We start from the raw sequence: 186,278 nt of genomic DNA, 5'->3' as shown, positions 1-186,278 counted from the left end.
CTTCTGGACGATCTCTTCCGGTTTGTGTCGCTTGATTCCCATTTTTGGTCCTCCGTTTTTCTCATCATAAGGGTGGACCAACTTATTGGGGGAGGATCACTGCTGCCTAATAGGGCATCTTCATTTGCCTTAAGTTTGGCAAGAGTATTTTCGCACTCGTTTTGTGCTGAATATATTTCTTTTACAAACAATTCACCCAGACTAGAAGCGTATTCTGCCCACTTGAAACTCCAAGGGTAAGAATAAGTAACACCGACAACACCATTCTCATTAAGAATGATCATTTTTTCAGCCCGTTGAGGAGCTGTTAAGACCACTTCACCTTCCTTTTCTTGAGCAAATGCTGTCTGCAAGCAAAGAAATGCCAATAGTGCAATAAGATATAAACCCTGCCTAATAGTCATGTATCTCCCATTATTTGTTGTATTCATATTTCACTAGATTCGATCAATCAGATTGAGACTGCAGGCTAAATGTACCTGACTTGGCTCATTCCGTTCGGATGAATGGCTGCGTATCATTGCCGTATCTTACTTATAGGTCATTTGCGCGACGAGGGTGAAGCGCTCTTTAAGTTGCCGTGTACTCGACCACTTCACGATGGTCTCAAGACCGATTACATCACATTGATAATGGCTAGGCTGATGTTCAATCACAATGCGCCAGAAATTGGTTAAATCTATTACCTGACTCCCGTTAAACCCTGGCTGTTTGATCGTTTGGTATTGCTTCCATTGATCACCAGTCCCTGTGAAAGACCCAGCGTATTGCGATGTAACTTGGTGATAAGGATAAAGCTTCAGATCGAAGTTCATCAATTGTTTGTAATCTGTCATCAAGCAATCATACGATAAACACTCAGTTTGGTGGCTCATAATCTTATTTTCTGCTTTTGGCCGAAAGTAGACCGTGGCGAGATTTGGTTAGCTCAACCAGACTGAATGGCAGTTAACGACCCAAAGCGGTCATTCGTTTGAGACTAAATCTAAAATCCCTTTGGGAGATTATTTTTGTTACTTTGGCGGATAATAATCTTATTTGCCGGGGCAATCTTCCCAATCATGATGATCGGCATACCCTTGATACCATTCGCCGTCTTCTATTTGCCACATTTCAAGAGCTTTTGAGTCATCTTTGCTCTCATCTTTGAATGTTAATCTAAGTAAAACAGTACATCTGAAAAAACTCCGCCCATTCGGAAAAACGGCCCAATTGCAGTCACATATCTTTTCCGGTTCAACACTCGAAATCTTGGTGTCAGACAATTTTTTCGACCAGATTTTTTTCCAGCTTTCGTATGGCTGTCTATATTCTGGTACTTTTGTTTCATAAAGTCGTCTTAAATCATTCTTAACAAAAGCCTCATATCGCTCCCTAACTCTTTCCTTTAGCCGCTCCTTATCTGGCATGACATCCATGCCAGGGGATGACTCGTCTGAGGGCTTAAGATCATCCAAAACATCAGAATGAGCATTCGTAATAGTGAAAGTTGCAATTCCAAACACCACACAAAACACGAATTTGCACATTTGTCCGAGCCACAACATGCTTAGTTCTCCCAAGGGCGTGCTAATCAGAATACACCTCCTTCTATGTAAAGCTTAGACGATAGCAATGAACTGAGATTGATTTCGATCAAATGAAGAAGACTAAGGTGATTGGCAAGGTCCGCTTCTGGCCGAAAGCGGTCGTTGAAATGCTAGTCTCATTTGTGTGCTTGGATAACCCAAAAAATATCACAGGGGTACACGAAAGGGCGCACTAGACTGTCAATAAAAAGAAAAAACGCCTATGTATCAAATACATAAGCGCTGTATATGGCGGAGGGGCAGGGATTCGAACCCTGGATGGGCTATTAACCCATGCCGGTTTTCAAGACCGGTGCATTCAACCGCTCTGCCACCCCTCCGGCAAGTCGTGCAATATAATGAATTTCGCTGCAATTTTCCAGTTTCTTTTTCAGTTTTTTGTAGATGCTGTCTGTGTAACGCTGCCATGTTGACCTTTTGGGCGCTATACTTTGAGAAGAATCATGCTCGAATTCATTCACGCAGGACAATAATGGCCAAATTGCTGATCGTGGAAGATGACCCCTCTACTCGAATTATTCTTGAGGCAATGCTTAATAAAGCAGGTCATGAGACACAAACTGCTAGCGATGGAGTGTAAGCCCTACCGCTCTTAGCGAATCACGAGTGGGATATACCTGATGGTGCGAACTCCAGTCTCGGATTTGGAATCGGCACTATTCAGTCGTTCATAGATGGAGTGACGGATGAGTATGTTGATGGAGGTAACAGGCTTGCAATGAGAAAAATCGTCACCTAGTGATTTCCTAACAGAGACGAGATTTCCTACTAATTAGTGTATCTTCATTATGGTATAGCCTTCAGCTTTATTGCTATGATTAATCGATAAAGCCAATACGAATGGAGAGGCTGCTCGTTAAATCGGCCAGCACTCACTCCACCACAAGGGAGATGGAATGAAAGCGATGATTTTGGCGGCCGGAAAGGGCACCAGGGTACAGCCAATTACCCACGAGATTCCAAAGCCGATGATCCCGGTGATCAACCAGCCCGTCATGGAACTGATTATCTCCCATCTCAAAACACACGGTTTCAGCGACTTTATTGTTAACGTTAGTCACCTTGCTCAGCATATCGAGGATTACTTCAAGGATGGCAGCCGTCTCGGCGTCAACATGGCGTATTCATGGGAAGGCCATTTTGACGGTGACGAGTGGGTCGGGCAGGCAATGGGTTCTGCTGGCGGTATGCGCCTGATCCAGGATCGTACCGGCTTTTTCGACTCGACCTTCGCCGTACTGTGCGGCGACGCGGTGATTGATGTTGATTTCAGTGAGGCGCTCGCCTTCCATCGTGAAAAAGGCTCGATCGCTACTATTATTATGAAGCAGGTACCGCGTGATGAGGTAAGTAGCTACGGCGTGGTCGTGACCGATGATGATGGCCGCGTAGAGTCCTTCCAGGAAAAGCCCGCTCCCGAAGAGGCGAAGAGTGATGTGGTGAATACCGGTATCTATATCTTTGAACCGGAAATATTCAATTTCATTCCATCCGAGGGTGAATATGACATCGGTTCCGAGCTCTTTCCGGCGCTCGTCGAGGCTGGCGCGCCATTCTACGGGGTAACCCTGCCGTTCCAGTGGATCGATATCGGCACGACTCCCGATCTGTGGGATGCTACGGAGATGGCGCTCAACAACGAGATTCACGGCTTCACGATTCCAGGTGAGGAGGTCTCGCCCGGTGTTTATACTGGTGCCAACGTGTTGATTGAAGAAGGTGCAGACATCAAGAGCCCGGTCTATATCGGTGGCTCCACCGTGATCAGGAAAGATGCAGTTGTCCACGGGCCGGCGTTGATACATTCCGGTTGCGTGATTGAGAGTGATGCAGAAATCCGCAATAGCATCGTCTGGCATCACACGCGCATATCGGGTGGAGCGACACTCGATATGAAAATTGTTTTCGGTCCGCACTGTATTGATTTCGCGGGCAATGTCGTACACCTTGGCGAAGGCGGTTTCGACTGGCTCATCAGTGATGTGCGCAGTAAATCCGTCAGCGAGTCACCCTTGAAATAAATTTGTCTGCAGAAGGCTTACATGAGTGAATAATCCAAGTCAGAGAAACTCTCAGTTGTTATCTTTATCGATGCATTGGGCTGGGAAGTATTGTGCGGGCGCAAGGGCCGTGGCACGCAACCTCGCGATTAATGTACGGGATTTCGGTCCCGGAGTGCTGTTTTCGGTTTCTGGCTAGGCATGGCGTTACCCCAGGGAACGACTGATTTCAGTCTTGCCGTTACTGCTGGAGATGGAATCGGATGATATTGATGCGGCGACTGCATCAGCTCTAGGCATGTCATCGCATGACTGGTCTGCAGCAGTAGATCGATTTATAACCTTTTGGCACAAATATGCCTGATAGTATGGAATGCAATAAAAATGAAAGTAGAGAAGTATGACATCACCGCAACTGATAGCTGGTCGGCACTGAAGAAACTCACCCGGTCGATTAGTGAACTTCGTATCAGTGAACTCTATGCCGCAGACAACAGCAGGGTAGAGAAATATTCACTCAAATGCGCTGGCGTCTACCTGGACTTCTCCAAGAACCTGGTAGATGAAAATGTCAGAAGAGCACTATTGGACCTGCTGTCTGAATCGCCTTTCGAAGAGCAGCGTGAAGCGATGTTCCGCGGTTATGCAATCAATACCACCGAACAGCGTCCGGTATTGCACACCGCGCTCCGTTCTGACAAGCAGATGCTTGCCGATGATGGTCTCGAGAACCTTGGTACACAAATCGAGGCGCAAAAACAGCATATAAAGGAAGTCAGCGACAAGATCCGGTCCGGTAACTGGCGCGGTTCCTCCGGGAGGCAGGTGACAGATGTCATCAACCTGGGTATCGGTGGTTCAGACCTCGGTCCCCGCATGGTATGCGAGGCACTCAAGGAGTTTGCCCATCCATCGGTACGCTGTCACTTTGTTTCCAATGTTGATGGTGAGTTGATCAACTCAACGCTTAAGAAACTCGATCCGGAAACTACCCTGGTTATCATTTCCAGTAAAACTTTTACCACCCAGGAGACCTTGCTGAATGCGAATACTGCGGCTGCATGGTTTCGCGAACACCTCAGTTTGGAAAATCCCTATGCAACATCACATTTTATCGGTGTGACTGCCTCGCCTGAGAATGCCATCAAGCTGGGTGTGCTGGAAGAGAACCTGCTAGAGTTCTGGGATTGGGTTGGTGGGCGCTACTCGCTGTGGTCGACCATCGGCTTGTCAATCGCCATCTCTCTTGGTTACGAACGCTTTGAAAAACTGTTGAATGGCGCGAGAGAGATGGACAGGCATTTCAGGTCATCACCAGCGGATCAGAACATGCCCGTCATCATGGCGCTGCTGGGGTTGTGGTACACGGATTTTTTCGATGCCGAAAGCCAGGCTGTGATTCCCTATTGCCAGCGTATGGTCGAATTCCCCACCTATCTTCAGCAGCTCGACATGGAGAGTAACGGAAAGTTGGTCATGCATGATGGCAGTGCAGTTAACTGCAAGACCGGGCCGATTGTCTGGGGGCAGACAGGCACCAATGGCCAGCACAGCTTTTTTCAGCTTCTTCACCAGGGAAGCCACATGGTACCGGTCGATTTCATCGGTGTACTCAAGGACAAAATGAGTTCGCCAGATCACCACCGTGTTCTGCTTGCCAATATGCTGGCACAGTCAGCGGCGTTAATGCAGGGCAAGCAGGCAGAAGAAAGCGAGCCGTACAGACATTACCCGGGGAATCGCCCGTCGAATGTCATACTGATGGATGAGCTCTCGCCGTATACACTCGGCGCACTGATTGCTCTCTATGAGCACAAAGTGTTTGTTCAGGGCTGCCTGTGGAATATTAACTCCTTCGACCAATGGGGTGTTGAACTTGGCAAGGTTCTCGCTGACAAGCTGTTGAGTGAAGAGAGTGACAAGTCGGATCTCGACGATTCGACTCGTACATTGCTTGCTGCTGTTGATGCCACGCTTTAGCAGGTATGGTGTTTTAACTAATGTTTATATCTGGGTTTGCTTGCCCAGCTGAATTGAGAAGGGATCTCGCACTATGCTGTTACCAGTCATCATGGCCGGAGGATCTGGCTCACGTCTGTGGCCGTTATCGCGCCAGTTGAATCCTAAGCAGTTTCTCGCCGTAACCGATGAGAAATACTCCATGCTGCAGTCTACCATTCTGCGCTTGCAGGGGCTGGATGTTGCACTGCCGAGACTGATCTGTAACGAGGAGCATCGATTCCTTGCTGCAGAGCAACTGCGACAGCTTGACATGGAGGAAGCGAATATTCTGCTTGAGCCGGTTGGACGCAATACTGCACCGGCAATCGCGCTGGCTGCATTGACAGCGGTTGAACAGGATGATGATCCAATCATGCTGGTACTGGCTGCAGATCACCTGATACACGATGTTGATGCCTTCCAGCTCAGTATCAAGGCTGCATTGCCACAGGCAGAGGCTGGCAAGCTGGTGACATTCGGTATCGTACCGAGCAAGCCCGAAATCGGCTACGGTTATATTGAGCAGGGTGATGCACTGGAACAGGGTGGCTTCGAGGTCAGCCGTTTTGTAGAAAAGCCCGATCTGGAAACTGCACAGGAGTATCTTTCCAGCGGCAGTTATTACTGGAACAGCGGTATGTTCATGTTCCGCGCCAGTCGCTACCTGCAGGAGCTGGAGGCATTCAGCCCGGATATCCTCAACACATGCCGGGATGCGTTAAAAGGTTCATCACAGGATATGCACTTTACCCGTGTTGATGATGCTATTTTTTCCACCTGTCCTGCCGATTCTATCGACTACGCGGTCATGGAAAAAACTGCCGATGCAGTCATGGTTCCGCTCGATGCCGGCTGGAGTGATATTGGTGCCTGGTCAGCCTTGTGGGAGGTGAGTGAAAAGAACGGTGACGGCAACGTTCTTAAGGGGGATGTCATTCAGCATGACAGCAACAACTGCTATATCCATGCCGACAGTAGCCTGGTGACTGCCGTTGGTGTTGATGATCTTGTTATAGTCCAGACACTTGATGCTGTGTTGGTCGCGCATAAAGACAAGGTGCAGGAGGTCAAGAAAATCGTCGAGCAGATCAGCAGTGACGGGCGTCACGAGCATATGAACCACCGCGAGGTGTATCGCCCGTGGGGTGAGTATGACTCAATTGATTACGGCGAACGTTACAAGGTCAAGCGAATCACGGTAAAACCGGGTGCCAAGCTCTCGGTGCAGATGCATCATCATCGCGCTGAGCACTGGGTTGTTGTCAACGGAACCGCAAAGGTAACCAACGGAGAGGAGACTTACCTTGTATCAGAGAACGAGTCAACCTATATTCCAATCGGCCAGGTACATGCGCTTGAAAACCCCGGTGTAATTCCACTGGAACTGATCGAGGTTCAATCTGGTACCTACCTGGATGAGGATGATATCGTCCGTTTTGAAGATCGTTACGGTCGCGCTTCTGAATCCGGGGAAGGCTGACTAATGAATAAGTTAATCGGCGACCTGATGGAGACATCCGGTGTCGGCTTCGGTACAAGCGGTGTTCGTGGGCTTGTCGAGCAGATGTCGGATGAACTCTGCTATGCTTATTCCGCCGCTTTTCTGCAGGCTGTATCGAGTAACGGGGAAAAGTTCGGGCATGTTGTGCTCGGCCACGATCTACGTCCCAGCAGCCCCGCAATCGCACGTGCCTGTGCAACGGCAATTACCGACGCCGGTCTTGAGATTGTCTATGCAGGCGCCCTGCCTACACCGGCACTGGGACTCTACGCAGCCAAGACAAATTCTCCTGCAATTGTCGTCACAGGCAGTCACATTCCTTTTGACCGCAACGGTATCAAGTTCTATCGCGCCGAAGGTGAAATCACCAAGGCTGACGAAGGAACGATACGCAATGCGGTAGTCACTATTCCGAATCAGTTCGAGGTAATTGAACTTCCGCCGCTCTCACGCGAAGTTGGGGATGACTATACATCCAGGTATCCGGACTATTTCGGCGATCAGTCGCTGGTTGGCATGCGTGTCGCCGTCTATGAGCATTCCAGTGTTGCGCGCGACCTGTTGCATACAACTCTCGATAGTATGGGGGCAGAGGTTATTTCACTGGGGCGTACCGACCAGTTCATACCTATTGATACCGAGGCTGTACGCCCCGAGGATATTGAGCAGGCTCACTTGTGGGCACAGGAGAATAATTTTGATGCACTCCTATCCACAGATGGTGACGGAGACAGGCCACTGATCGGCGACGAGAAGGGCAAATGGTTTCGTGGTGATGATGTCGGCGTCCTGTGCGCAGGCTACCTGCAGGCGAATATCGTGGTAACTCCGGTTAACAGCAACACCTCGGTCGAGAAGTGTGGCTGGTTTGAAAAAGTGGTGCGCACGCGCATTGGCTCACCCTACGTGATAGAGGGAATGGACACATCTGCAGCTGAGTACAAGGGTGTTGTCGGGTACGAGGCCAACGGTGGCTTTCTACTCGGAAGTGATATCGAAAGAGAAGGGCGTACCTTGACCGCTCTGCCAACCAGGGATGCACTTCTGCCGATGCTGGCACTGCTATGCATGGCAAAAGAGAAAGGGCTGCTGTTGTCTGAATTGCCAACGACCCTGCCATCAAGGTTTACGGCCAGTGACAGAATAGAGAACTTTCCAACTGAGCAGAGCCACCGCTTGATCGGGAGTTTGCAGAAAAACCATGATCAGGCCGCTGCATTGCTTGCGCCTGGGTCAGGCACTGTTGCTGGTGTAGACCTGACAGATGGTTTAAGGGTGACATTTGAAAGCGGCGTGATTGTTCATTTGAGGCCATCTGGGAATGCACCCGAACTGCGCTGTTATGCCGAAGCTGATACACCTGAACGCGCCAATGTACTTTGCCAGTCGTGTCTTTCACGACTAAAGGTATCTGCCAATATACCTGGTTAGCTGAAGAGAAATAAAAAAATGCCATGTCGCACACACCTCTATATGCGACACGGCGATAAACCCGGCAAGCCGGATTAAGCCTCTTTTGGGGTTAACGGGACGAGTGAGGCTTCAACCTCGTCCTTCAGGGGAAGTAGTTGCTCATCCATGACACCGATGATGCCGACTGCGCCATCACCGTGCTGGAATAGGATGCCGTGAAACTGCTCACGTCCCATCATGCTGGCTCGATCTACCTCGGCGCCCGGCATGAAAAACAGTGTTACCGGACCTGATTCACCATCAAACACGATGTGCAAACTCGTGAGGTTTTCAAGTTCACATTTGCTTGCATGACGCATGCGTTCCGTCAGCACCTCCGAGATTCGGATGCCATATTCATCCAGTAGCGGCCGTAACTTCTGTTGTGGAAATTTGGTGCGAATGTGTGTGACTTCCATGTGATCATAGAGGTGATCCATCATGCTTTCGGACAGCGCAGGTTCGGGTTGTAGCAACAGGCCGAAAACGACCACCATGGCGGCGACAAAACTGGCGGCAATGGAGTAGGCGGGCCTGAGCGCAGATTTGAACCATGAGGATTCCTCTTTGGCATGCTCCTCATCCATTTCCTGAGGGATCAGTTTGAGGCTCTCCGGGTCAAAGTCACTTTGAAGTCGCATGGCATCCTTGAGCTGTGCATCAAAATCAAGATATTCCTCCCTGATCTTGTGCAGCTCTGAATCCTGCATCGCTTCAACAAAGCGCTCGTCCTCGCTGTTGGGATCGATTACACACTGTTTTCTGAATTCGATCTCATTCATGGATACAACCTCGCTACATTCGAACTTTGTGTCTCTGTCAAACTGCCCTTGACCTTCTGCTTGGCGCGAAACAGTCGCGTCATGACAGTATTTTCAGGCAGGTCCATCGTCTCGGCAATTTCCCGACAACTCATGCCGTGTATTACCTGCATTACCAGCGGTTCCCTGTAGTCAATCGGGAGGGCCGCGATCGCCTTTCTCATAATGCTGATCTCGGTCCGGTTTTCCGGTTCAGAATCAGCGCTTGCTGTTACCTGGGTATTGTCGATGTCCACAAGATCAAACTGTTTACGCTGGAAACGCCTGGCATTCTCGTTCCTGACGATGGTCAGTAACCGGGACTTGGCAACGCTTTCGTCTTTTAATTGATCCAGGTTTTTCCAGGCTCTTGCGTAAGCTTCCTGCACAACATCCTCTGCTGTGTGATGGTCTTTTGTCAGCCACAGTGCAAAACGATGAATATCTTGCGCGTAGAGGTCGACAAGTCGTTCGAATTGCCTCTTTTTCTTCTTCATGACTCTGTTTTCATCGTTTTTCTCCATATCTCAGGGAAGGAGACACAGCCAACCGGGATTTTCTTTCACACGAATGAAAAAAATCACATCTCTTTGCTTTTTGGCATGTTTGCGTGCTTTTGGAAGGCGTTGAGGAGTCTGTCCCTCTGCATGGTGTCATCCACAATCTCGGCGTAATACCATTTGATTGCGGCTTTTATCATTGGTAGTTGCCGACTACTGATGGCGAGTGAGCCATCAGCAGCCTTCGCAGCGTAATCAAGCAAGGTCTCGCGGCTGGTAGCGGCGCACTCCGAGCCACCGGGAGGATAGGCCGTGTGTGCGTATCGACGCATTAATTCAGCGAGCTGTTCCCCTCTACCGTCCGAATTCTCGAAAGTGAGCCGGGGGCGCCGCATCATGGTCTCAGCTTTTGCCGTAAACCGGCACAGCGGCACCGGTAACGCAGCGTGCTGCATCTGAGCACAGGAACGCGACGACATCGGCGAGTGCTGCGGGTGGAACCCAGTTGTCAAAATCAGCGTCAGGCATGGCTGAGCGGTTTTCCGGTGTATCGATGGTACCGGGAAGGATGCAGTTAACATTGATGTTATCCATTTTATGCTCTGCAGCCATGCTTTCTGTCAGGGTGATTACAGCTGCCTTGGAAGCGCAGTAGGGTCCCATGGTTGCCTTACCTTCCCTGGCTGCGCGTGCAGAGATGCTGACGATCCGGCCAGCACCTGTTTCAATCATCTGCGGGATGGTGACACGAGAGCTGTGGAAGACAGACTGCGCGTTAAGTCCCATCATCATCTGCCACTCCCTGTCACTCGCCTCGTAGAGCTTGGAGCCCATTGCGAAACCGCCAGCGATATTTGCAAGGTAGTCACAGTTGCCGAACTGCTGCTTTACTGCATCTGCCATGGCAGCTACCGATTCAGGTTCGAACAGGTTGGTTTTGATGCTGATACAGGTGGTTTCTGCAGGGAGCCTTGAAGCGGTTTCTGCCATACCTTCCTCGTCGATATCAACCAGGGCGATTTTTGCACCATCCTGAGCAAACCTTTGTGCTACTGCTTCACCCAGGTTGCCAGCCGCACCCGTGATGATAATGACCTTGTCTTTGAACTCCGACATTCTTATCCCCTTGTGGTTTCTGCTTTTTAACAGTTTCAGCTATGAGCAGAAAGTTACAAGTTACAAGTTATAAGGTTTTGTAGCGAAACCAGGGACAGTCAGTTGTCAGCAACTAATGAGCAACGATCAACTAACCCAGCAGTGCTTTGATATTTGCCAGGTGCGCCTTGCCTTTTTCTACGGTTTTTTTCTGTTCGCCCTTGCGGCCCTGCCATTCGAGCAGCTCTTCCGGTAGTTCGTCGAGGAATCGACTCGGTTCACAGCTTTGCCATTCGCCGAATCGACGGCGTTTTTCACACATGGTCATGACCAGGCGGTGGCGTGCACGGGTTATTCCTACATAGGCAAGGCGGCGCTCTTCCTCGATATTCTCATCATCGATACTGTTCTGGTGGGGGAGGATGCCCTCCTCGATACCGACAAGATAGACTACAGGAAATTCCAGCCCCTTGGCAGCGTGTAGGGTCATCAGGTTGACGCGGTCCGTGTCGCTGCCCTCGTCCTGGCGTTCGAGGATATCCATCAATGCAAGATGATTGACCAGTTCCAGTGGTTCAGCCTCTTTCTCTTCCTCAAGTTTCGCCAGCCAGTTGACCAGTTCCAGTACGTTTTCCCAGCGTTTCATGGCTACTGTTTCCGAGGTGCTCTTTTCGTGCAGCCAGTCAGGGTATTCGATTTCGTTGAGGGCCTGTAGCAGGCTGCCGGGGACGCCTTCTTCGAGAGCCATGCGCTGGAATGTTTCGATCCAGTCAGAAAATGCATGCAGGCGCTTGCAGCGGCGTTCGTCAATCGTCTCCCTGATGCCGAATTCACGACAAGCCGAGAGTAGGCTGATGTCACGCTCGTTGGCGTATTGTGCAAGCTTTTCCAGCGTGGCCGGTCCGATATCACGGCGTGGAATATTGATGATACGCAGAAATGCGGTGTTGTCGTCGGGATTGGCAATCAGGCGCAGGTAGGCCATTGCATCCTTCACTTCGGCACGTCCAAAGAAGGAGAGGCTACCGCTGAGAAAGTAGGGCAGGTCATGGTGGCGCAGCGCTTTCTCGAAGGCACGAGCCTGGTGATTACTGCGATAGAGAATGGCAATATCGCCAAGTTTCCTGCCCTGAAACTTGTGCATCAGAATGTCTGAAACGACCTGTTCGGCTTCCTGCTCCTCTCCCTTGCACTGGATTACCTGGATCTTCTCACCCTGTGCCAGCTGGCTCCACAGGCGTTTCTCGAAAATGTGGGGGTTGTTGGCGATCAGGCTGTTTGCAGCATCGAGTATAGTGCTGACGGAGCGGTAGTTCTGTTCCAGCTTGATTACCTTCAGCATCGGGAAATCCTGCTGCAGTTGGCGCAGGTTATCGGGATTTGCGCCGCGCCAGGCGTAGATTGACTGGTCGTCGTCGCCGACCACTGTGAAGGCCTGCCTGATGCCTGCGATCTGCTTGACCAGTTCATACTGACTCAGGTCAGTGTCCTGGTATTCGTCAACAAGCAGGTAGCGAATCCGGTTCTGCCACGCCTCAAGAACTTGCGGATGCTCACGGAATAACAGTACCGGGAGACGAATCAGATCATCAAAATCGACTGCATTGTAGGCTCTGAGAGTGCGTTCGTAGGCGCCGTAGCATTGTGCAGCGCGTAGTTCGAGGGCGTCTTCAGCCATGCTGACTGCCTGTGCGGGCGTGATCAGCTTGCCTTTCCATTCGGAGATTTTCCAGCGGATACCTTCGGACTTGTCGTCGTCATCCGCGTTGCGCAGCAGTTCCTGCACAAGTGGGCCAGTATCTTGTTCGTCGAGCAGGGTGAAGCCCGCTTTCAGGCCAACATGCATATGTTCCTTCCTGAGGATTGTCAGGCCCAGTTGGTGGAAAGTACTGACCTTGAGCCCACGTGCTTTGCCGCTATCCATCAGACCGCTGACACGACCTCGCATCTCGCGCGCAGCCTTGTTGGTGAAGGTGACGGCCATGATCGCGTGCGCCGGTATGCCGGCTTTTTCAATCAGCCAGGCGATTTTGTGTGTAATCACACCCGTTTTGCCAGAACCGGCTCCGGCAAGTACCAGTAGCGGAGAGCCTAGGTGGTGGACCGCAGACTGCTGCTCAGGGTTGAGATTTGTGGCAGCCATCAGCGAGTGATTCCGGTATCTGTTTCAGGGTAACTGGGCAATTGATTCGATCAGGTTAGTCGGCTCAGCATCACTGGCGCCGTGTTTTGTCAGGAAGTGGTATTATCCAGATCAACACACAAAAAGTAACCTGTATTTAGTGGCAATGGATAAAAAAAATAGCAAAATCGAAAGCATGTCTCAGCGCCCGGCGCATGAGTCCTGGCGAGTTTTCCAGATCATGGCCGAATTTGTCGGTGGTTTCGAGAAGTTACAGTCAATCCAGCCTGCGGTTAGCATTTTCGGGTCGGCTCGTACGCCGGAGATGCACCCCTGGTACGAGAAGACGGTGACACTGTCGCGGCTCTGTTCGGAAGCCGGTTTCGCTGTCGTATCTGGTGGTGGGCCCGGTATCATGGAAGCAGCTAATCGGGGCGGCAAGATGGGCAAGGCACCCAGCGTCGGCCTCAATATCTCCCTTCCCCAGGAGCAATTTTCAAACCACTACCAGGATATTAGCCTCGATTTTACGCACTTCTTTGCGCGCAAGGTGATGTTCGTTAAGCATGCTGTCGCCTATATTGTTATGCCCGGTGGTTTTGGCACACTGGATGAGTTTGCCGAGATTGTCACCCTGATCCAGACTGGCAAGAGCCGCCGCATCCCGATTATCCTTGTAGAGAGGGATTTCTGGACAGGTCTGATCGACTGGTTTGAAAAAACCATGCTGCATCATGGCACAATCAGTGAAAATGACCTTGATTTGATTCAGATTATCGACGATCCTGAAGAGGTCGTTGAAGCAATATTCAAACATTATGAAGGGCGTAGCCTTGAACCCTCTGAAGCAGAAAAAGATCTGCTGATGGAGCTTTAAACAGGATCCAATATGAAACCGATTGTATACAGTATTTGTCTTGTATTGCTCTCCAGTGGAGCAGTTACCGCAGCTGATCAGGTAGCGGCACCGCCACCGCCAAAACTGCAAAAGCCCGGGGATGTGACGCTTAAACGCTACCTTGCCGAAGAGCAGCGCAGGAAACAGGAAGAGTCAGCACCGGCACGACATAATGTCACTGTCGTCAAGGGAGAGGGTGCGACTGTTTACGAGTACCGCCGCGATGGTGGCCTCTATCGAACCGAGATTGACCCCAAGCACGGGCCGGTCTATATATTCGATGACACGGATGCTGACGGGACTGTCAACGACGGTGGAGCCGATCCACACTCCCAAGATACGCAGATGTGGAACCTGATGAAGTGGTAAATCTGGCTGCCTGATATTTCTCTGCTTCGTTCATCTTCTGTTCAGGGTGGTTCATCTAGTCTGTTAGCCACAGTAAGAACGAATGGCTCAACAGGAGAAACAAAATGAAACTTCGACTTATTTCAGTTGCAACTGCAATATCAGCACTACTGGTTGTCACACCTGCAGTTGCTGACAAAAAGGATGGTCACCACAAGCACGGCGGTAAAGATAGTAGCGTGATTGTTGTTCGTGGAGACAGGGATCGCGTCACCAGGCATTCGCACAAGCATCGCCATGGTGACAGAAAGCATGTCCACAAACATCGCCACGGTCCAAGGTACAGTCACCACCGAAATGGACATGGTCATAAAAAGGGTCGTCATCACCGTCGTGACCATGTGGTAAAACATAAGCATTGGCATCGTCATCCCGGTGGTCTAAAACATTCGCACAAGCATAAGCACGGAAGAAACTTTTCACATCACCGTGATCACGTCCGTCACTATTCAAGCCATGATCATTTTGATGCGGAAGACTTCTTTGCCGGAATGCTTCTCTACGGAATCATTGATGGACTTGACGAGCATTAAGAGTAAGCCAACTTGTCCAGCAATTCTCAATGTCAGGAGTCACGCAGAATGTACCTACGACTCGCACTGCTGATATTCCTGCTACTGGCACAAGGTTCTCTCGCTGCCCGTTCTCACGATAATGGGAACGGGCACAGGGAGCTCTCGCGTGAACAGGCAGCAGCGATAGCCCGCAAGCGGCACCCTGGCAAGGTGCTTTCGGTCAGGCGCATTAAAGGCAAGAAGCCACCCGCATACCGCGTCAAGATACTTTCTAAAGGTGACGTGCGTGTGATCAGGGTGCCCTGAGGGGATTGCCGTGCGTGTACTGATTATAGAAGATGATGACAGGCTGCGTGCTCAGCTTGTACAGTTGCTTCAAGATGGTGGCTATGCGGTTGACATGGCGTCTGATGGTGATGATGGTCTATTCCAGGCGCTTGAAAATCCGCTTGATATGGAGGTCATTGATCTTGGCTTGCCGGGAGTCGCGGGCGACGAGATTATTCGCCAGGTACGTGCTGCCGGTCTCGACTATCCCATCCTTATCCTGACTGCACGTGATGCCTGGCAAAGCAAGGTCGAGGGGCTTGAAGCCGGAGCTGACGACTACCTGGTTAAACCTTTTCACCCCAAGGAACTGATTGCACGTCTGGGTGCGCTACTGCGCAGAACCGGTGGCTGGACTCAGGCGGTGATGCAGTGTGGTCCGTTAAAGCTGGATACTGCCCGACAACGTGTGACGATGCATGACGAGGAGATTGAGCTCACCGCATATGAGTATCGTGTTCTCGAATATCTCGTATTGCATGTCGGTGAAGTGGTTTCAAAACGCGCGCTGATTGAACAACTCTATGACGAGGAGAGCGACCGCTACAGTAATACCATCGAAGTGTTTATCAGGCGCTTGCGCAAAAAACTCGATCACGACAACAAGCTCGATCCCATCGAAACACTGCGCGGGCGGGGTTACCGTCTGACACTCGAGCGGAGCAATCATTGAATTCAATTCACGCTCGCCTGCTTCTGGCAGCAACGGCCGTGTTGCTGCTATTTGTCGTTATAACAGCGTGGGTTATGCAGCGTGCCGATCAGGAGCGCCTGCTGGTTGCGGTTGATACCAGGCTGCAGGGCCTTGTATACGGTGTGCTTGGTGCTACCGAGGTGAGTGACAGAGGTGAGATCCTTGTTGACCGCTTCAGCCTGCCTGATTCGAGCCTCGCGCAAGCCGGTTCCGGACGTTACGTGGTCATACAGGATGCGCAGGGCAGGATAGTGTGGAAATCGGACTCTGTCATTGATCAGCTTCCACCGCTGCAAACACCGACAGTCGGCGAATGGCTAAAGATACAGGATGGTGACTATATTGGCAGCGGGCTCGGTGTACGCTGGTATGTTGATGACAATCCCCATCGCCTGACATTGTGGGCACTTGAATCGGCCTCCATGTCGAGAAGTGAATCAGAGGTGTTTGCCACCACACTTGTTATCTGGCTTGGCTTGTTGTCGCTGTTGCTCCTGGCGATTCTATACCTGGTTCTTCGTTGGGCGGCTGCTCCGATTAACAGGCTGGGCAGGGCAGTGGATGAGGTACGCTCTGGCGAGCGTCGCGAAATTGTTGCCGCAATGCCGAAGGAGCTTGAAACGGTAAAGGCTGCAATCAATCGTCTGTTGAAACACGAACGTGGACGTCAGTCACACTACCGTAACAGCCTTGGTGACCTGGCACATAGCCTCAAAACACCGCTCGCTGTATTGTCGAATGATGCACACGCAGCGAATGATGAAAGCAGGATAGAGCAGTTGCAGCGCATTGAAGAAATACTCTCATACCATTTAACACGCGCAACAAGTAGTGAAACTACTGCTTTTGCCGAACCACTCGCCATTTCATCTCTTCTGCGCCGCCTGTGTGATTCTCTGCAACGTGTTTATCGTGACAAGGGGGTCACAGTCAGCCTGAACTGTACAGAGGGACTGCTTGCCAGTTGTGACGAAAAACTCTTTTTCGAGGTCGCCGGAAACCTGCTTGATAACGCTTTCAAGTGGACTGAATCAAGTGTCACGGTGAGATGCGAGAAACAGGGTGGCAGCATGATTGCCATCGTCATCACTGACGATGGCCCGGGTTTCGGCGAGTCTGATCCATCAATCTACCTGCAGCGAGGTGTGCGTGCTGATGAACGTGTGGCAGGGCAGGGTATCGGCCTGTCAGTTGCCCAACTCCTTGTGACTGAGGCTGGTGGTGAGTTGAAGCTGGAAAATGCACCTGCAGGCGGAGCCAGGGTATCTCTTTTTCTGCCTGCGGTTTCTCAGAATTGACCTGTCGTTCATACTATTGACTTCACCACCCCGAACAGGCTTCCCGTATTGGTGTAATGGCCTTTAGGAGCGTCGTCACCGGCGCGATAAAATGTCCTGGGGCCCGTCAGAAACAGTGCATGAATACCAGTACTCAGGATAGGGCCTCAACCAGCATACGCAGCGCCATACCACGATGACTCATACTGTTCTTGGTATCAGGATCGAGCTCAGCTGAGCTACAGTTGTGTGATGGCACGAAGAATATCGGGTCGTAGCCGAAGCCGTTTTCACCGCTTGGTTCGGTCAGGATGCGTCCTTCCCATGTACCCTGGCAGATAATTGGTGTCGGGTCTTTTGCATGGCGCATGTAAACCATGATGCACTGGAATCGCCCGGTGCGTTGTTCCGGCGCAACGCCCTCCAGATCCTTCAGTAGCTTGATGAGATTCTCTTCGTCGGAAGCGCCTTCACCTGCATAGCGCGCCGAGTAAATACCGGGTGCCCCGTCGAGTGCATCCACTTCGATGCCCGAGTCGTCAGCAATTGCTGGAAGGCCACTGTGAAGTGCGGCATTGCGAGCCTTGAGTATGGCATTTTCGACGAAAGTCAGACCGGTCTCCTCGACTTCTTCAACAGAGAAGTCCGACTGAGGAATCACTTCGATGTGGCTGGATTCCAGCAGCTGGTTAATTTCGCGAACCTTGCCGGGGTTGCCTGAGGCGAGAACAAATTGGCGTGTTGTCATGGTGCTAATGAATATCTGGATGAAACTGCAAACATCATACCATTTCAGGATTATGAGCCGTACCCTGGTAAAGAAAAAAGCCGGGACAGTTGCCCCGGCTTCTCAGTTAGCCTAGTGCCCTCGCAGGCTGTCGAAATACTCCGGCAGGAAGAGTGATATCTGCGGAATATAGGTGATCAGCATGAGGAAGAAGAGCAGTAGCAACATCCAAGGCAGAACCGCCTTGATGACCCAGCCCATGCTGTGCCCGGTTATCCCCGCGGTAACGAACAGGTTGAGCCCTACCGGCGGTGTCAGCATGCCGATCTCCATGTTGACGACCATGATGATGCCGAGATGAATCGGGTCGATGCCGAGTTGTGTCGCAATCGGGAACAGGATTGGGGCCATGATCAGCAGGATCGCCGATGGCTCCATGAAGTTGCCGGCAGCCAGCAGAAGCAGGTTGACGACGATCAGGAATGCCCATGGCGGCAGGCCCATTCCCATGATGCCCTCGGTAATCATGTGCGGAATACGCTCTGTTGTCAGCACGTGTGCAAACAGGAAAGCGTTGCCGATGATGAAGAGCAGCATGATACTGACCTTGGCAGCTTCCATAACGACTTTACGCACTTCGGGATCGAAGAATGACTTGACGATCACGGTTGGGAACTGGTGAAGGGCGCGAGTCAGAACCGACGCGCTTGATTCACCCTCATGGCGCCATGGAACGTTCTTCAACGGACCTATATCGCGATAACCGTAGACGGCAATCAGGAATGCATACACGGCGGCAACAGACGCGGCTTCAGTCGGGCTGGCAACACCACCGTAAATGGAACCGAGCACGATGAAAATCAGCATCATGCCACCAAGCGCTACCCAGCCTGTTTTCAGGAAATGCTTGATGCCGGGGAAGGGTTGTGAAGGCAGGCCTTTGATGCGTGCAACAATATAGATAGCTATCATCAGGAAGCCACCCATCATCAGGCCGGGAATAAAGCCCGCCTCGAACATGCGTGCAGCGGAGACCTCTGTCGCTGCAGCATAGACCAGCATGACGATTGATGGTGGTATCAGGATGCCCAGGGTTCCGGCATTGGTAATGACACCGGCAGCAAATTTTTCCGGGTATCCGGCGCGTACCATGCCAGCGATAACAATAGTTCCGATTGCGGCAACCGTGGCCGGAGAGGAACCTGAAACTGCAGCAAACAGCATACAGGCCATGACGGATGCCATTGCAAGTCCACCCCTGACGTGTCCGATTGCGGCAATCGCGAAATCGATCAGGCGTTTTGCAACACCGCCGGTTGAGAGGAAGGTGGACGAGAGAATGAAAAAGGGAATTGCGAGCAGGGTGTAGTGCTCGGATTCGGCCTCGAACAGTTTCAGCGCAACTGACCCGAGAGAATCGTGCGAGAAAAAGAGTATTGTCAGCACGCTCGACAGGCCGAGTGCCACGGCGATTGGCGTGCCGATAAAAATCAGTACAAAGAGCGCGAGAAAGAGAAAGGCAGTTGTCATGACTTGTTCTCCTTCAGTTCGGCAGCGAGTTGCATGTTCTCTTCGGCTTCGTCATGCATCATCAAGCGTGTTTGCTTGCCCTTGATGACACGAATCAATACCTCCAGCAGGCGTACGCCAAGAAAAACAAAGCCGAGCAACAGGATGCTGTGCGCTTGCCATTTCTGTATTGGTAAATCATCAAGTTCAATACCAATAAGTACCATCTTGTCGAGATAAACATAAGCGCCGTAGATAAACAGCCCGCAATAAGTGAGTGCCGCCAGCAGCATGATGCCGGTAACGATACGTTGTGCGTTGTGGGGCAGTTTCTTGACCAGGAAATCGACACCGATGTGTGCGCCAACCCTGAGTCCGTAAGACATACCGAAGAGGACCAGCCATGCAGATAGGTGCAGTGTTAATTCCTGTGCCCACATAACACCCGCGCCAAAAGCGAAACGCATCAGTGTTTCGGTAAAAACCAGTAATGTCATGGAGACGAGTAGCAGGGCGATGATGGTTTCTTCTGCCTTGTGGAGTATGCGAAGCAGCATGGACCTTTCCTTTATCTCTTGTTATCTGTTGTTATGTGTCTCCGGCTGCTGTGAGGCAACCGGAGACAGTATGAACAAGTCTAGTTGATATTCAGGCGATGTGTTATTGATGGCTTATTGGCCAATAAACGTTTGCCTGAAAACCAGTCTCTTGCTTACATGTTTGAAGCAGCTGCTGCCTCGATCAGGTCTGCGCCGATATCACCTTCAAACTGCTTCCATACAGGTTTCATCGCCTCTACCCACTGCGCACGCTCTGCATCACTGAGAGAAAGAACCTCGGAACGACCGCTGTCGATAATCTTCTGACGATCTTCAACAGCTTTCTGTGCTGCAATTTCGTTACCGATAACGAGTGCCTCGTTTAGCGCTTGTTGTACGCCGTTACGGGTATTAGCATCCATTCCATTCCAGAACTCGGCTGATGTGACCACCATGTAGTCGAGAACGCCGTGATTCGACTCGGTAATGTATGGCTGCACTTCAAAGAATTTCTTTGAAAAGATGTTGGACCAGGTGTTCTCCTGGCCATCGATCGCCCTGGTCTGCAACAGGGTGAAAACCTCCGAGAAAGGCTTTTTCAGTGGAACGGCTTCAACCGCTTCGAACTGTGCAGCGAGTACGTCGGAAGACATGATGCGGAACTTCAGTTTTGATGCATCGGCTGGAGTGCGCAGGGGCTTTGATGCAGAGAGCTGCTTAAGACCATTGTGCAGGTAACCAAGGCCAACGAGTCCCTTGCTTTCGAGAGAAGTCAGCAGCTTTACACCAGCATCACTTTTCTGGAAACGCTCAACTGCTGCCATGTCCTTGAACAGGAAGGGGAGGTCATAGACCTGCAGTGCCTTGGTGTATTTCTTGAACTTGGAGAGTGAAGGCGCAGCGATCTGCACGTCGCCCAGTAACATGGCCTCGAGAACCTTGTTGTCTCCAAATAGCTGTGAGTTAGGGAAAACTTCTACAACAACCTTGTCACCCATGCGCTCGGCAATCAGGTCCTTGAACTTGTTTGCCATCTGGCCTTTTGGGGTATTCTCGGCAACAACATGCGAGAACTTGATCGTAATCGGTGCCGCAAGTGCTGTGACTGAGGTCATGGCAAAGCTGCCGGCAACAGCCAGTGCGATAAGAGCTTTTTTCATTGTCTGATTTCTCCATTATTGGTTTAAGTGCCCGATCCGTTAGAGACGGACTTCGGTCACGTAAAAGCATTGGAAGAATCGTGCCAAGCTTTTGTTCTAGGAAATAATAATTATAATAAATATACTAAAACAAATAGTTAACAATAAAATCTATTGTATATTCTAGATATATTATTTTCCGTAATTGGCGGAAATCCGCCACTTTTCAGGTGATAGCCATGGGGGAAAACCGCCCCTCAGGGATGTGGAAGTGTCCCGGGAGGCAGGACGCCGGGAGGGACCGCCCCTCCAGCAAGGACGCAGTAATGTCTCGGGAGGGACAGTCGGTAATTATTCGATTTCGCTGTCGCGGTAGCGTTTTCGATCAAGCTGATATTTCTGCATCTTGTCCGAGAGTGTCTTGCGAGGCAGACCAAGGGCTTCCATGGTCTCCTTGATGTTGCCCTTATGGCGCAACAGAGACTGCTCGATCATCGCCTTTTCAAAACAGGCCACCTGCTCTGGCAAGGGTACGCCGCCGCTAACATCGCCCGATTGCATCAATGCAGCAAGGTCGTAGTTGAACTCCTCTCCCATCAGAACATAGCGTTCGGCAATGTTGCGCAGCTCACGGATATTGCCTGGCCAGTCATGCCCCATCAATGTATGCAAGGCCTCGGCTGAGAGCGGGGGTACTTCTGATTCACAACGGGCGGATGCAACCAATAAAAAATGCTGGAACAGCAGTGGAATATCCTCGCGGCGTTCACGTAGTGGTGGCAGCTCGAGGGTTAATACGTTGAGTCGATAATATAGATCCTCGCGGAATTCGCCACGCTCTGCTGCTTCTTTAAGGTCAATCTTGGCCGCGGTGACAACGCGCAGGTCCAGTTCAATCTGCTGATTAGAACCAAGGCGTTCGATACTGCGCTCCTGCAGAACACGCAAAATGGGGACTTGGGTTGAAAGTGGCATGCTTTCTATCTCGTCGAGAAACAGGGTTCCGCCATTTGCATGTTCGAACTTGCCGACGCGTTGTGCCTTGGCATCGGTAAATGCGCCCGCCTCGTGACCAAAGAGTTCACTATCGAGAAGCTGCTCGGGGATTGCGCCACAGTTGATTGCAACAAAGTTGTTGTTACGACGCTGGCTGTGTTCGTGCAGTGAGCGTGCGACCAGTTCCTTACCGGTACCGGTTTCGCCAATGATGAGCACGTCAGTATCCGTGTTGGCGATACGAGCAATAGTCCGCCGCAGGGATTCAATCGCAGGTGCCTTGCCGAGGATGCGTGGCCCGATCCTGGAGCTCTCTTCAAGTTCCTGGCGGAGTTCACGGTTTTCCAGGCTCAGGCGTCTCTTTTCAACTGCTCGCCTTGTCGTGTCGACCAGTTCTGATGACGGGAAGGGTTTTTCGAGCAGGTCATAGCCGCCTTCTCGTATTGCAGCGACGGCTGTCGAGACATCGGCATGGCCGCTGATCAGAATGACAGGTATATCTTTATCAATAGCGATAACCTGCCGCATCAATTCAAAACCATCTATTCCCGGCATGCGAATATCTGTGATCAGCGCGCCGTCAAAACTATCGCTGATCTGAGCCAGTGCATCAGCTGCATTGTCGAATGGTAGAACATCAAAGCCAGCCAGCTTCAGCGATTGGGACGCCGATTCGCGTACCGGGGCTTCGTCGTCAACCAGGATGATCTGTGTCATTGCATCTTTCCGCTAGTGGGCAGGGTCAGGGTAAAGACGGCGCCGCCATCTTCATGATTGCGTGCCTCGAGTGTGCCGCCCATCTCTTTTGCAAGCCGATAGGAGATCGAAAGGCCAAGCCCGAGGCCCTTGCCAACTGACTTGGTCGTAAAAAATGGCTCAAACAGGTTTGGGATAACCTCGGTATCGATACCCGGGCCATTATCCCTGACCGACAGGCAAATCGTATCCTTCTGTTCCGGTTTCATCTGGCGCCTGATTGCTATGTGGATTTTCGGTTGCTCTCTATTCTGGATTGCCTCGACTGCATTCGTCAAAAGATTTACCAGGATCTGTTCTACCCAGATCAGGTCTGCCATTGCGTAAGGCTTTGAATCAGGTGGGGTCCATTCGACCACGGCATCACTGATGCGTGAGAGGCGAGGGTGCAGGATTGCGAGTGCATTTTCCACTGCGACGCTGAGATCAACACAGACTATCTCTCCCTGGCTTTTACGTGAGAAGCTTTTCAGTTGATGCGTAATTGCTGCCATGCGCTCAGTCAGTTTCGTGATTTCACCGAGGTTGGTTTCGACTGTCTCCGAATCGCCATGGGCAAGGAACTGGGTTGCATTATCTGCATAGGCACGAATTGCAGTGAGTGGGTTGTTCAGTTCGTGGTTGATGCCTGCGGCGAGTTCACCAAGCGCTGCCATCTTTGCAGCCTGAACCAGGTTCTCTTGCGCCAGTCTTAGTTCAGCTGTTCGTTGCTCAACCTTTGTTTCAAGTTCCTCGCGTGCACGAATTTCAAACAGGCGGCGTTCGGCCTGGCGTTGCCACCAGACGCCTAGCAAAAGCCCCGCCAGCAGCAATACAACCAGTCCAATTGATGTGACCAACACAGAGAAGTTGGTCACACTCGTGGTCGGTGCAAGAACCGAGACTGTCCAGTTGGCAGTATTCATTATACGGCTCTGTACCAGGTAATCACTCTTGCCAATACGCCAATGGAGGGCATTTTCACCACCCCTGCTTTTCTGGCTGATGCCGATGGCGTCGAGCTTGACTTTGCCGTAGCGACGACTCTCCCTGAGAGCTTTTTCCTGTGCGCTGCTGAGTGGTTCCAGCGGCCTCAGGCGCCACTGGCTGTTACTCGAGAGAAACACCATTTCATCAGGGCCCGTGACGATAAATTCAAATTTTTCATCAGGCCAGTTTTCTTCAAAATCACTGATGGAGATTTTCGTGGTGACCACACCGGTGACATTATTTCCGTCATATACGGGTCTGGAAAAGTAGTAGCCACGCGCTTTCGAGGTGGAGCCTAGCGCGTAGTAGCGCCCCAGCTTGCCCTGCATTGCTTCCTGGAAATAGGGGCGGAATGAGAAGTTCTTGCCGATAAATGTCTGTTCAAGATTCCAGTTACTCGCAGCTACCGTGGTGCCGTGTGGAGTCATCAGGTAAATATCAGAGGTGCCGGCAATATGGTTGGATTTCTCCAAGTAGCGGTTGACAGCATCGGGGTTGGTTGTGTGTCCGTCTGCAAGATCAGAGAGATAGTTCTTCACTGCATTCTGTTCTGCCAGGAGTGCAGGCAGGTAGATATGTCGTGCCAGTGTTGTACTCAGACCGTTATAGATTCGTGCCAGGTGCTGTGAGGCTGCCTCGTTGAGTTGTTCCTCTGCGATATTGCTGGAGGCCAGGTAGAGGGGGATCAGTGCGGCAAGCAGAAACAGTATCAGCAAGGGGCGAAACGCGCCGTGCTTGTACTCAACAGGTGGTTGTCTCAATTGCTCCATGACATGATTGTGCCTTGATCAGGATGGATGCACCAGTCGGCAGATTCTGAACTGTCTGTATATGATCTACCTCATTGATAAGATGTCGGCTTTAGGATAGCCTGTGCGCTGGAATTTTTTTTGATAACACTCGACTCCATTTTGGAAACAGAAACGACCTCATCATCAAAGCTACTGCTCGAAGCGGACTCGCTCGCCTGCATTCGCGATGATCGCTTGCTGTTCGAGAATCTCTCGTTCGGTATTCACTCGGGTGAGGCGGTTGTGCTTGAGGGCAGGAATGGAACCGGCAAGACGACCTTACTGCGAATTCTATGCGGATTGCGCCGTCCCGACGAAGGTGAGGTGCGCTGGAATGGAGAGTCAATCGAGCGCTGTACCACCGAATATCATCGCTATATGGCCTTCGTCGGACATACGGATGGTGTCAAGCGGGAACTCACTCCTCTTGAGAATCTGCGCGTTCTTCAGACGCTCTGTGGAAAGGGGAATCTATCTATAGAACAGGCACTTGAAGCAGTAAAGTTATACGGTTTCGAGGATGTTCCCGTGCACTACCTGTCTGCCGGACAGAAGCGCCGCGCCGGGCTTGCGAGACTGCTGGTGACTGATGCACGTATCTGGGTTCTCGATGAGCCATTCACCTCGCTGGACCGGGAGGGTATCAAGCTGACCGAGTCCCTGATGGACCTGCATCTATCTAATGGTGGTGCGTTGGTCATGACCTCGCACCATGAAGTCAACCTGCTTGCGCCAAATACGCAAGTGATTAACCTGTCGGCCTGATTATGTCTGTCTGGAGCGCTTTTATTCAGCTGATTCGTCGCGACCTCGTCCTTGCACTGCGCAGACGCTCCGAACTGGCCAACCCGATTCTCTTTTTCGTCATGGTGATTGTGCTGTTTCCGCTTGGCATCGGAGCAGAGCCCAATCTCCTGGCACGCATGGCGCCTGGTATCGTGTGGGTTTCCGCACTACTTGCAGCGCTCTTGTCAATGGACGCGATTTTCCGTTCCGACTTCGAGGATGGAACACTTGAGCAGTTGCTGCTGAGCGCGCAACCGCTGCCGGTACTGATTCTTGCAAAGGTATCCGCTCACTGGCTGGTCACTGGCCTGCCGCTGCTGATCGTTGCACCTCTGCTGGCGGTTTTTCTGGGTATGTCGGAAACTGCCCTGGGTGCACTGCTGATTTCACTCGCGCTGGGTACACCAGTACTTAGCCTGATCGGTACAATTGGCGTTGCACTGACTGTCGGTTTACGCCGTGGTGGTGTGATACTCTCGCTGCTGGTACTGCCGCTTTACGTGCCGGTACTCATTTTTGGTGCATCGATGGTCGATTCGGCTGCAACTGGATTGTCTTTCAGTGGTCAGATATATATTCTTGCAGCATTTCTTGCGCTGGCGCTGTCACTGGCACCTGTTGCCGCAGCTTCAGCGCTTCGCATTAGTTTAAGTTAGGGTAATACGGGACAAGATGAACATCTTCATGAAATGGTTCCACCGGTTGGGTTCACCACCGTGGTTTTATAATATCAGCGGCAAGCTGATTCCCTGGTTTGCTGTTACGACCATCCTTACACTGGTGGTCGGGATGTACGGCGGCCTTATACTGGCACCGGCCGATTACCAACAGGGTGACAGTTTCCGGATTATCTATGTTCATGTGCCTGCGGCATGGATGTCACTCTTTATTTATATCGTTATGGCGGTCGCAGGTGCAATCAGCCTCGTCTGGCGCATGAAGATGGCAGACGTCATGCTCATCAGCAGTGCATCTGTCGGTGCTTCCTTTACTTTTATTGCCCTGGTGACCGGTTCCCTGTGGGGTAAGCCGATGTGGGGGACCTACTGGACTTGGGATGCGCGCCTGACCTCTGAACTGCTGCTGCTGTTCCTCTATTTCGGTATCATTGCGCTCTACAATGCGGTCGAGGACCGCCAGACGGCATCTCGCGCTGTTGCTGTCCTGACCCTTGTGGGTGTAGTCAATATACCGATTATTCACTACTCTGTGGAGTGGTGGAACACACTGCACCAGGGAACCACGGTGGCTCGTATGGATGGCCCGGCAATGGACAGCTCGATGCTGTGGCCCTTGCTGACCATGGCAGTCTGTTTCAAGCTCTATTATATCTGGGTGTTGTTGGTAAAGGCGCGTGCCGAGTTACTTTCACGTGAGATCAATAACGGCTGGGTCAGGGAGTTGGTTGGAGGAAAAGCCAATGGCTGAATTTTTCGCAATGGGCGGTTACGCCTTCTTTGTCTGGATGTCACTCGGCATCACGGCAGTTGTACTGGTGGCAAATCTTGCCTGGGCAAGTATGAGTCATCGTAAGCAGTTGCAGCGCATTTCAAGACGCGTACGCAGGGAGAATCTGAAAACATGAGAGCTATTCGCAAAAAACGACTCGGTCTGATCCTGTTAATGGTAGCTGGCGTCGCTGTTGCCGTCGGCCTGACACTGATGGCACTTAACGAGAACATCAACCACTTTTATGATCCTACCCAGATCAAGGCCGGTGAGGCACCTGATAATCACATCTTCCGCGTTGGCGGCATGGTTGTTGATGGCAGCGTCAGGCGCAATGAGGGTGATATTAACGTCGAGTTCGGACTTACTGATTACAAGGAGTCTGTAACGGTACGCTATAGCGGAATTCTTCCAGACCTGTTCCGTGAGGGGCAGGGCATCGTAGCACTCGGCAAACTCGATTCTGAAGGTGTCTTTGTGGCCGAAGAGGTTCTCGCCAAGCATGATGAAAATTACATGCCTCCTGAAGTTGCCGATTCACTCAAAAAGTCAGCTTCCGCTGACAAGTAGACGGGCTTAATCATGATTCCTGAACTTGGACAGGTTGCACTGGTACTCGCACTCGGGATGGCATTCATCCAGGGTATATTGCCGTTGATCGGCGCTCAATTCGGTTACCGCGGCTGGGTCGCGATTGCACGACCGGCTGCTCGTGGACAGACGTTCTTTCTGCTGGTCGCATTTGTAGCCTTGCTCTACTCATTCCTGACCAATGATTTCTCGGTCAAGTATGTTGCGACCAACTCCAACACACTGTTGCCAACGATTTACAAGGTCTCTGCTGTATGGGGCGGACATGAGGGTTCACTGCTGTTGTGGGCGTTCACACTGTCGATCTGGAGCTTCTTAATCACTTTCTTCTCCCGTAGTATGCCTGACCTCGTGGTTGCAAGAGTTATCGGTGTAATGGGACTCATCAGTGTCGGCTTTCTGCTTTTCATGATCCTGACTTCGAACCCGTTTGACAGGGTGCTGCCGGCACTTGCCGAGGGACGTGACCTGAATCCGCTGTTGCAGGATTTCGGGCTGGCGATACACCCACCGATGCTTTATCTCGGCTATGTCGGATTTGCAGTGCCATTCGCCTTTGCTGTTGCCGCCATGCTGGGTGGAAAACTGGATGCTTCGTGGGCGCGCTGGTCAAGGCCGTGGACAAATGTAGCCTGGATGTTCCTGACCCTGGGTATTGCACTTGGTAGCTGGTGGGCTTACTACGAGCTTGGCTGGGGAGGCTGGTGGTTCTGGGATCCTGTCGAGAATGCCTCCTTTATGCCATGGCTTGTTGGTACTGCCCTGATGCACTCGCTAGCTGTGACTGAAAAACGCGGTACATTCAAGGCGTGGACAGTATTGCTGGCAATTTTCACTTTCTCATTGAGCCTGTTGGGTACGTTCCTGGTGCGTTCAGGTGTTCTCACTTCGGTACACGCCTTTGCATCTGACCCCGAGCGTGGTGTGTTCATACTTGCCTTCCTGTTCGCGGTTGTTGGCAGTTCGCTGACACTCTATGCATTCCGTGCAGCCGATATACGCAGCCAGACGAAATTTGAGCTGGTGTCGCGCGAGACGGGTCTGCTGATGAACAATATTCTCCTGGTGGTGGCTTGCGCCAGTGTGTTGCTGGGTACGCTTTACCCGCTGGTGCTCGATTCGCTCGAGCTTGGGAAAATCTCTGTTGGCCCTCCCTATTTCAACTCGGTGTTCGTACCATTGATGGTGCCTCTGGGTGTGCTGCTTGGTTTTGGAGCCCTGGCGCGCTGGAAGCGTGACAGCTTTGCAGATCTGCTGAAGAAACTCTCACCTGCAGTTGTGATCAGCGTGGTCGGAAGTATCGGTCTGACCTTCCTGATGCCGCAGTTCAAATGGCTTTCAGTACTCGGGCTTTTCATTGCACTGTGGGTTATCTCTGCAACCGTTATTGCTTTCAGGCAGCAGCTGGGCGGTCGTTCACCGTTCGCTTTGTCGAGAGGATTCTGGGGCATGACACTTGGACATATCGGTATCGCTGTATTTACCGTTGGTGTAACCCTGACCTCACTCTACAGCGTGGAAAAAGATGTCAGCCTCAAGGCGGGTGATCATTATGAACTTGCCGGATTCGATTTCCATCTTAAAGAGATACAGCCGGTTCGCGGTCCTAATTATCAGGGTCACCGTGGTGTTATCGAAGTTATCGATGCGGAAGGTCAACGTGAATCACAGCTGTATGCCGAGAAGCGAAACTATTTCTCAAGCTCCATGCCGATGACTGAAGCGGGTATCGATGCAGGCCTCACGCGTGATCTGTTTGTGGCCCTCGGTGAGCCGCTTGGTGGTGATGCCTGGGCAGTCCGTCTCTATCACAAGCCTTTCATTCGATGGATCTGGTTGGGAGCAATCATCATGTCGTTGGGAGGCCTGTTAGGTGCAACCGACCGTCGCTACTTTGCAATGGCTCGTCGTAGGTCCAGGGTGGTTAAAGGCGCTGCGGAGGCTGCTGCATGAAGAAAACACTTTTACCGCTGATCTTTTTTGTTGGTATGGCGGCGCTTTTCTATTTTGTACTCGGCAAGATGAACAAGGGGGAATACAACCCGCGTGATATTCCGACCGAGTTTATTGGCCGTGCAGCACCTGAATTTGCTCTGCCAGACCTGTTTGACCCCAGCGAGACTGTCAGGCCATCCGATATGATGGGCAAGGTCTGGTTACTCAATGTATGGGGAACCTGGTGTCCCGAGTGCTGGCGTGAGCATGATTACCTTCTCAAGCTGAAGCGTGACGGTGTGCCGATTATCGGCGTCGACTGGCGCGATACAGAGGAAGATGCAAAGGACTTCCTCAGGCGCAAAGGCAATCCGTTTATCAAGGTGCCCTTTGATCCGAAAAGCGTTGCGGCAATCGAGTGGGGTGTTTACGGTGCACCTGAAACATTTCTTATCGATGCGCAAGGCATAATACGCGTCAAGCATGCAGGTGGTATGGATCCCAAGGTATGGAATGAAAAGTTTGAACCCTGGTTTTCTGACGGGAGTGCAGTCAAGTGAGAGTTCTAGTTTTAATCATTAGCATGGTGCTTTCCGCAAGCGTGTTTGCCAAGGTTGAGGCGCTGACATTCGATACGCCTCAGCAGGAAGAAACCTACAAGCGCCTGATTGGTGAGTTGCGTTGCCTCGTCTGCCAGAATCAAAATATTGCTGATTCAAACGCTGAACTGGCACAGGACCTGCGTGCCAGGACATACGACCTGGTCAAGCAGGGCATGAGTGAACAGGAGATTATCGATCACATGGTGCAGCGCTATGGCGACTTCGTCATGTATCGTCCACCACTCAAGTCGACCACCATTTTTTTATGGATAGGTCCTTTTATTCTGATGTTTGTTGCTGTTGTTCTTGTTCTTCTCTATGTTAAGAGACGCAGAAACGAAGAGCAGGAAACCAACGTTGATGACGCCAAGCTCGACGCGGCGCGTAAACTGCTGGAGAGCGAAAAAGAATGACTCTTTTCTGGATAGTAACGGCTGTCATGCTTGTGATTGCCATGGTGATGGTTGCGCCTGCATTACTGCGGCCTGTGATTCGTAATACATCTACCGGTGATTCGGAGAATACCGAGATTGCACGTGAGAGACTGGAACAGATTCGCCAGTCACATACTCACGGTGAATTGAGTGACTCTGAATTCGCCCAGGGTGTGTCGGAAGTTGAAGCGATACTCGCCGAGGAGTTGGCAACACAGGAGAGGAGCGAACTTACGGGTAACCCGTTTGGGAAAGTTGCTCTGATCGCAATAGTTTTGTCATTGCCGGTGTTTACATTTTTTCTCTATCAGTTCGTTGGTACTCCTGAGGGAATCGATGCTGAGAAAAGTGCAGCTCAGCAGCAACAGACTCCTGCCGGTCATCAAACTTCACAAGAAGGTGAAATGCCATCTATGCCTGACCTGGTGGACCAGTTGGCTATCAAGCTGCAACAGGAACCGGAAAATGCAGACGGCTGGTTCATGCTGGGACGCAGCCAGATGACTCTCGGCCGCTACGAGGATGCCGTCGCTTCGTTCCGTCAAGTGGACGGACTGGTTCCGAACACCTCACCCGTGCTGCTTGCACTGGCCAATGCCGTTGCGATGGCACAGGGTGGACAGATTGCCGGTGAACCTGAAGAGTTGGTTTTAAGAGCGCTCGAGATCGAACCGAATGATTCAATCGGCTTGTGGCTTGCCGGTAATGCGCGCCATGAAGCGGGCGATTTTCAGGGTGCGATCGATTACTGGCAGCGTGCAATTCCCCTGTTGGCGGATAGTCCTGCAGACCAGCAGGAGCTGACTACACGTATGCAGACAGTTGCCTCGCAGGCAGGTATTAGTCTAAACGATACGCCTCAGGCACTAGCACCAGTATCGAAAACCCTTACAGTAAAAGTCTCTCTCGACGCTGCACTGGCTGATCAGCTGACAGGCACCGAAACCCTGTTCGTGTTTGCTCGTGCCGTCAGTGGATCGCCAATGCCACTTGCCGCCTCAAGGCATAGCGTTAATGAATTGCCGGTTGAGGTTGAACTGACCGATGCCATGGCAATGATGCCGGCGATGAAGCTGTCCGGTTTTGACGAGGTCAAGGTAAGTGCAAAAATCTCTTCCAGCGGTAGTGCGACGCCCGGTGAAACTGATCTTGTTTCCGAGGCTGTGGTTGCAAATCCTGGGCAGGGCGAAGCAGTTTCACTCGTCGTCAACAAGCAGCGTCAGTAACAAAAGTATCGTGTACAAAACAATCGAGACGACCATTGGCAACACGCCGCTCGTGCGGCTGCAGCGCATTGTGCCGCAAGGCGCAAGTACGCTACTGGTCAAGCTGGAGGGAAACAATCCCGCCGGTTCGGTTAAGGACCGGCCAGCTCTCTACATGATCAAGTGCGCCGAAGAGCGCGGTGACATCAAGCCGGGCGATTGCCTGATTGAGGCCACCAGTGGTAACACAGGTATTGCACTGGCGATGGCTGCTGCGATTAAAGGCTATCGCATGATTCTCATCATGCCCGACAATCTCAGTGTAGAACGCCGTGCCGCCATGCGTGCCTATGGTGCCGAGCTGGTGCTGGTGACACAGGAAGAGGGCATGGAAGGTGCGCGTGATCTTGCCGATAAAATGCAGGACGAGGGCAAGGGTATCGTGCTCAACCAGTTCGGCAATTTCGATAATCCGCAAGCCCATTACGAAACCACCGGTCCAGAGATCTGGCGTGACACCAATGGCGAAGTGACTCATTATGTCAGTGCCATGGGAACCACCGGCACCATCATGGGCACATCGCGTTTCCTGAAAGAGAAAAATCCGGCTATACAAATCATCGGTGTGCAACCGGAAGAGGGAGCCTCTATCCCGGGTATACGCCGCTGGCCGCAAGAGTACCTGCCTACCATTTTTGAATCACAGCGTGTCGATGAAGAACTCGATGTAACCCAGGATGAGGCGGAAGATATGACTCGTCGCCTTGCAGCAGAAGAGGGTATCTTCTGCGGTATCTCCTCCGGGGGCGCTGTCGCTTCGGCGCTCAAGGTTGCACAGAGCAACCCCGGTGCAACCGTTGTTGCCATCATCTGTGACCGTGGTGACCGTTACCTGTCGACCGGCGTTTTCCCCGCAGAATGAATATGCGCTTTATTTACTGCCAGACACTGCCCGATATTGATGGTGCGCGCGCTCTATACGATTTGGATGAGAGCATTAGTGACAAGCAGGTAGCCAAGATCATTTTTCATCATCACACCCAGGAGCAGGGCAGGGATGCAGCATTCCTCGCACCTTTCCAGGCGATGCTGAGCGTGGTTGCCATGTTCGAAATTCGTGATTTTGAGACGCGCCTTGTTATTACAGATATAGCTGATCGCAGCGAGATGGAACTGCTAGCAGCAATTGCACCAAGACTCGATGGACAGCAGGCTCTGTGCTGGGATGATGGTCATCAACTTGAAGCACTGATCAAAACACGTGCGCTTGTTCATGCCGAGTCACTCATGGATCTGCAACTGCAACCGGTCGAGGAAATGCTGTCACTGCGTCCCGGCGATGTCGGTCTCGTGCAGATGGCTGGCCGGCTTGGAATAACCGCGCACAAGACAATCAGTGATGAGTCCGCCTGGGATGTCTACCGTAAAGAAGGCATTACGCCGCTGGTTGATCGTTGCAGGGAGAACCTGCTGGCAACAACCCTGGTTGGCCTGAGAAAAATGTGGCTGGCTGATCTTATCGACGAAGATGAATGTGATGAGTTGAGTGAAGCCTGTCGTGTACACGCCAACAACTATCCAGGCGAATCCCGGAACAAATAATATTAATGGCCAGACGTCGTAGAAAACAGCTACCGCAGGGTAGTTTTCCCGCCACGATTGAATCTCTCAGTCATGATGGCCGTGGTGTCGCACACATCGATGGCAAGGTGACTTTTATCCCGACAACACTGCAGGGTGAAGAGATACAGTTCCACTATAGCTATCGTTCGCGCAAACATGACGAGGGCATACTCGATGGTGTCGACAAGGCGTCTGACGAGCGTGTCGAAGCGGGATGTGCACACTTTGGTATCTGTGGTGGTTGCAGCCTGCAACACATGGCGGCCGAGGCGCAGATGGCTTACAAGCAAGAGGCGCTGATGGATGCTTTCGAACGCATCGGCAATGTCACTCCTGAGGCAGTTGCCGCGCCCTTGCATTCAGAACCATGGGGATACCGGCGCAAGGCACGCCTTGGAGTCAGGCATGTATTCAAGAAAGGACGCGTGTTGGTCGGTTTTCGTGAACGTGGCACCTCCTACCTGGCAGATATCCGTCACTGTAAAGTGTTGCATCCATCTGTCGGTGAGCACCTGGAGGCACTCGGTGACATGATCATGACGCTTTCGATCAGCGAACAGTTGCCTCAGATTGAGGTTGCTGTCGGTGACGATGCAACGGTCATGATTTTCCGCATTCTTGAACCTCTCACCGAGTCGGACGAAAAAACTATTGCCGATTTCTGTGCGCAAAGAGAGTGGACGCCTTATCTGCAGGATGGTGGACCGCAGACGGTCAAGCCGCTGCATGATGCGGCCACGCTGACCTACTCATTGCCACAGGAGTCGCTGCAGTTCGAATTTCTGCCCAACGATTTCACCCAGGTTAACAGTGACATCAACAGGCAGATGATCAGCCAGGCAATGGAGTGGCTGGATTTGCAGGGTGACGAGAAGGTACTGGATCTTTTCTGTGGCCTGGGCAACTTCACCCTGCCACTGGCGCGCAGGGCAGAATCTGTGCATGGTGTTGAAGGTGACACGGCACTGGTTGAACGCGCTCGGCAAAACGCGGTTCGAAACAGTATCGACAATGTCAGTTTTGATGTCGCCAATCTCTACGATGAAGAGACGCCTGCATTCAAGTGGGCAAAGCAGAAGTACGATGCCGTCCTGCTTGATCCACCGCGCAGCGGTGCGCTTGAGATGATGCCGCTGGTGGCAAAAATGGGGGCGGAAAAAATCCTCTATGTTTCCTGTTACCCGGGTACTTTGGCGCGCGATGCCGATGTGCTGGTGAATCAGCATGGCTACCGCATGGTCAAGGCCGGTGTAATGGATATGTTTCCACACACAGCGCACGTCGAATCAATGGCACTATTTGTCAAAGATTGATTTTTCTGTCTGACACCTCCATTATTATTATGCACTGCAGCATGGCTGCAATCAGCAAAACAACCCGGGGCAGTAAATGAGCCGTATAAGCATTACACAGCTTGAAGAGATGAAACAGAAAGGCGAGAAAATCGCCATGCTGACCAGTTATGACGCCAGCTTTACCCGTCAGATTGAAGAGGCAGGTATTGAGACGATTCTCATTGGTGACTCTCTTGGCATGGTCATCCAGGGACATGACAGCACGATACCGGTCACGGTTGATGACATTGTCTACCATGTCAGTAATGTTGCCCGGGTCAGTCGTCGTGCACTGCTGATTGCAGATATGCCTTTTCTCAGCGACAGCTCCCCGCAAAAGGCTCTCGCGACAGCCAAGCGCCTGATGAAAGAGGGCGGAGCCCAAATGGTCAAGCTCGAGGGCGCAGGTGAGCGTCTTGCCGTGATTGAAACCCTGGCATCCCACTCGGTTCCCGTGTGCGGACATCTTGGCTTGTTGCCACAGTCGGTTTTTCTTCTTGGCGGCTACCGTGTACAGGGACGCGAGGAGCAAGAGGCGCAGCAGATGCTGAATGACGCAATTGCTATCCAGGATGCCGGTGCGCAGATGCTCGTGCTTGAGTGCGTGCCACGTCGGCTTGCCGAGGAGATCAGCAAGGCGCTTGTTATTCCTGTCATTGGTATTGGTGCAGGCGCAGCTTGTGATGGCCAGGTACTGGTTGTCTATGACATGCTCGGGATTACTCCCGGAAAGCTGCCAAAATTTGTCAAAAATTTCCTTGAGGGCAGCGGTTCGGTCGCGGCTGCACTTAAAAGCTACAACAGGGAAGTCAAGGAAGGCACCTTTCCTGAAAGCGAGCACGCTTTTCTGTAGGTACTGTCAGTATGATTACGCTGCATGATGTGATTGTATTACGCGCCCGCGTCGCCGATTGGAAGTCGCAGGGCAAACGTGTCGCGCTGGTTCCAACCATGGGCAACCTGCATAGCGGCCATATCTCCCTGGTGGAACGAGCGAAAGAGCTGGCTGATGTTGTTGTCAGCACGATCTTTGTCAATCCCATGCAGTTTGGCGAGGGTGAGGATTTTGACAGCTACCCGCGTACACTTGAAGACGACCAACTGAAACTCGAAGCTGCAGGCAACGACCTGTTGTTTGCTCCACCGGTTGAAGCTGTCTATCCAAACGGCAAGGCACAACAGACAACTGTCTCGGTTCCCGGTGTTTCATCCATCCTCTGTGGTGCTTCGCGCCCGAGACATTTTGACGGCGTCACCACGGTGGTCACCAAGCTGTTTAACATGGTTCAGCCGGATGTCGCCCTGTTTGGTGAGAAGGATTACCAGCAGTTATATATCATTCGCAGGATGACCGAAGAGTTGTCGATGCCGATTGATATCATCGGCTGCCCCACGCAACGTGAAAGTGATGGTCTGGCGATGAGTTCAAGAAATGGCTATCTCACTACAGAAGAGCGTCATATTGCTCCGCGCATTTATCAAATCCTGACGAGCTCAGCCGAGTCGATTCAATCAGGTATGCCGTTTGCAGATGTTCAGCAGCAGGCTCTCAATGCGCTCGGGGAAGCAGGCTTTAGTCCGGACTATTTCGAGATACGTGATGCTGATACTTTGCTTGAGCCTGTTGAATCATCCGATGCACTGGTGTTACTTGTCGCAGCGCGCCTTGGAAGCACCCGTTTGATCGACAATCTGCGCATCTGAAGCACTTGCATACGAGAATTATTCCGGGATTATCTTTCCTTGCAGATATCGAACAAAATCACTAAAAAGCTGTTTTTCGGCCAATTTATATTGCGCACTGCACAAATTCGTGAATAATGTGTCATAATATTGCAACTTTTTTGGCAGTTTCGGCAATTCGAGGGTGAAATTGCCGCTGCTTGCCCCTATTATTCAATTAACACAACGCAAAGTAATTTTGCCTTTAGATAACAGGTTTACAACACGATGCAGCTGACACTTCTCAAATGTAAACTGCACCGCGCGACGGTGACGAACTCGGAACTGGAATATGAGGGCTCTTGTGCGATTGCACAGGACCTGCTCGATGCCGCAGGCATCCTGCCATATGAACAAATCGAGATCTACAATGTCACAAATGGTGAAAGATTTACCACCTATGCAATTGAAGCTGAACGTGATTCGGGAATAATCTCGGTCAACGGTGCAGCTGCACACAAGGCGGATCCTGGTGACATTATTATCATTTGCGCATACGCGCGTATGGATGAAACCGAGGTCAAGACCTTCAAGCCTTCCCTTGTCTATCTCGATGAAAATAACGAGATCAAGAGTTTAGGTGATAGGATTGCGGTACAGGTGGCCTGATTTTATGTAGGAGATTCATGAAAATACTCAAGTCCTCGGCGCTTTTGACAAGCGCGCTGGTTTTATTTCTGGCGGTTGCAAGCGTCCAGGCCGCGGTCAGGGAAGTCCCAATATCGGAGCTGAAACCCAAGTTCCGGCAGACCCAATCCATGCTTCTCATCAGCGACGTGCTGAAGAAGTACCATTATAAAAAACATGTACTCGATGATGCCTTTTCATCACTGATCTTTGATGAGTATCTCGAGCTGATTGATCCCAATAAAAGCTACCTGACAAAAGAGCAGGTTGACACTTTCCGCTTCAACTACGCAAAACTGTTCGATGACGATATTCGCAACGGTCGTCTTGAGCCTGTCTTTACTATCTACAAGGCCTTCCGTGCCGCAGTTGAACGGCAAACAGCCATCGCTCTCGATTTGCTCAAAAAACCAATCGACCTGACGACTGACGAGACCTATCTGATCGATCGAAAGGATGCCCCCTGGCCTGCAGACCAGGCTGCACTCGATGCTCTCTGGGTGAAGCGGGTCAAGAACGATATGCTTGCCATGCGCCTGTCGAAGAAGGATAACGATGAGGCGCTGGAGCAACTCACCAAGCGTTACGAGGGAGTTCGACGTCGTGCTCGCCAGAGTGAGAGCGATGACGTCTTCCTCCTTTTCATGAGTGCCTATGCGGGTGCAATTGAACCTCACACCGGTTACATGTTGCCACGCAATGCAGAAAACTTTGATATCAATATGCGTTTGTCGCTGCAGGGCATTGGTGCAGTTCTCGGTGTCGAGAACGAGTACACCGAGGTACAGAAGATTATTCCCGGTGGACCGGCAGAGAAATCATCCCTGATTCATCCCGGCGACATGATAACCGGTGTGGCTCAGGGCAAGGATGGCGAGATGATTGATGTCATCGGCTGGCGCCTGCAGGACGTGGTAGACAAAATTCGCGGCCCCAAGGGAACCGTGGTTCGCCTGACGATTCTTCCCAAGAAAAGCGGCAGTGGAGGTGCGAGCAAAGAGATTACGCTGGTGCGCGACAATATCAAGCTCGAGGAGCAGGCTGCAAAATCATCCATCATCGAGGGCGAGAAGGATTTGCATGGCCAGAAGATTGGCGTAATCGAGATTCCCGCATTCTATCGGGATTTTGCCGGCGCAAGTTCTGGCAGTAAAGATTTTCGCAGTACCACCCGTGACGTTCGTAACCTGATCGAAGAGCTGCAGGAAAAAGGTGTTGACGGCATTGTTATCGATTTGCGAAATAATGGTGGTGGTTCCCTGATCGAGGCGACAGAACTGACCGGACTCTTTATCGAGTCGGGTCCTGTTGTACAGATTCGTGATTACAACGGTAATGTTGAATCCGAGGTCGACCCTGATCCGGCTATCGCTTATCGCGGTCCGCTAGTGGTCATGGTTAATCGCAACAGTGCTTCTGCATCTGAAATCTTCTCTGGTGCGATTCAGGATTATGGACGCGGCATCATTATCGGTGAACCAACCTTCGGCAAAGGCACGGTGCAGCAACTTATTGAGTTGGGTAATTTCCTCACCAAGGCAAGCGACCTGGGCCGTATGCGTGTGACCATCGCGCAGTTCTTCCGCGTTGATGGCGGCAGCACCCAGCATCGTGGCGTGGTGCCGGATATCCAGTTTCCGACCGTGGTCGAGGTTGATTATGGCGAACGCTCTCTTGATAACGCTCTACCTTGGGCAAGTATTGAGCGAGCCAATCATGATGAGTGGGGTATCGGCAATATCGATGTGGTTCGCAAGCGCTCTGATCAACGTATCAAAAAGGATGCTGGCTTCAAATATCTGAAGGCAGAGGAAAAGATGATTCACAAGATTCTGAATCAGAAGGTTGTCAGTCTCAACGAATCAAAACGTAAAAGTGAATGGAATAAACGCGAAAATGAACGCCTGCGTTTGCACAACAACTATCGCCGCTCGATCGGTCTGGATCGACTGACCAAAAAGGAGTTTCTCGAAGATGATGACCAGCTGCTTGAAAAGCGCAGCGAAGAGGAGAAGCTTAAAGAGGTTGAACTGAAGGAGTCTGCCCGCATATTGGCAGATGTGATTCAACAAGAGCTGGCTCCCGTTATCCGTTCTGCACAGATAGTTGTCAAGGATAAGCAGGACTCGCCTTTTCAACACTGACTGAAGCAGTCGGAGAAGTATTCATGACCCATTTGTTCGATTTAAGCTGGTGGCAACTTGTGCTTGTCGCTCTTGGCCTGACGCATATCACGATTGCCGGTGTGACTATTTTTCTGCATCGTTCACAGGCACACAAAGCTGTTGAGCTGAGCGCACCGGTTAATCACTTCTTTCGTTTTTGGCTATGGCTGACCACGGGCATGGTGACCAAGGAGTGGGTTGCCGTCCATCGACGTCATCATGCCAAGTGTGAGACAGAAGGAGACCCGCACAGTCCCCAGGTTGAAGGTCTCAATCGTGTTCTGTGGCTCGGTGCATGGCTCTATCGCAAGGCGAGCACAAACCAGGAGACTCTCGACACCTACGGCAAGGGCACGCCGGATGACTGGCTTGAACGAAAAATCTATACGCCTTACCCGGGGATGGGCATCAGCCTGATGCTGATAATCGACTTACTTCTGTTTGGCTTTGCCGGCGCTCTGATCTGGGTCGTGCAGATGGCGTGGATTCCATTCTGGGCTGCTGGTGTTATCAATGGAATTGGCCACTATTTCGGTTACCGTAACTGGAATACCACTGATGCCTCGACCAACATTATTCCTCTCGGCCTGGTTATCGGGGGTGAAGAATTGCACAACAATCACCACGCCTTTGCATCGTCTGCACGGCTCTCAAGTCGCTGGTACGAGTTCGATATCGGCTGGCTCTATATCCGCCTGATGCAAACACTTCGCCTGGCGCGGGTGAAAAAGGTGGCACCGAGAATCCGTGTACGCAAGGATATCCGCCTTGTCGATCTTGATACGGTTTCAGCCGTCCTTGGTAACCGCTTGCAGGTTTTTTCCAACTATGCGAAACAGGTGGTCAAGCCGGTTGCCAAATCTGAACTGTGCAGTTCACGCCGTGCGTGCCGTGAAAAATACAAGGCGGTTCGAGGCCTGTTGGCAGACAGTCAGCGCCTCGATGAAGCGGCACGCCAGCGGCTTCAGAAACTTCTTGAAGAGAGCCAGCTTCTCGAGACTGTCTACCAGTTTCAGGAAGGACTTTCGGCACTCTGGGAACGTACAGCTAACAGCCAGGAAGCACGTCGGGAGGCTCTGCAGGAGTGGGTTGTTCAGGCGGAAGCGGCGGGTATCGATGCACTGTCCCGTTTTGCCCGCCAGTTACGTGGCTATAGCGTCACCTCGACTTAGGTGTGAGCGGTTTTTCCCGAAACGAAACAGATTCATTTTGAAAACATCAAGGAGGGTGCATGTTGAAAGTCTATGGAGATACGCAGTCAGGTAACTGCTACAAGGTCAAGCTGTTATTGTCATTTCTGGGTGTCGAGTACAAATGGCAGCATGTGAATATCCTTGATGGTGAAACAGAAACAGAAGAGTTTCTGGCACTGAATCCAAACGGAAAAATACCAGTCGTCATCCTTGATGATGGCAGGGCGTTGTGTGAATCAAATGCCATTCTCGGTTACTTCGCCGAGAATACCGGATTTCTGCCATCAGACAGTTATGCCAGGGCCAAGGTGTACGAATGGCTGTTTTTTGAACAGTACAGTCACGAGCCATATATTGCTGTTGCGCGCTTCATTCAGAAATATCTTGGACTGCCGGAAGAGCGCAGGGCCGAGTATGAATCACGCCAAAGCGGTGGTAACAAGGCGCTGTCAGTTATGGAGCGACAGCTGTCACAAACGCCTTTTCTGGCAGGTGAGTCTCTCTCTATTGCCGATATCTCCCTGTATGCCTATACGCATGTAGCACATGAGGGTGGTTTTGATCTCAACAATTACCCGAATATCAAAGCCTGGTGCATACGCATTGAATCCACTCCGGGTTACACAGCTATTGGGAATTGATAAGATGCCCGCATCTTAGTAGGTGAACGTTAAGTCTTTTTTTCATTCACCCAGTACAGGAAATCTCTGCATGCGCAGGTTTGTTCTTTTTGCCATTGTCTCTCTCTTTGCAGCGCTTCTCTTTTTTGCCTGGACCACCTGGCAACAGGCGCAGGCCTTCGAACGTGAAACCGAGACGATCATTACCCGCTTGAGTGCCGAATCACAGGTGGAGCAGGGTAAAAATCAGTTGCTGGAGTTACTCTCCTTCGGCTATTACGACAACTACTCAAAACATCTCGAAGAGCTCAACCAGCACAAGGAGCTGCAGTCGGCCTATGCCAAGTCGGTTGAAATCATGACCTGGCTGTTTGGCGGCACTGCCTTGCTGTTGCTACTGCTTGCATGGTTTACGCGTTCAGACCTGGGTGACGTTGCTTATGCCATGTTGGGTATCGCATTTATCTCTCTGCTGGTCGGGCTCGCAACACCCATTCTCTCGATCGAGGCAAGCAAGGACCTGCCGGTACTGGGTGAGACCTTGCTGCAGTACCAGTCGAAGGGCGTTCTCTCTACGCTCGATGCCCTCTACGACAACGGCTACTGGTGGCTGGCCCTGGTACTGCTGATATTCAGCGTGGTATTGCCCATGATGAAAACAGCTGTCGGCGGGCTGACTTTCTTCAGCCGTACCAGCCCGCTTCTGGAGAAGTGGTTTCACATCAGCCACCATCTTGGCAAGTGGTCGATGGCTGATGTCTTCGTGGTTGCAATCCTGGTGGCATTCTTTGCCAATAGTGGAGCGGACAGCCTGACACATGCAGAAGTTCGTCCCGGATTATGGTTTTTTCTCGGCTATGTATTATTGTCGATGCTGGCATTCCAGCTTCTTGGCAGGGAGTTGAAACGGGAGTGATTTGCACAGGTGGTCACAGACATGTCGCAAATCCCGTTTATACTTGAATTATGAATAATACGAATCTTCAGCTGATTCTGTTTCGCCATGCGAAGTCTGACTGGGCATCCGGCGCTGCAGATGACTTTCATCGTCCGCTTGCTGCGAAAGGCAAGAAAGCAGCCAAGCATATGGGCAAACTGCTTGCAACCATGGGGCAGGCGCCGGATTTCATTCTTACATCGTCGGCAGTACGTACACACGAGACACAACGCCTCGCATCTGTCAGTGGGCACTGGGGCGCACCGATCGGTGTCACTGATGACCTCTACGAAACAAGTCCTGCTGCTGTGCTTGAGATTATCCGGCAGATGCCAGATCAGTACCGGCGCGTGATGCTTGTTGGACATGAGCCCTGTTGGTCAGAGTTAACGAGTTTGCTAATCGGGGGAGGAGAGGTGCGTTTTCCCACGGCAGCGATGGTGCGTATCGATTTTGATGCCAGGCACTGGTCGCAAATTTCACAGGGAAGCGGCGAACTCAACTGGTTTTTACCACCAAAGCACCTCAAGAATTGCTGCTGAACAGCAAAATCTGCGTTAGAATATTTCTTTTGATGAATTGAAGATCCCGAAACGATGGCGCGAACAGCGGAAATCGAACGCAACACGCTGGAAACACAAATCCGTGTTGCAATTAATCTTGATGGCAGTGGCAAGGCATCCTTTGATACAGGCGTGCCTTTCCTCGAGCACATGCTCGACCAGGTAGCGCGTCATGGGCTGGTTGATCTTGAGATCACCGCAAAGGGTGACAATCACATCGATGATCACCACACAGTCGAGGATATCGGTATTAGCCTCGGCCAGGCATTCGCACAGGCGATCGGCGACAAGAAAGGCATCAACCGATACGGCCACGCGTACGTACCTCTCGATGAGGCTTTGTCACGCGTTGTAATCGATTTTTCCGGTCGTCCCGGCCTGGAGTTTAATGTCGATTTCAGCCGTGCGCGCATAGGTGAATTTGATGTTGACCTCTTCATGGAGTTTTTCCAGGGCTTCGTTAATCATGCCGACGTCACGCTGCACATCGATAACCTGCGTGGACGCAATGCACACCATGTTGCCGAAACAGTATTCAAGGCATTCGGCCGGGCCATGCGTATGGCGCTGGAGGCTGATTCACGCATGGCGGGTGTCATGCCGTCAACAAAAGGCTCACTCTAGGTCCTGAAGATGGAGACAATCGCTGTTGTTGATTACAACCTTGGCAACCTCCATTCGGTTTCCAAGGCAGTAGAACATGTTGCGCCGGACGCCCGTGTGTTGGTGACAGATGATCATGCCCAGATTGCACAGGCTGACAGGGTAGTTTTCCCGGGGCAGGGAGCTGCACGCGACTGTATGAAAGCGATCAGTGATCATCACGTCGAGGCAGCTGTACGCGAGGCCGCCGAGGTTAAACCATTTCTCGGTATTTGCATGGGCCTGCAGGTTCTCATGGAGTACAGCGATGAGAATGGGGGTACGCCTCTTCTTGACCTGTTTCCCGGCCAGGTCCGTCATTTCGCACGCGGCCGTGTCGATGATAATGGAGTGCCACTCAAAATCCCTCACATGGGATGGAGCCAGGTCAATCAAGCCATTGATCATCCGATGTGGCAGGGTATTGACGACCAGAGCCGATTCTATTTCGTCCACAGCTACTATATTGTGCCGGATGACAAGTCGATTGTTGCTGCAACCACGGATTACATTGACCCTTTCGCTTGCGCTATTGCATCGGATAATCTCTTTGCCGTGCAGTTTCATCCGGAGAAGAGTGCTGATGCAGGTCTGCAGTTACTGAAAAATTTCGTTAACTGGAAACCTTAAGGTTTCCAATATATTCAAGACAGGTATTTCCCATGCTGATGATTCCAGCCATCGACCTCAAAGATGGAAAGTGTGTCCGCCTGCGCCAGGGGCGCATGGAAGATGACACTGTGTTTTCCGATAATCCCGTTGACATGGCAGCACGCTGGGTGAATGAAGGCGCACGACGTCTACACCTGGTTGATCTCAATGGTGCATTCGAAGGTAAACCGGTTAATGGTGATGTCGTGCGTGCGATTGCTGACAGGTGGCCGCAATTACCGTTACAGGTGGGTGGTGGTATTCGTGATGCCGAAACCATTGCAGCCTATATCGATGCGGGCGTTGATTACTGCATTATCGGAACAAAAGCGGTACGTGAACCCGAATTTGTTGATGAAGTCTGCAAACAGTTTCCCGGGAACATTATTGTCGGCATTGATGCAAAAGATGGCATGGTTGCAGTTGAGGGCTGGGCCGAAGTGTCCGATGTGTCGGCAATCGACTTGGCAAAACGTTTCGAGAGTGCCGGCGTCAGCGCTATTGTCTATACGGATATCAGCCGTGACGGTATGATGCAGGGAGTCAATCATGAGGCCACTGCCGAGCTTGCAAGGGCAATTTCTATTCCTGTTATCGCCTCTGGCGGCATTACTGATATCTCGGATATCTCAAGACTCATGCAGGTTGAGGATAGTGGCATTATGGGTGCTATTACCGGCCGTGCCATCTACGAGGGAACGCTTGATCTTGCAGAAGCGCAGCACCTGGCTGACTCCTGACCGGATAGTATTCTCCGGCTTCGATAATTTCATGTCACCGGCCCAATTATTTCGTCACATCGGGCTTGTTAAATTCGTCACCCCGGGCTTGACCGGGGGGCATCCAGAACAGTGCACTAACTCCCAGGTATCGGCTCAGGACCGACATGAGTTGGTTTATTTCTTCTTTTCCCTGCCAATCTCGCTGATTGAGATGTTAGGAACGGGGTCGATGGCAGGGCTGCTTTCACCCTCACCCGGCACAAAAAACTTGTGACCGTTAATCATGGCGGATATTTCCGCACTGTTCCCTTTCAGGTCATGCAAAACGACCGCAAGGATATGCAGCAACATGATGGTGAAGAGAATGTCGGCCAGGATGCCGTGCAGGGAAGGGAGGTAGATCCCTGCAAGAATCGGCATATTGCCCTGTACAAATCCACTCACGGCCTGCAACAGCAGCAGGGCGATGATAAAGATATAGATAGGCGCCCAAAGCGGGTTGTGTGCGTACCAGCGTGGAAGCGGCATGCGTCCGAACGAGAGATAGAAGCGCAGCATCTCGCCAATCTTTTGCCACTGGGGGTCTGGTGTTAATGCCTTCAGACTGGCATTCCCCTTGTCAGTAAACAGCAGCAGGATACGCAGCAATAGACCGAGCGTGAAGACAGGTGCAAGCAACAGGTGTATATCAATCGTGGCATCCGCGATGATGGGCGCCTTGTCGATCAGCCATCCGCTAGCGAAAAGGGCCAGCCCGGACAATGCGATTACCCAGTGGGCGACTCGCTGCCATTTGCTCCAGATCAGGATGCGTTGAATTCCGGTTGCACTTGCCAAGTGTGATATTCCTGCAGTGGTTCATAAAGGCGTATTGTACCGTCTGTTGCATCGCAATGAGGCAAGATATCTCAATCTGAATTGCCGCCATTCATGACTTTTTACAGATTCTTGCTTACGTATTCCCTTGCAGCGCGAAAATGTTAAACTGCCTTTCTGTTATTGATATGAAGTGAATTCCAATGGGACTCGCCAAACGTATAATTCCCTGTCTTGATGTTGATGCCGGCCGCGTGGTCAAGGGCGTCAAGTTTGTTGATATCCGTGATGCCGGAGATCCGGTTGAGGTTGCGCGCCGTTATAACGAAGAGGGTGCGGATGAGATTACCTTTCTCGATATTACAGCCAGTTCCGATGAGCGCGAAACAATCGTGCACGTGGTTGAGGAGGTTGCCGGCGAGGTCTTTATACCGCTGACCGTTGGTGGCGGTATTCGCGAGGTGGCCGATGTACGCCGTATGCTCAAGGCAGGTGCCGATAAGGTTGCAATTAACACTGCCGCAGTATTCAACCCGGAGTTTGTCAAAGAGGCAGCCGACAGTTTTGGATCGCAGGCAATTGTTGTCGCGATCGATGCAAAGAGGGTGTCAGGTGAGGGTGAGCCCAGTCGCTGGGAGATTTTTACCCATGGCGGGCGTAAACCGACCGGTATCGATGCAATTGAGTGGTCGCAGAAGATGGCCGATCTTGGTGCCGGTGAAATATTAATCACGAGCATGGACCGTGATGGCACTAAAATCGGATTTGATAATGAGCTGACACGTGCTGTTGCAGAGGCGGTGCCGATTCCCGTGATCGCCTCCGGCGGTGTCGGTGATCTCGACCACCTGGTTGATGGTATTAAACTCGGTGGTGCTGACGCAGTACTGGCGGCATCGATTTTCCATTTTGCAGAGTACTCGATTGGCGAGGCGAAGCAACACATGGCAGATGCCGGTGTCGAGGTGAGGCTATGAGTGATGTTCTGAAACAGCTCGAGGCGGTCCTTGAGGAGCGCAAGAATGCCGATCCCGACAGCTCATATGTCGCTTCCCTGCATTCCAAGGGACTCGAAACAATTCTCAAGAAAGTCGGCGAAGAAGCGACTGAGACAGTTATTGCCGCTGTCGGTGGTGATGACGGGCAGATTGTCTATGAGACAGCAGATCTCTGGTTTCATACCATGGTAATGTTGTCACACAAGGGAATCAGCCACGAAGCTGTACTATCGGAACTGGAGCGTCGCTTCGGACTTTCCGGAATCGAAGAAAAAGCGTCCCGAAAGGGGTAATCAAGCAACTATTTTGTAGAATCTTGCGGTATTATTGACGCAAGTTTAAAAGGCCTGTGGCCATTGAGAGGATGAAATTATGGGTTTTGGTGGAATCAGTATCTGGCAGCTGTTGATTGTATTGGCAATTGTTCTTCTTATTTTCGGAACAAAGCGCCTCAAGAACATGGGATCTGATGTTGGTGGAGCCGTTAAAGGCTTCAAAAAAGCGATGAAAGACGGCGAAGCTGCTGCGAACCCGGAAAAGCTGGAAAAAGCCGATGAAGAGTCAGTCATCGAGGGTGAAGCAACCAAAGAAAAAGAAAAGTCCTGAACAGGGCTGACTGACCATGTTTGATGTCGGTTTCTGGGAGCTGTTGATCATCGGTATTGTTGCCTTGCTCGTTATCGGGCCTGAGCGACTGCCTGGTGTGGCACGCACCGTTGGCGCCTGGACAGGGCGGGCCAAACGCTTTGTTTCGTCGGTCAAGTCTGATATCGACCAGGAGTTACGTGCAGACGAACTCAAGAGAATTCTCAAGGATCAGGAGGAGAGTTCCTCGCTGCATGAGATCATTGAAGATACAAAAAGCGATCTTGACGAGATACGCAAAGAGACAGAATCCGCGGTGAAAACCGGCAGTGATTCGCTCAAGTAATCCCGGGTAAAAATTCAGCCAATGTCCTTGAACGTCGATACAGAACAGCCGTTTTTTTCACATCTCTTTGAACTGCGTGATCGCCTGATTCGCATCGTTGTTGTTATCCTGGTCGCGTTCCTGGCACTTTTCTCGTTTGGTAACCAGATCTATACCATGGTTGCCGAACCGCTCATGCAGCACCTGCCGGAAGGCACCAGTATGATTGCCACCGAGGTTGCATCGCCTTTCCTGACACCGATGAAACTCAGCTTGGTGGCTGCGATTTTTCTCACCATTCCCTTCACGCTCTACCAGTTCTGGGCATTTATCGCGCCCGGTCTCTATAAGCATGAACGTAAGATGGTGATACCGCTGGTTGTCTCCAGCACGCTGCTTTTCTATTTGGGCGTGGCATTCGCCTTTTACGTGGTATTTCCTCTGGTTTTCGCCTTTCTGACCGGCACCGCGCCCGAGGGTGTCGCGGTCATGACCGACATGGGTCGTTATCTAGACTTCATTCTGACGCTCTTTTTTGCTTTTGGCCTGGCATTCGAAGTTCCGATCGCTGTCATTATCCTCATATGGACTGGTGCCACCACGCGCGAGAAGCTTTCTCGCGGTCGTCCCTATGTCATTGTCGGGGCATTTGTTCTTGGCATGCTGCTAACCCCGCCGGATGTCATATCGCAGACCTTGCTGGCATTGCCGATGTGGGTTCTGTTTGAATTCGGCCTGATTGCCTCCTCTTTCTTTGTACGCAAGAAGAGAGATGATGAAGAGGAAGAGTCTGATGACGATAATGAACCTGACAGTGAATCGGATGATGTGTCAGACGATGACTCGAGCAGTGATAAAAGTGAGGCAGATACCAGATATCCGGACGACTATGTAGCGCCGACAGATGAGGAGAAGGAAGCTGAACTCGATCGGCTCGAGTGGGAAGATGAAGATGACTGGGCAGAGGACGAGGATGATGAGTCATGGAATGGCCCGGGAGACGATGCAGAATCCCCTGATGCGACCGGAGCAGAGGATGCCGACGCGATTATCAATGACCTTAATGAGTCACGCCTGAAACGCGTCATGGAACTGCGTCAGCAGGGTGATGTCGCCGAGGCACGCAAGCTGCTCTACGAGGTGCTTGCGAATGGAAATAATGACCAGATCATGGTGGCCAGGAATATCCTCGAGCAACTCGATCAGGAGTGACGGGAAGATTTGTACGCAAGCTTCTTGACTCTACATGGCCTCAAAGACTGCGTGGTTGGCACACTCTTTTCATATCTATAAAACCTGCTATAAATAACCAGACGTATCACAATAAAAGGAACCGTTATGAAACAAGTGATTGCTTTTATCATCCTGTGTATGTTTTCAACTTCGATATATGCCCAGAATTTTGATGCCGATTTCAATCCTGAAATGGTCATTAAGTACCGAGTTGACTTTATGACAGCTGTCAAAGGTCACAACAATGGCATCAAGGCAGTGGTCAATGGTGCTGTGCCTTTCCCTGATCATCTGTCGATGCATGTCGATGCGTTGGAGAAGTTGTTTGAAAGGATACCTGAGCTGTTTCCGGAAGGGAGCGATTTCGGAGAGACCCATGCCAAAGATGCAATTTGGGATAATCCCGAAAAATTCAGCGATACTGTCACCAAGGCGCAACAGGCCCTGAGTGATTTCAAGAAGGTTGTCGCTGCCGGGGATATGGCTCAAACCCGTAGCGCATTCAAAGAGTTTGGTAAGAATAGCTGCGGAAGTTGCCACCGGGCATTCAAGAGAAAACACGATCACTAATTCTTCCAGGATCCTTGCCCATGTGGGGTAGTCGAATCTGGGTGCTGCTGCTTTCCTTGTTTCCCTTGACTCTATCCGCACAGTCGATGGCAGATCAGGGGCAGTACCTGCTGCAGTTGGCCAACTGTTACTCCTGTCATACAGATACTGAAAATGATGGCCCGGCACTTGCCGGTGGCCGTCGCCTGGAAACAGAATTTGGTATCTTCTGGACGCCCAATATAACCCCGGATTCAGAAACCGGAATTGGTCACTGGAGTGATGAGCAATTTATCGCTGCAGTCCGGCATGGGCGTGCACCGGATGGTAGTTACTATTTCCCTGCTTTTCCCTATCCGGCATATCGGAATATGGAACCTGGGGATATTCTCGCCATCAAGGCATACCTCTTTTCCCAGGCCGGAGTCAGGCAAGAAAACAGGCCCCATGAATTGAACTGGTACGTCAAGCGATGGCTGATGCCAGTCTGGACCAAGTTAAATGAGCTGCTATCACCGGATCAGGAAGAGCAGGCTGCATCCCGTGGCGCATACCTGGTTGATACACTTGGTCATTGCAATGAATGTCATACACCAAGGAATCGTATCGGAATACTCGACTGGGGTCAGAGACTGCGAGGTAACAAGGATCTCAGTGCGCCTGATATATCCTGGACCGATTCGGGAATAGGGCAGTGGAGTGATGATGAGTTGGTTGACCTGTTCCGATATGGTGCTTTACCTGATGGAGATTATGTCGCTGACCATATGGCTGAAGTAGTCGAGTATTCCACATCGAAGTGGAGCGAAGATGACCTCAAGGCAGCAATCAGTTACATACGCACAATCCAGTGACACTTTGAATAGGGCTGTCACTCTTTCTTCTTCAATAACCTGAACAGGAATACAGTGAAAAGAATCGTTTTTATTACCATGCTCGTCATGGTCACGGTAGGCTGTGAAGAGCCAGCAAAAGTCACACAAGAACCTGCACCTCAAGCGCAAGAACCGCAGGCTGAAACCCCTGTAACTGAAGCGACAGAGGCTGTCACTCAGAGTGATGAAAAACAGCCTGTCGTGGAGCAGGAGAGTGATGAAGAACAGGTTGTAAAGGAGGAGATGAAACAGGGAGATCCTTCAGCAGATAAACCGAATGCCTCCGGCGTTGAACAAACTGGTGGCACTGAACCGCAGACTGCTCTCACACCAGAAGAGCATATCAGGCTAGCGCTTCAGCACAGGGGTGAAGGTCGTATAGCCGAAGCACTTGCCGTTCTGGATGAGGCAATAACCATTTATCCCGAGAATGCGCAGCTGCATGGAGTGCGTTCCGACATGCGTCGTCACAACCGTGATTATTCAGGCGCTCTTGATGACATGGAAAAGGCAGTTAGCATTGATCCTGAAGATGCGCTCTATCTTGTCGGCCGTTCACAGCTTTACCTGCGCTACAAACGTTTTGCAGAGGCAGAAGCAGACCTCAGCAGGGCGATCGAGCTGAAACCTGACCTGGTTGCAGCGCGTTTCAACCGCGGAACGCTTTATGCGCACAATGGAGATTACGATAAAGCACTTGTTGATCTTGATGCATGTATCGCAGCCGATCCACATTTGCCAGCTCCCTATTTCAACCGGGGCTCGGTTAACTACAACATGGGACGTAAGGAGCAGGCAGTTGCCGATATAGAACGCTTTATCGAACTTGCAGCGGGCAACGAGTCATGGGTAGCGTCGGCAAAGGATCTGCTCAGGGCCTGGAACGATGCAGAGGCTGCCAAGTGATGAGGTAAGCAGTCCGGGTTTCCACAAAACAAGCGGCCTGATGGCCGCTTTTCTTTTGATGCCGGAGAGGTAGATCAGATATCCAGCAACATTCTCGCAGGATCCTCGAGTGCCTCCTTGATCGAGATCAGGAACTGCACTGCTTCACGGCCATCGATAATACGATGGTCGTAAGAGTGTGCAAGATACATCATCGGACGAATCACAACTTCACCGTTTTCGGCAATTGGACGCTGGATGATGTTATGCATTCCAAGGATACCGGATTGTGGTGGATTAAGGATTGGTGTCGACAGCATGGATCCGAATACGCCGCCATTCGAGATGGTGAAAGTACCACCGTTGAGTTCCTCGTAGGTCAGCGAACCATCTGCTGCACGCTGTCCGAACTCCTTGATCTTGTTCTCGATACCCGCGAGTGTCATCTGGTCTGCATCACGCAGCACCGTTACCACCAGGCCACGTGGTGAACCAACAGCAACGCCAATATCGTAATAGCCGTGGTAGATAACATCATTGCCATCAATCGATGCGTTAACCGCCGGGAACTTCTTCAGTGCCTCGATGGTTGCCTTGACAAAGAATGACATAAAACCGAGCTTGATATCGTGAGCCTTGACGAACGCATCCTGGTGCTGCTTGCGGATGTCCATGATCGCCTGCAGGTTAACCTCGTTGAAGGTGGTGAGAATTGCAGCTGTAGACTGTGCCTCGATCAGTCGCTCGGCAATACGAGCACGCAGGCGTGTCATAGGTACGCGTTGTTCTGGACGTGCACCGGCAGGTGTGACAACTGCCGCAGCTTCTGTCTTAGCCGCAGGAGTTGCACCCTCGCTCTCCTGCTTGTCCATATGCGCCATGACATCAGACTTGAGGATGCGGCCATGCTTGCCGGTACCCTTGATGTTGGAAGCATCGACGCCAAGCTCCTTGACCAGTTTACGTACCGATGGTGTCAGTACCGGCTCTTCATCAGCATTGCTGTCACTCTCCTGTGGTGCCTCTTTTGCAGGCGCAGCCGCCTTGGCTGGTGCAGCAGCGGGAGTTGCAGCTGCTGATCCAGCTTCAATGATGGCCAACAGCTCATCGGCTGTTACCGTATCGCCTTCGGCAGCAGAAACTGCACCAAGGACGCCGTCAGCCGGTGCCGGAACTTCAAGAACGACCTTGTCGGTTTCGAGATCGACAAGGTTCTCGTCACGAACAACAGTGTCTCCAGGTTGCTTGTGCCAGGTCAGGACTGTTGCATCTGCAACAGATTCGGGGAGTGCAGGGACTCGGACATCAGTGCTCATACGTGCCTCTTGTTCATTTGGGGGTTGATATAGCCAGCCAGTGCATCATCAACCAGGGTTTCCTGTTGCATCTGGTGAAGATATGGGTAGCCGGTAGCCGGTGCTGCGGAGGCTGGTCGGCCGACATAGTAAAGTGGTGAATTTTTCGGGACGACATTGAACAGGCGATGTTTAACCTGGTCCCATGCACCCTGGTTCTGGGGCTCTTCCTGGCACCAGATATATTCCTTGCAGTTTGTATAGGGAGCTATCGCCTCACTGACTCGCTCATCCGGGAATGGGTAGAGTTGCTCGACTCTGACGAGGGCAACATTCTCCATGTTCTGGCTACGGCGTGACTGAACCAGTTCGTAATAGATTTTTCCACTACACAGGACAACACGTTCCACCGCTTCTGGCTGGATTGGATCTGGCTCTTTGATCACTGTCTGGAAACAGCGCCCTTCGTCGAAGAACTTCAGTTTTGAGACGGCGAGAGGGTGACGCAGCAGACTCTTGGGAGACATGACGACCAGTGGTCTGCGTAGCGGGCGCACCATCTGTCTGCGCAGCAGGTGGAAAATCTGTGCTGGTGTTGTTGGTACGCACACCTGGATATTCTTTTCTGCGCACAGCTGCAGGTAACGCTCGAGGCGCGCGGATGAATGCTCGGCACCCTGACCCTCCTGACCGTGTGGTAGCAGCAGTGTGAGGCCGCTGTGCAGACCCCACTTGGAACCAGCCGAAGTGATGAACTGATCAATAACCACCTGTGCGACATTGGCGAAATCACCAAACTGCGCCTCCCAGATAACCAGCGTCTCGGGAAATGCAGTGGCATAGCCGTACTCGAAACCGAGCACAGCCTCTTCCGAGAGGAGTGAGTCGATTACAGTAAAATGTCCGTGGCCATTCTCGTTGTCATGGTTTTTCAGGGGGATAAAGGCGTTGCCGGTTTTCTGATCGTGTAGTACAGCGTGTCGATGAAAAAAGGTACCGCGTCCTGCGTCCTGTCCACACAAGCGGATATGAAAGCCATCGTCCAGCAGCGATGCATACGCAAGGTTCTCCGCGTAACCCCAGTCACAGGAGATTTCACCATCGGCCATACGTCTGCGATCATCAAGAATTTTCTGGATACGCCTGTGGGGTACAAACTCCTCTGGCAGGCGTAGCTGGTCGAAGGCAAGTTCTGCAAGCTTGTCACCATCGACTCCAGTATCCCAGTCATCGGTGATTTCAGCTTCACGATACTTGTCCCAATCAACCCTGTAGGGACTCTGCTGGTTCTTGATTGCCGGACGTGTGAGGCTTTCACCACGGTCGAGGATATCGCGGCAATCGGAAGCCATCGCGGTGCTCTCGTCTGGAGTGATAATCCCTTCTGCAATCAATTTTTCTGCATAGAGAGTTCGCGTAGTCGGATGACTGCGGATCTTGTCGTACATGACCGGCTGGGTGACTGCAGGCTCATCGGCCTCGTTGTGGCCCAGGCGGCGATAGCAGACAAGATCAATGATGACGTCTTTTTTAAATGTTGTGCGGTAATCTGTGGCAAGACGTGTGGCGAAAATCACTGCCTCGGGATCATCACCGTTAACATGCAGAATTGGTGCCTGGATCATCTTGCCAATGTCGGTACAGTAGTGGGTTGAACGTGAATCCAGCGGATTACTGATTGTGAATCCGATCTGGTTGTTGACCACGATATGGATGGTGCCTCCGGTATAGAATCCACGTGCCTGTGACATCTGCATGGTTTCCATCACGACACCCTGGCCGGCGAATGCTGCATCACCATGGATACAGATGGCCATCACATTATTGCCTTCAGCATCCATGCGGCGATCTTGGCGTGCCTTGACCGATCCCTCGATAACGGGATTGATGATCTCAAGGTGTGATGGATTGAAGCCAAGAGCAATATGTACCTTGCCACCGGGTGTTTCTACATTTGAAGAGAAGCCGCCGTGATACTTGACGTCGCCAGCTGTTACTATGCCCTGGGCTTTTTTCTTGCCTTCAAATTCATCGAACAGGACAGAAGGGCTCTTGCCCATGATGTTGACCAGAACATTGAGTCGACCGCGATGCGCCATTCCGATAACGACTTCCTCGACCTCACTGTTTCCGGCACGCTGGATCACTTCATCGAGAAGAGGGATCAGGGATTCGCCACCCTCAAGTGAGAAACGTTTCTGTCCGACATAGCGGTTGTGCAGGTAGCGTTCGAGACCTTCTGAAGCGGTCAGGGTTTTCAGGAGCCAGAGTTTATCTTCCTTTTCGAGGACAGGTGTGCCCTTGTAGCCTTCGAGGCGTTTCTGCAACCAGCGTTTTTCTGCTGTTTCGGTGATGTGCATGTACTCGGCGCCAATCTTGCCGACATAGGCTCCACGTACATGTTCAATGATATCTTTCAGCTTTAGCTGTTCCGGGGCGTAGAGAGAGCCTGTATTGAACTCGGTCTCCATATCTTCCGGTCCAAGGTCGTGGGTTGCCGGAAGTAATTCAGTCAGTTCCAGTTGCGGCCTGAGCTTGAGTGGATCGAGGTCTGCATTCTGGTGACCGCGGACGCGGTAAGCGTTAATCAATCGCAGTACGGAGGCCTGTTTGTGTGCAGCAGCAGGTGTGATGCCCATATTGCTGCGACTGGCAGGGGATTTGGCCAGGGTTTCAAAGTGCTCACGAATAGGGGAGTGTGGTGTTTCGACTGTCTCGCTGCCGATACTTAGGGCGTCGAATTTTACTCGCCACTCATCCGGGGTTGAATCAGGATCTTCAAGGTACTCCTCGTAGAGCGCTTCGATGAAATTCGCATTCGTTCCGTTGTAGGTCGAACTTTTCCTTAATTCTTCAAATAGTGATGCCATTATGACGTTTATCCAAAGTTAAAATTCGAAAACTGGCGATAATTACCGCCCTGTTTTATTTTTTATGAACGACAGTCTAGCATTAATATTGAAAAAGTGAAGGAAAAAACCAGTATTAGTACATACGTACTAAAACATCCGATAAATAAATAATTAATTAATAAAAACAGTGGGATAGAGGTATGGAGTAACCTTTGTGATACTGATGTTAGGGTGATTGGTGATAGGGAAATATAATTTTCGTGATTAATTTTTGTAAATTATTCTGAAAAATACCGGTTGGCATTTATCGGTTATTAGACTTACGTTGCTAGTTTCTGATCGAAAGTTATTTGGTGAAAGGTAATGTAGTGAGGTTGGTGAAGTGAGTCAGGTGTGCTGACTCATACTCGTTCTGACGAAATAGATATTAAGATTCGATCATATCTTATATATAGCGGGTACTCAGTTGCTGAGCTTCGCAGTCCCTTCCCTGGGATTAGCAGAAGAGAGTAGTATCCTGCCAATGGCGGCTTCCGACCCAAAGCAGACGTTAAGTAGACAAGAAAAAGGCGCACCAAAGTACGCCTTGTGAATACCCTGGTAAGATTGATTTATCTTTAATCCCTGGGAGGACTGTAGCTACTGTCCTCATTCTCGGTATCAGCCCATCCGGCACTACCTGTAACCGTCTTCTGAAGGAAATCGTAGCCGAGCAGGAAGGCCGAATTATCACATGCATAACCAGCACTCAGATCAACACCCCATGGTGTTGGAGTACCGAAGTAATATGTAGCGCCCAGTGCTGCGACACCCGTATCTTCTTCATCACTGGAGAGTACCTTGGCGGTCAGGCCAAAGTTGCCACCGAAGCCGTACGCAACACCAATAAAAGCAGCGGGATCGGCTGTAACAGTTGAAGACGCAATCATGGATGCGCCAAGTAGAGACAGTGCAATTTTCTTCATTGTTGTTTCTTCCTGTGAGTTGAGGCTATAAAGAAATAATAACAATTGATGAAGTGTGGATGCAACCGATGTCCGCTTCTGGCCGAAAGCGGACATATGGCGAATTTGGCAGCCCAACTTGGTTGAACAAGCACTACCGACCCGATGTGTTTTTTCGGATTTAGCTAAGATATCAAAGGTTTGCTGACTCCGAGCCTATTCCAGTGATCATTTTCGTTTTAAGGTTGGTCTATTGTTCTAGTTTGAGAATCAATATTCGGTCTAATTTGAGGATCATTGGTGTCATCCAGTTCGTCAACTCGTATTAACCGTTTGTCTGACCTAAACTTAAATCGTTTGGAGAGGGATGGGACCTTTGAGCTTGCTGGTGGATGCCATGGATTTCCAGAGTCTGATGTAGTAACACCAATCCGATAATTGGCTTCAGCTTCCTCGCGTTCGAGTACTTGTGTAAAAGATTCAAAATTATTTGCTAATGTGGCTTGATCCGCCGCACACTGTTCATCTATTAGTGCTAACAGTTCATCACCCGTTATACTTGATGATCCTTCAAGTTGATTTTTACTTTTATGTGAAGGCATCTTTAAACGTAATGCAGAAGTACGTGCTAGTTCACGACATGACAATAACTTCTCACAATTTTTCGCGGCTTTATCTGCTTTGGCTAACCAAATCTTTGCGTCGACTTCAGCTGAGCCAATGACTCGTTCTACTTCTTCGGGGGATTGGTAAGTTTTTCTCTTCAACCTCTCAACACGTGCTGAAGCCTTTTTGTATTTCTTCCAGGCATGATCTCTATCTTTCTCGCATTTTCTGATTAGATCATCCAGCCCCATTTGATTTTGGCCGGGTAGCTTTTCTCCCTGATAATTCGACTGTGTTTGGTTTTTCGCCAGCTGTGTTTGACAGCCACTAATTGAAACCGAAACAGCCAGTAGTATTGTAGATAGTAGCCTTATCATGAGAGAACTACCTCTATTCATGCAAATTATCAGTTCTGTTTATACTATAGTCCTTTTATTGAGCGTCTGCTTTTGGCCGGAAGCAGACCTTCGGCAAGATTTCTCGCCTCAGCTAGTCTGAACGACCGCTACCGACCCAAAGCGGACATTGGAGAGGCAAGCGAAAAACTATCACGGTGCTATATTTATTACATTAATAGATCTTTGCAGATGCATGGAGGGCAAAAATGGAAACCAACGCATTGCCTAGATATGACGCAAGTGATAACCCTACTAACTGTTGTCCAAGATTTAAACCAGAAGGTTGGGATGAGCAGGAACTTCATTTCGATGACAAGTTGTTCGTGAAAGCTAAAAATTGGGGTGTTTTTCACATTCCCATCAATCTCGGATCTGTATATATCAATACCTTTGGTGCAATCGAAGAAGCTGGTGCCGTGGATACGGAGCAGATAATCGTGCTTTCACACGATCCTTCCGCTTGGCGAGGTGAACATTTCTTTTCAGTCACGAAAGAGGTTCCTGGGCAAGAAATGACAAGGATGACAGGGGACTTTCTCACCAAGGTGTTTGAAGGACCTTATAAAAATGCGCCCAAATGGGAAAAAGAAATGGAGAAGTTCGTGGAAAACAGGGGAAAGCAGGTCAAACAAACCTATTTCTTCTATACGACCTGTCCCAAATGCGCTAAGTATTACGGTAAAAATTACGTTGTCGCAGTATCTGAAATCCATTGAGGCCAGAAAAGCTTGCGAATGTGGGACAAAACTGATTTTCTCGGATGTTGAGAAGCGTCAACATTGTCTTGTGTGCTAATGTCCGCTAACGACCTAAAGCTGACATTCTCCAGCTGCCTACATTCGATGAATCACTTCGATATTATTTTACCTGCCAGAATATCCTTTTTGTGGTGATGCCAAATGATAAGTATCATCACTCCTAAAATGATGAATAAGGGAAATGGTATCAGGGCAAGAAAACTGAATGTGATAAGCACACTGTTAACATCGTATCGCAGCATATCGATTATCGCGCGTACCATAAATACCAAATAGACAATTATTAATCCGATCAGCACTAGAAGAATCGGGATAATTATATGCAAATTCTCTGAAACAGAACCGAGCATGTTTTGCATTTCCATCACCTTAGACTCCTATATGTCACACAATTTGCATTAACGAAATTCGTATCAATACACTTCTATTATTAAGTATAGATATAGGTGGCCTATTGTTCCTCGCAATATTGACAAAAATATCAAAAAAATAATGGTGGCTGATTTTGGAAATTGCTGAATGTTCGCTTTTGACCGATAGTGGACATTTACGTGAGTAAAGTTGCTTAATTAGATTGAAGACTACTAACAACCCTTTGCGAACCCATGAAAAAAGTGATCTGACAATAATGTTTTATCGCTTTAAGGACACAGGGCAGATCAGAGAAGTCCGATTCCAAGGCCAATGGCGATCATCATCATCAAGCCCGCGACACTATTTTGAATTGTCCGATAGGTCACTTTACGCAACAACCGCGCTCCCAGAAAAGAACCGGTGAATGCCGCAGCTATCCCAGCTGCTACTACCGGTATGTTCTCTTCTAAACCTGCGCCAATGTAGTGGGCGGCATAGACCGTCAGGCGTGAAAGATCGACTATACAGGCAAGCAGCACGCCTGTGGCGACGAAGGCTTCCTTCGGCAGGCCGAGTCTCACGAGAAACGCTGCTCGAAATGCCCCTTGGTGTCCAGACAGACCGCCGAAGAAGCCACTTATCAATCCACCCAGTGGCAGGAAACGTCGTTCGAAATTAATCTTGAAAAATGTGTGGGAGAGTTCTGCATATGCGAAGAAAGCCATCAATACCGCTATTGTGAGTTTCACCGGGGTTATGACAAACACATGATCGGCGATGCGATAGACATGCAGTGGATCAGCCTCTGACAGCATACCGAGGAGGGTGGCGCCGCCAATTGCGGCGATGATTGCCGGAATCCCAAATCGCAATACCACGCCAAAGTCTGCATGACGCCCAAGTAGAGCTAGCTTGAACAGATTATTGGCCAAGTGAACCATCGCAGTCATTGCTACTGCAAGCTGCATGGGAAAGAAAATAGCGAATACTGGGAGTAGCAATGTGCCGACACCGAAGCCCGAGAACAGTGTGAGGCTAGCGGCAAAAAAGGCAGCGAGTGCAATTACTAACAAGGTCATGAGGTGACTCCCAGGAGATAGTCCGGTGGAGGATTAATACGAAATTATCAAATAAATGGCGCCATCGCCTCTCATAGATTTCACCTCCTCGCGAGTCTTGCCTTATTAATATTAATTACTTAATGAGACTCTGCCTAATATTAATAGATGAAATACCAGCACCACATATGGGAGTTAATATCAATATCGCGTAGCTACATTCATGACCATTAAAATAGTTTGATCCTGGATTTTCGGAGATATTTGAAGGAGAGACTGAATGTCCGCTTTTGGACGAAAGCAGACGTTCGTCTTAAGAATTAAGGAGCCTATCGAGTGTATATAGAAGTGTGTATAGGATTGGATTTAAAATAAAAAAGCACTGTATAAACAGTGCTTTAATAATATTAAATGGCGGAGAGAGAGGGATTCGAACCCTCGATACGGGTTAGCGTATACACACTTTCCAGGCGTGCTCCTTCAGCCACTCGGACATCTCTCCAGAGCCGCGAGATTCTATAGAAAGTTGCTGCACTATGCAATGAAGACCTCTGGCGCAAAAGCACGTATAATCCCCTGACTGTTTATGGTGGTCCGCATGGGTCCCCTCGCAACGATAGGTTGTGAACCCGGTCAGGCCCGGAAGGGAGCAGCCGCAGCAGCTGACTCGTGTGCCGGGGTGTGGCTTGTGCGGGCCGCCTCCATAAACACTGGTTTTTGATCAATATCGAGGTGTTCTACAGCCCATGTCATACGAGGTACTTGCCCGAAAATGGCGACCACACGGCTTTGCCGAGCTGGTTGGGCAGGAACATGTTGTGCAGGCTCTTTCCAACGCACTCGATCAGGATCGTCTTCATCATGCCTATCTCTTTACCGGTACCCGCGGGGTTGGCAAGACCACCCTGGCACGCATTTTTGCAAAATCACTCAATTGTGAAGAGGGCGTAAGTTCCACTCCATGTGGTGTTTGTAGTACCTGCCGTGAAGTTGATGAAGGGCGTTTTGTTGATCTGCTCGAGGTCGATGCCGCATCGCGTACGAAGGTCGAACAGACCCGCGAACTCCTCGAAAATGTTCCCTATGCACCAGCCAAGGGTCGCTACAAGGTGTACCTGATTGACGAGGTACACATGTTCTCAGACAGCAGTTTTAACGCGCTGCTGAAAACGCTTGAAGAGCCGCCACCCCATGTCAAGTTTCTGCTCGCGACAACCGATCCGCAAAAACTGCCGATGACGGTTCTGTCGCGTTGCCTGCAGTTTGGCCTCAAGCGCCTGACACTGGAACAGATTGCCGGTCAGTTGCGCCATATTCTGGATGTTGAGAAAGTCGGGCATGACGATACCGCTGTGACTCTGCTTGCTTACGGCGCTGACGGCAGTATGCGTGATGGCCTCAGCCTGCTTGACCAGGCGATCAATTTCGGTGGTGGTGAGGTTGTCGAGGAGAAGGTCGCCAGCATGCTGGGCACGGTATCACGTGACTACGTGTTTGGCCTGGTTGAGGCGTTGGTTGCACGTGACGGTAAACTGCTAATGCAGAAAATTGATGCGCTGGCAGACCGTTCACCCGATTTTCGCAGTGTACTTGATGAGTTGTTGCGCATGCTGCATCGTGTTGCCGTGTTGCAGACTGTGCCTGACCTGAATGTTGAGAACGAGGTCGACCATGAACGTTATGCATGGATGGTTGAGACGGTTCCGGCCGACGAGGTGCAGCTCTATTATCAAATCGGTATAACCGGTAAACGTGATATGCCGATGGCGCCCGACTTGCGCAGTGGTTTCGAAATGGTGATGTTGCGCATGCTGGCATTTCAGCCTGGTGCTGTGAGTCAGCCAGCTGAAGCACCACGTCAGGCTCAAAAAAAAAGCCCTGAACCGGTAGCTGCGCCAGCAGCCAGGCAGGCTGAGGCTGCAACAGAAGCCGAGGCAGAAACAAAAAAGAAAGTGCAGCAGCAAGCAGTCCCCGCAGCGCCTGTTTCACAGGATGCTGAGTTACCCCAGTCAGTCGACTGGAACCAACTACAGAAGGAACTCAAGCTGGGTGGTATTTCAGGCCAGTTGGCGATGAATTGCGCTTTTGATTCGGTTGATGGCAATCTGTTCAGGCTGGTGTTGCCTGAAGAGCACCAGGCACTGCAATCGGATATGGCGGTCAAAAGAATGGAAGAGGAGCTGCGCAAGCATTTTGGCTGTGCGGCACTGAAACTTGAAATCGCGCTGGGTAAACCACAGGTTGATACTCCTGCACAGCGAAAACTGCGCCTGGAGAATCAGCGCCTGGCTGAAGCGAAAGCAGATATGGTTAACGACCCGTTCGTCAAGGAGTTGCAACAGCAGCTTGGCGCACGTGTAATCGATGAGACAATCAAGCCTGTATGACAGGCTTATGGAAATGAACAAGAGGTTGTGATGAAAGGCGGAATTGGCAATATCATGAAGCAGGCGCAGAAGATGCAGGAAGAGCTGCAGAAAGCGCAGGAGAAACTGGCAGAGGAAGAGGTGACCGGTGAGGCTGGCGGTGGGCTTGTGAAGGTCACGATGAATGGTAAGCACGAGGTTCGCAAGGTCGATATCGATGATTCTCTGCTTGGTGATGACAAGGAGATGCTTGAAGACCTGATTGCATCAGCTTGTAATGATGCGGCACGTCGCGTTGCCGAGAAGTCGGAGCAGAGCATGTCCGGATTGACCTCTGGCCTGAACCTGCCGCCTGGAATGAAACTCCCTTTCTAAATGGCGACATCACTTCTCCAGGAATTGATTGAAAGCCTTCGCTGCCTGCCGGGTGTAGGGCCCAAGTCGGCCCAGCGCATGGCATTTCACCTGCTAGAGCATGACCGGGATGGCGGACGGCGATTGGCCAGTCTACTCAGTGAGGCGATGGAGAAGATCAGTGAATGCAGCAGGTGCAGGACGTTGACCGAACAGGATGTCTGTTCAGTATGTGTCAGTGATCGCCGTGATGTGTCGCTCTTATGTATTGTTGAATCACCAGCTGAACTGGCGGCGATAGAGGAGAGCACCAACTACAACGGGCTCTATTTTGTCCTGCATGGCAGGCTCTCACCACTGGATGGTCTTGGCCCAAAAGAGATCGGACTTGACCGTCTTGAGAGTCGTCTCGATGAGGAAGTGGTCAAAGAAATTATTCTCGCAACTAATCCAACGGTTGAAGGCGAGGCGACTGCGCATTATATTAGTGAGCTAGCTTCGTCACATGGTATATTGACGAGCAGAATTGCGCATGGAGTGCCACTGGGTGGAGACCTGGGTTATGTCGATGGCGGAACGCTGGCTCACGCGTTTGCCGGACGACAGAAGATAGAATGACAAATAGTCTGATGACTGCTTAACTGGTACCTTGATGTCTGGCGATTGTATTTTTTGCAAAATCATCAACAGGGAAATTCCTGCTGATATAATTTTTGAAAATGATGATGTACTGGCGTTCCGCGATCTCAATCCGGTAGCGTCTACCCATGCCCTGATTATCCCGAAGAAGCATATCGGGACGATAAATGATATTAATCCCGAAGATGCTGAGCTTGTAGGCAAACTCTATCTTGCGGCTGCAGAAATAGCCGCTGTTGAAGGCATTGCGGAGCAGGGCTACCGCGTTGTCATGAATTGTAATAAAGCTGCCGGGCAGACGGTTTTTCATATCCACCTGCATCTTCTCGGCGGTAGTGAAATGGGCTGGCCTCCATGGCCGGCTGCCTGATACCGATTGGAACACTAACCTATGTCGCCTTTACCAGTGGATTTAAAAATTCTGGACTATCGCTTGCCTACGGTACGCATATTCAGTCCTGACGAAGATGCTGTCATTGACCGTCTTGCGATGATGATCGAGCAGCGCCCGGCCTTGTTCAAGGGCATGGATGTTGCCATGAATTATGCTGAAGATCTCCCGAATGAGTTTGATCAGCAGGTGATCGAGGAATTTCTTGTCGCCCACGGTGTCAATGTTTTTGCACGCACTACAGGCGAAGGAAACGTGTTGGCTTTTACTGCATCTGCAAAAAGCCAGAAAAGCGTCCCTGACGAGGTCATCAGCAAAAGCCTGAGATCTGGCCAGCGTATCTATTCCAAGGGCAGCGTAGTGATCCTGGGGTCGGTCAGCTCAGGTGCCGAGGTACTTGCCGAGGGATCGATTCATGTCTACGGTGAATTGCATGGGCGTGCGCTGGCTGGTGTCCAGGGTGATCGCAATGCTGCGATATTCACTCAATCTATGGACGCTGAACTGGTATCGGTCGCAGGTGTCTATCGTACCGGCGACCAGCTCGATGAAGGGAGCAAGGGCAACGCGTGTAGCGTCATGCTCGATGGTGACTCCCTCTCTTTTCAATCGATTACTCAGTAAAGGAGAGCTTTGTGGGTCGTATTATCGTTGTAACGTCTGGTAAGGGTGGCGTCGGCAAATCTACTACCTCCGCATCATTTGCGCTTGGCCTTGCACTGCGTGGCTACAAGACGCTGCTGATTGATTTTGATATCGGCCTGCGTAATCTCGACCTGCTTCTGGGACACGAAAAACGCATTGTCTATGACATTGTCAACGTCATGCGCGAAGAAGTTGCATTGCAGGATGCCGTGGTCAAGGACCTGCGCTGTTCACGCCTGGCCCTGTTACCGGGCTCCCAGTTCGAAGACAAGGAGGTGCTGGAACGCAGAGGCATCGCCAAGCTTCTCAGCGAGGCGCGCAAAAAGTACCAGTACGTCGTCTGCGATTCTCCTGCCGGCATCGAGAAAGGCGCTGACATGGCGATGTATTTTGCCGATGATGCACTGCTGGTAGCGACACCTGAACGACCCTCGGTGCGCGATGCCGACCGCATGATCGGTCTTCTGACCAACCGTACATACCGTGCCGAGAAGGGGCTTGAGGATATTGCTCCCTACCTGGTGATTAACCGTTATCGTCACAGCCTTGCCAAGCGTGGCATCGCACTGACGCCGAAGCAGATTCTCGATAATCTCTCGATCCCGCTGATCGGTATTATTCCTGATAGTGAAAGTGTCACGCGTGCAGCAAATATTGGTGAGCCTGTTGTTTATGATCACAAGAGTGCGGCTGGCAACGCCTATGCGGATACAGTTGCACGCTATCTTGGTGATTCAGTGGCCTATACGCTGCTGCATGAAGGAAAAAGAAGTATCAGAAGTCGTCTGTTCGGTAACAAACGAGTTCACTTAAACGACGAGTAGCCGCTTGAGTATCACCTCGTAGATGCTGCTTAGCTGATCAAGGTCTTTTACTGACACGCACTCGTTGATCTGGTGGATGGTTGCATTCAAAGGGCCCAGTTCCAGCACCTGTGCACCTGTCGGTGCAATAAAGCGTCCATCTGATGTACCGCCAGAGGTCGATAGCTGCGTTTCGTAACCTGCGACACTGCTGATTGCGTGCTGCGCGGCTTCCACCAGTTCTCCCTCTGCTGTCAGAAATGGCAGGCCCGAGAGGTTCCATTCAAGTTCATAGCGCAAGCCATAACGGTCGAACAGTTCAGTTGTTCTGTTTCTGATCTTCTCTTCGCTGTTCTCGGTAGAAAAACGCCAGTTGATCAGCATCTCTACTGTTGCAGGGATGACGTTGGTTGCGCCAGTACCACCATTGATATTGGAAATCTGGAAGCTGGTTGGCGGAAAGTGATCGTTGCCCTTGTCCCATTCGATGGTGCTGAGTTCAGCGATGGCCGGAGCGGCGAGGTGAATCGGGTTCTCGGCGAGATGCGGGTAGGCGACGTGTCCCTGCTTGCCGTGTACCGTCAGTTTTGCATTCAAAGAACCGCGGCGACCATTCTTGATCACGTCACCCACTTTGTCAGTTGAGGATGGTTCTCCGACAAGGCACCAGTCGATCTTCTCATTGCGTGCCTCGAGAGTTTCCACAACCCTGACGGTTCCATCGGTAGCGGGCCCTTCCTCATCGCTGGTGATCAGGTAGCCGATGGAGCCACGGTGATCCGGGTGTGCTGCGACGAAAGCCTCGGTTGCCGTGATCATTGCCGCAAGGCTGCCTTTCATATCAGCAGCACCACGGCCGTAGAGCATGCCGTCGTGAATCTCTGATTCAAATGGATCACAACGCCACTTTTCAACATCCCCGGTTGGCACCACGTCTGTGTGTCCGGCAAATGCGAACAGCGGGCCATCGCTGCCGCGTCTTGCCCAGAAATTGTCGACATCACCGAAACGCAGGCGTTCGATGGTGAAACCGATACGCTCAAGGCGTTCTATCATCACTTCCTGGCAGCCGGCATCTTCAGGGGTGACCGAGTTGCGGTTAATCAGGTTGATGGCGAGGTCGAGTGTTTCAGACATATGCGTCTTATCCAAATAGTTCGCTGTAACGTTCTTCGCTGAATCCGACGTGAATTGTTCCGTCAAGATCAAGCACAGGTCGCTTGATGATTGTTGGCGTCTCCAGCATTACCCGGCGTGCACTATCACGATCAATGTTGTCTTTCACTTCTTGCTCTAACTTACGCCACATCATGCCGCGACGGTTGAGCAGGATTTCCCAGTCGACAGACTCAAGCCAGCTGTCGAGCAGTTGTTCTTCCAGTCCGGCTTTCTTGAAGTCGTGAAAGCTGTAATCGATATCTTTGTCAGTCAGCCATTTGCGCGCCTTTTTCATGGTGTCGCAGTTGGGTATGCCGTAGAGAGTTGTAGTCATTTGTGTTTTATCAGCAAGTTGTAGGAGCCCCGCCCCCGGGGCGATCCAGCTGGTATTTTTAATCGCCCCGAGACGGGGCTCCTACATGATTGTTTTAAATTCCACGCAGCAGTTCGTTGATACCAACCTTTCCACGTGTCTTCTCGTCAACTGTCTTGACGATAACCGCACAGTAGAGGCTGTAGCTGCCATCCTTTGAGGGCAGGTTACCTGAAACAACAACAGAACCGGCCGGGATGCGTCCGTAGCTGACTTCGCCTGTTTCGCGGTTGAAAATCTTGGTGCTCTGGCCGATGTAGACGCCCATTGAGATGACCGAGCCCTCTTCGACGATTACGCCCTCAACGACTTCAGAACGTGCGCCGATGAAGCAGTTGTCTTCGATGATGGTTGGTGCTGCCTGCAGTGGCTCAAGTACACCGCCAATGCCAACGCCGCCTGAGAGGTGAACGTTTTTGCCGATCTGTGCGCATGAACCGACTGTTGCCCAGGTATCAACCATTGTGCCGCTATCGACATAAGCGCCGATGTTGACGTAGGAGGGCATCAGGACGCAGTCAGGTGCGATGAAAGAACCACGGCGTGCAGTTGCTGGTGGCACCACGCGTACGCCGCCTTCGCGGAACTCACGTGAGTTCATATCTGCATACTTTGACGGGACCTTGTCGTAATAGTTGGTGAAACCACCTTTCATGAAGCTGTTGTCCTCGATACGGAAAGAAAGCAGTACAGCCTTCTTGATCCACTCGTTGACGACCCAGTCACCATCGACTTTCTCGGCGACACGGATTTCACCGCTATCAAGCATGCCAATCGCTGACATGACAGCTTCCTTGAGCTGTGCATCCACGGTGCGGGGGGTGATTTCTGCGCGACGCTCGAATGCTTCGACAATAATGGGTTCAAGTTCATTCATTCCTAATTACTCCGGGAGAAATTGTTAAATAATTTAAAGTTAGAGGGATTCTACACAGGTTTTGATGCGTTGTGCCGCCTCAATGCAGTCTTCAAGGGGTGCGACCAGCGCCATACGGACGCGATTGCTGCCTGGATTGCCGTCCACTGTATCGCGTGACAGGAACTGCCCCGGCAATACGGTGATATTTTGTTCGGCAAAGAGTTTGCGTGCGAATTCTGTGTCTTCGACAGGTGTTTTCGCCCACAGGTAGAAGCCTGCATCAGGTCGTTCGACTTCCAGTACGCCATCGAGAATATCGAGAACGGCATCAAATTTTTCGCAGTAGAGGGCACGATTTTGCCTGACGTGCTCTTCATCCTGCCACGCCTTGATGCTGGCAGCCTGGTGATGCATTGGCATGGCGCAGCCGTGATAGGTACGGTAACGGAAAAACTGTTCGATGATGTCGCTGTCACCGGCGACAAACCCGGAACGCAGGCCGGGGGCATTGGAGCGCTTCGAGAGGCTGTGAAATACAACACAATGTTTGTAATCATCATTGCCCATCTCGGCTGCAGCCTCCAGCAATCCTGCCGGTGGTGCTGATTCGTCGAAATAGATCTCCGAGTAACACTCGTCAGAAGCGATGATGAAATCATGCTGTTGCGCGAGCTTGATCAGTTTCTGCAGGATTGGCTTGCCAATGACAGCACCAGTCGGGTTTCCGGGTGAGCACAGGAACAGGATGCTGCACTGGTCCCACGTCTCTGCACTGACCTGGTCAAAGTCGGGTGTCAGGCTATTGCCGTCACAATTCAGATAGACGGGCTCGGCACCTGCCAGTAGTGCCGCACCTTCATAAATCTGGTAGAAGGGATTCGGCATCAGCACGAGAGACAACTCGGATGCATCGATCATCACCTGTGTGAAGGCGAAGAGTGCTTCACGGGTACCGTTGACCGGCAGCACGTGCTTGTCGGCACTAAGACTCCCTTGTGGAAGAGAGAAGCGCGTCGTCAACCATGCGCTAATCGCCTCGCGCAGTTCCGGCATGCCACGCGTTGCAGGGTAGACTGCAAGCTGGTGCATGTGTTCGATAACAGCTTCTGTCACCAGGTGAGGTGTTGCATGCTTGGGCTCACCGATCGAAAGAGCGATGTGCGACAATGCAGCAGGCGGCTCAGCACCCGCCTTCAGAGCAGCAAGCTTTTCGAACGGGTAGGGGTGCAAGTGATCGAGACCGGGATTCATACGGTTTTCTCAGGTTATTGGCGAAGCGAAAGAGAGTATTTTATCGTGATCGAATCATCGACTCCACACCGGAATTCTCCAGGCACATTCTGGCCGGTTGTCAACTTGCTGTTGTCGACGACCTTCTGGGGCATTCTCTGGTGGCCGCTGCGCCTGTTCGAAAGCGCTGGATTGAATGCTTTGTGGCTGACCCTGGTTTGCTATACGGCTGCCCTGCTGGTGTCACTGCCCTGGTTGCGGCAGTTGTCCAGAATCAGAACGCACTGGTTTCTCTACCTGTGCCTGGCACTTGCGGCCGGGTGGGGGAATTTAGCTTTTATCATCGCCATGCTGGAAGGCACCGTAATGCGGGTTCTGTTGCTGTTTTACATGGCGCCGGTCTGGACTTTGCTGTTTGCGCACTGGATTTTGCATGAGCATATCAGTCTGCGTATCGCTGGAGTGATGCTGCTGGCAATGTGCGGCGTATTGCTGATGCTGTGGAATCCTCAGCTAGAACAGCCCTGGCCACAGGGAATAGCAGACTGGCTGGCGCTATCGGCCGGTATGGCATTTGCCCTCAATAACCTGATGATACGCAAACTGCGCTATGAACCGATTCTGCTCAAAACCCAGGTCACCTGGGCTGGATGTATCCTCGTGGCTGGCTTTGCCGTCCTGATACGTACCGAGGCATTACCGCAGGTTGATGTTGAGGTTATCGGCTGGGCTATTTTACTCGGTATATTCGGATTTGCGATGTCGAATCTGACCCTGCAGTACGGCGTCACCCACATGCGTGCCCAGAGGTCTGCTGTTATCCTGCTGTTTGAACTGGTGGTCGGTGGTGTCTCGGCGGCCTTGATTGCAGGCGAGATTTTGTCATTTCGTGAAGTGATTGGCGGAGCGATTATCGTCATTGCAGGTTACCTGGTTACCCTCTCAATGGCTGACGATGAGGAGAAAAATGAACAAACCTGAAATAAGTTGCATGCATCATGTCAGCCTGCTGGTTGCTGACACTGGCAAGGCGCTTGAGTTTTACTCCGATCTGCTCGGTCTGCAGGAGGCAGAACGCCCGCAGCTGTCGTTTCCCGGTGCCTGGCTGCAACTTGGTGATCAACAGATCCACCTTCTCGAACTGGAAAACCCTGATCCTGTTGACGACCGGCCGGAGCACGGCGGGCGAGACCGTCACCTTGCGGTGACTGTGAAAGATCTCGAAGCTGTTACTGCAGTGATGGAAGAAGCCGGAATCAACTACACACTCAGCCGCTCCGGGCGCGCGGCACTCTTCTGTCGTGATCCGGATGGCAATGCACTGGAGATGATCGAGGCCTGACGGCTCAATATTCGTAATCCCGGTCCACATGCATTTGTCGTCACACCGGGCTTGACCCGGGGTCCATCAGGAGCAGCACACGTACCCATGAATACCGGCTCAAGGCCGGTATGACGAAGTATCGGTTATGTATACTGACGCAATGTTGCCCCAGATTTTCGATGCCCACCTGCACATCATCGATCCGCGTTTTCCACTGATCGAAAACCGCGGTTTTGTTCCCGAACCATTCAGCGTTGCTGATTACCGCCAACGTGTCAGTGACCTGCCTGTTGTTGGCGGCACCGTGGTCAGTGGTTCCTTCCAGGGCTTTGACCAGGAGTATCTTGTCGCGGCCTTGCAGGAGTTGGGTGAGGGCTTCGTCGGCGTCACCCAGTTGCCCGCATCTGTCACAGATGAGGAGATTCTGCATCTTGATGCCGCCGGTGTCAGGGGAGTACGCTTCAATCTCTTTCGCGGTGGTTCAGAACAGCTCGATCATCTTGAAAATATGGCCCATCGTGTGCATGAACTTGCCGGCTGGCATGTTGAGCTCTATGTCGATTCTGCCGTCCTTCCGCAGTTGAAGTCACGTTTGCTACGCTTTCCTGCCTACTCAATTGATCACCTCGGAATGAGTCTGGATGGCTTTGATACTCTGCTTGAACTCGTCGAGGCTGGCGCCATGGTGAAGGCGTGTGGCTTCGGGCGTGTTGAATTTGATATTGTTGAGGTCATGAGACAGTTGCTGGCTGTGAATCCACTTGCACTGATGTTTGCGACAGATCTGCCCTCAACAAGAGCTAAATTACCATTTAATAACAATGATATAAAAACAATTATTGATAATATAGATGATTCCTGTCACGAGGCGATATTTCAGCTCAATGCGCAACGCTTTTACCGGCTGAAAAATCAGGCAATCACCATCGGATAGTCGTGTCACTTTCCGGTATAATCCCCCGATGCCAGAACTCAATATCATTCAACAGATTTCCGCGCTTATTTTGCCGCTCATTTTCGCCGTTACCTTGCACGAGGCGGCGCATGGCTGGGTGGCCGATAAACTTGGAGACGACACCGCACGTAAGATGGGGCGTATTACCCTTAATCCGCTGCCACATATCGACTGGATCGGCACCGTATTGCTACCAGTTGGTATGCTGTTGCTGACAGGCTTCGTCTTCGGTTATGCCAAGCCGGTACCTGTGAATGTGCTCAGGCTGGGCAATATGCGGCGCGACATGGCACTGGTTGCTCTCGCAGGACCAGGCTCAAACCTGGTGATGATGATCATGTGGGGCTTGGTGGCAAAATTTGCGACCACCACCGGCATTCCGTCTATTACCCAGGCGCTTGTCTACATGGCATTTTACGGAGTCTTGATTAATGCCGTATTGGCGCTCCTCAACCTGTTGCCGATTCTGCCGCTCGACGGAGGTCGTGTGCTAGCGTCAATATTACCGCCAAACCTGGCAGAGCCATTTTCCCGGCTTGAGCCATTCGGTATGATTATCCTCATTGTTCTGCTTGTTAGCGGATTCCTTGGCCATTTCTTGTGGCCGGCGATCGGTACACTGCAAAACCTGACATTTTCACTTTACGGAATTAACTAAAACCTGATGGATTCAAACGAACTCTCTCTCAGCAAGGTCGCCAACCAGCATGCCCGCGTCCTTTCCGGCATGCGTCCCACCGGCCGCCTGCATCTTGGCCATTACCACGGTGTTCTCAAAAACTGGGTTGAACTCCAGCACGAGTACCCCTGTTTCTTTTTCATTGCCGACTGGCATGCCCTGACAACACACTATGATGATCCAAGCATTATTCCCGGGTCTGTCTGGGATATGGTCATCGACTGGCTTGCAGCCGGTGTTAATCCTAACGAGGCGACACTTTTTGTTCAGTCGCGCGTGCCCGAGCATGCAGAACTGCACCTGTTGCTATCGATGATTACTCCGCTTGGCTGGCTGGAACGCGTGCCGAGCTATAAGGATCAGCAGGAGAAGCTGAAAGAGAAAGATCTCGCAACCTACGGCTTTCTCGGCTATCCGCTGCTGCAGAGTGCCGACATCATGCTTTACAAGGCCGGTCTTGTACCTGTTGGTGAGGACCAGGTTGCACACGTTGAGCTGACGCGTGAAGTGGCGCGTCGTTTCAATCATATCTATGGCAAGGAAGCAGACTTCGGCGACAAGGCAGAAACAGCAGCGAAGAAGATGGGCAAGAAGAACGCCAGACTCTATGCACGCTACCGCAAGGAGTGGCAGGAGCGTGGTGACGAGGAAGCGCTGGCAGCAGCACGAGCGCTGCTTGAGGGACAGCAGAACATTACCGTTTCCGATCGTGATCGCCTGTTTGGTTATCTTGAAGGCAGCGGCAAGGTGATCCTGCCTGAGCCACAGCCATTGCTGACCCGGGCTTCGAAAATGCCCGGGCTTGACGGACAGAAAATGTCCAAGTCGTATGGCAATACGATTTCACTGCGTGCCGACCCGGACGAGGTGTCGCAGCAGATGCGTACCATGCCGACTGATCCGGCACGTGTACGCCGTAATGATCCGGGTGATCCATCAAAATGTCCGGTATGGCAGTTCCACGAGGTTTATTCCGACAAGCAGGTGTGTGACTGGGTACAAGAGGGGTGTCGCTCTGCTTCCATCGGTTGTGTCGACTGCAAGCAGCCTGTTATCGATGCTGTTGTCAACGAGCTTCAGCCGATGCGTGAACGCGCTGCCGAGTTTGAATCGGATCCTGACGTCGTGCGTACTATCATCAATGAGGGTTGTGAAGCAGCACGTGAAGTTGCCTATGACACCATGACGGAAGTTCGCGAAGTGATGTCACTGGAAGCGATTCGCTAATGGAACAGGAAGAGTTGCAGGTCACAACACAGCCTCAGCAGCAGGAGATGCCTTTCGCAGTCGTGCAGGGCGAACCCATGCTGGAGTTGCCGGGTGACCTCTATATTCCACCGGACGCACTCGAGGTGATTCTCGAGGCTTTTGAAGGTCCGCTGGATTTGCTGCTTTACCTGATCAAGCGCCAGAACCTCGATATTCTCAATATACCGATTGCAGATATCACCGCGCAGTACATTAATTACATCGCCATGATGCAGACTCTTCGCCTGGAGCTGGCCGCAGAGTACCTGGTGATGGCTGCGATGCTGGCCGAAATCAAGTCGCGCATGTTACTGCCGCGAGTTAACGTCGAAGATGACAGCGAGGATGATCCTCGTGCCGAGTTGATTCGTCGTCTGCAGGAGTATGAACGTTTCAAGCAGGCCGCGGAGGATATCGAAGAGCTGCCACGCATGGGGCGTGATCACTACCAGACAGAAGTTGCGGATCCCTACAAGCATATTGAGCGTCCGTTGCCTGATGTTGATCTGAAAGAAGTTCTGGTCGCTTTTTACGATGTATTGCGACGCGCTGACATGTTTACCAGTCACCAGATTGAAAAAGAGACTCTCTCGATGCGTGAGCGCATGTCAATCGTTCTGGAAAAGGCTCGCGCAGACCAATTTACCTCCTTCAGCGAATTTTTCGATATTTCCGAAGGGCGTATGGGCGTGGTGGTCACCTTTATGGCCATCCTCGAATTAATCAAAGAGCAGTTGCTGGAACTGGTGCAGTCCGACAACTATGCACCAATCCATGTTAAGGCACGTAGTAGTCATGTCGAATAACAACGAAACAAATTCAGAAGAGATTCACACCGAGGACGAGGCTCCCGAAATTACGGATGAGCAAGTCAATGATGCAACTCCATTACCATCAGTCGAGGAGAGCGATGCAGTGGAATCTGATGATGAGTCGGATACTCCCGCCGAAAGCGATCTGAAAAACACTGTTGAGGCTGCACTGCTGGCAGCAGGCAAACCACTTAGCCTGGACGTACTTCTGTCGCTGTTTCTCGATGAACAGCAGCCGGACCGTAATGAGTTGCGCGATGTGCTCGAACAGCTGCAGCAGGATTTTGAAGGTCGCGGAATCGAGATTGTCGAAGTTGCCAGTGGCTGGCGAATCCAGGTACGCAAGCAGTACTCGACACGGATTTCGCGCCTGTGGGAAGAGAAACCCGGGCGTTACTCGCGTGCCATGCTCGAGACACTGGCACTGATTGCTTACCGTCAACCAATTACACGTGGCGAGATCGAAGAGATTCGTGGTGTTGCTGTCAGTACAAATATCGTCAAGACCATGTTGGAGCGCGACTGGGTTCAGGTTGTTGGTCAGCGTGATGTGCCGGGGCGTCCGTCACTCTATGCGACAACTCGTGAATTTCTCGACTATTTCGGTCTCAAGAGTCTTGCAGACTTGCCGACGCTGTCCGAGATCAAGGACCTCGACGAGCTCAATCGCAAGCTCAATTTGCCTGAACCTGATGAAGACATTGAGAAGGCTGACGCGGCGAATGAGGCTGTTCTCAACATGGATCCTGATGGGCATGCCGAGGTTGACGAAGAGGCTGAATCAGGTTCGGGTGATGATTCCGATCTCTCTAATACCGAAGCTGAAACCGCAGACCGGATAAGCGATCCTGATGAGATAGAGAGCGACAACGAACCAGACTCAAATGATGAATCCGATCGCGAGGCTCCTACATTTGATGTCGTCGCCGAAGCTGAAACAGAAGATGGGATGAACGATCCTGATGAAATAGAGAGCGATAGCGATTTAGAGTCAGATGACGAATCCGATCGCCACGGTGACGGGCCTCCTACAACCGATCTTTCCGCCGAAGCTGAACCAGAGAGTGAAACAGACGAAACCAATGTCAAAACCGACTGATAAAGAAGCAGGCAAAGAGCGCGTACAGAAAGTCCTGGCAAATGCCGGGCTTGGCTCACGCCGCGAAATCGAGCAGTGGATTCGTGAAGGCCGCATTCGTATCAACGGACGCCTTGCCCAGCTCGGTGACCGGGTGAGTATGGATGATCAGCTCAAGCTTGATGGCAAGACGATACACTCTGACAAGATTGCAAAGGCTGCGAAGAACCATCACATCATTATTTACAACAAGCCAGAGGGTGAAATCGTTTCACGCGATGATCCTGATGGCCGCAAGACTGTCTTCAAGAGACTGCCGAAACTTCATCACGGACGCTGGATTTCGGTTGGCAGGCTCGATATCAACAGTAGTGGGCTGCTGATTTTCACTACACATGGCGAACTGGCCAACCGCCTGATGCATCCATCGACTGAAATCGAGCGTGAATACGCAGTGCGTGTGTTGGGCGAAGTTGATGATGAGATGCTTGAGCAACTTGTTAACGGTGTTGAGCTTGAAGACGGTTTCGCACGCTTCGAGGAGATTGTTGATTCCGGGGGAGAAGGGCGCAACCACTGGTTTCATGTCGTGATCATGGAAGGTCGCAAGCGCGAGGTACGTCGCCTGTGGGAAGCTGTTGGCTGCCGGGTGAACCGTCTCAAGCGTGTACGTTTCGGTCCGATAATTCTCGACAGCAGCGTCAAGGTCGGGCAGTGGCGTGAGCTGGACAAGAATGAGCGTCGCTCCTTGCTGGATATGGCTGAACTGCCGGATAAGGACTTCAATCTGCTACCTAAGTATCATCCGTCGAGAAAAAAGGCTGATGAAGCTGGTACTCCTAAAAGGCGCAAGCCAAAGAGTGTTTGGCGGCGTTAGAAACAGGCACGGGAAATCTTTGTCTATACATCAATGTGATGTTATAAGTTATGATTATTATTAACTAATTGTTATGATTTCCCAGGTAGGATAATATGAAATTCGCATTGAAGTACAAGGAATGGATTTGTCTATAGCACAGGATGTGTTTTCAAGATTGAAACAACACAATAGTAACTGGTGGATTGGCACCGGTCTGCCTGTTGTGTTGGTACTACTGTTGCTGATTGCGATTGCCTCTCAGCTGGCATCTCTCTCATGGTTACTGCTTGATTCCACGCCCGTGGCCACTACGCCAGTGACTCAAGCTGGTGTTGCCCGTCAAAACACTGCTCAAACCACTGTTAACTGGAAAGCCCTCAAGCTGTTCGGAAACGAGAGCGCCACCGTTACGAAAAAACCTGTCAAAAAGGCTCCCCGCGTCACAAACCAGCAAGATTCACAGATTCTGAAAAGGCTCAACGTCAAACTGGTCGGTGTTGTTGCATCTTCTGATGCGGAAAACTCCTGGATCGCAGTCAGTGACGGCGGCAGTGTTGATATCTATAACACCGGTGATGAAATCAAGGATGGAGTTATTATCGACGAGATACGTGCCAAAGAGGTGACGCTACGACGTGGCGATGTCACCGAGGTCATCACGCTGTCAGAGGGAGATGCGAGTAGTGCACGTTCAAGAATACCGCAATCGCGCAATACCGCGAGGGTGAGACCGCCTGCAGGCACTTACCGTGTTACCAATGAAAATGCGAAAAAACGCATCGATGGATACCTGCAGGCACTGAAAACTGATCCGTTGTCGCTATTTGGCAAGGTGCGTACAATCGCTGTAATGCGTAACAACAAAGTGTATGGACAGCGATTGCGTCCGGGCAGTGACCGCACACTGTTGAAGGATGTCGGCTTGCGTTCCGGAGACATTCTGCTCAGTATCAATGGTATCAATGTAAATGAGGCCGCTAATGCCGGTAGCCTTATCGAAAGCATGGCTGCAACAACGGATAGTTTGCAGCTGAAAATAGAGCGGGGCGGAAAGGTGCGTGATATGCGCATTGAGCTTCGTTAAATGATTTGTAACGACTTAACCACGAGAAATAGAAACATGCGTCAATTTGGACTGATACTGCTCACAATTATGCTGCTCGTGCATGCTTCGTTTGCCTCTGCCGAGGAGGTAACGATTAACTTCAAGGATACGGATATTCGCGAAGTGGCCGAAATGGTCTCAAAGGTGAGTGGCAAGAATTTTCTGATTGATCCCAGGGTCAACGGCAAGGTCACTGTACTCTCATCCGAACCGATCAACGGTGATACGCTCTTCTCGACTTTTCTGTCGATTCTCCGCGTACACGGTTTTATTGCTGTGGACGACGGTAACCTGGTGCGTATCCTGCCTGCCAGCTCATCACGTGAACAGGCACCGATAAACCTCAGCGGAAGTGCGACGGATGATGACTCGATCGAGGTGCAGGTGATTCCCGTCGAGCATGTCCCTTCTGTACAGATGGTACCGATTCTGCGCCCACTGGTTGAAAAGGATGGCCATCTTGCTGCACACGCCAATTCGAACAGCCTGATCGTTGCTGCCAGCAGGCGTACCATTGCAAAGATACGCCAGATGTTGGAAACCCTCGATCAGGAAGCTGAATCCGAGCTTGAGACAATTCCGCTGAAACACGCTTCTGCGACAGACATTGTCACTACGCTACAGACGCTTGCAGGTTCAGGCGGCGCTGGCGGTCCCGGAAATCCTAATACCGGAACTGGCACAAAGCTGGTTGCTGAAGAGCGTACCAACTCGGTGCTGGTGTCAGGCAATGTTGGTTTCCGTGAACGCATCAAGCGCATCATTTCCCAGCTCGATACACCGGTCAAGGACAACAGGAATATCCATGTTGTGGCACTGCACTTTGCCAAGGCAGAGGATCTTGCGCCCATCATAGAAAAGCTGGCAACAGTACGTGCACCTGTTTCTCCAGCTGCTGGTTCGCCGGGAGCGCAAGAGCAGGTTCCAAGTGTACAGGCTGATGTCGAGACAAACTCATTGATTATTACTGCACGTCCGGGCCGTATGAAGGAGCTTCGTTCCGTTATTCGTCGCCTTGATGTGCGTCGTTCGTAAGTGCTGGTCGAGGCCCTGATTGCCGAGGTGTCACTCACCAAGGAAGCTGAGCTGGGTATCCAGTGGCTTGGAGCGAGTGATGAACTTCTTGAATCGACTTCTGGTGATGATGATACATCTGCAGGTGAGGCGATTGCTTCTCTGCTCGGAACGAGTGCGGTTTCCCAGGGCACCCTTGTTGGCCTGTTGCATGGTGGTGGTATGAGTTTTGCTGCTATCGGCAGGGCGCTCGATAATGACTCGGATTCAAACATCCTTTCGACTCCCAGTATTTTGACGCTGGATAATCATGAAGCCGAAATTACCGTTGGTCAGGAAGTGCCTTTTACAACAGGTTCCTATACCACCACCACCGGTGATGCGACGAATCCTTTCCAGACAATCACACGTGAAGATGTTGGCCTGACACTCAAGATTACGCCGCAGATATCCAAGGGCAAGGCAGTGGTGCTGGATATAGATCAGGAGATCTCAAGCGTTGTGCCTGGCTCAGCTGCCAGCGACAACCCGATTACCAGCAAGCGCACCATCAAAACCAAGGTGGTGGTTGATGACGAGAGCATTCTTGTACTGGGTGGTCTCATTGACGACCGTATTTCCGAGGCCGAAACCCGTGTTCCACTCCTGGGTGATATTCCTGTTCTTGGTGAGCTCTTTACGCATCGAAAAAATACCAGTGAGAAACGCAACCTGATGATTTTTATTCGTCCCAGTATCCTGCGTGACTCCTACAAGAACCTCAATGCCACGCGCAAGCGCCACAAGGAAGTGCGCGATATGCAGCTGGTAAAACAGCAAGCCGGTATTACCCTGCTGCCTGAAGCAGAGCACCCGGTATTGAAGCAGCTGGATGCAAGAGGGCGTGAGATTGAGCCACAGCCGGTCAAACAGAAGAAAAGCACGGATGATACGAATGGCCTCTGGAAACATTGATACTGAATTTCTCGAAGAAACACAGGATGACAGTGCAGGTAAAATCCTGGGCTACGCATTTTCACGTCGTTTCGGATTGCTGATCAAGGAGCAGCCGCTGGCTGCTGATGAAGCCGTGTCAATTATTGCGCGACCCGGCTTCTCAACTGCCCAGCTAGCCGAGGTGCGGCGTTATCTTGGTCGTCCTTGTCACCTGGAATTGGTCGATGAATCCTATTTCAGCAGCCAGATGCAGAATCAGCAGGAAGCGACAGCTGCCAGTGCAATGACGAATGTCGAGGGTTTTGATACTGATGTCGACCTGAATCGCCTGATCGACGAAATCCACGAACCTGAAGACTTGCTCGAAAGTGCCGATGATGCACCGGTGATTCGACTCATCAATGCACTGCTGACAGAGGCGATTCGTCAGAATGCCTCGGATATTCATATCGAGCCCTATGAGAACCGTCTTCGTATCCGCTTTCGTGTTGATGGTGCACTGACAGAGGTGCTGCAGCCTGAGCGCAAATTTGCGCCACCGATCATCTCGCGAATCAAGGTTATGGCTAAGCTGGATATTGCCGAGAAGCGCCTGCCGCAGGACGGTCGTATCTCGCTCAAGCTTGGCGGCCGTTCGGTAGATGTACGTGTCTCGACGATCCCGGTGGGTAGTGTCGAGAAGGTTGTTATGCGTCTGCTCGACAAACAGGCGGGCAGACTCGATTTGATACAGCTTGGAATGCCTGAGAGTCTGCGAACCACGGTTGAGAATGTGATTCGTAAACCACACGGCATTCTGCTGGTTACAGGTCCTACCGGTTCGGGTAAAACAACTTCGCTGTACGCCATGCTTGGACGTCTGAATGACAACCAGCGCAACATCATGACGGTCGAGGACCCGATTGAATATTACATCGACGGTATCAACCAGACACAGGTCAATCCGGCGATCGGTATGACCTTTGCTGCCGGACTACGCTCAATTCTGCGACAGGATCCGGATGTCATCATGGTGGGTGAAATTCGTGACCTCGAAACTGCCCAGATTGCAGTGCAGGCGAGTCTTACCGGCCACATGGTTTTCTCAACCCTGCACACCAACACGGCGATTGGCGCAATTACCCGTTTGCGCGATATGGGTGTTGAACCCTTCCTGCTCTCGACCAGTCTTAATGGTGTACTTGCCCAGCGCCTGGTGCGTTTGTTGTGCACCTCATGCCGGGAAGCCTACACGGCGGATGCAGCAGAGTGTGAACTTGTTCGGGCAGATAGCGCCAATCCTCCAACGCTCTATCATGCACATGGTTGTTCAGAATGCGGCCAGACAGGTTATCGCGGACGCGTTGGCCTTTATGAGTACATCCATATTGATAACGAAATGCAGAGCCTGATTCATTCAGGTGCTGGTGAACATGAACTGCTCGAACATGCCCGCAGCAGCAGCCGTTCGCTTCAGCAGGAGGGCGTGGAGCTTGTAATACAGGGACGTACAACACTGGATGAACTGGTTCGTGTCGTCGGACTAGGTAACGGTGACAGCTAGCTATGCCAGCCTGGTCATGGGAAGCCCTGGATGCACAGGGACGAATCCGAAAAGGTGTACAGGAGGCCGACTCCCCCAAGCATCTGCGTCAGTTGCTGAGATCAGATGGCCTGAATCCGGTTTCGCTGCAGGAGGCCAGCGGTCGTGACCTCAAGAAGAGTGAAAAGGGCGGCTCTGCAAGTTCATTGACAAAACGCAGTGTCGATCGTCGTCTTGGTGCGACAGATTTGTCGATGTTTACCCGTCAGCTGGCCACCCTGTTACGTGCCCGACTGCCAGTCGAAGAGGCGCTTCGTGTGCTCGTTAAGCAAGCTGATAAAAGTTGGCAGAAGAGTCTCTACACGAGCGTGCGTTCCCGTGTTGTCGAAGGTGTATCACTGGCAGATGCACTGCGCCAGCATCCACAGGCTTTTCCCGAGTACTACGCTGCAACAGTCGCAGCGGGTGAACAGTCAGGGCAGCTCGAAGGTGTGCTTGAACGTCTTGCCGACTACGCAGAGCAAGCTAACGAAACACGTCAGAAAGTGATGTTGTCGATGCTCTACCCGGTGGTGGTGAGTATCGTTGCTGTACTGATCGTCGTGATCCTGATGGTTTTCGTGGTGCCCAGGATGATCTCCGTTTTTGAGCACATGGATCAGGACCTGCCTCTACTGACGCGCGGGTTGATCTGGCTGAGTGATTTTCTGCAAAACTACGGTATCGTCGTAGCGGTGGTGATTGCGGTAGCGATTGCCTTGTATACATGGGCCTACACGAAACCGGCATTCAAGCTGAAGATGCATCGCCTGATTCTCAAGATGCCTTTTCTTGCCCATGTCAGCAGGGAGATGAATACAGGACGATTTCTGATTACCTACGGCATTCTTCTCGCCAGCAAGGTGTCTGCAACACAGGGCATGCTGACAGCCGCAGAGGTGCTTGCGAATCTTGAAATACGTGAGCACATCAAGAACGCAGCAGCACGTGTGAGAGAGGGTGCAAGTATCGGCAGTGCACTGGGTAATACCGGCTTCTTCTCGGCCATGGCACTCAACCTGATTGCCAGCGGCGAGGCCTCGGGTAACCTGGCTGAAATGCTGGAGCGCGCAGGTGAAAACCAGGAGCGTACGTTGCAGGCGTCAGTGACGACAATTGTCGGCATCATGGAACCGGTAATGATCGTCATCATGGGTGGTGTGGTGATGATGATTGTTCTGGCTATCCTGTTACCTATTTTACAAATGAACCAGATGGTATAAAGCATGAAAGTTGTAAAACAGCAGTTCAGGGGAGCAGCACAGAGTGGATTCACGCTCATCGAAGTGATGGTGGTGCTGGTCATGATCGGTATTCTGGGTACCTTCGTGGTACTGAATGTCATCGATCGCCCGGACCAGGCACGGACACAAAAGGCGCAGAATGATATCAGGACAATCGAGAGTGCGTTAAATCTCTATCGCCTCGATACATTCTCCTATCCGACCACGGAACAGGGTCTGGCAGTACTGGTTCCCAAGTACATCCAGCACCTTCCGGAAGATCCGTGGAAAAAAACCTATCTCTACCTCAGTCCCGGTGATCACGGTGAGATGGATATCTTTACCCTTGGTAGCGATGGCCTCGAAGGTGGAGAAGGCCAGGCAGCTGATATTGGCAACTGGAATATTGAGTAATTACAGGGGCCCAGTCATACCGGCCCAGGGCCGATATCGATGGAGCCCCGTTTTCGACCGCCATGGATGGCGGTAGGGACACACGGATGACATTTTCCCTATGAATCATAAGCGTAGCAATGGTTTCACACTGATCGAGATTCTCGTCGTTCTCGCACTGGTCGGTGTGCTTGTTTCTGTTGCCATGCTGGCGATTCGTGGACGCGATGCACAGTCAGTTGTCGACGAAAGCGTACAACAGCTTGCCTTCTCTCTTCGTGTTGCCGGAGAGGAGACGCTCTTCAGGCGCCGTGCACTTGGTCTATATCTTTATAAATCCGGTTACCTGTTTCTTGCCAGTGACAAGGAAGGCTGGTATCCGGTCAACGAAAATTTCTTCAAACCGCGTGAGTTTCCCGAAGAGCTGCGTCTGACTCTCTATGTGGATGCTGCGCCACAGGTACTCGATGAGGAACCGCCGACAGGCGATGATGCAGAAATCAAACCTCAGATCCAGTTAATTCCTGATGCAGAAGCGATTCCGTTTGAAATGCTTTTTGATCTTGAGGGACTGCAGCAGCGCAAAATTGAGATGACGCCAACCGGGCGCATCCTCACACATCTGGAGGCTGAAAAATGAACAGTCGGCACAGCCCGGGTAATGAAAGTGGATTCACCCTGATTGAAGTGCTGATTGCGCTGACAATTGTTGCCATCGCCCTGACCAGTGGTCTGAAGATGCTTGGCCAGTACACCTCTAACCTGGGTTCGATCCAGGAACGAACCTGGGCTGACTGGACAGCAATGGATAACCTGGTTGCGTTGCAACTGAGTGAGCAGTGGAGCAAAACAGGTGAGGTCAAGGGAACAGAGAAGCAGACACCGTATCGATTTAACTGGCTGCGCAAGGTGAGTGAGACTCCCTATGAGAATGTGCGGCGAATAGAAGTTGAGATTCTGAATGGTGCCGATAATCAGTCGTTGCACCGTCTCAGCTGTTACACCGGCAAGGAGTCAAGCTGGTGAACAGACGTGTTGGCGGTTTTACCCTGATCGAATTGCTGGTATCCATATTTATTCTGTCGATCATCTCCGTGATCACTTACCAGGCGTTGCAACAGGTCCTGACTGTTGACCGGGTCAGTAGCAAGAGGGCAGATGAGATCGCTGAATTGCAGCACCTGATCGGTGTCATGGAGCGGGATTTTATCCAGATTGCACCGCGTCCGATTATTGATGAACTGAATCGTGAACGGGCAGCTGTCAGCATCGAAACCAATCCATGGTCGCGCATCGAATTCACTCGTGGTGGTGTAGCCAATCCGCTCGACAAGGCAAAGTCCTCCCTGATGCGTGTTGCCTGGGAACTGAATAACGGCGAACTGTCACGTACGACCTGGTCAGTGCTTGACCGCTCTGCACAGACGCAGCCCTATTCGCAGGAAATACTGATGAGCGGTGTCACCGGCATGAAAATCCGTGCGATGTTTGAAGAGAGGTGGCAAACGTCCTGGCCACGAACTCCGGTTGGTTCAGCCAGCGTCAACTGGATAGAAGAGCTTGTGATGACCCCGCGAGGAGTAGAAGTCATTATCAGCAGGAAAGACAAGCCGGATGTGAAGCGGCTTTTTCTCGGGGTGGGCGGATGAGACAGCAGCAGGGAATCGCGATAGTCTCTGTACTGGTAGTGGTTGCCATTATTGCCGGCATCGCCTCGTCGGTCATGCTTGACCAGCAGCTGCTGATACGCAGGGCTGAGAACCAGTTGCATGGTAACCAGGCGATTCTTCATCTTGTTTCGCTTGAGACTTATGCCAAGGAAGTGCTGATACAGGACCACGAGGACAACCCGGATGAGGATACACAGGAAGAGGCATGGGCCATACCGCTGCTTCCGGTCGAAACCGATGGTGGTGTTGTTTCCGGTTACCTTGAGGACCTGCAGGCACGTTTTAATCTTAACGCAGTGGTTGATAAAACCGGTAAACCAGTTGAGGCTGCCCGGCAGCAGTTTGAATGCCTGGTGAACAGGGCGACATCCGGGGAGCTGGATGCATCATCACTTGCCAGTGCACTGGTTGACTGGCTTGATGGTGACCAAAATGCAGGCCAGGGTGGAGCCGAGGATCTCGATTACCTGGGACTTGACCCTGCCTATCGAACAGCATCACGACCAATGGCGAGTGCGACCGAACTTCGCCTGGTACAGGGGACGAGCGCAGAGGGCTGGAAGCTGTTAGCGCCGTTTATTACCGCTTTGCCTGGTTCCGAAGTGCCGATCAACGTCAATACGGCATCAGCTGAAGTGCTCAGCTGTCTTGATGATGAGATCGATTTTTCGCTTGCACAACAGATTGTCGATGAACGCAAAGAGGGTACTTATTACTCCTCGTGGCAGTCGTTCCTTGGAAAAATCAAGTTGGCTTATCCGCCGGAAGCGGAAGTCACACAGGAGGAGTTGAGAGTCGGCTTCGCCAGCAGTTATTTTCAGCTTAACTCTTTTTCGTCCTTTGGAGATATCAGCCTGTCGATGCGACAGCTGATTAACAGGAATGAGCGGGAAGCAAGGACCCTGATGCGCGAGTTTGGTGGTGCAGAATGATGTGTGTATTGAACAACCAACAATTATCGAATAGCAACTAATTAAGATAGAATGCCATCCATGAATATTACTTACATTGCCTGCCCGGATGAGTCGTTAGAGACTTGTTCGTGGATGCGTTTTGTTGGCACTTCGCCATCCGCAGCCGCACAGCAGGGAACGCTTGATGAACTCCTGCAGGAAGCAGCAGGGCAGAAGCTGTTACTGGTGTTGCCTGCCGTGATGGTAAGCCTGCTGAAGGTGCAGGTTCCTGCAAAGTCAGACAAGCAGTTTATTGCTGCGTTACCATTCGCACTCGAGGAAGAGCTGGCAGAAGATGTCGAACAGCTCCATTTCGCGGTGATGAATCGTGCAGCGGACGGCCAGACAAGTGTCGCAGTCACAAGCAGGCAGCAGATGCAGAAGCTGTTTGACCAGCTTTCGCAGCATAGCTTCAGTGAACTCCATGTGATTCCTGAAACACTGCTTCTTCCGGTCAATAGCGGATCCTGGAGCCTGTTGGTTACAGATGATCACTCCGTTTTACGTAAAAGTTCAGCTGCAGGATATGGTTTTGACAGTGATAACCTGCACTCACTGCTCGAATGTGAGTCTCATGCGCAGGCAGAAGCAGAAACGGAAGAAGCGTTGAAGGTCGATGTTTTCGATTTTCGTCAGCAAGACTCATCTCAATTGGCCGAACTGCCACAACTGGATAGCCTTGCATGGCAGCAGCAGGAGATGAATGTTGATGATCCGCTTACAGCAAGGATCGGACTATTCCAGCACTACTGGAGCGAGAGTGGCGACAGGGCACACAACCTGTTGCAGGGTGTTTTCAGGATTCGCCAGGAGGTTGAGGGCGGTCGCCGCAACTGGCTGATTGCTGCAAGCCTTGCTGCCGTGTCACTGCTCCTGTTGGTGGTCATTAACGGAATCGAGAATGCACGTCTGCAGACACAGCTGGATCAACTTGAGTCACAGATGCGAACACTCTATTCAGAGGCATTCCCCGGTGAGCAGGTATCTAATCGTCCTGTCTCCGAGATGCGTAATCGTCTTGCCAAACTGAAACGTGAGCGTGGTGCAGCGGATGAACGTTTTCTCGACTACCTCGCAGTGAGCGGACGCCATTTGCATCAATTGCCCGCCAAGAGCATTGAGTCACTGCGCTTTCATCGCCAGGTACTGGAAATTGATATCCGTGCATCATCGGTTGAAGCGATTGAACAGCTTCAGCAAAAGATGCAGAAGGATACGCTCAATGTCGAACTCAAGGCGATCACCTCGGAGTCCGGTGTTGTTCGTGGACGACTGGTTGTATCGGAGCAAAAGTCATGAATATTCGTGAATGGTTTGCACAGCGCACACAGCAGGAACAGCTGCTGATCACGATTGCATCAGTCTTCCTGATTCTTTTTCTCTTCTACCTGTTGCTCCTCAGGCCACAGGCCCAGCACAAGAGTGAGTTACAGGCGAATATTGACAGCAGGACGAGCATGGTTAACTGGATGGCTGGCGCCAGTGCGGAGATTCGTGCCCTGCAGGCTGGCCATGGAAACCGCAATCGCAATGATGGACGCACCCTGATTGCACGTGTCAGCTCGGTGCTGAAAGAGAAGTCGATTGTGCCATCGGGCATGCAGCCGGAGGGTCAAAAACGCCTGCGTGTGACTATCGACAGTGTTGCTTTTACAGTACTGATGGAGCGTCTTGGCAAGCTCTATGGCGATTATGGTGTAAGCGTCGAACAGGCAACCATCAGACCTGTTGACGGAGCCACGGGCATTGTCAGTGCCCGCCTGACACTCTCACGCCCATGAATATCAGGCTGCGCTGGATCATTCCGGCTTTTATCATTCTGTTTTTATTCCTGCTTCTCGCCAGGGCACCGGCAAACCTGCTCGCTGGACAGCTTGCGCAACAGTTTCCTCTGCTGTCACTCTCGGGTGTCGAGGGGAGTTTCTGGTCTGGTCGCGCATCCAGGGTACAGTATGACCGGATCGACGCGGGCGAGCTGAACTGGTCTTTCAATCCTCTTGACCTGTTATTCGCAAGCTGGGGTAATGCAGTTGAACTGAGCAACGCCGGTCAGTTTGAGCTTGATGGTGATCTCTCCTTGTCGCCTTTCGGTTCTGCTAGCCTCTCGAACCTGCACTTGCAGACCAGGCTGGCATGGTTGCTCGAGATGAGTGGTAAGCATTTACCTGGCCTGGTTCTTGATGCAGAGGTTGATGCATTGATTGATGATGCGTCCTGGTCAGAAGAGCAGGGTGTAAAAACGCTCGAAGGAAGTGTCAGGCTCACTAATCTGACACTGCAACCACAGAACCTGGGTGATTTTGTTGCTGAAGTCAGCATCAACGAGGCAGGTCAGACCCTGGTTGAATTCCAACCGTTGGGCGAAACCGGGCTGGATGCCAGCGGGACTCTTGAAATCGGCAAAGATGGAGAGGCGACACTCGACATGACTCTCGCACGGCTTGAAGCGCTCGGCAATAATGCCGGACTGGTAAAAAGTCTGACGCGGGCACAGGGTGAGCGCCGTCATTTCAGTTGGCAGGGGAATATCAATACTTTTCTGCGATAGTCGCATGCAAGATTCGTCACCCCGGGCTTGACCCGGGGTCCATCCAGAACAGCGCACGCCCTTATGGAGACCGGCTCAAGGTCGGCATGACGACCATTCTCCTACACACGGGGAAATCAGGCAGGAAACAGGTCACTAATAACCCTCAAACTGTTATAATCCCCGGCCATTGTGATTACTAACGACTTCTTTCGATGACAGATCCCGTAACAGACCAGCAGCTAGACGAAAACCAGTTGATCGCGCAGCGCCGTGAAAAACTCGATGCCCTGCGTGAATCGGGCAAGGCTTTCCCGAATGACTTCCGCCGTGACGTAGTCACAGGTGAACTGCATGCCGAGTACGGCGAGAAGAGCAAGGAAGAGCTCGAGGAACTGGGTTTGCGTGTCAAGGTTGCCGGACGCGTCATGAGTCGCCGCATCATGGGCAAGGCGAGTTTTGCCCACCTGCAGGATATGTCAGGCCGCATTCAGCTCTATATCGCGCGTGATGCGATTGGCGAGGATGCCTACACAGGTTTTAAGAAGGACTGGGATATCGGCGACATCATTGGTGCCGAGGGGCAGCTGACAAAAACCAACAAGGGCGAACTCTCAGTCCGCTGTGATTCGGTGCAGTTGCTGACCAAGTCACTGCGTCCCTTACCGGAAAAATTCCACGGTCTCACTGACCAGGAGCAGCGTTACCGTCAGCGCTATCTCGACCTGATTATGAGTGAGGCATCACGCGATACATTCAGATTGCGTACCCAGGTTGTGCAGTACATCCGTAACTTCCTCAATCAGCGTGATTTCATGGAAGTCGAGACGCCGATGATGCAGGTGATTCCCGGTGGTGCGGCAGCGCGTCCATTTATTACTTTTCATAACGCGCTCGATATGGATCTGTTCCTGCGTATCGCTCCGGAGCTTTACCTCAAGCGACTGGTTGTCGGTGGTCTTGAGCGCGTTTACGAAATCAACCGTAATTTCCGTAACGAGGGTCTCTCAACACGCCATAATCCTGAATTCACCATGCTCGAGTTCTACCAGGCCTATGCAGATCACAACGACCTGATGGACCTGACCGAGGAGATGCTGCGTAGTCTGACTCAGGATGTGCTGGGTTCGACAACTGTCGAGTACCAGGGTGACCATTATGATTTCGGCAAGCCCTTCGCGCGCCTGTCAGTACGCGATAGCATTCTGCAATATAACCCGGACCTCACGGCTGCGCAGGTCGATGATTACGATGCTGCCTGCAAGGTGGCCGAGAGCTTGGATATTCCGCTGAAGCCGAGCTATGGTCTTGGCAAGGTACAGATCGAGATTTTCGAGAAGACAGTCGAGCACCGCCTGATGGATCCGACTTTCATTACTGCCTATCCGACCGAGGTGTCACCTCTCGCTCGCCGCAGTGATCATGATCCTTTTGTTACCGACAGATTCGAGTTCTTTGTCGGCGGGCGTGAAATCGCAAATGGTTTCTCCGAGCTCAACGATGCCGAGGACCAGGCAGAACGCTTCCGCCAGCAGGTGCAGGAGAAAGAGGCCGGTGATGATGAAGCGATGCATTTTGATGCCGACTATGTACGTGCACTCGAGTACGGCATGCCGCCAACTGCGGGCGAGGGTATCGGAATAGATCGACTCGTTATGCTGCTGACCAACTCACCGTCGATCAGGGATGTGCTGCTGTTTCCGCATATGCGCCCTGAGTAGACTGATTTAAGGTGAAGCGTGTCACGTCAATCATCCCGTAAAAGCCGCCTTAAAAAGTGGCTTTTTCTCTCTGTACTCTTACCTATTCTTTTACTACTGATTTTAGTCTTGGTATTCAGATGGGTTCCGGTTCCGACGACCTCTTTCATGCTGCAGGCATCATGGAATGCATGGCAGCAACCGAATCAACACGAGCCTGTTCGTCACGACTGGGTTAAATACAGCGAAATCAGTCCCCAGTTGGCACTTGCCGTGATTGCATCCGAAGACCAGCGTTTTCCTGAGCACTATGGCTTCGATACTGTTGAAATCATGAAGGTGCTTGAGAGTAACACTGCATCGCGTGGCGCCAGTACATTGACCCAGCAGCTGGCAAAGAATCTCTTTCTATGGAGCGGGCGAAGTTATGTGCGCAAGGTGATCGAGGCCGGAATCACACTGCTTATCGAGTTGATGTGGAGTAAGGAACGCATTCTCGAGGTTTACCTCAACAGCGTCCAGTTTGGTAACGGGATTTACGGTGCCGAGTCGGCAAGTCAGATCTATTTCAGGTCATCAGCACGTTACCTGTCGGATCGGCAGGCGGCGCTTCTGGCGGCAGTTTTACCCAATCCCAGGGCCTATTCTGCAGACAGACCTGATGCCTACGTGGTCGAACGTCAGAAGCGTATACTGCGCCAGATGCGGAATCTTGGTGGCGTGGGATATCTTGAGAGGATTAAATAAACTCGCAATCCCCACGATGACGGAAGTATGGATTAGCAGGTTTTATTCAATTCAGATCAACGCATCAAACGGTTGTATCAGCACTGTCTCTCCCTCTGCGACACCGGCATTCTCTTCCGGCAAATGAATGAAACAGTTCGCTTTGCTCATCGAAGTGAGAATTCCTGATCCCTGCGTGCCTGTCGGTGCAACAGTGAATTTCCCGTTGTCATCCTGTTCGAATAAACCTCGCAGAAACTCAAAACGACCCGCACGCTTGCGAATGTCTCGGCTTGCGCTTGCCGCGATCATCAGCTGCTGTTTCGCCTTGCCGGATGCGAGAATCTCGATTGCCGGTTGGACAAACTGGTAAAAAGTCACCATGACTGCAACCGGGTTACCGGGCAGGCCGAAGAAGAGGGCGTCACCGAGTTTTCCAAACACCAGCGGTCTGCCCGGTTTCATGGCGATACGCCAGAAGTGCATGTCGCCAAGTTCATCGAGAATCGGCTTGGTGTAGTCTGCCTCGCCGACAGAGACACCACCGGAAGTAATCACCATGTCAGCGATTCGGGCAGCATCTTTAAAGGCTTTTCTGAGGGCATCCTGATCATCTGGTATGACACCCATATCAATGATGTCGACGTTGAGTCTGCGCAGCATGCCGTAGAGGCTGTAGCGGTTGCTGTCGTAGATTTCACCTTCGGCAAGCGTTTCTCCTACACCGACCAGTTCATCACCGGTAGAGAAGAAGGCGATTCGCGGGCGCACTCTTGTTTTAACTTCTGCCACACCAAGTGATGCGAGGATGCCGATATCTGCCGGTGTCAGTGTGCGACCAACTTCGAAAACAGTGCTGCCGCGCGGAATATCCTCGCCTGCATATCGCACGTTCTGTCCCGTCCTGTGGCCGCTGCCGATCCTGATCACGTCATCGCCAATGCGTTCTGCATGCTCCTGCATGATGACGGTATCACAGCCTGTTGGCATGGGGGCACCTGTCATGATGCGTATGCAGCACCCTGGTTCACAGCTGCCGTTGTAACCGTTGCCGGCGTAGGCGGTGCCACTCACTTTCAGTGCAAGTGTGTCGTCTGCAGGTAGTTCCTCTCCACGCATTGCGTAGCCATCCATCGCAGAGTTGGTATGACCCGGTACGTCGAGAGGTGATTTGATTGTCTCAGCCAGGACACGGCCAAGTGCACTGCGCAATGGTTTTTTCTCTTCAGCTTGGATTGGGGAGACGCTGTCCAGAATCTGTTGACGTGCCTGTGAGACTTTCAGAGATTTTGTATCTGATGCATCTGCACAGGAGATTGCAATTTTAATTTCTGTCATGAATCTCCTCCGTTAATTTTAGTCTGCCCAGGCGAGAATTTTTTTGAGGATAAAGTCAGCGACTTCCGTCGGATCATTCAGCGACAACTGCGGTATACCCGGATCCTCATTTTGAGGCTGATCTGACGCAATCGCGATGATATTAGGGTCATCAGGATAGAGCAGTGGCTTGCCTGCGGCAGGGCGGTGGCATTCGATCTTCAGGAATTGCTCGGTTTTGAAACCCTCTACCAGAACCAGGTCAATGCCGTCTGTATCAAGGTAATGCAAGGCGTCAGCCAGGGTTGGCTCTTTCTGATTGTCCGGCAGTTCACGCATCCATGCATAGCGTTTCGACGATGCCAGCATGACCTGTTCAGCACCTGCGTGTCTCAGCGTGTGACTGTCTTTTCCCGGATGGTCGACATCAAATGTGTGATGCGCATGCTTGACCACGGCGATGCGAATGCCCCTTGCACGTAAAATCGGGATGAGGTGTTTAAGCAGGGTTGTTTTCCCCGTACCACTCCATGCGGCAAAACCAACCAGGGGAATTGGAAAATCCATCAGACGCTCTCCTTCTCTCTGTTCAGCGGCTGGTGACTAAGCCTGGCTTCTTCTTCTGCCTGCTGTTCCGGTGTGTTGACGTTATTGAATGATTTGGCGACTTCACTGAAGTCGGCCGTGACCATTTTGTGTTTCGGGTACCAGAGATCGATTTTGCGATCACCGTTGGCAAGAAATTCATGCAGGCTCGGCAACAGTGATCGTTTCATCAGCGCATAGACAGGTTGTAGACGCTTGCCATCGTGAGCAACTGCGATGTCGGCATCATCCGACTGCAGAGCCTCAAGCAGTTTTGACACCAGTCTGTGTGGCAAGGTGGGGCCGTCACAGGGGAGGGTGATCATCAACTCTGTCGGTGAATGTTCAAGGCCGGCAGCAAAGCCTGCCAGCGGGCCCTGGTAATCGTTTAGGCTATCGCTGATTACCGGGTGTCCATAGCGTTGGTATTCATCGAGATTGCGATTGGCGTTGATCACGACATGATCAACCTGCGGAGCAATCTGTTCCAGTATGAATTCGATCATCGGCTTGCCCAGAAGCGGGGTGAGACCCTTGTCCTGTCCGCCCATACGGCTGCCGCGTCCACCGGCGAGTATTAGAGCCGTGACCTGCTGTTGTTCTGTTGTCTGCATCTTTTGTTTAACTACCCACCTTGCTGACTGGTTTGAGCTCACTGATGTTTCCTGCAACCAGTGGCTCTTCCGGAGTAGTGAGTTTACCACTTTGCAGCATCAGGCGCTGTTCACCCTTGCCGATAAAATGCACCGGGTCATGGGTGACAACAACTAGCGCGATGCCTTCCTGTTTCAGCTGTTCCAGCAGGCTGAGTGTGCGCTGACGAGAGTCTGTATCCATGTTGGCTGTTGGTTCATCAAGCAGCATCACCTGGGGTTTCCTTAGCAGGGCGCGCGCCAGGGCAACGCGCTGGCGTTCACCACCAGAGAGATGTGCGACATTTTCATCTGCAAGTTCCGCCAGATCGGCCCACTCGAGTGCATATTCGATTTCGCTGCGGCGTGCAGCACGTGCGCCACTGAGGGGGTAGTCGAGGTTGCGCCATACGCTGCCTTCGAACAGGTAGGGACTCTGGTGAAGGTAGATGCTTTTGTGGAGCAGGATTTTTTTCGCCTCGCGCCAACTGTAGGTTTTACCACCCAGTTCGATTTCAGCATGATCCGGCCGTTCCATTCCGGCAAGTATTTTCAGCAGGGTTGATTTGCCGCTGCCATTTTTTCCACACAGTAGCAGGCACGCTCCTGAAGCAAGTTCGATGTCGACGCAATCGAGAATTTTTCTGCGAGCAAAGGATTTTTCGATCCCCCTGAACTTGATGCTGATCATGCGGCGAGCCTTCCTTTACCTTGTACGAGTTGCAGCATGCCGTTGAGGGTGAAGGACATCAGCAACAGAACCAGCCCAAGTGCAACGCCCTGGGCAAATTCACCCTTGCTGGTTTCAAGTGCAATAGCGGTAGGGATGTTACGCGTGTAATGCAGAATATTTCCGCCAAGCATCATTGAAGCACCAACCTCGGAGATAATTCGGCCAAAAGCCGCGAGCAGTGCGGCCAGTAAACCAAAACGTGCTTCTCGCATGATTGTCATGGTTGCCCTGGGCAGGCTTGCGCCAAGCGTCCTGGCCGTTTCCCATGCACGTCGGTCTATCGCCTGCAGTGCCGAGTGGCCCATGGCGACCAGTATCGGTATCGCCAGCGCCATCTGTCCGATGATCATCGCAGGCTGTGTGAACAACAGGCGCCACTCTCCCAGTGGCCCTTGTCGCGACAGTAAAATATAAAAAGTGAGACCGACGACAACAGCCGGAAAAGAGAGCAGGGTGTTGAACGAAGTGATAAGAAATCGCCTGCCGATAAAATTACCGTAGGCGAGCCCAAACGCAATCAGCAGCCCGATTGGCAGTGCCAGCAACAGTGCGCTCATGGAGACTTTGAAGGAGATGCCTATGATTCCCCAAAGCTCGGGATCGGCAGCGAACAACAGTTGCATCGCATCTCCGACGGTGTCCCATAGTGATGTCATACAGGTTATTTGTCCAGGTGCATGGCTGTCTGTGCAGCCGATGGTACAAACAGTTGCTCGTCGTGTATACGGTAGTCGGCGATCTGCTGTTGTGCATCCTTGCTGGTGATCCAGGTGATTAAGGCTTCCGCGCCCGAGTGGTTGAGATCAGGGTAGAGAGACTTGCTGACCTCGATGATGCCGTAAGGATTATGCAGTTTGGTATCGCTCTGGAAAGTGATTCTTAATCTACTCTTCTCACGATAGGCCAGCCAGGTGCCCTTGTCGGCAAGGGTATAGGCATTCATTTCATCGGCTATCTGGATCACTTTCCCCATTCCCTGTCCGGCTTCTCGGTACCAGTCACCAGACGGAGTCAGCCCGGCATCTTTCCACAGGCTTAGTTCCTTTTTATGCGTGCCGGAGTCGTCACCGCGTGAGACAAAGAATGCATTTGTAGAGTGAATCTTTGCAAGTACATCAGATGTTGTCTTGGCTTTCTTTACGCCAGCAGGATCTTCTGCAGGACCGAGGATCACGAAGCTGTTGTACATCACGGCAAAGCGTTGTTCACCATAGCCATCGGCAACAAACTTCTGTTCTGCAGCTGGCGCATGTACAAGCACGACATCGACATCACCATCGCGTCCCATGCGCAATGCCTTGCCTGTACCAACCGCAATGACATGAACCTGATAGCCACTCTCCTGTTCGAAATTGGGAAGTAATTTGTCGAGCAGTCCGGAATTGACCGTGCTGGTGGTGGTAGCGAGACGAATCACCTGGTTGTCTGCAGCACATGCAATGGCAGCGCTGAATAGCAGCGTGAATAGTGCAAATAGCAATTTTACAGTTCTTGTCATGTCATCCCTCTAAACCAGAATGTTGGAATAGCAACTGCTTTAACTTGCAAATAGGATGCCAGTGGCGAAAAGCGGCATATTCCTTAGAAATTGCAGGCCAAAATGTCACAACTAATCGTTTGACTTACTGATAAATGCAGACATAATGACCCAGATAGTTGTCTTGAAAGCCCGAAAGATAAGAACTTTTCTGTCTTAAGTGCCATATCTTTCAGTTAAACGATTACTCAATACATAAGGAATCAGATGCATTCCGAAAAAGAGTCTGTTACTGAAGTCAATCAACTTGCAAGACTGACATCACTGTTACTGGTTGATGCCGATCCTTCCTTGCTGTCTGTTCTGCGTAAAAGCCTTTCCCCGTTGTTTGACCTGGTCGAAGTGGCAGAAAATGCGACTGCAGCAGAGGAGCTGTTGTCGCGAATTCATTTCGACTTGGTGATCAGTGACAGTCATCTGCCCGACTACCCGGGACTCGAACTCGTTCGCCAGCTCCGCAAACAGGGTGATGCCACACCTGTGATTTTTACTTCAGCGGCAACTGAACAGGAAGCGGCAATCGAGGCATTACGTCTCGGCGCTGCCGACTTTCTCGTAAAGCCCTTTGTGCCAGAAGAGGTGGTAACGGCAGCCAGGCTATGCCTGGACAGTGCAGAGAGGCAGGGTGACGCCATTAGTCCACAGCAGTCAGTTGAAGGAAGTTGTGTGAATGGTGGTCTCATCGGTTCCAGTGCTGTGGTTACCGCGGTATGCGATGTCATCAGGCGTGTAGCCCCTATGCCGTCGACTGTGCTTCTTGACGGGGAATCAGGAACCGGAAAGGAGCTTGCTGCTCGTGCAATTCACGACTGGAGCGGCAGGAGCGGCGGTTTTGTACCTGTGAATTGCGGTGCCATGACAGGCGAGTTGCTTGAAAGTGAACTCTTCGGACATGCCAAGGGTGCATTCACAGGCGCCACGCAGGCGCGCGATGGTCTCTTCTTCTACGCCAATGGCGGCACTATTTTTCTCGACGAGATTGGCGAAATGCCAATGACGATGCAGACCCACCTGCTGCGTGTCATGGAGGAGCGCGAGGTCAGGCCGGTCGGTGGCAATCATTCTGTACCTGTTGATGTACGTATCGTGGCGGCGACCAATCGTGACCTCAAGACTGCTGTCGAGCAGGGAACCTTTCGCGCCGACCTCTACTACCGTCTCAATGTCCTCACCATCAGAATGCCGACTTTGCGCGAGCGTAAAGAGGATATACCCGAACTCGCGTCATGGTTTGCCACCACGATCTCGGCAGAACTCGGACTGCCGCAACCACAAATCGACAAGGTTGCGTTGCATCGCCTGAAACAGCACGACTGGCCGGGTAACGTGCGTGAACTGAAGAATGTTGTCGAGCGATGTTTGCTGCTCGGAAACTGTCCGAGTGAATGTCTTGATGGTACTGACTTTTCTGTCGCCAGTGGTTCAGGGGCGCTTGGTGAAAATGCCAACGAGTTGTTACTGGAGACAGTTGAACGCCAGCATATTCTCAGGGTGCTGGAACTGGAGAGTGGGAATAAATCTGCAGCTGCACGCCTGCTCGGTGTGTCGCGCAAAACGCTTGACAGGAAGTGCCGTGCGTGGGAAGCGGAAGAAGGCTAGAACAGTTTACTCATCTCCCCAGATCATCTCACCGCTGTGGGTGAAATCATAACCGCCGAGATTGTCGGCAACCTGCTTGCAGGCACCTGACTGAAGGCGCCCTAGCAAATCCTGAAAGAGCCTCCGGAACCAGATACCGCGCGACAGCGCCAGGTCGAAGGCCTCCCAACCAAAAGAGATAAAACCAAGTCCGGCTTCATTGGCAGCGGAACGTGCACCAGGTGCAACATCCGCCTGTCCCATGACGATAGCAGATGCTGCCTCGCGTTCGCTCAGTGCCGTGGCGGTCACATTGAGCTCTTCGCCACCCGGACACCTGTTGCTCATTTCCAGCAGGAAGCGTTGTGCACCGGCACCGGCCTGGCGTTGTGCCCAGCGGTACCTTGAGTTGGTCAGTTTTTCCGGGTCATCTGTTTTGGCGAGCACATCCGGGTGCACCATGAGCCCCTGTTCGCGTGCAAAGGCCCGTATCAGAATCCACTCCTTGTGGGGCTTGTGTTGCTGCAGCAGGGCGGGATGACGTGTACGGCTTTCGCTCTCCGGACCCCAGTGAATGGCACTGACATCGACGCGGTGTGCTTCGAGCAGGTCAAGCCCAAGGCGGGTGCCGGTGGGTGTGTAACCAACCTGTGCATGGGAATTAATGTCGTGTGCAAATGCCATGATGATGCGATACAGAAGAGGATCGTCACTGCCGGCAATGACCAGGCGATCGGTTAACAGTCCACCGTGAGACGAGGTCAGAATCCAGCGATCAATCAGTTCACGCGGGAACATCCATTTGCCGGTGACCTTGGTGGCAGGTATTCCACCTTCACTGACCAGGGCATAGATTTTTTTCTCATTGACGTGCAGGTAGGCAGCAACCTGTTTGACACTCATGAAAACATCATGCTGCTCTGGCTGCATTCTGGCGTTCATGCCTGCGTCCTTTCTGAATCGCGTTTGGAACTGCTCTGTTTGGTCTTGTCGGAGTGCGGTCTTTGCGGCGGTATCGCATCGAACTGGATTCTCTCGGCACCGTGATAGGCGAGAAAGTGTTTCCCCTTGGCTCTTGCAATCAGGGCGACTCCGATCGTTTGTGCCAGTTCAAGTCCCTTCTGCGTGACACCTGACCGTGACAGAACGACCGGGATGCCCATCTGCGCAACCTTGATGACCATCTCTGATGTCAGTCTGCCGGTTGTATAGAACCACTTGTCTTCACCCCTGGTGGCATTGAGCCACATGTGGCCACTGATTGAATCAGCTGCATTGTGCCTGCCGACATCTTCGACGAAGAGGTCGACAAAGGGATCTGTCTGTTCGCCAAAGCCACACAGGGCACAGCCATGTACTGCACCAGCCTGGCGATAGACCTCGTTATAGTTGTTGAGGTAATCGAGTAGCTTGTAGATGTGTGATTGATAGATATCTGTCTGTGGAACGCGCAGTTTTTCGATCTGTTCTCCCATGCGGCCGAATACGGTGCCCTGACCACAACCACTGGTGACCGTACGGTGCTTGAGTTTTTCATCAAGATCCGTGATGCGTTCAAAGGTCTCTACTGTGACTGCCTGTTTGTCCCAGTCGACACGGATTGAATCTACAGACTCGAGACAGGGGACAAGACGCTGATTAAGGAGGTAACCGAGGGTCAGCATCTCCGGGTGTGTGCCGAGCGTCATCAGGGTGACGATCTCACGATCGTCGAGAAAGAGTGTCAGCGGACGTTCACCGGCAACCTGACCGGCACGCTGGTTTCCATATTCATCGACGGCGACAACATCGTGTGCAGGACGCAGGCCGGCATTGGTCATTTCAGGCAGGTGACGGGGTTTGGCTTTTGCTGTCCCGCTCATGGCCTGTTATCCGCCAGTATGGTTCATGTGACGAAAGATGATTGGCTTGGCCTCAAGATCGAATTCGTGTCCCTCGGGTTTGAGATGCATTGAGTCGATCAGCGCTTTGCGCAGGGCTTCACTGTCGCCGGGAGATGAGCGAATCACGTGGCGCAGATCCATCGAGTGTTCCTGCCCGAGGCACAGCAGTAGATTCCCTTCAGCAGTCAGGCGCACGCGGTTGCAAGTGTCGCAGAAGTTGTGGCTGTGCGGCGAGATAAAACCGATGCGGCTGTCGATGCCGGGAATACGGTAGTAGCGCGAGGGACCGCCGGTGCTCTCCGTGGTTGGGAGCAGTTCATGTTCGCTCGACAGGTCCTGCATGATGCGGTCTGTGGAGTAATAGGTTTCTGCACGATCGTGGCTGTTGACCACGCCGAGCGGCATCTCCTCGATGAAGCTGATGTCGTAGCCATGCTTGATAGCAAACTCGGTCAGTTCCAGTATTTCGTCATGGTTGCGGTTTTCCAGAATGACGGTGTTGAGCTTGATTTTCTCGATACCGGCATCGCGTGCAGCATCCAGGCCGGCGAATACGCGTTCGAGTTTGCCGTTGCGCGTCAGCGCGGTGAAGCGTTCAGGTTTGAGAGTGTCGAGACTGACATTGATCCGCTTGACGCCTGCCTTGCGCAGTTGTTCTGCATAGCGCGGCAGCTGCGTGCCATTGGTAGTCAGTGTCAGATCATCGAGTCCTTCGGTTTTACCGAGTTCCTCGAACACCATCATGATTTCACGGCGGTTGAGAGGTTCACCGCCTGTAATACGAATTTTGTTGACGCCCAGACTGATGGCCGTCTGGCCGATACTGATGATCTCTTCAAGAGTCAACAGCTGTTCTCGCGGGATGAATTTTATCTCTTCCGACATGCAGTAGACGCAGCGCAGGTCACACCTGTCAGTAACCGACATGCGCAGATAGTTTACCTTGCGCCCGAATCGGTCTACGAGTCTGTCAGTTGCATTAGTTGGTGTTGTGCCATTCATGGCATCTCCCGTGATTTCGCATGCATCGGCAGTACAGCATCAGATTGAACACTTTGCAAGAAGCATTCCCGCAGGGAGTGCAACCTTTGTACGACAGTCATTTTGCCGATTTTCACTTCCTGATAAGCCTCGATTATACCCTCGAACTGATACATTTTGACCAATTGATTTCAGGCAGCATGGACATTGTGGGACAGTTCGATTGGATTTCAGTGGCTTATATTCCTCTAAAACAGCTGTTATTTCGCCAATGCTGGTTGTTGGAGAGACTCTGGTACATAACTTGCTCTTTATAGTGATTACGCAAGTTGATTTGAAAGGAGAGCAGGTGGAACCGACAGCACTGAATGATCAGGCGGAGAAGGTGGTTGAGCATTTTCCTGTTGCAGTGATTCTCGAGCGTCGCGAGGCGAAGAGTCAGTGGGTCGATTATGTCTGGTCTGCGGTTGGTGTCACTGTTGGTAGCCAGGATCATCTTCCGCGCAGAGAGGCGCAGCTGGTTCACGAGGAGGAGGGTGTACAACACTATCTTTACGGTGGCCTGCAGGTTGCACTCTATGTCGACCAGTGCGAGAGCTATTACCACAACATGATGACCGAAACGCCGCGCTGCTACATTGTTGCCTACGATGCGGAGGAGAGCGGCACCGGAATGCCGGAACCTTTCCTTGTCACCATGAGCTTTGACGAGGCGCACTGTTACCTCGAAGCGGAAGGTGAAGTCTACAGTGTTGATGTGCCACCGGAACTTTATCGCTGGACCGAGGATTATGTGCTTGCACACTATGTCGCCGAGAAGAAAAAGAAACGCAAGCTGGTCGACTGGAAGAAGCAGGGGCGTGAGAGGGCATCATGAAACAGGCGTCTCATAGCGATACTGTTGCTGACGATGAATTGCGTGATGAGTCCTTCATGCAGCGTTTCAGCAGGCGCAAAAGCGAGGCACGGCTTGTAGAAACAGGTGATATCGAACAGCAACCGGAGGAGATTGCAGAAGCAGAAGAGGCGTTGCCGACCGATGAAGATATGCCACCGATTGAAAGCTTGACAGCGGATTCCGATTTTTCACCCTTCATGTCGCCAAAGGTGAGTGAGGGTTTACGCAAGCTGGCATTGAGGAAGCTTTTCCATAGTCCAGAGTTCAATTTCATTAGTGAACTCGATGAATACGCAGAGGACTTTACCAAGTTTGAACTGCTTGGCGATATCGTCACTTCCGATATGCGCCATCAACTCGAGATGGAGGCGAAACGCAGGCTCGAGGAGGCGATGAATTCAGATGAGGCTGAAGAGTTGGAAGAGGTGCCCGATATAACAGTCGTCGATGAGAGTGTCACCGATGAAGGTGATGCAGAGATGGATGACCTGGATGTTGAGTCAGAAACCTAGAACTTCTATGTGAGTGGCAATTGAGCCAATAGAGAGGTAAGAAACCAGATGGAGCAGAGCCTGGAGCAGGAACGTAACAGACAAGCGCGGTCAACGGCCTGTGCTGCCGTTGACAGCCTCGCAGTCAGTCCGACCGGTATTGTGCAGTACACCTCACGTGGACGTGTACTGGTGGTTGGTGATGAGGAGGCGCAGCTGTTCGCCAATCGTATCGAACCACCATTGCATGCCGAGGTGCTGTTGCAGAAAGGTAGCGAAGAGCCTGGTGTTCCCGTTGTCGCCGTCGGCGGACGCAAGGTCAGGATTAATGGTCATCTTGGCGCCTTTGTTATTGAGCTTGGAGAGCCGGGAAAGCCCAGCTTTCAGCGAATAGAGAGCGACATGGTGCTTGATTTTGGCGAAAAACCATTGATCGGCGCGGAATTTCTGCCTCCGGGTTACTGGTACTTTTCAACTGAGCCACAGGAGATGGACCGCGCACTGCTCGAAATCGCCCCGATGGTCGGTACTTTCGAGAAGCCACGCTTTTTTGACTATGATCCGGATATCTGTGCGCACGCTCGTGCAGGCAGAGAAGGCTGCGAGCGCTGTATTCTTGCATGCCCGGCAGATGCGATTATCTCGATCGGCGAGTCAGTTGAGGTCAATCCCAATCTCTGCCAGGGTGGTGGTGTCTGCGCCAGCGTCTGTCCTACCGGTGCCATGCGCTATGCTTATCCATCACCCGCAGATACTCTCAGGCGTGTGCACCTGATGCTGAAAAAGTATCTTGAAGCAGGCGGTAATGATCCTGTCGTGCTGTTTGCTTCTGAGGCAGACGCGATGTCACTCGGAGAACTTCAGCCAAACATATTGCTACTGGTCGTCGAGGAACTCGGCAGTGTCGGTCTTGAGGTCTGGCTGTCAGCGCTTGCCTGGGGAGCACAAGAGGTATTACTGGCAGACGGGGAGTCTGTGCTGCGCGGGATACGCCTGAATCTTGATGAGCAGATGAAGATTGCAGATTCAATCCTTCATGGCATGGCTTACCCGGCAAATTTGATCCGTTTTCTCGGTGCGGAAGAGATCGGCAAGGCAAGCGGTGCGAAGATGCCGCAGATCAGTGCTGCAGCGTTCGAATCCTTTAACGAGAAACGCACCATGCTGTTTCTTGCAATTGATCACCTGTTTCAGCAGTCAGGATCAAGCCTTGAGATGATTTCCCTGCCGGACGATGCGGCTTTTGGCCGAATTGAGGTAGAGAGTTCCGCTTGTACTCTCTGCATGGGTTGTACATCCGTTTGCCCGGTAAAGGCGCTACAGGCGGGTAATGATGAGCCCAGGTTGCAGTTTATCGAACAGAACTGCGTGCAGTGCGGTCTGTGCGAGAGTGCCTGTCCGGAGAATGCAATAACCCTCCAAACACGCCTGCTGACCAGTGTCGAGAAGCGCCGACAACTGGTCACCTTGCACGAGGAAGCGCCTTTTCTGTGCTGCTCATGCGGTAAGCCGTTTGCCAGCAAGGGCATGATCAGCAAGATGCTGGATCAACTTTCCGGGCACCCGATGTTCCAGAGCGAGCGTGCCATCAAACGTCTGCAGATGTGCGAAGAGTGTCGCGTCGTCGATGCGATTCAGGATCAGGATGCGATCGATGCAGGTATCGCAATAAAGCAGCCTGAGACAAACCAACGTAAAAACTAGCGAGATAACTACATGCAAACCTCATCACAGGAAGCTGCCACGACACAAGAGCCCATTGTGTCATTACCCGAAGAACAGGCTCGTCGTGCCGGGATTTACTCGATTCTGGCAGCCCTGCTGAGGGCTGCTCCTGAACAGCCGTTGCTGGATCATCTCGGTGGGCTTGATGTTGCTGGCGGTGATAATGGTAATGAGCTGTTGCTGTCGCTGTCGATGTTGTCGCTTGCATGTGGAGATTTTGATCCACGTTCGATTGCATCTGAATATCATGACCTGTTTATCGGGATCGGTCGTGGAGAGCTAGTGCCATACGGCTCCTGGTACCAGACTGGTTACCTGATGGAGAAACCACTAAGTGAGTTGCGTGACGATCTAAAGCGACTCGGTTTTGCCAGGGATGAGTCGCACAAGGAGCCGGAAGATCATGTTGCGGCACTCTTCGAGATTATGGAGATGCTGATTCTCGATGCGGTTCCGGTCGAACAGCAGGCGGCATTTTATGATGCCCACGTTGGTTCATGGTGCAGCAAGTTCCTCGCTGATCTCGCGAATGCCCAGGGCGCGACTTTTTATCGCTCAGTGGCACGCTTCGGTTCGGCATTCTGTGACCTCGAGTCACGCTATCTGGGGATGAATGCCTGATCGAATTGCCCCTGAATTAACCTGTTTCTTACCAATAGCATGAGCCAGCTTATGACTTTTGCTCCATTGTTGTAATTATTTTCCTGATAAGGCTGGCATCTTCCTTGCTTTATAAATAGGCATCGCCGGAAGTGTGGATGTGAACCCGGCCACATAACCCTGTCTCTGTAAGCAGTGAACAGGAGAAGAACAGCCAGTTACCCGAGGAACTGAATCAATGAAACAGAAAAAGCTGAAAACATCACAATCGCGTCGCAAGTTCTTGCGCGAGACCGTCACTGCAGGTGGTACGGCCGCTGCTGCTTTAGCCGTTCCCGGTGCCGTGCAGGCTGATGCCGAATCAGACAAGGCAGTGCAGGAGCAGAGCGATGGTTATCGTCTGAGCCAGCACGTACTCGATTACTACAAGGGTGCTGCCAGCTGAATTCCGGCAAGGCATCAGGAGATTTATGATGAAGCTCAAAAAAACTTCCGATCAAATCCTCGATAATTCGGCAGCAACATCCGCTGAGCACACGGCATCAAAAACCGGCGTGCAGATGAATCGACGTGATTTTCTGAAAAATTCCGGCATCATGGCCGGTGGTGCTGCACTGGCGACCAGCCTGACTCCAGGCATGATGAAAAAAGCCGAGGCAGCTGAAGCTGGTATGGGTGGTGCCAAAGAGGTGCGCACCATATGTACACATTGCTCGGTCGGCTGTGGCATTATCGCGGAGGTCGAAAATGGTGTCTGGACTGGCCAGGAACCGGCATTCGACCATCCATTCAATCGCGGTGCGCATTGTGCAAAAGGCGCATCGGTACGTGAGCATGGCCATGGCGAACGTCGCCTGAAATATCCCACCAAGCTGGTTAACGGCAAGTGGGAGAAGATCTCCTGGGACCAGGCGATTAACGAGATTGGTGACAAGCTGCTAAGCATCCGTGAAGAGTCCGGACCTGACTCGGCTTTCTGGCTGGGCTCTGCCAAGCACAACAACGAACAGGCTTACATGTTCCGCAAGTTTGCGGCCATGTGGGGCACCAATAATGTTGATCACCAGGCGCGTATCTGTCACTCGACCACTGTAGCCGGTGTAGCAAACACCTGGGGTTACGGTGCCATGACCAACAGCTATAACGACATTCATAACTCGAAGTCGATTCTGCTGATCGGTTCAAACCCGGCTGAAGCGCACCCGGTTTCGCTGTTGCATATCCTCAAGGCGAAAGAGGAGAACAACGCACCAATCATTGTGATTGATCCACGTTTCACTCGTACGGCAGCACATGCCGATCATTTCCTGCAGATTCGTCCAGGAACCGACGTTCCAATCATCTGGGGCATGATGCACCATATCTTTGAGAACGGCTGGCAAGACGATGAATACATACGTCAGCGTGTCTACGGTATGGATGAGGTTATGGCCGAGGTCAAGAAGTGGACGCCTGAAGAGGTTGAACGCGTCACTGGTGTTCCTGGCCACAAGGTGTATGCAGCAGCCAAGGCGATGGCAGATCATCGTCCAGGCACTTTCATCTGGTGTATGGGTGGTACCCAGCACACCATCGGCAACAATAATACCCGTGCCTATTGCGCATTCCAGCTGGCACTCGGCAACATCGGTGTCTCAGGTGGCGGTGCGAATATATTCCGCGGCCACGATAATGTACAGGGCGCAACTGACCTTGGCGTATTGTCGAATACACTGCCTGGTTACTACGGACTGGCTCCCGGCTCATGGGCACACTGGGCACGTGTTTGGGGTCTTGATCTCGATTGGGTCAAGGGACAATTTGACTCAGGTTCATACGAGAAGAAGGGTGATAAGGATGTCCATGTCATGAACACCAAGGGCATTCCGGTATCACGCTGGATTGATGGTGTGCTTGAAGACAAAGCCAATATTGCGCAGAAGGACAATGTCAGGGCGATGATCTTTTGGGGACATGCACCTAACTCACAGACACGTGGCACCGAGATGAAAAAGGCGATGGAGAAACTCGACATGCTGGTCATCGTCGATCCCTATCCGACAGTCTCGGCCGTTATGCATGACAGGACAGATGGTGTCTACCTGCTGCCGGCAGCGACACAGTTTGAGACCTATGGCTCAGTCACTGCATCGAATCGTTCCATCCAGTGGCGCGATACTGTCATTGATCCATTGTTCGAGTCACTGCCAGACCATACGATCATGTACAAGCTGGCGAAGAAGCTCGGTTTCGCAGATCAGTACACCAAGAACATCGAGGTCAAGGGCGAGGAGCCTGTGATCGAAGATATCACTCGCGAAATCAATAGTGGTATGTGGACAATTGGTTATACGGGTCAGAGCCCTGAGCGACTCAAGACGCATCAGCAGAACTGGGGGACTTTCGATTTCACCTCTCTGAAAGCAGAGGGTGGGCCAGCCGATGGTGATTTCTACGGTATGCCATGGCCATCCTGGGGTACTCCGGAGATGAAACACCCGGGCACACCAAATCTCTATGATCCAAGCAGTCCGGTTGCCGATGGTGGTCTGACGTTCCGTGCCCGTTTTGGTGTCGAACGCGATGGTGTCAGCCTGCTTGCAGATGGCAGTTACTCTGTCGGTTCGGATATCAAAGATGGTTATCCCGAGTTCAGTGCGGATGTACTGAAGAAACTCGGTTGGTGGGATGATCTGACAGATGACGAGAAGATGCTTGCTGAGGGCAAGAACTGGAAAACCGACCTCTCCGGCGGCATCCAGCGTGTCGCTATCAAACATGGTTGTGCACCGTTCGGTAACGCCAAGGCGAGGGCAGTTGTGTGGACCTTCCCTGATCCGGTACCGATTCATCGCGAACCACTCTACACGACACGTCGCGACCTGGTTGAGAAGTATCCAACCTACGAGGATCGTAAGTCATTCTGGCGCTTACCGACGCGTTACGGATCGATCCAGGCGAAGGATTACTCGAATGAGTTCCCGATCATATTGACCACTGGACGACTGGTCGAATACGAGGGTGGCGGTGACGAGACTCGTTCAAATCCGTGGCTGGCAGAATTGCAGCAGGATATGTTCGTTGAAATGCATCCGCGAGATGCAAACAACGCAGGTGTTCGTGACGGTGATGATGTCTGGGTCGAAACCCCCGAGGGGGCAAAGATCAAGGTCAAGGCGTTGGTGACACGACGTGTCTCATCTGGTGTGGCCTTTACACCGTTCCACTTTGGTGGACACTTCCAGGGCAAGGACTTACGGGACAAGTATCCTGCGGGTGCTGATCCCTTCGTGCTCGGTGAGGCCTGTAATACGGCCATGACATACGGTTACGACTCTGTAACCCAGATGCAAGAATCCAAGTGCAGCATTTGCCGCATCTCAAAAGCTTGAGGGGGAATAAATCATGGCTCGAATGAAATTTTATTGTGACGCAGAACGCTGTATTGAATGCAACGCTTGTGTAACGGCATGTAAAAACGAGAATGATGTCCCCTGGGGTGTCAATCGTCGCCGTGTTGTCACCATCAAGGATGGTGAGCCCGGTGAGCGCTCTCTGTCGGTTGCCTGTATGCACTGTTCGGACGCTCCTTGTGCGGCCGTATGCCCGGTGGACTGCTTCTACACTACTGACGACGGTGTTGTCCTGCATGACAAGGATATCTGCATTGGCTGCGGTTACTGCTTCTATGCCTGTCCGTTTGGTGCGCCGCAGTTTCCTGAGTCGGGGGCATTCTCCTCGCGCGGCAAAATGGACAAGTGCACCTTCTGTGCCGGTGGTCCTGAAGAGACACACAGTTCGGATGAGCAACGCAAGTACGGTTCCAACCGTCTGGCCGAGGGCAAACTGCCGCTGTGTGCCGAGATGTGTTCGACCAAGGCGTTGTTGGCGGGCGATGCGGATATCATCTCGAATATCTACCGTGAACGTGTTGTCAATCGCGGTGCATCGGTTCTCGACTGGGGTGTCAGTTATGAAAAGGCCAGCTTGCGTGAATCTCGTAACATGAAGGGAAAAGTCAGCGAATAGGAGATGTCGCCAGGCTTTCCGGGTTGCCAATCATAGTGATTGGCAACCCGGATCACACGAATGGGTCCATTGATTCGCTTGAGAGGAAGCATTTATGAATGTTGCGGTTCGGCATGGCCTGATACAGATCCTGGTAGTAATTGCCTGTCTCCTGCTTTTCGCAGGCTCGCCTGTGCATGCCCAGTCGTCGCAGGACGACAAAGCGCCAGTATCACCCATTGATGTTCCCAATCCTGGCGCAGAGCTGTGGAATGCTGTACGCGAACGTGGAGGTGCAGAACCGACACAGCAGCACCCACTGACTGCTATCTGGGAAGATGTACTCCAACAACAGGATACGGCAGCAAAATCCCAGGCCAGAAGTGCTGATGCAACTTCCATGATCAATGCATCCGGTGACCAATGGCGTCAGTTGCGTCGGGAGCAATTGATACCCTATGGTGGAGCACTACTACTGTTATCACTCGCTATTGTGATCGGACTCAGTTTCGTCAAGCGAACAGCGCATTACAGTGAGAGTGATATGATCATCAGGCGTTTCAAGGTCCCAAGCCTTGTCGGGCACTGGTTAATGGCTGGGAGTATGCTGTTTCTCGCATTTACAGGCCTTGTCCTGCTGTTTGGGCGTTTTACGCTGCTACCACTGACGGGTAGTGACTTTTTCTCTGCATTTGCCTCTGCATCAAAAGAGGGGCATGACCTGTTTGGTCCCATATTCACATTTGCCCTGATCATCTTCTTTTTCCAGTTTGTCAGCAAGAATATGCTGCACTACAGGGATTTTGTCTGGATGGCACGACTGGGCGGTCTGTTCGAGAAAAAACCGCTTAAGGCAGGCTTTTTCAATTTTGGTGAGAAAACACTTTTCTGGCTGGTGATTTTCTTCGGTATTGCGCTCTCTGTGAGCGGCTTTGCAATTCTTTTTCAGAATCTTCTTCCAGGACGTGACCTGATGCTGTTAGCAACCCTGGTGCATGCTGTCAGCGCGATTCTGCTGATCTGCCTTGTCATCGGACATATCTTCATGGCTCTATCAACCAAGGGAACCATGGATGCCATTACCACAGGTGATGTTGATGCCAACTGGGCGAAAGCAGATCACAGCGTATGGTATGAGCAGATGAAGGAGGCAGGCCATATCAGGAAGAGAATTGCACATGCAAGTGATGATGCGGGTAAGGAGATCCCCGTAGCTGAAGTCTCTGCTGAACAGACGGGGGCATCCTGATGTTTACTGACTTTATTGACGGGCCATTCTGGACTTTTTCCGTAAGCGTATTTGCAATAGGGGTTATCTGGCGCCTGATTTCCATTATCAGGCTTGGTGTACCTGGTGATCTCGCAGTTCCACGTGAAGATGGAGGCGCTGGTGGAATGCGAACGATCCTGAGCCGCTTCATGGCGCGCCCTGCAGTCAGAAAACGCGCCTTGCTGATCGTGGTGGCGGGGTACATGTTTCATGTCGGGCTTTTTGCCTTGCTCTTTTTTGCACAACCACATATCGATTTCTATGTTGACAGGTTTGGGGTTCCGGCATGGGCGGGTATGCCGCGCTGGCTGTTTATCCTAACAGCCGAGATTGCATTTGCCGGGCTGATTATGGCCTGGTTATACCGGGTGATGCATCCCGTCACACGCATGCTCTCAGGTATAGGCGAACACACTGCCAGCTGGCTTGTCTTTTTCGTCATGCTGACCGGCTGCCTAGCACTCCTTGAGCAGTATGATTCACTGCGTGTACTTCACTTCTTTCTGGCCGAGTTGCTATTGATCTATTTCCCATTCAGCAGCCTGATGCATACATTTACTTTTGCCTTTAGTCGCAATTACACAGGAGCGACCATGGGGCGTCGCGGGGTGGATGCATGACACATGAGGATCATGGATTATGAGTGAACGTCTTGAGAAAGGTATCCAGGCGCTGCGTGACAAGATGGATGCGCGCATTGCATCCTATTTTTCCAGCTGTGTGCATTGCGGGCTGTGTGCAGAAGCCTGTCTTTTTGCAACCGAATCGCAAGATCCGATTTATACGCCAATCTATAAACTAGAGCCGATGCGCAAGGTATGGTCGCGTGAATACAGCTTCTGGGGAAAGCTTGGCGCCATGATTGGCGTGACCGATAATGTCACTGAAGAGGACTTTGCCAACTGGGAGACACTTGTCTATGACAGTTGTACCATGTGTGGGCGCTGTTCGATGGTATGCCCGGTAGGGATCGATATCACCTACATGATACGCAAGGAGCGTGAGGCTTTCGTTGCAGCCGGTTATACACCAGAAGGGTTGCAGGCAGCCACTGAACGAGCAATTAATATCGGCAGTCCCATGGGCGTGACCCTGAAGACTTTACAGGCAACAATCAGAAGTGTGGAGAAAGAGACCGGCCTGACTATTCCGATGGACGTTGCAGGTGCTGATTACATGGCACTCTTTTCATCAATGGAGATAGTCAATTTCGAGGAGTATATTGCCGGTCTTGCACGGATATTCAAAGCAGCAGGCGTCTCATGGACTGTCAGCAGCAAGGGTTTCGAGGCGACCAATAGTGGTATTCAGATCGGTGATCCGGAGGCTGCAAAAACAATTGTCGAACGCGTTGTGAGTGCTGCAGAAGAACTCGGTGTGAAATCCGTTATCAGTCCAGAATGCGGCCACGCCTTCATGGCAATCCGCTGGGAAGGTCCTAACCTGATAGGACGGCAATATCCATTCAAGGTGATTCATATTCTTGAACTCCTCAGTGAACTGCATGAGAACGGCAGTCTGCAACTGGAGGGTATGACGGATACGCCACTGACCTATCACGACCCGTGCCAGATATCTCGTCGTGGAGGTGTGATTCAGCAGCCGAGGGATTTACTCAACTCGGTAGCAAGTAACTTTCAGGAGATGTCTGATGGCGGTGACATGAACTGGTGTTGTGGCGGTGGAGGAGGAGTAAGCGCCAATGAACGTGCCGATGAGATTCGACTGCAGGCTTTCAACATAAAAAAGAAGCAGCTTGCCGAGTTGGATGGTGTCGAGACTATCGTGACGGCATGTGCCAACTGTCGCCTGATGCTCGAAGATGGACTGGAGCACTACGAGTTATCTCACGAGGTCACAGGCCTGACTGAACTGATTGCTGAGCACATCAAGCAGTAGAAGCCTTCTTCAGGATAGTGTTCAATGCATAAAAAAAGGCGGCCAATCGGCCGCCTTTTCCTTTGCAGGTAGAGAAGTGATTTACTTCTTTGCCTGGCGCTCCTTGGTCTCTTTGATGACCTCTTCAGCGATGTTCGCAGGACATGCACTGTAGTGCGAGAATTCCATTGAGAACTGGCCACGACCGGAGGTCATGGTACGCAGGTCACCAATGTAACCGAACATTTCACTCAGTGGTGCGTCAGCTTTTACGCGGACACCGGTCGGAGTTGCTTCCTGTGACTTGATCATGCCACGACGACGGTTGAGGTCACCGATAACATCACCAACGTGATCTTCAGGAGTGAAGACGTCTACCTTCATGATTGGCTCCATCATCTGGGGGCCGGCTTTCGGCATGGAAGCACGGTAAGCCGCCTTCGAAGCAATCTCGTATGCGATTGCAGAGGAGTCAACTGCGTGGAAGCCACCGTCTGTCAGGGTGACTTTGAAGTCCAGGCAAGGGAAGCCTGCGAGGACACCCTCGTCAGCGCTGACCTTGAAGCCTTTCTCAATCGCTGGCCAGAATTCACGTGGTACGTTACCACCTGTGACCTTTGATTCAAATTCATAACCACTGCCTGCTTCGCCCGGCTCGATAATGTAATCAATCTTTGCGAACTGACCTGAACCACCGGTCTGCTTCTTGTGGGTGTAGCTGTCTTCGATACGCTGCGTGATGGTTTCACGATAGGCAACCTGTGGTTTACCAACTTCAACATCAACGTTATGCGTACGCTTGAGGATGTCGACCTTAATATCGAGGTGCAATTCACCCATACCCTTGATGATGGTCTCGCCGCTCTCCTCGTCGGTTTCGACGCGGAATGATGGATCTTCCTGAACCATTTTGCTGATTGCGAGGCCCATCTTCTCGGCGCCGCCCTTGTCTTTCGGCTTGATCGCGATAGAGATAACCGGATCAGGGAAGACCATTGGCTCGAGAGTCGCAGGCTGCTTTGGATCACACAGGGTGTGACCGGTCTGGGTGTTCTTGAGGCCGATCAGGGCGATGATGTCACCAGCCTGTGCTGAATCGAGCTCTTCACGTGAGTCAGCGTGCATCTCAACGATACGGCCAATACGCTCTGTCTTGCCTGTGTAGGTGTTCAGAACAGTGTCACCCTTGTTGATCTTTCCAGAGTAGACACGGGTGAAGGTGAGGGCGCCGAAACGGTCGTCCATGATTTTGAACGCCAGTGCACGCAGCGGCTTGTCGACGCTGACAGTTGCGAATTCACCGGTCTCGTTACCTTCGAGGTCAACTTCAGGCTGTGGGTCAACTTCGATCGGGTTAGGCAGGAAGTCGACAACCGCGTCCAGAACCAGCTGTACGCCCTTGTTTTTGAATGCAGAACCACAGTAAGTCGGGAAGAAATCAAGTGCGATAGTACCCTTGCGGATGCAGCGCTTGATGTCGTCAACAGATGGCTCTTCACCTTCGAGGTAGGCTTCCATCAGGTCGTCATCCTGCTCAACAGCTGTTTCAATCAGCTTCTCGCGGAACTCTTCAACCTTGTCAGTCATGTCTGCTGGAACGTCTTCGAGGCGGTACTTGTGGGGGTCGCCAGAGTCGTCCCAGATCCACGCCTTGCGGGTCAGCAGGTCGACAACGCCGACAAACTCATCTTCCGTACCGATTGGCAGAACCATGACCAGCGGGTTTGCACCGAGGACATTCTCGACCTGGTCGACGACGCGGTAGAAATCTGCACCGAGACGATCAAGCTTGTTGACGAGGATGATACGTGCAACTTCTGATTCGTTCGCATAACGCCAGTTTGTTTCTGACTGAGGCTCAACACCGCCTGAACCACAGAAGACACCAACACCACCGTCAAGTACTTTGAGTGAACGGTAAACTTCGATTGTGAAGTCAACGTGTCCGGGGGTATCGATGATGTTCAGCTGATGCTCTTTCCAGAAACAGGTTGTAGCAGCAGACTGGATGGTAATACCACGCTCGCGCTCCTGGTCCATAAAGTCGGTTGTCGCTTCACCGTCATGCACCTCACCAATTTTGTGAGTTTTGCCGGACAGGTTCAGAATACGCTCGGTCGTGGTGGTTTTACCCGCATCGACGTGAGCGAAGATGCCGATGTTACGGTAGTGAGTCAGGTCGGTCATGGTTGTACTCTATATAATAAGTTAAATACTTCCCGTATCCACGGGAAAGTGTCGAGGCAGTCTGCCCCGGGCGTAAAAAACGCGGTATTTTACCTGAAAACTCGCCTCGATAGGCAAGAAAATGATGAATATTTCGAGAAATTGCAGTCTGCGGGGCTTTTTTACCCCACAAACGGCTTAATCAGGTGATGACAGTCGGTGCGTCGCGACCAGTTAGTTCAACAATCTGGGCTAGTTCCAGTGCCAAATCGACGAGTGGTTGCATCACCTCGGCGGTCTCGGCTTGCTGGTTTGCTGCGTCTCTTTCGATTTTCTCGAGATAGACACGCAGGGTGGCGCCTTCGGTACCTGTGCCAGAGAGTCTGAAAATGATTCGCGCACCATCTTCAAAGCCGATCCTGAGGCCCTGGTTACTTGAAACCGAGCCGTCGACCGGGTCTGTGTAGCTGAAATTGTCTGCGTAGGAGACCCTGTTTCCACCAAGCTCTGTGCCAACCAGTCCAGGTAGTTTGTCAGTCAACTGTGCCATCAGCTGTTCAGCAATGCCCTTGTCGATCGCTTCATAATCGTAGCGCGTGTAGTAGTTGCGGCCATAGGTTTTCCAGTGTGACCTGACGATCTCCTCGACGGATTCATTGCGTACGGCAAGCAGGTTGAGCCAGAAGAGAACGGCCCACAAACCATCTTTTTCACGTACGTGGTTTGAGCCAGTGCCGAAGCTCTCTTCACCACACAGGGTGATTTTATCTGCATCAAGCAGCAGGCCGAAGAATTTCCAGCCGGTGGGTGTTTCGAAACTGTTGAGGCCAAGCTTTTCTGCTACGGCATCTGCTGCCTGGCTGGTTGGCATTGAGCGGGCAACGCCGCTGATGCCGTTTTTATAGGCTGGTATCAGGGTGGCATTGGCCACCATCACGGCAAGACTGTCGCTTGGAGTGACAAAGAAATTCTTGCCAAGAATCATGTTACGGTCACCGTCACCATCAGATGCGGCAGCAAAATCGACGCCGTTGTCATCACGTGTCTTTTCGACCAGTTCGGCAGCATAGACCAGGTTGGGATCAGGATGTCCGCCACCGAAATCCTCGAGCGGGATACCGTTCATTACCGTACCTTCCGGTGCGCCAAGCATCTCTTCGAAAATGCGCTTTGCGTAGGAACCGGTGACAGCGTGCATGGAGTCAATCGCCATGCTGAAACCGGGTTTTGCAATCAGTGCACGGATCGCATCGAAGTCGAACAGTTGTGCCATGAATTCGGCATAGTCATCAACAGAATCAATGATTTCGACCGGCATGCCGTCAAGTTCAGTCGTGTACACTTCGTCAAGGCTGATATCACCCGCATCGGAGATCAGGTATTCAGTGATACTTTGACTTTCGGCATAAATCGCCTCGGTCAGGGATTCGGAGGCAGGGCCGCCATTATCGCCATTGAACTTGATGCCGAAATCACCATCAGGTCCGCCGGGGTTGTGACTGGCCGAGAGGATGATGCCGCCGGTTGTTTTGTACTTGCGTATCAGGTGAGAGACAGCGGGAGTCGACAGGATGCCGCCACGGCCGACAATACAGCGGGCAACACCGTTGGCAGTAGCCATGCGCAGAATAATCTGGATTGCTTCGCGGTTGTAATAGCGTCCATCACCACCGATGACGAGAACGCCACCATTCAACTCAGGCACCTTGTTGAGTATCGATTGAACGAAATTCTCAAGGTAATTAGATAACTGGAAACGGGTGACGCGCTTTCTCAGTCCGGATGTGCCGGGGCGCTGGTCATCGAATGGGATGGTTGTTATTTTTTGCTGTGTCACGGATCGTCAGCCTGTCAATCAAACATAGATACTATTTGAGCACAGGTTGGCATTGCTTGTCAGTGCCTGTTTGAAGCCGCACAATAGCGTCTTACACCTTTGTCCGGTTTTTTCGTCATGTTCGAGTATGTCTTTTTTCACCAGCAGCCGATGCTGCAGTTTTGCGACTTTGTTCGTCAGCGTGGCCTTGATCCACAAATGCAGGATTCACCCGGGAATTCATCCGGGGATTCACTGATTGTCTCGCTGGCAGAAGAGAGTGTTGATGATGATCTTGCAGACGAAATCGACAACTTCTATGACAGTATGATGGATCTCGATCATGAGCTTTTCAGCGACACAGTCGAGCCGGGTAGCGATGACTACCAGACGGCAGGCGTGGTAGTGAATCTCGCTGGTGGAAAAACCGTGTATGCCGATGTGCCCGGTGACCTGCTAAAACGCGTAATGGAGATTCTCTCTCCCCAGGAACTGGGGGATTTTGTCAATGCCATTGTCGATGCTGTTGAAAAGCCGGATGATCGTTCTCTGTGCCAGCGTAAGTAAGGCGTTGCTTCAACCTGGAATGAATACTTTTTTATGATGCCACAACCAATTTTTGTCGAGAAAAGCAGTTGACGGATACGGATTCAAATAAGACCGGGATCGCCCATCTGAAAACGTGGCGGCATGTTCATGGAATGGGCTATGGCATCATGCAATCCTGTATTACAGGCGAAATGAATCTTTGTCTGAATGAAGATATTGATCTCTCCCGACTCGATACAATCATGTCTCATGCCCTTGGTGAAATCGAGTCTGTGAGTGGAGTCTGCTCAGTAGATGAGGCGCTGATGTCCCGCATTCTTTACTGGACGGCAGGTATTCAACGCCATTTTTCTATTCCGCTCTATCCCGGTTACAGAATGCTTGGGAAGACGACAGGGACAGATAAAGATACAGAGAGTGGCCGGACATTCAGGTTCGTTCTTCCCAGTATCCATCCACAAGCGACACTCGCTGCGTTTCAATGGGTTATAACAACGCTTGAGCATACATTGCTCAAAGACTCAGACGACCAACTACCAACTGACAAGGCCGCTGTTGATTCTTTGCTGAAGCGTAAGCGGTCGCTAGGGAAATATCTGAAACAGTATGCGACGCGTGAAAAAACAACCTTCGCGATCTACCAGGCAGCATGGGAGATGGATGTACCGGTTCGTCCCCTGAGTTCAGGCTACGTGGTACTTGGTTATGCGGCCTGCAGTCGCATGATGAAGATCACCATCTCTGACCAGACGACAGCGCTAGGAGTTGATATTGCACGCAACAAGCTGGCGACCAGTGAAATATTACATCGTATCGGTTTGCCCGTACCTGGTAGCAGGTACGTCAAGGACTCCCGGCAAGCAGTCGAGATGGCGGAGAGGATTGGATACCCGGTAGTGATCAAGCCATCAGACCATGATCAGGGCAGGGGGGTCTATGCCGATCTGCACGATGCTGCTTCAGTTGAAAAGGCGTACGAGGGTGCACGGAAATTTTCCAAGAACATTCTGATTGAGAAGCATATTTCCGGATTTGGTCACCGCCTGACAGTTTATAATGGAAAAATCTATTCAGTTACCAGGAAAACGCCTGCTGGAATCACGGGTGATGGAGTCTCGGCAATTGACGCACTGATCGCCAACTCGTCATGCCTGCCTTTTGTGACCCATAGTGATGAGAACCAAAGTGCCCGTGTACTCAATGATGAGTCGCTTGGTCTTATCAGGCAGTATGGACTGACAACCAAGTCAGTGCTTCCTGAGGGGCATTTTTTTGCCCTCAAACGCAGAAATAATGCCGCTGATGGTGGTGTATCCAGTCCGGTCCCGGTGTCTGAAGTGCATCCTGATAACAGGGATATTGCGATCAAGGTTGCGAGAGTGACAGGGCTTGATTTTGCGGGTGTCGACCTGATCTCTCCGGATATTCGTGTCTCATGGAGAGAGAATGGAGCTGTAATTTGCGAGGTCAATGCGCAACCAGAAATCCATCAAATTATACTTTCTCGTATATTTGTAGATATGTTGCCACTTCGTGGCAGGATCGATGCCTTCCTTGCTGTTACTGCAGCACACCAGGAGTATGAAAAGAGTCATCTTGGGTATTGGATTGATAGCCGTTCGATTGATTCCGTCTATTCTGCAGGGAGAATTTCCCATCAGCCATCGCAGGGACTGCCAAATGCAGTTGAGGGTAACATCAGCGTATTGCAGGATGATCCTGATACTCATTCAGTGCTCGTCGTAATGTCACCAGAAGAGCTGGCGCAACAGGGATTGCCGTTTGATCTCTTTCGCACAGTACACCTGGCTGATTGTGAGCATGAGAAGCAGTGCGGAGAATTTATCGAGATGTTGAACTGCCATGCCGATGAGATAGTGCTTGGTAAAGAAATGAGACCCATTTAAGAGAGGTGTTTATGGGTGCAGATTATTTGATGAATCTATTTAACGATTTTTCTGGTGATGAGCTATTGCTTAACCCCTATCCGGCCTATCGTCAATTGCTGGAATCAGGCGGCGTGCTGCATGACGAGACAAATAATCGTATTTACCTTGGGCGTTACGATGATGTCAGGGCAGTGCTGGGTAATGCTACGCAATTCTTATCCAGCAATAATGGATTAAATCAAACGATGTTGGGTTCAGGTGGTAGTTCCCATTCCAGATTGCGCAGTGTCCTGCAGCCTGCCTTTCAACCAGGTGTTTTAGCTCGTGAGCTGACCAGGCTGAATGAGTTAACAGACATGCATGCGCGTAATCTCTCACAGATGAGTGAACCATGCGATTTTGTTGATGCGTTTGCAGCACGTATTCCAACGATGGTTCTTTCCTGGATGTTTGGTGATGAAAAAGATCGTTGCAACGATTATGGTAACTGGTCATGGGCGTTAAAAAAGTCTCCTGCAACAGAGGATGACCAGGGTAAACAGTGTGTCTCACAAGAATATCTGCCTGGCAGTGAACAACAACACCCGGTCACCAGGGAGCAACTTATTGATGAATGTAAAGCTTACCTCGATGAGACATTTCAGAATGCGCTGGAATCGTCTACCAGTGGATGGGTTGCCCGGATTCTTATTGATGCCTACAGGGACGGTAGGGTCGTCTATCAGGACTTGATAGAAACCGGTCTGTTGCTGATGGTGGGTGCACACGAAACAACAACGAAATCGCTGACCAATGCGATGGTGATACTGGCAGGCAGGCAAGATATATGGGAAAGAGTGCGTGAGGATGAGGATCTCGTCAAGCCGTTTATAGAAGAAGTTTTTCGTTTTGATCCTCCCGTGCAGCGACGCCCGCGCTTAGCTGTTGAAGATGTCAGGATAGGTGGACTGGAGATTACAGCAGGGACGCATGTGGTTGCCTTGATCGCGGCGGCAAACAGGGATCCCGGTGTTTTCGAAGATGCAGATGAGTTTCTTCTCAACCGTGAACGGAATCCACATGTATCATTCGGATTTGGTCCGCACGTGTGCCTTGGTATGCAATTGGCCAGGATTGAAATGATCAGTTCAATCAATTCATTACGACGCCATATCGGTTCTTTCCGGCAGGTCAGAAAATTGACTGCTGATGATTACCGTGATGTGCTTTCCCTGCGTTCGCCTAAACAGCTATGGCTTGAATTAACCCACCAGGACTGAATGCATTTGAATTGGCTATCTCGCAAACTGCATGAAATCCTGTTTATTTTACGTTTTCATGACTGGCAATCCAAAACAGCCTTTTTTCTGGTGGCTATCGGTTATTCGATGTCTCAGCATTCAGTTCCAATTGCTGATAATCTCATGGCCGCATCGAGCCTCTTTTTATTATTGTGTCTCTATGCGGCTTCAGGCTATAGCCTGAATCAATACTTTGACAGGGGTGTGGACAAAGCGTGTGGCAAGCACCGTGATATCGGTGATTTCCCAATTGCCACAGCGCGTATAACAATCATTGTCCTGCTAGTGATCGCTTTTCTTTTTTCCCTGCATTTTTTATTCAGTGGCAAATTCTATGTGTGGATACTCTACTGGGCCAGCATTGCTGCTGCACTTGCCTACTCCATGCCGCCACTTCGTCTGAAAGAGCGTGGCTATTTTGGCTGGATCAGTGCCTCGCTGGCACAAAGGGTATTACCATTTGTCGTTATATTTGAGTATTTTGATGTATGGACATGGATATCTGCCGGACTCTGTCTGCTGGCATTGATGACAGGTCTGCGTTACATCATAGTTCATCAGTTGGAGGATTATGCAGCGGATCTGAAGGTTGGTGTAGAAACAGTGGCGACCAGAATCGGGCCGCAACAGTTACGCCAATTTCTATTTCGATATATTGTTCCGCTTGAGATCATCTATCTTGTCACCCTGGCAATCTATATGAGCCTTGATAACGGGGTTCTTTTGGGAGGGTTTACTCTATTTGGCTTAACCCTTGTAGCAGCATTCTCGAACAAAAGGGCAGGCCATGAAACACCTGAACTGGACCTGGAGAAATATGAATTCTTGTGGGGGCTCTATTGCATCTATTGGCCTGTTGCAATGGGATTTTCCCTGCTTATGAATGACATCGCATACTTCCCCTTTCTGATTTTTGTCCTGTTGTGGGCGTCGAGATGGATTAAGCACGACTTGCAGCGATTGATGCGTGGTTTTCTGCTCATGACTCAACAACTGAAAGGTGAATGATTCAATGAAATCGTATCCTGAATATGCTGCAAGACCTGCGCAACTGAAGCGGATAACGCTAGCCATCCAGTCAGGTGTTGAGGCGCTGCAGCGTTCGCAGCTGCAGAATGGAGCATTTCCATTTTCACAACGACAAAGCGATGGCTCATGGCAGGCTTGTCATCCGATTTTCTCAACCGTGACTGTTCTGCTCTGTATCGGAAAACTCTTACCTGGTTCTGATGTGCAACGAGCAATCGATTATGTTGTTACCTGCAGGGAGAGTGACGGTCTGTGGGACTACGACCCTGGCATGGATATTCCCGTCGATAGTGATACGGTGGCCTGCGCCCTGGCAGCATTGTCAAACTATGCGCCTGACCTGATTGAGCAATCAGATAGTGACCTGTTATTGAGTGTTCTCAGGCCCGATGGTGTTTTTTTGACCTGGTACAGCGATGAGGATAGATGGCAGTTACAGGCGCGTGATGATGCAGTGGTGAATTGCAATGTTATCTATGCGCTTTCAATGATGGGCTGTCATGTCACTGATCATACAATTGAAGCGATTGCCAAGTTGATTCAGCGCAGTACAACAGGGAGTCGATATTATACTCAACGATGCATGCTCGCATATGCTGCTGTTCGGGCAGGATTTGATCTGACTGAAATTCCGGAAGAGTTGACCACGCAGGCAATGTTCGAGGATTCACCCCTGTCCGTGGCGCAATCTATATGCGCGGGTATTCCACCCAATGAGGAGGCCATTCCCATTTTGCTTGATACTCAATGTGCCGACGGTTTGTGGCCTGCCCAGCCCTGGTGTACCGGAGAGGGGCTGGAACCATGGGGTAGTAATGCTGTGACCACGGCGTTTTGTCTCGAGGCTCTCAATCTACTCGTAACAACCCCTAATAGTACACATGATGACTAGGCGGATTTTTATTATTTCCCAGCATGGTTATGGTCTGGGCCATCTGTCCCGCTCCTCTGCTCTGGCTGCGGCATTACAATCTTGTGGAGATTATGAAGTCACGCTCTTTTCCGGTGGTCAGCCAATAGCAGCGTATATTCCACCGAAGAAGGTGGATTTTGTCCAGCTGCCACCAACACGTTTCATTACGCTGACAGAAACGAAAACGCTTGCCTGTGAATCAATGGATGATGACAAGTCAATTGAGCAGGTAGACGAACTGCGCAGTGAAATAATTATGCGTTATTTCCATCGCCTCAAACCGTCAGCTGTGATTACAGAATACTATCCTTTCGCACCCGAGCGTTTTGGTAAAACACTCGATGCACTGCTCAGTGCAAGCAGGGAAGAGAAGAGCAGATGTAAAATGATCTGCTCAATCAGGTCAGTTCCCATCGATGCCACATTGGCAAGCCCGATGGACGTTAATCACCTGTTACACAAGTATTATGATCATGTATTGCACCATGCAGATAAAAGGCTTTTTAGCATAGATTCTCTCGGTGACTATGTCAGGCTGGCACTTGATTCCGTCCCCTGCACACAAACGGGTTTTATATGCCAGCATCTTCCGGTTCAAACTGCAGATATTCGAAATGACGGCGGTCTGCTCCTCTCCGTTGGTGGGGGGAGGGATGGCTACACTTATCTGCAGAGCTGGATAGAAGCACTGAAATCAGTATCGATTGATAACTTCTTTCCCGTCACGGTTTTATGTGGGCCACTAATGCCTGCATCGGAAGTCAACGAGTTGCGCACACTGATCGATGAGCGATTTAACCTGTATACCACGCTTGTTGATACGGGAGAGTTGATGCGCAAGGCCTGCGCTGTCGTATCAATGAGTGGCTACAATACAATCAATGAGGCATTGCATATCGGCAAGCCACTGCTCGCATTTCCGCGCAAGGGTTATCTCGAGCAGGAGATGCATGTGCGTAGCTATTTCGAAAAGGGTCTGCTGTTATCGGGAGAAGAAGCGGATAGCACTGACCAGATTGCAGATCTGATGAGGCAACTGGCCAGCTTCAATCCATCCTTCACGCCAGATTTTAATGGTTCGGAATCTTCTGTTGATGTAATTTCTTCAATTCTTGGTAATACGGAAACAAGCGATATTTCCGGCCAGGTTTGAGCATGCTTGCGCGGAGCTTGGCTTGGAAGGGGCCGGTATAGAACAGTCGGATTTGTTTTTCCTTGAGACATCATATAGGGTGGGAGCCGTTTTTTTACCTATTATCATTTGCAGGGAGTATCAAAATGGCAGCTGAACAGGGCCAGACAGTCCGCGTCCACTACACAGGCACGCTGGAAGATCAGAGTGAGTTCGATAACTCACGTACGCGCGGCGAGCCGCTTGAGTTCACTATTGGTGTCCGCCAGGTTATTCCCGGCTTTGAAGATGCGGTTGTCGGCATGTCACCGGGTGACACCAAGGTCGTCAACATTCCAGCTGCTGAAGCCTATGGCGAACACTCAGCGGAGATGATCGCAGAGTTTTCACGTGCCGAAATTGGTGACGATATTCAGCTCGAAGTGGGACTGGTGCTGAGTGCGCAAGGTCCGGATGGCCAAGCGCTGCACTTCTCGGTTGTCTCCTTCACTGATGAGATGGTCACGCTTGATGGAAACCATCCGCTGGCAGGCAAGGATCTGACATTCGATATTGAACTGGTTGAAATTGTCTGAGTCTGCTGAATGTCTCTGAAAGAAGACGGGTTAACAGCCCGTCTTTTTTTTCGTCTGAATCTATTCAGGGTATACAAGCCGCCTTCCTGAATCTTGTGTGATACGCATGCCGTGGCCATAGACTGCTGAGAGCTTCTCCTCGGTCGCCATTGTATCGACAGGGCCTGCTGACACACTCCCATCCGCTTCGATCAGCAGCAGGTGTGAACAAAAGTGCAGCGCCAACGTAGGGTCGTGCAGCACCATTGCCAATGCCTTGCCGTCACATGTGAAATGCTCTTTCAGCCTGTCGATCAAGTGATAACGCATGCCCGGATCGAGGTGATTCTCAGGTTCATCCAGTAGTGCAAGATCTGGTGATTGGCATAGCAGTATTGCCATGGCAACCTTGCGTGCCTCGCCGCCGGAGAGCCTGTTGGCGAGGCGGCCAGAAAGCTCTTCAGCACCGATTTTCTTCAGTGATTCAGATGCAATAATTTTGTCTTTGTCAGAGAGTCTTGAATACCATGTTTGCCAGGGATAGCGTCCTGCCAATACCAGGTCGAGGACATAGGCCGGAAAGCGAAATGGTGTCTCCTGGGGCAGCATGCCGACCGAGCGTGCCAGCTCTTTTGTTTTCACCTTGCCGGGCTCAATAGCATTGATTTTCAGATTGCCGCCAAGCAGGGGCAGAAGGCCGGCAACACTTTTCAGAAGTGTGCTTTTACCGCAGCCATTGGCACCAAGAATTCCCCAGCAGCTGCCACTTTCGATATGCCAGTCGAATGCAGGCAGTAGTAGCCTGTTATTAATACCGATTTCAACCTGTTTACATTCGAGCAGGCTCATCTCTTGCTTCCCTGTCGTCGTAGCAGAAACAGAAACAGAGGCGCGCCAATGAGAGCTGTAAAAACGCCGACCGGCAGTTCACGTGGTGAGACCAGCGTGCGTGCAAGCAGGTCTGCGCCCACAACCAGGATTCCACCCAGCAGGATCGAGTTAGGTAATAACCAGCGATGGTCACTCTTCTGTATCAGTCTCAGCAGGTGTGGTGTGACGAGTCCGATAAAGCCGATTGGTCCGGCTACAGACACGGCGATTGCTGTCGCAATGACCGCCATGCTGAGCAGAAGTAGGCGCAGTTTTGCAACCGGTACACCAAGCGTTTGTGCATGTTCATCACCCAATAGCATCAGGTTCATGGCACGTGCAGCAGCAAGGGCGGCGACAAGTAACACAAGAAGTATTATGCCTGGCCACAGGACGAAGGGGCTGTGGCCAAGATCGCCAACCAGCCAGAAGAGCATGCCGGGAAGGTCGTTGCGTGGCGCAATGGTCAGCAGGAAAGTGACGAGTGCGCCCCAGCCGGTTGTCAGTATGATGCCTGCGAGCAGCAGGGTTTCGCGTTTTTCACCAGCCTGTTTGCCGACGATGAGAATCAACAGCAAGGTGCTGAAGGCTGCACCTGTGAGAGCAAGTAGGGGATGAAGCGGTGACGGTATGCCGAGCAGGAAACCAGCCAGAACTGCAACCGCGGCACCGCCCGATGTACCGAGAACATAGGGATCTGCGAGCGGATTTTGCAGCATTGTCTGCATCATGACTCCTGCAAGGGCCAGCAGGCCGCCCGTAATGAAGGCGATTGCAACACGCGGAAGTCGAATTTCATTGATGATGCGTGAACTGCTCGAATCACCACCACTGAAAAGTGCGTTGAAGAGCTCGTTGAGAGGAATTGCAACACTGCCGTGGCTCACTGCAGCCACGAAGAGTGTCAGCGCGACGGCAAGCAGAAGGGTAGCTGTTTTTCCTCCGTGCAGGTCCATTACGAATGCAAGTGCAGGATCGGCCAGCCATGTTGATCGGCGTGGCTTTTCAACTCGTCGTCAGGATCAACAGCCAGCGGATGGGTGACCAGTTTCAGCAGCGGCAGGTCATTGTGCGAGTCACTGTAGAACCAGCTTCCCTCAAGTGTCTCGTTATTCTCGGTTAGCCAGGATTCCAGTCGCTCGACTTTGCCATGCTGGAAACTCGGTGTGCCGGCGACTGCCCCGGTGTAGGCGCCATCGACAATTTCCGGTTCTGTTGCGATCAGGTTGTCGATACCGAATTGTTTCACAATCGGCGCTGTCACAAAGCTGTTTGTCGCCGTGATAACCAATAGTGTGTCACCGTTCTGGCGATGCTTGTCGACAAGCGCGAGTGCAGTTTCACGGATCAGTGGCGAGATTTTTTCATCCATGTACTCCTTGTGCCACGCCTGTAGCTGTTCCATTGGATGCAGTGAGAGAGGTTTGAGGGCGAACTCGAGGAATTCGAAAATATTCATCGTTCCCTGCTGGTAGGCCGCATAAAATTCACGGTTTTTGTTATCGTATTCATCACCATCAACGATACCCTTTTCACACAGGAATTCCCCCCACAGGTAGTCAGAATCACCTGCAAGCAGGGTGTTGTCGAGATCAAAAATTGCCAGTGCCACGTTTCGCTTTCCAAACAGTTTATTCGGGTGCAACTATACAGAAATTTGCCGTTAAAATCCCAACAAGGGCAGGGGTTTATCGCTACTGCTTCTTGCTATTGATGATTCAGGTGTGAAAGAATGAAGACAGTTAAGGTTAAGAATCCATTTTGCAATGATTGACGCTGAAGGATTCCGCCCGAATGTCGGAATCATACTATGTAATGAAGAGCGCCGGCTCTTCTGGGGTAAGCGGATCGGGCAGGATGCCTGGCAATTTCCTCAAGGCGGAATCGATGAAAACGAATCGCCGGAAGAGGCCATGTACCGTGAACTCGAGGAAGAGGTCGGTCTGAAACACAACCAGGTGGAAGTACTGGGTTCAACCCAGGACTGGTTGCGCTACCGTTTGCCCAAACGCTACATCCGCAGGCACTGTAATCCTGTCTGTGTCGGCCAGAAACAGCGCTGGTTCCTGCTTAAGGTTCTGTGCGAGGAGTCAGATTTCTGCCTGGACCAGACCTCCAGCCCTGAGTTCGATCACTGGCGCTGGGTCAAGTACTGGTACCCGGTCGACAAGGTTGTCTACTTCAAGCGTAATGTTTACGAGCAGGCTCTCAACGAGCTTGCTCCATTCCTGTTTACGGATAAAGCGGAAAAAACCTCTATTGCCTGTTCATACGATGAGCGTAAACCGGTCTCGCGCCGGGTGCGTCTCTATCGCTGAATAACGGCAGAATCCCACAATGCTTACGACACTTCATCGTATCGTCCAGGAGGTTAACGGCGCCTCTGACTTGAGTGAGGCGCTGGAGATTATCGTCAAGTCGGTACGCGAAGCTGTCGCAACCGATGTCTGCTCTGTCTACCTGACCGATTTTGAACAGCGTAAGCACCTCTTGATGGCAACCGACGGTCTGCGCCCTGAAGCAGTAGGCAAAGTCGCTCTGCCCATGTTCCGTGGCCTGGTCGGTCTCGTGTGTGAGCGTGCAGAACCGATCAACCTCGATGATGCACCGAGTCATTCGCGTTACCTGCCCGTGTCGGGAACAGGTGAGAAGTATTACCACGGTTTCCTTGGCGTTCCGATTATTCAGAACCGCAAAGTACTTGGTGTACTCGTTGTGCGGCACATTGAACCACGCCGTTTCGAAGATGATGAAGTCACTTTTCTTCTGACACTTGCTGCACAACTCGCAGGCGCAATTACCCATGCCCAGGCAAGTGGTGAACTGACGCGCATACGCAGTGGTACCGACGCTGTTTCAGAAGGCTTCCTGCAGGGACGTCCGAGTTCGTCGGGTGTAGTTATCGGCTCTGCTGTGGTTGCCTATCAGCTTTCTGATCTTGATGCGGTTCCGGATCGGCGTAGCGATGATCCTGCAGCAGAAGTTCTGAGGTTCAGAAAGGCGATTGCCGCGGTTCAGGATGACTTGCACGCCCTGCGTGAAAAAATGGAACATGTGCTGCAGGAAGAGGACAGGGCGCTGTTTGATGCCTGGCTGATGATGCTGTCTGAGGATGCACTGGTCGAACGTGCCGTCTCCCTGATTAACGAGGAGTCGCAATGGGCACCAGGTGCACTGCGTCAGTCGGTGCTGGAACATATCAGCGTATTCGACTCGATGGAAGATCCCTACCTGCGCGAGAGAGCATCGGATATTCGTGACCTGGGCCGGCGTGTCCTGATGCATCTGCAGGAAGAACAGACCAACGGTGTCGATTACCCGGAAAGAACAATTCTTGTTGGTGAAGAGGTCAGTGCAGTACAACTGATGGAAGTACCGGAAGATCGACTTGCCGGTGTCGTTTCATCCACGGGTTCCGGCTCCTCGCACGTTGCCATCCTGGCGCGCGCCATCGGTGTTCCGGCTGTCATGGGTTTGACTGATTTACCTGTCTCACGCGTTGAAGGACAGGATGTCATTGTTGATGGTTATCGTGGACGATTTTATGTTGCGCCGGCCGATTCAGTTTGCCAGGAGTACGAGCGTCTCATTACAGAAGAGCAGCAGCTTGGTCGTGAACTCGATGAGCTGCGTGGACACACATCGGAAACAACGGACTCGTTTCACCTGCCGCTCTATCTGAATACGGGTCTTGCATCCGAGATGAGCGACTTGGGAATCACGGAGGCCGAGGGAATCGGTCTCTACCGTACCGAGTTTCCGTTCATGACGCGTGATACTTTTCCGGGCGAAGAGACGCAGATCATTGCCTACCGACATGTCCTCGAGACTTTTAATCCTCGGCCCGCGATCATGCGTACGCTGGATATCGGCGGTGATAAGCCGTTGCCCTATTTTCCTTTCACGGAATCTAATCCGTTTCTCGGCTGGCGTGGCGTGCGTATCTCCCTCGATCATCCGGAGATTTTCCTCACCCAGGTGCGTGCCATGTTGCGTGCCTCGATTGGTTACGAGAATCTCAGAATTCTCTTGCCAATGATCACGACGATTGGTGAGATTGATGAACTGCAGCAGCTGATCAGCAGGGCATATGACGAACTTCAGGAAGAGGGCTACGAGATCATTATGCCGGAGATCGGTGTCATGATCGAAGTCCCGGCAGCTGTCTACCAGGCAGAAGAGATTGCCAAGCGTGTTGATTTCATCTCGATTGGCAGTAACGACCTGACCCAGTACCTGCTGGCAGTCGACCGCAACAACCCCAGGGTTGCCGAACTCTATGATGATTTACATCCTGCGGTACTCCAGGCGGTTCATCATGTTGTGAAGGCAGGCACGGACTACGGTTGTCCGGTCGGTATCTGTGGCGAGCTTGCAGGTAACCCACTCGCAACGCCGCTGCTTCTTGGCATGGGTGTAGACAGTCTCAGTATGAGTGCTGGCAGCCTTCTGCGAGTCAAGTGGGTGATACGCAGTCTCAGCAGGGCGCGTTGCAAGCAGTTGCTGAAAAAAGCACTTCAGCACCATGAGGCACAACAGGTTCACCAGATGATGAACAAGGTACTGGGTGAACTAGGACTCGAAGGGCTGGTACGGCCGGGTCGCTAGTTGTCATAATCAGTCTCCGCTCTATCTCGTTTAAATGGAAAAGGTTGTATGAATTACTGTTCATTGTGTGGTTCGAAGGTTTCTAAATGCATACCTGCAGGGGATGACCGGGATCGCGATGTCTGTGACGATTGCGGCCACATCCATTACGAGAATCCCAAGGTTGTTACCGGCTGTCTAGTTGAACAGGATGGAAAAATCCTGCTGTGTCAGCGTGCCATCGAACCGCGTTATGGTCTTTGGACATTGCCGGCCGGATTTATGGAGAATGGTGAAACGGTTGAGCAGGGCGCTGCACGCGAAACCTGGGAGGAGGCGATGGCCGATGTTGAGGTCAATGGTCTCTACACCATGTTTTCACTCACGCATATCAACCAGATCTACATGCTCTTCAGGGGGCGTTTCAAATCACCTGAATTTTCTCCCGGTCCCGAGAGCCTCGATGTCAAACTTGTCAGCGAAGATGAAATTCCCTGGGATGAGATGGCTTTTCCCGTGATCGAGGAGACATTGCGTCTCTACCTGGAAGACAGGAAAACAGGCAATTTTGGTCCCCATCTCGGTGAGATGCGTGCCGTCGTCGATGCAGACGGCACGCATATCGAGACCAGGATGAATTCAACGACCGATCAGGCCTGAACCAGGCGCACGTTCTGCGCTACAAGGCCATTCTCTTCCTGCGGGCTCTCCTGCACGTAGAACTCGAGCACAGTGTCGCCATGAACCAGGTCATCCTCATTGATGTCTCCGGCGATTTCATTGATATGGCAAAAAGCGCTTGTCCACGGCGATTCGTTCAGGCGTGTATTGGTGATCCAGCTGTTGTCGTCAATGCGGTCGAGGAAGTTGAGAAAACCAAATCCTTTATCCTGGAACCATTTGCTGCATACGCCACGCACGACAGAACCGGGTTTTCCCCAGTTGTTTCTTGGTTCATAGGTGACAGGGATCAGGTTAGGTATCAGGAAGCCCGAGTAGAAGGTGTCGACCTGTCGCTGAAGCTGACGAGAAACGTTGTCAAATCCGAGCAGTTCGACACGACAGCCCTTGTTTTGCAGGGCAGTGACGAGTGGTTCAAAATCGCCATCGCCCGTGACCAGCAGGACTTCATCGAGATGATCAGCCTGTTGCAAGGCATCGACAGCCAGGTCGAGGTCTGTACTACCCTTGATGCTGACCTGTCCCTCGTCGTCGGTATAACGACGAATATTTTTGATGTTGGCCTTCCATCCAAACTGGCGTGCGATCTGCTGATAGCTGAGCGCCTTTTTTGCATACTCGGCATCTTCGTTTGCACGCTCCTGGTCAAACAGAAGGTAGGTGTTCAGACGAATGAGGTTGCGCTCGCCACGGCTGGCAAAGCGTCTCAGGATGTCATAGCGAAGGTGAAAACCACCGTTATAGCGAACGTTTTCAGCGTCGACAAAGACGCCAATTTTGATTGTCATTGTTGTTCTCCCAATTAATGTCACGCGCACTGCAGGTGACGGGCTCACTTTTTGATAATTAGCGATGCTTCATCCGCAAGATTTAAATCGCATGCAGATAACAGTTAAAATAACAGATAAGTCGCCCGTCTGAAAAGATCTAATCGGCAGTGAATTTTCATTCGGCTGATGCAACAGCTGCGTGGACCTGCGATACTGTTATTTTTGAGTCTCTCCGGGAAAATAGTATGTGTGGCTTCGCAGGATTTATTGATCCTGGCCGGTCTGCCGGCGAGATGAAGGCGCTTGCCTCATCGATGGGCGACACGATTGTGCATCGAGGACCGGATGATGCAGGTGCCTGGGTAGACGAGGAGAGCGGTATCGCTCTTGCGCACAGGCGATTATCAGTTGTGGATCTCTCCGCAGCAGGCCATCAGCCAATGGAGTCCAGCAGTGGACGCTACGTCATCGCATTCAATGGCGAAATCTACAATCACCTGCAGTTGCGCGAGCAGCTTGAGGCATCAACTTCACAGCCGCTTTCGTGGCGAGGGCACTCCGATACTGAAACCCTGCTGGCAGCATTTGAACAGTTAGGCATCAAGCAAACCCTGGAAGCCTGTGTCGGCATGTTTGCGATTGTCCTGTGGGATCGCATGGAACGTCGGCTGACCCTCATGCGGGACCGTTTCGGCGAAAAGCCACTCTATTACGGCTGGGTCAATAACGCTTTTGTATTCGCATCTGAGCTGAAAGCACTGCGCTGTTTCCCCGGTTTCGACAATTCCGTATCGCGTGAATCACTTGCTGCCTATCTGCGATTCAGCCATGTACCTGCGCCGTTAACGATCTATGAAAATCTCTACAAGCTGGAACCCGCTTCACTGGTGAGTTTCAACGGGGCGCAAAGAGAGACAAGCGGAAAGCCACAGACGCAAAGTTACTGGTCTCTTTCCGATGTTGCTGAAAATGGCATTACCAACCGTATCAATGATGAAGATGAGGCGTTACATACGATAGAGACAGGATTGCTTGAATCGGTACGCCTGCAATCCTGTGCCGATGTTCCGCTTGGTGCTTTTCTATCCGGTGGTGTTGATTGATCACTGATTGTCGCCCTGATGCAGCAGCAGGCATCTTCTCCGGTGAAGAGCTTTACCATCGGTTTCGAGGAGGCAGGATTTGATGAGACTCCACATGCCCGTGAAGTTGCTACCCACCTTGGGACTGAGCATCACGAACTCTTTGTGACATCAGCCGAGGCGCAGCAGGTCATTCCACAACTGCCACATATTTACGACGAGCCATTTGCCGATTCATCACAGATTCCGACGCACCTGGTGTGCCGGGCGGCGCGTCAACATGTCACCGTGGCACTTTCAGGAGATGCCGGTGATGAGCTTTTTGGTGGCTACAACCGCTACCACTGGGCGCCCCTGGTATGGCAAAGAGTCGCATGGATGCCGCATCCACTGCGTCGTCTGCTGGGTAGCCTGATTCGCCTGTTGCCTGTTGCCGGTTGGGATGGAGTGAACAGTTTGCTGCGCAGCAGGCAAGCTGTTGCTCAGCTTGGAGACAAGGCACACAAACTTGCCGTGCGATTGCAACATACAGCTTCACTGGATGATCTCTATTTTGCTCTTGTCAGTGAATGGCTGAACCCTGATCGTATTCTGCAGAGTTCATCATCAAAGACAATGGCAGCTGTTGGTAACGACAAGTTGCCTGTCGGGCTGCCACCGGTCGAGGCCATGATGCTGCAGGATAGTCTGAACTACCTGCCGAACGATATCCTGTGTAAAGTTGATCGGGCAGCAATGTCTGTCAGTCTCGAGACACGCATCCCGTTTCTGGATCATCGCGTTGCTGAAACAGCATGGCGTTTGCCCCTGTCGATGAAAATGCGTGACAATACGGGTAAATGGATGCTGCGCCAGTTGCTCTACAGAAAAGTACCGCAGGAGTTGATTGAACGGCCCAAGACAGGTTTCGCAATTCCCGTCGGACAGTGGTTACGTGGCCCATTGCGTGAATGGGGAGAGATGCTGCTCAACGAGACACGTCTCGAACAGGAAGGTTTCTTTAATCCGCAAGTCGTGCGTGAGACCTGGCAACAGCACCAGGGCGGACGCTACGACTGGACAGCACGCCTGTGGAGCCTGTTAATGTTCCAGGCCTGGCTTGAAAGAGAAGGGAGGCAATAGGGATAGGGATGACAGGGAGAATGTTTCGGTGCTGAGCTACTGGCTGATGTATCTGCTGCCGGGTGTTGCAGCAATCTTTATGGCAAACAGGCTTAGGGATCATACGCTGAGCCCCTGGGTAGGGATGTGGCTGCTGTATGTCATTCTGATCGGTCTGCGATTCGAAGTGGGTGGCGACTGGTTCAATTATCTCAGGCACTACGAATTTGCACTGCATTACGATCTCAAAGACATTTTACTCGGCAAGGGAGGTGATCCGGGTTATGTACTCCTAAACTGGATAGCAGCGAACAATGATTGGGGAATGGAGTTCGTCAACCTTGTGTGTGCGATCGTGTTTGTTACCGGATTGATCAATTTCTGTCGCCAGCAACCGGCACCATGGATTGGATTCGCTGTTGCTGTTCCTTACCTGGTAATTGTTCTTGGCATGGGCTATACGCGGCAGGGAGTCGCACTCGGTCTGCTTTTCTGGGCGTTGATCTGGCTCGAGCGCAGGCACTTGTGGCACTTTCTCTTCTTTATCGGTATCGCTGCCATGTTCCACAAAAGCGCGGTAATCCTGGTTCCACTGGGACTTTTTGTTACCAAGGGAAACTGGCTCTATCGCATCATTGCAGTCGCTTCAGTCCTCTACGGACTATGGAGCCTGACGCTTGCCGATGCAATCGATTCCATGTGGGTTAACTATGTTGATGCGCAAATGCAATCTTCCGGGGCACGGGTGCGCGTGTTGATGAACCTGTTGCCGGGACTGGTATTGCTCTTTTTCCACAAGCGCTGGCGGGTCGCTTTTCCCGAGGGTCGATTCTGGTACTGGATGGCGCTTGGCTCAATTGCTGCTGCTGGCCTGGTTGAGTTTGCATCGACCGCGGTCGATCGACTCTCTCTCTACCTGACACCCTTGCAGGTGGTGGTACTGTCACGACTGCCATTTTTGCTGTGCAAGGAAATATCACCTGAAACCCTGGCAGTGATTACAATACTAGGATATGCAGCTGTGCTGTTTGTGTGGCTCAATTATGCAACACATGCAGTACACTGGATTCCTTACCAGAACACGATGTTCCTGTGGTGAACTGATGTCACAACTGATTGCTCTTGTCGCCAATAGCGCATGGAACCTCTATCATTTCCGCGGCAACCTGGTACGCCGCTTACTGCAGGAGGGTTACCGGATTTTGATCATCGCCCCACGTGATGACAGCTCGGATAAACTTGTCGATCTTGGCTGCCTGGTAGTGGAGCAGCCGATGGACATCAAGGGTACAAACCCGCTTGCTGACCTGCAGACAATGCGGGAGTTAAAGCGGCTGTATCGTGAACATCAACCCGATCTTGTGCTGCACTTTACTATCAAGCCTGTCATCTATGGCAGTTTTGCTGCACGCTCATTAAAGATTCCTGTTATCAATACCATTACCGGACTGGGAACTGCTTTTTTGAGTGGTAGCTTGTTAATGCGAATCGTCGAGGTGCTCTATCGACACTCCCAGCGCTGGCCGTCTCGTGTTTTTTTTCAGAACCCGGATGATCGCAAGCTGTTCCTGTCGAAGCAGCTTGTTGCAGAAGAGAAGAGTGTCTGCCTGCCTGGATCAGGTGTAGATCTCAAGCGTTTCATTACGACTGAATACCCGTCCTCCAAACCGGTCACGTTCCTGTTGATTGCACGACTGCTACGTGACAAGGGCATTGTCGAATTTGTTGAAGCAGCCCGGCAGATCAGAAAAGACGATGCGCAAACCTGTTTCCAGCTACTCGGTCCACTCGGAGCAACTAACCGGACAGCTCTGGACGATGATGAAGTTGCCAAGTGGGTGGAAGAGGGTATCGTCGAGTATCTCGGTGAAACTGATGATGTGCGGCCCTTTCTTCAGGCTGCACACTGTGTTGTGCTGCCATCCTATCGTGAGGGTACTCCGCGTGCTCTCCTTGAGGGAGCAGCGATTGGTCGTCCTCTTATCGCCACAGATGTACCGGGTTGTCGCGAGGTGGTTGATTCCGGCGTTAACGGCCTGCTGTGCGATGTCAAAAATACCTCGTCACTTGCCGCTGCGATGCAGCAGTTTCTCGATATGCCTCTGGAAAAACAGCTTGAAATGGGAGTTGCAGGAAGAATCAAAGTGGAGAAAGAGTTCGACGAGGAACTCGTCATTGGCGCCTATCTGGCTGAAATACCAGAATTAGTTCAATAATAATTGCAGATATTTGATATTTATCAATACAAAATCCGGAATAGTGAATTAGAATTAGCTTAAGTACTAAATAAGCCGGGAGGCGATCATGACTAACGAAGCACTGCAGGTTGATTGCGCAGAGTGGCGTGAAGTCGCAGAGACAGATGCAGAGGCGATGGAAGTCATCATGGAGATGATGATCGAAGCTGAGGAAGAGCTCTGTGAAGATGAGGCTGCTTGAATAATTACCCCTTAAAAATACCCCTTGAGATAAAAAAAGAGACCCGCAAACGCGGGTTTCTTTTTTTCCTTCTGCATCTATCTGGGGAATTCTATTCGTCTGTGTAACCCTGCGGATTTTGAGACTGCCATCGCCATGTGTCACTGCACATAGCATCCACATCCAGTTCTGCACTCCAGTTGAGTAGCCTGCCGGCCTTGGATGCATCAGCGTAGACGCAAGCCAGGTCGCCCGTACGTCTCTCGACGACTTCAAGCGGAATATCTTTGCCAGATGAGTTTTCGAACGCTTTCACCAGTTCAAGCACAGTCACTACCTTGCCTGTGCCGATATTGAATGCATCAAAACCGTTGCAATGCTCCAGGTAATCGAGAGCTGCGACATGTGCATGGGCAAGATCCATTACGTGAATATAGTCACGCTCACCGGTTCCATCACGCGTTTTATAATCACTGCCAAACACCTTGAGTTGTGCCAATCTGCCTACCGCGGTCTGGGCGATGCATGGCATCAGGTTGTTGGGTATACCCAAGGGGTCTTCACCAATCTCTCCCGAGTTATGCGCACCGACTGGATTGAAATAGCGTAGCGAGATGGCAGCTGCACCTGGTACTGATTTACACCAGTCACCCAGTATCTCTTCAACCATAAGTTTGCAGCTTCCATAAGGAGTAGCAGCATTTACCGGGTGCTGTTCATCATAGGGAAGGTATTGAGGTGGGCCATAGACAGTTGCCGATGAGGAGAAAATGAAGTTATGGCAAGCGGCCTTGTTCATGGCCTTCAGCAGGGAGATGCTGCCTTCGACATTATTACTGTAATAGCGCAACGGTTGCTCGATACTCTCACAGATAGACTTGAGACCGGCGAAGTGGATAACAGCCTGAGGTTGGAACGCAAGCATCGCTTGTGTCAGCTGCTCGGTATCACGAATATCGATCTGCAGAGACTCAAAATCACGCCCGGCCAGTTTTCTGACACGCTGCAAGGCAATCGGTGAGCTGTTGCAGTAGTTGTCCACCACTAGTACATCGTGTCCGCAGTCCAGCAGTTTCAGCAGGGCATGTGTTCCGATGTAGCCGGCGCCGCCTGTGACAAGTACCTTCATGAAGCAGGGTTTCCCGTGAGAAGATGAATCTGTTAATTTGATTTCAGGAGTCTCTGTTAGACAATCTCTGCACCCAGACTTAATCAGAGGCCCCTTTAATACCAACTGAAGGGTACCCACTCTGTTATGAAAAGGAAAGCGAACACATGGAGATAGAGAGTCTCCTCAAATCAGCCTGTCGGGGTCAGCCTGTGGAATTGCCAACAGGGGAGGAGAGTATTTCAGCTCAACTGTTTGACGAGGCAAGGCACCAGGGTATTGCGTCGTTGCTATGGCATCTCCATTCCGACGCGGGTGTGCTGACAGAGTGGCCGGCTGATCTTCTCGACAAGTTGAAACAACAGGCACGCCAGGAAGCTGCTACGGAAATGATCCGCGAGGCAGAAGTGCAGGTGATGCTGGAGGCATTGCAAGAGAAGGGCATTGATCTTCTGCTGATTAAGGGCACACCACTTTCAGCACTGCTTTATCCGGCTATCGGACTACGCCCTCGTTGTGATACCGATCTGCTGGTTGCTGAAGGGGATGATGTCCGTGCAGCAGAAGTCTTCAAGGCACATGGCTACAGCTCTTTCTTTGAAAATGCAGGTGATTACCTCAATTCACAGCGCTCCTTCCGGCGCAATGACGAGAGCGGTTTTACCCATGCCTTCGATCTGCATCGCCAGATCAGTAATGCGAGCATCACTTTCAGCCATCGTATGGGTTTTCATGAACTCAATCGCAGGTCGGTCAAGGTGCCGTCACTGGGGTTGGCAGCGAAAACTCTTTCACATGTCGATGCCTTGCTGCTTGCCTGTATGCATCGTGCCGGCCATTTCGCCGAAATGGGTGAGCGTCTCATCTGGCTTTATGACATCCACCTGCTGACAGAAGCACTCTCGTCGGCAGAACTTGATAAACTGGTTGAGCGTGCAGGTGAGTTGGAGGTACGCGGTTTGTGTGCCGATGCGTTGAATGCTTCGAACGACTGGTTTGCGACACGCATTCCGACGGGGCTAACAGATACGTTACAGCAGGGTGCTGAGAATGAGGCCTCGTTTGCATTGCTGACCCCCGGTCGCGCCTCGCGTATCAGGAATACATTATTGATGGATCTGCAGCAGATAAGCAGTTGGCGCGAACGCGGAAGATTACTGTTGCAGCGACTCTTCCCTCCAGCCGATTACATGAGGTGGCGCTACCGGGTGAAACACAGGTGGCTGTTGCCTTTCTATTACATTTACAGGTTGGGGCAGGGTGTTCGGCTATTGTTTATGTAGAAGCCCCGTCCCGGGGCGGTTTCCTGCTAATAGCAGGAGCGGCGCTGCACCTCATGGCCTGTCTCGCCATGTCTCCGCCTGATCGCTAAACCACGGCGCGAAAGGAACTCGCTCACTGCGTTCGCTCAGACACCCCTTCGCTTGACCCGTGGTTTGAGCTGGCTCCGCCAACATCGAGACAGGCCATGAGGTGCATCACCTGGAGGGCGATTAAGTGCTGATATTCGCCTTGTACCTCGAACCTCCGACCTGTAAAATGCCGCGCCTTACTATCGATTAATCATGTGACCTCTCGTATGGGCCACCACTGAACGGAGCATCTAATGCCTCAGATTACCCTTCCTGACGGAACTTCACGTCAATTTGATCAGGCTGTTACTGTCGCCGATATCGCCGCATCAATTGGCGAGGGACTGGCCCGTGCAACACTTGCCGGACGCGTTAATGGCGACCTGGTCGATGCCTCTTTCCTTATAGAAGAGGATGCCGAAGTTGCGATTGTCACCAGTCGTGACGAAGAGGACGCACTCGAACTGATTCGCCACGATGCCGCACATGTCATGGCACAGGCAGTGCAGGAGCTGTTTCCCGGTACCCAGGTCACAATTGGCCCTGCCATCGATAATGGCTTCTATTATGACTTTTCACGTGAAGAGGCGTTCACGCCGGACGATCTGCAGAAAATCGAGGATCGCATGCGTGAAATTGTCGGCCGCAAACTGCCGATCGAGCGCGAAGTGTGGGATCGTAACGAGGCAATCGAGCTTTTCAAGGGGATTGGTGAGCATTACAAGGTTGAGCTGATCGAGGCGATCCCTGAGGGCGAAGAGGTCTCTATTTACCGCCAGGGTGACTGGTTCGACGTCTGCCGTGGTCCGCACCTGCAAAACACAGGCAAGCTGCCCAAGGGTTTCAAACTGATGAAACTGGCCGGCGCCTACTGGCGCGGTGACAGCGACAATGAAATGCTGCAGCGTATCTATGGCACAGCATGGCGTGACAAGAAAGAGCTAAAAGCCTATCTCAACCGCCTTGAAGAGGCAGAGAAGCGCGATCACCGCAAGATCGGCAAGACACAGAATCTCTTCCATACACAGGAAGAGGCGCCCGGTATGGTCTTCTGGCACGACAAGGGCTGGAGTGTCTACCTGACGGTGCAGCAGTACATTCGTGACAAGCTGCGCGATCACGGTTACCAGGAAGTGCATACACCGCAGGTCATCGACCGTAGCTTGTGGGAGAAATCAGGTCACTGGGACAAGTTCGGTGACATGATTTTTACGACACATTCGGAAAACCGCGACTACGCAATCAAGCCGATGAACTGTCCGGCACATATCCAGATTTATAATCATGGCCTGAAAAGCTACCGTGATTTGCCGTTACGTCTCGCTGAATTTGGCTCATGCCACCGTAACGAGCCTTCCGGCACACTGCACGGACTCATGCGTGTACGTAACTTTGTACAGGACGATGCACACATCTTCTGTACCGAAGAACAGATTCTTTCCGAGGTGCTGGCATTCAATGACCTGCTGTTCGAGGTCTACAAGGATTTCGGTTTCGACGATGTGCTGATCAAACTCTCCACGCGTCCGGAAAAACGTGTCGGTTCAGACGAGACCTGGGACAAGGCGGAGAAATCCCTGCAGGATGCGCTTGATTCTCGCGGTATCGAATGGGAACTGCAGCCGGGTGAAGGCGCCTTCTACGGACCCAAGATCGAATACTCGCTGCGTGACTGTCTCGATCGTGTCTGGCAGTTGGGTACTATCCAGCTCGATTTCTCGATGCCGGAGCGTCTTGGTGCCACCTATGTGGCCGAGGACAATACCAAGCAGACACCCGTGATGTTGCACCGTGCAATTCTCGGTTCCCTGGAGCGTTTTATCGGAATTCTGATCGAACACTACGCTGGCGCAATGCCTTTCTGGCTGGCTCCAACACAGGCCGTTATTGCCAATATCACCGACAAACAGGCCGAATATGCAAAAAAAGTGGCAGAAAGTTTGTCAAATCATGGATTTCGTGTCGAAACGGACTTGAGAAATGAGAAGATCGGCTTTAAAATCCGCGAGCACACATTGCAACGTGTTCCCTATCTCCTGGTCATTGGTGATCGCGAGATGGAAAGTGGCGCTGTTGCCGTGCGTACGCGAAGCGGGGAAGACCTCGGCTCGATGCCGGTAGATGAGGTCATCAAGCTCTTCAGTGAGACAGTTGCGTCGTACCAGTGAATAAATATCGGAAAGCACCGCCCGAACGGTGCTTTCGCTTTTTTTAATTTGTGAGGATTTCTGCAATCGCCAGACAAGATAAACGTAACCGTTTGAATGATGATATTACTGCAGTCGAAGTTCGACTGATCTCTTCAGAGGGTGGACAGCTAGGTATTGTTTCTATCGAAGATGCGAAGAGACAGGCAAAGGAAGCAGCACTCGACCTGGTCGAGATTCAGCCAAATGCGGAACCACCTGTGTGCCGCATCATGGATTACGGCAAGCATGTCTTCGAGCAGAAGAAGCAGCAGCAGGCAGCGAAGAAGAAGCAGAAGATCGTTCACGTTAAAGAGATCAAGTTTCGACCTGCGACAGACGAGGGCGATTACAAGATCAAGTTGCACAACCTGATCAAGTTTCTCGAAGCGGGAGACAAGGCGAAGATCACCATGCGTTTCCGTGGTCGCGAGCACGCCCACCGTGAACTCGGTTTCGAGTTTCTGCAGCGTGTCGAGAAGGACCTTGAAGAATACGCAGTTGTCGAGCAGAAGCCGGCAATGGAAGGACGCCAGATGGTTATGGTCATGGCGCCGCGCAAGAAGTAAGCGCAACACAACAGTTTTTTACAGGCTCCCGGGTGACAGGCATTACCTCAGGGAGCTGTTTTAGTAACCAGGGGATCATGAATCCCTTTAATTGGAGAACGAAAATGCCAAAAATCAAAACCAATCGCGGTGCCGCCAAGCGGTTCCGTAAGACTGGCTCTGGTGCGTTCAAGCGCGCGCAGTCCCACCGTCGTCATATTTTGACCAAGAAGAGCACCAAGCGTAAACGCCATCTGCGCGCTGCAGCAACCCTGCATCATGCTGATGTAGCAGTTGCACGCCGTATGCTCCCTTACGTCTGATTCCGGAGGACTGAACAATGCCAAGAGTAAAACGTGGTGTAACGGCTCACGCCAAGCACAAAAAAGTTCTTAAGTCTGCGAAGGGTTACTACGGTGCCCGTCGCAAGATCTATCGTGTCGCCAAGCAGGCAGTCATCAAGGCGGGCCAGTATGCCTACCGTGACCGTCGCCAGAAGAAGCGTCAGTTTCGTGCGCTCTGGATTGCACGTATCAATGCTGAAGCACGCAACAACGACATCTCCTACAGCCGCCTGATGGACGGTCTGAACAAGGCTGGTGTTGAAGTTGATCGCAAGATGCTGGCTGACCTGGCTGTCCACGACAAGGCTGCATTTAGCGCCGTGGTTAACCAGGCCAAGGCAGCACTCAACTAAAACGACCTGATTTTTCAGGTGTAAAGAAGGGGAGTGGACCTTGACGGTCTTACTCCCCTTTTGCTTTAAGGAAACGTAAACCATGTCATCAGAACTGGAACAACTTCTTGAAACCGCAATCGCGGCTGTCGCTGAAGCAATGGATCTGCAGGCGCTCGATGCTGTGCGAGTCTCTTACCTGGGTAAGAGCGGAGCTTTTACCGAACAGCTCAAGCAGCTGGGAAAGCTGCCTAAAGAGGAGCGTCCCGCTGCAGGCCAGGTAATCAACCAGGCCAAGCAGGCGTTGCAACAGAAAATCCAGGAGAAGAAAGTACAGCTGGAGACGGCTGGTCTGCAACAGCGCCTTGAGCAGGAGCGTATCGACGTAACCTTGCCGGGTCGCGGACAGGGCACCGGCGGTTTGCATCCTGTCAGTCGTACCATGCGACGTATCGAGACATTGTTTCGCAGTGCCGGATTTGATGTGGCTGAGGGACCGGAAATCGAGGATGACTTCCATAACTTTGAAGCACTCAATATCCCCGAGCATCACCCTGCGCGTGCCATGCATGACACCTTCTATTTTGATGAACACTTGCTGCTGCGTACGCACACCTCGCCGGTACAGATTCGCACAATGGAAAATGCCGAGCCGCCGCTGCGCGTAATTGCGCCCGGACGTGTTTACCGCTGTGACTCTGATCTGACGCACACACCGATGTTTCACCAGGTTGAAGGTTTCGTGGTCGACAAGAATGTCACCTTTGCCGATCTCAAGGGCATACTGCACGATTTCCTCGTGAGTTTCTTCGAGGCTGAACTGAAGGTGCGGTTCCGTCCTTCCTATTTCCCCTTTACCGAGCCTTCGGCCGAGGCGGATATCGAGTGTGTTATCTGTGGCGGTGAAGGTTGCCGCGTGTGTAGTCACACGGGCTGGCTCGAAGTGCTGGGTTGCGGAATGATTCACCCTGAAGTATTCCGTCACGTCGGCATCGACAACGAAGAGTTTACCGGCTACGCCTTTGGCATGGGAGTTGAACGTCTCACCATGCTGCGTTACGGCGTTAATGATCTGCGTCTCTTTTTCGACAATGATCTGCGTTTTCTCGAGCAGTTTGCTTGAGTGCCGCCAATCAATAATGACAATTGAACAGAGAAGATAAGAATGCGATTCAGTGAATCCTGGTTACGTGAGTGGGTTAATCCTGCTGTAGATACTGAGACACTTTCTCACCAGTTGAGCATGGCAGGTTTGGAAGTCGACAGTGTTTCACCGGCGGCACCTGACTTCAACGGCGTTGTCGTTGGTCTTGTGACTGCGCTGGAACAGCATCCGGATGCCGACAAGCTGCGCGTTGCACAAGTTGACGTCAACGGCGACGAGTCGCTACAGATAGTCTGTGGTGCAAAAAATGTTGCCGAGGGTATGCGTGTGCCTGTTGCGATAGTCGGTGCCGTATTGCCTGGTGATTTCAAAATCAAGAAGGCAAAGCTCAGAGGGGTGCAGTCACTTGGTATGATCTGTTCAGCATCCGAACTGGGGCTGGCTGATTCCTCAGATGGCATTATGCCTCTTCCTGCCGATGCACCATTGGGAACTGATTTTCGTGAATACCTTAATCTTGATGACACCTGCATCGAGGTTGACCTGACACCTGATCGTGCCGACTGTTTCGGACTAATCGGAGTTGCACGTGACGTCTCTGCAATTCATCGCTGTGAATTTATTGATGCCGCAGGTGACCATGTCACCGAAGCACAGGTCGACGATGTGATTCCAGTTGAACTGCGTGCGGAAGAGGCCTGTCCGCGTTACCTCGGGCGTGTCATCAAGGGTATTGATGCAACCGCTGAAACACCACTGTGGATGCAGGAACGCCTGCGCCGTGGTGAGATTCGTTCGCTTGGTCCGGTTATCGATGTGACCAATTACGTTCTGCTTGAACTGGGGCAGCCTATGCATGGCTTTGATCTCGACAAGCTCTCGGGCGGTATCCATGTACGCATGGCAGAGCAGGGCGAAGAGCTGGTCTTGCTTGACGGTGACACGGTACAACTGCGTGACGACACGCTTGTGATTGCCGATGACAAGCAGGCGCTTGCAATGGCAGGCATCATGGGAGGCGAGTCGAGTGCAGTGACAGATACCACCAGCAACATTCTGCTTGAGGCGGCATTCTTTAATCCGCTGGCAATTTCCGGCAAGTCACGTTCCTACGGTAAACACACTGATTCATCACATCGCTTTGAGCGTGGTGTTGATCCACAGTTGCAGCGCCGGGCAATCGAGCGTGCTACAGAACTGTTGCTGGAGATATGCGGTGGCCAACCCGGACCGGTTATTGAGGAGATGGCAGCTGGCTTTGACAAGTCACCTGCTGCTATCCAGTTGCGTAGCTCGCGTGTTGAACGCCTGCTGGGTGTTTCTGTTGACGCTGAATCTATTGAGCAAATTCTCACGCATCTCGGTATGCAGTTGGAAGCAAACGGCGAAGGCTGGATGGTGATGCCACCAAGCTGGCGTTTTGATATCTCCATCGAGGCTGACCTGATCGAGGAGATCGGCCGCATCTATGGCTATGACAATATTCCGTCACGTCGTGGTCAGATGTCGGCAGCGATGGCACTTGAGCCTGAAGCTAACTACGCACTTGATGAGGCGAAATCACTGCTGGTGGCACGTGATTACCAGGAGGTAATCTCCTACAGCTTTATCGACAAGGGGAAGGCCAGCAAGCTTGATCCTGAAGGTGAGCGTATTCTGCTTGCCAATCCGATCTCGGCTGATATGTCGACCATGCGCCCGACGCTTTGGGGTGGTCTACTTACAGCAGCTGCATACAATAAGGCACGTCAGCAGGAGCGCATCCGAATATTCGAGACTGGTTTGAGGTTTCTTAAACAAGATAATGAAATTAAACAGGAAAAGTGCCTGTCAGGACTTGTCAACGGGGCCGTTTCCGATGAACAGTGGGGTGATGCCAGTCGTGTTGCCGATTTCTATGATATCAAGGCAGATGTAGAAGCATTGCTGGATGTTGCCGGTGCCGGAGAAGAGTTCTCCTTCGTGGCCGGGAGTCATCCTGCCCTGCATCCGGGACAGACAGCGCGAATCGAGAAAAATGGTGAACTGGTTGGCTGGGTTGGTTTATTACACCCGCAACTCGAAAAAACGTTTGATATGTCGGGTAAAACCTGGCTCTTCGAGCTGAATCTGGAAGTGCTGCAGCAGGGTAGCATTCCGGCATTTGAGCCTCTGACCAAGTTCCCGTCAATTCGTCGTGACTTTGCCATCGTGGTCAATGCCGATGTGAGTTGGGCAGACATTCAGGCTGAGATCAGAAAGAGTTCCCCTGAAATAGTACGTGAAATTCTTCTGTTTGATGTCTATACTGGAGAAAACGTCGAATCAGGCACAAAAAGTCTTGCTTTAGCGCTGATTTTACAGGATTATTCTAAAACATTAACCTTGGAAGAGGTTCAGAGCGCAACCGAGCAGGTACTCGAAGCACTCGAATCTCGATTCGCAGCAAAATTGAGGGATTAACAACCTATGGCACTGACAAAAGCAAACCTGGCTGAAAACCTGTTTGATGAGCTCGGGCTTAACAAGCGTGAAGCAAAAGAACTTGTCGATCTATTTTTTGAAGAGGTGCGCGGTTCACTGGAGCAGGGAGAGCAGGTAAAACTGTCCGGCTTTGGTAATTTTGACTTACGCGAGAAACGTCAGCGCCCCGGGCGCAACCCAAAAACCGGTGAAGAGATTCCAATTACCCCAAGGCGAGTGGTGACATTCCGTCCGGGGCAGAAACTCAAGACAAGGGTAGAAGGTTATGTTGGACGCGAGTGAAGCACATATCGAATTGCCTGCGATTCCAGGCAAACGCTATTTCACAATCGGTGAAGTGAGTGAGCTCTGTGCAGTCAAACCGCACGTGCTGCGCTACTGGGAGCAGGAGTTTCCTCAACTCAAGCCGGTCAAGCGACGCGGCAACCGTCGTTACTATCAGCGCCACGATGTGCTGATGATTCGCCAGATCCGCAGCCTGCTGTACGAACAGGGCTATACGATCGGTGGTGCACGTGGACAGCTCTCCGGTGAGAGTGCCAAGCAGGATACCAGCCAGAGTCACCAGTTGATCAAGCAGTTGCGCATGGAGCTCGAAGAAGTTCAGCAGCTTCTCAAGCGTTAATTCATTGACAACACGGCAGCCTGAAAGTAGGATGCCGCTTCTCCTACGAGTCTCTTCTCGTCGGTACCAGATTTCGGGGTGTAGCGCAGCCTGGTAGCGCACCGCAATGGGGTTGCGGGGGTCGGAAGTTCGAGTCTTCTCACCCCGACCAATTAAACAAAGGCTTAGATCTCATCTAGGCCTTTTTTATTGTCTGGAATTCGAGTTTAGGTAACAGCCTAGGTAACACATAGTATTTTATGTCACTCAACACTTAATTTTTCAGTTATTTTCGTTTGATCTAGAAAGTAACAGGGTTTACGCAGTTTGTTGCCATTTATTAATGAAGATGACAAGTCGGTTTCCAGGTGCCAGCCAAACTTAGGCGCTCGGGGTGCGAATGACCCATTAAGCAAAGGGCTTCCGCCAATGACTGCTTTCGGCCAGAAGCGGTCATTAGAATTCAAGCTAAATTCACAGCCGTTTTAACACTCAATCTCATGAAAGAATTGAATCGTCTCTTCGATATCATCATCGGAATGCAGGTCAAGGAAGAAGTGTCCGGTCCCTACGATAACTACGAGCCTAGTTCGATCACCGTCAACAAAGGTTTTAACCAAGCGATTAAGATCCGGCATGCGGTTGTCTTCGCTTGCAGCGATAAAAAGGATCGGTTTTTTGGTGCCCTTCATCAGGTTAGGAAGTAGGCGTTCAGGTGAAACCCGATAATTGCTGACAAAAGAAGCAGCATTTGCCGTGGCCTGGGGACAAAAGATGAAGTTAGTATTTCCCTTCAGTACATCGCCTTTACCTGGGGCAAGTAGGAGGTCGGTCTGTTCCAGTATGCCGTTGAGCTCCTTTCCATAGCGAATCTTGTAACCAGCGGGGCTACACATGCGGTGATCTGCAGTGCCTGGCTCCAATAAAACAATACCCTTGATGATTTCGTCATTGCTATTTGCAGCATAACGGGCAATTTCATTTCCGCCATAAGAGTGTCCAAACAGGATCAGCTTTTTCGTACCTCTCTCCTTGAGCCATTTCATCTATCTGTGTCGCGATTTCTGCGTATGTCATACGGCGCTGCAGGTGTATTGAGACCACGGCTTCATCCTTCGGAAAGCGTCTGGCTATGGCGTGAAAGTGTGTGCTGGAATGGTTTCTCCCAGCAGCGGTGTATTGCCACCGCGATGAAAATAGCTTTTACCATAGGTCGTCATGACTGGTTATTTCTCCGCCTCGTCCTGTTCAATCTTCTCCCAGTAACTGTCTACCCGGGCCTGTATTTCGTCCAGCAGCTTTTCATTTCGCGTTGGTTCAAACAGGTGGCGAAAACGCCCCTGTAGTGAAAGGTAGTCTTCTACCGGAACACGTTTTCGCGGGACCTTGGTGTGCGTGACCTTGCCATCGATATATTCTTTCAATGGCCAAATGCCGCTCTTTAGCGCAAGCTGTCCGATATGGACGGTTTCCCTGGGGTCGAAGTCCCAGCCAGTCGGACAGGGGGAAAGGGCAATGATCATGCGCGGCCCCTTCATGCCTCGTAGTTTCTCTATTTTCTTGGCGAGGTCGAGCGGTTCGGCACCGATCACGGTGGCAACGTAAGCCGGATTGTGCGCAGCCCAGACACTGAATAGGTCTTTCTTGTAGCCGCGAAACCCCGCAAACCCCCTGCTTGTTGCCGTTTTCGCGGCATGAGGCGTTGCCCCCGAGTACTGCTGTCCGGTATTGCCATAACCCTCGTTGTCATAGCAGACATAGATAAAGTCCAGGTTGCGCTCCATGGCTCCTGAAGTGGCAGAAAGCCCCATGCCGTAGGCTGCACCATCGCCGGTTAGAACCACGACTTCCAGGTCGTCATCCGTGGTGATGCGTTTCTGTTCCAGAAGAATATCCAGGGCGTCGCGTATGCCCTGCGCGCCGGCGGGTGCCGATGCCATGGCCGTGTAGAGCCATGATCCCCTGAATGGTGTGAAAGGATAGACTGACAGCAGGGTCATACAACCGGCCGCATTGACAAAAACGGTTTTCTCACCAAGGATGTCGTAGATTCCGTTCAGTGCTTCCAGACCTCCGCAGCCCGCGCACATTGGAGTGCCGGTCCCCAGTAGGTGAGTGGAAGGGAGGTCCCTGGTACTGCGAATCATCTTCTCGATTTTTTCGCTCATTGTGCCTCTCCCTTCTTATGTCCAGAGTTGTTATTGAGTTCATCTCTTTCGGCACGGGCAACTGCCTGAAGTTTCCGTATTTCGCGAAGCTCTTCCCGGGTGTAGAGCAGCCTCGGTGGTGGAGTCACGCCACTGCTGGCGGCCTGTTTAATCACTTCTGCAATTTCGAAGAACTCTTCGATTGCGATATCCCGCCCCCCGAGGGCGCCGATAAAACTGGCCAGAATCGGCTGTTTGCCGGACTGACCATAAAGTGCTGTGGCCAATTCGCTGTGCAAAACACCGCCCATGCCCATGGAGATATTCTGGTCAATTACGGCGATGCCTTTCCTGTCGGCTAGTAGATGTTGCAGCTGACTTGCAGGAAATGGGCGAACCAGGCGCGGCCTGACAAGACCGATCGACCACCCGCACACACGTAAACGATCAACCGCCTCTTTCGCCTTGGTAGCAAATGAGCCGAGCATGACGAAGAGATAATCGGCATCGTCGGCGCAGTAGCTCTCGACTGCCGAGTGGCTGCGACCAAAGCGTTGACCGAATTCTTCGGCTATCTCTTCATAGGCTGCGAGGCCATTCATGGCTGCCAGGTGAGTTTCATAACGGAAGTAGGAGTAGGGTCCTCCCCCAAGCACTGCCACGGCCTGGCTCTCTGGAGCGCTGGCGGAGAAATGGATGTTCTCCGGATCAAAGTTGCCGACAAACTCCCTCGCGCTCTCTTCATCGGGGATGACGACAGGCTCACGAGTAAATGAGAGATAGAAACCATCCATGTTGACGATGACCGGCAGACGTACCCGCGCGTCTTCTCCGAGACGGTAGGCAATCAGGATGCTATCCAGGATTTCCTGGCAGCTGGCGCAATGAATCTTAAGAAAACCGCAGTCGCGTGCAGCAAAGATGTCGTTATGATCTGGTTCCAGGGTTATCGGCGAAGAGAGCCCACGCGAGACATTGACCAGAACGAATGGTGCTCGCCATCCTGACACCGTGTAAAGCATTTCCATGCCGTAAAGGAGACCTTGACTGGATGTTGCGCTGAATGTCCTTATGCCGGTAGCAGCTGCACTTCCTGCAGCAGTAATCATCGAATGTTCCGACTCCAATGTTACCAGTCGTCCGGGCATCTCCCCGTTGTCGATCCACTCGCTCAGGCTTTCAATAATCTCGGTCTGGGGAGTGATCGGAAAGGAAGGTATGTAATCAACATTTGCCAGTCTTGCACCCCAGGCAGCTGCAGCGTTTCCGGTTAACAGGGTACGCTTCATTTCTGTTCTCCTTCCTGCGTTTCAGCTTCTAGTGCCTGTGCCTGCGCCTCGGGAATTGCTTCAATAGCATGTGACGGACATTGTGCCACGCAGACAAGACATCCCTTGCAATGATCGTAATCGATAATTGGAAGACTCTCCTCGACCTCTATAGCGCCATCCGGACAATAGCTGCCACAAATCCACCAGCATTTTTTGCACAGGTCGTAGTCAATAATCGGACGCTGGGTTCGCCATAGCCCGGTTTTCACTTCAACACTGGTAGCGGGCGCATAGATGGCCGGTGCTGATGTACGTGCATCCTCAAAGGGTAAATCAATCCAGCCAGGCAATGCGTAACTGTCGGCGCTTGCAAGACCGCCCTCGGTAATCGCTCCTTCGTTATCTGCCATGGACTCATAGGCGGCAAGCGCGTTTTCAAGGTTCTTTTCGATAACGGTTGTTCCGAGTTCGGAGAGTTCCTCCCTGATCGCCTGTTCAAGTGCACGGTTGGAAATGACACCGGTAAGCCGTGCAGAGGCGCCGGTGCAGGTGGCACCGATATAGGGGAGTTCGGCACGTTCTGATACCTCTTCCTTGAGCGACAGGATAAGGACAGGGCATTCAAGGTTGAGGCGATGCCGCCACTCCGATTCCTCCTCGTTGCTGTTGATCAGCAGCAGGGTATGCGCGGTAATGCCTGCCATCACCCCGGCAGCAGGAACAGGTACAAGGCTGTCATCGGCAACAATGACCAGGTCTGGATTGAGGATGATTCCGCGTTCGTTTATCGGCTTACTGTCAGCACGTACATAGGCAAAAATCGGTGCGCCGCGTCGCTCGGCCCCGTAGCGCGGTGCATCCTGGACTTCGTAACCTTCAAGGAAGAAGGCAGTCCCGAGAATACGGCTGGCGGTTTTCATTCCCTGTCCGCCGCGGCCGTGAAAGCGAATACGATACATGCCGTTTGCTCCGTGCTAGCACTTGCTTACGTGAGTGATGACCTGTTTCATACCCAGTGCCCCGAAGTGGAAAAGAGAGAGAATCGCCGGAAACTCATGGCACGTTCTATCCGCTGTAATGCAATTTCCATGGATGCAGTCCGTGGCAGAATCTGCTGCTCCACAGACGCTTTTAGTACCAGCTCGGTATTACGCCGAAGCTTTTCCTCAATTGCATCCATCGCACTGGATTGACCTGCGCAATGGTACTCCATTGCCGCACAAATCACCCCGCCGGCATTGGCGATAAAGTCGGGAATGCAGAGTACTCCCTTTTCATGCAGGTACTTTTCAGCACCGGCAGTGAAGGGAATGTTGGCGCCTTCAACGACGAGTTTGGTATTAAGCCGATTTACATTCTCCTCGTTGACGACATCAGGTCGGGCAGCCGGAATCCAGATGTCGCACTCGACATCGATTACTGCATCTCGATCGATATGTTCGGCATCTTCATAGGCTGTCACGCTGCCACCTGACTCCTTTATTTTCACAAGGCTGCCGACATCCAGACCGCCGGGATTGTGGATGGCTCCCCTGGAATCGGCTACTGCGACCAGCACGGCGCCCTTGGCAGAGAGGAAACGTGCGATATGTTTTCCCACTGCGCCAAATCCCTGCACAACAAAACGCGCACTCTCTATTTCGAAGTCACAGTAGTCCAGCGCAACATCGACAACATGGCTGAGCCCGAAACCGGTTGCGCCGATTTCATCGAGAGGTATGCCGCCGATTTCTCTTGGTAAGCCGACAACCCTGTCTACCTCATCTCTTATCCATGCCATGCACTCTTCGTCTGTTCCCATGTCGGGTGCAAAGATGTAGCTCTCCTCGTTGCGCAGTGCCTGTGCAAGGCCGCGCATCAGCTTCTCCTTTTTCCCCTTGTCCATCCTGGGATCACCATAGATCACGATCTTGCCACCACCATGGGGAAAACCCGCTGCTGCGTTCTTGAAGGTCATTGCCCTTGCCAGACGGAAGCACTCCTCCGTGGAGACGTCCGGAGCAATGCGGATCCCCCCGATTGAGGGTCCCTTGGCGACATTATCTATCACCAGGATTGCTTTAAGATCAATGGACGGTTCATGCACATGGATGACCTTGAGTGGCCCGAGTTTGTCTGATAAGTCAAAAATCCCCGTCATTGCCTGCTCCATTGCGTCTTGTATTAAATGCTGATGATAAATATAAACTCCTCTAATATAAAAATAGTCGAAAAAGGCCATTCCAGGTGAATATGTATAATTAAACAAGGCGGTGAAGAGAGATGATTGCATTTGCTGATATCAGGGAGGCGCAGGATAGAATCCGGGATTTTATCTATAAGACCCCGTGCGCTCATTCAGAGACACTGAGTCACCTCACCGGGTGCAATCTCTATCTCAAGCTGGAGAACCTGCAGATGACAGGCTCGTTCAAGGAACGCGGCTCACTCAACAAGATTCTGCAGTTGAATAAACAACAGAAGGCCGTCGGTGTGATAACCGCTTCTGCCGGCAATCATGCCCAGGGTGTGGCACACGCTGCAGGATTATGCGGTATCCGTGCCGTTATCGTGATGCCGGAGACGACCCCGTTGGCAAAGATCCAGGGAACCAGTCAGCTTGGCGCTGAGATTGAGCTATACGGCAGTAGTTATGACGAAGCCTATGAGAAGGCGTGCGAACTGCAGCAGTGCCATGGATACACATTTATTCACGCCTTTGATGATCCAGCAGTGATTGCCGGGCAGGGCACCATTGGCCTGGAATTGGTCGAGCAGGTGCCTGACATTGATGCGGTCGTTGTTCCTGTCGGGGGCGGTGGATTGATTTCTGGAATCGCATTGGCTGTCAAGGAGAGTCATCCAGATATCGATATCATCGGGGTAGAGGCCGAACGCCTGCCTGCCATGCAGCAGAGTGTTACGTCTGGCCGGGTCATCCCGTTGCGGACTGCAAACACGATTGCTGACGGCATCTCCGTCGCCAGGGTAGGGGAGCACACTCTACCGATTGTTTCGAAACTGGTTTCACAAATTGTTACGGTCAGCGAAGAGGAGATCGCAGCTGCGATCATGACACTGCTAGAAAGGGAAAAGAGTCTTGCAGAGGGAGCCGGAGCCGTCGGCGTTGCAGCGATGCTGCAGCATCGCATGTCATCACTAAAAGGTAAAACAGTGGTTGTTGTAGTCAGTGGGGGAAATATCGATATGACCCTGCTAGCACGTATTATTGATCGAGGGCTTGAGAATGACGGCAGGGTTTCCTATGTCACCGTGGTTGTTCCAGACAAGCCCGGCAGTATTGCGATACTTGCCACGCTAGCAGCAAGGCATGGCGCCAATATTCTTCATATCACGCAGAACCGTCACGCCAGTGAGGTCGGATTGGAAGAGAGCGAGGTAGAGCTGACACTGGAGACGAAAGGGCATAATCACGTTAATGAGATCATCGCAGAGCTCAAGAAAAACGGGATCAGCGTCAAGTCGAATAATCTGGACTGATCCGTCACTAGCCCTGTCTACTCGCTAGCAGATTCTTGTGTCCCCTAGCTGCTTGCGTCAATCAGGATGTGGTACCACTGTCTTCAACTCGTTGGCCAGCAGGTTCCGAAAAAGCCATTCTTCGGCATTTTTTGGCTGCCATAGTCCCATCATCTCCAGGTAGGGACGCAAGTATGCAGGGACGCTCAGGGTGAACAGGGCGCGTAACAGGGCTGGCACCAGCAGGCGTTTCGAACGTTTTTTGTGTTTTAGCCTTTTCAGTGCTCCGCCCAATGCCTGTTCCGCTTCAGTGAAATCAGTACCAAAGGGGAACTTAGGGAACAAGCCTTCGTCCTTGTGTGCCGCAATCACCTTGAGCACACGTTCCGGATAATTGTCTACAAACTGTGTCGGGATCTCATAGTCCTCGCGCAATTTGCCTGCAGCCTTGGCCTGTTTCATCAATTGCGGCTGGAACCGCGAATCGGCAATCTTCAACAACTCCTCGATGATCTCCGAGTCGGTCTTGCCCTGCAGTTCGGCGATGCCGTACTCAGTAACCACGATGTCCCGCAGATGGCGCGGAATGGTCGTGTGGCCATAGTTCCAGACGATATTGGAAAGCACCGTGGCCCCTACTTCACGGGTTGCTCGAAGGTTGAGGATCGAGCGACCATCCGGCAATTCATGGGCCATAACCACGAAATTGAATTGTCCTCCGACACCGCTGACCACGCGTCCATCCTCAAGGCCATCGGAAACTGCAGCTCCCGACAAGGTGGCCAACATGCAGGTATTGACGAAGCGCGCATTTTTACGCTGCAAGCGGTCGATCTCCTCATGCCCGTACAGTTGGTTAACGCGACGGACGCTACGCATGTTGAACAAGCGTCGCTCTTTCGGCGGCAATGCGGACAAGGCCTCATAGAAGCTGTTGGGGCCGAGAAAAAATCCACCGTGCACCACAGCGCCCCTTAGCAAACGCTCACCCAGGCAGTCAGCCATAATACGCGCCCTTGAATCCGCATCTCTCAGGTCGGAAGATATAGACTCCCCCGACAACATGTGGATGCAGCCTTTACTATAGGTAAGCCCTTCGCGCAATATGCCGTAGTGCTGCAGATAATCGAAGTCTTCCCGAGTCAGGTTGCTATGCACCGCTTTACGCTCCAGCAACAATTCCAGCGTGCGAGGAGTTACCTGGTGGTCTATCAATTCTTCATTGAGCAGTCGCTGCAGCGGCAGGTCGTCGAAAACGATGCGTTTGAGAACTCCAGCTTTATAAAGGTGATAAAAACCGTCCACCACCATTTCACTGCCGCCAAATATTCCCTTTTCAAAGGGTCCGGTGTCGCCGCCGACCCGCCTGATCAAATCTCCAAAATTTTTCTCGGCACCCAGCTCCTGCAACAAGGCCCGGTAGCGCTCGTTCTGGTTATGTCGCAATAGCAGTGCGTAGACAAAGGCATCACCGAGGGCGCCAATACCCACCTGCAGTTCACCATCATCATGAATCAGCGCGGACACCCAAAGACCGATTAGATATTCGCGATCGGGAATGGATAGTTTAGGCGTGCCGAAGGGGCTGAAGTAGCAATCAGTGTTATCCAGAATGTAATCGAAGGTCACAGCAGGCACTTCGGCATCACCGTACATATAGGGCAGCTTCGGGTTGATCTGGCCGATCGCCGCATAGGGTGTACCGTCGCTCTGTTGACGCTCATGCATTTTGGCCACAAGGTCAAGTGACACGTCCGGATTACAGCTGGCGCTTACCATATTACTCCCTGGCGTTTCGTCAGGTACCAACAGCTGGGCCGATACATTGGCACCGCGATTCATCAAATCGCGTACCACGTGCGTATAGTTGCTGCTAATGTATTCCTGCTGGATCCTGGGGTGGTGCAGGTATTTTCCGGGTGGAAAATAAAATTCGATCACCCGGACGTTTTCCGGCAAACGGTTGGCCATTCGATCGAGCTCATAGTCGAGATCCGGGTAGTCACTGAAAATCCGATCGACAAACAGCTCCAGAAAACGATTCTCCAGTAGGCTGTTTCCCTTGGGGCGTTCCAGGGTAAGCGCGGTCAAAATCGTCAACTTCAATTCAGGGTCGTTTTTTGCACGCTGATAAAAGGCATTGATCACGTGATTGGCTTTGCCGGCCGCCAGAGGGGTTGCCAGGCGTATGTCGTTACCAACACGTTCAATCACCAATTGAATCAGTTGCCCGACATCGTGCAAAATTAGCGGTTGGGTTTGTTCGGACATTATTCCCTTGCCTCCTACTTTAAATTTAGCAGATCCTTGAAAGTCGATCGGGATACAGATCAGCTATTCTTAAGATAAGGACATAGAAACCATCAACGCAGACAAAACCACCGAAAACGAATCGCGTCTGCTGACTTTGATCTGGACGCTGGCAGCTGAATTGCACGTCGGACGCAGCCTGCCTTCCCCATCATTAACTTGAATACAAGACTATAAAGGCTCCAGGCGGTGATCCAGCACGGTGTGGTGACTTTAATAACGTAGACTGCAAATTTAAGGATGGGTCTCGCGGATCGTTAAGTTTATGTAAGGCAGTCGTAGCTAAAACTATAGGATCATCTAGGCCTGAACTATCAGATTCACCTGTGAAGATTTCGCCAAATCAAAACGATTCAAATCTCCCCTCATTAGAACGACCAATTTCTCCGAATACAAAGAAACGATAAGAGAAATGCTTCTTATTGTCGGGTGCGAATGACCGCTTTGGGTCGGAAGCGGTCATTAATCAAGCTGATTCATCTTCTGCCCACTCTTCATATAACTCGTTTAACATTTCATAAACGACATCCCTTGCTGCCTTATCGCATATTGTTTGCTTGAACAATCTCATCCGGCAATCTCCTTTGGATTCCTCCCATCATCTTTTTCACAGGCTGTACTTGCTATATGTCAAGTAAACCTTATAAACACAATCCGCGGTCTTGCGCGAGGTCTTGCGTGGGTTTAATCTTTGGGATGAGGAAATTTTCAAAACACTGATAACAATACAAAAAATGGCACGACAGAAATAACAAAAAAGTTTTTCTCGACTAATCAAAAAGAAGGATCATCGTAAAGATGGCGAAGGTGGAATATTGTGAAAAAATTAATAATCGTTTTCAAATTGCATTCTATAATACCGGCATTGGCCTTGCTCATTGGCTATCAAATCAACACCCCTGTTTTAGCGGCTGATCAGCCGCTTCATCATGTCTCATCCGAGACATGTCAGCTTTGTCATAAAGAAGTATACAAGCAGTGGAAAGGCTCTATGCATGCGCAAAGTAGTGCATTGAAGGATCCGATTCATGCAACCTTCTATAAGAAAGTTGTTGGTGATCCCAAGGAAGAGGGTGTCAAAATGAAGAACGGGAAATATCCCGTCTGCCTCATGTGCCATGCTCCTAATGCCGCGAGAGATAAAAAAACCAAGCTCGATACAATGCCTGCATATTCAGAAGGTGTTAACTGCGTTGCTTGCCACACCTTGAAAAAGTTCAAGGGAACAAGCACTCCTGAAGGTAAACCACAACTTGGTCTGAAGGCATATGAAACAGCCAATGCAATCCAGGCGCCTGCTGGTTTCAGCAATGAACTGCAGAAGCTGACTGCGGCTGCCGACTCCATGTTCGGGGGAGCACTCGAAGCTGATGGTGACAAGAAGCCGAATCCGCATCTTGGTGAATCTGTCATGCTCGATGGAGAAAAAATTCCGTCACTGCCGATGGAGCGCAATGCCCAGCAAATGAAGAGTTCCGATGCCTGCATGGGTTGCCATGACAAGCGCAGTAACTCCAAGAAGGTTCCGCTGTGTGCAACAGGTGATGAATACGCCAAGAGCAAGAGTGAAGTCGACTGTCTCGCATGCCACATGCCAGTTGCAGATGGTATTGCCAATCACGGAATGGGTGGTGGTCATGACCAGGCCATGCTGAAAAGGGCAGTTATCTTTGATGTAACTACCAAGTCCGAAGGCGACATGATCAAGGCCGCAGTTTCCATGCAGAATATGCAGCCTCATAGCCTGCCGACAGGTGCGCCATTTCGCAACATGTACATGAAGCTGACTGCATACGATGCCAGCGGTAACGTTGTTTGGGAAAATGCCAAGGGACACCCGAAAGAGGATGACCCGCAGGCGTACCTGCTGTATGAACTTTACGATGACAACAACGTACATGCACTGCCGCCGGTAGCGACTAAACTCGGTCCCGATACACGTCTTAAGCCTTTCGAGACCCGTGTACTCAACTATGACATTCCAGCGAAAGGTGTCGTCCTGGTTCGTGGTGAGCTCTTTTACAACCTGCTATGGCCGGGACTCGTCAAGAAGTTCTCTCACCTGCCTACTGACCTGACTGCACCGGTCTCGGTAGCAGTAGCTGAAGTGAAGCTGTAGAAGTATAAATTCCGCACCCTTGAGTGATCCTCATGGGGTGCGGGAAGCACTGAACTCTTTTACCGGAGAGCAACGATGAAAAATACCCTGTTCAGAGCAGTGTGCTGTGCACTGTCTGGTCTCCTATTGTCCGGTAGTTTATTGGCATCATTGGAAAAACCTGAAAATCAATCTGAACCAATCTCTAATTCAACTGCAGACCACAGTAAATTCGAAGAGCTGCAAAAGGAGTTCGGCAAAGGGCCTGAAGTGACCAAGGCTTGCCTGGGTTGTCATACCGAAGCTTCGAAACAACTGCATCAAACCAAGCACTGGAACTGGAAATGTACCAATCCCGAGACAGGCCAGACACTTGGCAAGTCAACCATCGTGAATAATTTCTGTCTTTCTGTCTCAACCAACCTGCCACGCTGTACGAGCTGTCATATCGGATATGGCTGGAAGGACGACACATTCGACTTCACATCCGAGGTCAATGTCGACTGCCTTGTCTGTCACGACACCACGGGTACATATAAAAAGTATCCTGCAGGCGCCGGTCATCCGGCTTACGTCGACAAGCCTTTTCCGCCCAAAGGTGGTAAGAAAATCTTCAAGGCGGTCGACCTGCAGGCTGTGGCACAGAGTGTGGGCAAAACATCACGTGAAACCTGTGGTGCCTGCCACTTCTACGGGGGTGGTGGTGACGGCGTCAAGCATGGTGATATGGACTCCTCCATGACCAATCCCGATAAGCAACTGGATGTGCACATGGGTACTGATGGCCTCGATTTTGTGTGCGCCGACTGCCATACCACAGACGGACATGAGACACAGGGAAGCCGCTACAACATCACCGCGAAAGATACGCATGGCATCGATATCATTGGTCGCGACGATAAGAGTCGTGCCTCCTGTGAGTCCTGCCATGGTATGACCCCGCATGAGGAGACGATTAACGACAAACTGAATGACCACACCGACAGGGTTGCATGCCAGACGTGTCATATTCCGAAGTTTGCAAGGGGCGGAAAGCCATCAAAAACCTGGTGGGACTGGTCGACAGCAGGACGCAAGACAGCCGATGGCAAGCATGTTATGGAAAAGGATGAGAACGGCTACGTCACCTACGTGACCAAGAAAGGCAACTTTGAATGGGGTGAGAACCTGGTTCCTGAGTATGCCTGGTTGTCAGGAAATATTCGTTACCGCGAACTAGAAGAGAAAGTGGATCCTGAATCGATTACTGCATTGAATACATTCGATGGCAGTTATGCCGATAAGGACTCACGCATCTGGCCATTCAAGGTAATGCGTGGCAAGCAGCCTTACGACAAGGTGAACAATACGCTTGCTATAGCCCATTTGTTCGGCAAGGACAAGGATGCCTACTGGAAAAGCTATAGCTGGGACAAGGCATTAGCCGCTGCAATGAAGAATGTCGGTGCTAACTTTAGCGGTGAATATGGCTTTCTCGAAACCACCATGCACTGGCCCCTCGCGCACATGATTGCACCCAAGGAAGAGGCATTGCAATGCTCCGATTGCCATGCGAAAGATGGTCGCCTGGCCAGTCTGACCGACTTTTACTTGCCTGGCAGGGATAGCAACAAGTGGGTCGACACGATTGGCTGGCTCGCAGTGGTTGGTACCATCGGTGGTGTCTTTACTCACGGCTTTGGACGTCTTGTAGCCAACAGAAGGAGAAAGAGACAATGAGCAGTGTAAAATTTTATACGCGTTTCGAACGCTTCTGGCACTGGACCCAGGCATTCCTGATTATCAGCATGCTGATCACGGGATTTGAGATACACGGCACCTTTGCCCTGTTCGGGTATGAGCAAGCGGTCGACCTGCATATCATATTTGCCTGGTCGCTGATCGTTCTGTGGATATTCGCCATCTTTTGGCACCTGACAACGGGCGAATGGCGCCAGTACTGTGCATCATGCTCCAGCGATATCTTGGCGATGGTCAAGTACTACAGTTTTGATATCTTCCTCGGGGGTGGTCATCCGCATCATAAGACACGCGCGGAGAAACTCAATCCACTGCAACGCATGGCGTACCTTGCACTTCACCTGTTTATTGCACCACTCTTGTGGATTAGCGGATGGTTGTATCTCTTCTATTCTTACTGGGATGTAGTCGGTATTTCAGGTCTGTCGCTGGGATCAGTGGCCATGGTGCATACTGCAGCGGCATTTCTGATCCTGACATTCCTGGTGGCGCATCTCTATCTTGCGCTCACCATGAGTGAAAAGATGGCTGATCTCAAGGCCATGCTAACCGGCTACCAGGAAATTGATACGGATAATTGATATGACACGATTAAACTCGTTGAGGAAAATGGCCTCCGGCACCCACTTTGGGCGAAGAGGCTGGATTATGGGTTTTGCAGCTTCTTTCTGCTTGCTGCTGTTTAGCCATTCACTGTTTGCAGCCAAAGTGACACTCGATTCTTCCAACTGGGGCCTTGAGGCTGGTAAAGAGTGTGTCAAATGTCATTCAAAGACATCTGCCGGGTTGGCAGATCAGTGGCGGGACAGTAAGCATGCCGAGGTTGGTATGAACTGTCTCGATTGCCACCAGGCGGAGTCGTCTGAACCTGATGCAATCGAACATGAAGGCTTTACCATCGCAACCATCGTCTCACCCAAGGATTGTGGCCGTTGTCACCAGCAGGAAGAGGAACAGAACAGCAGTTCTGTACATGCCAATGCGGTCAGTCTGATCAAGAATCGCATGCCGGCAATGGCCGGAAATCTGGGCGGTGAAGCGATTATCGCGGTCGGTTGTGCCCAATGTCATGGGTCAGAGGTCAAGGTGAAGGGTGATGGCACCCTGGACACGGCAACCTGGCCTAATTCGGGTATCGGCAGGATTAACCCGGATGGTTCGAAGGGTTCCTGCACATCCTGTCACGGTCGTCACAGGTTCTCCAAGGCACAGGCGCGTGATCCAAGTTCATGCATGCGCTGTCACTCCGGACCTGACTCGCCAGACAGGGCGATCTATGAAGCATCCAAGCATGGTATGGCGTTTTTTGCCCATCGCGACAAGATGAATCTCGATGCGGACAGTTGGGTTGCAGGTAAAGATTACAACAGTGCTCCGACATGCACCACGTGCCACATGGGTGCAGCAGGGAAACTGCCTTCTACCCATGATGTCGGAATACGTAACGCATGGAATCTCAATACGCCTGTCTCGGAAAAGCAGACACTCGTTATTTTTGAGGATGGCGACAAGCTGGAGATACCAGCTTCACAGCCTATGCCCGGCAGGGGTAGTGAAATGACCAAGATTGACGGCTCACTGGGCAAGATAAAGATGGTTGTTCCTGCCGACCGCCGGCGCAAGGCGATGAGGCTTGTCTGCCTGGAATGTCACGGAAAAGGTTTCGCAGAAGGTTTCATGAGCCAGTTTGACTCTGCGGTTGAACTCTATAATGAGAAATTCGGCAAGCCTGCGCAGGCTATCATGTCGGCCCTGTATGAAAAGGGATTGTTAACGCCCGCACCTTTTGATGAGCCGGTCGAATTTACCTACTGGGAACTTTGGCATGACGAGGGGGCACGTGCACGACATGGTGCTGCCATGGGGAGCCCCAATCATGCCTGGTGGGAAGGCCTTTATCTCGTGAGTCGAAATTTTTATTCGCGATTTCTGCCGCAGATCAAAGAAGTGGCCGGTAAGGATGGTGAGACACTCATTAAGCAATATGTTACCGATGTCGAGGAACATCACGGCTGGTTGAGTAAACCGCAGGCGGGCAATCCTATCCTCGGTTTTGGACAGGGGAAACAGAGCAATGAGTAACTCCTCTTCCGCGCTCAAGATAGGCCCACGTATTGTTATTGCGCTCGTCGTTGCGGGTTTGAGTGGTGTCATCTTCATGCTCACATTAATAGAATTTGACCATCTCACCAGTACGGAAGAGTTTTGCACCACCTGTCACTCCATGGAGCTGGCAGCCGTGCCATACCGAGAGTCTAGTCACTATAACCCGGCATCGGGTGTACGTGCCTCATGTGGTGATTGCCATGTATCTGAAGGTGTTCTGACGGCGACATTTGATCATGTGATGGGTACCAAGGATCTTCTGAGGCAGATCTTCGGGCCAAAGTATGACAATCCCGTTGTGAATTTATTACATCTTCCGGATGCCGCTTTCGCTGCGCGTGAGTGGTTTAACGACAGGAACTCTGCCACATGTATGCGTTGTCATGTCAAGGAAGCGATAATCGGTAAACGAACTGATACACTCAAGGTTCACCAGGAAGACGCTAAGGGGAAGGGGTGTGTCGAATGCCACATTAACCTTGTACACAGAAAAGTTCCCGGTGAAAAGACCTTTAAACGTGATGGGTGGAACCGAATGGTAGAAGAAGAGTTCAATCTTGAGACGGGTATGGCTGAGAAGATTCTTCGGGGTGATGTAGAGGCCCCGGCCGTGGAATGAACCGTTATTAATGTTAATTTGTTAATTACTTGATTAGTTTCCTGAAAAAGGATTTAGAACTATGCGTAAATTTCTTATTTTTGGTTGTGGCCAGATCAGGGATGGAATCCTCTACTCCTTTGCATTTTTTGCGGCAGGTGTTGCAATGATGTTGGCCGGACTGCAATTGATTCCGAATGTTGCCAATATCAATCATGTGTTTACTGTCATAGGCATGTTGTTATTTTTCTTTGCGCCGATTATTCTGGTTTCAACATTTCTTCTTACAATTCTCTCTAATGTTGATGATGGCTGTGAATAGTCCGATATGAGCGAGAATTCTTCGCATGTATCAGTCATTACTACAAGTTATTAACATCTCGACTGCCAGTATCGATTGATCACACATTATGACTTTTTTACGAATTAGTGATTTGGGTCGCTAGCGGCTATTCTTCAAATTCCTTGAAAAGTAACCTTTCTCAATATTTTACGAGTAAATGTGCTCAATTCTCGAAGTGCTTCATGCTATAAAGAACATCTTCAGCGAATAATTGGAACGAATTAACGGATATGGCTAGCGGTATTTTTGCAATTCTCGATGATGTGGCAACTCTGCTTGACGACGTGGCTGTTTACAGCAAGTTGGCAGCAAAAAAGACAGCAGGTCTTCTGGGTGATGATCTTGCTGTAAACGCCGAGAAAGCGACGGGCTTTAAAGCTTCTCGAGAACTGCCTGTGATATGGGCAATAACCAAGGGCTCCGTGGTAAACAAACTCATTATTCTGCCTGTTGCCTTCCTGCTGAGTGCCTACATGCCGTGGTTAATTGTGCCGATTCTTCTCTTGGGAGGGGCTTATCTAAGCTATGAAGGAGCAGAAAAGGTTCTGGAATGGATTCTACCGCATAAGCACCATGAAACACCGGCAGCAGAAACCACGAGTGATCGATCTGACTTGCTTGACTTGGAAGCTCACAAGATTAAAGGAGCCATCCGCACTGACTTCATACTCTCAATTGAGATCATCGTGATAACGTTGGGCACGGTGATGGAGCAGTCTCTTGGCATTCGTATCCTGGTGGTCAGTTTTATCGCATTGATAGCGACCGTCGGTGTCTATGGTGTTGTTGCGTTGCTGGTTCGAATGGATGATGCAGGCTTGTACCTGATCTCCAAGGCCAGGCAGATGTCTGGGGCCATAGCTGGTCTTGTAAAACGAGTTGGCCAGGCTCTAATTGTCTCTTTGCCATACATTATCCGGTTTCTCGGAGTCATTGGTACCGTAGCAATGCTGTTAGTGGGTGGTGGCATGTATGTACATAACATCGAATGGCTCCATCATGCCCTGGCTTTTCTGCCGGGTATTCTCGGTGAACTAATGTTTGGAATCCTTCTTGGTGTCGTTCTCGTTGGAATAATTCAGCTGTTTAAACGGTCACGTGCTGAATCGGTTTCTGCCGACTAATCAAAACTAAGGCCTGGAACTCCACCAGGCCTTTTTTATTGTTTGAAATATGCAAGTAATCAATAGGAGAGGTACACTTTTTCTGAAGTAGGCTGTATTTACATTTTTCTCATGGATAGACGAGAATAGAGATATGGACAGGATTGAATGGACCGGGGAATTCAGCGTTGGTGTTCGCAAACTTGATGAGCAACACCAGAAAATCATCAAGATGATCAACAGGTTATCCGATAATCAGGATGATGCACACCTGTTTGTTTCAGACCGGGAAATCCTGCTCTCGTTGATGGAGTACGCAAAACTTCACCTGCAGTATGAAGAAGCCTTGTTGAAAAAATATGGGTATCCGGATCTTGAGAGTACAAGGAGACGCATGAAGACTTCATTGCTGCAGTGGAACACTTTTCAGCTAATGTCATGACTGGCGAAAAATATAAATTGCCTCAGCTGGTCCTGGAATTTCTCATTGACTGGTGGACGAACTACATACTCGTCGAAGATATGAAATACAAAGACTTCTTCAGGGACAAAGGTGTTTCATAACGAGCAGAGTATCGACTGTTTGTTTGGGATACTCGAACGAAAAAAAAGCCCGTGATGGTTCACGGGCAATGGCCGATGGGAGTTGCCCGTAGAGTGTGATTCGATAACTGAACCTTCCCTGGTTCAGTTATATCCTTCAAGATTGGAATCAGCGTCTGAACCAGCGGCTCAGGCGATCACGCCAGCTACTTGATTCCTCTTCGCTGCTTACAGACTCAGGTTCAGGCTCCGGTTCGGATTCGCTCTCACTTCCTAGTTCCGGCAACTTGTTCTCATGACAGAGTCCACAGCCGATCACATCACCGCGTGCCATCGTATGAATCTCGTTATCCTCTTTGCCTTGCAGAACGCGATCTGTCGCAACACGGGAGAGAACAGTGCCTTCTCCGCTCTGGCCGTGGCATGTACGACAGGAGTCAGGATTATCCTTTGACATCTGCACGTGACCTTCGCGTGCGAATCCGGTGTCACCGACAGGGTGCATACCGTGTGGTCCGCCAAGCGTGTCCTCGTTGTTCATCGCTGTGCCGTGACAGGTGCTGCATTCGGTGATCGTACCTGTGTGTCCCTGTAGCTGGATTGCCGCAACATTGTCGTTAGCGTTGGGGTTTTCATTTGGCCACTCGGCATGCGTTGCACCATGACAGCCTTCACACATGACGCCACCATGACCGGTGCTGACGCGATAGAGCTTTGGATTACCTGCACCAGGATTCGCAAAGCCATTAAAGTCTGCTGGAATAGCCGGTTCGGCAAAACGCTTGTTGGTCGGCACGATCGGCGTTGCCCTGACATCACCAGTGAGGAATGCCTGGCGTAGACGGATACCGTCAGTGTTGCCATTGGTATCAACCGTGTTGGTCAATGTATTTGCTGTGCCGGCAAGATTATCGACTGCATCACCTGTATGACAGGATCCGCAACCAGGCTCGTTCGCCCATGGCACACGTGGCTGGGTCGGGTCGGTGTAGAAATTACCATGTAGATCGAATGCACCCGGGTTTGTCGGGGAGACGTTGTTGGTAAAGTCTGAACCTACCTGTTCCATGCCGCCGTGGCAGTCGCTACACAGCATGCCACCATTGAACATTGCTCCACGCAGGCACTGGGCATCCTTACCTGGATGACATTGGTAACAGTTCTGTTCCAGTGCAATGATTCGTTCAGACTGGTTGGTGATGACACCGGTATCAGTCTGGATTGGGGCAGGGATAGGCGTGAACAGCTCATCGTACTGACCGTGATGGCCGTGCATGACGTTCGAGTTACTCTTGTGAGATAACTGGTTGCGACCATTTGCCAGTGAGCCTTCCGGCCCTGTCAAAGGACCAAACTGGGCCAGGTCGAGGGCAGGGGTGTAGTGACACACCTGGCATACAACCGGCTTGCCCTGTACCAATGCCTGGTTTGCGAGGCAGTTGGCATCACCTTCACCGCTGTTGGCAGTGATATCACAAGGTGCAGGTACAGTGGTTTCATCATCGTTGATGCTCGGAGCAACATAGTTGGCACCATGCTTGAGATCATGCAGACGCAGGATATTGATGTCTGCTGCATACTCAAGGCTCACCTTGATCGGCATATTACTGTCCGGGTCATCAAGACTGGTTGCGACGTCGAGACCTGCGTCCGTGAGGGCATCGGTCGGTCCGCTGGTGCGGTTAGCTATGCCATGGACACTCGTGTAGTCAGTATTGTCTGTATGACAGTTGGTACAGCTAGCTTCACCGGAGATCGGCAGAACTGTATCGAGTGTTGAAACAGTGTTTGAACCATTCGTGGCTTCAACACGTACCAGTGGGTAGGGGTTTGCACGACCAAAGTCGTCGTAGCCCGCGAGAGGAATACCCGCAGCCTCGTACCAGTCAACATCTTCAGCGACATAGCCGAATGGAAAGTTGATAAAGAATGGCTTGTGCTTGGCATACTCCTGAACTTTCTGAGGTGCATTGCCTGTAGCACCTGGACTGTAGGGTGCGATTAAGCCCGGCATTGCATGTTGAACGGCACTCAGCCCTTCGTCGCCGCTACCGACACTCTCATCGTGTCCGAGGTAGAGATGTTCAGCATTGGGTACAGGCAATCCCACGTCGCTGGTGACTGGAAAACCGCCCGATGCCAGTGGTGTGATTCCCATGCCGCCAGGATAGAAGGGGTCATAGGCATTCTTGTTAACTGCATCTTCCCAGAAGTTGGTCTTATAGGTGCTGCCATCATCTTTGACACCCTCGAGTGGCCCGCCCAGTGCAGGATCATTCGGATTGGATGCGGCCGAGTAGTAAAGATCGATTCCGGCAGGGTTGAGCGTTGGCTCAGCGCCTTTCTGAATAACCTGCGCAAGCAAGACCTGGAACGGAGGCAGGATGCTGGAGATTCGAGTATCCAGGTCTCCACAGTGCATGCCCAGATCATTAATCGCGAGAATGCTGTAGTTGTTATTGCCTACCACCGGTTGTTCCTGTACGACAGTGGTGTTTTGGCCGCTTGAGTCAACGGCAGTCGAGTTGATCGAAACATCCGGTGTGCCACCTGGAGGTGGTGGCACCTCATCTTCAATCACGGCTGACGTACTATCCGTGTTGTCAGCACCATCATTGTCTACGACAGTCAGGCTGACACTGTAGGTACCTGCGAGCGCGTAGCTGTGTGATGGGTTGGCAGAAGTGCTGGTGTTACCATCACCGAAATTCCAGCTGTAGGAGGTGATGCTGCCATCATTATCACTGCTGCCTGCACTGCTGAAATTGACAGTGTCCCCCGTGTTTGCACTGTAGGGACCATTGGCGTTTGCTATCGGCGCTGCATTGACAGTTGATGCAATAATCTCTGCAGTTGTGTTGTCGGTATCTGTCGCACCGTCATCGTCGGTCACAGTCAGGCTGACATTGTACAGAGCCGGAGTTGCATAAGTATGCGTCGGATTTGCATCCGAGCTGCTGGTTCCATCACCAAAGCTCCATGCATAGGAGACGATAGTGCCGTCTTCATCCTTCGAGTCTTTGCTGCTGAAATTAACCGCAATACCTGCAGTTCCATTATAGGAGCCGTTTGCATTGGCTTCCGGTGCCCTGTTTGGCTCAGGAGGGGGTGGTGGGGCAACGCCATCACAGTTGTCAGGGGCGTTTGCTACATCCCGTTCAGCTGTTTTTCCATCTGATTGAACGCCACGTACACGGCAGGGTACGACACTGAGTCTTTCAAACTCGACTTCATATTCCCGTTTTTTGCTTGATCTGACACTCCCGATCGAGTCTCCGCTACCTGCCGAATAGAAATTGATACCACGTCGGCGGTCTTTTTTTCCTTTCACGACGAGTGTCTGGTCGCCAGACTCCCATTTTGCTGCATTGATCGAGAATGCAGCTGCTGCATTTTGCATGGCTGCTGTGGATAAGACCACACAGGCTGAGAAGACCGCCAATACCCTGTAGGTTCCTTTATTCATGATGGTTACCCTGATTCCTGTTATTCGTTTTTCAACCAGACCAGCTTCTTTTTTGGCTGATACATATAGCTAAGGATAAACACAAACTTGGCAAAAAGATAGGAAAATGGGAAAAAATTCCCAATAGTATTTTTTATGACTCCGGAACGGAGGTAAGCGAGGTGAGTGCCATATCCTGATTAGTACTGAGTCGTACTATTTGTTCGGGTGAAGTCAACTACTGATGGAAAGCGGTTGCTGGGAGTTAAGAACTCAGACAGCCTGCCTGAGTCCATAATGCCTGTGTATTTGTGGTTACTGAGTTGTATGCGGCGTAATTAATTGCCGTTTACAGAGAGGTTATTGTGTCATTTTGATGACATTCTCAGATCCTTCTGCGCCCATGTAAACAGCGAGGATGCGGACAGGTTGTGAAGTATTGTTCTCTCCGAAGTGGGAAACAGACATCGCCTCCATAAAGGCATCTCCCTGTTTGTAAATGCGTATTCCATCATTGCCATAATCCACGCTTAACTCACCATCGAGTATGTACGCAAATAGCGGCACACCATGCTTATGCAGGATCGTTTTTTCACCGGGAGCAAGGGTGACAATTGCTGCCGTAACTTTTGCCTGGCCAGTGGTCGGATAGGCAATCGATTCTCCGACAATCGTGGTTTCAGTCGAGAGCAGCGGGATGGCAGGATAACCTTTCTCCTTTGCTGCAAGGCTTTGAGAGGCCACCAGGATGGTGATAACCAGAATCAGTTGTGCTGCGGTCAGGCGTTTATTCATCTTGCGATCCTTATGGCTCAGAGAGATTCAGTCAGGTTAAAACAGAATATCTCTCTGCAGATCTGTGTCAACCGCTTACAGGTGCCTGCGTACTTCGACAAATTCGGGTTCGCTGGCATCACGAGACAGGCGGAATCCCAGCTTTTCACACACCTTCAGCATCTTGCTGTTGTTCTTCAATACTTCACCGATCATGATTTCGATGCCGCGATCCTTGGCGATTGTCATCAGGCGTTGCATCAGTTCGCGACCAATGCCGTGCTTCTGCCAGTCGTCGGCAACGGTGAGGGCAAACTCGCACGACTCGTGATCCGGATTGGTCACATAGCGTGCAACACCGACCGCCCTGGCATTCGGCTTTTCATCATTGATCACTGCAATCAGCGCCATCTCGGTGTCATAGTCGATCTGGGTAAAGCGTGCCAGCATCATCGGCGTGAGGTTTTCGAAGTTCTGTACGAATCGGAAATATTTACTCTCGGCCGACAGGTTGGTGACAAAGTCCTGCTCGATATTGGCATCTTCAGGACGGATAGGACGAACCACGATATCGGTGCCGTCAGCATGCTGCCAACTTGAGACCAACTCGGTCGGGTAGGGGTGAATTGCCATGTGACCGAAACTCTCGGTACTGGTTTTAGGCGGACGCACAGTGATGCGTGCATCGACTGCAATGACCTCCTTGTCATCCAGCAGTACGGGATTGATATCGAGTTCATCGATTTCGGGCAGTTCGCAGACGATTTCTGAAGTTCTCTGCAGAACATTGATCAGGGCATCGAGATTGGCTGCCGGCAGGTTGCGAAATTTGCCCAGCATTTTCGAGGCACGCGTGCTATCGATCAGCTGTTTGCTGAGATATTCATTCAGTGGAGGAAGGGCGACATGCGAATCACCGTAGACCTCTACCGCAATACCTCCTGTACCGAAGCTGATGACCGGGCCAAAAACGGGATCGTTGGAAACACCGATAATCAGCTCGCGCGCATGTGGCTTGTTGATCATGGGTTCAATTGTGACACCATCAATATGTGCATTCGGCATCGCTTCCTGAACAGAGTCGATCATCTCGCGATAAGCAGTGCGTACCGAACGCGGCTCGTTGATGTTGAGGCGTACACCACCGACATCCGATTTGTGCGTTATATCGGGTGAATTGATTTTCATTGCAACTGGCAAACCAACACTTTCAGCTGCGACCAGGGCCTCTCCTGCAGACGAGACGTTCAGGGTTGGCGAGGTAGGGATCTGAAAAGCATTCAATACCGCCTTTGCCTCTGCCGTGTTGAGTGTCTGGCGTCTCTCACTCAGTACGTTTTCAATGATCAGCCTTGCACCCTCAACATCAGGAACCTTGTGCTCAGAGAGTGGGCCGGGAGCCTGTAGCAACGCCTTCTGGTTACGGTGATAGCAGGCAAGGTAACCGAAGGATTCAACACCTGCTTCCGGGCTGCGCAGATGCGGGATGCCGGCATCTGCCAGTATCTGGCGGCCTTCCTCAACAAGACTCTCACCCATCCAGCAGGTGAGTACAGGCTTGGTTGATTTTCCCCTTGCATCGACAATTGCCTGTGCGCAACCGGTTGGATCTGTCATTGCCTGTGGTGTCAGCAAGACCAGTACGCCGTCGACACTCCTGTCCTTGAGGATCGCTTCGGTGGCCTGGCGATAGCGCTCGGGTGGTGCATCACCGAGAATATCGATGGGGTTGGAGTGTGACCAGAATGGAGGCAGCACGCTATCCAGGTGATCATAAGTCTTCTGCGACATCTCCGCGAGTGGCACATCGATATCGTGTGCACGATCTGCCGCCATGACGCCCGGGCCACCACCGTTAGTGATAATTGCAAGGCGTGAGCCACTGACACGCGTTCCTGAAGCGAGGACTTTTGCCGCAGCAAACAGCTGTGCAACAGTTTTTACGCGAACGGCTCCGGCACGTTTAACCGCGCTATCGAAAACGTTGTCAGACCCGGCCATCGCACCCGTGTGCGAGACGGCAGCTTTTGTACCTGTATCATTGCGTCCTGATTTCACCACGATAACGGGCTTGAGACGTGCTGCAACACGCAGACCACTCATAAAGGAGCGTGTATCCGTAATGCCTTCGATATAGAGCAGGATACTTCTTGTTTCCGGATCAACTGCCAGGTAGTCGAGGACTTCACCAAAGCCAATATCTGCGGTAGCACCAAGAGAAGCGACTGCCGAAAAGCCAAAGCCCTCGGTATCGGCCCAATCGAGCAGGGCAGTACAGAAGGCACCTGACTGGGCAACCAGTGCAAGCTCACCGGTTTTTGCCGGACTCTTGGCAAAAGTCGCATTGAGGCCAACGCGTGGTCTGACGATGCCCAGGCAGTTTGGACCAATCAAGGGGATATCATAGGTTCGTGCAATATCGACAATCTCGTTTTGCAGGTCCAGACCGGCCTTACCGATTTCTGCAAATCCTGCAGAGATAACAATCACGGCAGCGACACCATGATCTGCACACTCTTGCATGATGCCAGGGATGAGTTTGGCCGGTGTGGCTATCACAGCGAGTTCAATCGTGTGATCGACCCCTGAAACAGATTTGTAGGCAGATAGTCCCATGATTTCATCATGCTTTGGATTGACAGGATAGAGGGCGCCGCCGAAACCACTATCAAGCAGATTCCTCAGAACCTGCCCACCAACTGAACCCTCGGATTCTGATGCACCGATAATTGCAATTGAATCAGGTTCAAAGAGTTTGGAGAGATAGTGCTTTTTCATGATAATTGTCTCAATGCCAAGGAGATTCGGGGTGTAAATTGACCATATGTACAGAATAGTCCAGTATGTTGTTGCGCCGCAACATCAATTATCATTTATTGCATGAAATATTTATGAAGGGAGCACAGGTATGGCTATAGGTTTCATCACACATCACTCTTTCATGCTGCATAACATGGGCGATTACCATCCCGAGTGTCCTGAAAGATTGCATGCGATTAACGACCGCCTGATCTCTGCAGGTGTCGAGCCTTACCTATATCACCGCGAAGCTCACAAGGTTGAGCGAGAGCAGCTGTTGCGCGTGCATGATTCAGATTATATCGACCAGGTGTTTGAGACCTCACCGGCAGATGGGTTTGCCTATCTCGATGGTGACACCGCCATGTGCCCGGATACACTCGACGCTGCCCTGTTTGCTGCAGGTGCCAATGTTCAGGCTGTCGACATGGTCATGACCGGACAGGTTAAAAAGACATTTTGTGCTGTGCGCCCGCCGGGACACCATGCCGAGCATAACCGGGCAATGGGTTTCTGTTTCTTCAATAATGTCGCAGTTGCAGCTGCACATGCTATCGAGGCATATGGACTGGAGCGTGTTGCGATTGTTGATTTTGACGTGCATCACGGCAATGGCACAGAGGATATTTTCAGTGGTAATTCCAAGGTGCTTTTCTGCTCAAGCTTTCAGCATCCTTTCTACCCGGGTAGCGGGGCAGATACGAGTGTGGATAACATCGTCAACTGTCCGTTACCGGCAGGCGCAGGAAGTCGTGAGTTTCGTGATGCCGTGAGTACCGCATTTGTCCCGGCAATTGAGGCCTTCAAGCCGCAACTCATTTTGATATCTGCCGGTTTTGATGCACATATCTCGGATGATATGGCACAGATGGAACTGCACGAGTCGGACTACGCATGGGTGACACAGCAGTTGTGTTCACTTGCTGATACCTATTGCGAGGGCAAAGTTGTTTCAACCCTGGAAGGCGGCTATTCACTTGATGCATTGGCAAGGTGTGTCACTGTTCACGTCAAGAGGCTGATGGGGCAGGTATGAGTATGCGCCATTGAAAGTTCACCCATTCTTCTGCTAGTGTTTTGTTCTTGGAGAACAAAAACATGAGTGGAACGACTATGAAGAAGATTTTTACACAAACCGCAGTGGCTGCAACAGTTCTGGCAGCAGCAACAATAGGCAGCATTCCGACAGTTGCGAGTGCAGCACAAAAATTTGTTTCTATTGGTACAGGTGGCGTAACCGGAGTCTACTACCCGACAGGCGGAGCGATTTGCCGATTGGTCAACAAGACGCGTAAGGAGCATGGTTACCGCTGTTCTGCAGAGAGTACCGGTGGTTCCGTCTATAACATCAACACGATTCGTGCTGGTGAACTTGAATTTGGTGTTGCCCAGTCCGACTGGCAATTTCATTCCTATAACGGCACTTCCAAGTTTAAAGATGCCGGGCCATTCAAGGAATTACGCGCCATGTTCTCGGTTCATCCTGAACCTTTCACCGTTGTCGTGCGCACTGATTCCGGTATTAACAACTTTGAAGAGATCAAGGGTAAACGTGTCAACATCGGTAACCCGGGCTCAGGTCAACGCGCTACCATGGAAGTGGTCATGGACGCATTTGGCATGAAGAATAGTGATTTTGCACTGGCTTCGGAGTTGAAAGGTTCTGAAATGGCTGCAGCCCTGTGTGACAACAAGATCGATGTCATGATCTATACAGTTGGTCATCCTGCCGCTGCTATCAAAGAGGCAACAACTTCCTGTGATGTGAAGCTTGTCAATGTGACCGGTGCAGCGATCGACAAGCTGGTTGCAGATAATCCGTTTTACCGGGTCGCAACCATTCCTGGTGGTATGTACGCAGGTACGGATAAGGACGTAACTACATTCGGTGTTGGTGCAACTGTCGTTACATCAGCGAATGTGCCTGACGACGCAGCTTATGCCGTCGCCAAGGAGACGATGTCGAATATTGAGCAGTTCCGTAAACTGCATCCGGCATTTGCCAATCTTGATCCCAAGACCATGGTTACTGATGGTCTTTCTGCACCGCTGCATCCTGGCGCAGAAAAAGCCTACAAGGAACTTGGCTTGATGAAGTAAGTATTCTGTAGTCTCTAACCGCCGGCTGTCCATGACACCCGGCGGTTTTTTAATTTCCTGACCAGGATCTTTCACAGGAAGAGTATGACTGAAGTGCAGACTAAATCCACTACGCGGGAGAGCAGTATCGAGGAGATGGTCGCCGAGAGCGATACTGGCGCACGTCATCCTGTCGGTATGGCAGGTACACTGCTGATACTCGTTCCGCTTGCCTGGTCACTGTTTCAGATTTACGTCTCTTCCACGCTGCCTTTCTGGCTGACAACGACCCTGGGTGTCAACCTGACATTCAACTCGGATGAAACACGTGCAATCCATCTTGCATTTGCTATGTTTCTTGCCGCTACCGCGTTTCCGCTCCTCAGCAAATCGCCGCGAGACAGGATTCCCTGGTATGACTGGGTACTCGCCCTGGTCGGTGTTGCAGTCTGTCTTTACCTGCCGACTTTCAAGAGTGAAATATCCCTGCGCCCTGGCTTGTGGACAACGACAGACCTGGTCGTTTCTGCTGTTGGTATCACGCTGCTGCTGATTTCCGTCTATCGATCTCTTGGCTTGCCCCTGGTGGTGGTCGCATCGGTATTCATGATGTATGTCTTTTTCGGTCATTACAGCTGGTTGCCGGAAGTGATTCAGTGGAAGGGTGCCTCACTCTCAAAGGCGCTGGGCCACTACTGGATGCAGACCGAAGGTGTTTTCGGTGTCGCACTGGGTGTCTCCGCATCCATGATATTCCTGTTTGTTCTGTTTGGTTCGATACTTGAAAAAGCAGGTGCCGGTGCCTGGTTTATCAAGACGGCTGTTGCAATGCTTGGTCACTTCAGAGGCGGACCGGCCAAGGCGTCGGTGCTCTCATCTGCCATGACCGGAATGATCTCCGGCTCCTCGATTGCCAACACGGTAACAACAGGTACATTCACAATTCCACTGATGAAGCGGACCGGTTTTCCACCGGAGAAGGCGGGTGCTGTCGAGGTGGCGTCGAGTACTAATGGCCAGCTCACACCACCGGTTATGGGTGCTGCGGCATTCCTCATGATCGAGTATGTTGGTGTCAGCTATCTTGAGGTGATCCGGCACGCATTCCTGCCTGCACTGGTCTCCTATATTGCGCTGCTTTACATCGTTCATCTTGAGGCGATGAAACTGGGTCTTCAGGGTTTACCAAGGGGCTCACAGCCCGGAAAGCTGATTTCACGTATCGCCAATGTACTGCTGGGTTTTCTTGTTGTCTCCGGACTGGCAGCCGGGCTCTACTACGGACTCGGCTGGACCAAGGGAGTTTTTGGTGACAGCACCATATATATCGCCATGGGTCTTTTTCTCATCGGCTACATCCTGTTGGCAAAATATGCCGCAGGCATACCCGATCTCGACCTGGATGACCTCAGTCGTCCAATGCTGGTCAAACCGGAACTGCGTCCGACGGTAAGAACAGGACTCTATTACCTGTTGCCAATCGTCGTGCTTGTCTGGTGCCTGATGATCGAACGTTTCTCACCCGGGCTCTCTGCATTCTGGGCTACCATGGGAATGATTTTTATTGCCCTGACCCAACACAGCCTCAAGTCCATTATGCGCAAGCAGGCGAGTATTGCAGATGGCATCAAGCGTGGTTGGTCACAGCTGATCGACGGCATGGTTGCCGGTGCACGCAACATGATTGGCATTGCCGTGGCCACGGGTGCGGCTGGTATTATTGTCGGCACAATATCACTCACAGGTGCGCACCAGATCATGGGTGAATTTGTCGAGTTTCTCTCCGGCGGTAACCTGATGCTGATGCTGTTCCTGGTCGCTCTGCTGAGCCTGATACTTGGTATGGGCCTGCCGACCACGGCTAACTACATCGTGGTATCGAGCCTGATGGCGCCAGTGATTATCTCTGTCGGCGCCCAGTCGGGACTGATTGTTCCGCTGATCGCAGTACATATGTTTGTCTTCTATTTTGGTATTCTTGCCGACGATACGCCGCCGGTGGGACTTGCGGCTTTCGCAGCCTCGGCAATCTCAGGTGGAGATCCCATTCGTACCGGTATTCAGGGCTTCACCTATGATATTCGTACTGCCATTCTGCCATTCCTGTTCATTTTCAATACGGACCTGTTGCTGATCAACGTCGGTCCGGTTCAGGCAGTGTTTGTTTTCCTTGTCGCCCTGGTTGCGATGATGGCATTCGCCTCTGCCACGCAGGGTTTCATGTTCGTACGCAACAGGTGGTGGGAGACACTCTTGCTGCTGCTGGTCGCTTTCACCATGTTTCGTCCCGGTTTCTGGCTTGACCAGGTTTCATCACCCTATGAATACAGGCCAGGAATAGAGATCCTGCAACATGCACAAGCCGCACCGGCTGATGATCAGCTGCGCATGGTAGTAGAGGGCCCTGACAGCCGAAACGGTAAAATCAAGCAGTTGACGCTCTATGCACCACTCGGTGAGAGCGGCACTGGTGATGAGCGCCTTATGTCAGCAGCAGGCCTGATGGTTGATGTGCAAGGGGACAGGGCCCTGCTGGAAGAGCCGATGTTAAACACAGCGCTGTCGCAGACTCTGCTGCAGTTTGACTTTTATGCGGATGAACCCGTTAGCGTGAAACGTATCGAGCTGCCTGCTGAACGCATGCCAAAGGAGTTATTCTTTACTCCTGCAGTCGTATTGTTGTTTATTATTATTATTATACAGCGTCGCAGACTTTCTTCTTCTGCATAGGGGGCAACAATGTTCAAAGAGGTTTTACTTGCAGTTGATTTGCATCATGAGTCGTCATGGAAAAAGGCGTTGCCGGTGGCGATTGAATATGTCAGGTCATCAGGTGGCACTTTGCACCTGCTGAACGTGATACCTGATTATGGTATGGCAATTGTTGATCAGTATTTTCCCGAGGACTACAAGAAGGAACTTGAGGAGAAAGCCCTCGCGGCGCTGGAGGCATTTGAGAAGGATCATCTTCCTGACGATATTCAATATGGAAGTATCGTCGCAGAAGGTACTGTCTACAATGAGATTATCGAGATGGCGAAAGAGATTAATGCAGATGTGATTGTAGTCGCATCAGGACATGATGGCATCAAGGACTACCTGATAGGCCACAACGCTTCGAGAGTTGTACGGCATGCGCCCTGTTCTGTGACCGTGGTGCGTTGAGTTTCACCAGAATCTCCTGTCGCCAGTCATCGACATGAAAACACTCTTCGATATCCTGGGTATAGAGTGGCGTGAGGTTAGCCACAGGGAACGGATTGTCTCGGCACTGGGTGCATTTCTTGGTATAGCGGCGGTTGTACTGACCAGTCGCTATTTCCTTGGAGATGAAGACTCCTACCTGGTTATCGCTTCAATGGGTGCCTCGGCAGTATTACTCTTCGCAGTTCCACACGGTGCCTTGGCACAGCCTTGGTCTGTAGTAGGCGGGCATCTCGTTTCAGCGCTGCTTGGTGTCACTTGTTCACTGATGATTCCCTCCGATCTGCTTGCTGCACCACTGGCTGTTGCACTTGCTGTCGGCGCCATGCATTACCTGCGCTGCATACACCCGCCGGGCGGGGCAACTGCACTGGTTGCCGTGATTGGCGGTAGTGAAATTGAAGCACTTGGATACCAGTTTGTGCTCACGCCTGTTCTTGCCAACACACTGGCAATTCTTGTCACTGCGATTCTGTTCAATCTCTTTTTCGAGTGGCGCCGTTATCCAACCTGGCTGTATCAGCGCCTGGCCGTGAAAAAAGAACAGCTTTCGTCTGAATCCTACGAGGCGATTGCCCATGAGGACTTTGTTTACGCCCTCAGTGAGATCAACTCCTATATCGATGTCAGTGAGAATGACCTGCTGCGCATTTATGAGTTGGCAACACGCAGTCGGCAAAACAGGCGTTTATCTCCCGATGAGCTGATGTCCGGCCATTACTACAGTAATGGTAAACCGGGAGACGCCTGGTCGATCAGGCGCATCATCGACATCTCGTCAGATGAAGCAGGTCGCGACGACGGTATCATTTATCGTATTGTTGAAGGAGAGGGCGCACCATCCAATGGCTCTGCTACCTCTGCGGAATTTACCCGCTGGTGTCGCTACGAGGTGTTTCGCGAGGGAGATAACTGGCGTCGGGTAGAAGATAAGTCCGGCTAGTCTCACTCCTCTCCGGGTGATATTGTTTTACATCATGACATCATCTTCCCGAATGATTTAACAGAATGTTTACTTTTGATACCGCTCAGTATTATCGCGGCCCGAATTTATATTCTTCAAATTCCGGTATTTTGTTGTCGATAAGTGACGATGAGACGACAACTCTGTTTGACTGGAAGCCTGACCGGGAAGAGGCCGCTTATCTAATTGAGTTTCTTGGCAAGTCGATCCCTTTTTCTGCTGATACTCAGCTTCTCTCTTCACCGGAGACTCTGTGCGAAGCACGCTTACCCCTGGTCGCGCTCTTTTCAAGCATAGCGTCCCTCTGTGTTCGCGACTACTGCCTGCAGCCTGCGCCGGTTCAATTGTTTGGCAGGAAAAACAATCGAATCAGTCTCTTTTTAGCTTGTGATCATGCAGCGATTGGCTCTTCTGCATGTGAGTTTTCATTGGCACTTGTTAATGCGATTCCTGCACTTGACCGGAGAAAGCAGGATCAAATGGGTTCTCATTTCAAGAAGGGTTTTCAGAAAGCGCGGTCACTTGCAGGTAACCATGCTCTCGATCACTCGACCAGGATCCTGGTCAGGGCAGCTATTCAGCAGGGAATCCCTCACTACAGAATGACGGGGAAAGGAGAGATCGTGCAATTGGGGCAGGGAGTTTTCCGAAAACGCATCAGCGGAGTTCTGACTGATGATACGAGTGGTGTTGTCACACGATTGCAGGAAAACAAGCCGCTGGCGATGCAGATTCTTACCAGGAACAAGCTGCCTGTTGCTGGAGTGCAAGCTGCACCTTCCATTGAACAGGCGAAAAAGATTGCACGGGAGATGGGCTTTCCACTGGTTGTGAGACCTAATGCGGAAATTGTGGGAAAAGGCGTCACGCTTAACATCAACAGCCAGGGAGAATTGGACTCTGCACTTGAGACTGCTGCTTCTTTTGGACATGGTCTGCTTGTAGAGCGATATATCCAGGGCAGCGACTACCGACTGCTGGTAGTGAATGGATCACTTGTTGCTGCAACCATGAGCGAGAAGCCGGTCGATGTAACAGACGAAATTCACCCGCATAACAGCCGTCTGGCAGAACGAGCAACGCGTATTCTGGGAATGGATGTGGCTGAAATCATTTTTCAGTCGCCGGATATCAGTTGTTCCTGGAGGGAAGTCCCAGGTGCTATTACTGGTGTTAATTCGAATCCCGAGTTGCAGTCGCATCTGGCAGCCAACCCAAAACGGGAGCTTGCCGGGCCCATGATTCGCAAAATGTTCCCGGAAAATTCAGATGGAAGAATTCCCACGGTCGGTATTACCGGCAGCGTTGGTAAAACGACCACGAGCAGAATGGTGGCAGATATTCTTTCGCAATCAGGAAAAAACGTGGCGCTATCGACAACACTGGGAGCCTGGATTGGTGATGAACAGGTGATGCAAGGTGATTTGGCCGGGGGTGGAGTCGCTTCATTGTTGATGCAGGACAGTGCAGTTGAAGCGGGTGTCTTCGAGTTGGCGCGTGGTGGACTGGTCAAGTACGGCATGATCATCGATGCAGTCGATGTCGGGGTGATGCTGAATGTACATGACAACCATCTCGGTCTGAACGGTATTCACACCCGCGAAGAACTCTCCCGTGTTAAACGGCAGGTTGTCCAGAATGCCAGGAAACTGGCGGTGCTGAATGCAGATGATCCCTTGTGCCTGGCTGCACGGGAAAGCATTACTGCACCTCGAACATCTCTTGTCAGCATGGTATCTGATAACCGGGAACTCCTGGCGCATCAGCGTAATGGTGGAATGGTGGCTTACCTGTCGAGTGATGCTTCAGAGCCTGAATTGCATTTATGGGAAGGTTCAAAACAGATTGGCCAATTGTCATGCAGGGATATTCCTGACAGCTGGGAGGGCAGAAATCGTCCTGCACTGATCAATGCGCTTTTTGCCATGGCTGCAGCGCATGGTGTGGGTGTTGATTTCGATACTATTCAAGAGGCACTTTCCGGATTCAAATCGACCATGAAGAATAATCCTGGAAGAAACAACTATTTCCAGGATCTTCCATACAGCCTGGTTGTCTGCCAGGCTGACAGTTCATACTCGATGCGCGAGGCTGCCGAATTTGCCGGGCAGATGGATATCCCCGGCCAAAAACATCTGCTTCTCTGCGCTGTCGGAGATCGTCCTGATGCATTTATCAGGGATAAGGCACGTGCAATAGCTGGGCTGTTTTCCAGTTATGTATGCACCAATTACTGTGAACTAAGGGGAGAGCGCCAGCCCGAGGATGTTCCCATGTTGATTGCCACAGAGCTGAAAGCATGCGGAGTACCTGAAGAGCAGATTCAGGTTGTTCCATCCTCTGAAGATGCGATGAAGCTTGCATATGATTCACTGAATGATGACGATCTGCTGGTGGATACAACTTTTAGCAGCGTTCATTTTGATGAATGGCTGGAACAACGGGGGTTTGAATGGCTCAGGCTGTGAAGTAAACTCCATTCCATGAATATGCAGATATCCGAACAGAGATTCGCCAATCAACTCGAGATGCAGGGGAGTCCTGTCTGCACGGTACAGGATTCCGCTAGCCAATTGTCTATTGTCTATCTCACCAGTCTTCGCGAGCTGCACAAGGAGGGTGTCGGCCGGGTTGTTTGCGATCTGGAAACCGGTTGTTTTCATCCACGGCGCACAGGAAGTCTTGAGGAGCTGGTATATCAGTTGAACAGCCCGGAGTCACCTCTCCATGGGCGATATAAGCTGACTGGAGTGATCGTTGATGACGATGACACCCGCCTTCTCGGTGGTGATCAACCGTTGTGGAACAGTCAAATGCCTGTGAGCCAAGGGATTTCCGGTCAGGGCGTGGAGGAGAGCGTCACACTAGACCAGATCACCTGCTGCATTCCTTCCAGTCGCTGGGCGGGCACATGCCCTGAGAATAGAGCAGAAAAGCGTGTCAGAAAGTCACACTACGAAGCACAAATTGCGCAGCAGCTGGATAAGCTGGGCGCTGACATTGTCATTAGCGACAGCTACGTGCGGATTATTGGTGATGAACTGCTGGGTTACGGCAGTACCGGGAGTGAAGCATCTGAATGCATGTTTATCAATATTCACCCGGCTGTTACAGACACTGGCAGGCCGGACAGGCTGCCCGGAGCCACACCAACAAGGGATGCACTGACCCGTGCGCACCACGGTTATGTCATTGTTGATGACAAGCACCATGTCGATCTGCCGGAAGGTGAAGAGATTCAGGTTGTTTACAAGGGCAGAAACAGAACCGCAAGGAGGGTCGCGCCTGTTTTACACACAGCGGCCAGTGTGCATTACGTCTCCCCACGTGTTGATAACGGCGAAGTGATTCATTGTGTCAGCGCAAGCTTGCCTCAGAAGGAATTCCTTACGGAAGAGTCGCTGCGTCATCTCAATTACCAGCTCAAAAGAGAGGCTTTGAAGGAAGCGCTGATTAAACTCGCTGATGATTCTTCCTTTCTTGATCTTGTCGGGCACAAGCGCAGGAGCCGTCATCAATCAACCGGGAACTCTCTGCTCGCACAGGGATGAGAAGGGGGGCGCATCAGGTCCCGCAAAAGGTTGCCATCACCCGCTCGTGAGATTCAGGGGGAATTGAATAGTGTTCCAACCCCGGCTGCTCGGTGAATGGAGAAGCAAGCACTTGCCGTAGTTCATTGAACACGCTGAAATCATCCTCAAACGCCGCTTCAATGGCCCGTTCAACCTGGTGGTTGCGGGGGATGACAACAGGATTACTTGATGCCATGAGACGGCCTGCTTCCTCACGCCCGCCATCCTGTTGATCAATACGCTTGAGCCAGCGGGCTTCAAAGTCACCAAAGCTGATGGATTCGGAGTTGTCCAGGCAAGTGGCGAGCTGGCGGAAGCTCTGGCTGTAATCGAGTTGATTGTCCTGCAGGTGTTGCAGCCATGCCGTGATCAGCTCAGGGTCATCATCGGTCAGCTCGGCGAGGCCAAGTTTGTTACCCATAAAGGCAAAGTAGTGCTCTTCGAACGCCGGTATAAACTGGTCCAGTAGCGACTCGTAGTCTTTCTGATCTCCGTCGAGCATCATCAGGCACTCTGCCAGCCGTGTCAGGTTCCATTGCGCCATATTGGCTTGTTGGCCATATGCATATCGACCCTGTCGATCGATGGAGCTGAAGACCTTGTTGATATGGAATTCGTCCATGAAAGCACATGGGCCATAGTCGAGCGTTTCACCGGAGATGGCCGAGTTGTCGGTATTCATGACACCATGTATAAATCCCAGCGCCATCCAGTGAGCAACCAGTCTGGCCTGCTTTTTAACAACTGCCGAGAAAAATGCCAACACGGGCTGTTCAGCCGATGCGGCATCAGGGTAGTGGCGGGCAATCGCGTAGTTGGTTAGCTCCTTCATTGCAGCTTTATCGTCTCTCGAGGCAAAGTATTGAAAGGTACCGACACGGATATGGCTGGATGCTACACGTGTCATGACGCCTCCCGGTTCGCGTGTTTCGCGAACCACGTCCTCACCTGTGCTGACGGCTGCCAGAGCGCGTGTGGTTGGTACACCAAGCTTGTGCATGGCCTCGCTGAGCAGGAATTCCCGTATAACCGGCCCTAGCGAAGATTTACCATCGCCATTGCGGGAGAAGGGTGTTTGGCCAGATCCCTTGAGCTGAATATCGTAACGCTCTCCATCGACGGGGCTGACGATTTCAGCGATCAGGGCCGCGCGTCCATCACCAAGTTGTGGCACAAAATGGCCAAACTGGTGACCAGCGTATGCCAATGCAATGGTTTCACCGCCAGGTAACGGCTCATTGCCACTGAATATACGTGCCAGCCTGGCTTCGTCGGCATCCAGCTCGTTCAGGCCGAGTTGCATGGCCAGCTCCTTGTTCCAGGCGATCAGTTCGGGTTCTGGAGCATTGGCTGTCCGGATTTTGGCGTAAAAATGCTCCGGAAGTTGAGCATAGCTGTTAATAAAGTTCATGCGATTAGTTTCGCATTACTCGCTTGAGATTCAACCTCCCCAATAATCAGGGAGTCATGGAAAAAAATGGCTATTGAACAAAAGGTGGACAGGTCATTAAATCAATAATAAATGCCGAATAATCAATTATTAAGAGAGTTGTTATCAAATACCTGAGCAGAAAGGTGGGTTTTTGCTAATTGAATTGACTATTCTTTCAGGACAATCAAAACAGGAGATGAATCATGTCCGTTAAGTCAATCGGTTTAATCGTTTTATCAGGTCTCTTCCTGGTTATAGGCTCTGCATTAGCACGCACACCTTCGCCTGAAGGAGCGCAGCTTTACATTATTTCTCCTGCAGATGGCGCAGTGGTGAGCAGCCCTGTGACGGTGAATTTTGGTCTTAAACAGATGGGTGTTGCCCCCGCAGGGATCGAGAAGGCAAATACAGGGCATCATCACTTACTCATTGATGTGGCCAAACTTCCTGCAATTGATCAGCCGGTGCCTGCTGATGATCAGCATAAGCATTTCGGTGGTGGACAAACTGAAGCTACAATCGATTTGTCACCCGGTGAACATACATTGCAGTTACTTCTGGGCGACATGAACCATATCCCACACAATCCACCTGTCGTGTCGAATAAAATCACCATAACCGTGAAATAGTCGACACCTGTACCAGGTCTGTTTGTGGGTTGATGGCTGGCGGGTGGCGAAAAGCGCCATCCCTTGGCCAGTTATTCAGAAAGTAAACCTTCTCAATAATCAGGGGTAGGTTTTAGAGAATCGAGGCTGTATAATCGCTGAATAGACTATAGACAGCTGATTTTTTGCCGATGAATGAATTCTCTTACCTTTTTCTTCTTTTCCTGTTCCTGACAACAGCCACACAGTTATGGTTGTCATGGAGGCAACAGGCTCATGTTGCTGCGCATCGCCCGAAAGTACCGGAAGCTTTTTCCGGGATGCTTTCACTCGAACAGCACCACAAGGCGGCTGACTACACCATCACCAAGGTGCGTTTTGGCAGGCTGGAGCTCTTTCTTGGATTGGCGCTGTTACTGATTCTGACCCTGGGCGGTGGCCTCAACTGGGCTGACAAGCAGCTTGTTGCGCTGGGCCACTCGGAACTTGTCACGGGAACCCTGGTGATTGTTGCAGTGACACTCTTTTCATCCATCGTGAGTATTCCTGCCGCCTTGTACAGCACATTTGTCATAGAAGAGCGTTTTGGTTTCAACAACTCAACCATGGCGACATTCTGGCTTGATCGCCTCAAGGGACTGGTTCTTTCACTGTTGATTGGTGTGCCGCTAGTCATGGCAGTGTTATGGGTCATGCAGTCACTGGGTGAATACTGGTGGATTACGGCGTGGGTGGCGCTAACCGCTTTCTCACTACTTATCACCTGGATCTATCCCCAGATCATCGCACCCCTGTTCAACAGCTTTGAACCGCTTGAAGAGGGTGAGGTTGCCGAACGTGTTAAGTCACTGCTGTCCAGAACCGGCTTTCAGTCCAACGGTGTCTACGTGATGGATGGATCCCGGCGTTCGGGCCACGGTAATGCCTATTTCACGGGTTTCGGCAATAACAAGCGCATTGTCTTCTTCGATACACTGCTGAAACAGTTGTCGGCCGAGCAGGTTGAAGCCGTGCTGGCACACGAACTTGGCCATTTCAAGAAACGCCATATTATCAAGGGCTTTATTCTCTCTGCCGCCATGTCGTTGGCCGGCTTTGCCATTCTTGCATGGTTAATGAAAAACGCGTGGTTCTATACAGGCCTGGGAGTGGAGCAGTCATCGACCTACATGGCCCTGATCCTGTTTGTGCTCATCAGCCCGGCATTTACCTACTTTCTCAGCCCGGCACTCTCCTGGGTGTCACGCAAGCATGAGTTTGAAGCCGATGCATTTGCTGCCAATCAATCCGGCGGCAGGCATCTTGTCAGCGCGCTTATCACGCTCTACAGGGAGAATGCCAGCACATTGACGCCAGATGCGCTTCATTCACTCTTTTACGATTCGCATCCGCCGGCATCGATTCGTATCAGGCATCTTGAGGAAATAGATCACGGGGCCGCATGATCAGGATTGGTCACTACCTGTTTCGCTAGATGCGGCAAGCTCCGTTTCGGGCTCGATCCGAACATGATCAAGGATCAGTGGCTGGCTCTCTGAATCAATAGGATAAGACTCGAACGAAATGTATCGGGCCGCCTTAGCCAATCGTACCTGGCCCCATTGATCTGCAAACATTCAGATATTATTTTTGAATTCATTCTTAAGGATGCTTATACTTACCTTAAATATTATTTATTTTTTATTTGGCAATAATCTTTTCGCCTGGTGCGTACATTTGGGAGCAGAACAGAAGAAATTACTGCTCTCGTAGCGAAAAGGTATACCTGTAAAAATAATAAGGTTGTCATTGTGAACCAAGGTAAAGAAGTTAATACGATCAGACGCTATCGCTGGATACTTATCCTCTTTTGGACGACTTCGATTTTGACTCTGAGCCTCTGGATGCACCATAAACAAACCGAGTCAACTTTAGAACTTCACCTGGGTCATGCACGGGCTACTTTTTGAAAAAGACATCAATTACCGGCAATGGAATGCGTCACATGGTGGTTTGTATGCGCCCATTTCTGAATCCACACTCCCAAACGAATATTTAGAGGTTCCTGAGCGGGATGTCGTTACCACATCCGGCATTGCACTGACATTAATAAATCCGGCCTATATGACCCGCCAGGTTCATGAGTTGGCTTCCAAGAAAAGTGGTGTGCTGGGACATATCACCAGCCTGAATCCCATACGCCCTGAAAATGCTGCTGATGCCTGGGAAAAAGCAGCGCTAGAATCTTTTGAACTGCATCAGGATGAGGCTAGTGGTTTCAGTGATATCAATGGAGAGACCTACTTCCGCTATATGGCGCCATTATATGTCAGCGAGGCATGTACAAAATGCCATGAAGCTCAAGGTTACAAGGTTGGAGATGTCCGTGGAGGGATCAGCATATCCTTGCCAAGTGAATACATTAACAGTAGTTCTATCATTCAAACAATAAGCTTGTTCTCAGGTCATTTTATTCTTTGGATGATCGGTCTGATGGGAATTAACTATTCATCAGGGCAATTATTGAATTCCGCAAAGCGGCAGAGAGGGTTTGGGGAGGAATTAAAAAAGAGCAATGATCAGATGGAGAGTGAGCGGAACTTGGCACGCCAATATTTCAATATCTCTGGTGTGTTATTGATCAAGCTGGATGATGAGGGGTTTATTCTGTCGATCAACCAAAAAGCTGGAGAGGTTCTGGGGGCTGATCCTGAAACAGCCAAGGGTTTAAATTGGTTTAATGAGTTCATTCCGGAAAATATAAGGGAAGAAGCTCGCGAAGCCCACTACAAACTAATGAAAGGTGAACTGGATGATTATGAATATTATGCCAATCAAATCCAGACCCGTACCGGTGAGCTTCGTGAAATCGCCTGGCGCAATTCGGTAATAAGGGATGATCAAGGGGAGATTGTTTCTACTCTCAGCTCAGGTGATGACATCACTGACCTTAACCGGAGTGAAATTGCCCTACAAGAGAATGAACGCAGGCTTTCCACCTTGATGGACAATCTGACAGGAATGGTCTATCGATGTCTGAATGACTCTAACTGGACTATGCAATTCGTCAGTCGTGGTAGTGAAAAATTGAGCGGCTATACCCCAGAAGAACTTATTGCCGATCCTGCTTTCGTCTACAGCAACATTCTATACCCTGATGATCGTTACAGAATCTGGCAGCAAGTACAGGCAGCGATTCAGGAGAACATGCCGTTTGAGGTTGAATTCCGCATCAAGCATAAAAATGGTGATGTCCGCTGGGTATTGGCACGTGGTCTGCGTGTATCATCACCAGAGGTCTCCCCGGAGGTGCTGGAGGGATATATCTTTGATATCACTGAGCGCAAACAGGCGGAAGAGATGCTGGAGAGTCAATTGGATGAAGCGCTACGTTTTCAGAAGGTGACAGTCAACCGGGAACTACGGATGAAAGAGCTGCAAGACGAAATTAAAGCATTGAAAACGGGCCGCATTACAGGAGTTGAGAATGAAGATAATTAATCATTGTTCAGTTCTTGTGTTATTGGCCTTGCTTGGTAAGACATGACAACAAATAACACAGAAGTTGAAAGTATCGGGAATCTTCGAGCAGAAACTGGTCGCCTCAGGGCAGAGCTGGAGGAGTTACATACTCGATTGGATACCTTCAATGATACACGCCGGGCCATGCTGTTTCTTCTGGAAGACCTGGAGGAGAACGAGAAAAAGTATCGAACCCTGGTTCAGAATATACCGGGCGTTGTGTACAGGTGCTTGATTGATAGCAATTGGAGCATGCTGTATCTAAACGATGAAATCGAAAGTATCACCGGCTATCCTGTTTCTGATTTCATTAATAATCAGGTTAGATCTTTTGCCAGTATCATTCACCCCGATGACAGGGAGATGGTTCGAGAGCAGATAATGGAGGCTGTCAATGAGGCCATTCCCTATTTTATTGACTATCGCATTTGTAACAGTAAAGGTGACATAAAGTGGGTGCATGTTCGAGGACAGGCTGGATTCGAGAACAAGACAGAACAGATTTGGCTTGATGGTACGATTGTTGACATTACAGATCGTCGATTGGCTGAAATTGCTCTGAATGAAAGTAATATGCGACTGCAGAGTGCAACTAATGCCGTGCGCGACGCACTAGTCGTGATTAAATCTGACGACGGCTCCATTGTTTCCTGGAATCCAGCTGCAACGACTATCTTCGGCTACAGTGTCGAAGAGGCCATTGGAATAAAGTTGCATGATCTAATAGCCCCGGAGCGATTCCATGAAGCTATTAACAATAGTATGAGAACTTTCTCTGCTAGCGGAGAGGGAAATTTTGTTGGTAAATTAGTAGAGCTTACCGGCTTGAGAAAAGATGGAAGTGAGTTTCCTATTGAGTTATCGGTTTCTGCTATGCAATTATCGGATGGCTTCTATGGTGTCGGTATCGCACGTGATATATCAGCACGTAAGATGGCCGAGAAGGACAAACAGCGGGCAGCCATACAATTGAAAGGTGCGTTGCTTGGTACGATCAAGTCTGTCTCACTAACAATTGAAAAGCGCGATCCTTACACCTCGGGCCATCAGGAGCGGGTTTCAAAACTAGCTACCTCAATTGCAAAGCTACTGGGCCTGACAGATGCACAAATCGAGGGTATTAGCCTCGGTGCCGCTATCCATGATATTGGCAAGATTGCCATTCCCGCTGAGATACTAAATCGTCCAGGAAAATTGACGGAGCTGGAACTAGGGCTGATTCAATCTCATCCGGAGATTGGTTTCGACATCATTAAAGGTGTAGATTTCCCCTGGCCTGTTGCAGAGATGATACATCAGCACCATGAACGAATGGATGGGAGCGGCTATCCGCAAGGTTTAAAAGGGGAAGAAATTATACTCGAGGCACGCATTATTGCAGTTGCCGATGTGGTTGAAGCAATCAATAGTCACCGTCCTTATCGGCCTGCATATGGAATAGATGAGGCGTTGGATGTAGTCAGAAAAGGGCGGGGAGTTCTTTTCGATTCCAGGGTTGCGGATGCCTGCCTGACACTGTTCCAGGGCACTCCTGCTTTCACTTTCTGAAGCCCTTTTGATACAAATCAGGGGTAGTTCCGGCTTGATTCAATTCCAGAAATGCATATGTGCTATAAAAATGATGCCAGTTTGATAATTTACGTGGTGTTGCTATAGCTAAATCTGATAATCCGTCCAAAGCGGATTCGAAGGTGTAGTCGTGGCATATAGAAGTATATATTTCTCCTGATCTCTCGCCAATAATGGTGTAATCATCCACTGTTAGCGACTTGTTGCGAATGGCCGCTTCCGGTAAAAAATGAACATTTGGTACTCACCGTAGTTTTAGAAAATTCATACAGATATTCAGTATTTAATCGGTTAGGATGCCTATGAAGGCACAAAATAAATAGATGTAATTCTTGGCCAAAGCAGGGGAGAAGTATCGTTGCATGAAATAATCTGTCCGCACTGCGGTAAAGCATTCAAAATCGACGAAGCCGGGTATGCGGACATTCTTAAGCAAGTCCGTGACCATGAGTTTGAGCAACAGTTGCACGAACGACTTGAGCTGGCCGAGAAGGAGAAGCAGAACGCTGTTGAGCTTGCCAAGAACCAGGTCAGTAGCGAAATGCACAAGACGACCGCAGCAAAGGATGTCGAAATCCAGGAATTGAAAGCCAAACTCGATGCCGGTGAGATCGCGAAGAACCTTGCTGTGACCGAGGCTTTAAACATCGTTGAAAAAGAGCGTAATGAGCTCGCCAACGAACTTGAACAAGTAAAGCGCGACAAGCAGGCTGCCTCTGAACTGGCTGATGCGAAACTCTCCAAAGAGCTGCAGGAAACCGCAGCAAAGAAGGATGCCGAGATCCTGGAATTAAAGGCCAAGCTCGATGCCAGTAAAGTCGAGCAGACGCTCGCAATTACAGGTGCCGTCGGTAAGGTCGAGAAAGAGCGCGATGAGCTGAAAAACAACCTCGACCGGGCAGCACTTGAAAAGCAACTTGCCGAGAAGTCGCTCAAGGATAAGTACGAGACGCAAATCAAGGATCGCGACGAAGCAATCGAGCGCCTGCGTGACATGAAAGCGCGTTTGTCGACAAAGATGGTTGGAGAAACCCTTGAGCAGCATTGTGAGACCGAGTTCAATCGCATTCGGGCTACAGCGTTTCCGAGAGCATATTTCGAGAAGGATAACGATGCCAGGAGCGGCAGTAAGGGTGACTATATCTTCCGTGACACGGATGAGGCCGATACTGAAATTGTTTCGATCATGTTCGAAATGAAGAACGAGAACGATACCACTGCAACCAAGAAAAAGAACGAGGACTTCCTCAAGGAGCTCGACAAGGATCGCACCGAGAAAGGGTGTGAATACGCTGTCTTGGTCTCTATGCTCGAGTCCGACAGTGAACTCTACAACACGGGCATTGTTGACATGTTTCACCGCTACCCGAAGATGTACATCGTACGGCCGCAGTTCTTTCTTCCAATCATTACACTGTTGCGTAATGCCGCGATGAACTCGCTTAAGTACAAGAGGGAGCTGGCGCTTGTTCAGGCACAGAATATCGACATAACAAACTTCGAAAGCGATCTTGAAAAATTCAAGAGCGCATTCGGGAAAAACTATGATCTTGCCTCGCGGAAATTCCAAACAGCAATCGATGAGATAGATAAGTCAATTACTCACCTGCAGAAGACAAAGGATGCCTTGCTTGGTACGGATCGGAACCTTCGTCTTGCAAACAACAAGGCGCAAGACGTAACCATCAAGAAGCTGACACGGAAAAACCCCACAATGGCATCCAAGTTTGATGAGCTTAAGGATCAGGATCCAACCGATACTGAATAGGTCGTGAGTGTGGCAACTTGTCAGCGCACTCATCAGGCTCTACAGCGAGAATGACGCTACCCTGGCGTCTGATGCTCTTCATTCACTCATTTACGGTTCGAACCCGCCGGCATCCATCCGTATCAGTCATCTCGAGGAAGTTGAGCAAGGCTGCATAACCTGAACAGAATTCAGCCTTTTCAACAGCCAGGAAGCCATAACATATTAATCTGTAAGTGAATTATCATTTTTCAATCTATACTGTTACTAGATGAGTACAACCATGTAATGTAAATCGCATCAGTCAGATCGGTGCTGACGGGTTGTCCTCGAAATGAACCTGGAACAGTAAATGCCATGAAAACGAAACATCTGTTCTTGTTGCTCCTGTTTCTCTGGCCACTCATCCTATTGGCACAGCAGGAGGGTGCGGGCTCCAGAAGCGGGGTGTGGATTGATATTGACGGAGCTATTGGACCGGCAACCACTGACTACGTCGAACGCGCCATTGACCTTGCGGCTGAAGAACAGGCTCAGCTGATCATTTTACGTATTGATACTCCGGGAGGACTCGAGTCCTCGATGCGAGATATCAACAAGGTGATCCTTGCTTCGCCAGTGCCCGTGGTCGGTTATGTATTCCCCAATGGTGCCCGGGCTGCAAGTGCCGGTACCTTTCTTCTTTACGCCAGCCACGTTGCGGCAATGGCGCCTGCCACCAACCTGGGGGCTGCCACGCCGGTCAGTATCGCACCGACCGTTTCTCCCCCTGCAACACCTGGCAGCAAAGAGCCTGTGGAAGAGGCCCGGCCGGATGCAGAAAAGAGCCAGGAGCAACCGGTAAGCCTTGATGCAAAAAGCCAAAAAGCGATTAATGATGCAGTTGCCTATATTCGCAGTCTTGCCAGCCTCAGGGGGCGCAACGCAGACTGGGCAGAAAAGGCAGTGCGCGAAGCGGCAAGCCTGGATGCAAGATCGGCCCTGGAACTGGGTGTTATCGATATAGTGGCATCGGATATGAGCAAACTGCTTGTCCTGCTGGATGGGCGAAGAATCAATATCCTTGGGCAGGAAGTCACACTGGCAACCGAAGGATTGCTGTTAAATCACATTGAGCCAGATACTGGCCGTTATTACCAACCCCAACGTCGCCTATATCCTGATGCTGATCGGCATTTACGGGCTGATTCTAGAATTCTCCAACCCGGGAAGCATTCTGCCGGGAGTGACAGGTGCCATCTGCCTGCTGCTTGCGCTATATGCGTTTCAGCTGCTGCCTATCAATTATGCCGGCCTGTTCCTGATTCTGCTCGGTGTGGCGTTAATGGTTGGCGAGGCCTTTGAGCCAAGTTTTGGCATCCTTGGCATCGGTGG

177 protein-coding genes, 3 tRNA genes, 1 other RNA gene and 2 pseudogenes (1 of these 183 only partly in view) are annotated in these 186,278 nt (G+C 51.3%); 131 read left to right on the top strand and 52 right to left on the bottom strand.

The genetic code is table 11. From position 1 onward, the window contains the following. The 4 genes from BOW06_RS03535 to BOW06_RS03520 form a co-directional block, all read right to left on the bottom strand. Positions 1-431: hypothetical protein (locus BOW06_RS03535; protein ID WP_143557079.1), on the bottom strand; the 431-nt coding region annotated here is incomplete at its 3' end. 99 nt (positions 432-530) lie between these two features. Then, complete coding sequence (locus BOW06_RS03530; protein WP_078452768.1) at positions 531-836, bottom strand: hypothetical protein; 306 nt, start codon at positions 834-836, stop codon at positions 531-533. A gap of 198 nt (positions 837-1,034) precedes the next feature. Further along, complete coding sequence (locus BOW06_RS03525; protein WP_043115295.1) at positions 1,035-1,547, bottom strand: hypothetical protein; 513 nt, start codon at positions 1,545-1,547, stop codon at positions 1,035-1,037. Between the two features lie 271 nt (positions 1,548-1,818). After that, positions 1,819-1,909, bottom strand: a tRNA-Ser gene (locus BOW06_RS03520). 576 nt (positions 1,910-2,485) lie between these two features. On the opposite strand from BOW06_RS03520, the gene BOW06_RS03515 reads away from it, so the two are divergent. From BOW06_RS03515 to BOW06_RS03500, 4 genes are all read left to right on the top strand, one after another. After that, positions 2,486-3,610 carry a nucleotidyltransferase family protein gene (locus BOW06_RS03515; protein ID WP_078454251.1) on the top strand — a complete coding sequence of 375 codons (1,125 nt, stop codon included), beginning with the start codon at positions 2,486-2,488 and terminating at the stop codon, positions 3,608-3,610. Between the two features lie 363 nt (positions 3,611-3,973). After that, a complete protein-coding gene (pgi, locus tag BOW06_RS03510; protein ID WP_043115297.1) occupies positions 3,974-5,569 on the top strand; it encodes a glucose-6-phosphate isomerase in 1,596 nt (531 codons plus the stop codon). Positions 5,570-5,642: 73 nt separating this feature from the next. Then, complete coding sequence (locus tag BOW06_RS03505; protein ID WP_043115298.1) at positions 5,643-7,070, top strand: mannose-1-phosphate guanylyltransferase/mannose-6-phosphate isomerase; 1,428 nt, start codon at positions 5,643-5,645, stop codon at positions 7,068-7,070. Between the two features lie 3 nt (positions 7,071-7,073). Continuing rightward, a complete protein-coding gene (locus BOW06_RS03500; protein ID WP_078454252.1) occupies positions 7,074-8,522 on the top strand; it encodes a phosphomannomutase in 1,449 nt (482 codons plus the stop codon). Positions 8,523-8,596: 74 nt separating this feature from the next. On the opposite strand, the gene BOW06_RS03495 is transcribed toward BOW06_RS03500, so the two are convergent. The 5 genes from BOW06_RS03495 to BOW06_RS03475 form a co-directional block, all read right to left on the bottom strand. Further along, on the bottom strand, positions 8,597-9,325 hold the full coding sequence (locus tag BOW06_RS03495) for a DUF3379 family protein (protein ID WP_043115301.1): 729 nt from the start codon (positions 9,323-9,325) through the stop codon (positions 8,597-8,599). Further along, positions 9,322-9,840 carry a sigma-70 family RNA polymerase sigma factor gene (locus tag BOW06_RS03490; RefSeq protein ID WP_230208712.1) on the bottom strand — a complete coding sequence of 173 codons (519 nt, stop codon included), beginning with the start codon at positions 9,838-9,840 and terminating at the stop codon, positions 9,322-9,324. The genes BOW06_RS03495 and BOW06_RS03490 overlap by 4 nt, the downstream gene beginning before the upstream one ends. A gap of 83 nt (positions 9,841-9,923) precedes the next feature. Then, complete coding sequence (locus BOW06_RS03485) at positions 9,924-10,241, bottom strand: hypothetical protein (RefSeq protein WP_043115304.1); 318 nt, start codon at positions 10,239-10,241, stop codon at positions 9,924-9,926. A gap of 4 nt (positions 10,242-10,245) precedes the next feature. Continuing rightward, on the bottom strand, positions 10,246-10,959 hold the full coding sequence (locus BOW06_RS03480) for an SDR family NAD(P)-dependent oxidoreductase (protein WP_043115305.1): 714 nt from the start codon (positions 10,957-10,959) through the stop codon (positions 10,246-10,248). A 130-nt stretch (positions 10,960-11,089) separates the two neighbouring features. After that, entirely contained in the window at positions 11,090-13,081 is a 1,992-nt protein-coding gene (locus tag BOW06_RS03475; RefSeq protein WP_078454253.1) for a UvrD-helicase domain-containing protein, read from the bottom strand. 145 nt (positions 13,082-13,226) lie between these two features. Between BOW06_RS03475 and BOW06_RS03470 the strand changes: the two genes are divergently transcribed. From BOW06_RS03470 to BOW06_RS03445, 6 genes are all read left to right on the top strand, one after another. Then, positions 13,227-13,937, top strand: coding sequence for an LOG family protein (locus BOW06_RS03470; protein ID WP_078454254.1), 711 nt, complete (start codon positions 13,227-13,229; stop codon positions 13,935-13,937). Positions 13,938-13,949: 12 nt separating this feature from the next. Next, positions 13,950-14,327 carry a DUF2782 domain-containing protein gene (locus BOW06_RS03465; RefSeq protein ID WP_043115309.1) on the top strand — a complete coding sequence of 126 codons (378 nt, stop codon included), beginning with the start codon at positions 13,950-13,952 and terminating at the stop codon, positions 14,325-14,327. A 104-nt stretch (positions 14,328-14,431) separates the two neighbouring features. Further along, positions 14,432-14,899 (top strand): FAD-linked oxidase C-terminal domain-containing protein, encoded by a 468-nt coding sequence (locus BOW06_RS03460; protein WP_078452764.1) that lies wholly within the window; start codon positions 14,432-14,434, stop codon positions 14,897-14,899. Positions 14,900-14,947: 48 nt separating this feature from the next. Further along, complete coding sequence (locus BOW06_RS03455) at positions 14,948-15,187, top strand: PepSY domain-containing protein (protein ID WP_043115313.1); 240 nt, start codon at positions 14,948-14,950, stop codon at positions 15,185-15,187. Between the two features lie 10 nt (positions 15,188-15,197). Beyond that, a complete protein-coding gene (locus BOW06_RS03450; RefSeq protein ID WP_078455103.1) occupies positions 15,198-15,881 on the top strand; it encodes a response regulator transcription factor in 684 nt (227 codons plus the stop codon). Beyond that, positions 15,878-17,200, top strand: coding sequence for an ATP-binding protein (locus BOW06_RS03445; RefSeq protein ID WP_078454255.1), 1,323 nt, complete (start codon positions 15,878-15,880; stop codon positions 17,198-17,200). The genes BOW06_RS03450 and BOW06_RS03445 overlap by 4 nt, the downstream gene beginning before the upstream one ends. Before the next feature lie 133 nt (positions 17,201-17,333). Here BOW06_RS03445 and rdgB read toward each other — a convergent pair whose 3' ends face one another. From rdgB to BOW06_RS03415, 6 genes are all read right to left on the bottom strand, one after another. Continuing rightward, entirely contained in the window at positions 17,334-17,927 is a 594-nt protein-coding gene (gene rdgB, locus BOW06_RS03440; protein ID WP_043115318.1) for an RdgB/HAM1 family non-canonical purine NTP pyrophosphatase, read from the bottom strand. Positions 17,928-18,038: 111 nt separating this feature from the next. After that, on the bottom strand, positions 18,039-19,436 hold the full coding sequence (locus BOW06_RS03435; protein WP_078459449.1) for a TRAP transporter large permease: 1,398 nt from the start codon (positions 19,434-19,436) through the stop codon (positions 18,039-18,041). Then, on the bottom strand, positions 19,433-19,972 hold the full coding sequence (locus tag BOW06_RS03430; protein WP_179115082.1) for a TRAP transporter small permease: 540 nt from the start codon (positions 19,970-19,972) through the stop codon (positions 19,433-19,435). Before BOW06_RS03430 ends, BOW06_RS03435 begins: the two co-directional genes overlap by 4 nt. Positions 19,973-20,127: 155 nt before the next feature. Continuing rightward, complete coding sequence (locus BOW06_RS03425) at positions 20,128-21,114, bottom strand: TRAP transporter substrate-binding protein (protein WP_078454256.1); 987 nt, start codon at positions 21,112-21,114, stop codon at positions 20,128-20,130. Between the two features lie 330 nt (positions 21,115-21,444). Further along, entirely contained in the window at positions 21,445-22,806 is a 1,362-nt protein-coding gene (locus tag BOW06_RS03420) for a sigma-54-dependent transcriptional regulator (protein ID WP_043115322.1), read from the bottom strand. Then, complete coding sequence (locus tag BOW06_RS03415; protein WP_052131932.1) at positions 22,803-24,584, bottom strand: sensor histidine kinase; 1,782 nt, start codon at positions 24,582-24,584, stop codon at positions 22,803-22,805. Before BOW06_RS03415 ends, BOW06_RS03420 begins: the two co-directional genes overlap by 4 nt. 141 nt (positions 24,585-24,725) lie before the next feature. Here BOW06_RS03415 and ccmA point away from each other — a divergent pair, with 141 nt between their 5' ends. The 23 genes from ccmA to hisA all read left to right on the top strand — a co-directional run bounded on the left by ccmA (position 24,726) and on the right by hisA (position 44,424). After that, the gene (gene ccmA / locus BOW06_RS03410; protein WP_078452791.1) at positions 24,726-25,370 is read left to right on the top strand and encodes a cytochrome c biogenesis heme-transporting ATPase CcmA; all 645 of its coding nucleotides are present in this window, start codon (positions 24,726-24,728) and stop codon (positions 25,368-25,370) included. Positions 25,371-25,372: 2 nt separating this feature from the next. Next, positions 25,373-26,047, top strand: coding sequence for a heme exporter protein CcmB (gene ccmB / locus BOW06_RS03405; RefSeq protein WP_043115323.1), 675 nt, complete (start codon positions 25,373-25,375; stop codon positions 26,045-26,047). A 28-nt stretch (positions 26,048-26,075) separates the two neighbouring features. Further along, entirely contained in the window at positions 26,076-26,819 is a 744-nt protein-coding gene (locus BOW06_RS03400; protein WP_179115083.1) for a heme ABC transporter permease, read from the top strand. After that, on the top strand, positions 26,812-26,976 hold the full coding sequence (ccmD, locus tag BOW06_RS03395; protein ID WP_078452761.1) for a heme exporter protein CcmD: 165 nt from the start codon (positions 26,812-26,814) through the stop codon (positions 26,974-26,976). Before BOW06_RS03400 ends, ccmD begins: the two co-directional genes overlap by 8 nt. Continuing rightward, entirely contained in the window at positions 26,973-27,410 is a 438-nt protein-coding gene (gene ccmE, locus BOW06_RS03390; protein WP_043115325.1) for a cytochrome c maturation protein CcmE, read from the top strand. Before ccmD ends, ccmE begins: the two co-directional genes overlap by 4 nt. 12 nt (positions 27,411-27,422) lie before the next feature. Next, the gene (locus tag BOW06_RS03385) at positions 27,423-29,384 is read left to right on the top strand and encodes a heme lyase CcmF/NrfE family subunit (protein WP_043115327.1); all 1,962 of its coding nucleotides are present in this window, start codon (positions 27,423-27,425) and stop codon (positions 29,382-29,384) included. Further along, complete coding sequence (locus BOW06_RS03380) at positions 29,381-29,926, top strand: DsbE family thiol:disulfide interchange protein (protein ID WP_043115328.1); 546 nt, start codon at positions 29,381-29,383, stop codon at positions 29,924-29,926. The genes BOW06_RS03385 and BOW06_RS03380 overlap by 4 nt, the downstream gene beginning before the upstream one ends. Beyond that, positions 29,923-30,381 carry a cytochrome c-type biogenesis protein gene (locus tag BOW06_RS03375; RefSeq protein ID WP_043115329.1) on the top strand — a complete coding sequence of 153 codons (459 nt, stop codon included), beginning with the start codon at positions 29,923-29,925 and terminating at the stop codon, positions 30,379-30,381. The genes BOW06_RS03380 and BOW06_RS03375 overlap by 4 nt, the downstream gene beginning before the upstream one ends. Further along, positions 30,378-31,628: a c-type cytochrome biogenesis protein CcmI gene (ccmI, locus tag BOW06_RS03370; RefSeq protein ID WP_052131934.1), complete on the top strand. Its 1,251-nt coding sequence runs from the start codon at positions 30,378-30,380 to the stop codon at positions 31,626-31,628. Before BOW06_RS03375 ends, ccmI begins: the two co-directional genes overlap by 4 nt. Before the next feature lie 7 nt (positions 31,629-31,635). After that, positions 31,636-32,529: a cysteine synthase CysM gene (gene cysM / locus BOW06_RS03365; RefSeq protein ID WP_078462825.1), complete on the top strand. Its 894-nt coding sequence runs from the start codon at positions 31,636-31,638 to the stop codon at positions 32,527-32,529. A 2-nt stretch (positions 32,530-32,531) separates the two neighbouring features. Further along, positions 32,532-33,209, top strand: coding sequence for a hypothetical protein (locus BOW06_RS03360; protein ID WP_043115331.1), 678 nt, complete (start codon positions 32,532-32,534; stop codon positions 33,207-33,209). Positions 33,210-33,214: 5 nt separating this feature from the next. Next, on the top strand, positions 33,215-34,543 hold the full coding sequence (gene rlmD / locus BOW06_RS03355) for a 23S rRNA (uracil(1939)-C(5))-methyltransferase RlmD (protein ID WP_078455002.1): 1,329 nt from the start codon (positions 33,215-33,217) through the stop codon (positions 34,541-34,543). Positions 34,544-34,619: 76 nt separating this feature from the next. Next, positions 34,620-35,417, top strand: coding sequence for a 3-methyl-2-oxobutanoate hydroxymethyltransferase (gene panB, locus BOW06_RS03350; RefSeq protein ID WP_043115334.1), 798 nt, complete (start codon positions 34,620-34,622; stop codon positions 35,415-35,417). Positions 35,418-35,428: 11 nt separating this feature from the next. After that, entirely contained in the window at positions 35,429-36,268 is an 840-nt protein-coding gene (gene panC / locus BOW06_RS03345) for a pantoate--beta-alanine ligase (RefSeq protein ID WP_043115336.1), read from the top strand. A gap of 246 nt (positions 36,269-36,514) precedes the next feature. Further along, entirely contained in the window at positions 36,515-36,895 is a 381-nt protein-coding gene (gene panD / locus BOW06_RS03340; RefSeq protein WP_043115338.1) for an aspartate 1-decarboxylase, read from the top strand. Between the two features lie 149 nt (positions 36,896-37,044). Further along, the gene (locus tag BOW06_RS03335; protein WP_256857941.1) at positions 37,045-39,057 is read left to right on the top strand and encodes a carboxy terminal-processing peptidase; all 2,013 of its coding nucleotides are present in this window, start codon (positions 37,045-37,047) and stop codon (positions 39,055-39,057) included. A gap of 23 nt (positions 39,058-39,080) precedes the next feature. Then, positions 39,081-40,250: a DesA family fatty acid desaturase gene (locus BOW06_RS03330; RefSeq protein ID WP_078454260.1), complete on the top strand. Its 1,170-nt coding sequence runs from the start codon at positions 39,081-39,083 to the stop codon at positions 40,248-40,250. A gap of 62 nt (positions 40,251-40,312) precedes the next feature. Then, positions 40,313-40,912, top strand: coding sequence for a glutathione S-transferase family protein (locus BOW06_RS03325; RefSeq protein ID WP_043116534.1), 600 nt, complete (start codon positions 40,313-40,315; stop codon positions 40,910-40,912). A 70-nt stretch (positions 40,913-40,982) separates the two neighbouring features. Beyond that, complete coding sequence (locus BOW06_RS03320; RefSeq protein WP_052131935.1) at positions 40,983-41,807, top strand: paraquat-inducible protein A; 825 nt, start codon at positions 40,983-40,985, stop codon at positions 41,805-41,807. A gap of 50 nt (positions 41,808-41,857) precedes the next feature. Further along, positions 41,858-42,370 carry a SixA phosphatase family protein gene (locus tag BOW06_RS03315; RefSeq protein ID WP_043115343.1) on the top strand — a complete coding sequence of 171 codons (513 nt, stop codon included), beginning with the start codon at positions 41,858-41,860 and terminating at the stop codon, positions 42,368-42,370. A 54-nt stretch (positions 42,371-42,424) separates the two neighbouring features. Next, positions 42,425-43,015 carry an imidazoleglycerol-phosphate dehydratase HisB gene (hisB, locus tag BOW06_RS03310; protein WP_043115344.1) on the top strand — a complete coding sequence of 197 codons (591 nt, stop codon included), beginning with the start codon at positions 42,425-42,427 and terminating at the stop codon, positions 43,013-43,015. Between the two features lie 9 nt (positions 43,016-43,024). Further along, positions 43,025-43,663: an imidazole glycerol phosphate synthase subunit HisH gene (hisH, locus tag BOW06_RS03305; protein WP_043115346.1), complete on the top strand. Its 639-nt coding sequence runs from the start codon at positions 43,025-43,027 to the stop codon at positions 43,661-43,663. Positions 43,664-43,695: 32 nt separating this feature from the next. After that, entirely contained in the window at positions 43,696-44,424 is a 729-nt protein-coding gene (hisA, locus tag BOW06_RS03300; RefSeq protein ID WP_043115347.1) for a 1-(5-phosphoribosyl)-5-[(5-phosphoribosylamino)methylideneamino]imidazole-4-carboxamide isomerase, read from the top strand. Positions 44,425-44,580: 156 nt separating this feature from the next. On the opposite strand, the gene BOW06_RS03295 is transcribed toward hisA, so the two are convergent. Continuing rightward, positions 44,581-45,243, bottom strand: coding sequence for a cytochrome b/b6 domain-containing protein (locus BOW06_RS03295; protein WP_052131936.1), 663 nt, complete (start codon positions 45,241-45,243; stop codon positions 44,581-44,583). 182 nt (positions 45,244-45,425) lie between these two features. On the opposite strand from BOW06_RS03295, the gene hisF reads away from it, so the two are divergent. The 8 genes from hisF to BOW06_RS03255 all read left to right on the top strand — a co-directional run bounded on the left by hisF (position 45,426) and on the right by BOW06_RS03255 (position 50,693). Next, entirely contained in the window at positions 45,426-46,199 is a 774-nt protein-coding gene (gene hisF, locus BOW06_RS03290) for an imidazole glycerol phosphate synthase subunit HisF (RefSeq protein WP_078454261.1), read from the top strand. Next, entirely contained in the window at positions 46,196-46,513 is a 318-nt protein-coding gene (locus BOW06_RS03285) for a phosphoribosyl-ATP diphosphatase (protein ID WP_043115350.1), read from the top strand. The genes hisF and BOW06_RS03285 overlap by 4 nt, the downstream gene beginning before the upstream one ends. A 79-nt stretch (positions 46,514-46,592) precedes the next feature. Continuing rightward, positions 46,593-46,826, top strand: a complete 234-nt coding sequence (tatA, locus tag BOW06_RS03280; RefSeq protein ID WP_043115351.1) for a Sec-independent protein translocase subunit TatA — start codon at positions 46,593-46,595, stop codon at positions 46,824-46,826. 16 nt (positions 46,827-46,842) lie between these two features. Then, a complete protein-coding gene (tatB, locus tag BOW06_RS03275; protein WP_043115353.1) occupies positions 46,843-47,151 on the top strand; it encodes a Sec-independent protein translocase protein TatB in 309 nt (102 codons plus the stop codon). 21 nt (positions 47,152-47,172) lie between these two features. Continuing rightward, positions 47,173-48,342 carry a twin-arginine translocase subunit TatC gene (tatC, locus tag BOW06_RS03270; RefSeq protein WP_043115354.1) on the top strand — a complete coding sequence of 390 codons (1,170 nt, stop codon included), beginning with the start codon at positions 47,173-47,175 and terminating at the stop codon, positions 48,340-48,342. Between the two features lie 126 nt (positions 48,343-48,468). Next, positions 48,469-48,933, top strand: coding sequence for a c-type cytochrome (locus BOW06_RS03265; protein WP_078452752.1), 465 nt, complete (start codon positions 48,469-48,471; stop codon positions 48,931-48,933). A gap of 20 nt (positions 48,934-48,953) precedes the next feature. Beyond that, positions 48,954-49,766 carry a c-type cytochrome gene (locus BOW06_RS03260; RefSeq protein ID WP_078452751.1) on the top strand — a complete coding sequence of 271 codons (813 nt, stop codon included), beginning with the start codon at positions 48,954-48,956 and terminating at the stop codon, positions 49,764-49,766. Between the two features lie 54 nt (positions 49,767-49,820). After that, positions 49,821-50,693 carry a tetratricopeptide repeat protein gene (locus tag BOW06_RS03255; protein WP_143555768.1) on the top strand — a complete coding sequence of 291 codons (873 nt, stop codon included), beginning with the start codon at positions 49,821-49,823 and terminating at the stop codon, positions 50,691-50,693. Between the two features lie 74 nt (positions 50,694-50,767). Here the strand turns inward: BOW06_RS03255 and odhB are convergent, their stop codons facing one another. The 4 genes from odhB to BOW06_RS03235 form a co-directional block, all read right to left on the bottom strand. Further along, complete coding sequence (odhB, locus tag BOW06_RS03250) at positions 50,768-51,988, bottom strand: 2-oxoglutarate dehydrogenase complex dihydrolipoyllysine-residue succinyltransferase (RefSeq protein WP_078454262.1); 1,221 nt, start codon at positions 51,986-51,988, stop codon at positions 50,768-50,770. Continuing rightward, positions 51,985-54,837: a 2-oxoglutarate dehydrogenase E1 component gene (locus BOW06_RS03245; RefSeq protein WP_078454263.1), complete on the bottom strand. Its 2,853-nt coding sequence runs from the start codon at positions 54,835-54,837 to the stop codon at positions 51,985-51,987. Before BOW06_RS03245 ends, odhB begins: the two co-directional genes overlap by 4 nt. A 599-nt stretch (positions 54,838-55,436) precedes the next feature. Further along, positions 55,437-55,784, bottom strand: coding sequence for a hypothetical protein (locus BOW06_RS03240; protein ID WP_078454264.1), 348 nt, complete (start codon positions 55,782-55,784; stop codon positions 55,437-55,439). 218 nt (positions 55,785-56,002) lie between these two features. Beyond that, entirely contained in the window at positions 56,003-56,746 is a 744-nt protein-coding gene (locus BOW06_RS03235) for a hypothetical protein (RefSeq protein WP_043115363.1), read from the bottom strand. A 227-nt stretch (positions 56,747-56,973) separates the two neighbouring features. Between BOW06_RS03235 and BOW06_RS03230 the strand changes: the two genes are divergently transcribed. Then, positions 56,974-57,483: a hydrolase gene (locus tag BOW06_RS03230; RefSeq protein WP_043115364.1), complete on the top strand. Its 510-nt coding sequence runs from the start codon at positions 56,974-56,976 to the stop codon at positions 57,481-57,483. 701 nt (positions 57,484-58,184) lie between these two features. Here BOW06_RS03230 and BOW06_RS03220 read toward each other — a convergent pair. Both BOW06_RS03220 and BOW06_RS03215 read right to left on the bottom strand, forming a co-directional pair. After that, on the bottom strand, positions 58,185-58,958 hold the full coding sequence (locus BOW06_RS03220) for a sulfite exporter TauE/SafE family protein (RefSeq protein WP_043115367.1): 774 nt from the start codon (positions 58,956-58,958) through the stop codon (positions 58,185-58,187). 391 nt (positions 58,959-59,349) lie between these two features. Next, a tRNA-Ser gene (locus BOW06_RS03215) sits at positions 59,350-59,439 on the bottom strand. Between the two features lie 95 nt (positions 59,440-59,534). Here BOW06_RS03215 and ffs point away from each other — a divergent pair. The 7 genes from ffs (at position 59,535) to minD (ending at position 64,156) form a co-directional block, all read left to right on the top strand. Beyond that, positions 59,535-59,631: signal recognition particle sRNA small type (gene ffs, locus BOW06_RS03210), an RNA gene on the top strand. 52 nt (positions 59,632-59,683) lie between these two features. Continuing rightward, on the top strand, positions 59,684-61,324 hold the full coding sequence (gene dnaX, locus BOW06_RS03205) for a DNA polymerase III subunit gamma/tau (protein WP_078452747.1): 1,641 nt from the start codon (positions 59,684-59,686) through the stop codon (positions 61,322-61,324). A 30-nt stretch (positions 61,325-61,354) separates the two neighbouring features. Next, the gene (locus BOW06_RS03200) at positions 61,355-61,678 is read left to right on the top strand and encodes a YbaB/EbfC family nucleoid-associated protein (protein ID WP_043115370.1); all 324 of its coding nucleotides are present in this window, start codon (positions 61,355-61,357) and stop codon (positions 61,676-61,678) included. Further along, positions 61,679-62,275 carry a recombination mediator RecR gene (recR, locus tag BOW06_RS03195; RefSeq protein ID WP_043115372.1) on the top strand — a complete coding sequence of 199 codons (597 nt, stop codon included), beginning with the start codon at positions 61,679-61,681 and terminating at the stop codon, positions 62,273-62,275. Between the two features lie 34 nt (positions 62,276-62,309). Beyond that, a complete protein-coding gene (locus BOW06_RS03190) occupies positions 62,310-62,666 on the top strand; it encodes a histidine triad nucleotide-binding protein (protein WP_043115374.1) in 357 nt (118 codons plus the stop codon). Positions 62,667-62,687: 21 nt separating this feature from the next. Then, positions 62,688-63,311 (top strand): septum site-determining protein MinC, encoded by a 624-nt coding sequence (gene minC / locus BOW06_RS03185; RefSeq protein ID WP_078454265.1) that lies wholly within the window; start codon positions 62,688-62,690, stop codon positions 63,309-63,311. 11 nt (positions 63,312-63,322) lie between these two features. Then, positions 63,323-64,156, top strand: coding sequence for a septum site-determining protein MinD (minD, locus tag BOW06_RS03180; RefSeq protein ID WP_043115375.1), 834 nt, complete (start codon positions 63,323-63,325; stop codon positions 64,154-64,156). Here the strand turns inward: minD and dapE are convergent. The 4 genes from dapE to dapC form a co-directional block, all read right to left on the bottom strand. Continuing rightward, positions 64,142-65,272 carry a succinyl-diaminopimelate desuccinylase gene (gene dapE / locus BOW06_RS03175; protein WP_043115377.1) on the bottom strand — a complete coding sequence of 377 codons (1,131 nt, stop codon included), beginning with the start codon at positions 65,270-65,272 and terminating at the stop codon, positions 64,142-64,144. The genes minD and dapE overlap by 15 nt on opposite strands. Positions 65,273-65,279: 7 nt before the next feature. After that, positions 65,280-65,627 (bottom strand): ArsC family reductase, encoded by a 348-nt coding sequence (locus tag BOW06_RS03170; RefSeq protein ID WP_043115379.1) that lies wholly within the window; start codon positions 65,625-65,627, stop codon positions 65,280-65,282. Between the two features lie 94 nt (positions 65,628-65,721). Next, the gene (dapD, locus tag BOW06_RS03165) at positions 65,722-66,543 is read right to left on the bottom strand and encodes a 2,3,4,5-tetrahydropyridine-2,6-dicarboxylate N-succinyltransferase (protein ID WP_043115381.1); all 822 of its coding nucleotides are present in this window, start codon (positions 66,541-66,543) and stop codon (positions 65,722-65,724) included. 39 nt (positions 66,544-66,582) lie between these two features. Next, on the bottom strand, positions 66,583-67,776 hold the full coding sequence (dapC, locus tag BOW06_RS03160; RefSeq protein WP_043115384.1) for a succinyldiaminopimelate transaminase: 1,194 nt from the start codon (positions 67,774-67,776) through the stop codon (positions 66,583-66,585). Between the two features lie 45 nt (positions 67,777-67,821). Between dapC and BOW06_RS03155 the strand changes: the two genes are divergently transcribed. From BOW06_RS03155 to mtgA, 23 genes are all read left to right on the top strand, one after another. Further along, positions 67,822-68,736, top strand: coding sequence for a DMT family transporter (locus tag BOW06_RS03155; RefSeq protein WP_078452745.1), 915 nt, complete (start codon positions 67,822-67,824; stop codon positions 68,734-68,736). Further along, complete coding sequence (locus BOW06_RS03150; RefSeq protein ID WP_043115385.1) at positions 68,723-69,097, top strand: VOC family protein; 375 nt, start codon at positions 68,723-68,725, stop codon at positions 69,095-69,097. Before BOW06_RS03155 ends, BOW06_RS03150 begins: the two co-directional genes overlap by 14 nt. Before the next feature lie 145 nt (positions 69,098-69,242). Further along, the gene (locus BOW06_RS03145) at positions 69,243-70,013 is read left to right on the top strand and encodes an amidohydrolase family protein (protein ID WP_043116543.1); all 771 of its coding nucleotides are present in this window, start codon (positions 69,243-69,245) and stop codon (positions 70,011-70,013) included. 28 nt (positions 70,014-70,041) lie between these two features. Further along, positions 70,042-70,692: a site-2 protease family protein gene (locus BOW06_RS03140; protein ID WP_043115386.1), complete on the top strand. Its 651-nt coding sequence runs from the start codon at positions 70,042-70,044 to the stop codon at positions 70,690-70,692. 6 nt (positions 70,693-70,698) lie between these two features. Then, positions 70,699-71,940: a tryptophan--tRNA ligase gene (locus BOW06_RS03135; RefSeq protein WP_052131941.1), complete on the top strand. Its 1,242-nt coding sequence runs from the start codon at positions 70,699-70,701 to the stop codon at positions 71,938-71,940. Beyond that, the gene (locus tag BOW06_RS03130; RefSeq protein WP_043115388.1) at positions 71,940-72,767 is read left to right on the top strand and encodes a segregation and condensation protein A; all 828 of its coding nucleotides are present in this window, start codon (positions 71,940-71,942) and stop codon (positions 72,765-72,767) included. Before BOW06_RS03135 ends, BOW06_RS03130 begins: the two co-directional genes overlap by 1 nt. Further along, positions 72,736-73,872, top strand: coding sequence for an SMC-Scp complex subunit ScpB (gene scpB, locus BOW06_RS03125; protein WP_256858094.1), 1,137 nt, complete (start codon positions 72,736-72,738; stop codon positions 73,870-73,872). Before BOW06_RS03130 ends, scpB begins: the two co-directional genes overlap by 32 nt. Beyond that, positions 73,856-74,728: a 23S rRNA pseudouridine(2605) synthase RluB gene (gene rluB / locus BOW06_RS03120; protein ID WP_078452742.1), complete on the top strand. Its 873-nt coding sequence runs from the start codon at positions 73,856-73,858 to the stop codon at positions 74,726-74,728. The genes scpB and rluB overlap by 17 nt, the downstream gene beginning before the upstream one ends. A gap of 157 nt (positions 74,729-74,885) precedes the next feature. Continuing rightward, positions 74,886-75,794, top strand: coding sequence for a type II secretion system protein GspC (gspC, locus tag BOW06_RS03115; RefSeq protein WP_162181069.1), 909 nt, complete (start codon positions 74,886-74,888; stop codon positions 75,792-75,794). A gap of 36 nt (positions 75,795-75,830) precedes the next feature. Next, positions 75,831-76,850 (top strand): secretin N-terminal domain-containing protein, encoded by a 1,020-nt coding sequence (locus BOW06_RS03110; RefSeq protein WP_179115084.1) that lies wholly within the window; start codon positions 75,831-75,833, stop codon positions 76,848-76,850. Continuing rightward, positions 76,851-77,783: a secretin GspD/PilQ domain-containing protein gene (locus BOW06_RS03105; protein WP_078455000.1), complete on the top strand. Its 933-nt coding sequence runs from the start codon at positions 76,851-76,853 to the stop codon at positions 77,781-77,783. Further along, positions 77,764-79,308: a type II secretion system ATPase GspE gene (gene gspE / locus BOW06_RS03100; RefSeq protein ID WP_078452740.1), complete on the top strand. Its 1,545-nt coding sequence runs from the start codon at positions 77,764-77,766 to the stop codon at positions 79,306-79,308. The genes BOW06_RS03105 and gspE overlap by 20 nt, the downstream gene beginning before the upstream one ends. Positions 79,309-79,310: 2 nt before the next feature. Next, a complete protein-coding gene (gene gspF / locus BOW06_RS03095) occupies positions 79,311-80,549 on the top strand; it encodes a type II secretion system inner membrane protein GspF (protein WP_043115390.1) in 1,239 nt (412 codons plus the stop codon). Between the two features lie 3 nt (positions 80,550-80,552). After that, complete coding sequence (gene gspG, locus BOW06_RS03090; protein WP_043115391.1) at positions 80,553-80,963, top strand: type II secretion system major pseudopilin GspG; 411 nt, start codon at positions 80,553-80,555, stop codon at positions 80,961-80,963. A 100-nt stretch (positions 80,964-81,063) separates the two neighbouring features. Next, positions 81,064-81,582 carry a prepilin-type N-terminal cleavage/methylation domain-containing protein gene (locus BOW06_RS03085; protein WP_052131943.1) on the top strand — a complete coding sequence of 173 codons (519 nt, stop codon included), beginning with the start codon at positions 81,064-81,066 and terminating at the stop codon, positions 81,580-81,582. Further along, positions 81,579-81,968 carry a type II secretion system minor pseudopilin GspI gene (gspI, locus tag BOW06_RS03080; protein WP_043115393.1) on the top strand — a complete coding sequence of 130 codons (390 nt, stop codon included), beginning with the start codon at positions 81,579-81,581 and terminating at the stop codon, positions 81,966-81,968. Before BOW06_RS03085 ends, gspI begins: the two co-directional genes overlap by 4 nt. Continuing rightward, the gene (gene gspJ / locus BOW06_RS03075; protein WP_043115395.1) at positions 81,965-82,591 is read left to right on the top strand and encodes a type II secretion system minor pseudopilin GspJ; all 627 of its coding nucleotides are present in this window, start codon (positions 81,965-81,967) and stop codon (positions 82,589-82,591) included. Before gspI ends, gspJ begins: the two co-directional genes overlap by 4 nt. Continuing rightward, on the top strand, positions 82,588-83,544 hold the full coding sequence (gene gspK, locus BOW06_RS03070; protein WP_043115396.1) for a type II secretion system minor pseudopilin GspK: 957 nt from the start codon (positions 82,588-82,590) through the stop codon (positions 83,542-83,544). The genes gspJ and gspK overlap by 4 nt, the downstream gene beginning before the upstream one ends. Before the next feature lie 60 nt (positions 83,545-83,604). Next, positions 83,605-84,864: a type II secretion system protein GspL gene (gene gspL / locus BOW06_RS03065; RefSeq protein ID WP_162181070.1), complete on the top strand. Its 1,260-nt coding sequence runs from the start codon at positions 83,605-83,607 to the stop codon at positions 84,862-84,864. Then, positions 84,861-85,346 carry a type II secretion system protein M gene (locus tag BOW06_RS03060; protein ID WP_043115398.1) on the top strand — a complete coding sequence of 162 codons (486 nt, stop codon included), beginning with the start codon at positions 84,861-84,863 and terminating at the stop codon, positions 85,344-85,346. Before gspL ends, BOW06_RS03060 begins: the two co-directional genes overlap by 4 nt. Then, complete coding sequence (gspN, locus tag BOW06_RS03055; protein ID WP_078452735.1) at positions 85,343-86,113, top strand: type II secretion system protein N; 771 nt, start codon at positions 85,343-85,345, stop codon at positions 86,111-86,113. Before BOW06_RS03060 ends, gspN begins: the two co-directional genes overlap by 4 nt. Positions 86,114-86,307: 194 nt before the next feature. Continuing rightward, positions 86,308-87,813, top strand: coding sequence for a lysine--tRNA ligase (lysS, locus tag BOW06_RS03050; RefSeq protein ID WP_043115401.1), 1,506 nt, complete (start codon positions 86,308-86,310; stop codon positions 87,811-87,813). Positions 87,814-87,831: 18 nt separating this feature from the next. After that, a complete protein-coding gene (gene mtgA, locus BOW06_RS03045) occupies positions 87,832-88,539 on the top strand; it encodes a monofunctional biosynthetic peptidoglycan transglycosylase (RefSeq protein WP_043115402.1) in 708 nt (235 codons plus the stop codon). Positions 88,540-88,590: 51 nt separating this feature from the next. Here the strand turns inward: mtgA and moeA are convergent, their stop codons facing one another. From moeA to BOW06_RS03015, 6 genes are read right to left on the bottom strand one after another with little or no spacing between them, the layout of a single operon-like run. Then, positions 88,591-89,856, bottom strand: a complete 1,266-nt coding sequence (gene moeA, locus BOW06_RS03040) for a molybdopterin molybdotransferase MoeA (RefSeq protein ID WP_043115404.1) — start codon at positions 89,854-89,856, stop codon at positions 88,591-88,593. Positions 89,857-89,874: 18 nt separating this feature from the next. After that, a complete protein-coding gene (gene mobB / locus BOW06_RS03035) occupies positions 89,875-90,402 on the bottom strand; it encodes a molybdopterin-guanine dinucleotide biosynthesis protein B (RefSeq protein WP_043115405.1) in 528 nt (175 codons plus the stop codon). After that, the gene (gene mobA / locus BOW06_RS03030; protein WP_078452733.1) at positions 90,402-91,034 is read right to left on the bottom strand and encodes a molybdenum cofactor guanylyltransferase MobA; all 633 of its coding nucleotides are present in this window, start codon (positions 91,032-91,034) and stop codon (positions 90,402-90,404) included. The genes mobB and mobA overlap by 1 nt, the downstream gene beginning before the upstream one ends. Positions 91,035-91,041: 7 nt before the next feature. Further along, entirely contained in the window at positions 91,042-91,743 is a 702-nt protein-coding gene (locus BOW06_RS03025; protein WP_043115408.1) for an ABC transporter ATP-binding protein, read from the bottom strand. After that, a complete protein-coding gene (locus tag BOW06_RS03020) occupies positions 91,740-92,441 on the bottom strand; it encodes an ABC transporter permease (RefSeq protein WP_078454270.1) in 702 nt (233 codons plus the stop codon). The genes BOW06_RS03025 and BOW06_RS03020 overlap by 4 nt, the downstream gene beginning before the upstream one ends. 5 nt (positions 92,442-92,446) lie before the next feature. Continuing rightward, entirely contained in the window at positions 92,447-93,283 is an 837-nt protein-coding gene (locus BOW06_RS03015; protein ID WP_043115411.1) for an ABC transporter substrate-binding protein, read from the bottom strand. A gap of 246 nt (positions 93,284-93,529) precedes the next feature. On the opposite strand from BOW06_RS03015, the gene BOW06_RS03010 reads away from it, so the two are divergent. Beyond that, positions 93,530-94,921 (top strand): sigma-54-dependent transcriptional regulator, encoded by a 1,392-nt coding sequence (locus BOW06_RS03010; RefSeq protein WP_078452732.1) that lies wholly within the window; start codon positions 93,530-93,532, stop codon positions 94,919-94,921. A 6-nt stretch (positions 94,922-94,927) separates the two neighbouring features. Here the strand turns inward: BOW06_RS03010 and BOW06_RS03005 are convergent, their stop codons facing one another. From BOW06_RS03005 to moaA, 3 genes are read right to left on the bottom strand one after another with little or no spacing between them, the layout of a single operon-like run. Continuing rightward, positions 94,928-95,842 carry a substrate-binding domain-containing protein gene (locus BOW06_RS03005; protein WP_230208719.1) on the bottom strand — a complete coding sequence of 305 codons (915 nt, stop codon included), beginning with the start codon at positions 95,840-95,842 and terminating at the stop codon, positions 94,928-94,930. Beyond that, complete coding sequence (locus tag BOW06_RS03000; RefSeq protein ID WP_043115412.1) at positions 95,839-96,762, bottom strand: formate dehydrogenase accessory sulfurtransferase FdhD; 924 nt, start codon at positions 96,760-96,762, stop codon at positions 95,839-95,841. Before BOW06_RS03000 ends, BOW06_RS03005 begins: the two co-directional genes overlap by 4 nt. Before the next feature lie 6 nt (positions 96,763-96,768). Next, positions 96,769-97,785: a GTP 3',8-cyclase MoaA gene (gene moaA / locus BOW06_RS02995; RefSeq protein ID WP_078452731.1), complete on the bottom strand. Its 1,017-nt coding sequence runs from the start codon at positions 97,783-97,785 to the stop codon at positions 96,769-96,771. A gap of 328 nt (positions 97,786-98,113) precedes the next feature. On the opposite strand from moaA, the gene BOW06_RS02990 reads away from it, so the two are divergent. The 10 genes from BOW06_RS02990 (at position 98,114) to BOW06_RS02945 (ending at position 108,634) form a co-directional block, all read left to right on the top strand. Beyond that, positions 98,114-98,641 (top strand): DUF3305 domain-containing protein, encoded by a 528-nt coding sequence (locus tag BOW06_RS02990; RefSeq protein ID WP_179115085.1) that lies wholly within the window; start codon positions 98,114-98,116, stop codon positions 98,639-98,641. Then, positions 98,638-99,174: a DUF3306 domain-containing protein gene (locus BOW06_RS02985; RefSeq protein ID WP_052131945.1), complete on the top strand. Its 537-nt coding sequence runs from the start codon at positions 98,638-98,640 to the stop codon at positions 99,172-99,174. Before BOW06_RS02990 ends, BOW06_RS02985 begins: the two co-directional genes overlap by 4 nt. Positions 99,175-99,222: 48 nt before the next feature. Further along, entirely contained in the window at positions 99,223-100,857 is a 1,635-nt protein-coding gene (locus BOW06_RS02980) for a 4Fe-4S binding protein (protein WP_043115417.1), read from the top strand. Between the two features lie 12 nt (positions 100,858-100,869). Further along, positions 100,870-101,499, top strand: a complete 630-nt coding sequence (locus BOW06_RS02975; protein ID WP_043115418.1) for a TorD/DmsD family molecular chaperone — start codon at positions 100,870-100,872, stop codon at positions 101,497-101,499. 217 nt (positions 101,500-101,716) lie between these two features. Further along, positions 101,717-101,923: a twin-arginine translocation signal domain-containing protein gene (locus BOW06_RS02970; RefSeq protein WP_043115420.1), complete on the top strand. Its 207-nt coding sequence runs from the start codon at positions 101,717-101,719 to the stop codon at positions 101,921-101,923. Positions 101,924-101,951: 28 nt separating this feature from the next. Beyond that, a complete protein-coding gene (locus BOW06_RS02965; protein ID WP_078454271.1) occupies positions 101,952-104,849 on the top strand; it encodes a formate dehydrogenase subunit alpha in 2,898 nt (965 codons plus the stop codon). A gap of 13 nt (positions 104,850-104,862) precedes the next feature. Further along, the gene (gene fdh3B / locus BOW06_RS02960) at positions 104,863-105,486 is read left to right on the top strand and encodes a formate dehydrogenase FDH3 subunit beta (protein WP_052131946.1); all 624 of its coding nucleotides are present in this window, start codon (positions 104,863-104,865) and stop codon (positions 105,484-105,486) included. A gap of 94 nt (positions 105,487-105,580) precedes the next feature. Then, complete coding sequence (locus BOW06_RS02955; protein WP_043115422.1) at positions 105,581-106,714, top strand: formate dehydrogenase subunit gamma; 1,134 nt, start codon at positions 105,581-105,583, stop codon at positions 106,712-106,714. Beyond that, positions 106,714-107,355, top strand: a complete 642-nt coding sequence (locus tag BOW06_RS02950; RefSeq protein ID WP_052131947.1) for a respiratory nitrate reductase subunit gamma — start codon at positions 106,714-106,716, stop codon at positions 107,353-107,355. Before BOW06_RS02955 ends, BOW06_RS02950 begins: the two co-directional genes overlap by 1 nt. Positions 107,356-107,374: 19 nt before the next feature. Beyond that, on the top strand, positions 107,375-108,634 hold the full coding sequence (locus tag BOW06_RS02945) for a (Fe-S)-binding protein (protein WP_043115424.1): 1,260 nt from the start codon (positions 107,375-107,377) through the stop codon (positions 108,632-108,634). Between the two features lie 81 nt (positions 108,635-108,715). On the opposite strand, the gene fusA is transcribed toward BOW06_RS02945, so the two are convergent. Together fusA and BOW06_RS02935 are read right to left on the bottom strand one after the other, a co-directional pair. Beyond that, the gene (gene fusA, locus BOW06_RS02940; protein ID WP_043115425.1) at positions 108,716-110,800 is read right to left on the bottom strand and encodes an elongation factor G; all 2,085 of its coding nucleotides are present in this window, start codon (positions 110,798-110,800) and stop codon (positions 108,716-108,718) included. A gap of 181 nt (positions 110,801-110,981) precedes the next feature. After that, positions 110,982-112,616, bottom strand: coding sequence for an alpha-D-glucose phosphate-specific phosphoglucomutase (locus BOW06_RS02935; protein ID WP_043115427.1), 1,635 nt, complete (start codon positions 112,614-112,616; stop codon positions 110,982-110,984). 117 nt (positions 112,617-112,733) lie between these two features. Between BOW06_RS02935 and BOW06_RS02930 the strand changes: the two genes are divergently transcribed. The 7 genes from BOW06_RS02930 (at position 112,734) to BOW06_RS02900 (ending at position 119,962) form a co-directional block, all read left to right on the top strand. Next, complete coding sequence (locus tag BOW06_RS02930; RefSeq protein WP_043115428.1) at positions 112,734-113,162, top strand: hypothetical protein; 429 nt, start codon at positions 112,734-112,736, stop codon at positions 113,160-113,162. Positions 113,163-113,230: 68 nt separating this feature from the next. Further along, on the top strand, positions 113,231-115,051 hold the full coding sequence (locus tag BOW06_RS02925; RefSeq protein WP_143556030.1) for an acetate--CoA ligase family protein: 1,821 nt from the start codon (positions 113,231-113,233) through the stop codon (positions 115,049-115,051). Between the two features lie 11 nt (positions 115,052-115,062). Beyond that, on the top strand, positions 115,063-116,292 hold the full coding sequence (locus BOW06_RS02920; RefSeq protein WP_078454272.1) for a cytochrome P450: 1,230 nt from the start codon (positions 115,063-115,065) through the stop codon (positions 116,290-116,292). Between the two features lie 6 nt (positions 116,293-116,298). Beyond that, positions 116,299-117,321, top strand: a complete 1,023-nt coding sequence (locus tag BOW06_RS02915; RefSeq protein ID WP_162181073.1) for a UbiA family prenyltransferase — start codon at positions 116,299-116,301, stop codon at positions 117,319-117,321. A gap of 4 nt (positions 117,322-117,325) precedes the next feature. Next, positions 117,326-118,234, top strand: a complete 909-nt coding sequence (locus BOW06_RS02910) for a prenyltransferase/squalene oxidase repeat-containing protein (protein ID WP_078454943.1) — start codon at positions 117,326-117,328, stop codon at positions 118,232-118,234. Beyond that, positions 118,227-119,408: a glycosyltransferase gene (locus BOW06_RS02905; RefSeq protein ID WP_179115086.1), complete on the top strand. Its 1,182-nt coding sequence runs from the start codon at positions 118,227-118,229 to the stop codon at positions 119,406-119,408. Before BOW06_RS02910 ends, BOW06_RS02905 begins: the two co-directional genes overlap by 8 nt. Before the next feature lie 125 nt (positions 119,409-119,533). Beyond that, on the top strand, positions 119,534-119,962 hold the full coding sequence (locus BOW06_RS02900; RefSeq protein WP_078454274.1) for an FKBP-type peptidyl-prolyl cis-trans isomerase: 429 nt from the start codon (positions 119,534-119,536) through the stop codon (positions 119,960-119,962). A 60-nt stretch (positions 119,963-120,022) separates the two neighbouring features. On the opposite strand, the gene BOW06_RS02895 is transcribed toward BOW06_RS02900, so the two are convergent. From BOW06_RS02895 to BOW06_RS02885, 3 genes are read right to left on the bottom strand one after another with little or no spacing between them, the layout of a single operon-like run. After that, positions 120,023-120,790, bottom strand: a complete 768-nt coding sequence (locus BOW06_RS02895) for an ABC transporter ATP-binding protein (protein WP_052131948.1) — start codon at positions 120,788-120,790, stop codon at positions 120,023-120,025. Further along, positions 120,787-121,767: a FecCD family ABC transporter permease gene (locus BOW06_RS02890; protein WP_043115439.1), complete on the bottom strand. Its 981-nt coding sequence runs from the start codon at positions 121,765-121,767 to the stop codon at positions 120,787-120,789. The genes BOW06_RS02895 and BOW06_RS02890 overlap by 4 nt, the downstream gene beginning before the upstream one ends. Beyond that, the gene (locus tag BOW06_RS02885; RefSeq protein ID WP_043115440.1) at positions 121,767-122,423 is read right to left on the bottom strand and encodes a histidinol-phosphatase; all 657 of its coding nucleotides are present in this window, start codon (positions 122,421-122,423) and stop codon (positions 121,767-121,769) included. The genes BOW06_RS02890 and BOW06_RS02885 overlap by 1 nt, the downstream gene beginning before the upstream one ends. Positions 122,424-122,577: 154 nt before the next feature. Between BOW06_RS02885 and BOW06_RS02880 the strand changes: the two genes are divergently transcribed. Genes BOW06_RS02880 through BOW06_RS02870 form a run of 3 tightly spaced genes read left to right on the top strand, consistent with a single transcriptional unit; the run spans position 122,578 to position 126,058 of the window. After that, positions 122,578-123,129, top strand: coding sequence for an RNA pyrophosphohydrolase (locus BOW06_RS02880; protein ID WP_052131949.1), 552 nt, complete (start codon positions 122,578-122,580; stop codon positions 123,127-123,129). Between the two features lie 19 nt (positions 123,130-123,148). Further along, the gene (gene ptsP, locus BOW06_RS02875) at positions 123,149-125,419 is read left to right on the top strand and encodes a phosphoenolpyruvate--protein phosphotransferase (RefSeq protein ID WP_043115441.1); all 2,271 of its coding nucleotides are present in this window, start codon (positions 123,149-123,151) and stop codon (positions 125,417-125,419) included. 48 nt (positions 125,420-125,467) lie between these two features. Further along, positions 125,468-126,058, top strand: coding sequence for an NUDIX hydrolase (locus BOW06_RS02870; protein ID WP_078452726.1), 591 nt, complete (start codon positions 125,468-125,470; stop codon positions 126,056-126,058). Here the strand turns inward: BOW06_RS02870 and BOW06_RS02865 are convergent. Beyond that, positions 126,049-126,867, bottom strand: coding sequence for an NYN domain-containing protein (locus tag BOW06_RS02865; RefSeq protein ID WP_043115443.1), 819 nt, complete (start codon positions 126,865-126,867; stop codon positions 126,049-126,051). The genes BOW06_RS02870 and BOW06_RS02865 overlap by 10 nt on opposite strands. Before the next feature lie 227 nt (positions 126,868-127,094). Between BOW06_RS02865 and asnB the strand changes: the two are divergent. The 4 genes and pseudogenes from asnB (at position 127,095) to BOW06_RS13190 (ending at position 131,471) form a co-directional block, all read left to right on the top strand. Then, positions 127,095-129,053, top strand: a pseudogene (asnB, locus tag BOW06_RS13410) (asparagine synthase (glutamine-hydrolyzing)). A gap of 28 nt (positions 129,054-129,081) precedes the next feature. Then, positions 129,082-130,131, top strand: coding sequence for an EpsG family protein (locus BOW06_RS02855; protein WP_043115445.1), 1,050 nt, complete (start codon positions 129,082-129,084; stop codon positions 130,129-130,131). A 4-nt stretch (positions 130,132-130,135) separates the two neighbouring features. Continuing rightward, complete coding sequence (locus BOW06_RS02850; RefSeq protein WP_179115087.1) at positions 130,136-131,248, top strand: glycosyltransferase family 4 protein; 1,113 nt, start codon at positions 130,136-130,138, stop codon at positions 131,246-131,248. A gap of 88 nt (positions 131,249-131,336) precedes the next feature. Further along, entirely contained in the window at positions 131,337-131,471 is a 135-nt protein-coding gene (locus BOW06_RS13190; RefSeq protein WP_256857532.1) for a hypothetical protein, read from the top strand. Positions 131,472-131,562: 91 nt separating this feature from the next. Here BOW06_RS13190 and galE read toward each other — a convergent pair whose 3' ends face one another. Next, entirely contained in the window at positions 131,563-132,579 is a 1,017-nt protein-coding gene (gene galE, locus BOW06_RS02845; RefSeq protein ID WP_043115447.1) for a UDP-glucose 4-epimerase GalE, read from the bottom strand. A gap of 146 nt (positions 132,580-132,725) precedes the next feature. On the opposite strand from galE, the gene BOW06_RS02840 reads away from it, so the two are divergent. The 10 genes from BOW06_RS02840 (at position 132,726) to BOW06_RS02795 (ending at position 141,664) form a co-directional block, all read left to right on the top strand. After that, complete coding sequence (locus tag BOW06_RS02840; RefSeq protein WP_078452724.1) at positions 132,726-133,841, top strand: nucleotidyltransferase domain-containing protein; 1,116 nt, start codon at positions 132,726-132,728, stop codon at positions 133,839-133,841. 323 nt (positions 133,842-134,164) lie between these two features. Further along, positions 134,165-136,078 carry a threonine--tRNA ligase gene (gene thrS, locus BOW06_RS02835; RefSeq protein ID WP_043115450.1) on the top strand — a complete coding sequence of 638 codons (1,914 nt, stop codon included), beginning with the start codon at positions 134,165-134,167 and terminating at the stop codon, positions 136,076-136,078. Positions 136,079-136,143: 65 nt separating this feature from the next. Then, positions 136,144-136,665, top strand: a complete 522-nt coding sequence (gene infC / locus BOW06_RS02830) for a translation initiation factor IF-3 (RefSeq protein WP_043116564.1) — start codon at positions 136,144-136,146, stop codon at positions 136,663-136,665. A 104-nt stretch (positions 136,666-136,769) separates the two neighbouring features. Next, complete coding sequence (gene rpmI, locus BOW06_RS02825; protein ID WP_043115452.1) at positions 136,770-136,967, top strand: 50S ribosomal protein L35; 198 nt, start codon at positions 136,770-136,772, stop codon at positions 136,965-136,967. A gap of 17 nt (positions 136,968-136,984) precedes the next feature. Continuing rightward, positions 136,985-137,341, top strand: coding sequence for a 50S ribosomal protein L20 (gene rplT / locus BOW06_RS02820; RefSeq protein WP_043115454.1), 357 nt, complete (start codon positions 136,985-136,987; stop codon positions 137,339-137,341). A gap of 82 nt (positions 137,342-137,423) precedes the next feature. Then, entirely contained in the window at positions 137,424-138,443 is a 1,020-nt protein-coding gene (gene pheS, locus BOW06_RS02815) for a phenylalanine--tRNA ligase subunit alpha (protein WP_043115455.1), read from the top strand. Between the two features lie 42 nt (positions 138,444-138,485). After that, entirely contained in the window at positions 138,486-140,867 is a 2,382-nt protein-coding gene (gene pheT, locus BOW06_RS02810; protein WP_043115456.1) for a phenylalanine--tRNA ligase subunit beta, read from the top strand. Positions 140,868-140,873: 6 nt separating this feature from the next. Then, a complete protein-coding gene (ihfA, locus tag BOW06_RS02805) occupies positions 140,874-141,170 on the top strand; it encodes an integration host factor subunit alpha (protein WP_043115458.1) in 297 nt (98 codons plus the stop codon). Beyond that, positions 141,154-141,513 (top strand): MerR family transcriptional regulator, encoded by a 360-nt coding sequence (locus BOW06_RS02800; protein ID WP_043115460.1) that lies wholly within the window; start codon positions 141,154-141,156, stop codon positions 141,511-141,513. The genes ihfA and BOW06_RS02800 overlap by 17 nt, the downstream gene beginning before the upstream one ends. Before the next feature lie 74 nt (positions 141,514-141,587). Next, positions 141,588-141,664, top strand: a tRNA-Pro gene (locus BOW06_RS02795). Between the two features lie 313 nt (positions 141,665-141,977). Here BOW06_RS02795 and BOW06_RS02790 read toward each other — a convergent pair. From BOW06_RS02790 to BOW06_RS02770, 5 genes are all read right to left on the bottom strand, one after another. Next, the gene (locus BOW06_RS02790) at positions 141,978-142,538 is read right to left on the bottom strand and encodes an alpha/beta hydrolase family protein (protein WP_043115462.1); all 561 of its coding nucleotides are present in this window, start codon (positions 142,536-142,538) and stop codon (positions 141,978-141,980) included. Positions 142,539-142,718: 180 nt separating this feature from the next. Then, positions 142,719-143,660 carry a thiamine pyrophosphate-dependent enzyme gene (locus BOW06_RS02785; RefSeq protein WP_078454275.1) on the bottom strand — a complete coding sequence of 314 codons (942 nt, stop codon included), beginning with the start codon at positions 143,658-143,660 and terminating at the stop codon, positions 142,719-142,721. Further along, the gene (locus BOW06_RS02780) at positions 143,657-144,928 is read right to left on the bottom strand and encodes a pyruvate synthase (protein WP_078462824.1); all 1,272 of its coding nucleotides are present in this window, start codon (positions 144,926-144,928) and stop codon (positions 143,657-143,659) included. The genes BOW06_RS02785 and BOW06_RS02780 overlap by 4 nt, the downstream gene beginning before the upstream one ends. Then, entirely contained in the window at positions 144,925-145,869 is a 945-nt protein-coding gene (locus BOW06_RS02775) for a 2-oxoacid:acceptor oxidoreductase family protein (protein ID WP_052131954.1), read from the bottom strand. Before BOW06_RS02775 ends, BOW06_RS02780 begins: the two co-directional genes overlap by 4 nt. A 47-nt stretch (positions 145,870-145,916) precedes the next feature. Continuing rightward, complete coding sequence (locus tag BOW06_RS02770; RefSeq protein WP_179115088.1) at positions 145,917-147,050, bottom strand: Glu/Leu/Phe/Val family dehydrogenase; 1,134 nt, start codon at positions 147,048-147,050, stop codon at positions 145,917-145,919. Positions 147,051-147,172: 122 nt separating this feature from the next. Here BOW06_RS02770 and ilvA point away from each other — a divergent pair, with 122 nt between their 5' ends. Continuing rightward, positions 147,173-148,390 (top strand): threonine ammonia-lyase, encoded by a 1,218-nt coding sequence (gene ilvA / locus BOW06_RS02765; RefSeq protein WP_078452722.1) that lies wholly within the window; start codon positions 147,173-147,175, stop codon positions 148,388-148,390. A 57-nt stretch (positions 148,391-148,447) separates the two neighbouring features. Here the strand turns inward: ilvA and BOW06_RS02760 are convergent, their stop codons facing one another. Beyond that, a complete protein-coding gene (locus BOW06_RS02760) occupies positions 148,448-150,640 on the bottom strand; it encodes an acetyl-CoA hydrolase/transferase C-terminal domain-containing protein (protein ID WP_078454276.1) in 2,193 nt (730 codons plus the stop codon). An 856-nt stretch (positions 150,641-151,496) separates the two neighbouring features. Here BOW06_RS02760 and BOW06_RS02755 point away from each other — a divergent pair. The 8 genes from BOW06_RS02755 to BOW06_RS02720 all read left to right on the top strand — a co-directional run bounded on the left by BOW06_RS02755 (position 151,497) and on the right by BOW06_RS02720 (position 159,109). Further along, complete coding sequence (locus BOW06_RS02755; RefSeq protein WP_256857937.1) at positions 151,497-152,798, top strand: cytochrome c family protein; 1,302 nt, start codon at positions 151,497-151,499, stop codon at positions 152,796-152,798. 75 nt (positions 152,799-152,873) lie between these two features. Then, positions 152,874-154,496, top strand: a complete 1,623-nt coding sequence (locus tag BOW06_RS02750) for a tetrathionate reductase family octaheme c-type cytochrome (RefSeq protein ID WP_078454277.1) — start codon at positions 152,874-152,876, stop codon at positions 154,494-154,496. Continuing rightward, positions 154,493-155,098, top strand: coding sequence for a cytochrome b/b6 domain-containing protein (locus tag BOW06_RS02745; RefSeq protein WP_043115467.1), 606 nt, complete (start codon positions 154,493-154,495; stop codon positions 155,096-155,098). Before BOW06_RS02750 ends, BOW06_RS02745 begins: the two co-directional genes overlap by 4 nt. A gap of 1 nt (position 155,099) precedes the next feature. After that, positions 155,100-156,599 carry a multiheme c-type cytochrome gene (locus BOW06_RS02740; protein WP_230208787.1) on the top strand — a complete coding sequence of 500 codons (1,500 nt, stop codon included), beginning with the start codon at positions 155,100-155,102 and terminating at the stop codon, positions 156,597-156,599. Next, positions 156,592-157,242 (top strand): cytochrome c3 family protein, encoded by a 651-nt coding sequence (locus tag BOW06_RS02735; RefSeq protein ID WP_043115470.1) that lies wholly within the window; start codon positions 156,592-156,594, stop codon positions 157,240-157,242. The genes BOW06_RS02740 and BOW06_RS02735 overlap by 8 nt, the downstream gene beginning before the upstream one ends. Before the next feature lie 61 nt (positions 157,243-157,303). Beyond that, a complete protein-coding gene (locus BOW06_RS02730; protein WP_043117027.1) occupies positions 157,304-157,543 on the top strand; it encodes a hypothetical protein in 240 nt (79 codons plus the stop codon). A 251-nt stretch (positions 157,544-157,794) separates the two neighbouring features. Next, positions 157,795-158,688, top strand: coding sequence for a DUF808 domain-containing protein (locus BOW06_RS02725; protein ID WP_078454278.1), 894 nt, complete (start codon positions 157,795-157,797; stop codon positions 158,686-158,688). Between the two features lie 133 nt (positions 158,689-158,821). Beyond that, complete coding sequence (locus tag BOW06_RS02720) at positions 158,822-159,109, top strand: hemerythrin domain-containing protein (RefSeq protein WP_043117024.1); 288 nt, start codon at positions 158,822-158,824, stop codon at positions 159,107-159,109. Positions 159,110-159,379: 270 nt separating this feature from the next. Here BOW06_RS02720 and BOW06_RS02715 read toward each other — a convergent pair whose 3' ends face one another. From BOW06_RS02715 to BOW06_RS02705, 3 genes are all read right to left on the bottom strand, one after another. After that, on the bottom strand, positions 159,380-162,676 hold the full coding sequence (locus tag BOW06_RS02715) for a PKD domain-containing protein (protein ID WP_052132146.1): 3,297 nt from the start codon (positions 162,674-162,676) through the stop codon (positions 159,380-159,382). Between the two features lie 339 nt (positions 162,677-163,015). Continuing rightward, on the bottom strand, positions 163,016-163,450 hold the full coding sequence (locus BOW06_RS02710; RefSeq protein WP_043117022.1) for a cupin domain-containing protein: 435 nt from the start codon (positions 163,448-163,450) through the stop codon (positions 163,016-163,018). 75 nt (positions 163,451-163,525) lie between these two features. Next, complete coding sequence (locus BOW06_RS02705; protein WP_078453590.1) at positions 163,526-166,207, bottom strand: bifunctional acetate--CoA ligase family protein/GNAT family N-acetyltransferase; 2,682 nt, start codon at positions 166,205-166,207, stop codon at positions 163,526-163,528. A 130-nt stretch (positions 166,208-166,337) separates the two neighbouring features. On the opposite strand from BOW06_RS02705, the gene BOW06_RS02700 reads away from it, so the two are divergent. From BOW06_RS02700 to BOW06_RS02670, 7 genes are all read left to right on the top strand, one after another. Further along, on the top strand, positions 166,338-167,264 hold the full coding sequence (locus BOW06_RS02700) for a histone deacetylase family protein (protein ID WP_043117021.1): 927 nt from the start codon (positions 166,338-166,340) through the stop codon (positions 167,262-167,264). A 62-nt stretch (positions 167,265-167,326) separates the two neighbouring features. Beyond that, a complete protein-coding gene (locus BOW06_RS02695) occupies positions 167,327-168,328 on the top strand; it encodes a TAXI family TRAP transporter solute-binding subunit (RefSeq protein ID WP_370602425.1) in 1,002 nt (333 codons plus the stop codon). Positions 168,329-168,412: 84 nt separating this feature from the next. Then, positions 168,413-171,037: a TRAP transporter permease gene (locus BOW06_RS02690; protein WP_078454279.1), complete on the top strand. Its 2,625-nt coding sequence runs from the start codon at positions 168,413-168,415 to the stop codon at positions 171,035-171,037. A gap of 9 nt (positions 171,038-171,046) precedes the next feature. After that, positions 171,047-171,472 carry a universal stress protein gene (locus BOW06_RS02685; RefSeq protein WP_043117018.1) on the top strand — a complete coding sequence of 142 codons (426 nt, stop codon included), beginning with the start codon at positions 171,047-171,049 and terminating at the stop codon, positions 171,470-171,472. 34 nt (positions 171,473-171,506) lie between these two features. After that, entirely contained in the window at positions 171,507-172,454 is a 948-nt protein-coding gene (locus BOW06_RS02680) for an HPP family protein (RefSeq protein ID WP_052132145.1), read from the top strand. 134 nt (positions 172,455-172,588) lie between these two features. After that, complete coding sequence (locus BOW06_RS02675) at positions 172,589-174,943, top strand: Mur ligase family protein (RefSeq protein WP_162181095.1); 2,355 nt, start codon at positions 172,589-172,591, stop codon at positions 174,941-174,943. A gap of 15 nt (positions 174,944-174,958) precedes the next feature. After that, positions 174,959-176,026, top strand: coding sequence for a hypothetical protein (locus BOW06_RS02670; protein ID WP_043117013.1), 1,068 nt, complete (start codon positions 174,959-174,961; stop codon positions 176,024-176,026). A 13-nt stretch (positions 176,027-176,039) separates the two neighbouring features. On the opposite strand, the gene BOW06_RS02665 is transcribed toward BOW06_RS02670, so the two are convergent. Further along, positions 176,040-177,458 carry a protein adenylyltransferase SelO gene (locus BOW06_RS02665; protein WP_078454280.1) on the bottom strand — a complete coding sequence of 473 codons (1,419 nt, stop codon included), beginning with the start codon at positions 177,456-177,458 and terminating at the stop codon, positions 176,040-176,042. Between the two features lie 224 nt (positions 177,459-177,682). Between BOW06_RS02665 and BOW06_RS02660 the strand changes: the two genes are divergently transcribed. The 8 genes and pseudogenes from BOW06_RS02660 to BOW06_RS13315 form a co-directional block, all read left to right on the top strand. Continuing rightward, a complete protein-coding gene (locus BOW06_RS02660; protein WP_043117010.1) occupies positions 177,683-178,108 on the top strand; it encodes a DUF4399 domain-containing protein in 426 nt (141 codons plus the stop codon). Positions 178,109-178,278: 170 nt separating this feature from the next. Further along, positions 178,279-179,532, top strand: a complete 1,254-nt coding sequence (locus tag BOW06_RS02655) for a M48 family metallopeptidase (RefSeq protein WP_043117009.1) — start codon at positions 178,279-178,281, stop codon at positions 179,530-179,532. Positions 179,533-180,016: 484 nt separating this feature from the next. Then, positions 180,017-181,567, top strand: coding sequence for a PAS domain S-box protein (locus BOW06_RS02650; RefSeq protein ID WP_052132144.1), 1,551 nt, complete (start codon positions 180,017-180,019; stop codon positions 181,565-181,567). Positions 181,568-181,609: 42 nt separating this feature from the next. Then, the gene (locus BOW06_RS02645; protein WP_052132143.1) at positions 181,610-183,136 is read left to right on the top strand and encodes an HD domain-containing phosphohydrolase; all 1,527 of its coding nucleotides are present in this window, start codon (positions 181,610-181,612) and stop codon (positions 183,134-183,136) included. A gap of 379 nt (positions 183,137-183,515) precedes the next feature. After that, positions 183,516-184,925, top strand: a complete 1,410-nt coding sequence (locus BOW06_RS02640) for a DUF2130 domain-containing protein (protein ID WP_043117008.1) — start codon at positions 183,516-183,518, stop codon at positions 184,923-184,925. A gap of 7 nt (positions 184,926-184,932) precedes the next feature. After that, complete coding sequence (locus BOW06_RS13030; protein WP_155276149.1) at positions 184,933-185,088, top strand: hypothetical protein; 156 nt, start codon at positions 184,933-184,935, stop codon at positions 185,086-185,088. Between the two features lie 173 nt (positions 185,089-185,261). Then, positions 185,262-185,588, top strand: a pseudogene (locus BOW06_RS13390) (Clp protease/crotonase-like domain-containing protein); the annotation flags it as partial. Between the two features lie 478 nt (positions 185,589-186,066). Next, positions 186,067-186,278, top strand: partial view of an NfeD family protein gene (locus BOW06_RS13315; RefSeq protein ID WP_438363281.1) — the 5' end (the start) only. It continues 358 nt past the right edge of the window; only the first 212 of its 570 coding nucleotides appear in the window; the start codon lies at positions 186,067-186,069; its stop codon lies beyond the right edge, outside the window.

It is taken from the genome of Solemya velum gill symbiont (assembly GCF_002020255.1).
GTDB lineage: Bacteria > Pseudomonadota > Gammaproteobacteria > Chromatiales > Chromatiaceae.
Note: the sequence above shows the minus strand (reverse complement) of the source record. Positions and strands in the feature narration are given on the sequence as shown.

Excerpts from the sequence above, each read along its gene's own strand:
- BOW06_RS03530 (WP_078452768.1), bottom strand. The coding sequence starts at position 836 with ATGACAGATTACAAACAATTGATGAACTTCGATCTGAAGCTTTATCCT.
- BOW06_RS03525 (WP_043115295.1), bottom strand. The coding sequence starts at position 1,547 with ATGTTGTGGCTCGGACAAATGTGCAAATTCGTGTTTTGTGTGGTGTTT.
- BOW06_RS03515 (WP_078454251.1), top strand. The coding sequence starts at position 2,486 with ATGAAAGCGATGATTTTGGCGGCCGGAAAGGGCACCAGGGTACAGCCA.
- pgi (WP_043115297.1), top strand. The coding sequence starts at position 3,974 with ATGAAAGTAGAGAAGTATGACATCACCGCAACTGATAGCTGGTCGGCA.
- BOW06_RS03505 (WP_043115298.1), top strand. The coding sequence starts at position 5,643 with ATGCTGTTACCAGTCATCATGGCCGGAGGATCTGGCTCACGTCTGTGG.
- BOW06_RS03500 (WP_078454252.1), top strand. The coding sequence starts at position 7,074 with ATGAATAAGTTAATCGGCGACCTGATGGAGACATCCGGTGTCGGCTTC.
- BOW06_RS03495 (WP_043115301.1), bottom strand. The coding sequence starts at position 9,325 with ATGAATGAGATCGAATTCAGAAAACAGTGTGTAATCGATCCCAACAGC.
- BOW06_RS03490 (WP_230208712.1), bottom strand. The coding sequence starts at position 9,840 with ATGAAGAAGAAAAAGAGGCAATTCGAACGACTTGTCGACCTCTACGCG.
- BOW06_RS03485 (WP_043115304.1), bottom strand. The coding sequence starts at position 10,241 with ATGATGCGGCGCCCCCGGCTCACTTTCGAGAATTCGGACGGTAGAGGG.
- BOW06_RS03480 (WP_043115305.1), bottom strand. The coding sequence starts at position 10,959 with ATGTCGGAGTTCAAAGACAAGGTCATTATCATCACGGGTGCGGCTGGC.
- BOW06_RS03475 (WP_078454253.1), bottom strand. The coding sequence starts at position 13,081 with ATGGCTGCCACAAATCTCAACCCTGAGCAGCAGTCTGCGGTCCACCAC.
- BOW06_RS03470 (WP_078454254.1), top strand. The coding sequence starts at position 13,227 with ATGGATAAAAAAAATAGCAAAATCGAAAGCATGTCTCAGCGCCCGGCG.
- BOW06_RS03465 (WP_043115309.1), top strand. The coding sequence starts at position 13,950 with ATGAAACCGATTGTATACAGTATTTGTCTTGTATTGCTCTCCAGTGGA.
- BOW06_RS03460 (WP_078452764.1), top strand. The coding sequence starts at position 14,432 with ATGAAACTTCGACTTATTTCAGTTGCAACTGCAATATCAGCACTACTG.
- BOW06_RS03455 (WP_043115313.1), top strand. The coding sequence starts at position 14,948 with ATGTACCTACGACTCGCACTGCTGATATTCCTGCTACTGGCACAAGGT.
- rdgB (WP_043115318.1), bottom strand. The coding sequence starts at position 17,927 with ATGACAACACGCCAATTTGTTCTCGCCTCAGGCAACCCCGGCAAGGTT.
- BOW06_RS03435 (WP_078459449.1), bottom strand. The coding sequence starts at position 19,436 with ATGACAACTGCCTTTCTCTTTCTCGCGCTCTTTGTACTGATTTTTATC.
- BOW06_RS03430 (WP_179115082.1), bottom strand. The coding sequence starts at position 19,972 with ATGCTGCTTCGCATACTCCACAAGGCAGAAGAAACCATCATCGCCCTG.
- BOW06_RS03425 (WP_078454256.1), bottom strand. The coding sequence starts at position 21,114 with ATGAAAAAAGCTCTTATCGCACTGGCTGTTGCCGGCAGCTTTGCCATG.
- BOW06_RS03420 (WP_043115322.1), bottom strand. The coding sequence starts at position 22,806 with ATGACACAGATCATCCTGGTTGACGACGAAGCCCCGGTACGCGAATCG.
- BOW06_RS03415 (WP_052131932.1), bottom strand. The coding sequence starts at position 24,584 with ATGGAGCAATTGAGACAACCACCTGTTGAGTACAAGCACGGCGCGTTT.
- ccmB (WP_043115323.1), top strand. The coding sequence starts at position 25,373 with ATGTCTGTCTGGAGCGCTTTTATTCAGCTGATTCGTCGCGACCTCGTC.
- BOW06_RS03400 (WP_179115083.1), top strand. The coding sequence starts at position 26,076 with ATGAAATGGTTCCACCGGTTGGGTTCACCACCGTGGTTTTATAATATC.
- ccmD (WP_078452761.1), top strand. The coding sequence starts at position 26,812 with ATGGCTGAATTTTTCGCAATGGGCGGTTACGCCTTCTTTGTCTGGATG.
- ccmE (WP_043115325.1), top strand. The coding sequence starts at position 26,973 with ATGAGAGCTATTCGCAAAAAACGACTCGGTCTGATCCTGTTAATGGTA.
- BOW06_RS03385 (WP_043115327.1), top strand. The coding sequence starts at position 27,423 with ATGATTCCTGAACTTGGACAGGTTGCACTGGTACTCGCACTCGGGATG.
- BOW06_RS03380 (WP_043115328.1), top strand. The coding sequence starts at position 29,381 with ATGAAGAAAACACTTTTACCGCTGATCTTTTTTGTTGGTATGGCGGCG.
- ccmI (WP_052131934.1), top strand. The coding sequence starts at position 30,378 with ATGACTCTTTTCTGGATAGTAACGGCTGTCATGCTTGTGATTGCCATG.
- BOW06_RS03360 (WP_043115331.1), top strand. The coding sequence starts at position 32,532 with ATGCGCTTTATTTACTGCCAGACACTGCCCGATATTGATGGTGCGCGC.
- rlmD (WP_078455002.1), top strand. The coding sequence starts at position 33,215 with ATGGCCAGACGTCGTAGAAAACAGCTACCGCAGGGTAGTTTTCCCGCC.
- panB (WP_043115334.1), top strand. The coding sequence starts at position 34,620 with ATGAGCCGTATAAGCATTACACAGCTTGAAGAGATGAAACAGAAAGGC.
- panC (WP_043115336.1), top strand. The coding sequence starts at position 35,429 with ATGATTACGCTGCATGATGTGATTGTATTACGCGCCCGCGTCGCCGAT.
- panD (WP_043115338.1), top strand. The coding sequence starts at position 36,515 with ATGCAGCTGACACTTCTCAAATGTAAACTGCACCGCGCGACGGTGACG.
- BOW06_RS03335 (WP_256857941.1), top strand. The coding sequence starts at position 37,045 with ATGCTTCTCATCAGCGACGTGCTGAAGAAGTACCATTATAAAAAACAT.
- BOW06_RS03330 (WP_078454260.1), top strand. The coding sequence starts at position 39,081 with ATGACCCATTTGTTCGATTTAAGCTGGTGGCAACTTGTGCTTGTCGCT.
- BOW06_RS03320 (WP_052131935.1), top strand. The coding sequence starts at position 40,983 with ATGCGCAGGTTTGTTCTTTTTGCCATTGTCTCTCTCTTTGCAGCGCTT.
- BOW06_RS03315 (WP_043115343.1), top strand. The coding sequence starts at position 41,858 with ATGAATAATACGAATCTTCAGCTGATTCTGTTTCGCCATGCGAAGTCT.
- hisB (WP_043115344.1), top strand. The coding sequence starts at position 42,425 with ATGGCGCGAACAGCGGAAATCGAACGCAACACGCTGGAAACACAAATC.
- hisH (WP_043115346.1), top strand. The coding sequence starts at position 43,025 with ATGGAGACAATCGCTGTTGTTGATTACAACCTTGGCAACCTCCATTCG.
- hisA (WP_043115347.1), top strand. The coding sequence starts at position 43,696 with ATGCTGATGATTCCAGCCATCGACCTCAAAGATGGAAAGTGTGTCCGC.
- hisF (WP_078454261.1), top strand. The coding sequence starts at position 45,426 with ATGGGACTCGCCAAACGTATAATTCCCTGTCTTGATGTTGATGCCGGC.
- BOW06_RS03285 (WP_043115350.1), top strand. The coding sequence starts at position 46,196 with ATGAGTGATGTTCTGAAACAGCTCGAGGCGGTCCTTGAGGAGCGCAAG.
- tatA (WP_043115351.1), top strand. The coding sequence starts at position 46,593 with ATGGGTTTTGGTGGAATCAGTATCTGGCAGCTGTTGATTGTATTGGCA.
- tatB (WP_043115353.1), top strand. The coding sequence starts at position 46,843 with ATGTTTGATGTCGGTTTCTGGGAGCTGTTGATCATCGGTATTGTTGCC.
- tatC (WP_043115354.1), top strand. The coding sequence starts at position 47,173 with ATGTCCTTGAACGTCGATACAGAACAGCCGTTTTTTTCACATCTCTTT.
- BOW06_RS03265 (WP_078452752.1), top strand. The coding sequence starts at position 48,469 with ATGAAACAAGTGATTGCTTTTATCATCCTGTGTATGTTTTCAACTTCG.
- BOW06_RS03260 (WP_078452751.1), top strand. The coding sequence starts at position 48,954 with ATGTGGGGTAGTCGAATCTGGGTGCTGCTGCTTTCCTTGTTTCCCTTG.
- odhB (WP_078454262.1), bottom strand. The coding sequence starts at position 51,988 with ATGAGCACTGATGTCCGAGTCCCTGCACTCCCCGAATCTGTTGCAGAT.
- BOW06_RS03245 (WP_078454263.1), bottom strand. The coding sequence starts at position 54,837 with ATGGCATCACTATTTGAAGAATTAAGGAAAAGTTCGACCTACAACGGA.
- BOW06_RS03240 (WP_078454264.1), bottom strand. The coding sequence starts at position 55,784 with ATGAAGAAAATTGCACTGTCTCTACTTGGCGCATCCATGATTGCGTCT.
- BOW06_RS03235 (WP_043115363.1), bottom strand. The coding sequence starts at position 56,746 with ATGATAAGGCTACTATCTACAATACTACTGGCTGTTTCGGTTTCAATT.
- BOW06_RS03230 (WP_043115364.1), top strand. The coding sequence starts at position 56,974 with ATGGAAACCAACGCATTGCCTAGATATGACGCAAGTGATAACCCTACT.
- BOW06_RS03220 (WP_043115367.1), bottom strand. The coding sequence starts at position 58,958 with ATGACCTTGTTAGTAATTGCACTCGCTGCCTTTTTTGCCGCTAGCCTC.
- dnaX (WP_078452747.1), top strand. The coding sequence starts at position 59,684 with ATGTCATACGAGGTACTTGCCCGAAAATGGCGACCACACGGCTTTGCC.
- BOW06_RS03200 (WP_043115370.1), top strand. The coding sequence starts at position 61,355 with ATGAAAGGCGGAATTGGCAATATCATGAAGCAGGCGCAGAAGATGCAG.
- recR (WP_043115372.1), top strand. The coding sequence starts at position 61,679 with ATGGCGACATCACTTCTCCAGGAATTGATTGAAAGCCTTCGCTGCCTG.
- BOW06_RS03190 (WP_043115374.1), top strand. The coding sequence starts at position 62,310 with ATGTCTGGCGATTGTATTTTTTGCAAAATCATCAACAGGGAAATTCCT.
- minC (WP_078454265.1), top strand. The coding sequence starts at position 62,688 with ATGTCGCCTTTACCAGTGGATTTAAAAATTCTGGACTATCGCTTGCCT.
- dapE (WP_043115377.1), bottom strand. The coding sequence starts at position 65,272 with ATGTCTGAAACACTCGACCTCGCCATCAACCTGATTAACCGCAACTCG.
- BOW06_RS03170 (WP_043115379.1), bottom strand. The coding sequence starts at position 65,627 with ATGACTACAACTCTCTACGGCATACCCAACTGCGACACCATGAAAAAG.
- dapD (WP_043115381.1), bottom strand. The coding sequence starts at position 66,543 with ATGAATGAACTTGAACCCATTATTGTCGAAGCATTCGAGCGTCGCGCA.
- dapC (WP_043115384.1), bottom strand. The coding sequence starts at position 67,776 with ATGAATCCCGGTCTCGATCACTTGCACCCCTACCCGTTCGAAAAGCTT.
- BOW06_RS03150 (WP_043115385.1), top strand. The coding sequence starts at position 68,723 with ATGAACAAACCTGAAATAAGTTGCATGCATCATGTCAGCCTGCTGGTT.
- BOW06_RS03140 (WP_043115386.1), top strand. The coding sequence starts at position 70,042 with ATGCCAGAACTCAATATCATTCAACAGATTTCCGCGCTTATTTTGCCG.
- BOW06_RS03135 (WP_052131941.1), top strand. The coding sequence starts at position 70,699 with ATGGATTCAAACGAACTCTCTCTCAGCAAGGTCGCCAACCAGCATGCC.
- BOW06_RS03130 (WP_043115388.1), top strand. The coding sequence starts at position 71,940 with ATGGAACAGGAAGAGTTGCAGGTCACAACACAGCCTCAGCAGCAGGAG.
- scpB (WP_256858094.1), top strand. The coding sequence starts at position 72,736 with ATGTTAAGGCACGTAGTAGTCATGTCGAATAACAACGAAACAAATTCA.
- rluB (WP_078452742.1), top strand. The coding sequence starts at position 73,856 with ATGTCAAAACCGACTGATAAAGAAGCAGGCAAAGAGCGCGTACAGAAA.
- BOW06_RS03110 (WP_179115084.1), top strand. The coding sequence starts at position 75,831 with ATGCGTCAATTTGGACTGATACTGCTCACAATTATGCTGCTCGTGCAT.
- gspE (WP_078452740.1), top strand. The coding sequence starts at position 77,764 with ATGGCCTCTGGAAACATTGATACTGAATTTCTCGAAGAAACACAGGAT.
- gspF (WP_043115390.1), top strand. The coding sequence starts at position 79,311 with ATGCCAGCCTGGTCATGGGAAGCCCTGGATGCACAGGGACGAATCCGA.
- gspG (WP_043115391.1), top strand. The coding sequence starts at position 80,553 with ATGAAAGTTGTAAAACAGCAGTTCAGGGGAGCAGCACAGAGTGGATTC.
- BOW06_RS03085 (WP_052131943.1), top strand. The coding sequence starts at position 81,064 with ATGAATCATAAGCGTAGCAATGGTTTCACACTGATCGAGATTCTCGTC.
- gspI (WP_043115393.1), top strand. The coding sequence starts at position 81,579 with ATGAACAGTCGGCACAGCCCGGGTAATGAAAGTGGATTCACCCTGATT.
- gspK (WP_043115396.1), top strand. The coding sequence starts at position 82,588 with ATGAGACAGCAGCAGGGAATCGCGATAGTCTCTGTACTGGTAGTGGTT.
- gspL (WP_162181070.1), top strand. The coding sequence starts at position 83,605 with ATGAATATTACTTACATTGCCTGCCCGGATGAGTCGTTAGAGACTTGT.
- BOW06_RS03060 (WP_043115398.1), top strand. The coding sequence starts at position 84,861 with ATGAATATTCGTGAATGGTTTGCACAGCGCACACAGCAGGAACAGCTG.
- gspN (WP_078452735.1), top strand. The coding sequence starts at position 85,343 with ATGAATATCAGGCTGCGCTGGATCATTCCGGCTTTTATCATTCTGTTT.
- lysS (WP_043115401.1), top strand. The coding sequence starts at position 86,308 with ATGACAGATCCCGTAACAGACCAGCAGCTAGACGAAAACCAGTTGATC.
- moeA (WP_043115404.1), bottom strand. The coding sequence starts at position 89,856 with ATGACAGAAATTAAAATTGCAATCTCCTGTGCAGATGCATCAGATACA.
- mobB (WP_043115405.1), bottom strand. The coding sequence starts at position 90,402 with ATGGATTTTCCAATTCCCCTGGTTGGTTTTGCCGCATGGAGTGGTACG.
- mobA (WP_078452733.1), bottom strand. The coding sequence starts at position 91,034 with ATGCAGACAACAGAACAACAGCAGGTCACGGCTCTAATACTCGCCGGT.
- BOW06_RS03025 (WP_043115408.1), bottom strand. The coding sequence starts at position 91,743 with ATGATCAGCATCAAGTTCAGGGGGATCGAAAAATCCTTTGCTCGCAGA.
- BOW06_RS03020 (WP_078454270.1), bottom strand. The coding sequence starts at position 92,441 with ATGACATCACTATGGGACACCGTCGGAGATGCGATGCAACTGTTGTTC.
- BOW06_RS03015 (WP_043115411.1), bottom strand. The coding sequence starts at position 93,283 with ATGACAAGAACTGTAAAATTGCTATTTGCACTATTCACGCTGCTATTC.
- BOW06_RS03010 (WP_078452732.1), top strand. The coding sequence starts at position 93,530 with ATGCATTCCGAAAAAGAGTCTGTTACTGAAGTCAATCAACTTGCAAGA.
- BOW06_RS03005 (WP_230208719.1), bottom strand. The coding sequence starts at position 95,842 with ATGAACGCCAGAATGCAGCCAGAGCAGCATGATGTTTTCATGAGTGTC.
- BOW06_RS03000 (WP_043115412.1), bottom strand. The coding sequence starts at position 96,762 with ATGAGCGGGACAGCAAAAGCCAAACCCCGTCACCTGCCTGAAATGACC.
- moaA (WP_078452731.1), bottom strand. The coding sequence starts at position 97,785 with ATGAATGGCACAACACCAACTAATGCAACTGACAGACTCGTAGACCGA.
- BOW06_RS02985 (WP_052131945.1), top strand. The coding sequence starts at position 98,638 with ATGAAACAGGCGTCTCATAGCGATACTGTTGCTGACGATGAATTGCGT.
- BOW06_RS02980 (WP_043115417.1), top strand. The coding sequence starts at position 99,223 with ATGGAGCAGAGCCTGGAGCAGGAACGTAACAGACAAGCGCGGTCAACG.
- BOW06_RS02975 (WP_043115418.1), top strand. The coding sequence starts at position 100,870 with ATGCAAACCTCATCACAGGAAGCTGCCACGACACAAGAGCCCATTGTG.
- BOW06_RS02970 (WP_043115420.1), top strand. The coding sequence starts at position 101,717 with ATGAAACAGAAAAAGCTGAAAACATCACAATCGCGTCGCAAGTTCTTG.
- BOW06_RS02965 (WP_078454271.1), top strand. The coding sequence starts at position 101,952 with ATGAAGCTCAAAAAAACTTCCGATCAAATCCTCGATAATTCGGCAGCA.
- fdh3B (WP_052131946.1), top strand. The coding sequence starts at position 104,863 with ATGGCTCGAATGAAATTTTATTGTGACGCAGAACGCTGTATTGAATGC.
- BOW06_RS02955 (WP_043115422.1), top strand. The coding sequence starts at position 105,581 with ATGAATGTTGCGGTTCGGCATGGCCTGATACAGATCCTGGTAGTAATT.
- BOW06_RS02950 (WP_052131947.1), top strand. The coding sequence starts at position 106,714 with ATGTTTACTGACTTTATTGACGGGCCATTCTGGACTTTTTCCGTAAGC.
- BOW06_RS02945 (WP_043115424.1), top strand. The coding sequence starts at position 107,375 with ATGAGTGAACGTCTTGAGAAAGGTATCCAGGCGCTGCGTGACAAGATG.
- fusA (WP_043115425.1), bottom strand. The coding sequence starts at position 110,800 with ATGACCGACCTGACTCACTACCGTAACATCGGCATCTTCGCTCACGTC.
- BOW06_RS02930 (WP_043115428.1), top strand. The coding sequence starts at position 112,734 with ATGTTCGAGTATGTCTTTTTTCACCAGCAGCCGATGCTGCAGTTTTGC.
- BOW06_RS02920 (WP_078454272.1), top strand. The coding sequence starts at position 115,063 with ATGGGTGCAGATTATTTGATGAATCTATTTAACGATTTTTCTGGTGAT.
- BOW06_RS02910 (WP_078454943.1), top strand. The coding sequence starts at position 117,326 with ATGAAATCGTATCCTGAATATGCTGCAAGACCTGCGCAACTGAAGCGG.
- BOW06_RS02905 (WP_179115086.1), top strand. The coding sequence starts at position 118,227 with ATGACTAGGCGGATTTTTATTATTTCCCAGCATGGTTATGGTCTGGGC.
- BOW06_RS02900 (WP_078454274.1), top strand. The coding sequence starts at position 119,534 with ATGGCAGCTGAACAGGGCCAGACAGTCCGCGTCCACTACACAGGCACG.
- BOW06_RS02895 (WP_052131948.1), bottom strand. The coding sequence starts at position 120,790 with ATGAGCCTGCTCGAATGTAAACAGGTTGAAATCGGTATTAATAACAGG.
- BOW06_RS02890 (WP_043115439.1), bottom strand. The coding sequence starts at position 121,767 with ATGGACCTGCACGGAGGAAAAACAGCTACCCTTCTGCTTGCCGTCGCG.
- BOW06_RS02880 (WP_052131949.1), top strand. The coding sequence starts at position 122,578 with ATGATTGACGCTGAAGGATTCCGCCCGAATGTCGGAATCATACTATGT.
- ptsP (WP_043115441.1), top strand. The coding sequence starts at position 123,149 with ATGCTTACGACACTTCATCGTATCGTCCAGGAGGTTAACGGCGCCTCT.
- BOW06_RS02870 (WP_078452726.1), top strand. The coding sequence starts at position 125,468 with ATGAATTACTGTTCATTGTGTGGTTCGAAGGTTTCTAAATGCATACCT.
- BOW06_RS02865 (WP_043115443.1), bottom strand. The coding sequence starts at position 126,867 with ATGACAATCAAAATTGGCGTCTTTGTCGACGCTGAAAACGTTCGCTAT.
- BOW06_RS02850 (WP_179115087.1), top strand. The coding sequence starts at position 130,136 with ATGTCACAACTGATTGCTCTTGTCGCCAATAGCGCATGGAACCTCTAT.
- BOW06_RS13190 (WP_256857532.1), top strand. The coding sequence starts at position 131,337 with ATGACTAACGAAGCACTGCAGGTTGATTGCGCAGAGTGGCGTGAAGTC.
- galE (WP_043115447.1), bottom strand. The coding sequence starts at position 132,579 with ATGAAGGTACTTGTCACAGGCGGCGCCGGCTACATCGGAACACATGCC.
- BOW06_RS02840 (WP_078452724.1), top strand. The coding sequence starts at position 132,726 with ATGGAGATAGAGAGTCTCCTCAAATCAGCCTGTCGGGGTCAGCCTGTG.
- thrS (WP_043115450.1), top strand. The coding sequence starts at position 134,165 with ATGCCTCAGATTACCCTTCCTGACGGAACTTCACGTCAATTTGATCAG.
- rpmI (WP_043115452.1), top strand. The coding sequence starts at position 136,770 with ATGCCAAAAATCAAAACCAATCGCGGTGCCGCCAAGCGGTTCCGTAAG.
- rplT (WP_043115454.1), top strand. The coding sequence starts at position 136,985 with ATGCCAAGAGTAAAACGTGGTGTAACGGCTCACGCCAAGCACAAAAAA.
- pheS (WP_043115455.1), top strand. The coding sequence starts at position 137,424 with ATGTCATCAGAACTGGAACAACTTCTTGAAACCGCAATCGCGGCTGTC.
- pheT (WP_043115456.1), top strand. The coding sequence starts at position 138,486 with ATGCGATTCAGTGAATCCTGGTTACGTGAGTGGGTTAATCCTGCTGTA.
- ihfA (WP_043115458.1), top strand. The coding sequence starts at position 140,874 with ATGGCACTGACAAAAGCAAACCTGGCTGAAAACCTGTTTGATGAGCTC.
- BOW06_RS02800 (WP_043115460.1), top strand. The coding sequence starts at position 141,154 with ATGTTGGACGCGAGTGAAGCACATATCGAATTGCCTGCGATTCCAGGC.
- BOW06_RS02790 (WP_043115462.1), bottom strand. The coding sequence starts at position 142,538 with ATGAAATGGCTCAAGGAGAGAGGTACGAAAAAGCTGATCCTGTTTGGA.
- BOW06_RS02785 (WP_078454275.1), bottom strand. The coding sequence starts at position 143,660 with ATGAGCGAAAAAATCGAGAAGATGATTCGCAGTACCAGGGACCTCCCT.
- BOW06_RS02780 (WP_078462824.1), bottom strand. The coding sequence starts at position 144,928 with ATGAAGCGTACCCTGTTAACCGGAAACGCTGCAGCTGCCTGGGGTGCA.
- BOW06_RS02775 (WP_052131954.1), bottom strand. The coding sequence starts at position 145,869 with ATGTATCGTATTCGCTTTCACGGCCGCGGCGGACAGGGAATGAAAACC.
- BOW06_RS02770 (WP_179115088.1), bottom strand. The coding sequence starts at position 147,050 with ATGACGGGGATTTTTGACTTATCAGACAAACTCGGGCCACTCAAGGTC.
- ilvA (WP_078452722.1), top strand. The coding sequence starts at position 147,173 with ATGATTGCATTTGCTGATATCAGGGAGGCGCAGGATAGAATCCGGGAT.
- BOW06_RS02760 (WP_078454276.1), bottom strand. The coding sequence starts at position 150,640 with ATGTCCGAACAAACCCAACCGCTAATTTTGCACGATGTCGGGCAACTG.
- BOW06_RS02750 (WP_078454277.1), top strand. The coding sequence starts at position 152,874 with ATGAAAAATACCCTGTTCAGAGCAGTGTGCTGTGCACTGTCTGGTCTC.
- BOW06_RS02745 (WP_043115467.1), top strand. The coding sequence starts at position 154,493 with ATGAGCAGTGTAAAATTTTATACGCGTTTCGAACGCTTCTGGCACTGG.
- BOW06_RS02740 (WP_230208787.1), top strand. The coding sequence starts at position 155,100 with ATGACACGATTAAACTCGTTGAGGAAAATGGCCTCCGGCACCCACTTT.
- BOW06_RS02735 (WP_043115470.1), top strand. The coding sequence starts at position 156,592 with ATGAGTAACTCCTCTTCCGCGCTCAAGATAGGCCCACGTATTGTTATT.
- BOW06_RS02730 (WP_043117027.1), top strand. The coding sequence starts at position 157,304 with ATGCGTAAATTTCTTATTTTTGGTTGTGGCCAGATCAGGGATGGAATC.
- BOW06_RS02725 (WP_078454278.1), top strand. The coding sequence starts at position 157,795 with ATGGCTAGCGGTATTTTTGCAATTCTCGATGATGTGGCAACTCTGCTT.
- BOW06_RS02720 (WP_043117024.1), top strand. The coding sequence starts at position 158,822 with ATGGACAGGATTGAATGGACCGGGGAATTCAGCGTTGGTGTTCGCAAA.
- BOW06_RS02715 (WP_052132146.1), bottom strand. The coding sequence starts at position 162,676 with ATGAATAAAGGAACCTACAGGGTATTGGCGGTCTTCTCAGCCTGTGTG.
- BOW06_RS02710 (WP_043117022.1), bottom strand. The coding sequence starts at position 163,450 with ATGAATAAACGCCTGACCGCAGCACAACTGATTCTGGTTATCACCATC.
- BOW06_RS02705 (WP_078453590.1), bottom strand. The coding sequence starts at position 166,207 with ATGAAAAAGCACTATCTCTCCAAACTCTTTGAACCTGATTCAATTGCA.
- BOW06_RS02700 (WP_043117021.1), top strand. The coding sequence starts at position 166,338 with ATGGCTATAGGTTTCATCACACATCACTCTTTCATGCTGCATAACATG.
- BOW06_RS02695 (WP_370602425.1), top strand. The coding sequence starts at position 167,327 with ATGAGTGGAACGACTATGAAGAAGATTTTTACACAAACCGCAGTGGCT.
- BOW06_RS02690 (WP_078454279.1), top strand. The coding sequence starts at position 168,413 with ATGACTGAAGTGCAGACTAAATCCACTACGCGGGAGAGCAGTATCGAG.
- BOW06_RS02685 (WP_043117018.1), top strand. The coding sequence starts at position 171,047 with ATGTTCAAAGAGGTTTTACTTGCAGTTGATTTGCATCATGAGTCGTCA.
- BOW06_RS02680 (WP_052132145.1), top strand. The coding sequence starts at position 171,507 with ATGAAAACACTCTTCGATATCCTGGGTATAGAGTGGCGTGAGGTTAGC.
- BOW06_RS02670 (WP_043117013.1), top strand. The coding sequence starts at position 174,959 with ATGAATATGCAGATATCCGAACAGAGATTCGCCAATCAACTCGAGATG.
- BOW06_RS02665 (WP_078454280.1), bottom strand. The coding sequence starts at position 177,458 with ATGAACTTTATTAACAGCTATGCTCAACTTCCGGAGCATTTTTACGCC.
- BOW06_RS02660 (WP_043117010.1), top strand. The coding sequence starts at position 177,683 with ATGTCCGTTAAGTCAATCGGTTTAATCGTTTTATCAGGTCTCTTCCTG.
- BOW06_RS02655 (WP_043117009.1), top strand. The coding sequence starts at position 178,279 with ATGAATGAATTCTCTTACCTTTTTCTTCTTTTCCTGTTCCTGACAACA.
- BOW06_RS02650 (WP_052132144.1), top strand. The coding sequence starts at position 180,017 with ATGCACGGGCTACTTTTTGAAAAAGACATCAATTACCGGCAATGGAAT.
- BOW06_RS02645 (WP_052132143.1), top strand. The coding sequence starts at position 181,610 with ATGACAACAAATAACACAGAAGTTGAAAGTATCGGGAATCTTCGAGCA.